Origin of the sequence: Streptomyces sp. NPDC020898, from assembly GCF_044333925.1 — a bacterium.
In the GTDB taxonomy this organism is placed as follows: Bacteria; Actinomycetota; Actinomycetes; order Streptomycetales; family Streptomycetaceae; genus Streptomyces.
This window is the reverse complement of record NZ_JBIRRV010000001.1, coordinates 1,050,516-1,281,201: the sequence shown is the minus strand read 5'-3', so window position 1 is coordinate 1,281,201 and position 230,686 is coordinate 1,050,516. Positions and strand designations below refer to the sequence as shown.

The 230,686-nt window shown below is 69.9% G+C and carries 166 protein-coding genes, 4 tRNA genes and 3 pseudogenes (1 of these 173 running past the window's edge); 112 read left to right on the top strand and 61 right to left on the bottom strand.

The window, feature by feature from the left end:
- The 3 genes in view from ettA to ACH4TV_RS05575 are tightly spaced (at most 6 nt apart) and all read left to right on the top strand, a layout consistent with a single transcriptional unit that may run on beyond the window.
- Window positions 1–628, top strand: partial view of an energy-dependent translational throttle protein EttA gene (gene ettA / locus ACH4TV_RS05585; RefSeq protein ID WP_398394472.1) — the 3' end only. The gene continues 1,037 nt to the left of window position 1, outside the view; only the last 628 of its 1,665 coding nucleotides appear in the window; its start codon lies off the left edge, out of view; it ends in the stop codon at window positions 626–628.
- 6 nt (window positions 629–634) lie between these two features.
- The gene (locus ACH4TV_RS05580) at window positions 635–1,084 is read left to right on the top strand and encodes an acyl-CoA thioesterase (RefSeq protein ID WP_398394470.1); all 450 of its coding nucleotides are present in this window, start codon (window positions 635–637) and stop codon (window positions 1,082–1,084) included.
- Window positions 1,081–1,782: a hypothetical protein gene (locus tag ACH4TV_RS05575; protein WP_398394468.1), complete on the top strand. Its 702-nt coding sequence runs from the start codon at window positions 1,081–1,083 to the stop codon at window positions 1,780–1,782. Before ACH4TV_RS05580 ends, ACH4TV_RS05575 begins: the two co-directional genes overlap by 4 nt.
- Before the next feature lie 21 nt (window positions 1,783–1,803).
- On the opposite strand, the gene ACH4TV_RS05570 is transcribed toward ACH4TV_RS05575, so the two are convergent.
- On the bottom strand, window positions 1,804–2,208 hold the full coding sequence (locus ACH4TV_RS05570; RefSeq protein ID WP_369033295.1) for a globin: 405 nt from the start codon (window positions 2,206–2,208) through the stop codon (window positions 1,804–1,806).
- A gap of 136 nt (window positions 2,209–2,344) precedes the next feature.
- Between ACH4TV_RS05570 and ACH4TV_RS05565 the strand changes: the two genes are divergently transcribed.
- Entirely contained in the window at window positions 2,345–3,352 is a 1,008-nt protein-coding gene (locus ACH4TV_RS05565; RefSeq protein WP_398394466.1) for a methyltransferase domain-containing protein, read from the top strand.
- Between the two features lie 38 nt (window positions 3,353–3,390).
- On the opposite strand, the gene ACH4TV_RS05560 is transcribed toward ACH4TV_RS05565, so the two are convergent.
- The 14 genes from ACH4TV_RS05560 to ACH4TV_RS05495 form a co-directional block, all read right to left on the bottom strand.
- Window positions 3,391–4,812 (bottom strand): FHA domain-containing protein, encoded by a 1,422-nt coding sequence (locus ACH4TV_RS05560; RefSeq protein WP_398394464.1) that lies wholly within the window; start codon window positions 4,810–4,812, stop codon window positions 3,391–3,393.
- A gap of 41 nt (window positions 4,813–4,853) precedes the next feature.
- Window positions 4,854–6,200 (bottom strand): VWA domain-containing protein, encoded by a 1,347-nt coding sequence (locus tag ACH4TV_RS05555; protein WP_398394462.1) that lies wholly within the window; start codon window positions 6,198–6,200, stop codon window positions 4,854–4,856.
- Window positions 6,201–6,302: 102 nt separating this feature from the next.
- The gene (locus ACH4TV_RS05550) at window positions 6,303–7,667 is read right to left on the bottom strand and encodes a PP2C family serine/threonine-protein phosphatase (protein WP_398394460.1); all 1,365 of its coding nucleotides are present in this window, start codon (window positions 7,665–7,667) and stop codon (window positions 6,303–6,305) included.
- On the bottom strand, window positions 7,668–10,217 hold the full coding sequence (locus ACH4TV_RS05545; RefSeq protein ID WP_398394458.1) for a tetratricopeptide repeat protein: 2,550 nt from the start codon (window positions 10,215–10,217) through the stop codon (window positions 7,668–7,670). It lies immediately after the preceding gene.
- Window positions 10,217–11,542: a hypothetical protein gene (locus tag ACH4TV_RS05540; RefSeq protein WP_398394456.1), complete on the bottom strand. Its 1,326-nt coding sequence runs from the start codon at window positions 11,540–11,542 to the stop codon at window positions 10,217–10,219. Before ACH4TV_RS05540 ends, ACH4TV_RS05545 begins: the two co-directional genes overlap by 1 nt.
- A 53-nt stretch (window positions 11,543–11,595) precedes the next feature.
- Window positions 11,596–12,654 (bottom strand): glutamate ABC transporter substrate-binding protein, encoded by a 1,059-nt coding sequence (locus ACH4TV_RS05535; protein ID WP_398394454.1) that lies wholly within the window; start codon window positions 12,652–12,654, stop codon window positions 11,596–11,598.
- Between the two features lie 67 nt (window positions 12,655–12,721).
- Entirely contained in the window at window positions 12,722–14,203 is a 1,482-nt protein-coding gene (locus ACH4TV_RS05530; protein ID WP_398394452.1) for a hypothetical protein, read from the bottom strand.
- A 217-nt stretch (window positions 14,204–14,420) separates the two neighbouring features.
- A complete protein-coding gene (locus ACH4TV_RS05525; RefSeq protein ID WP_398394450.1) occupies window positions 14,421–15,392 on the bottom strand; it encodes an N-acetylglucosamine kinase in 972 nt (323 codons plus the stop codon).
- Window positions 15,383–16,648 (bottom strand): 6-phospho-beta-glucosidase, encoded by a 1,266-nt coding sequence (locus tag ACH4TV_RS05520; protein ID WP_398394448.1) that lies wholly within the window; start codon window positions 16,646–16,648, stop codon window positions 15,383–15,385. The genes ACH4TV_RS05525 and ACH4TV_RS05520 overlap by 10 nt, the downstream gene beginning before the upstream one ends.
- A 7-nt stretch (window positions 16,649–16,655) precedes the next feature.
- The gene (locus ACH4TV_RS05515) at window positions 16,656–17,549 is read right to left on the bottom strand and encodes a carbohydrate ABC transporter permease (RefSeq protein ID WP_398395375.1); all 894 of its coding nucleotides are present in this window, start codon (window positions 17,547–17,549) and stop codon (window positions 16,656–16,658) included.
- A 13-nt stretch (window positions 17,550–17,562) separates the two neighbouring features.
- The gene (locus ACH4TV_RS05510; protein ID WP_398394446.1) at window positions 17,563–18,507 is read right to left on the bottom strand and encodes a carbohydrate ABC transporter permease; all 945 of its coding nucleotides are present in this window, start codon (window positions 18,505–18,507) and stop codon (window positions 17,563–17,565) included.
- A gap of 2 nt (window positions 18,508–18,509) precedes the next feature.
- Window positions 18,510–19,847: an ABC transporter substrate-binding protein gene (locus ACH4TV_RS05505; protein ID WP_398394444.1), complete on the bottom strand. Its 1,338-nt coding sequence runs from the start codon at window positions 19,845–19,847 to the stop codon at window positions 18,510–18,512.
- A gap of 116 nt (window positions 19,848–19,963) precedes the next feature.
- The gene (locus ACH4TV_RS05500; RefSeq protein ID WP_398394442.1) at window positions 19,964–21,175 is read right to left on the bottom strand and encodes an ROK family protein; all 1,212 of its coding nucleotides are present in this window, start codon (window positions 21,173–21,175) and stop codon (window positions 19,964–19,966) included.
- Between the two features lie 208 nt (window positions 21,176–21,383).
- Entirely contained in the window at window positions 21,384–22,490 is a 1,107-nt protein-coding gene (locus tag ACH4TV_RS05495; protein ID WP_398394440.1) for a mechanosensitive ion channel family protein, read from the bottom strand.
- A 301-nt stretch (window positions 22,491–22,791) separates the two neighbouring features.
- Here ACH4TV_RS05495 and ACH4TV_RS05490 point away from each other — a divergent pair, with 301 nt between their 5' ends.
- The gene (locus tag ACH4TV_RS05490) at window positions 22,792–23,328 is read left to right on the top strand and encodes an HNH endonuclease (protein WP_189148973.1); all 537 of its coding nucleotides are present in this window, start codon (window positions 22,792–22,794) and stop codon (window positions 23,326–23,328) included.
- 152 nt (window positions 23,329–23,480) lie between these two features.
- Here the strand turns inward: ACH4TV_RS05490 and ACH4TV_RS05485 are convergent, their stop codons facing one another.
- The 3 genes from ACH4TV_RS05485 to ACH4TV_RS05475 are packed head-to-tail and all read right to left on the bottom strand — an operon-like array spanning window position 23,481 to window position 26,130.
- A complete protein-coding gene (locus ACH4TV_RS05485; RefSeq protein WP_398394438.1) occupies window positions 23,481–24,869 on the bottom strand; it encodes an FtsX-like permease family protein in 1,389 nt (462 codons plus the stop codon).
- Window positions 24,866–25,600 (bottom strand): ABC transporter ATP-binding protein, encoded by a 735-nt coding sequence (locus tag ACH4TV_RS05480; protein ID WP_398394436.1) that lies wholly within the window; start codon window positions 25,598–25,600, stop codon window positions 24,866–24,868. The genes ACH4TV_RS05485 and ACH4TV_RS05480 overlap by 4 nt, the downstream gene beginning before the upstream one ends.
- A complete protein-coding gene (locus ACH4TV_RS05475; RefSeq protein ID WP_398394434.1) occupies window positions 25,597–26,130 on the bottom strand; it encodes a PadR family transcriptional regulator in 534 nt (177 codons plus the stop codon). The genes ACH4TV_RS05480 and ACH4TV_RS05475 overlap by 4 nt, the downstream gene beginning before the upstream one ends.
- A gap of 243 nt (window positions 26,131–26,373) precedes the next feature.
- Here ACH4TV_RS05475 and ACH4TV_RS05470 point away from each other — a divergent pair, with 243 nt between their 5' ends.
- From ACH4TV_RS05470 to ACH4TV_RS05455, 4 genes are all read left to right on the top strand, one after another.
- On the top strand, window positions 26,374–26,589 hold the full coding sequence (locus ACH4TV_RS05470; protein WP_398394433.1) for a hypothetical protein: 216 nt from the start codon (window positions 26,374–26,376) through the stop codon (window positions 26,587–26,589).
- A complete protein-coding gene (gene malQ, locus ACH4TV_RS05465; protein ID WP_398394431.1) occupies window positions 26,590–28,692 on the top strand; it encodes a 4-alpha-glucanotransferase in 2,103 nt (700 codons plus the stop codon). It begins immediately after the preceding gene.
- A 66-nt stretch (window positions 28,693–28,758) separates the two neighbouring features.
- Window positions 28,759–29,019: a hypothetical protein gene (locus ACH4TV_RS05460; RefSeq protein ID WP_398394429.1), complete on the top strand. Its 261-nt coding sequence runs from the start codon at window positions 28,759–28,761 to the stop codon at window positions 29,017–29,019.
- A 15-nt stretch (window positions 29,020–29,034) separates the two neighbouring features.
- Window positions 29,035–29,340, top strand: a complete 306-nt coding sequence (locus ACH4TV_RS05455; protein WP_398394427.1) for a hypothetical protein — start codon at window positions 29,035–29,037, stop codon at window positions 29,338–29,340.
- Here the strand turns inward: ACH4TV_RS05455 and ACH4TV_RS05450 are convergent.
- Window positions 29,337–29,858: a MarR family winged helix-turn-helix transcriptional regulator gene (locus ACH4TV_RS05450; protein ID WP_398394425.1), complete on the bottom strand. Its 522-nt coding sequence runs from the start codon at window positions 29,856–29,858 to the stop codon at window positions 29,337–29,339. The two genes, ACH4TV_RS05455 and ACH4TV_RS05450, sit on opposite strands and share 4 nt — an antisense overlap.
- A gap of 117 nt (window positions 29,859–29,975) precedes the next feature.
- Here ACH4TV_RS05450 and ACH4TV_RS05445 point away from each other — a divergent pair, with 117 nt between their 5' ends.
- Complete coding sequence (locus ACH4TV_RS05445; RefSeq protein ID WP_398394423.1) at window positions 29,976–30,938, top strand: EamA family transporter; 963 nt, start codon at window positions 29,976–29,978, stop codon at window positions 30,936–30,938.
- A 194-nt stretch (window positions 30,939–31,132) separates the two neighbouring features.
- On the opposite strand, the pseudogene ACH4TV_RS05440 reads toward ACH4TV_RS05445, so the two are convergent.
- Window positions 31,133–32,169: pseudogene (locus ACH4TV_RS05440) on the bottom strand (IS200/IS605 family accessory protein TnpB-related protein); the annotation flags it as partial.
- A gap of 267 nt (window positions 32,170–32,436) precedes the next feature.
- On the bottom strand, window positions 32,437–35,025 hold the full coding sequence (gene pepN / locus ACH4TV_RS05435) for an aminopeptidase N (protein ID WP_398394421.1): 2,589 nt from the start codon (window positions 35,023–35,025) through the stop codon (window positions 32,437–32,439).
- Between the two features lie 112 nt (window positions 35,026–35,137).
- On the opposite strand from pepN (ACH4TV_RS05435), the gene ACH4TV_RS05430 reads away from it, so the two are divergent.
- The 3 genes from ACH4TV_RS05430 (at window position 35,138) to ACH4TV_RS05420 (ending at window position 36,314) form a co-directional block, all read left to right on the top strand.
- A complete protein-coding gene (locus ACH4TV_RS05430) occupies window positions 35,138–35,668 on the top strand; it encodes a DUF1203 domain-containing protein (RefSeq protein WP_398394419.1) in 531 nt (176 codons plus the stop codon).
- A gap of 81 nt (window positions 35,669–35,749) precedes the next feature.
- Window positions 35,750–35,980, top strand: coding sequence for a ribbon-helix-helix domain-containing protein (locus tag ACH4TV_RS05425; protein WP_398394417.1), 231 nt, complete (start codon window positions 35,750–35,752; stop codon window positions 35,978–35,980).
- Window positions 35,967–36,314, top strand: coding sequence for a type II toxin-antitoxin system PemK/MazF family toxin (locus tag ACH4TV_RS05420; protein ID WP_398394415.1), 348 nt, complete (start codon window positions 35,967–35,969; stop codon window positions 36,312–36,314). The genes ACH4TV_RS05425 and ACH4TV_RS05420 overlap by 14 nt, the downstream gene beginning before the upstream one ends.
- Before the next feature lie 100 nt (window positions 36,315–36,414).
- Here ACH4TV_RS05420 and ACH4TV_RS05415 read toward each other — a convergent pair whose 3' ends face one another.
- The gene (locus ACH4TV_RS05415; RefSeq protein ID WP_398394413.1) at window positions 36,415–37,434 is read right to left on the bottom strand and encodes an aspartate-semialdehyde dehydrogenase; all 1,020 of its coding nucleotides are present in this window, start codon (window positions 37,432–37,434) and stop codon (window positions 36,415–36,417) included.
- A gap of 292 nt (window positions 37,435–37,726) precedes the next feature.
- On the opposite strand from ACH4TV_RS05415, the gene car reads away from it, so the two are divergent.
- The 3 genes from car (at window position 37,727) to ACH4TV_RS05400 (ending at window position 42,836) form a co-directional block, all read left to right on the top strand.
- Entirely contained in the window at window positions 37,727–41,410 is a 3,684-nt protein-coding gene (gene car, locus ACH4TV_RS05410) for a carboxylic acid reductase (protein WP_398394411.1), read from the top strand.
- 81 nt (window positions 41,411–41,491) lie between these two features.
- A complete protein-coding gene (locus tag ACH4TV_RS05405) occupies window positions 41,492–42,022 on the top strand; it encodes a sigma-70 family RNA polymerase sigma factor (RefSeq protein WP_398394409.1) in 531 nt (176 codons plus the stop codon).
- A 1-nt stretch (window position 42,023) separates the two neighbouring features.
- The gene (locus ACH4TV_RS05400) at window positions 42,024–42,836 is read left to right on the top strand and encodes a hypothetical protein (protein WP_398394407.1); all 813 of its coding nucleotides are present in this window, start codon (window positions 42,024–42,026) and stop codon (window positions 42,834–42,836) included.
- Window positions 42,837–42,899: 63 nt separating this feature from the next.
- Here the strand turns inward: ACH4TV_RS05400 and ACH4TV_RS05395 are convergent, their stop codons facing one another.
- A complete protein-coding gene (locus ACH4TV_RS05395) occupies window positions 42,900–46,208 on the bottom strand; it encodes a S8 family serine peptidase (protein WP_398394406.1) in 3,309 nt (1,102 codons plus the stop codon).
- Window positions 46,209–46,480: 272 nt separating this feature from the next.
- Here ACH4TV_RS05395 and ACH4TV_RS05390 point away from each other — a divergent pair, with 272 nt between their 5' ends.
- From ACH4TV_RS05390 to ACH4TV_RS05375, 4 genes are all read left to right on the top strand, one after another.
- A complete protein-coding gene (locus ACH4TV_RS05390) occupies window positions 46,481–46,939 on the top strand; it encodes an NUDIX hydrolase (RefSeq protein ID WP_398394404.1) in 459 nt (152 codons plus the stop codon).
- A gap of 243 nt (window positions 46,940–47,182) precedes the next feature.
- Complete coding sequence (locus ACH4TV_RS05385; protein ID WP_398394402.1) at window positions 47,183–48,952, top strand: TIGR03767 family metallophosphoesterase; 1,770 nt, start codon at window positions 47,183–47,185, stop codon at window positions 48,950–48,952.
- Window positions 48,953–49,076: 124 nt separating this feature from the next.
- The gene (locus ACH4TV_RS05380) at window positions 49,077–49,724 is read left to right on the top strand and encodes a hypothetical protein (protein WP_398394401.1); all 648 of its coding nucleotides are present in this window, start codon (window positions 49,077–49,079) and stop codon (window positions 49,722–49,724) included.
- Window positions 49,725–49,867: 143 nt separating this feature from the next.
- Entirely contained in the window at window positions 49,868–51,028 is a 1,161-nt protein-coding gene (locus tag ACH4TV_RS05375) for a serine hydrolase domain-containing protein (protein WP_398394399.1), read from the top strand.
- Window positions 51,029–51,119: 91 nt separating this feature from the next.
- Here ACH4TV_RS05375 and ACH4TV_RS05370 read toward each other — a convergent pair whose 3' ends face one another.
- The 3 genes from ACH4TV_RS05370 to pepN (ACH4TV_RS05360) all read right to left on the bottom strand — a co-directional run bounded on the left by ACH4TV_RS05370 (window position 51,120) and on the right by pepN (ACH4TV_RS05360) (window position 56,070).
- Window positions 51,120–52,202, bottom strand: a complete 1,083-nt coding sequence (locus ACH4TV_RS05370; RefSeq protein WP_398394397.1) for a hypothetical protein — start codon at window positions 52,200–52,202, stop codon at window positions 51,120–51,122.
- A 124-nt stretch (window positions 52,203–52,326) separates the two neighbouring features.
- Window positions 52,327–53,328 carry a hypothetical protein gene (locus tag ACH4TV_RS05365; protein WP_398394395.1) on the bottom strand — a complete coding sequence of 334 codons (1,002 nt, stop codon included), beginning with the start codon at window positions 53,326–53,328 and terminating at the stop codon, window positions 52,327–52,329.
- 138 nt (window positions 53,329–53,466) lie between these two features.
- Complete coding sequence (pepN, locus tag ACH4TV_RS05360; protein WP_398394394.1) at window positions 53,467–56,070, bottom strand: aminopeptidase N; 2,604 nt, start codon at window positions 56,068–56,070, stop codon at window positions 53,467–53,469.
- 147 nt (window positions 56,071–56,217) lie between these two features.
- On the opposite strand from pepN (ACH4TV_RS05360), the gene ACH4TV_RS05355 reads away from it, so the two are divergent.
- Window positions 56,218–56,874, top strand: a complete 657-nt coding sequence (locus ACH4TV_RS05355) for a DsbA family protein (RefSeq protein ID WP_398394392.1) — start codon at window positions 56,218–56,220, stop codon at window positions 56,872–56,874.
- Between the two features lie 4 nt (window positions 56,875–56,878).
- Here ACH4TV_RS05355 and ACH4TV_RS05350 read toward each other — a convergent pair whose 3' ends face one another.
- Both ACH4TV_RS05350 and ACH4TV_RS05345 read right to left on the bottom strand, forming a co-directional pair.
- Window positions 56,879–57,112, bottom strand: coding sequence for a hypothetical protein (locus ACH4TV_RS05350; protein WP_398394390.1), 234 nt, complete (start codon window positions 57,110–57,112; stop codon window positions 56,879–56,881).
- 73 nt (window positions 57,113–57,185) lie between these two features.
- Window positions 57,186–58,610 (bottom strand): FGGY family carbohydrate kinase, encoded by a 1,425-nt coding sequence (locus ACH4TV_RS05345; RefSeq protein WP_398395373.1) that lies wholly within the window; start codon window positions 58,608–58,610, stop codon window positions 57,186–57,188.
- A gap of 146 nt (window positions 58,611–58,756) precedes the next feature.
- Here ACH4TV_RS05345 and ACH4TV_RS05340 point away from each other — a divergent pair, with 146 nt between their 5' ends.
- Window positions 58,757–60,325, top strand: coding sequence for an FGGY-family carbohydrate kinase (locus ACH4TV_RS05340; RefSeq protein WP_398394388.1), 1,569 nt, complete (start codon window positions 58,757–58,759; stop codon window positions 60,323–60,325).
- The gene (locus tag ACH4TV_RS05335) at window positions 60,322–60,960 is read left to right on the top strand and encodes a histidine phosphatase family protein (RefSeq protein ID WP_398394386.1); all 639 of its coding nucleotides are present in this window, start codon (window positions 60,322–60,324) and stop codon (window positions 60,958–60,960) included. Before ACH4TV_RS05340 ends, ACH4TV_RS05335 begins: the two co-directional genes overlap by 4 nt.
- Window positions 60,961–61,132: 172 nt before the next feature.
- Here ACH4TV_RS05335 and ACH4TV_RS05330 read toward each other — a convergent pair whose 3' ends face one another.
- The 7 genes from ACH4TV_RS05330 to ACH4TV_RS05300 all read right to left on the bottom strand — a co-directional run bounded on the left by ACH4TV_RS05330 (window position 61,133) and on the right by ACH4TV_RS05300 (window position 68,947).
- Window positions 61,133–61,774 carry a superoxide dismutase gene (locus tag ACH4TV_RS05330; protein ID WP_398394384.1) on the bottom strand — a complete coding sequence of 214 codons (642 nt, stop codon included), beginning with the start codon at window positions 61,772–61,774 and terminating at the stop codon, window positions 61,133–61,135.
- 111 nt (window positions 61,775–61,885) lie between these two features.
- Window positions 61,886–62,782, bottom strand: coding sequence for a TauD/TfdA dioxygenase family protein (locus tag ACH4TV_RS05325; protein WP_398394382.1), 897 nt, complete (start codon window positions 62,780–62,782; stop codon window positions 61,886–61,888).
- 11 nt (window positions 62,783–62,793) lie between these two features.
- Entirely contained in the window at window positions 62,794–64,161 is a 1,368-nt protein-coding gene (locus tag ACH4TV_RS05320; protein ID WP_398394380.1) for an LLM class flavin-dependent oxidoreductase, read from the bottom strand.
- A 718-nt stretch (window positions 64,162–64,879) separates the two neighbouring features.
- A complete protein-coding gene (locus tag ACH4TV_RS05315) occupies window positions 64,880–65,596 on the bottom strand; it encodes an ABC transporter ATP-binding protein (RefSeq protein WP_398394378.1) in 717 nt (238 codons plus the stop codon).
- The gene (locus ACH4TV_RS05310; protein WP_398395371.1) at window positions 65,572–66,405 is read right to left on the bottom strand and encodes an ABC transporter permease; all 834 of its coding nucleotides are present in this window, start codon (window positions 66,403–66,405) and stop codon (window positions 65,572–65,574) included. Before ACH4TV_RS05310 ends, ACH4TV_RS05315 begins: the two co-directional genes overlap by 25 nt.
- A gap of 32 nt (window positions 66,406–66,437) precedes the next feature.
- Window positions 66,438–67,505, bottom strand: a complete 1,068-nt coding sequence (locus tag ACH4TV_RS05305) for an ABC transporter substrate-binding protein (protein WP_398394376.1) — start codon at window positions 67,503–67,505, stop codon at window positions 66,438–66,440.
- Window positions 67,506–67,747: 242 nt separating this feature from the next.
- Window positions 67,748–68,947 carry an ROK family protein gene (locus ACH4TV_RS05300; RefSeq protein WP_398394374.1) on the bottom strand — a complete coding sequence of 400 codons (1,200 nt, stop codon included), beginning with the start codon at window positions 68,945–68,947 and terminating at the stop codon, window positions 67,748–67,750.
- A gap of 461 nt (window positions 68,948–69,408) precedes the next feature.
- On the opposite strand from ACH4TV_RS05300, the gene ACH4TV_RS05295 reads away from it, so the two are divergent.
- Window positions 69,409–69,993, top strand: a complete 585-nt coding sequence (locus ACH4TV_RS05295) for a biotin transporter BioY (RefSeq protein WP_398394372.1) — start codon at window positions 69,409–69,411, stop codon at window positions 69,991–69,993.
- 79 nt (window positions 69,994–70,072) lie between these two features.
- On the opposite strand, the gene ACH4TV_RS05290 is transcribed toward ACH4TV_RS05295, so the two are convergent.
- Entirely contained in the window at window positions 70,073–70,795 is a 723-nt protein-coding gene (locus tag ACH4TV_RS05290) for a hypothetical protein (RefSeq protein WP_398394370.1), read from the bottom strand.
- A gap of 158 nt (window positions 70,796–70,953) precedes the next feature.
- Here ACH4TV_RS05290 and ACH4TV_RS05285 point away from each other — a divergent pair, with 158 nt between their 5' ends.
- On the top strand, window positions 70,954–73,056 hold the full coding sequence (locus ACH4TV_RS05285; RefSeq protein WP_398394368.1) for a protein kinase: 2,103 nt from the start codon (window positions 70,954–70,956) through the stop codon (window positions 73,054–73,056).
- A gap of 39 nt (window positions 73,057–73,095) precedes the next feature.
- Here the strand turns inward: ACH4TV_RS05285 and ACH4TV_RS05280 are convergent, their stop codons facing one another.
- Window positions 73,096–74,556, bottom strand: a complete 1,461-nt coding sequence (locus tag ACH4TV_RS05280) for an amino acid permease (protein ID WP_398394366.1) — start codon at window positions 74,554–74,556, stop codon at window positions 73,096–73,098.
- A gap of 227 nt (window positions 74,557–74,783) precedes the next feature.
- On the opposite strand from ACH4TV_RS05280, the gene ACH4TV_RS05275 reads away from it, so the two are divergent.
- Together ACH4TV_RS05275 and ACH4TV_RS05270 are read left to right on the top strand one after the other, a co-directional pair.
- Window positions 74,784–75,269, top strand: a complete 486-nt coding sequence (locus tag ACH4TV_RS05275; protein WP_398394364.1) for a ribose-5-phosphate isomerase — start codon at window positions 74,784–74,786, stop codon at window positions 75,267–75,269.
- Between the two features lie 358 nt (window positions 75,270–75,627).
- Entirely contained in the window at window positions 75,628–76,440 is an 813-nt protein-coding gene (locus ACH4TV_RS05270) for an Fpg/Nei family DNA glycosylase (protein ID WP_398394362.1), read from the top strand.
- A 19-nt stretch (window positions 76,441–76,459) separates the two neighbouring features.
- Here ACH4TV_RS05270 and ACH4TV_RS05265 read toward each other — a convergent pair whose 3' ends face one another.
- A complete protein-coding gene (locus ACH4TV_RS05265) occupies window positions 76,460–77,731 on the bottom strand; it encodes a GNAT family N-acetyltransferase (RefSeq protein WP_398394360.1) in 1,272 nt (423 codons plus the stop codon).
- A gap of 162 nt (window positions 77,732–77,893) precedes the next feature.
- Between ACH4TV_RS05265 and ACH4TV_RS05260 the strand changes: the two genes are divergently transcribed.
- Window positions 77,894–79,072: a PP2C family protein-serine/threonine phosphatase gene (locus ACH4TV_RS05260; RefSeq protein ID WP_398394358.1), complete on the top strand. Its 1,179-nt coding sequence runs from the start codon at window positions 77,894–77,896 to the stop codon at window positions 79,070–79,072.
- A 331-nt stretch (window positions 79,073–79,403) separates the two neighbouring features.
- On the opposite strand, the gene ACH4TV_RS05255 is transcribed toward ACH4TV_RS05260, so the two are convergent.
- Window positions 79,404–80,588 carry a cation:proton antiporter gene (locus ACH4TV_RS05255; RefSeq protein ID WP_398394356.1) on the bottom strand — a complete coding sequence of 395 codons (1,185 nt, stop codon included), beginning with the start codon at window positions 80,586–80,588 and terminating at the stop codon, window positions 79,404–79,406.
- Between the two features lie 154 nt (window positions 80,589–80,742).
- Between ACH4TV_RS05255 and ACH4TV_RS05250 the strand changes: the two genes are divergently transcribed.
- Both ACH4TV_RS05250 and ACH4TV_RS05245 read left to right on the top strand, forming a co-directional pair.
- Entirely contained in the window at window positions 80,743–81,207 is a 465-nt protein-coding gene (locus ACH4TV_RS05250) for an HD domain-containing protein (RefSeq protein ID WP_398394355.1), read from the top strand.
- A 221-nt stretch (window positions 81,208–81,428) separates the two neighbouring features.
- Window positions 81,429–81,623, top strand: a complete 195-nt coding sequence (locus ACH4TV_RS05245) for a hypothetical protein (protein WP_189148927.1) — start codon at window positions 81,429–81,431, stop codon at window positions 81,621–81,623.
- Window positions 81,624–81,707: 84 nt separating this feature from the next.
- On the opposite strand, the gene ACH4TV_RS05240 is transcribed toward ACH4TV_RS05245, so the two are convergent.
- A tRNA-Gly gene (locus tag ACH4TV_RS05240) sits at window positions 81,708–81,778 on the bottom strand.
- 152 nt (window positions 81,779–81,930) lie between these two features.
- Between ACH4TV_RS05240 and ACH4TV_RS05235 the strand changes: the two genes are divergently transcribed.
- From ACH4TV_RS05235 to clpX, 5 genes are all read left to right on the top strand, one after another.
- Window positions 81,931–82,007 (top strand) — tRNA-Pro (locus ACH4TV_RS05235).
- Window positions 82,008–82,226: 219 nt separating this feature from the next.
- Window positions 82,227–83,621 (top strand): trigger factor, encoded by a 1,395-nt coding sequence (gene tig / locus ACH4TV_RS05230; protein WP_398394354.1) that lies wholly within the window; start codon window positions 82,227–82,229, stop codon window positions 83,619–83,621.
- 425 nt (window positions 83,622–84,046) lie between these two features.
- Window positions 84,047–84,676, top strand: coding sequence for an ATP-dependent Clp protease proteolytic subunit (locus tag ACH4TV_RS05225; RefSeq protein WP_398394352.1), 630 nt, complete (start codon window positions 84,047–84,049; stop codon window positions 84,674–84,676).
- Between the two features lie 50 nt (window positions 84,677–84,726).
- Window positions 84,727–85,425 carry an ATP-dependent Clp protease proteolytic subunit gene (locus ACH4TV_RS05220; protein WP_398394350.1) on the top strand — a complete coding sequence of 233 codons (699 nt, stop codon included), beginning with the start codon at window positions 84,727–84,729 and terminating at the stop codon, window positions 85,423–85,425.
- Between the two features lie 170 nt (window positions 85,426–85,595).
- On the top strand, window positions 85,596–86,882 hold the full coding sequence (gene clpX / locus ACH4TV_RS05215; RefSeq protein ID WP_398394348.1) for an ATP-dependent Clp protease ATP-binding subunit ClpX: 1,287 nt from the start codon (window positions 85,596–85,598) through the stop codon (window positions 86,880–86,882).
- 111 nt (window positions 86,883–86,993) lie between these two features.
- On the opposite strand, the gene ACH4TV_RS05210 is transcribed toward clpX, so the two are convergent.
- Window positions 86,994–87,947 (bottom strand): hypothetical protein, encoded by a 954-nt coding sequence (locus ACH4TV_RS05210; RefSeq protein WP_398394346.1) that lies wholly within the window; start codon window positions 87,945–87,947, stop codon window positions 86,994–86,996.
- A 136-nt stretch (window positions 87,948–88,083) separates the two neighbouring features.
- On the opposite strand from ACH4TV_RS05210, the gene ACH4TV_RS05205 reads away from it, so the two are divergent.
- The 11 genes from ACH4TV_RS05205 to ACH4TV_RS05155 all read left to right on the top strand — a co-directional run bounded on the left by ACH4TV_RS05205 (window position 88,084) and on the right by ACH4TV_RS05155 (window position 103,628).
- Window positions 88,084–90,708 carry a valine--tRNA ligase gene (locus ACH4TV_RS05205; protein ID WP_398394344.1) on the top strand — a complete coding sequence of 875 codons (2,625 nt, stop codon included), beginning with the start codon at window positions 88,084–88,086 and terminating at the stop codon, window positions 90,706–90,708.
- A 162-nt stretch (window positions 90,709–90,870) separates the two neighbouring features.
- Window positions 90,871–92,355, top strand: coding sequence for a bifunctional folylpolyglutamate synthase/dihydrofolate synthase (locus tag ACH4TV_RS05200; RefSeq protein WP_398394342.1), 1,485 nt, complete (start codon window positions 90,871–90,873; stop codon window positions 92,353–92,355).
- A 6-nt stretch (window positions 92,356–92,361) separates the two neighbouring features.
- On the top strand, window positions 92,362–92,718 hold the full coding sequence (locus ACH4TV_RS05195; RefSeq protein WP_398394340.1) for a DUF4233 domain-containing protein: 357 nt from the start codon (window positions 92,362–92,364) through the stop codon (window positions 92,716–92,718).
- A 68-nt stretch (window positions 92,719–92,786) separates the two neighbouring features.
- Window positions 92,787–93,200: a nucleoside-diphosphate kinase gene (ndk, locus tag ACH4TV_RS05190; RefSeq protein ID WP_398394338.1), complete on the top strand. Its 414-nt coding sequence runs from the start codon at window positions 92,787–92,789 to the stop codon at window positions 93,198–93,200.
- Between the two features lie 359 nt (window positions 93,201–93,559).
- On the top strand, window positions 93,560–94,579 hold the full coding sequence (locus ACH4TV_RS05185) for a rod shape-determining protein (protein ID WP_164320655.1): 1,020 nt from the start codon (window positions 93,560–93,562) through the stop codon (window positions 94,577–94,579).
- 153 nt (window positions 94,580–94,732) lie between these two features.
- Window positions 94,733–95,677: a rod shape-determining protein MreC gene (gene mreC / locus ACH4TV_RS05180; protein WP_398394336.1), complete on the top strand. Its 945-nt coding sequence runs from the start codon at window positions 94,733–94,735 to the stop codon at window positions 95,675–95,677.
- A 14-nt stretch (window positions 95,678–95,691) separates the two neighbouring features.
- Window positions 95,692–96,363, top strand: coding sequence for a rod shape-determining protein MreD (gene mreD / locus ACH4TV_RS05175; protein ID WP_398394334.1), 672 nt, complete (start codon window positions 95,692–95,694; stop codon window positions 96,361–96,363).
- Window positions 96,364–96,479: 116 nt separating this feature from the next.
- Window positions 96,480–98,756: a penicillin-binding protein 2 gene (gene mrdA, locus ACH4TV_RS05170; RefSeq protein ID WP_398394332.1), complete on the top strand. Its 2,277-nt coding sequence runs from the start codon at window positions 96,480–96,482 to the stop codon at window positions 98,754–98,756.
- Window positions 98,753–99,952, top strand: a complete 1,200-nt coding sequence (rodA, locus tag ACH4TV_RS05165; RefSeq protein WP_398394330.1) for a rod shape-determining protein RodA — start codon at window positions 98,753–98,755, stop codon at window positions 99,950–99,952. The genes mrdA and rodA overlap by 4 nt, the downstream gene beginning before the upstream one ends.
- Window positions 99,953–100,069: 117 nt before the next feature.
- Entirely contained in the window at window positions 100,070–101,572 is a 1,503-nt protein-coding gene (locus ACH4TV_RS05160) for a CHAD domain-containing protein (RefSeq protein ID WP_398394328.1), read from the top strand.
- A gap of 103 nt (window positions 101,573–101,675) precedes the next feature.
- Window positions 101,676–103,628: a TIGR03960 family B12-binding radical SAM protein gene (locus ACH4TV_RS05155; protein WP_398394327.1), complete on the top strand. Its 1,953-nt coding sequence runs from the start codon at window positions 101,676–101,678 to the stop codon at window positions 103,626–103,628.
- A gap of 237 nt (window positions 103,629–103,865) precedes the next feature.
- On the opposite strand, the gene ACH4TV_RS05150 is transcribed toward ACH4TV_RS05155, so the two are convergent.
- Window positions 103,866–104,498, bottom strand: coding sequence for an Imm21 family immunity protein (locus tag ACH4TV_RS05150; protein ID WP_398394325.1), 633 nt, complete (start codon window positions 104,496–104,498; stop codon window positions 103,866–103,868).
- Between the two features lie 631 nt (window positions 104,499–105,129).
- Between ACH4TV_RS05150 and ACH4TV_RS05145 the strand changes: the two genes are divergently transcribed.
- Entirely contained in the window at window positions 105,130–106,077 is a 948-nt protein-coding gene (locus ACH4TV_RS05145; RefSeq protein WP_398394323.1) for a replication initiator, read from the top strand.
- A 220-nt stretch (window positions 106,078–106,297) separates the two neighbouring features.
- Here ACH4TV_RS05145 and ACH4TV_RS05140 read toward each other — a convergent pair whose 3' ends face one another.
- Window positions 106,298–107,911: a recombinase family protein gene (locus ACH4TV_RS05140; RefSeq protein WP_398394321.1), complete on the bottom strand. Its 1,614-nt coding sequence runs from the start codon at window positions 107,909–107,911 to the stop codon at window positions 106,298–106,300.
- A gap of 110 nt (window positions 107,912–108,021) precedes the next feature.
- Window positions 108,022–108,843 (bottom strand): collagen-like protein, encoded by an 822-nt coding sequence (locus tag ACH4TV_RS05135; protein WP_398394319.1) that lies wholly within the window; start codon window positions 108,841–108,843, stop codon window positions 108,022–108,024.
- 238 nt (window positions 108,844–109,081) lie between these two features.
- Here ACH4TV_RS05135 and ACH4TV_RS05130 point away from each other — a divergent pair, with 238 nt between their 5' ends.
- From ACH4TV_RS05130 to ACH4TV_RS05095, 8 genes are all read left to right on the top strand, one after another.
- Complete coding sequence (locus ACH4TV_RS05130) at window positions 109,082–109,738, top strand: glycosyltransferase (RefSeq protein WP_398394317.1); 657 nt, start codon at window positions 109,082–109,084, stop codon at window positions 109,736–109,738.
- Window positions 109,731–109,925 carry a hypothetical protein gene (locus ACH4TV_RS05125; protein WP_398394315.1) on the top strand — a complete coding sequence of 65 codons (195 nt, stop codon included), beginning with the start codon at window positions 109,731–109,733 and terminating at the stop codon, window positions 109,923–109,925. The genes ACH4TV_RS05130 and ACH4TV_RS05125 overlap by 8 nt, the downstream gene beginning before the upstream one ends.
- Before the next feature lie 129 nt (window positions 109,926–110,054).
- Complete coding sequence (locus ACH4TV_RS05120) at window positions 110,055–111,203, top strand: hypothetical protein (protein ID WP_398395369.1); 1,149 nt, start codon at window positions 110,055–110,057, stop codon at window positions 111,201–111,203.
- Between the two features lie 48 nt (window positions 111,204–111,251).
- The gene (locus ACH4TV_RS05115) at window positions 111,252–112,064 is read left to right on the top strand and encodes a TIGR03936 family radical SAM-associated protein (RefSeq protein WP_398394313.1); all 813 of its coding nucleotides are present in this window, start codon (window positions 111,252–111,254) and stop codon (window positions 112,062–112,064) included.
- 263 nt (window positions 112,065–112,327) lie between these two features.
- Complete coding sequence (locus ACH4TV_RS05110; protein ID WP_398394311.1) at window positions 112,328–116,137, top strand: ribonuclease E/G; 3,810 nt, start codon at window positions 112,328–112,330, stop codon at window positions 116,135–116,137.
- Window positions 116,138–116,644: 507 nt separating this feature from the next.
- Entirely contained in the window at window positions 116,645–117,979 is a 1,335-nt protein-coding gene (locus ACH4TV_RS05105) for a VCBS repeat-containing protein (protein WP_398394309.1), read from the top strand.
- 294 nt (window positions 117,980–118,273) lie between these two features.
- Window positions 118,274–121,894, top strand: a complete 3,621-nt coding sequence (locus ACH4TV_RS05100) for a LamG domain-containing protein (RefSeq protein WP_398394307.1) — start codon at window positions 118,274–118,276, stop codon at window positions 121,892–121,894.
- 133 nt (window positions 121,895–122,027) lie between these two features.
- Window positions 122,028–128,912, top strand: coding sequence for a polymorphic toxin-type HINT domain-containing protein (locus tag ACH4TV_RS05095; RefSeq protein ID WP_398394305.1), 6,885 nt, complete (start codon window positions 122,028–122,030; stop codon window positions 128,910–128,912).
- Window positions 128,913–129,511: 599 nt separating this feature from the next.
- On the opposite strand, the gene ACH4TV_RS05090 is transcribed toward ACH4TV_RS05095, so the two are convergent.
- The 6 genes and pseudogenes from ACH4TV_RS05090 to ACH4TV_RS05065 form a co-directional block, all read right to left on the bottom strand.
- Window positions 129,512–129,814: a hypothetical protein gene (locus tag ACH4TV_RS05090; protein ID WP_398394303.1), complete on the bottom strand. Its 303-nt coding sequence runs from the start codon at window positions 129,812–129,814 to the stop codon at window positions 129,512–129,514.
- Window positions 129,802–130,455, bottom strand: coding sequence for a transposase (locus tag ACH4TV_RS05085; protein ID WP_398395367.1), 654 nt, complete (start codon window positions 130,453–130,455; stop codon window positions 129,802–129,804). Before ACH4TV_RS05085 ends, ACH4TV_RS05090 begins: the two co-directional genes overlap by 13 nt.
- Window positions 130,452–130,940: pseudogene (locus ACH4TV_RS05080) on the bottom strand (winged helix-turn-helix domain-containing protein). The gene ACH4TV_RS05085 and the pseudogene ACH4TV_RS05080 overlap by 4 nt, the downstream one beginning before the upstream one ends.
- A gap of 379 nt (window positions 130,941–131,319) precedes the next feature.
- Window positions 131,320–132,128, bottom strand: a protein-coding gene (locus ACH4TV_RS05075) for an IS5 family transposase (protein ID WP_398394301.1) whose coding sequence is annotated in 2 segments (ribosomal slippage) — window positions 131,320–131,780 and window positions 131,780–132,128 — 810 coding nt in all. Because the reading frame shifts where the segments join, the coding sequence is not laid out codon by codon here.
- 39 nt (window positions 132,129–132,167) lie between these two features.
- Window positions 132,168–132,530 carry an ATP-binding protein gene (locus ACH4TV_RS05070; protein WP_398395365.1) on the bottom strand — a complete coding sequence of 121 codons (363 nt, stop codon included), beginning with the start codon at window positions 132,528–132,530 and terminating at the stop codon, window positions 132,168–132,170.
- Window positions 132,531–133,006: 476 nt separating this feature from the next.
- Window positions 133,007–133,240 carry a hypothetical protein gene (locus ACH4TV_RS05065; RefSeq protein ID WP_398394299.1) on the bottom strand — a complete coding sequence of 78 codons (234 nt, stop codon included), beginning with the start codon at window positions 133,238–133,240 and terminating at the stop codon, window positions 133,007–133,009.
- A 63-nt stretch (window positions 133,241–133,303) separates the two neighbouring features.
- Between ACH4TV_RS05065 and ACH4TV_RS05060 the strand changes: the two genes are divergently transcribed.
- The 9 genes from ACH4TV_RS05060 to ACH4TV_RS05020 all read left to right on the top strand — a co-directional run bounded on the left by ACH4TV_RS05060 (window position 133,304) and on the right by ACH4TV_RS05020 (window position 143,392).
- Window positions 133,304–133,672 (top strand): hypothetical protein, encoded by a 369-nt coding sequence (locus tag ACH4TV_RS05060; protein ID WP_398394297.1) that lies wholly within the window; start codon window positions 133,304–133,306, stop codon window positions 133,670–133,672.
- Window positions 133,673–133,774: 102 nt separating this feature from the next.
- On the top strand, window positions 133,775–134,533 hold the full coding sequence (locus ACH4TV_RS05055; protein WP_398394295.1) for a GntR family transcriptional regulator: 759 nt from the start codon (window positions 133,775–133,777) through the stop codon (window positions 134,531–134,533).
- Window positions 134,534–134,605: 72 nt separating this feature from the next.
- The gene (locus ACH4TV_RS05050) at window positions 134,606–135,136 is read left to right on the top strand and encodes a hypothetical protein (protein WP_398394293.1); all 531 of its coding nucleotides are present in this window, start codon (window positions 134,606–134,608) and stop codon (window positions 135,134–135,136) included.
- A 223-nt stretch (window positions 135,137–135,359) separates the two neighbouring features.
- Window positions 135,360–135,680, top strand: coding sequence for a 50S ribosomal protein L21 (gene rplU / locus ACH4TV_RS05045; RefSeq protein ID WP_329223829.1), 321 nt, complete (start codon window positions 135,360–135,362; stop codon window positions 135,678–135,680).
- Between the two features lie 14 nt (window positions 135,681–135,694).
- Window positions 135,695–135,949: a 50S ribosomal protein L27 gene (gene rpmA / locus ACH4TV_RS05040; protein WP_006374707.1), complete on the top strand. Its 255-nt coding sequence runs from the start codon at window positions 135,695–135,697 to the stop codon at window positions 135,947–135,949.
- A 129-nt stretch (window positions 135,950–136,078) separates the two neighbouring features.
- Complete coding sequence (gene obgE, locus ACH4TV_RS05035) at window positions 136,079–137,515, top strand: GTPase ObgE (RefSeq protein WP_398394291.1); 1,437 nt, start codon at window positions 136,079–136,081, stop codon at window positions 137,513–137,515.
- A gap of 295 nt (window positions 137,516–137,810) precedes the next feature.
- Complete coding sequence (locus ACH4TV_RS05030; RefSeq protein ID WP_398394289.1) at window positions 137,811–139,361, top strand: alkaline phosphatase D family protein; 1,551 nt, start codon at window positions 137,811–137,813, stop codon at window positions 139,359–139,361.
- Between the two features lie 306 nt (window positions 139,362–139,667).
- Entirely contained in the window at window positions 139,668–141,170 is a 1,503-nt protein-coding gene (locus tag ACH4TV_RS05025; RefSeq protein WP_398394287.1) for a D-ribitol-5-phosphate cytidylyltransferase, read from the top strand.
- A 185-nt stretch (window positions 141,171–141,355) separates the two neighbouring features.
- A complete protein-coding gene (locus tag ACH4TV_RS05020; RefSeq protein ID WP_398394285.1) occupies window positions 141,356–143,392 on the top strand; it encodes a hypothetical protein in 2,037 nt (678 codons plus the stop codon).
- Window positions 143,393–143,456: 64 nt separating this feature from the next.
- Here ACH4TV_RS05020 and ACH4TV_RS05015 read toward each other — a convergent pair whose 3' ends face one another.
- Window positions 143,457–144,731: a phospholipase D-like domain-containing protein gene (locus ACH4TV_RS05015; RefSeq protein WP_398394283.1), complete on the bottom strand. Its 1,275-nt coding sequence runs from the start codon at window positions 144,729–144,731 to the stop codon at window positions 143,457–143,459.
- A gap of 269 nt (window positions 144,732–145,000) precedes the next feature.
- Here ACH4TV_RS05015 and proB point away from each other — a divergent pair, with 269 nt between their 5' ends.
- From proB to ACH4TV_RS04990, 5 genes are all read left to right on the top strand, one after another.
- On the top strand, window positions 145,001–146,128 hold the full coding sequence (gene proB / locus ACH4TV_RS05010) for a glutamate 5-kinase (RefSeq protein WP_398394281.1): 1,128 nt from the start codon (window positions 145,001–145,003) through the stop codon (window positions 146,126–146,128).
- Between the two features lie 183 nt (window positions 146,129–146,311).
- The gene (locus ACH4TV_RS05005; RefSeq protein WP_398395363.1) at window positions 146,312–146,776 is read left to right on the top strand and encodes a hypothetical protein; all 465 of its coding nucleotides are present in this window, start codon (window positions 146,312–146,314) and stop codon (window positions 146,774–146,776) included.
- A 73-nt stretch (window positions 146,777–146,849) separates the two neighbouring features.
- A complete protein-coding gene (locus tag ACH4TV_RS05000) occupies window positions 146,850–148,136 on the top strand; it encodes a glutamate-5-semialdehyde dehydrogenase (RefSeq protein ID WP_398394279.1) in 1,287 nt (428 codons plus the stop codon).
- A gap of 154 nt (window positions 148,137–148,290) precedes the next feature.
- Window positions 148,291–148,896, top strand: a complete 606-nt coding sequence (locus ACH4TV_RS04995) for a hypothetical protein (RefSeq protein WP_398394277.1) — start codon at window positions 148,291–148,293, stop codon at window positions 148,894–148,896.
- 101 nt (window positions 148,897–148,997) lie between these two features.
- Entirely contained in the window at window positions 148,998–150,068 is a 1,071-nt protein-coding gene (locus ACH4TV_RS04990) for a hypothetical protein (RefSeq protein WP_398394275.1), read from the top strand.
- Window positions 150,069–150,092: 24 nt separating this feature from the next.
- Here ACH4TV_RS04990 and ACH4TV_RS04985 read toward each other — a convergent pair whose 3' ends face one another.
- Window positions 150,093–151,205 carry a M48 family metallopeptidase gene (locus ACH4TV_RS04985; protein WP_398394273.1) on the bottom strand — a complete coding sequence of 371 codons (1,113 nt, stop codon included), beginning with the start codon at window positions 151,203–151,205 and terminating at the stop codon, window positions 150,093–150,095.
- A 101-nt stretch (window positions 151,206–151,306) separates the two neighbouring features.
- Between ACH4TV_RS04985 and ACH4TV_RS04980 the strand changes: the two genes are divergently transcribed.
- From ACH4TV_RS04980 to ACH4TV_RS04940, 9 genes are all read left to right on the top strand, one after another.
- Window positions 151,307–151,468: a hypothetical protein gene (locus ACH4TV_RS04980; RefSeq protein WP_398394272.1), complete on the top strand. Its 162-nt coding sequence runs from the start codon at window positions 151,307–151,309 to the stop codon at window positions 151,466–151,468.
- A 141-nt stretch (window positions 151,469–151,609) separates the two neighbouring features.
- Complete coding sequence (locus ACH4TV_RS04975) at window positions 151,610–151,774, top strand: hypothetical protein (protein WP_318320385.1); 165 nt, start codon at window positions 151,610–151,612, stop codon at window positions 151,772–151,774.
- A 79-nt stretch (window positions 151,775–151,853) separates the two neighbouring features.
- Window positions 151,854–152,558 (top strand): nicotinate-nucleotide adenylyltransferase, encoded by a 705-nt coding sequence (nadD, locus tag ACH4TV_RS04970; protein WP_398394270.1) that lies wholly within the window; start codon window positions 151,854–151,856, stop codon window positions 152,556–152,558.
- Between the two features lie 16 nt (window positions 152,559–152,574).
- Complete coding sequence (locus tag ACH4TV_RS04965) at window positions 152,575–154,275, top strand: LCP family protein (RefSeq protein WP_398394268.1); 1,701 nt, start codon at window positions 152,575–152,577, stop codon at window positions 154,273–154,275.
- Window positions 154,276–154,371: 96 nt separating this feature from the next.
- Window positions 154,372–154,815 (top strand): ribosome silencing factor, encoded by a 444-nt coding sequence (gene rsfS / locus ACH4TV_RS04960; protein WP_398394267.1) that lies wholly within the window; start codon window positions 154,372–154,374, stop codon window positions 154,813–154,815.
- The gene (locus ACH4TV_RS04955; RefSeq protein ID WP_398394265.1) at window positions 154,812–155,480 is read left to right on the top strand and encodes a histidine phosphatase family protein; all 669 of its coding nucleotides are present in this window, start codon (window positions 154,812–154,814) and stop codon (window positions 155,478–155,480) included. The genes rsfS and ACH4TV_RS04955 overlap by 4 nt, the downstream gene beginning before the upstream one ends.
- Before the next feature lie 131 nt (window positions 155,481–155,611).
- Window positions 155,612–155,684 (top strand) — tRNA-Ala (locus ACH4TV_RS04950).
- A gap of 509 nt (window positions 155,685–156,193) precedes the next feature.
- Window positions 156,194–156,427 (top strand): hypothetical protein, encoded by a 234-nt coding sequence (locus ACH4TV_RS04945; RefSeq protein ID WP_044472114.1) that lies wholly within the window; start codon window positions 156,194–156,196, stop codon window positions 156,425–156,427.
- An 81-nt stretch (window positions 156,428–156,508) separates the two neighbouring features.
- Window positions 156,509–156,581 (top strand) — tRNA-Ala (locus ACH4TV_RS04940).
- 121 nt (window positions 156,582–156,702) lie between these two features.
- On the opposite strand, the gene ACH4TV_RS04935 is transcribed toward ACH4TV_RS04940, so the two are convergent.
- On the bottom strand, window positions 156,703–158,322 hold the full coding sequence (locus tag ACH4TV_RS04935; protein WP_398394262.1) for an NADH-ubiquinone oxidoreductase-F iron-sulfur binding region domain-containing protein: 1,620 nt from the start codon (window positions 158,320–158,322) through the stop codon (window positions 156,703–156,705).
- Entirely contained in the window at window positions 158,319–159,623 is a 1,305-nt protein-coding gene (locus ACH4TV_RS04930; RefSeq protein ID WP_398394261.1) for a cytochrome b/b6 domain-containing protein, read from the bottom strand. The genes ACH4TV_RS04935 and ACH4TV_RS04930 overlap by 4 nt, the downstream gene beginning before the upstream one ends.
- 503 nt (window positions 159,624–160,126) lie before the next feature.
- Here ACH4TV_RS04930 and leuS point away from each other — a divergent pair.
- The 8 genes from leuS to holA all read left to right on the top strand — a co-directional run bounded on the left by leuS (window position 160,127) and on the right by holA (window position 171,344).
- Window positions 160,127–163,006, top strand: a complete 2,880-nt coding sequence (leuS, locus tag ACH4TV_RS04925) for a leucine--tRNA ligase (protein ID WP_398394259.1) — start codon at window positions 160,127–160,129, stop codon at window positions 163,004–163,006.
- Between the two features lie 139 nt (window positions 163,007–163,145).
- Window positions 163,146–163,892: a hypothetical protein gene (locus ACH4TV_RS04920; protein WP_398394258.1), complete on the top strand. Its 747-nt coding sequence runs from the start codon at window positions 163,146–163,148 to the stop codon at window positions 163,890–163,892.
- An 81-nt stretch (window positions 163,893–163,973) separates the two neighbouring features.
- The gene (locus ACH4TV_RS04915; protein WP_398394256.1) at window positions 163,974–164,819 is read left to right on the top strand and encodes a DegV family protein; all 846 of its coding nucleotides are present in this window, start codon (window positions 163,974–163,976) and stop codon (window positions 164,817–164,819) included.
- 496 nt (window positions 164,820–165,315) lie between these two features.
- On the top strand, window positions 165,316–166,281 hold the full coding sequence (locus tag ACH4TV_RS04910; RefSeq protein ID WP_398394254.1) for a helix-hairpin-helix domain-containing protein: 966 nt from the start codon (window positions 165,316–165,318) through the stop codon (window positions 166,279–166,281).
- A gap of 167 nt (window positions 166,282–166,448) precedes the next feature.
- A complete protein-coding gene (locus tag ACH4TV_RS04905) occupies window positions 166,449–168,980 on the top strand; it encodes a ComEC/Rec2 family competence protein (RefSeq protein WP_398395361.1) in 2,532 nt (843 codons plus the stop codon).
- Between the two features lie 99 nt (window positions 168,981–169,079).
- Window positions 169,080–169,937: an arylamine N-acetyltransferase gene (locus ACH4TV_RS04900; protein WP_398394252.1), complete on the top strand. Its 858-nt coding sequence runs from the start codon at window positions 169,080–169,082 to the stop codon at window positions 169,935–169,937.
- Between the two features lie 70 nt (window positions 169,938–170,007).
- A complete protein-coding gene (locus ACH4TV_RS04895) occupies window positions 170,008–170,253 on the top strand; it encodes a hypothetical protein (RefSeq protein ID WP_398394251.1) in 246 nt (81 codons plus the stop codon).
- 101 nt (window positions 170,254–170,354) lie between these two features.
- Window positions 170,355–171,344, top strand: coding sequence for a DNA polymerase III subunit delta (gene holA, locus ACH4TV_RS04890; protein WP_398394250.1), 990 nt, complete (start codon window positions 170,355–170,357; stop codon window positions 171,342–171,344).
- A 329-nt stretch (window positions 171,345–171,673) separates the two neighbouring features.
- Here the strand turns inward: holA and rpsT are convergent, their stop codons facing one another.
- Entirely contained in the window at window positions 171,674–171,940 is a 267-nt protein-coding gene (gene rpsT, locus ACH4TV_RS04885; protein WP_398394248.1) for a 30S ribosomal protein S20, read from the bottom strand.
- A 274-nt stretch (window positions 171,941–172,214) separates the two neighbouring features.
- Between rpsT and lepA the strand changes: the two genes are divergently transcribed.
- Window positions 172,215–174,089 carry a translation elongation factor 4 gene (gene lepA / locus ACH4TV_RS04880; RefSeq protein WP_398394246.1) on the top strand — a complete coding sequence of 625 codons (1,875 nt, stop codon included), beginning with the start codon at window positions 172,215–172,217 and terminating at the stop codon, window positions 174,087–174,089.
- Between the two features lie 322 nt (window positions 174,090–174,411).
- Window positions 174,412–176,286, top strand: a complete 1,875-nt coding sequence (locus ACH4TV_RS04875; protein WP_398394244.1) for an AMP-dependent synthetase/ligase — start codon at window positions 174,412–174,414, stop codon at window positions 176,284–176,286.
- Window positions 176,287–176,369: 83 nt separating this feature from the next.
- On the opposite strand, the gene ACH4TV_RS04870 is transcribed toward ACH4TV_RS04875, so the two are convergent.
- Both ACH4TV_RS04870 and ACH4TV_RS04865 read right to left on the bottom strand, forming a co-directional pair.
- A complete protein-coding gene (locus ACH4TV_RS04870) occupies window positions 176,370–176,945 on the bottom strand; it encodes a two-component system response regulator (RefSeq protein WP_398394242.1) in 576 nt (191 codons plus the stop codon).
- 12 nt (window positions 176,946–176,957) lie between these two features.
- Window positions 176,958–181,067 (bottom strand): HAMP domain-containing protein, encoded by a 4,110-nt coding sequence (locus tag ACH4TV_RS04865; protein WP_398394240.1) that lies wholly within the window; start codon window positions 181,065–181,067, stop codon window positions 176,958–176,960.
- Window positions 181,068–181,197: 130 nt separating this feature from the next.
- Here ACH4TV_RS04865 and ACH4TV_RS04860 point away from each other — a divergent pair, with 130 nt between their 5' ends.
- Together ACH4TV_RS04860 and hemW are read left to right on the top strand one after the other, a co-directional pair.
- Window positions 181,198–183,213: a SpoIIE family protein phosphatase gene (locus tag ACH4TV_RS04860; protein WP_398394239.1), complete on the top strand. Its 2,016-nt coding sequence runs from the start codon at window positions 181,198–181,200 to the stop codon at window positions 183,211–183,213.
- Between the two features lie 102 nt (window positions 183,214–183,315).
- A complete protein-coding gene (gene hemW / locus ACH4TV_RS04855) occupies window positions 183,316–184,548 on the top strand; it encodes a radical SAM family heme chaperone HemW (protein ID WP_398394237.1) in 1,233 nt (410 codons plus the stop codon).
- Between the two features lie 190 nt (window positions 184,549–184,738).
- Here hemW and ACH4TV_RS04850 read toward each other — a convergent pair whose 3' ends face one another.
- Entirely contained in the window at window positions 184,739–185,542 is an 804-nt protein-coding gene (locus tag ACH4TV_RS04850; protein ID WP_398394235.1) for a DUF3097 domain-containing protein, read from the bottom strand.
- 31 nt (window positions 185,543–185,573) lie between these two features.
- Window positions 185,574–186,350, bottom strand: a complete 777-nt coding sequence (locus tag ACH4TV_RS04845; RefSeq protein ID WP_398394233.1) for an MBL fold metallo-hydrolase — start codon at window positions 186,348–186,350, stop codon at window positions 185,574–185,576.
- A 385-nt stretch (window positions 186,351–186,735) separates the two neighbouring features.
- Here ACH4TV_RS04845 and hrcA point away from each other — a divergent pair, with 385 nt between their 5' ends.
- The 6 genes from hrcA to ACH4TV_RS04815 all read left to right on the top strand — a co-directional run bounded on the left by hrcA (window position 186,736) and on the right by ACH4TV_RS04815 (window position 194,843).
- The gene (hrcA, locus tag ACH4TV_RS04840) at window positions 186,736–187,752 is read left to right on the top strand and encodes a heat-inducible transcriptional repressor HrcA (RefSeq protein WP_398394231.1); all 1,017 of its coding nucleotides are present in this window, start codon (window positions 186,736–186,738) and stop codon (window positions 187,750–187,752) included.
- The gene (dnaJ, locus tag ACH4TV_RS04835; RefSeq protein ID WP_398394229.1) at window positions 187,753–188,886 is read left to right on the top strand and encodes a molecular chaperone DnaJ; all 1,134 of its coding nucleotides are present in this window, start codon (window positions 187,753–187,755) and stop codon (window positions 188,884–188,886) included.
- A gap of 179 nt (window positions 188,887–189,065) precedes the next feature.
- Complete coding sequence (locus ACH4TV_RS04830; RefSeq protein WP_398394227.1) at window positions 189,066–190,142, top strand: nitronate monooxygenase; 1,077 nt, start codon at window positions 189,066–189,068, stop codon at window positions 190,140–190,142.
- On the top strand, window positions 190,139–190,882 hold the full coding sequence (locus tag ACH4TV_RS04825) for a 16S rRNA (uracil(1498)-N(3))-methyltransferase (protein ID WP_398394226.1): 744 nt from the start codon (window positions 190,139–190,141) through the stop codon (window positions 190,880–190,882). Before ACH4TV_RS04830 ends, ACH4TV_RS04825 begins: the two co-directional genes overlap by 4 nt.
- 51 nt (window positions 190,883–190,933) lie before the next feature.
- A complete protein-coding gene (locus tag ACH4TV_RS04820; protein ID WP_398394224.1) occupies window positions 190,934–191,551 on the top strand; it encodes a hypothetical protein in 618 nt (205 codons plus the stop codon).
- Window positions 191,552–191,621: 70 nt separating this feature from the next.
- Entirely contained in the window at window positions 191,622–194,843 is a 3,222-nt protein-coding gene (locus ACH4TV_RS04815; protein ID WP_398394222.1) for a S41 family peptidase, read from the top strand.
- Between the two features lie 99 nt (window positions 194,844–194,942).
- Here ACH4TV_RS04815 and ACH4TV_RS04810 read toward each other — a convergent pair whose 3' ends face one another.
- A complete protein-coding gene (locus ACH4TV_RS04810) occupies window positions 194,943–195,080 on the bottom strand; it encodes a hypothetical protein (protein WP_398394220.1) in 138 nt (45 codons plus the stop codon).
- 897 nt (window positions 195,081–195,977) lie between these two features.
- Between ACH4TV_RS04810 and ACH4TV_RS04805 the strand changes: the two genes are divergently transcribed.
- Together ACH4TV_RS04805 and ACH4TV_RS04800 are read left to right on the top strand one after the other, a co-directional pair.
- Entirely contained in the window at window positions 195,978–196,271 is a 294-nt protein-coding gene (locus tag ACH4TV_RS04805; protein ID WP_398394218.1) for a GntR family transcriptional regulator, read from the top strand.
- Window positions 196,272–196,578: 307 nt separating this feature from the next.
- A complete protein-coding gene (locus ACH4TV_RS04800; protein ID WP_398394216.1) occupies window positions 196,579–197,160 on the top strand; it encodes a hypothetical protein in 582 nt (193 codons plus the stop codon).
- Here ACH4TV_RS04800 and ACH4TV_RS04795 read toward each other — a convergent pair.
- A pseudogene (locus tag ACH4TV_RS04795) lies at window positions 197,139–197,975 on the bottom strand (IS5 family transposase). The gene ACH4TV_RS04800 and the pseudogene ACH4TV_RS04795 overlap by 22 nt on opposite strands.
- Before the next feature lie 217 nt (window positions 197,976–198,192).
- Between ACH4TV_RS04795 and ACH4TV_RS04790 the strand changes: the two are divergent.
- From ACH4TV_RS04790 to ACH4TV_RS04725, 14 genes are all read left to right on the top strand, one after another.
- Window positions 198,193–199,434, top strand: a complete 1,242-nt coding sequence (locus ACH4TV_RS04790; protein WP_398394214.1) for an NAD(P)/FAD-dependent oxidoreductase — start codon at window positions 198,193–198,195, stop codon at window positions 199,432–199,434.
- An 83-nt stretch (window positions 199,435–199,517) separates the two neighbouring features.
- Window positions 199,518–199,886: a histidine triad nucleotide-binding protein gene (locus ACH4TV_RS04785; RefSeq protein WP_398394212.1), complete on the top strand. Its 369-nt coding sequence runs from the start codon at window positions 199,518–199,520 to the stop codon at window positions 199,884–199,886.
- Window positions 199,887–199,919: 33 nt separating this feature from the next.
- Entirely contained in the window at window positions 199,920–200,828 is a 909-nt protein-coding gene (locus ACH4TV_RS04780) for a ribonuclease Z (protein WP_398394210.1), read from the top strand.
- Between the two features lie 20 nt (window positions 200,829–200,848).
- Window positions 200,849–201,844: an adenosine deaminase gene (locus ACH4TV_RS04775; RefSeq protein WP_398394208.1), complete on the top strand. Its 996-nt coding sequence runs from the start codon at window positions 200,849–200,851 to the stop codon at window positions 201,842–201,844.
- Window positions 201,845–201,950: 106 nt separating this feature from the next.
- Window positions 201,951–203,078 carry a carbohydrate kinase family protein gene (locus ACH4TV_RS04770; RefSeq protein WP_398395359.1) on the top strand — a complete coding sequence of 376 codons (1,128 nt, stop codon included), beginning with the start codon at window positions 201,951–201,953 and terminating at the stop codon, window positions 203,076–203,078.
- A 163-nt stretch (window positions 203,079–203,241) separates the two neighbouring features.
- Window positions 203,242–204,300: a PhoH family protein gene (locus ACH4TV_RS04765; protein ID WP_398394207.1), complete on the top strand. Its 1,059-nt coding sequence runs from the start codon at window positions 203,242–203,244 to the stop codon at window positions 204,298–204,300.
- Between the two features lie 12 nt (window positions 204,301–204,312).
- Window positions 204,313–204,810: an rRNA maturation RNase YbeY gene (gene ybeY / locus ACH4TV_RS04760; RefSeq protein ID WP_398394205.1), complete on the top strand. Its 498-nt coding sequence runs from the start codon at window positions 204,313–204,315 to the stop codon at window positions 204,808–204,810.
- Window positions 204,807–206,189 carry a hemolysin family protein gene (locus tag ACH4TV_RS04755; protein WP_398394203.1) on the top strand — a complete coding sequence of 461 codons (1,383 nt, stop codon included), beginning with the start codon at window positions 204,807–204,809 and terminating at the stop codon, window positions 206,187–206,189. The genes ybeY and ACH4TV_RS04755 overlap by 4 nt, the downstream gene beginning before the upstream one ends.
- Entirely contained in the window at window positions 206,186–206,545 is a 360-nt protein-coding gene (locus ACH4TV_RS04750) for an MmcQ/YjbR family DNA-binding protein (protein ID WP_398394201.1), read from the top strand. The genes ACH4TV_RS04755 and ACH4TV_RS04750 overlap by 4 nt, the downstream gene beginning before the upstream one ends.
- Window positions 206,546–206,889: 344 nt before the next feature.
- Window positions 206,890–207,249 carry a cytidine deaminase gene (locus tag ACH4TV_RS04745; protein WP_398394199.1) on the top strand — a complete coding sequence of 120 codons (360 nt, stop codon included), beginning with the start codon at window positions 206,890–206,892 and terminating at the stop codon, window positions 207,247–207,249.
- A gap of 500 nt (window positions 207,250–207,749) precedes the next feature.
- Window positions 207,750–222,671, top strand: coding sequence for an SDR family NAD(P)-dependent oxidoreductase (locus ACH4TV_RS04740; RefSeq protein ID WP_398394198.1), 14,922 nt, complete (start codon window positions 207,750–207,752; stop codon window positions 222,669–222,671).
- Window positions 222,668–226,786, top strand: coding sequence for an amino acid adenylation domain-containing protein (locus tag ACH4TV_RS04735; RefSeq protein ID WP_398394196.1), 4,119 nt, complete (start codon window positions 222,668–222,670; stop codon window positions 226,784–226,786). Before ACH4TV_RS04740 ends, ACH4TV_RS04735 begins: the two co-directional genes overlap by 4 nt.
- Before the next feature lie 57 nt (window positions 226,787–226,843).
- Window positions 226,844–227,980: an OzmP gene (locus ACH4TV_RS04730; RefSeq protein ID WP_398394194.1), complete on the top strand. Its 1,137-nt coding sequence runs from the start codon at window positions 226,844–226,846 to the stop codon at window positions 227,978–227,980.
- Between the two features lie 11 nt (window positions 227,981–227,991).
- Window positions 227,992–230,547, top strand: a complete 2,556-nt coding sequence (locus ACH4TV_RS04725) for a type I polyketide synthase (RefSeq protein ID WP_398394192.1) — start codon at window positions 227,992–227,994, stop codon at window positions 230,545–230,547.
- Window positions 230,548–230,686 lie beyond the last annotated feature (139 nt).

The following is a 230,686-nucleotide window of genomic DNA, read 5'->3' as shown; positions in this document are numbered from 1 at the left end:
CAACGGCATCGTGGGCGTCATCGGCCCGAACGGCGCGGGCAAGACCACGCTGTTCAAGATGATCCAGGGCCTTGAGACCCCTGACTCCGGTGCGATCAAGGTCGGCGACACCGTCAAGATCAGTTACGTCGACCAGAGCCGCGCCAACATCGACCCCAAGAAGTCGCTGTGGGCCGTCGTCTCCGACGAGCTCGACTACATCAACGTCGGTCAGGTCGAGATGCCGTCGCGTGCCTATGTGTCCGCCTTCGGCTTCAAGGGCCCGGACCAGCAGAAGCCGGCCGGTGTCCTCTCCGGCGGTGAGCGCAACCGTCTGAACCTGGCGCTGACCCTCAAAGAGGGCGGCAACCTGCTGCTCCTCGACGAACCCACCAACGACCTCGACGTGGAGACGCTGTCCTCGCTCGAGAACGCGCTGCTCGAGTTCCCCGGTGCGGCCGTGGTCATCTCCCACGACCGCTGGTTCCTGGACCGGGTCGCGACGCACATCCTCGCGTACGAGGGCGAGTCGAAGTGGTACTGGTTCGAGGGCAACTTCGAGTCGTATGAGAAGAACAAGGTCGAGAGGCTGGGGGCGGATGCTACTCGTCCGCACCGCGCCACCTACAAGAAGCTGACCCGGGGCTGATCGATCTTGCGGCATATCTACCGCTGCCCCCTGCGCTGGGCGGACATGGACGCGTACGGCCACGTCAACAACGTGGTCTTCCTCCGCTACCTGGAGGAAGCCCGTATCGACTTCCTGTTCCGCCCGGACAAGGATTTCCAGCAGGGGTCCGTGGTGGCACGCCATGAGATCGACTACAAAAAGCAGTTGGTCCACCGGCACGCGCCCGTGGACATCGAGCTGTGGGTCACGCAGATAAGAGCGGCGGCCTTCACGCTCACCTACGAGGTCAAGGACCCGGACCAGGTGTACGTGCAGGCCTCGACGGTCGTCGTGCCGTTCGACTTCGCGACCCAGCGCCCGCGCCGCATCACCTCCGAGGAACGTGAGTTCCTGGAGGAGTACATGGACGCGGGCGGGGACGCGGACGAGAACGACGAAAACAGTGCCGACGAGGGCGGGGCCGTCGCCGCATGACGGTCCTGCACTTCGCCGACGGCGGGGAGGCGGGCGACGTCGCCGCCTTCCTCGCCCGGCTGCTCCACTACGACCGTGGAGCAGCGGTGCGCCTCCAGGCGGCCGGTACCGCGCTCGCCGTGTTCGGGCGCCCCCCGTCCTTCGAGGTCCTCGCGATCCGCGCGGCCCGACTCGCCAAGCCGTACGAGAACGGACTGGACGTCGCCCTCGACGTCACCGTGTCGGCCGGGGAACTCCTGGAGACGGTCGACGAGTCCGCCGCCACCCTCACCGTCCCGGCCGCGGTGACCGGCCCTCCGTGGGCCGGGATGCTGCCCCCGCGCGGCGGCTGGCAGCCGGAACCGGGCCTGCCCGCGCCGGACGCGCTGCGCGCGATGGTCGCCGCGGCGATCGCCGAATTTCGGTCCCGTACGCAGGAGTTGACGCCCGAGCTGCGTACCCGCGCCGAACTCGACCGGATCGGACGGGAGATCTGGACCCGGACGGTGGGGGACACCCGCCTGCCGGTACGGGCCGTACACGCGGCGCAGTCCCTGGGCTTCCTGCGGCCGGCCCGACAGGGCCCGGGCGCACCGGCATCCGGCGAGGCGCCCCTCGCACTGGTCTCTTCAGGGCCGTGGCTTCGGCTGCGCACCCCGTACGGATCGATCGCCGTACGCAGGGCGGGACTCGGAGCGCTGGACGTCAGCGTCCGCTGAAGGCCTGGGCCGAGGGCTTGCTCAGCCCTCCGTGTTCACCATCGAGGCCGCCGCGTACGTCAGGTAGTTCCACAGCGTCCGCTCGTGCTCCTCGGAGAGGCCGAGCTCCTCGACAGCCACCCGCATGTGCTTCAGCCAGGCGTCGTGCGCGGCCCGGTCCACGGCGAAGGGGGCGTGGCGCATCCGCAGCCGGGGGTGGCCGCGGTTCTCGCTGTACGTCGTGGGGCCGCCCCAGTACTGGATCAGGAACAGCGTGAACCGTTCCTCGGCCGGGCCCAGGTCCTCCTCCGGATACATGGGCCGCAGCAGCGGGTCCTCGGCGACACCCTCGTAGAACCGGTGCACAAGGCGCCGGAAGGTCTCCTCGCCGCCGACCTGCTCGTAGAAGGTCTGCTCCTGAAGCGTGCCGCGCGGAATCTCTTTCACCTCACCATGGTCTCAGACGCGGAGACCGAGGACTCAAGGCTTAGGACCAGCCCCTCCCGGCCGTACTGAGCCCCCGCTTCCGTTTCGGCCGGTATCGGCGCTCGCGTCCCGGCCCGAGCCGCAGGACAGTGGATGTATGGGCGCACACGCTCTCCACGAGGGCAGGGACGACGACCGAGGCGACCTGGACGACCTCGCCGCCTCGGCGCGGGCTGAACTCGTGCGGGTGATCGAGGCGAGCGGGGCCTGGGACACCGACCCGGCCTGGCGGGAGGCGTTCGAGGCGGTGCCGAGGCATCTCTTCGTGCCGTACTACTACGCCGGTGCCGTGGGCGGCCAGCAGCGGCTGTGGGGCGAGAGTCGCGATCCGCGCACCCGTGAGCGCTGGGTGCGCGGGGCCTACGCGGACGCGCCGCTCGCGACCCGGGTACGCGACGGGGAGCTGCTCTCCTCCAGCAGCCAGCCCTCCCTCATGGCCGCGATGCTTGCCGAACTGCACGTCGAGGACGGGCACAACATCCTGGAGATCGGCGCCGGTACGGGGTACAACGCGGCGCTGCTCGCCCACCGCCTCGGCGACGCCCTCGTCACGACGGTGGATCTGGACCCGGAGATCACCGAGTCGGCCCGCCGGCATCTGGCTGCCGCCGGATACCACCCGGCCGTCGTCACCGGCGACGGCTCCCGCGGAGTGCCCGAACGCGCCCCCTTCGACCGGATCGTCGCGACCTGCACGCTCACCACGATCCCGCGCGCCTGGCTCGCCCAGTCCCGCCCCGGCGCCCGCATCCTGACCCCGTTCGCCACCGGCCTGGCCGCCCTCACGGTCCGCGACGCCGACCATGCCGAGGGCCGCTTCCTGCACACGTCCGCCTACTTCGTGCCGCTGCGGGGCGGGAACAGGCCGGAGCGGGACGTTCCGCACCTGGGCGCCCTCCCGCGCCGTACCCGCGACCACGAGCTGCTCCGGTTCCTGCTGGCGCTCACCCGGGGCAGCCTCGACCCGCAGGAGGCGTACACGCTGTGGGAGCGCGAGGACCGGCCGGTCAGGGAGCGGTACGGGATCACGGTCAGCGGCGACCGGGAGTGGGCCTGGCTGGACGAACCCACAGGTCCGTACGCCTGGCCCCTCCCCGCGACCTGACGGAAGTCCTTCGCGCAGGACTTCCGGGAGCCGCCCTCTTATCCCCGGCGGATCGTGATCGTCGTCCACGCGCCCACGTGCACCCGGTCGCCGTCCTGGAGGGGGACGGGGACGAAGGGCTGGATGGGCTCCTCGGAGTTGTTGACCGTCGTACCGTTCGTCGAGTTCTGGTCGACGACCGCCCAGCTGCCGTCGGGCTGCTGGACCAGCACCGCGTGCTGGTGCGAGACGCCCGGGTCCTCCGGCGGGACCGCCAGGTCGATGTCCGGGGACTCGCCCGTGGAGTGGCGGCGGCGGCCGATCGTGATCTGGTTGCCGGTGAGCGCGCGCTGCTGCTCGGGTGAGTACGCGGGCAGGTTCAGGCCCGTGGCCTCGGGGCCGGAGCGCTGCATCATCGCCATGAAGTACTCGCGGTCCGGGCCGATCGTCGCGGACCAGGACAGCGGCTGCTGCTGGCCGTAGCCGCCGCCGGGTGCGGGCGGGGCCTGGTTCGGGCCGGGCTGCGGGTAGCCGTAGCCGCCGCCGGGCCCAGGAGCGGTGCGCGGACCGCCGGGGCCGCCGGACGGCGGGGAGATCACCCAGTCGTCGTCACCGCCGCCGAAGCCGCCACCGGGGCCGGTCTGCTGCTGGCCACCGTGCCGGCCCGACTCCTGCGGGAACGCGGGCGGGGAGGGCGGACCGGACGGGTGGAACGCCTGCGGAGCACCGCCGGGACCGCCAGGGCTGCCTTGCGGCGGGTACCCCTGCGGGCCGCCGGACGTGCCGGGGCCGCCCTGCGGCGGGTAGCCGTACCCCTGAGGGCCGCCGGACCCGCTGGGCGGGAAGCCCTGCTGACCGCCGGGGGACGTGCCGCCGGGGCCACCTTGGCCACCGGGCGGGTACCCCTGCGGACCACCGCCGGGGCCACCGGGCGCGCCGGGCGTGGGGCCGGGGGGCGGGGGAACCGGGCGGGACGGGTCGCTGCCGAAGGGCGGGATGGGTTCGGCGGGGCGGTTCATCTGCGACGGACGCGAGCTCTGGTAGTCGTAGCCGTCACCGCCGCCGCCGCCGTAGGACGGTCCGGGCGGCGGAGGCTGGAACCGCTGGCCGGGGCCCGCGCCACCGGGACCTGCTCCGTAGCCCTGGCCCTGTCCCTGGCCGGGGGCAGGCGGGCGCGGGGCGGCCGGGGTGTACGAGGTCGCCGTGTTGGTCAGGAAGTTCCACCGGCACTCCTCGCAGAAGGGCGCGCCCCCCTCGCGGGGGGTACGGCACTGCGGGCACAGCTCCTGCTCGGCGTCCGGTACGGCGGACAGGTGCGAGCGGCTGCCGGGCGCTCCGGTGGCGGAACCCGGCGGCGGGTAGCCGTAACCGGGCGCCGGGGGTGGCGGCGGGGGCGGGGGCACGGCTCCGGCCATGCGGTGACCGCAGACCTCGCACCAGTCGTCGGAACCCGACTGGTGTCCGTTCGGGCAGGTCGGCATGTCGGCGCTTCCCCCTCTCCTCTTCGCTACGTTTTGTTCGGTTACTTCTTTACACGAACAGTCTTTGTGGACCGTGTTTCGAGCGTCATCTCGTCGGCCTCTTCGACCTTCGCCTTCAGTCGCACAGTACCTGCCGCGGCGTCGACCACGTCCACCACCTTCGCAAGCAGTTTCGCAGTATCCGCGTTTCCGGAGGCGCTGGCGAGCTGAACGGCCCGCCCCAGCTTGGCCGTTGCGCCGTCGACATCGCCCGCTTTGCGAGCATCGAGGCCCTGCTGGATGACCTGCGCCAGTTCGGCCTGACCTGTGTAGTGCGCGACCTGGGGGTTGATCGACGTCGAGGCAGCCATGTCGTCGGTCCACACGGCCCGTACGAGGCCCTGGGCGCCGAGGTTCTGGGCGCTGCCGTCGGGCTGCGGGATCACCAGGGAGACGCGGGCCGCCAGCATTTCCTGGCCGATGTTGGCCGAGGGCACCTCGACGCACACGTGGTAGTCACGTGACTCGTCTCCCCAGGAACCGGTGGGGTAGTCGCCGGCGCGCGGGCCGGCCTCCGTACGGCGGTCGGTCAACTCCTCGACGGTGGGCGCGACCTGCTTGACGAACTTGATCTCCGTGCCGACCGGGGTCCACAGGCGCAGGGCGACGTCCGCGACCTCCTTGCCCATGGCCGTCTCCATCATCTGCGTGAAGTCGGCGGCGAGGTGTGCCGGGTCGGCGACGATGTCGGCGGTGCCGAGCAGCGCGGAGGCGATCCCGGTGACCTCCTTGACCTCCCAGTCGGTGCCCACGCCCCGCGCGTCACAGGTGAAGCGGCCGGCGCAGGAGTCCAGGGCGGCCTTCAGGTCCTCCGGCGACTCGTGTTCGTTGCGGCCGTCGGTGAGCAGGATGCCGTGCCGGATGGCGACGTCCGCCGATGACAGCAGACGGTCGGCGAGGCGCAGCCAGGTGCCGATGGCCGTACCGCCGCCCGCACTGAGTCGGCGCAGCGCCTGCTTGGCCTGCTCGCGGGTGGTCGCGTCGGCGACCGCGAGCCGCCCACCGCCCGGATAGACCTCCCTGGCGACGTGTGTGCCGTCGATCACCGTGAAGTGCACACCGTCGCGTACGGCGTCGATCGCGGCGGACGTCGCGTCCCGGGCGCCCCGCATCTTGGTCGGCGGGTAGTCCATCGAACCGGAGCAGTCGACCATGATCGCCACGGCCGCGTCCGGACCCTGGCCCGGTGAGTAGAGGTGAGGTGCCGCGACCGCGGTGCCGACCGTGCCGCCGCCGGTCGCGGTGACCGTCACGATCGCGCTGACCTCGCGGCCGCTCTCGGGCAGGTACTCGTTCTGGTACACGTCCACCGAGAACTGCGGCACGTTCGACTTCGAGAAATTGGCCATGCGTGCTTCGCTCCCCCTCGAAAACCCCACATCCGTGGAGCAGTGACTGTATGCGGACCAGTCCCCTCCGGTCCTTCTGGGGGCACCCCCGTGTCAGTGCCCTCAGGCCGATCCTGCCCCCTGCGGCGGGGCGGGGAACGGCACGACGGCCACTGTTACGTTGTCGTGGCCCCCGCCGTCCAGAGCATGGCCGAGCAGGACCCGGGCGGCGTGCAGCGGGCGTGACGCGGCATCCAGGGGGAGAACCTCGGCCAGTTCCTCCGCCGCCTCCGCGTAGTTCCACAGCCCGTCCGTGCACACCACCACTACACCTGGCCGGTCCGGCTTGAAGGAAGCCGTGTGCGGCTCCAGTTCGTACGCGTCCGCGCCGAGCCAGCCCGTGATGGCGTGGGCCCGCTCGTCGGCGTACGCCTCCGCCTCGTTCATCAGGCCCGCGGCGACCATCTGGGCGGCCCACGAGTCGTCCTCGGTGAGGCGGGCGGAGGCGGTGGAGCGGTCCAGCGGGACCCAGTAGGCGCGGCTGTCGCCGACCCAGCCCACGACCAGCAGCGTCGGCGTGACGATGGCGCCCACCAGTGTGCAGGCCGGGGAGTTCTGGTGCGGGGTGTGCTCGCGGGCCCCGGCGGGCTCGTCGGCCAGCGCGTTCACGGCGTGCGAGGCGGCGATGATCGCGTCCTGCATCGCCTGCTGCGGGTGGGTGCCCTGGGGCAGGGCGGCCATCAGCGAGTCGCCGGCCGCCCGGGACGCGGCGAGGGAGGCCTCGTCGGGGCGGGTCGCCGAGGAGACGCCGTCGCAGACGATCGCGACCAGCGCGGGGGAGCGGTCGGGCAGGGTGGTGTGGGAGATCGCGTACGCGTCCTCGTTGCGGTGGTGACGCAGGCCCCGGTCGCTCACCGCGGCGAGTGGGCCGACCTCGTCCTCCGTGTGGTCGCGCTCGCGCGGCTGGGCGTGCCCGCAGTTCTCGCAGTAGCCGTCGTGGTCGACGCGGCCCGCCCGGCAGGCCACGCACACCTTGGTGCCGGCCGGGGGCGTCGCGGCCCCGGCGGCACGCGGGGTTGGCGCCTGGAGCGGGTACTCGTCGGGCTCACCGCCGGCGGACCGGTCGAACCGGACGCCCGTGGCCGGGGAGACAGGCGAGCCCGTGGGCGGCAGCCCGGGCATCGGGGGGAGCGCCATGCCGCCCGAGTCGGTGCCCTGGAGGTCGGTCGGCAGGTGCAGCGGCGCCGGGGTGCCGGAGCTGCTGGTCTCGGGCGCGAGGGGCCAGTCCACGGAATCGGCCTCCGAAGGCGGGAGCGGTGCCACCGCGGGGGCGCCGTTCATGGTGAGGGTGGGCGAGTCGCCGGGGTGCGGGGGCACGGCCGACAGGTCGTACCCGCACGCGCCGCAGAAGCGGTCGCCCGACTCGAGCGGCTCCTCGCAGCTCGGGCACTTGGACAGGGCGGTCGGCTGGGGCATCTGGGACATCAACTACACCCACGTCCGGGGGCGGTAACGGTTGGCGCGTTCCACCAGGTCGATCCTTTCCTCGCCGCCCTGCGCGAGCCGGGCCAGCGTCCGGTACGAACGCTCGAGACCGAAGCGCAGACCACGCTCGTCCAGGTCACTGCCGAGCAGTACCCGTCCCCCGGCGGCCGAAGGGGCGGAACTCTGGTCCTGGGAGAGTATCCAGTCCAGCGCGCAGCCGAGGACCTCCGCCGACAGCTGCTCCCGCCGGACCGCGTCCAGACCGTAGCCGCCGAGCGCCTCGACCTGCACGGCGGACGCGATCAGATCGTCCAGGAACGCCGCGTCGGCCGGGACGACGGCCCGCTGCCGCAGCCGCGCCCGTACGGCGGCCACCCGGGCGGCCGTGTAGTGGATCGACGCCTCCGGAACCGACTCCAGCGTCCGTACGGCGCCACTGCGGTCGCCCGCCGCCAACTGGACGCGGGCCAGGCCGAACGCGGCGCTCACATAGCTCGGGTCGGTCGTCCACACCAGCCGGTAGTACTCGGCGGCGTTGTCCAGCTGGCCCAGCACCTCCGCGCACAGCCCGAGGGCCAGCTTGGGCGGAGTCTCGCCCGGGAAGGCGTCGTAGATCGCGTCGAACGACAGCGCGGCGCCCTCGTGATCGCCCGTCACCAGTGAGGCCACGCCCTGGTACCAGACCACCCGCCAGTCGTCGGGCCGCTCCTCCTCCAGCTCGACCAGCGCCGCCAGGGCGGTGTTGAAGGCGCCGCTCTCCAGCTGGGCCCGCACCTGCCGCAGCCGCGTCTCCGTCGACTGCACCGGCGCCACCGCAAGGACACTGATCAGTTCCGTCGGCGCCGAAGCCATCAGCCCCGCGAGGAACCCTGCGTTGGGGTCGGCCGGGTCGACGCGGGGCACGGGCAGCGCGAGTGCGGCGGCAGCGGCGTCGATGGGCTTCACGAGGCGCGGGGCGCCGGTGAGCGCCCTGGTGGCCGCACCGCCGGCGGTCAGGGCGGCCGACGCCGGGGACTTCTTCCCGGTCGGCACCACCCGCGCCCCCAGCCGGGACACCTCCCCGTCCAGCGCCCCGAACAACTCCGTGTCCGTGACCTTCACTTCGGGCCCGAACAGCGTGGACAGGGCGGGCCTGGCCCGGCCCGTCTGCAACGACACCACCTCGCGCAGCACGCCCGTCAGCTGCTCGGACATCTCCTGTGCGGATGCGAACCGGCGGGCCGGGTCGGGGTCGGTGGCGCGGACCAGGAGCCGGTAGAACGACTCGTACTGGCGGAAGACCTCGATGTGGTCGGGGTCGGGCAGGGAGTCCACGAACACGTTCGTGTAGCCCTGGAAGTCGAACGCCAGGACGGCGAGGGTGCGCGCGACCGTGTACAGGTCGGACGCCACCGACGGGCCGACCTCCGCCACCTCCGGCGACTGGTAGCCCACCGTGCCGTAGATGGCCGACTCGTCGTCGTCCATTCTCCGGACCGCGCCCATGTCGATCAGCTTCAGCTGGTCCTCGGTCTGGATCGCGTTGTCGACCTTGAAGTCGCAGTACAGCAAATTGCGACTGTGCAGATGACCGAGTGCTTCGAGCGCCTCGATGCCGTACGCGCACGCCTGTTCCACGGGCAGCGGGTCCCGCTTCCCGCTCGACGTGCGGCGGTCGTTGGCGATCTCCTTCAGCGACTTGCCGCCGACGTACTCCATGACGATGTAGCCGTCGAGCGAGCCCGTGCGCTGGTCGAGGTGCTCGACGAAGTTGTAGATCCGCACGATGTTGGAGTGCTCGATCTCCGCGAGGAAGCGCCGCTCGGAGATCGCGGCGGCCATCGCGTCCTCGTCCCCGGTGTCCAGCAGGCCCTTGAGGACCACCCAGCGGTCGGACACCGCCCGGTCCACGGCGAGGTAGACCCAGCCGAGGCCGCCGTGCGCCAGACAGCCCACCACCTCGTACTGGCCGCGCACGATGTCACCGGTCTGCAGCTTCGGCACGAACGAGTACGGGTGCCCGCACTTCGTGCAGAACCCCTCCGTACGCCCCGGCCGGCCCTCGCCGCGCGCCCGTCCCACCGGCGCACCGCAGTCGGAGCGCGAGCAGAACCGCTTGCGCTCGGGCACCTCCGGGTTCTCCAGCACCATCGCGCGCGGATCGGGCCGCGGCACCCCCGGCACCTCGACCAGGCCCGCACCGAGCCGCCCGCGCCCGGAGGAGCCGGCGGCCGACCCCGAGCTGCGCACCGACACCGAACGGCCCGTCGCCTTGCCCGACAGGGACCGCGACAGTCGGCCGGAGACCGAGCGGCGGGACTGCGAGGAGCGGGACGTACGGGAGGAACGGGACGACTGGGAGCTCGACCCGGACCGTGCCGAACTGCCGCTCCCCGAACGCCGTTTGCCGCTTCCGGTGATGCCGGTGGGCGGTGAGCCGACCATGCCGCTGGCCGACACGACCGGCGCGAGTCCGCACAGGTCGCAGTACAGCTCACCGCCGCCCATGTCCTCGTAACTGCCCTCGCAGTCGGGCCGCTGGCACTTCTGCTGCTCTGTCTCGGTCTCGGTCATCAGTAGTCCCCCCTCCGGTCACTGGGTCCGGCCTGGCCGGGCACCCGCGGGCTGCCGAAGAACTCGGCGGCGGCCTGCTGGTAACGCAGCACGGCCTGTTCCGCGACCCGCAGGTCGCAGGGCGCGCTCCACAGCATGCGGCGCGCCGCGTCGTACCGCTCGATCAGCAGCGGGTCCTCCGCGAGGCCGTGCCGGGCCACCTTCGCCTTGTACGCGTCGAGCCGGCCGCGCAGCTCCGCGCGGACCGCCAGCGGCTGGGTGACCGCCGTCAACGACTCGCGGGCGCGCATCAGTTCGTCCTCCGCCTTCGCCTCCAGCGACTCCAGGAGCGGCGAGAGACGGTGCCACTGCGCGTGCCTGCGGTACTCGGCGGCCGTCGACAGCTGCTCCTGCAACGCCGTGGGCGGGCCACTGACGGCCGGCACCTCGGACGCGGCGATCTTCGCCAGTACCTCACCGCGCGCGCTGCGTGCCTCGGCGAGCGTACGGTCCGCGCGGGACAGCAGGTCGCGCAGCTTGAGGAGCCGTGCCTCGGCGTCCTGGCGGACCGTCAGCACGGCGTCGATCTCCCGGCGTACGTCCTCCAGGGCGCGCGCCTCACGGTCGTACACCGTGGTGTCCGGACGGCCGCCGCCGGGCGCCGAACTGCCCTGGGCGGGCAGCCAGAACGCCAGCGGGTCGGAGATGACCCGCTCGCGCAGGGCGGTCAGCGTGCGCGTGATGTGCTCCAGGTCGTCGCCCGCCGGGTGCTCGCCGGGGCGCACTCCTACGGAGTGCGCCAGTTGGCGGGTGCGCTGCAACTCCGCGGCCAGTAAATCTATCCGCGCGGGCAGTGCCGACCAGACCGCGTCGGCGGTGACGACCATGTCCAGCGAGGTCGCGTACAGCTCGTTCATCCGCTCCACCAGGCCGGCCAGCGAGTACGCCTGGCTGAGCCTGCCGGTGCCGTGCAGTGTGGGCGCGTTGGCGGTCGCCGTCGCGCTGCCCGCGACCGTGACGCACTCGCCGCGCAGCAGCTCGGTCAGCTCGGACAGGTCCTCGCGGCTGGACCAGCGGCGGCGCGAACGGATCCCACGGGCGTCGCGCAGCGCGTCCGAGTACGCGTCGAAGTACGCCCACAGCAGCGTGATCGACGCCTCCGCGGACGTCCAGCGCTCCTTGGTCGTGCCGGAGAGCTCGGCGCCTTCGAGGAGTCTGCGGCCCGCGTGGTCCTGGAGGGCGAGGAGTGAGGTCTCGATGGCCTCGTGCTCCGCGCCGAGCCGCGCCAGCGCACGGTCCACCTCGTCCCGGTCCATCACCGGCCCGGGGGGTCCCGTGACGCCCATCGATCACCTCGGCTAGTCGGTTCGCGGTCAGTTGGGGGTGGGGCGGTGAACCTTCACTTGTAGCTCGGCACCGGCGCCTTCGCCGACTCCGAGTCGCCGCCCAGCGTGGGCGACAGCCATTTGTCGTACGACGTCTGCCAGCCGCCGTCCTGGCGGTACTGCTCCAGTATGCGATTGACCCGGGCGGCCAGGTCGGTCGCGCCCTTCTTCACCGCCACGCCGTAGTACTCCTTGGTGAACGTGGCGCCCTTCAGTTCCACCGTCGGGTCCTGTGCCGCCTGGCTCGCGGCGAGCGCGCCGTCGGTCACCACGGCGTCCACCAGGCCGAGTTGGAGCCGGACGAGACAGTCGAGCTGGCTGGGGACGGTGGCGCGGATGTCGGCGGAGGCGATCGCGGAGCCGCTCTTCTCCTTGTCCGCCTTCAGCCTGTCGTTCGCCGTGGAGCCCTCCGCCGAGCAGATCTTCTTGCCGGCGAGCGTCTTGTCGTACCCCGTGATCGTGGAGCTCTTGGGCGCGAGGACCTGCTGACCGGTGAGGAAGTACGGGGCGGAGAACGCCACGTCCTTCAGCCGGTCGCAGGTGATCGTCATCGTCCGGACGATCATGTCGACGCGGCCTTCCTTGATCGCCGGGATGCGCTGGTTGGTAGGGATGGCCCTGAACTGGACCGCGTCCTCGTCACCGAGGATGTCCTTCGCTATCCGGTGGACCAGGTCGATGTCGAAGCCCTCCAGCTCCGCCGACTTGCCGCCGTTCGGATCGCGGTAGCCCCAGCGGTAGCTGTTCTGGTCGACGCCGACGATCAGCCGCCGGTCCTTACGGGCCTTGATCGCGTCGATCGTCTTCCCGTCCAGGCCGGACGGCACCGGGCTCTGGTCCTGCGGGTTCGCGCACTCCTCCGCGGCCCGCACCTGGACACCGTCGGCGACCCCCTGGCCGCCGGTCCCCGTGCTGCCGTCGCCGTGCGACTGGGCCAGCGGGAGCAGCAGCGCGAAGGCCACCGCGAGGGCGCAGACGGCCGCCATCGCACCCACACCGCCCCAGCCCCGCAGCCCGGCCCGCAGGACCTGGAGACCGGTGCGCAGACTCCGCGGACGTCGCCGTTCGTTCATCGTCACGCCCCCTCCCATCGCCCGAACTCCCTTGCCGCCGCACTCCCTTGTACCGCGTTGTACCGCATCACCGGTACTCCGACAGCCTGCGCCCGATACCGAGCACCGCCCCGGCCGCGCCCAGCACGGCGAGGGCGGCGGCGCCCACCGGGAGGCCGGTCATCGCGTCCCGGCCGTTCCCGGCCGCCTGCGTGAACTCCGCCTGCTCGTGTCCGATCGCCGTCCGCAGCGCCGTGTCGACGTTGTCGAAGCACTCGCCGGTCGGCTTGTCGGCCTTGTCGCCTATCACTCGGGCGAGCGCCTGCTGGAAGTCACCCGACTCGTACTCCGCCTGCGCCTCCTTGTGGCGCTTCTCCCATTCCTCCATACCGCCGACGGCCGACGTGACCGGTTCCTTGCCCGCCCGGTCGTCGGCGAGCCGCTCGGCCTCGGCCAGGCCCTTGCCGAGGGTGCTCATGTCGCCTTCGAAGTCGTGGGCGTAGGCGTCGACGACCGTGCCGTCCTCCAGCTTGGTCGTCTCCGCGCCGCGCGCCACCAGCGTCAGGTTCTCGTTGCCGCGCGCCTTGAGGGAGGCGATCCGGGCGTCGTGCAGCACGTTCAGCGAGCGGATGCCGTGGTCGTAGGAGTCGTTGAGGCCCGAGCGGGCGAAGCTCTGCCCGGCGACCAGCCACAGCAGGACTATTGTCGCGGTGGCCGTCGCCGCCACCAGGCCGTGGTTCAGCACTCGGTTCGTCCGCCGGTAGTTGCGCCGCTGGGCCCAGACGAGGGCGCCGATCACGACGACGCCGAGACCGATCGCCCCCCAGGGGTACGACGTCGCGTCCGCGTAGTCGGAGCGCAGCCGCTCGTTCTCCGTGGAGTAGAGCTTCTCGGCTGCCGGGAGCATCTGCTCCTGCATCGTGTCGTTCGCCAGCCGCAGGTACGAGCCGCCGACCGGGAAGCCCAGCCGGTTGTTGGCGCGGGCCCGCTCGATGTAGCCGGTGTACTCCGACAGGAGCTCGTTGAGCTTGGCGATGGTGGCCGCGGACGAGGAGTCCGGATCGGAGTTGGTCGCGGCGTCGGAGAGCTTGGCGGCGGCGGTGCGGATGTCCTTCTGGTAGCGCTCGCGGGAGGCCGCCGTCTCGTCACCGCCGGCCAGGAAACCGCTGGAGGCGGCGGTGTTGGCGTCCGCGAGGGAGCTGTAGATGTCCGCGGCGGCCGAGCTGAGGGGCTGGCTGTTGTGCAGCACGTCGTCCGCGGCGGACGAACGGTCGGTCATCTGCCAGGCGGTGACGGCACCGAAGGCGACGACGAGCGCCGCGAGCAGGGCGCCGATGATCCGCAGCCGCCCCGGCTCGGTGGTCGCGGCGGCCCGCAACTGGTCGACGCCCTCGGCGAAGGCGGTGCGACGCGGCGGCTCGGGCGGTTCGTGGACGGAACCCGCGCCCGCCTGCGACGGCACGACGGGCACGGGCGACGCGGCGGACGCTCCGGACATGCCGGGCGCGCCCGGCGAGTTGGGTGCCGGTGGTGCCGCACTGCTCGTAGGTGTCACATTGACCTCCCCCATGGTCATCCGTCACCGCCAGTATCGCCTCAGCCACTGACAATCCGCACCGGCCTTGACTGGATCTTGATCGGATCGCAGTACGGCCGCGTCGTATCGCAGTGCGGTGGCGTTGTGTCGGGGCGCGCTGTCCTGCATTCGGACACACCCGCGCTCCCCGCACCACCCCTCTGCCCATGAATACGCCGACGGAATCTGTTCGGTTCCCGTACGAAGCAGGTCAGTCCTCGTAGAAGCGCCGTACCCGCGCATGTGCCCCCGCCGGGGCGTTCGTGTGATCCAGGCCCAGCAGCGCCGCCCCCAGCACCGGCCGCGCCGTCACCACCCGGGCCACCGCCTTGGGCGCCCGGGCGGCGAGCAGCTCGGTGACGCGGTCCGTGAGCCGGGGGTGCCGGGCCGCCAGCACCCCGCCGCCCAGCAGAACCGGCGTCTCCTCTTCGAGGAGACCGAGGCGGTTCAGCGCGACCGTGGCCATGGCCACCACCTCGTCGGCCAGCCGGTCCACCAGCGCGCGCGCCACCGGGTCACCGTCCGTCGCCGTGGCGAACAGCACCGGCGTCAGCTCATGGCGCCGGGCGTTGTCGACGTGTCCGAGATGCAGGGCCTCGATCAGGGCGTACATGGAGGTGAGCCCGAAGTGGGCGGGCAGGGTCGCGGCCAGCGCCGTCGGACCGCCCCGCCCGTCCTCCGCACGCGCCGCATGCCACATGGCCTCCTCCGCCAGGCCCCAACCGCCGCCCCAGTCCCCGGAGATACGCCCCAGCGCGGGGAACCGGGCCGTCCGGCCGTCGGGAGTCATCCCGACGCAGTTGATGCCGGCGCCACAGACGACGGCGACCCCGCGCGGCTCGGTGATCCCGGCCCGCAGGATCGCGAAGGTGTCGTTGCGTACGTCGACGGTCGTGCCCCACGCGCGCGCGTGCAGCGCGGCGGTGAACTGCTGTTCCTCCACGGGGAAGTCGGCGTTCGCCAGACACGCCGACACATGGCCGACGGAGGTGACCCCGGCGGCGGTGAAGGCCTCGGTGACGGCGGCGGACAGCCCGGAGACCGCCACGTCCAGCCCGTCGGCCGGCGGCCGGAACCCTCCGCCGCGCGCCGTGGCCAGCACCTCCCCGTCGGCGGCGACCACCGCCACGTCGGTCTTGCTGTTGCCGGCGTCGACGGCGAGGACGTGTGCGGTCATGCCCACGCGAGATGCTCCCGGTTGTGCGCGATGAGGGTGTCGGTCAGAGTGTCCGCGTAGTCGTACTGTCCGACGAGCGGATGCGCGAGAAGAGCCCGGAAGACCCGGTTCCGCCCGCCGTGCAGAGCGGCCTCCAGGGCCAGTTCCTCGTACGCGGTGACATGGGCGATCAGCCCCGCGTACAGGGGGTCGACCGGCGCGACAGGAAGGGGAGTCGCCCCCTTCGACCCCACCGCCGCCTGCGTCTCGATCACCGCGTCGTCCGGCAGGAAGGGCAGCGTCCCCTTGTTGTACGTGTTCACCACCTGGTAGGGACTGCCGCCCCCGCCCAGCAGCGACGCGGCCAGATCCACTGCCGCCTCCGAGTAGAAGGCGCCGCCGCGCTTGGCCAGCAGCTCCGGCTTCTCGTCCAGGGCCGGATCGCCGTACAGCCGCAGCAGTTGCTCCTCCATCGCCGCCACCTCGGCCGCCCGGGACGGCTTGGTACGTAGTTCCCGTACGACGTTGTCGTGGGCGTAGTAGTAGCGCAGGTAGTAGGACGGCACCGTCTCCAGGCGGTCGAGGACGTGACGAGGGAGATGGAGGTCGTCGGCGATGCGGTCGCCGTGTTCCGTGAGCAGCCGGGGGAGGACGTCCTCGCCCTCGGGGCCGCCCAGGCGTACGCCCGTCTCCCAGGTGAGGTGGTTGAGGCCCACGTGGTCCAGGTGGATGTCGGCCGGGGTCACCCCCAGCAGGGCGGCGAACTTCCGCTGGAAGCCGATCGCCACGTTGCACAGACCGACCGCCTTGTGGCCGGCTTCCAGGAGGGCGCGGGTGACGATGCCCACCGGGTTGGTGAAGTCGATGATCCAGGCGTCCGGGTTGGTGCGGCGGACGCGCTCGGCGATGTCCAGGACGACCGGCACCGTACGCAGCGCCTTGGCGAGGCCGCCCGCGCCGGTCGTCTCCTGGCCCACGCAGCCGCACTCCAGCGGCCACGTCTCGTCCTGCTGCCGTGCGGCCTGGCCGCCGACGCGCAGTTGGAGCAGGACGGCGTCGGCGCCCTCGACGCCCCTGTCCAGGTCGTCGGTCGTGACGATCCGCCCGGGGTGCCCCTGCCTGGCGAAGATGCGCCGGGCGAGCCCGCCGACCAGTTCCAGGCGTTCGGCGGCCGGGTCGACGAGCACCAGTTCCTCTATGGGCAGGGTGTCCCGCAACCGGGCGAAACCGTCGATGAGTTCGGGGGTGTAGGTCGATCCTCCGCCGACCACAGTGAGCTTCATATGCGGATCAACCCTTCACGCCGGTGAGAGTGACGCCCTCGACGAACGCCTTCTGGGCGAAGAAGAACACGAGGATCACGGGGGCCATGACCAGCACGGTCGCTGCCATGGTGAGGTTCCAGTCGGTGTGGTGGGCGCCCTTGAACGACTCCAGGCCGTAGGAAAGGGTCCACGCGCCCGGGTTCTCCGAGGCGTAGATCTGAGGGCCGAAGTAGTCGTTCCAGGCGTTGAAGAACTGGAAGAGGGCGATGGCGGCGATACCGGGCTTCGCCATCGGCAGAACGACCTTCAGCAGGGTGCGCAGATCGCCGCAGCCGTCCACCTTCGCCGCGTCCAGGTACTCGTTGGGGATGGTCGTCAGGAACTGGCGGAGCAGGAAGATCGAGAACGCGTCACCGAACGCCAGCGGGATGATCATCGGCCAGAGCGTGCCGGACAGGTCCAGCTGCTTCGCCCAGAACAGGTACATCGGGATGACGACCACCTGGGGCGGCAGCATCATCATCGAGATCACCAGCATGAGCGTCAGATTCCGGCCCCGGAAGCGGAACTTGGCCAGCGCGTACGCCACGGGGACGGACGAGACGACGACCAGGACGGTGCCCAGTCCGGCGTAGATCAGCGTGTTCCTCCACCAGGTGAGGAAGCCGGGGGTGTCGAAGACCTTGCGGTAGTTGGACCATTCCCAGGTGTGCGGGATCAGGTCCCGGCTGAGTGCCTGCGAGTCGCTCATCAGCGAGGTCAGGAACACGAAGACGAAGGGCAGGACGAAGAAGAGGGCCGCCGCGATGCCCAGGGAGTGGATCGCGATCCATTCGAGGAGCGCCTTGCGACGGGCGGTGCGCTCGGCGGGCGAGGCGGGGACCTTCAACTCCACGGGTCGTTCCAGTACTTGGGTCATGTCCTGGGCCATGTCAGTCACCTGCCTGGATGAGGCCGCCCCGGCGCCGCATCAACAGCGCGGTGAACGCCATCGACAGGGCGAACAGGACCAGGGCGACGACGCAGGCGGAGCCGTAGTCGAAGCGCTGGAAGCCGAGGTTGTAGACGAGTTGGGGGAGGGTGAGGGTGGAGTACTCGGGGTAGCCGGGTTGGAACATGGTGCCCGCGCCCTGGATCACCCCGGAGGCGACCTTTCCGGCGACAAGTGGCTGGGTGTAGTACTGCATCGCCGCGATGACACCGGTGACGACGGCGAACATGATGATCGGCGAGATGGTCGGCAGCGTGACGTACCGGAACCGCTGCCACGCCGACGCGCCGTCCAGCTCCGCCGCCTCGTACTGCTCCTTCGGTACGTCGAGCAGCGCGGCCATGAAGATGACCATCAGGTCGCCGACGCCCCACAGGGCGAGCAGTGTGAGGGCCGGCTTGGACCAGCTGGGGTCGTTGAACCAGCCCGGGGCCGGGATGCCGATGTTCTCCAGGATCGAGTTGACCGGTCCCGTACCGGGGTTGAGGAGGAATGCGAACGCCATGGTCGCGGCGACCGGCGGGGCGAGGTAGGGCAGGTAGAAGAGGGTGCGGAAGACGCCCGTACCCGTCTTGATCTTCGTGATGAGCATGCCGATCCCGAGTCCGAACAGGACGCGGAGGGTCACCATGATCACGACGAGCCACAGGGTGTTGCGCAGGGCGGGCCAGAAGAAGGGGTAGGACTCGAAGACGTACGTCCAGTTCTTCGTTCCGCTCCAGGTCGGCGGCTTGAAGCCGTCGTAGTGCATGAACGAGAAGTAGACCGTCGAGAGCATCGGGTACGCGAAGAAGACCGTGAAACCGATCAACCAGGGCGAGAGGAAGGCGAGGTTGCGCAGCGTCGAGCGCCGGTGCTTGGCCCGCAGGGTGTGGGTGGTGGCCATGGCTACTTCGCCTGCGCGATGTCCGTGTCGATCTGCGCCGCGGCCTTCTTCAGGCCGGCCTTCAGGTCGGTGACCTTGCCGCTCTCGTAGTCGTAGCCGAGCTGCTGGACGGTGGTGAGGTAGACGCCGCCGTTGATCGAGGCGGGCGAGGTGGACGAGTTGGGGTTCGCGGCGATGTCGAGGAAGGTCTTGAAGCGCGGGTCGTACTTCAGCTTCGGGGACTTCAGGGCCGCCAGCGTGGAGGGCACGTTGTGGATGGCGTTGGAGAAGCCGACCACCGCGTCCGTGTCCGTGGTGATGTACTGCACCAGTTCCCAGGCCGCGTTCTGCTTCTTGCTGGTGGCGGCGATACCGGCGATGGTCCCGGTGATGTAGCCCTTGCCGTACTGGTCGGCCTGGTCGTCGGGTACGGGCAGCGGGGCGACGCCGATCTCGAAGTCGGGCTTCGCCTCCAGCGCCATGCCGAGGCGCCACTCGCCGTCGAGCTGCATGGCCACCTGGCCGGTCTGGAAGGGGTGCTTGGGGCCCCACTCGTCACCGAGGCCGGAGCGGAACTTCTCCAGCTTCTTGAAGCCGCCGAGTTCGTCGACGAGCTTCTTCTGGAGGGTGAAGGCGTCGGTGACGGCCGGGTCGGTGGCGATCGTCGACTTGCCGGACGCGTCGAAGTACGTCGGCCCGAACTGGCCCATGTAGTGCTCGGTGGTCGTCTCCCAGCCGTGGTAGTTCGGCATGAAACCGAGCTGCTTGTACGTGTCGCCCTGGGCGATCGTCAGCTTCTTGGCGTCGGTCTCGAACTCGGACCAGGTCTTCGGCGGGTCGGTGATCCCGGCCTTCTTGAAGGCGGTCTTGTTGTAGTAGAGGCCGTAGGCGTCGCCGAGGAGCGGGACGGCGCAGCGGTTGCCGTCGTACTGGGTGTACTCGCTCATCGCCTTCGGGAAGGTGGTCGCCGGGTCGATGCCGGCCTTCTCGAAGAGCGGGTTGAGGTCGACCAGCGCCCCCGACGAGCAGAACTTGCCGACGCCGTTGGTGGTGAATGACGAGATCACGTCGGGCGCCTTGCTGCCGCCCGCGCGCAGCGCCTGGTTCATCTTGTCGTCCGTCATGTTGCCGACGACGTTGACGTGGATGTTGGGGTGCGTCTTCTCGAAGCCGGCGATCAGCGACTTCACGGCCGCCACCTCGGCGGGCGCGCTCCAGGCGTGCCAGAAGGTGAGGGTGGTGTCGGCGGCGGGGTCGTCCTCGGCGCTGGAGGAGGACTGTCCCGTACAGGCGGTGGCGAGAAGGGCGACGGAGGCGGTGGCGGCGATCGCGAGCGTTGCTTTTCTGGATATTCCGGGCATGGCGAGGTCTCCCAGGGAAGGGCGGAGCAGGGCAGGGAAGGGCGGTGCACGGCGCGGGGCTTGCGGGTGAGGGTGAGGGTGAGGGTGAGGGTGAAGAGGGGAACTGAAGGGGATGTTCAGCGCGAGGTGTCGAAGACCTCGTCGCGGGTGGTCGCGAGGGCGCTTTCCAACGCGCCCCGCAGCACGGGGTGTTCGCGTACGTCGCCCACGACCAGCCGGGGCCGGGCCGCGGCCAGTTCCTCCAGCTCGGCCTGGACCAGAGCGCGCAGGGGTTCGCCGCCCGCGGTGAGGGAGGCGCCGCTGAGGACGACGAGTTCGGGGTCGAGGACGGAGACGAGTGAGGCCAGACCGGTGGCGAGACCCGTCGCGTACTTTTCGAGGAGCCGCCGGTAGGGGCCCGCGTTGATGTCGGCGGCCTGGGCGACGAGGGCGGCGGCGACCTCGGCGTACGGGCCGTTCGGGATGGGGCTGATGTGCAGCTCGCGGGCGATTTTGGGGATGGCCTGCGAACCGGCCAGTTCCTGGTAGCCGCCGCTGCCGGCCTTGCTGACCTGCCGGACGAGGGGTGTGCCCGGCACGGGCAGGAAGCCGACCTCGCCGGCGCCGCCGGTCCAGCCGCGGTGCAGCCGGCCGCCGAGGACGAGCGCGGCACCGAGCCCGCCCTCGTTCCACAGGAGCACGAAGTCGCCGTGGCCCCGGGCCGCACCGAGACGCTGCTCGGCGATGGCGACGAGGTTCACGTCGTTCTCGTACTCCACCGGCATCGGGAGCGCGGCGGCGAGCTCGTCGAGGAGGGCCGGGGAGTGCCAGCCCGGGAGGTGGGAGGCGTAGCGCAGCCGGCCGGTGCCCGGGTCGAAGGCGCCCGGGGTGCCGATGACGAGCCGCCTCAGCTCGTCCCGGGCCAGCCCCGCCGCCTTCACCGCGCCGTCCAGGGCCTCGGTGACCTGGTGGACGACGGGCCGGGCGGGACGCCTGCCGGGGGTGAGCAGTTCGTACGCGCCGACGGTCCGGCCGGTGATGTCGGCGACGGCAGCGAGGACACGTTCGGGGGTGACGTCGAGCCCGGCGGCGTACGCGGCGGCCGGATTGACCTCGTACAGCTGGGCGTTGGGGCCGGGTCGGCCCTCGGTGGTGCCGGTGGGGAGAACGAGGCCGGCCGCTTCCAGGCGGGCGAGCAGCTGGGAGGCGGTCGGCTTGGAGAGGCCGGTGAGCTTGCCGATGCGGGTGCGGGACAGGGGCCCGTGCTCCAGGAGGAGGTCCAGGGCGGCCCGGTCGTTCATGGCACGCAGGACGCGGGGGGTGCCCGGGGTACCGGCGGTTCCTGCCATGGGGGTCTGCACCTGCCTTTCCGCTGCTCACCTTTTCACGGTCGCCGTCCGCGGTGTCTCCGCGAGGGTGACTGTTAGGAAAGTTTCCTATCGGATGGCGAGAAGATAGGACCAGACCAAGGGAGGCGTCAAGGGGCAACGAGAAGAGGCGGCGCCCCGGAATCCGGGGCGCCGCCTCTTCTCGTACGACTTCTGCGGTATCTGTCGCCTACTTCGGCACGCCCTGCGGAGCGTTCAGCGGGGTGGCCGCCTGGGCCTGGGGGGAGGCCGTGTTGGAGTACGCCGACGGGGCCGCCATACCCGCCGTCGGGTCCGCGGGTTCCTCCTCCAGGACGACCGGGATGCCGCCGACGATGCGGATGCCCGCCGCGTCGAGGGCCCGCTTGACGCGCCAGCGCAGTTCGCGCTCCACCGTCAGGGACTTGCCCGGCATCGTCCTCGCCGAGAGGTGGATGACCATCGAGTCCAGGAGCACGCTGTCCAGGCCCAGGATCTCGATCGGGCCCCACAGCATCTCGTTCCAGGGCTCTTCCTTGCTCATCTTCTCGCCGACCTCGGCGAGCGTCGCCTTCAGCCGGTCCAGGTCCTCGTCCGAGCGGACGGTGACGTCGACGCCGGCCGTGGCCCAGCCCTGGGAGAGGTTGCCGATGCGCTTGACCTCGCCGTTTCGCACGTACCAGATCTCACCCTGGTCGCCGCGCAGCTTCGTCACGCGCAGGCCCACCTCGATCACCTCGCCCGACGCCACCCCCGCGTCGATCGTGTCGCCGACGCCGTACTGGTCCTCCAGGATCATGAACACGCCGGAGAGGAAGTCCGTCACCAGGTTGCGGGCACCGAAACCGATCGCCACGCCCGCCACACCCGCGGAGGCGAGCAGCGGGGCCAGGTTGATCTGGAACGCGGAGAGGACCATCAGGGCCGCGGTGCCCAGGATGATGAAGCTCGCCACCGAGCGCAGCACGGAGCCGATCGCCTGGGAGCGCTGGCGGCGGCGCTCGACGTTGACCAGCAGGCTGCCGAGGGCCGTGCCGCCGGTCGGGCCGTCGGCCGCCTGGGTCGTGCGGTTCATGCGCTCTATCAGCTTGGTGATCGCCCGCCGCACCGCCACTCTCAGCACGGTCGCGATCACCAGGATCAGCAGCACCTTGAGGCCGATCGCCAGCCAGGTGGACCAGTTCTGCTCGACCCAGCTGGCGGCGTTCGTCGCGCTCTCCTGGGCGTCCTGGAGCGAGGGGACCGACACGGTCGGTGACTCCGACGGAGTCGGTGACGGCGAGGAATCGGCAGCCAGTAGGACGGCGGGCAAGGACACGGGGGGTACCTCCAAAGCGACCTGCCCCCGGCACGGATGGTCGGTCACGGAAAGGTCACCGGAAGGGCAGGCCCACCACACTAACGGGGCAACGTGTGCAGATCGGCGCCATGTTCGAGGGAGAGACCGTGCTCACCTGGGGATGAAGAGGATGTGGTCCCGGGTATGACAGCAAGGTGTGGTCGAAAACACTCCCAGCCCGTTACCGGGACGTGGTGGCGCTGCCGCCGGGCGAGAGGGGAGACTGACTACAGATCGTCCCGGCGCGAGCCACGCGCCGCCGACGCCCAAGGAGGCATCCGTGCCGCATGTCCTGGTACTCAACGCGTCGTACGAGCCGCTCGGCGTCGTACCGCTCCGCCGCGCGCTCGTCCTCGTCCTGGAGAACAAGGCAGTCTCCTTGGAGGAATCGGGCGCCTTCATGCACAGCGCGACCGTTACTGTCCCCGCACCCAGCGTGGTCCGGCTGAAGAGGTTCGTACGGGTCCCTTACCGGGGGCCCGTTCCACTGACCCGTAGGGCACTGTTCGCCCGTGACGGCGGCCGGTGCATGTACTGCGGCGCCGCCGCGACCAGCGTCGACCACGTCATCCCGCGTTCCCGTGGTGGTCAGCACCGCTGGGACAACGTGGTGGCGTCCTGCCGCCGCTGCAACCACACCAAGGCGGACCGCCATCTCTTCGAGATCGGCTGGCGGCTGCGCCACAAACCCGCCCCGCCCACCGGTCTCGCCTGGCGCATCATCGGGACCGGACACAGGGACCCGCGCTGGCTGCCATACCTGCAGCCGTACGGCGCGGACGACGCGATGGCCCGGATCGACGGCATTTCAGCCTGACATCCGGGCTTTCGTATACCCGCACAGCTGAATACCCGCACATCTGCATGGACATGTACGCGCCATCCGTACGGTACGGATGCGATCCGGCCCCGGGAACCCCCGTTCCCCGGGGCCGGATCACGCGTGTCCGGCCTTTCGTGTGCGCTCGCTCACACGTATCGCAGCTCCGCCGGGTGCACCGAGCGGCGCAGCAGCGGCAGTGAGGTGGCCGCGGCGAGCAGGCAGGACACGTACACCGCCGGTGGGACCAGCAGCGCCGTGTACGGCACCGAGCGGCTGCCGTCCTGGGCGAGCAGGCCGTACCAGCCGCCGATCAGCAGACCCCCCGCGCCCGCCAGCAGCATCGCCGGTGCCAGCGGCAGGGCCGTCTCCATGAGCAGCGCCCGGCCGAGCACCGCGCGCGGCACGCCGGCGGCGGCCTGCGCGGCCAGGCCCCGGCGGCGGGTCGCCACCGACTCGGCGGTGCCGACGCCCAGCCCGCACAGCGTGATCGTGAGGGCGACCAGCACGGCGGCGCCGGTCAGGTCGACGCCGGTGGTGTAGAAGTCCATGTCCTCCGCCATCATGTTCCGGCCGCGCTCGCGGAGCGAGGTGAGCAGCACCTCCCGGATGCCGACGAACCCGGTGCCCACGATGGTCACCAGCAGCACCGCCGCGTGGGTACGGGCGGCGGCCCACGGGTCGTCGCGCAGCCGCTCCGCCGCGATCAGTGTCGCCGGGTCGGAGGTACGGGCCGCGAGGAGCCGTCCGGTGTACCGCGCGGTGGCGCCGGTCAGCAACAGGGCGGCCACGCCGGTCACGATCACCGCGGAGAACACCAGCACCGGTGCGGTCTCGTACCCGCCGAACGTGTTCGGCGCCAGCAGTACCCCCACGCCCAGCAGGAACAGGGTCATCGCCGGGAACACCAGCCCCGGACCGCGCCCTTCGCGCGGGGCCACCCGCCGTACCCGGCCCAGTGGCGAGGCGACCACACGGCGCAGCGCCAGGACGCTCACCAGGGCGCCCGCCACCGGCACGGCCAGCGCGACCAGCGCGATCCCGGCCCAGAGGAGAACCGGCGGGTGACTCCACTCGCGCAGCAGGAACAGCACGGCGGAAACCGTGGCGAGCACCGAGCCGAGCAGACAGGCGAGCCCCGTCTCCAGCGCCGCGATCCGCCGTACCTGCGCCGCGCCCGCCCCCGCCAGCCGCAGCGCGGCCAGTCGCCGGTCCCGGTGCACGGCCCCGACCCGCGCGCACTGCCCGAGAAACCCGAGCACGGGCACGAGCAGCAGCACGAGGGCGAGCACCACGCCGGAACGCTCCCCGGGCCGGTCCAGCAGCCCGCTGGCGAAGTCGATCGTGCGGTACCCGCGTATCGCGGCGACGGCCAGGGCAGCCAGCGCGAACCCGGTCGCGAGCGCCGCCCCGAGCGCCGTGAGCGCCACCCGCCACCACTCCCGCCGGTCGGAACCCCGGGTGAGCAGCCAGGCGAGCCGCAGATCGGCGCGCAGAGAACCGCTCCCCGAGCCCCTGGAAACCTCGCCGCCGGTCACGGCGTCACCTCCACCGAGGTCTCGGCCCCGTCGACGGCCACCGCACCGTCGCTCAGCCTGATCTCGCGGTCCGCGTACGCCGCCACCTGGGCGTCGTGCGTGATCAGCAGGACGGCGGTGCCGGACTCGCGGGCCGTGTGGGTGAGCGCCGCCATCACCTGCTCCCCCGCGAGGGAGTCCAGCGCGCCGGTCGGCTCGTCGGCGAAGACCACCTTCGGACCGGTGATCAGGGCCCGGGCCAGCGAGACGCGCTGCGCCTGGCCGCCGCTCAGCTCACCCGGCCTGAGCGTCTGCTGCCCGAGCACCCCGAACCGCTCCAGCCACTCGCCGGCCCGCTCGTGCGCCGCCGCGCGGGCCGTACCGGCGAGCAGCAGTGGCAGCGCCACGTTGTCGAGCACGGTCAGCTCGGGAATCAGCTGCCCGAACTGGAAGACGACCCCGAACTCCGTGCGCCGCAGCTCGCTCAGCCGCCGCTCGGGCAGCGTGTCGAGCCGCTCCCCGGCGTACTCGACGGTCCCCGTGTCCGGCCGGACGATCCCCGCCAGACAGTGCAGCAGCGTCGACTTGCCGCTGCCGCTGGCCCCCGTGACGGCCAGGATCTCGCCGGCCCGCAGGTCGACCGAGGCGCCGCGCAGCGCCGGTGTCCTGCCGTGCGCCTTCGACAGGAGGCGAGCCGTGAGCAGCGGTGGTGAGGTGTCCCCGCCGGATGTGTCCCCGTTGGTGGTGGTCATGCCGTGTCGACCTCCGCGGTCAGTGTGGTGAGCCGGGCCGCCGTCGTGGTCATCCAACGGAGGTCGGCGTCAAGGTGGTTGAGGGCGTAGTCCGCCGAGAGCACGGTCGAGAGGTCCTCGCCCGGCACGGTCTTGACCGCGGTGAGTTCCCGCATCCGTTCCATGTGCGCGGCGCGCTGCCTCAGCAGATACCCGGCCGGGTCGCCCCCGGTGAGGATCCCGACGACGACCTTGGCGAAGATCTCGTTGCTGACATACGGCGCCGGCGGGGCGATCTGCCGTACCCAGTCGGCCAGTTCACGCTCCCCGTCGGCCGTCGTCCGGTACTTGGTCCGCTCCGGGCCGCCGTCCGCGTCGGTGCCGTCGACCTCTGCCAGCCCGTCGCGCACCAGGCGCTGAAGGGTTGTGTAGACCTGCCCGTAGGCCAGCGGCCGGGCCTGCGGGAAGCGTTCGTCGTGCCGTCGCTTGAGGTCGTAGCCATGGCTCGGCCCTCCGGCGAGCAGCCCCAGCAGGAGATGGCGGGTGCTCATGCCGTTCATTATGCACTCGCTACATGTACTGAGTGAATAGTGGAGCCGGAATGGAGTCCAGAACGAGAAGAGTGGCCGGAAGGTGAGGGACTTCACCGTGAGGGCGGCGGAAGAACCGCGGAATGTGACGGCCTCCGCAGTGGTTCATCCGTTCATACACGTCTGCGCCCGCCCCCGCTGGGTAGGCCTGCGAAGGAAACCCGCCAACCGCCGTCAGCCGTCGTCCGCGACAAGGAGGCCTCCGTGGCCGTACCGGCACACATCTTCAGCGCCGAGAGTGCGGCCGCCGAGGCGCCGCTCACCAGCGAGCCACCGCTGCCCGCTGCCGAGCCCCTCACCAGCGAGCCCCCGCTCGCCGACGCGGAGGCGATGACGAGCGAGCACGCCGACGCCGAAGCGGACCCCACGGGGCTGTACGAGGGCCCGGTTCCGGCGCTGTCGGACCTCGCGGGGCTGTAGATGTCCGCACACGGGCCGGCCGAGGCCGGGGACACCGGAGAACGGCTCGCGCTCGACCGCCTCGCCGAGCTGTACGGCGTCGCCCCCTCCTACAGTCCCTCCCCGGACCGTACGGTCGCCGCCTCCGACTCCGCGCTCGTCGCCGTGCTGGCCGCGCTCGGCGTCGACGCGGGCACCCCTGAGGCCGTCCGGGCCGCCCTCGTCGCCCGGGAACGGGAACTGGCGGCGCGGCTGCTGCCGCCCACGGTGGTGTGCGCCGCTGACGGTACGGCGACCGCGCTGGACGCCCTGCCCGACGGCACCCGCCTGCGTGTCCGCACCGAACAGGGCGGGACCCGCGACTCCGTCGACCGACTCCCGCCGGGCGTCCACGAGTTGGACGCCACCGCGCCCGACGGCCGCGTCGCCCACGCCCACCTCGTCGTCGCCCCGGCCCGGCTGCCCACGCCCACCGGACGCACGTACGGCCTCCTCGTCCAGCTCTACTCCCTCCTGTCCCGGCACTCCTGGGGCATGGGCGATCTGGGCGATCTCGGCGAGCTGAGCGCCTGGGCCGGGCGGGCGTTCGGTGCCGGATTCGTGCAGGTCAACCCCTTGCACGCGGCCGTTCCCGGGGCGCCGACCGACCCGTCGCCGTACCGTCCGTCCTCCCGTCGCTTCCCCGATCCGGTGCATCTGCGGATCGAGGACATCCCCGAGTTCGCGTACGTCGAGGAGCCCGAGGACCGTGAGCGGCTGCGCGGGCTGCTGGAGCGCGCCCGGCGGCTGCGGGACTCGGTGCTGAACAAGGGTGCGCTGATCGACCGGGACGCCGTGTGGGAACTCAAGCGTGCGGCACTGGAGTTGGTCTGCGCCGTACCCCTCGGGCCCGGGCGGCAGGCCGCGTACGCCGACTTCCTCGCGCGGTCCGGGGAGGCGCTGGAGGACCACGCCACCTGGTGTGCGCTCGCCGAGGTGCACGGCTCGGAGTGGGCGCGCTGGCCGGACGGTCTCCAGGACCCCCGGTCGGCCGAAACCGCCCGCGCGCGGGGCGAGTTGATGGACCGCGTCGACTTCCACTCCCGCCTCGCCTGGCTCACCGACACCCAGCTCGCCGACGCCCAGCGGACCGCGCGCGACGCCGGCATGCCGGTCGGGATCGTGCACGACCTCGCCGTCGGGGTGCATCCGGGCGGCGCCGATGCCTGGGCGCAGCAGGAGTACTTCGCGGCGGGGATGTCGGTCGGGGCGCCGCCGGACGCCTTCAATGCGCGCGGCCAGGACTGGGGCCTGCCGCCCTGGAGGCCGGACCGCCTGGCCGAGTCCGGCTACACCCCGTACCGCCAACTCCTGCGGTCCCTCTTCGGCTACGCGGGCGCCCTGCGGATCGACCACGTCATGGGCCTGTTCCGGCTCTGGTGGGTGCCCCAGGGACAGGCGCCGACGGAGGGGGCGTACGTCAGGTACGACGCCGAGGCCATGCTCGCCGTGCTCGCGCTGGAGGCCACCCGGGCCGGCGCGATCGTGATCGGCGAGGACCTGGGGACCGTCGAGCCGGGGGTGCGGGAGACGCTGCACGAGCGCGGGGTGCTCGGCACGTCCGTGCTGTGGTTCGAGCGGGACTGGGACGGCGACGGCCGCCCCCTGCCCTTCGACCGCTGGCGCGCCGACTGTCTGGCCACCGTCACCACCCACGACCTGCCGCCCACCGCCGCCCGCCTCACCGGCGACCATGTCGAACTCCGCGACCGGCTGGGCCTGTTGACCAACCCCCTGAAGGAGGAACGGGCCGCCGCGGCAGCCGACACGAACGAGTGGCTGACCCTGCTCGCCCGCCTGGGCCTGCTGAAGGGGTGCGGCGGCGGTCGCTCGGAGGCGGCGGAGGAGGCCGAGATCCAGGCCGTCCACCGCTATCTGCTCCGCACCCCCGCCCGCATGATCGGCGTCTGGCTCCCGGACGCCGTCGGCGACCGCCGCCCGCAGAACCTGCCGGGCACGTGGAACCAGTACCCGAACTGGCGCCTGCCGATCGCCGACGCGGAGGGCCGCCCGATGACGCTGGAGGAACTGGCGGGGTCGTCCCGGCTGTGGGCGCTGGTGGAGGTGTTGCGGGAGACGGAGTGACACCCCGGTGTCCCCGTACGGCACCCCGGGCGCGCGGCTGCGGTGGGCGTTCGCTACTTTTGCACCGTGGACAATAAGAACGCCCTGCGCGCTGGTGCCCTGGTCGCCGGTACGACGCTGATGATGCTGCTCATGACGTCTCCCGCGCTCGCGCTCACCCGCGACGACGGCGACGACCCAGGCAACCCCCTGGGCGTCGTCGACACGCTGGGTCTCTACGTCGTCGCCCCGATCGCCCTGTTCGCGGTCATCGCGGGCCTGGTGATGGTCCTGGACCGCTCCTCGGACCGCGCCCCGAAGGCCAAGCCGGCCAAGACGAAGGTCTGACCTCTGGTCGCGCGTATGCGGGTCCACAACGACAGCGGTCGACGGCTTGAGCTGATACTCGAACCGTACGGAAGCGACCACTGGCTGATGCCGGGCGAGACGTTTGTGGTGGTCACCGACGGCTCACCTGCCGAACCCTTTCAGGTGGACTGCGCGGCCGGATCGATGACGGTCCACGTCCACGGGGGCATGGGCTGGGTGGAGGACACCGACGGCAACGAGGTCGAGTGCGCCCACCAGCGCCCACCGGCGGCGGAGTCAGGTCGTCGGGGCGGCGCGTTCGGCCGGGTCGTACGCAGACTCCGTACGGGCTCGTCCTAGGTTTCGGGCGTCTGGGCGCTCGCGAGCAACTCTCTCAACAGGTCGGCCAGTTGGCCGGCCTGTTCTTCGTTCAGGGCGGACTTCAGGGCGTCCGACTGGAGGGTGAGGCCCGCGACGACCGCCTCGTCGACGAGGTTCAGGCCCTTCTCCGTGAGGGTCACGCGCAGGCCGCGGCGGTCGTGGGGGTCGGGGGAGCGGCGTACCAGGCCGGCCCGTTCCAGTTTGTCCAGGCGGCCGGTCATCCCGCCGGTGGTGAGCATCAGCGTCGACGACAGCTGGCGCGGCGAGAGCGTGTACGGCTCCCCGGCCCGGCGCAGGGTCGCGAGCGCGTCGAACTCGCCGCGGGTGATCCCGAACCGCGCGTACGCCTTCTCCGTCCGGTCGCCCATCTCGCGCGCGAGCCGGTAGACGCGGCCGAAGACCTCCATCGCGGCCGTGTCGAGCTCCGGCCGCACCGCCGCCCACTGGTCGACGATCGCGTCGACGGGGTCCCTGCGCTGCGCAGGCTCAGCACTCATGCGCCGAGTATCGGACGCCGAACGGTCACCCGCAAGAAAGTGGCTGCTGAGTAGCTTGACGATAAGTAGCTTAGAGCTAAGCTACTTATCGCCGACCTACCTCGAAGGGTGCGTCCCATGCCCGAGAAGCCCGCGACCCGCTCCGCCACCCTCCTCCCCGTCATCGCCCTCACCGCCCTGGCGCCCATCTCCTGGGGCACCACCTACGCCGTCGCCACGGAGTTCCTCCCGCCCGACCGCCCCCTGTTCACCGGCCTGATGCGTGCCCTGCCCGCCGGTCTCGTGCTGCTCGCGCTGGCCCGGGTGCTGCCACGCGGGGCCTGGTGGTGGAAGGCGACGGTGCTGGGCGCGCTCAACATCGGCGCCTTCTTCCCGCTGCTGTTCCTGTCCGCGTACCGGCTGCCGGGCGGCATGGCGGCGGTCGTCGGGTCGATCGGCCCGCTGTTCGTCGCCGGGCTCGCGACGGTGTTCCTGGGCGAGCGTCCGACCGTACGCACTCTGCTCACCGGGATCGCGGCGGCGCTCGGCGTCAGTCTGGTCGTGCTGAAGGCGACCGGGGCGCTGGATGCCGTCGGCGTGCTGGCCGCCCTCGCGTCCACCGCGTCGATGTCCACGGGCACGGTGCTCACGAAGCGCTGGGGGCGCCCCGACGGTGTGGGCCCGCTCGCCCTCACCGGCTGGCAGCTGACCGCCGGGGGCCTGCTCATCGCGCCCCTCGCCCTGTTCGTCGAGGGTGCCCCGCCCGCGCTGGACGGCCGGGCGACCGCCGGGTACCTCTACCTCGCGCTGGCGAACACGGCGGTGGCGTACTGGCTCTGGTTCCGTGGCATCGGCCGGCTCACCGCCACCCAGGTCACCTTCCTCGGCCCGCTGTCCCCGCTGACCGCCGCGTTCGTCGGCTGGGCGGCCCTCGGTCAGGCCCTGACGCCGGTCCAACTGGCGGGCATGGGGCTGGCGTTCGGGGCAACCGTGGTGGGGCAGCTGGGGGTGCGCAGGCCCGGGGCTGGATCGGTGGCGGGTTCCGGGTCCGTTTCCGGGGCGACGAAAGCTCCGATTCCCGTGTCGGCGTCGCGTCGCTGATCAGGCGGTCAGGCGGTCAGACGAGCAGGGCGGCGACCTCGTCGCGGATCGACGGCATGGCGGTGTACACCGTGCCCGGGCACTCGGTGGCCGCCCAGTGACGGTGCCCGCCGATGACCGGCGCGGGCCTGCTGACGCCGCTGACGGGATTGACGTAGACCACCTTTCCCAGCGGGGCGAGCGTGTGCCGGTCGGCGAGGTCGGCGAGGTCGGCACAGGTCGTAAAAGAAGCGGCGCGGGGCGCCGGTCGGGTTCCCGTGGTTGTCGAGGCGCCAGGCGGCCAGGTGATCGGCAATCATGTCGACACCGATCACGCCGTGGACGAGAGCGGCCTCGATCGGGAGGGCAGGCGTGGGTGGAACCTGCCAGGAGGCCGTCACATACCAGCGGTCCCGGCCCGTATCGAGGTGGATGCGGTAGGCGATCGCCCGGTTGGCTACGACGCGGTCGGCCCACTCGCCACCCCGGTGCGCGAACGCGACCCGGCAGGCCAGGACGTAGCGGCCCTGCGAGGCGTTCGCCAGATATGCCAGCGGGACCGGGAGCTTGATGCTGACTTCGCCGTCCGGGCTGATACGGATCGTCTCGTTGCCATACCGCTTGCCGGACTCACCGTCCGTCTGGCAGAACCAGCGCTCCGCCTCCCAACGCCCCCGCCAAACAGACTCTGTCAGCCCGGCCGCCTCCAGGTGGTGCCGGGTACGGGCCAGCTGCTTGCCACCCCGCACGACGTGCACGAGTCCGGCTTCGCGGTCGGCCCGCGCAGCAGCCAGCCGGTCTTCCAGCACCCGCAGCCGCCGGGACTTCGCGTGCCACTCCCGCTGGGAGCGGTAACCGCCCGGCGCCTTCTTCGTCCCCTTCTGGCCGACCGGCAGGGACAGCCGCTGCTCGATGGTGCGGACACCGGCTTCCAGGTTCCGCAGGTGCGCCGAATGGCAGCGGCGGGCCAGCGCCCACTGGTCATGCGTGGCCTTGGTGATGCTGCCAGCCCAGCGCGAGGACGAGAGCGGTGTCAGTCCCGCTTGCGCACCGCCCACGCCTCCCCGGACTGCGACAAGCCATCCCGGCAACGTGCCTTGAGATCCTTCGAGGCCAGCGACCCCAGATGCGCACCCACCAGACGCAGCACCTTCTCATCGTCCGGCGTCAGCTGCTTGAGGCGGGTCCGCACGGCCACACCGGACGGACCGGACGCGACGAACGGCGGCGCAATACTCCTCAGCTCACCCACCCCGCCACCCCCGACCCCACCCGAAGAACCCGTGCCGCGTGTCCAACGAGCACCACCCACAGAAGGTCACGCATTCGATGCGGGAACGTCAGTTCCCCACTACCTTCTGGACAACCCCGTTCTTGGGCCTGCGGACCGTGGATATAACCACCGACCGGACCTGGCCTGATGCCGCACGAGTACCAGGCGTTGGGGGCACCCTGGCGTTCTGGTCCATTGGGTCCGTGGACCCGCCGGGCGCCCCCAACTCCGTACGACCGCCTGCGACTACGCCTGCGCGGCCGCCGCGTCCGCGGCCTGGGCCTTCAGGGCACGCTCGACGCCCGACCGGGACTCCGACACGAGCCGCCGCAGGGCCGCGTTGGGCTCCGCGGCCGCCAGCCAGGCGTCTGTCTTCGCCAGGGTCTCCTGCGACACCTGGACGGTCGGGTAGAGGCCGACGGCGATCTGCTGGGCCATCTCGTGCGAGCGCGCGCCCCACATGTCCTTGACCACCGCGAAGTACTTGTCGGTGTACGGCTCAAGCAGCTCGCGCTGGTCCGTCTGGACGAAGCCCCCGATCACCGCCTCCTGCACGGCGTTCGGCAGCTTGTCGGACTCGATGACCGACGCCCACGCCTCGGCCTTGGCCTCCGCGGTCGGACGGGCGGCGCGGGCGGTGGCGGCGTGACGTTCGCCGGCGGCGGTCTTGTCACGCTCGTACTCGCCCGCGATCTGGTCCTCGTCGAAGCGCCCGACGGCCGCGAGCCGCTGGACGAACGACCAGCGCAGCTCGGTGTCGACGGCGAGTCCCTCGACGGTCTGCGTGCCCTCCAGCAGGGCATCCAGAAGGTCCAGCTGCTCCGGCGTACGGGCCGTCGCCGCGAAGGCGCGGGCCCAGGCCAGCTGGTGGTCGGAACCCGGCTCGGCCGCCCGGAAGTGGGCCAGCGTGGCCTCCGTCCAGCGGGTCAGCAGGGCCTCGCGGGCGGTCGGGTCGGCGTACAGGTCGATCGCCAGCTTCACCTGCCGCTGGAGCGACTGCACGACGCCGATGTCCGACTCCTTGCCGATGCCCGACAGGACGAGGGACAGGTAGGCGTGGGTGGCCAGTTCGGCGTCGCGGGTCATGTCCCAGGCCGAGGCCCAGCACAGCGCGCGGGGGAGGGATGCCTCGAAGTCGCCCAGGTGCTCGGTGACGAAGGCGAGGGACTCGTCGTCGAGCCGGACCTTGGAGTAGGAGAGGTCGTCGTCGTTGAGCAGGATCACGTCCGGACGACGCCTGCCCACCAGTTGCGGTACGGCTGTCAGCTCGCCGTCGACGTCCAGCTCGATGCGTCCGCTCTCGTCGTCGCGGAGCAGCTTGCCGCTCTCGTCGTCGAGGTCGTACAGGCCGACGGCGATCCGGTGCGGGCGCAGCGTCGGCTCGCCCTTGGCGCCGGTGGGCAGAGGCGGGGCCTCCTGGCGGATGGCGAACGAGGTGATGACCCCGTTCGCGTCCGTCTCGATCTCGGGACGCAGGATGTTGATGCCGGCCGTCTCCAGCCACGCCGTCGACCAGGCCTTCAGGTCACGCCCGGAGGTCTCCTCCAGCGCGCCGAGCAGGTCGCTGAGCCGCGTGTTGCCGTACGCGTGCTGCTTGAAGTAGGCCTGCACACCCGCGAAGAACGCGTCCATGCCGACGTACGCGACAAGCTGCTTCAGTACGGACGCGCCCTTGGCGTACGTGATCCCGTCGAAGTTGACGAGCACGTCGTCGAGGTCGCGGATCTCGGCCATGATCGGGTGGGTGGACGGGAGTTGGTCCTGGCGGTACGCCCACGTCTTCATGGAGTTGGCGAAGCTGGTCCAGGCGTGCGGCCAGCGCGAGCCGGGAGCGTACGCCTGGCAGGCGATGGAGGTGTAGGTGGCGAACGACTCGTTCAGCCACAGGTCGTTCCACCACTCCATGGTGACGAGGTCGCCGAACCACATGTGCGCCAGCTCGTGCAGGATCGTCTCGGCGCGCGTCTCGTACGCGGCGTCGGTGACCTTCGAGCGGAACACGTACTGGTCGCGGATCGTGACCGCGCCCGCGTTCTCCATGGCACCGGCGTTGAACTCGGGAACGAACAACTGGTCGTACTTCTTGAACGGGTACGCGTAGTCGAACTTCTCCTGGAACCAGGCGAACCCCTGCCGGGTCACCTCGAAAATGGCGTCGGAGTCGAGGAACTCGGCGAGCGAGGGCCGGCAGTAGATACCGAGCGGCACGCTCTGCCCGTCCGCCTCGTACACACTGTGCACCGAGTGGTACGGCCCGACGATCAGCGCGGTGATGTACGTCGAGATACGCGGCGTCGGCTCGAAGCGCCAGACGTCGTCCTTGGGCTCGGGCGTCGGCGAGTTGGAGATGACGGTCCAGCCGGACGGCGCCGTCACCGTGAACTGGAAGGTCGCCTTCAGATCCGGCTGCTCGAACGACGCGAACACGCGCCGCGCGTCCGGCACCTCGAACTGGGTGTACAGGTACGCCTGCTGGTCGACGGGGTCGACGAAGCGGTGCAGGCCCTCACCGGTGTTGGTGTAGGCGGCGTCCGCGACCACGCGGAGCACGTTGCGCCCCTCCAGCAGCCCCGGCAGCGCGATCCGGGAATCCTTGAAGACCTCGTCGGGGTCCAGCGGGTCCCCGTTGAGCGTCACTTCGAGGACGGCCGGAGCCACCAGGTCGATGAAGGACTCCGCCCCGGTCTCGGCGGAGTCGAAGCGCACCGTGGTCACGGACCTGTAGGTGCCGCCCTCCTGCGCGCCGGAGAGATCGAGGTCGATCTCGTACGAGTCAACGGTGAGCAGCTTCGCCCGCGCTTGCGCCTCTTCGCGGGTCAGGTTTGTGCCAGGCACGCGGTCATCTCCTCGTTATGTGTGGGTTGCGCCATCCTTCCACGGGACCCGCGGCGGACGCGATGTCCAAAACCCGCCGGTGAGCGGGCCGGACGACCGCGAACGTGGAGTCATGACGCCACACGTGACAACACACGCGACCACACACATCACGTACGCCGTACGACCCATTGGTCCGCTGATCCTGAAGAGGCTGCGTTCTGCTGACGATGCGGGACGCCAGTTGGTTCCCGTCCAGGACGAAGAGGGCGGCTCACCGCTCCGCTGCTGCCTGCGACACAGCGCCCCGGGCGAGCACATCGCCCTCGTCTCCTACGCCCCGCTGCGGCGCTGGGCGGCGGAGACGGGGGCCGAGCCCGGGGCGTACGACGAACAGGGGCCGGTGTTCATCCACGCGGAGGCGGAGGCGTGCGGGGGGCCCGCGGCGGGGGAGGGGTACCCGTTCGCAAGGGCGCGTCGGGTGTTGCGGCGGTACTCCGGGGAGGGGCGGATTCTCGGGGGGCGGCTGGTGGAGCCGGTGGGGGAGGGCGCGGATGCCTTCGGCGAGGCGTTCGCGGAGGCGTTCGCTGATCCGGAGGTGGCGGTGGTGCATGTGCGGACGGTGGAGTACGGGTGCTTTTTGTACGAGGTGAGGCGGGGCTGAGGTGGGGCTGAAGCAGGGGTGAAGGGGCGAACGGTAGTACCATTGGTAGCCTCAGACTTCCTACCCTGTTATCTTCGAGGTATGAAGATCAGTGTGAGTCTTCCCCGGGAGGATGTTTCCTTCGTCGACGAGTACGCGCGGAGAACGAACGCGGCGTCGCGGTCCGCGGTGATCCACGATGCCATCGAACTCCTTCGTGCCGCCCACCTGGAGGAGGAGTACGCGGAGGCCTTCGCCGAGGGGGACGGCAGCGAGGATGCGGCGTTCTGGGACCGGTTCTCGGCGGACGGGCTCACTGATGAAGCGCGGTGACATCTACCTGGTCGACTACGAGCCGGTGCGCGGCAGTGAGGCCGGCAAGGCGCGTCCGGCCGTGATCGTCTCGAACGACGGAGCCAATGCCGCGGCGGCGCGGACCAGGCTGGGCGTGGTGACGCTCGTGCCGCTCACGTCGAACACCTCGCGCGTGTATCCCTTCCAGGTGCTGCTGCCCGCGGAGGAGTGCGGTCTGCCCAAGGACTCCAAGGTCCAGTGCGAGCTGGTGCGGGCCCTCGCGCCGGAGAGGCTGTTGCGCGTGATCGGCTCGGTGCCCCGGCAGCGGATGGCCGAGATCGACGTGGCGCTGCGGCGGCACCTGGCACTCTGAGCGCGGGCACGAAAGGGGGCGCCCACCGGTCACCGGTGGGCGCCCCCTTTCGTCGTACTCTGGTAGCGCTGCCCTTCCTACCGCAGGAGTGGCGGGTCCGTTACTTCCCGCTCAGCTCCGCCGCCACCAGCTCCGCGATCTGTACGGCGTTCAGCGCAGCGCCCTTGCGGAGGTTGTCGCCGGAGACGAAGAAGGAGAGGCCGTTCTCGGCTGTCTCGTCGGCGCGGATGCGGCCCACGAAGGACTCGTCCTGGCCGGCCGCCTGGAGGGGGGTCGGGATGTCCGAGAGGACGACACCGGGCGCCTCGGACAGCAGCTCCGTCGCGCGCGCCACCGACAGCGGGCGGGCGAACCGCGCGTTCACCTGGAGCGAGTGCCCCGAGAACACCGGGACGCGGACACACGTACCGGAGACCTTCAGTGCGGGGATCTCAAGGATCTTGCGGGACTCGTTACGGAGCTTCTGCTCCTCGTCCGTCTCGAACGAACCGTCGTCCACCAGGTTGCCGGCCAGCGGCAGCACATTGAAGGCGATCGGACGCTTGTACACCTGCGGCTCGGGGAAGTCGACCGCCGAACCGTCGTGCGTCAGCTTGTCCGCGTCGGCGATCACCTTCTGCGCCTGCCCGTGCAGCTCGGCGACGCCCGCCACACCGGAACCGGACACCGCCTGGTAGGTGGCGACGACCAGCGCCTCCAGGCCTGCCTCCGCGTGCAGCGGCCTGAGCACCGGCATCGCGGCCATCGTCGTGCAGTTTGGGTTGGCGATGATGCCCTTGGGCCGGTCCGCGACGGCGTGCGGGTTCACCTCGGAGACGACCAGGGGTACGTCCGGGTCCCGGCGCCACGCCGACGAGTTGTCGATCACTACCGCGCCCTGTGCGGCGACCTTCTCCGCCAGCGCCTTCGAGGTCGCGCCGCCTGCCGAGAACAGCACGATGTCGAGGCCGGTGTAGTCGGCCGTCGAGGCGTCCTCCACCGTCACACCGTCCAGGACCGACCCCGCCGAGCGGGCCGAGGCGAACAGGCGCAGCTCGGTGACCGGGAAGGCGCGGTCCTTGAGGATCCTGCGCATGACCGTGCCGACCTGCCCGGTGGCTCCGACGATTCCGACCTTCACAGCGACTCCCTCTACGTGTGACCTGTGTCTCTGCCTGCGTGCGTGTCCTGGCCGAGGCCTTTCCATCATGCGGCTCACCCCGGCCCATCTGTCCAATTCTTTGGGTATCACGCCCACGGACTGGGACGGACAGTGTCCCGATTGGCGTCCCGGCTGTCATCCATGTCGTCGTGCCGGTCGTCGTGCCCCGGCGATCAAGGAGATCTTGTCGTTTCGTTACGCGACCGTGTTCTTGTGGGGCACCGTGGTCCGGTCAGCGTATGGATCCTCCACCCATCGCATGGGAGACACCGTGTCAACGCCCCCCACCGAAACAGCCGTTGGCGGCCCGATACCCGACGCCGAAGCCACCTCCGCCCCCACCGCGAGCACCCGGCCCGCCCGTCTCGTCGCGGAGCTGTCCGTGCACGATCCGCAGTACCGGGCGGCCCTGCCGCTGCCGGAGGTCGGCGCGGCGGTGCGGGAGGCGGGGCGGGACCAGATTCTGTCGCGCACGGTCGCGACGATCATGGACGGGTACGCCGAGCGGCCCGCCTTGGCGCGGCGGGCGACGGAGCCGGTGACCGACCCGGTCTCCGGGCGCACGTCTCTGCGGTTGCTGCCGGAGTTCACGACCGTCAGCTACGGCGAGCTGTGGGCGGGCGCCGGCGCCGTCGCGGCGGACTGGGCGGCGGCGGGGGTGTCGGGCGCCTCTGGGGTCTCTGGGGTCACGGGGGCGTCGGGAACGGACGGTCAGCCGCCCCTTGTTCCCGGGGACTTCGTCGCCCTCTACGGGTTCACCAGTGGCGACTACGTGCTCCTCGACCTGGCGTGTCTGCGCATGGGCACGGTGTCCGTGCCGCTGCAGTCCGGCGCCCCCGTCTCCCAGCTCGCCCCGATCATCGCCGAGACCGCGCCGCGTGTCCTCGCGACGAGCGCCGAACTCCTGGACAGGGCCGTCGAGTTGGTGCTGTCCGCCGAGCGGGCGCCGCGGCTCGTCGTGTTCGACCACCACCCCGAGGACGATGACCAGCGGGAGGCGTTCGACGCCGCCCGCACCCGGCTGGCCGCAGCCGGACACCCCGCCCCCGAGACCCTGGAGGCGGTGATCCGGCGAGGACGCGCACTGCCGCCGGTGCCGCTGTTCACCCCCGGCGCCGGCAGTGACGACGACCCCGCCCGCCTGCTGATCTACACCTCCGGCAGCACGGGGACGCCCAAGGGCGCCATCTACACCGAGCGGATGCTGCACAGGATGTGGGCCGGATCCGTACCCGTGCCCGACGCGGTGGCCTCGATCGTCGTCAACTACCTGCCCCTGAGCCATGTCGCGGGCCGCGCGTCGCTCGTGGAGACGCTCAGAAGAGGCGGCATCTCCTACTTCACCGCGCAGAGCGACCTGTCGAGCCTGTTCGACGACATCACGCTCGCCCGGCCGACCGCGCTGCTCCTCGTGCCCCGCATCATCGACATGCTGTTCCAGGAGTACCAGGCCGAAATGACGCGCCGGGCACCGGAGTTCACCGATACGGACGTCATCGACGGTGCAGCGCTCGACGCCGCCGTGAAGACGGACCTGCGGGAGCGCTTCGTCGGGGGGCGGCTGCTCCAGGTGCTCTGTGGCAGCGCGCCGCTCTCCGCCGAGCTGCGGGAGTTCGTCGAGTCCTGCCTGGACCTGCCCCTGCTGGAGGGCTACGGCTCCACCGAGACCGGGTCGGTGATGATCGACTCGCGGATACGGCGGCCTCCGGTGATCGACTGCAAGCTCGTGGACGTCCCCGAAATGGGCTATTTCCAGACCGACCTGCCCTACCCGCGAGGCGAGCTGGTGCTCAAGACGGAGACCCTCACGCCCGGTTACTACCGGCGGCCCGACGCGACCGCCCAGGCCTTCGACGAGGACGGCTTCTACCGGACCGGCGACATCATGGCCCGGACCGGCCCCGACCAGTACGTGTACGTCGACCGGCGCAACAACGTCGTCAAGCTCGCGCAGGGCGAGTTCGTCGCGCTCTCCCGGCTCGAAGCGGCCTACGGCACCAGCCCCCTCATCCGCCAGATCTACGTCTACGGCAACAGCGAACGCGCCCACCTGCTCGCGGTGATCGTGCCGGCCGAGGAAGCGCTACGCCGGGCCGCCCACCCCGACGACCTCCGCACCCTGCTCGGCGAGGCCCTCCAGGAGGCGGCCCGCGAGGCCGAGTTGAACTCGTACGAGATCCCGCGCGGCTTCCTGGTCGAGACCGAGCCGTTCAGCCTGGAGAACGGCCTCCTGTCGGACGTACGCAAGAACCTGCCGCCCCGGCTCAGGGCACGCTACGGCGAGCGGCTCGAAGCGCTGTACGCCGAACTCGCCCAGGGGGAGGAGAGCGCGGTGCGCGCCCTGCGCGACGGCGGGCCGGACCAGCCGGTGTTCGAGACGGTCAGCCGGGCCGCGCAGGCGCTCCTCGGCTGCTCGACGGCCGAGTTGGCCGCCGCCACCCACTTCACCGACCTCGGCGGCGACTCGTTGTCCGCGCTCTCCTTCGCCACGCTCCTCCAGGACATCTACGGCGTCGAGGTGCCCGTCGGGGTGGTCCTCAGCGCGGCGAACGACCTGAGGGCCGTCGCAGACCACATCGAGGCCGGCCGGACGGCGGGGGCGAAGCGGCCCGCGTTCGCCACGGTGCACGGCGCGGGCAGCACCGAGGTACGCGCGGCCGACCTCACCCTGGACAGGTTCCTGGACGCCGACACCCTCGCCGCCGCCCGGCGGTTGCCGCCGCCCCAACAGAACGCGGGCCCCCCGCGGACCGTGCTGCTCACCGGCGCGAACGGCTACCTCGGCCGGTTCCTGTGCCTGGACTGGCTGGAGCGGCTGGCAGGCACCGGTGGCAGGCTGATCTGCGTCGTACGAGGCCGGGACGAGGCCGCCGCCCGAGCCCGCCTCGACCGCGCCTTCGACACCGGTGACGCGGAACTGCTCGGCCACTACCGGGAGTTGGCCGCAGACCAGCTCGACGTGCTCGCCGGTGACATCGGCCGGGAGGACCTGGGTCTGAACAAGGCGACCTGGCAGCGGCTGGCCGAGGAGGTCGATCTCGTCGTGCACCCGGCCGCGCTGGTCAACCACGTACTGCCGTATGAGCAGTTGTTCGGGCCGAACGTGGTGGGGACGGCCGAACTGATCCGGCTGGCGATCACGGCGAAGATCAAACCGTTCGTCCATCTCTCCACCGTCGCCGTGGCCGCGCAGCTCGGTCCGTCGGTCCTCGACGAGACGGGCGACATCCGCGAACTGAGCCCCGTACGCGCGCTCGACGCCACCAGCGGTACGTATGCCGCCGGTTACGGCACCAGCAAATGGGCGGCCGAGGTGCTCCTGCGAGAGGCCCACGACCTGTGCGGTCTGCCGGTGTCCGTCTTCCGGTCGGACATGATCCTCGCGCACAGCCGCTGGGCCGGACAGCTGAACCTGCCCGACGTGTTCACCCGCCTGCTGTTCAGCCTGATCCGGACCGGCGTCGCACCGGCGTCCTTCTACCGGACCGACGGACCCGAAGGCCCCGGCCGGGCCGGGCGGGCCCATTTCGACGGGCTGCCCGTCGACTTCACCGCCGAGGCCGTCAACTCGCTGGGCGTGCGCGACTCCCACGGGTACCGGACGTACAACGTGGTCAACCCGCACGACGACGGCATCTCCCTGGACGACTTCGTGACCTGGCTCGACGAGGCCGGTCACCCGATCCGGCGCGTGCCGGACCACGGCGACTGGCTCGTCCGGTTCGAGACCGTGCTCCGCGCGCTGCCCGAACAGCAGCGCCGGCACTCGCTGTTGCCGCTGCTGCACGCGTTCAGCGGCCCCGAGGAACCGCTGCCCGGCTCCGCGATCCCGGCCGACCGGTTCCGGGCCGCCGTACGGAAGGCCGGGATCGGCGTGGACCAGGACATCCCGCATCTGACCCGCGAGCTGATCGTCAAGTACGCGAGCGACCTGAGCCAACGGGGCCTGTTGTAACGGTGTGACGTACATCTCCCCGGCGGCCGAACGTTCTGGGCGCCCTCCGCGTCGTAGAAGAAACGCGGCGAGAAGAGGGGGGTGCCTGTGCTGCGCAGAAAGGCCCGGCGCGTCCAGGAGGCGGACGATCCGCTGGACGCGTCACAGGAACGCCGGGTGCGGGCAGTGCTCGCACTCGGAGGTGTGCCGCAGGCGGACCTGCTGGACGGGGTACAGCAGGTCCGCCTGCGATTGCTGGAGCGCACCGCGAGCGGACGCGAGGCGCCGCGTGACGTCTCGGCGTGGGCGGCGGTCGTCGCCTCCAACCTCGCCATGGACTGGCACCGGGCCAAGCGCCGTCAGGAACGGCTGGGGGAGCGGCTCACCGCCCTGCGCCAGCCGGCCGCCCACCCCTCCGGCGAGGACACGAGCCTGCTGTCCCTCGCCGTCGCCCGCGGACTCGACGAACTGCCCGACCCCCAGCGCCAGGTGATCGTCCTGCGCTTCTACGCCGATCTGCCGGTCCGGGGCATCGCCGAGGAACTGGGCATCCCCGAGGGCACGGTCAAGAGCAGGCTGCACACAGCGGTACGGGCACTGCGCGCCCGCCTGCACGAGGACGAGGTGGTGTGACATGGCCGCCGAACACGACGGTGTGGACGCGCTGATGGCCGCGCTGAGCGACGATCCGCTGCCCGAAGGGGCCCTCACGGACGCCGACTTCATGGCCGAGCACTGGGCCGCGGCGGCCGATGTGGCGCTGCTGCGCGAGCAGTTGGGGCTCATCGGGGACGCGCTGGCGTCGCAGGAGCGCACGGAGGCGGAGACGGGGGCGGAGAAAGGGAAGACGGGGGAGAAGACGCGGGCGGTGCGGAAACCGGCCCCGGCCCGGATTCCCGTACGGGAACGGCGGTACTGGCGTCCGCTGCGCACCGTCGCCCTCGGTGTCGCCGCCGTGACCGCCGCGGGGGCCATGGTCACGGGGTCGGTCTGGCTCCTGTCCCAGGCCGGACGCGGAACGGAGGACGCGGCGTCGTCCAAGGCGGGCGACTCCGCGCAGTCCGCCTCGACCGGTCCGGAGAGCGACGAGGGCGCCAAGGACGCCGGCGCGTCGGGTGCGTTGGCCCACCCGGGATATCTGGCCTGCGCCCGCCTGGTCGTCGAGGGCACGGTCACCGCCGTCACCCCGGTGCGCGGCGCCGACCAGGACCGGATCACCCTGCGCGTGACCCGCTACTACAAGCCGGACCAGGGCCCGGCCGAGGTGACGTACGTCCTGGACCGGGACGTCGACCCCCGGGCCGCCGTGGGCGATCACACCCTGGTCGCCGTCGAGAGGGGCGCCGAGTCCCCCGACACCCTGATCACCGACGAGCGGGAGATCGCCGCCGAACGGGCCTCGGTCACGGCCGCGTTGCCAGAATCGCGCTCGCTCACCTGCGAGTGAACCGCGAAAGGGCGGGCGCCCGGTACCAGGTACCGGACGCCCGCCCCGTGGTCGTGCCTACCGCTACGGCGTGACCTTCTCGATCAGCACGTTGCCGGTTCCGGCGGCCGTGCCGTGTGCGTTCACCAGGGACACCTGGCCGAAGAACTCGCGGCCCGCGGGCGCGACGGCCGAGGCGACGATGTTCCCGGAGACCGTCGCCGAGTCGCCCGTGCCGAGCTTCACCGGAGTGCCGGCGACCTCGATCGAGCCGAGCGCGGCCGAGTAGAAGACGTCCAGGTAGTCGTACGCGGTCGTACCGGCGGGGATCGCGTAGCCGTCGACCACGACGGTGTACGTGCCGGCGGCGGGCGAGGCGATGGAGACCGCCTCCTCCGAGTCGCCGTCGGCGGAGGTGCCGACCGCGGTGCCGGCCGCGTCGTACACGACCAGGTCGAGGTCGGCGGCCGTGTCGGAGACGTTGCCGATGACGACGTCCAGGGACGCGACGCCCGCGGGCACCTCGACCGTGGTCGTCTGGGTCTCACCGTCGGCGATGGTCGGCCGGGCGTTCAGGGCCGAGCCGAGCGGACCGCCGGCCAGCTTGCCGTCGACCGCGGCGAGGTTGTTCGTCACCTTCCAGGAGGCGGCGATCGGGGTACCGACCTTGGCCTCGGGAACGGTCACGAGGTCCGGGTCGAACGTCGCGCCCAGGACGGTGGCGTCCAGCGTGTACGGGTTGTCGAGCAGCGGCGACGTACGGCGCGACTCGACCTCGACCTCCCAGACACCGGGCTGCGGGTCGGCGTACGAACGCACGTCGGGGGCACAGCCGTTGGTGTTCGGGAAGTTGTTGTAGCAGTACGGCGAGCCCGTGTCCTCGAGCGCGTTCCCGTACGGGTGGATCGAGATGAACCGGGTCTGGCTGCCGGCCGCCAGTCCGCTGATCGCGACCTCAAGGGCCTTGGCGCCCTCGGGCACGGTCACGAAGTACGACTTGCTGCTGTTGCGCTGCACCGAACCCGACGCGGAGAACGTGTGGTTGAGCGGCGCGGAGACCACGACCGTGGTCATGATCTGCTTGTCGATGCCCTCGGTCTTCGGGTCGTCGACCTCGAGGATGGCGCTCTTGATGCCGGCCGTGGCCGACTTCGCGGCGACCTTGACGGTGACCGGCTTGTTCAGCTCCAGCTTGACCTCGTCGGAGCCGACGATCTTGAAGGTGTCACCGGCGTTGTTCTCGAAGTGCAGCTCGTGCCGAACCGCCTTGGCGGGACCGGACGTTCGCGTCACGACGATCTCGTACGACTTCTTGACGCCGGCCTTGAGGCCGCCCTCGCGGTCGTAGAGGCCGGTGCCGAAGCCCGGGGTCTTCAGGAACTGGTCGATCGCGGTGTCGACCGGGGCCTTGACGGTGAAGTCATGGGCGGTGGCACCGGACTTGATGGACTTCCACGCGTCCACGATGTTGATGCGGCCCGCGCCCTCCTCGTACGCCTGCACACCACTGATGTGGTCGGCGGTGGAGGCCAGGGCCGTGCGGAGGTTGGCCGGGGGGAGGGCGATGCCCTTCTCCTTGGCGGCCGACAGCAGCAGCGCCGAGGCACCGGCGGCCTGCGGGGACGACATCGACGTGCCATTGAGCATCTGGTAGCCGGCAGGCAGGGTGTAACCCGCCTGGGCGCCCGCGACGCCCGGCAGCCAGGTCTGCGCGGTGTTGATCGCGGAGCCGGGCGCGGTGATCGTCGGCGTGAAGCCGCCGTCCTCACGCGGGCCGCGGGACGAGAACGGGAACATGGCGTACTTCTTCGCCACGGCCGAGCCGTAGTTGGCCGCCCAGGTCTCCTTGGAGATGGCCGCGCCGACCGAGATGACCTTGTCCGCCAGACCGGGGTCGCCGATCGTGTTGGCACCGGGGCCGGAGTTGCCGGCCGAGATGACCAGCTGGACGCCGTACGTGTCGATCAGACGCGTGTACAGCGCGGCGCGCGCGTTGTTGCCGTCGTTCAGCGCCGGGAGGCCGCCGATCGACATGTTGACGATGTCGACGCCACGGTTGACGACGAGGTCGATCATGCCCTCGGTGAGCGCGACGTTGGTGCAGCTCGGCCCGAAGACACAGGCACGGGACGACACGAGCTTCGCGCCCGGGGCCGCACCGTTCATCTTGCCGCCGAACAGGCTGTTCGCGGCGGTGATGCCGGCGACGTGGGTGCCGTGCTCGCTGCTGATCAGGCCGATGTTGGCGAAGTCGGCCTTCTGGCCGACCCAGGTGCCGCCCAGCGGGTCCATCGGGACGTCCTTGCGGATCTCCACGACGAACGGCTGACGCTCGGCGACATCGGTGGCCGGGTTGTCGGTACCGAAGTAGCCGATCTGGTAGCCGTCCTTGTACGGCTTCATCGGCGTGTCGTCGCTGAAGTCGTTGTTGGCGTTGACGTCGACGGTGACCGTGCCGGCCGCCGCGTCGTACAGCACGCCCCAGGCGTCGGTGGTGTCGCCGTCGCGGTTCACGTCACCGGCGGCGTCGCCGCCCGCGGTGACGGACTCGCGGAACAGGTTCACCTGGTAGTTGCCCGCGGGCGCGGTCCAGGTCCTCCCGGCGAAGGTGAAGGTCGGCCCGGCCACCGGGGTGATCATGGCCCGCCAGCTGCCGTCGCTGTCGAGCAGGGGGTCGGTGGAGGTGACCCAGTCGACGACCTTGCGCTCGCCGGTGGTGGTCTTCTGCAGCGCGGGGTGCGCCAGGTCGATACCGGAGTCGAGGATGCCGATGGTGATGCCGCGGCCGTCCGCCTTCGGGTTCTTCTTCACGAAGTCGACGGCGCCCGTCTCGAACGACGGGTTGTACGGGTTCTCGGCAGGCGTGTTCTTGTCGGGCGCCGGGTAAGCGGCGGCGGCACTCGCCTGGGGGGCGGAGGCGGTGCCGGCATTCGGCGCCGGGTCGTCCAGCGGGATGTCCTGCCGCAGGTCGATGCCGTGCACGGAGGACAGCTTCGAGGCGGCGGCGATGGCCGAGTCGGCCTTCCCCGTCGGAACGGTGGCGCGGACGTACCCGAGCTTGTCGTAGGAGAGGCCGACCGAGCCGCCCTTGACCGCGTCCAGCTGCGCGGCGACCTGTTCGGTCTGGCCCGGCGCGGTGGCGATCATCATGGTGACGTTCTTGTCACCGTCGGCCTTGGCCTCGGTGAGCAGGTCGGCGTCCGAGGAGCCGAGCTTGTCGTGCGCCGACTTGACGGAACCGTCGGCCGGGGCGGCGTCCGCCGCCGTGTCCGCGGAGAAGGCCATGGGTATGGGCCCGGCGGCGGAGAGAGCGGCCACCAGTCCGGCGGCCACGGCGATCCGTGCCACGCGTCTCGCGCCCGATATGGGTGTGCGCTGAGGGTCGGAGGTCATTCAGCATCCCTTGTAGGTAAAGGAGCGTGCGTTGAGCGGCCGAGTTGATCGACCTTGGCCAAGAGCGTCCGGAATACGACTCCGGGCGATCACACAGCTTTACCCAAGGGGCGGATGTTTGGGGATGGTTGACCGAAACTATATGAACGCGTGGGGAAAACCCGCGATGCGCTTTGGCTGGATGGAGTCCGAATCGCGGCGCTTCGTCGCACCAGGCGTCGTCCGGGGAAAATCCACCTGAACGTTCCCGCCCCGCGCGCTAACGTCCCCATATGCGCCAGACATTGAGGGTCGCCGCGTACGCCGTCGTCGTCCGGAACGAACAGATCCTGCTCGCCCGCAGCCCCGCCGACGGAGGCGGCCACGAGTGGGTGCTGCCGGGCGGCGGCATGGAACACGGCGAGGACCCGTACGACACGGTCCGCCGCGAGCTCATGGAGGAGACGGGCTACCGCATCGACGTCACGGGCCTGCTGGGCATCGACTCCTCCCGGCGCACCTTCACGCACCGCGGACGGCGCCCGGAGGACCACCAGGGCCTGCGACTGGTGTACGAGGGCCTGGTGACCGGCGGCGAACTGCGCCCGGAGACCAACGGCTCCACGGACCTGGCCGCCTGGCACGACCTGGGCGCGGTGGCGGAGCTGCGGAAGGTGTCGATGGTCGACATCGGTCTGGAGCTGTGGCTGGAGCGGCCGATGACGGGGCGGGTCGCGAAGTCCGGAGGGTAACCCTCGGGACAGGTTCAGTACCCCGTCAAATGAACACGGAGTGACCGCCTCCGGGCCGTTCGCCGTGCGGTCGTGAACGGGTCGGGTGGCCCAAGATCCACGTACGGTGATCGGCGTCGCGCGTTGCTGTCGAGTTCACGCGCAGGTCATCCCCGGTGCCAAGCATCCAGAGTGAGCGGGAAGTTCGCGACTGCGATCGCCCGTGACCACTTCCGACGCGTTCGCACTCGGGGAGACCGCGCCATGTCGCGCACACGCTCTGTCGCCAGCTCCACGCCGGCAGTCCATCGACGTACGGTACTCGCCGCGGCCGGGGCGGTGTCCGTCTCGGCGGGCGTCGGCTACGCGCTGCGGCCCAGTGACAGCCAGGCCGCCACGGCAGCCGAGACCACGGCGGCCGAGGGCCCGGTGGCCGTGTCCCACCGGGCGGCGCCGGCCGCCCTCGCCCCCTTCACCCGGGGCACCACGCTCAACACGGTCTCCGCGCCCCTCGGTACGAGCGGCTACCGCCGGCTCGGCGAGGGGCAGGCGTGGGGGCGGGTGGTACGTACGGAACTGGCCGAGCCCCGTGCGGCCCGTGCCGCCCGCCGGACCACGATGGCGGCCTTCGTCCAGTTCACCGACCTCCACCTGACCGACGTACAGCACCCGCTGCGCCTGGAGTACATGCGCTCGGCCGACCGGCACGCCTGGCGCCCGCACGAGGCGCTGTCGGTCCAGGGCGCGATCTCGCTCGTGGAGCGCGTCAACGCGCTGCGCGGAGCCCCCGTCACCGGCTCCCCGCTCCACTTCGTCATGACCACCGGCGACAACACGGACAACAACGCGCGCTCCGAGCTGGAGTGGTTCATGAAGGTGATGAGCGGCGGACGCATGACGCCGAACACCGGTGACCCACGCCACTACGAGGGCGTCCAGAACAGCGGCCTCCCCCTCTACTGGCAGCCGGACGTGACCACCCGCGACGCCGACAAACAGCACGGCTTCCCGCACATCGACGGCTTCCTGGCAGCGGCGATCCGCGAGGTCCGCAGCCCCGGCCTGAACCTGCCCTGGTACTCGACGGTCGGCAACCACGACTCTCTCCCCCTCGGCTGCTACGCCTCCCACAGCGACCCCTTCCTCACCGAATTCGCGATCGGCGGACGCAAGCTGATGGATCTGCCGGAGGCGCGCAGCAAGGCCCTCCAGGACGAGATCAGGAGCTCCGAGGACCCGAGGGGCATCCGCTTCAGGGAGCTGATCCAGGCCCACACCCGCGACCTGCGCTCGGTCTCGCCGGACGAGAACAGGGCCCCGTTCACCCGCGAGGACTATCTGAAGGCGCACCTGGACCCGGCGTACGCGGGAGTGGGCCCGGTCGGCCATGGCTACTCCTCCGCCAACCTCGACTCGGGCACCCAGTACTACACGTTCCGCATCTCGGACGACGTGGTCGGCATCAGCATCGACACGACCGACCCGGGCGGCCACTACCAGGGCTCGATCGGCTCGGCCCAACTGCGCTGGCTGGACCGGACGTTGCGGGAGACGGCGAAGGCAGGCTCGTACGCCGTCGTCTTCAGCCACCACACCAGCAAGTCGATGACCAACACCCACCGCGACCCGGCCCACCCGGGCGAACGGCGCCACGAGGGCGCGGACGTCGTCGCCCTCCTCGGCAGCCACAGCAGCGTCCTGGCCTGGGTGAACGGGCACATCCACCGCAACGTCATCACCCCGCACGCGGCTCCGGACGGCCGCTCGTTCTGGGAGATCTCGACGGCTTCGCACATCGACTTCCCCCAACTGGCCCGCGTCATCGAGCTGGTGGACAACAAGGACGGCACGCTCTCGCTCTTCACGACGCTGGTGGAATCGGCGGCCCCGCACCGGACGGACTACTCCGACCTCTCCCAGACCGGACTGGCGGCGCTGTACCGGGAGTTGTCGTTCAACGCCCCGGGGGCGCGGATGGACCTGACGGGCGACGCGGGGGACCGGAACGTGGAGCTGGTGCTGCGGAAGGGCTGAGGACCGACCGCACGGACCGGGGTCTCGTCCGTCTGCGAGGCCGGCGCGTATCCCATGGTCGCCTATCGTGATCACGGCAATCACAGCCATCACAGCCATGAGCACGTGCGCGCAAGGACACAGGATGCCCAGGAATCTGGCGGAACTCGCCCGTGCCGCTCTGACGGCCAGGGACACGCAGGGCGCCGACGGGGTGTACGTCATGCCCGCCCACCTCGACAGCACGACCGGGGCCGCTGTCGGCGACGTCTGCGTACGCGACGACCTCGGCTTCGTCGTGCTCTCCCACCGGCGCAAGGACGGCCTGTTCGGCGACGAGTTCTACTTCTCGACCCGACAGGACGACGGGTCCTGGTGGGAAGCGGACCATCTGTCCGGGGACGTCATGGAGGTCGATCCGACCAGCCCCCGGGACGTCGCAAGAATCCTGAACGGCAGGTCCCTGGCGCCGTTCGGCGAGTGGGTGACACCCCTGCTCACCGGTCGGCCCGGCACCGACGACGGATACGAACCGGTGCGCCTCCACGAGTTTCTCGTGGACGGGGCGGCCGACCATCTGGCCGTCGAGAACACCTCGGCCGAAGCCGACCCCACACGCGGCCGGGTCCAGAAGCCGCTCCTTTCCCAGGTAGCCCTCTTGGCCCTCTTCCCGGGCGAACGTGTCACCATCCGCGCGATGGCAGGGAAGGGATCCGATGCGCATCCCCTGGGCGAGCCGTACGAACTGACCGGCCCGGACATCGACCCGGACACCGGGCAGGGCGCATGGTGACCCCGTTGGGCCTCGGTTCCAGAGAAGGCTGAAACGCGCTCAACCGGCCCAAGCCAGGCAACCTCACGCTCACCCGCCGTGTCCCTTCCCCCGACCGCCACTCGGCGAGGACGCGCCGACGGTCGTGAACAAGGGGGAACGGCATGTCAGGCAACAGGGGACCGGTCAACAAGAGGCTGATCGGGATGGCCGCGGCGATCGCCGTCGCGGCAGGCGCGTTCGCGGCGCCCGCGACGGCGGCACCGGCCGAACGCGGCGGCGGCCACGAAGCCACCCGGAAGGCCATGAACGACGCTGTCAAGGACGGCGTACCCGGTGTGGCCCTCCAGACCACGCAGGGCCACAGCGTCTGGAAGGCCACCGCGGGCGTCGGCAACCTCAAGACCAAGCAGCCGCGCAGCGCCCACGACAACTTCCGGGCCGCCAGCATCACCAAGACCTTCATCGCGACCGTCCTGCTCCAACTGGAGGCCGAGGGACGGGTGTCGCTCGACGACACCGTCGACAAGTGGCTGCCCGGAGTCGTCCAGGGGAACGGGCACGACGGACGGAAGATCACCCTCCGCCAGCTTCTCAACCACACCAGCGGCATCTACAACTACACCGACGACGAGTATTTCCAGACCGAGATCTTCCTGCCGGAGAACTTCTACAAGAACAGGTACCGCACCTGGACGCCCCAGGAGATCACCGGCATCGCCATGGGCCACAAGCCCGAGTTCGCGCCGGGCGCCGGCTGGAGCTACTCCAACACCAACTACACGCTCGCCGGGATGGTCATCAAGAAGGTGACCGGCAACTCGTACGGCGACGAGGTCCGTTCGCGCGTCATCGAGCCGCTCGGGCTGCACGGGACGTACATGCCGGGTACGAGCGCCAAGGTGCCGCAGCCCAGCAGCCGCGCCTACTCGAAGCTCGCCGGGAACCCCACCGGCAAGATCTACGACGTCACCGAGTTCAACCCGTCGGCCGCCAACGCCGCCGGCGAGATCATCTCCAACCCCGGTGACCTGAACCGTTTCTACTCGGCGCTCATGCGCGGCAAGGTCGTGCCCGCCGAGCAGCTCGCCGAGATGAAGACGACCGTCGCCACCGGCGAGCCCAACGGGCGCTACGGGCTCGGGCTCGTAGAGAACGAACTGAGCTGCGGGGTGAAGGTCTGGGGTCACAGCGGTGGCATCCACGGCTCCATCTCGCTGGCGGTCACCACGGCCGACGGCAAGCACTCGCTCGCCTTCAACTTCAACGGCGACTGGAGCGGCGACCTGATGAAGATCGGCGAGGCGGAGTTCTGCGGGAGCTGATCCGAGGGATCCGGGGGACCCGACCGCACGAGGTGGGCCCCCGGTCTCCCGGGGGCCCACCTCTCCCCTCCTGGTACCGCCCGGTCCGTCACTACCTGGGCAGGACCACGACATACGCCGCCGGCTCGCGGTCCCCCGACGCCATCAGAGCCGTACGGACGACAGTCGCCTGCTGGTCGATCGCCTCGCGCAGCTTGCGCGGCGTGATGTGGACGACCGTGATGCCCAGCCGCTCCAGGTGCTCGCGCTTGCGGGCGTACTCCGACCAGAGCGCGTCGTTCTCCTGCCGGTTGCCCGGGAGCGGGGCGCGGGTGTCCAGCTCCACCGCGACCGCCTGGTCGGGCCAGTAGGCGTCGAGGCCGCCGAGGTGCGGGCCGCCGGGGAGGCGCAGGTCGACGTTCCAGACCGGGTCCGGGAGGCCGTACTCGTGGACCATGCGGTACAGGCGGTCCTCGGCGATCGCCCGGCCCTCCGCGAGCAGGGTGTCGACGGCGTCCACGACATGCGGCCGGCTCAGCAGCCGGGCCTGGTTCAACTCCCATACCACCGACGCCGGATCACAGTGCCCGCCGCGCACCGCCTCGGTCAGCAGCCGGCGTACGGCGCCCGCGTCCGTGAGTCCGGCCACCGCGTCGGCGAGGGCGCGCGGGACCGGGGCGACCGGGAGCCCCTCGACCGACTCGGGGACGGGCAGGGCCGAGGAGCGGACGATACGGACACAGCCCGTCGAGCGCAGCCGCCGCATCCGGGGGACCAGGACGTCGAAGGCGTCGAGGGACAGCAGGGGCGGCGCGGACGAGAAGCCGTGCAGGGCGAGCGCGGCAAGGCCGGTGATCATGGCCTCGGCGTAGACCGGACCGCCACGTTCGCGGTACGGCTCCTCGGGACCGGGCTGGGCGGGGACCGCCACCGCCGGGCGCTCCTTCGCCGTGTACAGCAGTACCGCGTGCAGCCGCTCCTCGCTGCTGGGCGGCCCCGGGTGCAGCAGGACCACGCCCGGCAGAAGCTGCTGCCAGGGGCCGCCGGGCCGGCACTGCTCGTTCACGTCGGAAGCCGGGATGCCATGGGCCCGCAGCTGCGCGGTGGTCAGTACCCGGCGCTGTACGTGCGACAGGTGGGTGAGGGGGCGGGGGCTCGGGGAGAGCGGGGTGTTCAGCGGGGTGTTGTGGGTCATGACCCCGGCATTCCCGTGTCCGATCCGCCCTCTAACCGCTGTTACACGCCCGTCGACAATTCCGGACAAGCTCGCCCTAAAGTGCAAGCGTTCGACTGCCGAAAGGCGCTGGTCCATATGGGGGTTACGGCATCGGATGCCCGGGTTCGGTAACGGTGGGATCAGTCGGATCAGTCGGATCAGTGAGATCAGTGAGATCAATCGGGCCGGTGGCCTGGGCGGCCCGGGATCCGCCGGCCCCGTTCCCGCCGGGCGGCCAGTGGCGGATCAGGGCGCGGGTGCCGCGCAGGGCGTCGGCGAGGCGGCCTTCGACGGCCGGGTGGGCCGGGCCGGTGCGGTACAGGTCGTCCAGTTCCAGGACGGCCCGGGCCAGTATCTCGAACTCGCGCAGAATCGTTTCGAGCTGCGGCCTTGCCGCGTCGCCGCGTCCGGCGGCCAGCACGGCGGCGTTCCACTGCGCGCGCTCCAGCTTCCCCTCCAGCTCGTGCCGGTCGAGCAGGTGGCCGCCGCCGAACAGGTCGCCCCGCACCGCACGGGATTCGAGGATCGCCCAGGAGGCGTGGAGCATCCGCTGGGCCAACTGGCCCGCGGGGCTGTCGAGGTCCCGCATGGTCACGTAGTGATGACGCATCCGCCGCACGACCGTGGCGCTGGAGGCGATTCCCCAGCGGACGGGTCTGCCGAGGTGGGGAGCGGGATCGCTCCAGGAGGGCGCGGAGTCGAAGGCGGCGGGGCGCCGATAGGTGAGACGGTGCAGATGCCGCCACTTCTCGTACGGTAACTCCGGGTCCAGCAGTACGGGTTGGACCGGGCGGGTCGCGAGGTCCGGCAGATAGCGCTCGACGAGCGTGCCGATCGCCGTCGAGCCGGCGGCGCTGGTGGGGGAGGGCGGTATTCGGAAGGGCGGTACGGCGCCCTGGGCCTGTGCGGCCTCCACCGGGCCCACAGCTTCCTCGTCGTCCAGTCGCGGCAGCACGTCCGTGGTGAGGACGCTTGCCGCGACGGCGAGTTCGCGGGCCCGTGCCGAGTCCGGATGGGCGGAGGCCATCACCAGCAGTGCCCCCGTGATACGCCGCAGCCCGCGCACCAACTCGTCCACGCGCGCGTCGACTTCGGACTCGATCACTTCGACTTCCCCCTTGCAGGTCCTTCACTTCTTTCTCAACATCACCGTCCCCGGCACCCCAGGGGCACACCTGCTCCCGGGGTGCGTTCTCAAACCCGCGAATTTTCTGGTCACCGAGCCGCCGTCATCCCGTAGTCGTCACCGCGCCGCCGTCACATCGCACGCCTGTGCCCGAAGCGCCCGGGCCAGGTCGTCCCGCGCCTCCAGGACCAGGCGTCGCAGGGCGGGCGCCGCGTCCGGACGGTCCGTCAGCCACGCGTCCGTCGCCGCCAGCGTCGCCGGCGAGTCCTGGAGGGACGGGAACAGGCCCTTGACGACATCCATCGCGATCTGGATCGACCGCTCGGCCCACGTCCGCTCGATCACCGAGAAGTACTTCTCCGCGTACGGCGCGACCAGCTCCCGCTGCGACGCCTGGGCGAAGCCCGCGATGGTGGCCTCGACAAGGGCGTTGGACAGCGCGTCCGACTCGACGACCTGCGCCCACGCCTGCGCCTTGACCGCCGCGGAGGGGCGGGCGGCGAGGCAGCGGACCTGGTGGCGCTTGCCGGACGCTGTGTCGTCGCGGGCGAGTTCCGCCGCGAGCACCTTCTCGTCGGCGACGCCGTGCGAGGCCAGAGCGTCCAGGAAGGACCAGCGCAACTCCTGGTCGACGTCCAGACCGTCGATCCTGGCCGTGCCCTCCAACAGGCCCTGGAGCAACTGGAGATCGGCCTCGCTCGACGCCACCGCCGCGAGGAAGCGCGCCCACGTCAGCTGGTGCTGGCTGCCCGGTTCGGCGAGCCGCAGTTCCTTCAACGCGCCCTCGGCGAGCAGACGTTCACCGGTCGCCCGCCAGTCGGGCGCCGCGTAGTGGGTGAGCGCGGAGTTGGTCCAGCTGTGCAGCATCTGGAGGACGCCGATGTCGGACTCGCGCCCCGCGAACCGCAGCACCAGCTCGACGAAGTCCCGGGCCGGCATCAGCGCGTCCCGCGTGAGGTTCCACAGCGCGGACCAGCACAGGGCACGGGCGAGCGGGTCGGTGATGTCACCGAGATGTGCCCTCAGGGTGTCCAACGAGCCCTCGTCGAACCGGATCTTGCAGTACGTCAGGTCGTCGTCGTTGACGAGCACGAGGTCGGGGGCATCGCTCCCGACCAGCTCACCGACGATCGTCCGGGGACCGTCGACGTCGGCCTCGGCCCGCGCGTACCGCTCCAACGCACCGTCGGCGGAACGCCGGTAGAGGCCGATGGCCACCCGGTGCGGACGCAGCTCGGGGTGGTCCGCCGGGGCAATCACCGCGGCCTCCTGGAGCACCGCCAGCTCGGTGATCCGCCCGTCCGCGCTCAACAGCACCTGCGGGGTGAGGGAGTTGACGCCGGCGGTCTGGAGCCAGGCCCGCGACCAGGCGGCCAGGTCGCGCCCGCTGGTCTCCTCCAGCACGGACAGCAGATCGCCGAGGCGCGTGTTGCCGTACGCGTGCCGTTTGAAGTACCGCCGCGCGCCTTCGAGGAACGCGTCCCGCCCGACGTACGCCACCAGCTGCTTGAGCACGGAGGCGCCCTTGGCGTAGGTGATGCCGTCGAAGTTGAGCTTGGCGTCCTCCAGGTCACGGATGTCGGCCGTGATCGGGTGGGTGGAGGGGAGCTGGTCGGCACGGTAGGCCCAGGCCTTGCGGTTGTTGGCGAAGGTGACCCAGCCGCTGGTGAAACGGGTCGCCTCGACGAGCGAGAAGGCGCCCATGAAGTCGGCGAAGGACTCCTTCAGCCACAGGTCGTCCCACCACTCCATGGTGACGAGGTCGCCGAACCACATGTGCGCCATCTCGTGCAGGACGACGTTCGCCCGCCGCTCGTACGCCGCCTGGGTCACCTTCCCCCGGAAGATGAACTCCTCGCGGAAGGTGACGAGCCCCGGGTTCTCCATGGCACCCAGGTTGTACTCAGGCACAAAACCCTGGTCGTACTTCCCGAAGGGGTACGGGTAGTCGAAGTGGTCGTGGAAGAAGTCCAGCCCCTGCTTGGTGACGAGGAAGACATCGTCGGAGTCGAAGTAGGGGGCGAGACCCTTGCGGCACATCGCGCCGAGCGGGATGTCCAGCGTCGTACCGTCGGCGAAGGTACGGGAGTACGAGTCGGTGACGTAGTGATAGGGGCCCGCGAGGATGGCCGTGATGTAGGTGGAGATGGGCTTCGTCTCGGCGAACCGCCATACCCCGTCCGTGAGTTCACCGACCCCGTTGCTCCACGCGACCCACCCCTCCGGGGCCCGCACCTCGAACCGGAAGGGAGCCTTCAGGTCGGGCTGCTCGAAGTTGGCGAAGACGCGGCGGGAGTCGGCGGGCTCGTACTGCGTGTACAGGTACACCTCGCCGTCCTCGGGGTCGACGAAGCGGTGCAGGCCCTCGCCGGTGCGGGAGTAGGCGCACTGGGCGTCGACGACCAGCTCGTTGTCGGCGGCGAGATCCTCCAGCATGATGCGCGTGCCGTCGAACACGGCCCCCGGGTCGAGATCCCGCCCGTTCAGGGAGACGGCGGTGACACCGGGCGCGACGAGATCGGCGAAACTGGCGGCACCGGGCTCGGCACACCGGAACCGGACGGTGGTCACGGACCGGAAGGTCCGCGCCCCGCCCCCACCGCTCCCGCTTCCCGCGTCGCCCACGGCGGACCGCACGTCGAGGAACACCTCGTACCCGTCGACGGACAGCAGCGCGGCCCGCTCCCGGGCCTCGTCGCGGGACAGGTTCTCACCGGGCACGGGCACTCCCTCAGATGTCACGGATACAACGGGCACACACGGCGACCAGCACCGATCCTGCCACGCACCACTGACACAGGGCACCCGGGAATGAGACAGGGGCCGGGAGATGTTGCCCGTTCACAGCCCACCTTTCCGAGGAGACCCATGTCCGAGACGACCTCGACCAAGACCCCCGTCGACTTCTGGTTCGACCCGCTCTGTCCCTGGGCCTGGATGACCTCCAGGTGGGTCCTGGAGGTGGAGAAGGTCCGTGACATCGAGGTCCGCTGGCACATCATGAGCCTGGCGGTGCTCAACGAGGACAAGATCGACGAGCTGCCCGAGGAGTACCGCGAGATGCTCGCGGTCCAGGCCTGGCAGCCGGTACGCGTGGCGACGGCGGCCTGGCAGAAGCACGGCGCCGACATACTCGGCCCCCTCTACACGGCCCTGGGCACCCGCATCCACAACAACGAGGAGGGTGCGACCGTCGAGGCCATCGCCGGCGCCCTGGCGGACGTCGGTCTGCCCGCCGACCTGATCGAGTACGCCGAGCAGAAGGACTTCGAGTTCGACGCCGAGCTGCGCGCCTCCCACAAGGAGGGCATCAACAAGGTCGGCCAGGACGTCGGCACCCCGGTGATCGCGGTCCCCGGCGCCGACGGCGAGCAGATCGCCTTCTTCGGCCCGGTCGTCACCCCGGCCCCGAAGGGCGAGGACGCCGCCAAACTGTGGGACGGCACCCTCCTGGTCGCCTCGGTCCCCGGCTTCTACGAGATCAAGCGCACCCGGACGGCGGGCCCGGACTTCAGCAACCTCTAAAGCCTCACTCCGGCTCGGGCATCTTCTCGGGAGGGTGGAAGGGGTTGTCGACCCACGCGTAGCGGATGTTGCGGCAGTCGCGATCGGTGGTGACGCAGATCCAGTAGTCGTCCACAAACGCGTGGGGCTTCAGCTGCTTCAGGCTCCGGATGTGGTTCCGCTCCTGGTCGTCCCGTGGCTGGCGATGCGGCTCGCGCTGCCCGCAGGTGTAGCACGAGAGCATCTTCTCGTTCGGCATCCCGCCACCATGGCCCAGATCACCGCGTACCGACAGACCCCCGCGAGTCACGTCCTCGCGGGGGTCTGTGTGGTCAGGCCCGCCCCCGCCCCCTAACCTCCGCCAGCCGCACCAGATGCTCCTCGTACCCCTTGGCGTAGTACACCGAGCGTCCCGCGTCCGGCTCGACGATCGCCGTCGGCTCGGTCCAGGCACCCGGGTCCAGCGGAACCCCGTACCGTTCCGCCGCAGCCAGCACCGCACCCCGCGCGCCCACCTCGCCCTCGACGACCCGGAGGGGCCGGCCGAGGACATCGGCGAGGAGGCGCATCCAGGCCGGGCTGTGCGTGCCGCCCCCGCACACCGACAGGGAACCGGTCAGACCGGCGGCCTCCAGGCAGTGCCGGGCCGCGTAACCGATGCCCTCACACACCGCGCGGACCAGATCGGCGGGCGTCGACTCCAGGCTGACGCCGGTGAGTTCGGCACGCAGGGCGGGGTCGACGAAGGGAGCGCGCTCGCCGGAGGGGGCGAAGTAGGGGAGGACCCGGACACCGTTCGCGCCGGGTGCGGACTCGGCCAGCAGCGCGTCCAGGTCGTCGTGGTGGGTACGCGTCGTCGCCAGGATCCAGTCCAGGGCCGCCGTACCGACCATCGCCGGCATCGCCCGCAGCCAGTGGCCGGGACGGTCCGTGGAGATGTGCAGGCCGGCCGGTTCGCCGGTGAGGTCGAGACTGGTGGTCGCCACCAGGGCGGCCAGACACGTGCCCACGATCAGCAGACCGTCACCGGGTGCCGTGACACCCGCGCCCAGCGCGCAGGCCGGCAGGTCGTACGGCCCGTTCGCGATCCGGGTGCCCGCCGGCAGCCCCTCCCCGCGCGTCCGCGCCGTCGCCGTCGGGGTACTGATCCGCGGCAGCAGACCACGCCGATGGGCAAGCCCCAGCAGCTCGACGACCCCGTTGTCGTACGCCCTCGTGCGCGGGTCGAGGAACGGCATCGACGCGTCCGACACATCCGTCGTCGCCGGTGCCCCCGTCAGCCGCTGGAACACCATGTCCTTGCAGTACAGGGCCGCGCTCGCGGCGGCCAGCGACCTCGGCTCGTGCGCCTCCAGCCAGGCCAGCAGCGGCCCCGGGCTGCCCGGGAACATGGCGCTGCCGGTCCGCCGGAACACCGTCTCCACCGTCCCGTCCGCCAGCCACTGGTCCACCAGTTCGTGCGCCCGGCCGTCCATCCAGGAGATCGCCCGCCGCACCGGCCGCCCCGCCGCGTCCACCAGCCACACCCCGTCGCCCTGCCCGGTGAGCCCCGCCAGCTCCACCGGCTCCGGGACCGCCGAGGTCAGCGCGTCCAGCACGGCGACGACCGCCCCGTACACCTCCTCCATGTCCTGCTCGACCTGCCCGCCGTGCAGGGCCAGGTCCACCGGCCGTGCCTCGACGGCCAGTTCACGCCCCGCCCCGTCGAAGGCGGCGGCCTTCACCATGGACGTGCCCACGTCGATACCGACGTACATCCCCATACCGGCCTCCTAGTCACCAGAAGGTGTAACGGACGTGACCCCTCATCGACCCCTCGGCCGACGGAAAAAATCCGGACAGAATGTGCGATGCGTGGGATACGTGAGATACGCGAGTCGCGCGAGAGACACGGGAGGCCCGGATGTCGTACGACGGTGAAGCCTGGCTCGGGATCGACCTCGGCACCCAGAGCGTCCGCGCCCTGCTCGTCACCGGCGACGGCACGGCCCTCGGCAGCGGCGCCGCACCCCTGCGGAGCCGGCGAACGGGCGTGCGCCACGAGCAGGACCCCAGGCAGTGGTGGGACGCCGTGTGTACGGCGGTCAGCGCGGCCCTCGCCGGCCGGCCCGCCGTACGGATCGGCGCCCTCGCCGTCTGCGCCACCTCCGGAACCGTGCTGCTCACGGACGTCTCGGGGCGCCCGCTGACCCCCGGCCTGATGTACGACGACGGGCGCGCGGCGGCGGACGCGGAACGGCTCCGGGCGGCCGGGATCGCGGTGCAGGACACCTGGGGGCTGCCGAAGGCGCTGTGGCTGGTGCGGGCGGCGCGGCTGATGGCACGCGAGTTCGGAGCGGCCTCCTCGGATGTCCGGGACCTCCGCCTCGCCCACCAGTGCGATGTCATCACCGCCCGCCTCACCGGGCATCCGACCCCCACCGACACCGGCCACGCCCTCAAGTCCGGCTACGACCCGGCCCGCGAGGCGTGGCCTGACATCGCTTCTGTACGCGCTCAACTCCAGCTCCCCGACGGCTTGTTGCCCGACGTGGTACGTCCCGGTGCGCGGCTCGGCGAGGTCTGTGCGACGGCCGCCGAGCGCACCGGCATCCCCGTCGGTACCCCCGTCATCGCCGGGACCACCGACGGCTGCGCGGCCCAGATCGCCTCCGGCGCCCTGCGCGAGGGCTCCTGGAACTCGGTCCTCGGTACGACGCTGGTGCTCAAGGGCGCTTCGTCGCGGCCGGTGCGCGACCCGACCGGCGTGCTCTACAACCACCGTGCGCCGGACGGCAGTTGGCTGCCCGGCGGAGCCTCGGCCGTAGGCGCGGGCGCCCTGACCGCGTACGCCGCCCCCGGCGTCCCCCTCGCCGACCTCGACCGGGCCGCCGCCGCCCACGAACCGGCGTCCGTCCTCGCGTACCCGCTCACCTCACCCGGCGAACGCTTCCCGTTCCGCGCCCCCGACGCCACCGCCCTCCTCCTCGGCACCCCCGCCTCCGACGCCGACCTGTGGGCCGCGCTCCTCCAGGGCATCGGTTACGCGGAACGCCTCTGCCTGGACCACCTGCACCACCTCGGCGCCCCGCTGCACGGCCCGCTCACCTTCACCGGCGGCGCCGCCCGCAGCCCGTACTGGAACCAGCTCCGCGCCGACATCCTCGGCCGCCCGGTCCGCGTCCCCGAACAGACCGAACCCGCCCTGGGAATGGCCACGTTGGCCGCGTACGGCATGAGGACTGACGGAGACACCCCGGACGCCTCCCTCGCCGACACCGCCGAACGCATGGTCCGTATCCGCACGATCCTCGACCCCCGCCCCCACCACACCGCGCGCTTCACCGCCCCCTACGCCCGCCTCCTCGACGAACTCGAACAGCGCGGCTGGCTCCCCGCGCCCCTCGCGGCACACGCCCGAACACGACTGGACGCCTTGGACACCTCGGACAGCCCGGACAGCCCGGACAGCCGGGATACTTCGGCCCCATGACCACGACGACGACCACGACGACGGCTACGACAACGACCTTGCTGCTGGCCCGCCACGGGCAGACCGTCTGGCATGCCGAGAACCGTTACGCGGGGGTGAGCGACGTGCCGCTCACGGACGAGGGCCGGGCCCAGGCGGAAGCCCTCGGCCGCTGGGCCGCCGCCCATCCCGTCGACGCGGTCTGGACATCGCCACTCTCCCGGGCCATCGCCACAGCGGACCCGGCCTGCCGCGCCCTGGGCCTGACTCCGCACCGCGAACAGGGGCTGCGCGAATGCGACTTCGGGGTGGTGGAGGGCCGTACGCTCGCCGAGTTCGCGGCCGAGGACCCGGAGTGGGCGGCGGCGTACCTGGCGGATCCGGTGGCGCATCCGTTCCCGGCGGCCGAGGACCCCCGGGCGGCGGCGGCCCGGGGCGTGGACGCCCTGCGCCGGATCGCCGCCGCGCACGACGGCGGCCGGGTCCTGGTCGTCGCCCACAACAGCCTGCTCCGACTGGTCCTGTGCTCGCTCCTCTCCATCCCGCTCGGCGAGTACCGCCGCGTCTTCCCGCGCCTGCGCAACGCGGCGATCACCGAGACCCGCCTGACCGCCGGGACGACAGCCCTGCTCTCCCTCAACGTGCCCTGCGAGTAAGCGGGTTGGGGGGAGCGCGGCGAGCGGGAGCATGATGAGGGCGGCCCCCGCGAGTCATGTCCTCGCGGGGGCCGCCCGTCATTCCGCCTGCCGTCGCGTCCGGTGAGAAGACGATCACGAGGCAGGACACTTCACAGGTGTCGGCGCGGTCTGTTCAGCATGCTCGGCCTGTTCAAGGCGCCAACAGCAGTACACCCGGACGGGACTTGGCGGCCTCGTAACGCCTCGCCACGTCCTGCCAGTTGACGACGGCCCACATGGCGTCGATGAAGTCGACCTTCTGGTTCCGGTACTGGAGGTAGAAGGCGTGCTCCCAGGCGTCGAAGACCAGGATCGGGGTGGCGCCCTGACCGGCGTTGCCCTGATGGTCGTAGACCTGCTCGACGATCAGCCGTCCGCTGAGCGGCTCGTAGGCGAGGACGCCCCAGCCCGAACCCTGGGTGGTCGCGGCGGCCTTGGTGAGCTGCGCCTTGAACCCGGCGAAGGAGCCGAAGGACTCGGCGATCGCGTCCGCGAGCTCACCGACGCCGTCCTCGGCGAGGGGCTCACCGCCACCCTCGCCCGTCATGTTGTGCCAGTAAATGCTGTGCAGGATATGGCCGGAGAGATGAAAGGCGAGGTTCTTCTCCAGGCCGTTGACCGAGCCCCACGACTCCTTGTCGCGCGCCTCCGCGAGCTGCTCCAACGTGTCGTTGGCACCCTTCACGTACGCCGCGTGGTGCTTGTCGTGGTGCAGCTCGATGATCTCGGGGCTGATCACGGGCGCGAGCGCGGAGTAGTCGTACGGCAGCTCAGGGAGCGTGTACACGGGCATGCGGGGTCCCCTCGACCTCTTATTGCACATTACTTGCAACTGCAGACTAGCAACAAAAAGGCCCTCGTGTCTGTCGCACGAGGACCTTTCGCGGCTTTCGGAGGGGCAGGCCTATGCGGCGACCGGTGTGTAGTGGGACGCGTCCCCTTCGATCGAGTAGCTCTCCTTGCCCTCGATGCCGACCGGGATGTCACCGGCGATGGTCACGCGGTTGAGGCGGCGCGGCAGGTTGTCGTAGTTGTCGATGGCGTAGTGCTGGGTGATGCGGTTGTCGAAGAGGACGAGCTGGTTGGGGGACCAGCGGTGGCGCAGCACGTTCTCGGGGCGGGTGACGTAGGCCTGGAGGAGGTCCAGGATCTTGCGGGACTCGCCCACGGAGAGGCCGGCGATCCGCTGTGCGAACCCGCCGATGAACAGCCCGCGTTCGCCGGTCAGCGGGTGGACGCGGACGACCGGGTGGACGGTGCGGTACTTGATGGAGGTGAACTGGGCGCGCTGGCGCGCGTGTTCCTCGTCGACGGCCTCCTCGGGCACCGCGTAGTCGTAGTCGTTCGTGTGCTCGGCCCAGAGCGTGTCGGCGAGTGCGCGCAGGGACTCCGGCAGGTCGCGATAGGCCGCCGCGGAGCTGGCGATCAGGGTCTCGCCGCCGTACGGCGGGATCGTGATGCTGCGCAGGGTGCTGGCCTGCGGCGGGTTGAGGACGAACGTGACGTCGGTGTGCCAGTGGTTGGCGGCCCGGCCGCGTTCGCTGTCGACGGGCAGCACGTGGGGGGCGCCGTCGGCGGCCGGCACGGTGGGGTGGGCGGTGGTGAGCTCGCCGAAGTGGCGGACGAAGGCCTGCTGTCCCTCGTCGTCGAGGTTCACGTCGTCGAAGACCAGGGCCTTGTGGACGTTGAGGGCCTCGCGGAGGGCGGCGACCTGCTCCTCGTGGAGCGGCTTGGAGATGTCCACGCCGAAGACGTGGGCGCCGATGTGCGCGGTGACCTTGTGGATCTCGATGCCGGACATGGGGGTTCCTTTCAGACGCGTGCGAGTGCGGAAACGGCGGCAGGGGCGGTGACGGGGGCGGTGACGTACTGGTTGGCGGGGCGCGGGAGGCCGTAGCGCTCCCGCAGGGTCTGCTTCGGGCCGTATCCGGTGCGGAGCAGACCCCGGGCGCGCAGGATCGGGACGACCTGGTCGACGAACAGTTCGAGCCCGGAGGGCAGTACGGCGGGCATGATGTTGAACCCGTCGGCGGCACCCCGCGTGAACCAGGCCCCGATCTCGTCGGCGACCTGCTCGGGCGTGCCGACGAACGTGAGGTGCCCGCGTCCGCCGCCGAGCCGCCCGATGAGCTGCCGCACGGTGAGACGCTCACGCCGGGCCAGTTCGACGACGAGCGTGTAGCGGCTCCTGGCACCCTCGATCGCGCTCTCGGGCGGCAGGTCGTCCGGGAGCAGAGCATCCAACTCCAGGGTCCCGCCCGGAAGTTGCAACAGCCCCTCCAGTCGCCCCACACCGTGCGTGTACACGATGTGGTCCTCCAGCAGTTGCTCGTTCGCCAGTGCCTCGCTCTCGGTGGAGCCGAGCACCGGGACGATGCCGGGCAGCACCTTGATGTGGTCGGGATCGCGACCGGCCGCCGCCGTACGGGACTTGAGGTCGGCGTAGAAGGCCTGGGCGTCCTCGATGGTCTGCTGGGCCGTGAACACCGCTTCCGCATACCGCGCCGCGAAGCTCTTCCCGTCCTCGCTCGACCCCGCCTGCACGAGCAGCGGGTAACCCTGGGGCGTACGCGGCACGTTGAGGGCACCCTCGACGCTGAAGTACGTCCCCTTGTGCCGGGGCGGATGGATCTTCGCGTCGTCACCCCAGACGCCGGCCGCCTTGTCGCCGACGATCGCGTCGTCCTCCCAGCTGTCCCAGAGCTTGAGAGCCACGTCGAGGAACTCGGCAGCCCGGGCGTACCGCTGGGCGTGCGCGGGCTCCGCGTCGAGCCCGAAGTTGCGGGCGGCCTCCGCACCCGCGGTGGTGACGATGTTCCAGCCCGCCCGGCCGCCACTGATGACGTCGAGCGAGGCGAACCTGCGGGCCAGGTTGTAGGGGGAGTTGTAGGAGGTGGACGCGGTGGCGATCAGCCCGATGTGCGTGGTCGCCGTCGCCAGCGCGGTGAGCAGGGTGAGCGGCTCCAGCGAACCACCCGGCCGCTGCGCGACGTTGCCCCACAACTGCGGCCCGTCAGCGAGGAACAGCGAGTCGAAGGTGCCACGTTCGGCGACCCGCGCGAGCCGCACATAGTGCTCCAGTTCGACATGGGCGTACGGATCACTCTCCGGGAGCCGCCACGAGGCTTCGTGGTGACCGGTGTTCATGAGGAAGGCGTTGAGGTGAAGTTGCCGGGTCATGCGATGTCCTTTGCTCGGACAGGGGGAGGGGGAGGGAGAGGGAGAGGGGGAGGGAGAGTGGGAGGCGGAGTGGGTGGGGGTGGAGGTGGAGGTGAGCCGGAAGGGCGCTTTCGCGCACGGGTGCCGCTCTTCGACCGCGTCGGCTTCTTCTGGCGCCGGGCACGGGCTTTCAGCCGGCCGGCTTCTCTTGGGCGCCGGTTCGGACTCTCAGCGGGTGCGATGCCTCTTCGATGCCGGCCTTGGCGATCTCAGCGGGTCGGGGTGCCCCTGGCTGCTGGCCATGGCGGCCTCGGCGGGTCGGGTGTCTCTTGGACGCCGGCCTTGGCGATCTCAGCGGGTCGGGGTGCCCCTGGCTGCCGGCCATGGCGGCCTCGGCGGGTCGGGTGTCTCTTGGACGCCGGCCTTGGCGATCTCAGCGGGTCGGGGTGCCCCTGGACGCCGGCCATGGCAGCCTCACCAGGTCCGGTGCCTCTTCGATCCCGGCCTTGGCAATCTCGGCGGGTGCGGTCCCTTTTCGACGTCGGCCTTGGCAATCTCAGTCGGTCCGGTGCCTTGTCGACGTCGGCCCGGAACCCCAGCCCGTCCGGCGATTGAGGACAAGGCCCGTTCAGGGCCGTAGCGGGGGTCTGGGGGCGGCAGCCCCCAGCAGACGGTCACCCCAACACACGCTCACCCGAACACACGCTCACCGCAGCCGACCGCTCACTGCAACCGACCCTCACCGGAGGTCCTGCCTCACACCCAGCGCCGCGAGCAACCGCCCCCGATACTCACCCCGCGCAGCCGCCGCCCGGTCGATGGCCAGGTCGAGCCCGATCCGCCCTTCCTCAAGCACCAGCACCCGCTCGGCAAGCGCGACCGCCTCGTCCACGTCATGGGTGACGAGCAGCACGGACGGCCGGTGCCGCTGCCACAGCTCCCTCAGCAGGGCGTGCATCCTGATCCGCGTGAGCGCGTCAAGCGCACCGAACGGCTCGTCGGCCAGAAGCAGTTCGGGCTCCCGGACCAACGACCGGGCCAGAGCCGCACGCTGTGCCTCGCCACCGGACAACTCGTTGGGCCAGGCGCGCTCGCGGCCCTTCAGCCCCACCTCCGCGAGGGCCTCCCGCCCCTTCTCGGCCGCCTCTTTGCCCTCGGTGCCCAGCAGTACGTTGTCCAGCACCCGCCGCCACGGCAGCAGCCGCGAGTCCTGGAACACCACCGACACCCGCTCGGGGGCGGTGAGTTGCCCGCTCCCGGCAACCTCGTGATCGAGGCCCGCGACCGCCCGCAGCAGCGTGCTCTTGCCGGACCCGCTGTGCCCGAGCAGGGCCGTGAACTGCCCCGCCGGAAGGTCGAGGTCGATGCCGTCGAGGACCTTGCGCCCGCCGAACGACCGGGTCAGGCCCCGGAGTCGGACGGTCGGCCGGGTCAGCTGCTCAGTGTGCGTCGCCATGACAGCACCCTCCGTTCGATGAGACGGACCACGCTGTCGGAGACGAGGCCGAAGACGCCGTAGACGACGAGGCCGACGAGGATGACGTCGCTCTGCCCGTAGTTCTGGGCCTGGAACATCAGGTATCCGAGGCCGCTGGTCGCGTTGATCTGCTCCAGGACCACCAGGCCCAGCCAGGAGCCGGTCACCCCGAGCCGGAGGCCGACGAAGAAGCCGGGCAGCGCGCCGGGGATGACGATCTGCCGGACGAACTGGAACCTCGACAGGCCCTGTACCTCGGCGAGTTCGACGAACCGGTGGTCGATGCCGGACAGCGCGGAATGTGTGTTGAGGTAGATCGGGATGTAGACGACGATGGCGATGATCGCGATCTTGAACGTCTCGCCGATGCCGAGCCACAGGATGAACAGCGGGATCAGACCGAGCGTCGGGATCGCCCGGTTGAGCTGGACCGTCCCGTCGATCAGCGCCTCGCCGACCCGGCTGAGTCCGGCGGCCAGGGCGAGGACGATACCGGCGGTCAGCCCGATCGCGAACCCGGAGGCGGCCCGCCGCAACGAGGTCAGGATGTCGGTCGGCAGCGTCCCGTCGGTCCACAGATGGACGCCGGTTTCCAGCACGGTCCAGGGGGCCGGGATCGCGGCCGGGTCGAGCTGTCCGGCGGCGGAGGCGGCGGCCCACAGGGCGATGACGAGGGCCGGGCCGATGACCGGGGCGGCGGGCAGCCGCCTGCCGGGGGAGAGCCGGCGGCGCCTGCGGACCTGGGAGCCGCTCGCCTCGGCGGCCGTGACGGAGACGGCGGCCGTCACCGATGCTGTCGCTGATGTCGTGGTCACGGCGGTCACCTCCGGTACTCCGCGGTCACGGACTTCGCCGCGATGCCCTCGAAGCGGTGGTCGAAGAGCGAGCCCACATCGAACTTCTTCACGAAGCCGCCCTCCGCGAGCAGATCGGCGGTCTCCTGCTCCCACGCGATCGCCTCGTCCCAACTCGGCGGGAACAACGGCTTGTTGGCGAGCTGCGTGATGGCCTGAGCCTGGGGGAGGGTCAGGTTCTGCGTCTTGACGTAGAACTCCTCGTTCCAGCTGTCGGGGTTCTCGTACGCCCACACCTGGCCCTTGGCCCAGTACGGGATGTACGCGGCGACCGCGGCGGCCTTCGCGGAGTCGTTCAGCACGGAGACCGGCGCCCACAGCAGGTTGAGCAGGTCGACGACGTCCGTCTCGATGGTGCGGGCGCCCTTGGACCCGTACTGCTGGAGGTATGCGGGCGCCTGGCTGTTGGCGAGCGGCGCGATGTCCACCTGGCCCGACTGGAGGGCGGTGAAGAACTGGTTGCTGGTCAGCGGGACGAGCTCGACGTCGTCGTAGGGGATCCCGGCCTCCTTCAACGCCCGCAGGAGGACGACACCTTGGGCCTGCCCCTGCGAGAAGGCGAGCTTCCGGCCCTTGAATTCGGCGACCGACCGGATGTCGCTGCCGGGCTCGGTGGCGAAGAGATAGTTCGGTTTGCGGGTGACGTTGATCGCGACGATCTTCGCGTCGTACCCCTGGTAGTGCGCCTGGATCGGCGGAATGCCCGCATTGTTGGCGACGTCGAGGGAGCCCGCGCGAAAGGCGTTGATGACGTCGGGGCCGGCGCCGATGTTCGCCCAGTTCGACACCTTGAACGGTAGCTCGCCGAACGTGCCGAGTTTCAACTGGAGTTGCTGGGTGCCCAGATAAGAGGAGATCTTCAGGCTCGTACCCGCCGGGACCTTGTCGGCCAGCGGGGCGGTCGAGGCGCCCTTGGCGTCGGCGGCCACGCTGCTGCCGGCGCAGCCGCTCAACCCGGTGACACCGGCCGCGGCGCCGAGCAGGGAGGTGAGGAAGAGCCGTCGGTCGACACCCGGCACGGGAGATGAAGGCATGGGAGGACTCCGTGAGTTCGGAAGGCAGGAATGCAGGAACGCAGACGAATTCCGGGCAGAAAAGCCCAGGGAAAGGGAATTCACGCAGTTCAGGCAGGAAGAAATGAGCGCTTCACACGCGGCAACGTGTCAGCAACAACGGCGACGTGTCAGCAACAAAGGGTGCGACAGCTCACGAAGAGGCTCATGAGTAAGATGTTCCTGGTCATACCTGGTCCCTGTCAACATTCGGAGTTTCTGAATTAAATAGCCTCAGGTGAAGCGGCCAGCGGATCCCGGTACAGCACGTCGAGCGCCACCGAACCGCCCGCCACCGCGAGCACCGAATCCGGGAAACTCGTCGGCACGACAGAGGCCGCGCGTTCGGCGCCGACCCCTTCACGCAACGCGGCGAGGCAGTCCTCCCGGTGGGTGACCCCGATCTCGGTCACGACCACCGTCTCCGGATTCAGCACGTCGAGCAGCAGCCGCGCCGTCCGACCCACAGCACCCGCCCGCTGCATCAGCAGCCGTACGGCCCCCTGGTCACCTCCGGCCGCCGCCGCGACCACATCCAGGGGATTCGTGCCCTCGACGACGCCCGCCTCCCGCGCCCGTCGGCACAGCGTCCGCTCGCTCAACTCGGCCTGGAGGCAGCCGACTCGGCCGCAGTCGCAGGGCTCCGTACCGCCCGGCACCGGCAGATGGGCGATGGCACCGGCCTGGGAACGCGGACCGTGGTGCACCTCGTCGTTGGTCGCGAACGCCGCGTCGACGACATTGCCGACGAACAGATGCAGCACGCTCCCACTGCCCCGCGCCGGCCCGAACAGCCGCTCCGCGTTGACCAACGCCCGCGCGTGCCCGTCCACATGGACCGGCAGCCCGGTGCGGGCGCTGAGCATCTCCCGCACCGCCACGTCCCGCCAGCCCAGCATCGGGTGCTCGACGACGGTCCCGGACTCCCGGTCCACCCAGCCGCCGGCGGCGAACCCCACACCGAGCGGCCGGTGTCCCGGCAACCCGTCCAGCAGGGCCGCGAGCGCGTCGGCGGCCCGTGCCAGTACCAGGGAGGGATCGGCGGAGTCGTGCCCCAACTGCCGCTCGGCCAGCACCCGTCCGCGCAGATCGAGCAGCGCGACCGTGGTGTACGGCACGGCCACATGGACTCCGCCCACCACGAACCGGGAGTCGTCCAGGTCGACGGGCACGTGCGGGCGGCCCACTCCCTGGGACCGCCGGGGCACGACGGCCTCGCGGATGAGCCCGAGTTCGGTGAAACGGGCACAGTAGTCGGTGACGGACGCCGGGGACAGCCCGGTCAGCCGGGAGATGGTGCTGCGGGCCACCGGGCCGTGCTCCAGCACGGACCGCAGGACGACGCTCGCGTTCGTCCGGCGCCGGTTGCTGTCGGCGGCACGGGGGACGGGGGAGGTGAGAGGTGGGGCCGCGGTACGGGGCATGGTGATCTTCCTGGGGAACGGGTCCGACACTGCGCCGTCTCATGCTGTGAGGCGCGCCGGAGCCGCTCCGTCCGCCTCAGGGGCGGCGACAGGTGGCCGTGCCCACGCGTCGCAGGTCGACGTGGCGACGCGACGAGAAGTACCGGGACTGGGCGACCATGCGCTCGAAGCTAGCAAAACGGGCCGACGCTGCCCAGACGGCGACCGACGGGCGAGACGGCACCCGTCCAGATCCACGGCCGGATTGGCGGAACCCTACAGAGCCGGCTCACCGTTCCCCCGTAGCCGACGCCACCTCACCTCAGTGACCGGCATCACGCCGGACCGGGTGTAACCCGCACCTTTTGTGGAGAGCCCACCACCCCCGGCCCGCCCCCTTTGTCGAGCGCTGACGGTGATCGGTCCGCAACCCCTGGGATAGCGTCACGATGTCCCCGACTGCCCTCACCCGCGGAGTCCCCATGAGTACCGCTGCCGCCGCTGTTCCCGCCCGCACCGGCCAGGTCCTCGCCGACCTGCTCCCCGCCTCCCGCGTCCGGGACGCCGTGCTCGTGCTCGGCGGTGCCGCCCTCACCGGGATCGCCGCCCAGATCGCCGTCCCCGTGCCCGGCTCGCCGGTGCCGGTGACCGGGCAGACCTTCGCGGCCCTCCTCGTCGGCACCGCGCTCGGTGCCGGCCGCGGCCTCGCCGCCCTCGTCGTGTACGCCGTGGCCGGTCTGGCGGGCGTGCCGTGGTTCGCTGAGGGCGACTCAGGTGTGTCGGTGTCCTTCGGCTACATCCTCGGCATGCTGCTCGCGTCCGCCGCCGTGGGCGCGCTGGCCCGCCGCGGCGCCGACCGCTCCATGTGGCGCATGGCGGGCACGATGCTGCTCGGCGAGGCGATCATCTACGCGATCGGCGTCCCGTACCTCGCCCTGGCCGCCGGCATGAGCGCGAGCGCGGCGATCGCCGCCGGCCTCACCCCGTTCCTGCTCGGCGACGCCCTGAAGGCGGCCCTGGCGATGGGCGTACTGCCGACGGCCTGGAAGTTCGTCAACAAGGGCTGATCCACAGGTGGTTGTGGAGCAGGGGAGGGTGGGGCGGATTCCGCCCCACCCTCCCCTTTCTGTCACCTGCCACCGTCGATCAGACCTGCGGCTGCTGGGGCCGCCGCTGGGACCACCAGATGCCCGCCGCCCCCGCGGACAGCAGTGCCGCGCCGACCGCGCCGAGCGGCAGCAGGTCACGCGCGGGGCCCGTCCTGGGCAGTTCGTCGCCGCCGGGTGCCACCGGCTTGTTGTCGGTGCCGAGCAGCAACGGGGTGGCCGGGGCGTTCGGCGACGGGTTGGTCGTACCGAACGGGACCGGGCCCTGCTGCCAGTACGTCGTCGACCCGTCGGCCGTCTGCACGGGCAGACAGATCTTGCCGGTCTTGCCCAGATCGAACGTCGCGTCGACGTCGTACGACGTCGACTTACCGGCCGCGAGATCGCCGACAGCGCAACTGAAACCGCTGTTCGAACCCTCCGGAAGATCCCCTTCGGTAATCTCCGAACAGCCTTGAACGTTCTTGACCGTCATGCCGTCGAATCCGACGACCAAAAGCCTGATCTCGCCGCTGGCCTTGCTCCCCTCGTTCTTTACCGTGGCGGTGAGCGCTGTTTCCTTCGAACTGTTGTCGACCGAGATGCTCTCGGGCAGCTGTGTGGTCAACTTGACGCCTGCCGGCGCTTCGTCAACGGCCTTTCCCCCTTTGCTGCTCCCGGGTCCCTGGTCATCCGCGCTGGCGGTGAAGGAAAGGATCATCACGGCAGAAAAAGATGCCGTGAGCAGCGATCCCGCGATGACCGTCGTGCGACCAGAACTCATGTTCGTCCCCCTTGGATCCCCCTGGACCGCGCCTGAATTCGCAGTCCTTGAAGAGGTACCACAAGATTTCTCCGCACTATGCTGGTACGGCACGAAGTGTGACCATTGTGATTCTGGTGGGGCGTGCGTTGAGGGGGTGCAGAGGATTGCCGGGGAATATGGGCGGCGGTGCTCCAGGGCTGGTGGTGACGGGCCGATATCGGCTGGTCGAAAGTATCGGTCAGGGGGGAATGGGGCGGGTGTGGCGAGCCGTCGACGAAATGCTCGACAGGCCGGTGGCCGTCAAGGAAATGCGGATCGACGGACTCGACGCGGAGGACACCCGCACCCGCCGCGAACGCACTTTGCGTGAGGCCAGGGCGACGGCCCGGATCGACCACCCCAACGTCGTGCGCGTGTACGACGTGGTGGACGAGGGCGAGCGGCTCTGGATCATCATGGAGCTGGTCGCCGGCCGCTCCCTCGAACAACTCCTGGTCCAGGACGGCCCGATGGGCCCGGGCGACACGGCCCGGCTGGGCCTCGGCCTGGTCGCCGCACTGCGCCAGGTGCACGCCGGGGGCGTACTGCACCGGGACATCAAACCGGGCAACGTCCTTGTGGAACGACGCGACCAGCGGGTCGTCCTCACCGACTTCGGCATCGCCGCGATCCAGGACGCGAAGGCGCTCACGATGGTCGGGATGCTCGTCGGCTCCCCCGACTACATGGCACCGGAACGCGTCTCCGGCCGGCACCAGGGCCCGCCGTCCGACGTCTGGTCCCTCGGCGCGACGCTCTGCGCGGCCCTGGGAGGCCGCTCCCCCTTCTCCCGCGAGACCACCCTGGCGACCCTCCACGCGGTCCTGTACGAGGACCCCGAACTCCCCGCCACCGCAGGCCCGTTGCACGACATCCTGGCCGCCCTCCTGGAGAAGGACCCGTCGGCCAGGCCCGCACTGGAGGACGTGGAACGGGCACTGCTGCCGGTGGCGTTCCCCGAACCCGAACCCGAACCCGAACCCGAGCCGGAACCGGAGCCCGAGCACGCGCCGGAGACCCCCGAGTCTCCGAACGGACCGGACACAGCGTCCCCAACTCCCGTACGGGCGAACGCGGACGCACCGACACCCGCATACCTGGACGCGTCACTCGTACAGGCCGCCCAGCAACAACCGTCACAGACAGCGGAACCGGAGCCACAACCGGAACCGGCGCCGGAGCAGCGGGAGTCCGAGCCCCCACCGCCCGAGGACGCCGTCCCCGCCGCGCGTACGGCCGCCACCCCGGTACTGGGAACCCCTTCCCGTGAAGGCTCCAACGCCTCCACCGAAGTCCCCTCCGAGATACGTTCCGAGGTCGGTTCGGCGACCCCCGCCCGGAGCGCCGTACCGACGGCGGGACCCGTCGGAATACGCAGGGCCGGGGTCTCGCTGGTCCGGGCGCAGGCGGTGACGGAGAGGCGCCCGGCGGAACAGCACCCGCAGCACCGTGAGTTCCGGCAGGCTGCGCGGGAGGCAGCCGCCCTCCCGACGGCCTCGCGCACAGCGCCCCCGGCGCCACCGGCACCACCGGGAATGCCGCCTGGCGAACTCCCGGGCCCCGCGGTCCCGTCCGCCCCCCGGCGAGGCCGTCGCCGTATGGGCCTAGTGGCCGCGGGTGTGGTCACCGCGGGAGCCGTGGTCGGGATCGTGCTCGCGTCGACCGCGGGATCGCCCGACGGCAAGAACGCGGCGTCCCCGTCGTCGTCGGCCCCCGGGTCGGCATCGGACGCACCCTCGGCCCGGCCGTCGGGCACCCCGACCCCCGAACCGACCACCCCCGAACCCACCGTCGAGGGCACCTCCCGCCCCCGTACCCTGCCGCCCGGCACGCACGAGGAGGCGGGCGGATACGCGTGGGCGACGCCCGAGGGCTGGCGCCGGGACGTGAAGACGGGCGCCGAGGTGCACTACACGTCACCGGACGGCAGGCAGGAACTCCTGGCCAAGTCCTCCCTCGCGCGAGGCGACCTGCTGGAGACCTGGCAGGAGTCGGAGCGCAACGCCCGCCAGGGCCAGGACTACCGGAAGATCTCCCTCGCCCAGACGACGTTCCAGGGCCACCCCGCGGTCGTCTGGGAGTACACCTTCACGCTGGACGGCACCCACTGGCACGCCCGGCTGCTCGGCTTCGACGTCGAGGGGAAGTCGTACCAGATCAGCACCTGGTACCACGAGGAGATCGAGCCCCAGGCGGTGAAGATCTACGAACGGGTCAGGGAGTCGTTCACGGTGCTGTGAACGACTCCCTGAACACTCACGACTGCCGAACGAGCCGAACTAGCCGACCTTCACGACGTCGTTGACGTCGTCGCCGTCCTCGGCCGTGTCCGCACCCGTGTCCGGGCCGTCGGACACGGCGACCGTCCCGCGCCCGGTCTTCTGCCGAATGACGGCGATGACGAGGACAACAGCCGCGACCAGCAGCGACAGCAGCACGGTCTCGCGTCCGTCGTGCTCGGTGTCGGTGAGCATGTAGCCGAGGACGAACACGATGAGAGCGGCGGTCGCCCAGGTCAGATAGGGATACAGCCACATCTTCACGACGAGCTTCTCCGGGGTCTCGCGCTCGATGATCTTCCGCATGCGCAGCTGCGAGAAGCAGATGACCAGCCAGACGAACAGGGCGACGGCGCCGGAGGAGTTGACGAGGAAGAGGAAGACCGAGTCGGGGAACTTGTAGTTGAAGAAGACGGCGACGAAGCCGAAGACGACCGAGGCGACGATCGCCGCGAGCGGTACGCCACGGGAGGTGGTCCGCGCGAAGGCCTTGGGCGCGTCACCGCGCTGGCCGAGCGAGAAGGCCATGCGGGAGGCCGTGTAGAGCCCGGAGTTGAGGCAGGACAGCACCGAGGTCAGCACGATGAAGTTCATGATCTGACCGGCGTGCGCGATACCGAGGGAGTCGAGGGCGGCGACGTACGAGCCCTCCTCCTTGATCGAGGGATCGTTCCACGGCAGCAGGGTCACGACGACGAAGATCGACCCGAGATAGAAGACGGCGACACGCCAGATGATGCTGTTGGTGGACTTGGTGACGGCCCGCTGCGGGTCCTCGGACTCACCGGCGGCCAGCGTGGCGATCTCGCTGCCCATGAAGGAGAAGACGACGAGCAGTACGCCGGTGAGGATGGCGCCGGGCCCGTTGGGCAGGAAGCCACCGTGGTCGGTGAGATTGCCGAGGCCCGCCTTGTCGCTGTCGATACCGGGCAGCACGCCGAACACGGCGAGCCCGCCGATGATGACGAAGGCGCTGATGGCGACGACCTTGATGCCGGCGAACCAGAACTCGAACTCGCCGTAGGAGCCGACGGAGACGAGGTTGGTGGCGGTGAGCACCACCATCACGATGAGCGCCCAGGCCCACTGCGGTACGGCGGGTATCCACCCTTCGAGGATGGTGGCCCCGGCAGTCGCCTCGACGGCGAGCACGACAACCCAGAAGAACCAGTACAGCCAGCCGATGGAGAACCCGGCCCAGCGCCCGAGCGCCCGGTCGGCGTGCGCGGAGAACGAACCGGAGGTCGGATTGGCGACGGACATCTCGCCGAGCATCCGCATCACCAGCACGACGATCGTGCCGACGAGCGCGTACGAGAGCAGAATGCCGGGCCCGGCGGTACGGATACCGGAGCTGGACCCCACGAAGAGTCCGGCGCCGATGACACCGCCGATGGCGATCATGGAGAGATGTCGGTTCTTGAGCCCGGCCTGAAGACCGGAGGTCGGCTGCGAGGTCATGGGGGAATTTCCTTTGCGCCGGATGAGCGGTGATGAGCGGGCGGGACGCGGGTGCCGGTAGGGGCGGCGTAAACAGTTGGTCCAGTGAATCGGAGGTAAAGGGATTCCTGAACCTTTGAATCCAGATTGTTACTTGAGGTTTTCTTGAGGTTCCATAGTGTTGCCGCCAGTTTTCGCGATCAGCACCCGGGGCTGCTGCCCCGAAACGCGCATGTCACACTCGTCCCATGCGCGTGTATCTCGGCTCCGACCATGCGGGCTTCGAACTCAAGAACCACCTCGTCGAGTGGCTCAAGGAGGCCGGCCACGACCCCGTGGACTGCGGCCCCCACATCTACGACGCCCTCGACGACTACCCGCCCTTCTGCCTCCGCGCCGCAGAGCGCACGGCGGCCGACCCGGAGGCCCTGGGCATCGTGATCGGCGGCTCCGGCAACGGCGAACAGATCGCGGCGAACAAGGTCAAGGGCGTGCGAGCGGCGCTGGCCTGGAGCGAGGAGACCGCGTCGCTGGGCCGCCAGCACAACAACGCCAACGTGGTCGCGGTGGGCAGCCGCATGCACACCCAGGACGAGGCGACGAAGTTCGTGGAGACCTTCCTGAACACCCCGTTCTCCGAGGACACCCGCCACATCCGCCGCATCGACATGCTGACGGCATACGAGACGACAGGCGACCTCCCGGAGATCCCGCCCCACCACCCCCAGCAGTAGCCTCCGGCGGTCAACGGGGGACGACTCAAGCTTCTTTACCCGCCCACCCGCCTGCACTGCTTCTCCAGCACAGGCGGTACTTCTCAAGCGACCGGTACTTCTTCGGCAACCGCTACTTCTCCAGCAACCGGTACTTCTCCAGCAACCGGTACTTCTTTGACGACCGGTACTTCTCTGAAGCGCCGGTCGGCACCTCCAGCCCGTCCGGCGTTTGAGGACGAGGCCGTTCAGGCCGACAGGGGGCCAGGGGGCAGAGCCCCCGGCGGGGTCCGGGGCGGAGCCCCGAGGCGAGGGCGACTTCGCGACGGACCGAGGCGGGTGGTGGGCGGGAAAACAAAAAACGAAAGGAACCCGCACCGTGCCGGAAGGGCACACGATCCACCGGCTGGCCCAGGACTACACCGCCCGCTTCGCCGGCAGGACGGCCCACGTAACCAGCCCCCAGGGCAAGTTCACCGACTCAGCCGCCCTGATCCACCGCACCGTCCTCAACGGCGCCGACGCCCACGGCAAACACCTCTTCCTCCGCTTCCGCGAAGCCGACTGGATCCACATCCACCTCGGCCTCTTCGGCAAGGTCACTTTCGGCGACGCCCCCGCCCCGCCCCCCACGGACACGGTCCGCCTCCGACTCGCGAACAGCACCTCGTACGTGGACCTCCGGGGCCCCACCACGTGCGCCCTCATCACGGACACCGAGAAACAGGCGATACACGACCGCCTGGGCCCGGACCCCCTCCGCGAGGACGCCGACCCCGACACGGCCTACAACACCCGCATCAGCCGCAGTCGTACGACCATCGCCGCCCTCCTCATGGACCAGAAGGTCATCGCGGGAGTGGGCAACGTCTACCGCGCCGAGGTCCTCTTCCGGCACGGCATAGACCCGTACCGCCCCGGCAAGGACATCACGGCCCCCGAGTGGAACGCGCTCTGGACCGACCTGGTCGACCTCATGCGCGAGGGCGTACGCAACAACCGCATCGACACCGTCCGCCCGGAGCACACCCCGGAGGCGATGGGCCGCCCGCCGCGCGTCGACGACCACGGCGGCGAGGTCTACGTCTACCGCAGGGCCACCATGCCCTGCCACCTCTGTGGCGGCGAGATCCGCACCGCCGATCTCGCCGCCCGCAACCTCTTCTGGTGCCCGGGCTGCCAACGCAAGTGAGCCGGCACCGGACCGGGCGTCAGAACCCGTGCGACAGCCAGGGCGTCACCACCGACCCGAACGCCACCGAAGCCTCGGCCAGCGCCCCCTGCCGAACCTCCTGCACCCGCCCGGCCGCCCCCAGCGCGGCCAACGGCACACCCCCGAGGTAGGCCGCCCCCAACTCCCGTACGGACAAAGCGAGATCAGCCGCATCCTCCGTACGCCGGCATACGGCCCCCTTGGCGTCGCCCGTCAGCCGCCACCTCCCCGTGTTCCACGGACAGAAGGCATCCTCGACCTCGAAGACCACATCCACCGGCGCCTGGTACGTCCGCGCCTCCAACGCGGCCCCCACGTCCACCAGTCGTACGTACAGCGCGTCCCGTCGCCGCAGCCCGCACCGCCGGATGTCCGACACCATGTGATGCCAGGGTTCCTCGACGGGCCGCCCACGCGCGACGATCTTCGACGTCAGGTCGAGATCGAACAGGAACCGCCACACCGCCGCGTGCGAAGCGGCATCAACCGCCTCCATGTCCTCCACCACGACCGCGCTGTTGGACCCACTGACATCCCAGTCGGGCTTGACCCGGAACCGAGCGAACCCCACAACATCGGCGCCCTGCCCGTGCCCCCGCTCGGCAACCACGCACTGCAGGGGCGAAGCCCCGTCCCGCTCGCCCTCCGGATCGATCACCCAGCCCCGCGCCCAGCCGGGCATCCGCGCCAGCATCCCCGGCCGCTCCGGAACCCGACGCGCGTACACCGCCTCACAGTCGTCAAGGGCCTCGACGGGTACGGCGTACCGCAGCCGTACGTCATCGGTTCCGTCCGGCACCGCCAGCCGTACACGCGTCGTGTCGATCTCGACGGTCAGCGAGTGCGTGGCGAGGCCGTACCCGAACCGCCCGTAGATGGCGGGCTCGGAGGCCGTCAGCACGGCCAACGGCTCACCCCAGCTCCGTACGTCGTCCAGCTGCCGTCGCATCATCGAGCTGAGCACCCCGCGCCTGCGATGCGTCCCGGCCACGCCGACCATCGTCACACCGGCCGCCGGCACGGAGGCGCCACCGGGTACGGTCAGCCGGAAGGTGAAGGCACTGGCACTGCCCACACACGCGTCACCGTCCCAGGCGCCCACGGAACGGTCGTACTCGGTAAGTGATTTCCACAACTCCCGCTCCTCGGCGGACTCCGGCATTCCGCCGAAGGCACGGAGCAGGTTGTCGTACCACTGATCCCAGTCGTCAGGCCGCAGCGCCCGCACATCGGGCGTGGCAGAGGTCCTGGAGGTCCCGGAGGTCGTCATAGACCATGACTACCAGGGCAATGCGGGACGAGCGAGGGAATTTCTCCCTCGGGGCCTCGGACCGGCCTCCGGTGGGTTTCACTGTGAAGTTGAACCTCGGACGGGGGACAAGTGGGACCTCCCGTGCCAAGCAGCTGGTCCGATGGATAGGGTCCCGAACTAATGGCAGCAGGACGAGGGCGGCGCGCGGAAGCCGAGACGTTCACGGCCCGGATGAAGAAGCAGGTTCACCGGGTCCGCACCGGCCTGCGCAGATCCGCCGTGGACTACTTCCGGGGCGACGGATCGGACTGGATCGCACTCGCCGGTCTGTTCATCACCATCCCGGTCATCGCGGCCATGACCCTCGCCAACTCGGTGTGGTGCTCACCGGCCCTGCTGGTCCTCCCGATCGTCACCGGCGGCCTCCTGCTGCGCCCGGCCAGCCTGCTCGGCCTGTACGCGGCGGCGGCCACGGCACTGATCGTGGAGTCGGTGAAGCTGGGCCCGTACACGGAGGGCCCGAGCCGGGTCACTCCGGGCGTGGTCCTGGTGGTGGCGGCCTGCGGTTTCTTCGGTCTCCTCATCGCCCAGTTCCGCAGCCGCGTCGGCGTCCCCTGGCGGCGGGGCGGCACGATGCTGTTCGACCTGCGCGAACGCATCCGCGTCCAGAGCAAGCTCCCGCAGCTGCCGCAGGGCTGGCACCGGGAGATGGCGCTGCGCCCGGCGGGCGGTCAGTCGTTCTCGGGCGACTTCGTGGTGGCGGCCCGGACGAACGGGGGCCGCACGATGGAGGTCGTCCTGACGGACGTCTCCGGCAAGGGCATGGACGCGGGCTCCCGAGCCCTTCTCCTCTCTGGCGCCTTCGGCGGCCTGCTGGGCTCGCTGCCGCCCCACGCCTTCCTCACCGCGGCGAACGGCTACCTCCTCCGCCAGGACTGGGACGAGGGCTTCGCGACCTCGATCCACCTCGTCCTGGACCTGGACTCGGGCGACTACGAAATCTTCTCCGCAGGCCACCCCCCGGGCCTCCAGCTCAGCGCGGGCACGGGCCGCTGGGAGGAGAAGGCCGCGGAGGGCCCGCTGCTGGGCGTGTACGACGGAGCCCAGTTCGACCCCGTCAAGGGCTCGCTGCGCCCCGGAGACGTACTGATGCTGTTCACGGACGGCCTGGTGGAGACGTCGGACCGGGACATCGTCGAGGGCATAGACCGCCTGACAGGCGAGGCCGACCGCTACGTCGCCGGCGGCTTCCACGGCGCGGCCTGGCACCTCATCGAAGCGGTGGCCAAGGACGTGAACGACGACCGCGCCCTCCTCCTGATCTGCCGAGAGGGCCCCACAGCCCAGGCAACGATCTGACGCCCACTGGCCGGCACGCTTCAGGTCGGCCGGTTCCCCTTCGGGTTCGCGCCGGGCGGTACCTCTTCAGCGCGGGCCCGCATTTCCAGCCCGTCCGGCGTTTGAGGCCTACTCGCTTCAGCTTCTTTCCCGCCCACCCGCCCCCGCCGCTTCTCGAGCGGAGGCGGTACCTCCGAAGCGCCGGCCGCCTCTCCACCCGGTCCGGCGTTTGAGGCCTACTTGCTTCAGCTTCTTTCTCGCCCACTCGCCCCCGCCGCTTCTCGAGCGGAGGCGGTACCTCCGAAGCGCCGGCCGCCTCTCCAGCCCGTCCGGCGATTGAGGACAAGCGCCTTCAGCGCGGCCGGGGGTCTGGGGGCGGAGCCCCCAGGTCGAGGATGGGACGGGTAAGGGCGGCGGGGGCGAAATAATTAGGCACCCACCCCGCAGCCAACGGCCCCAACACCGCCAGCACCAGCACATACCCGGCGATGAACGGAGACAGCCGCGCGTCCAGCCCCGCCCCCGCAGCCATCGTCGCCAGAATCAACGCGAACTCCCCCCGAGCCAGCAACGTCGTCGAGATGACCGAGGCCCCCCGCGCCCCGAATCCGTACACCCGCGCCGCACCCATCCCCGCCAGCACGTTCATCACCAGCGTCACCGCCACCGCCGCCAGCACCGGCCACACCACCACCGGCAGATCCCCGGGGTCGATCGACAGCCCGAACGCGAAGAAGAACATCGCCCCGAACGCGTCCCGCAACGGATGCACCAGCTTGCGTATGCGCTCCCCGGACGCCGTACTCCCCAGCATCAGCCCCACCATGAACGCCCCGATCGCGTCCGCGACCCCGAACCACTCGGACACCCCGGCGACGAACACCGCCGCCCCGAGGAACGAGATCACCAGCAACTCGTCGTCCTCGACGGCGAACAGCCGCCCCACGACCCGCGTACCGAACCGTGCGGCGAGCGCCAGCAACAACAGGAACGCGAAGGCCTTGCCCCCGTCCAGCACAGCTGCTCCCACGGAGTCGGCGCCCGACAAAATGGGCTGCAGCGCGGCGAGATACAGCGCGAGGAAGATGTCCTCGACGACGATGATTCCGAGGATCGGCTTCGCCTCGGGACTGCCCAGCCGCCCGGTGTCGACCAGCACCTTCGTGACGATGGCCGACGACGATATGCCCAGCACCCCGGCGAGGACCAACGCCTCGGAGGTGCCCCACCCGAGGGCGAATCCGAAGCCCAGGCCGGCGCCGACGTTCAGCGCGAGATACGTGCCCCCGGCCAGCGCCATCCGCCGCCCGCCCGCCTGAAGGTCGTCCAGGTGGAATTCGAGGCCGAGATAGAAGAGCAGCAGGACCAGCCCGAGCGCGGAGAGCATCTCCATGTCGTGCGGGTCGGAGAGCAGCACGATGCCGGGTGTGTGCGGGCCGAGCAGAATCCCGGCCAGGATGAAGAGAGGGATGGTGGGCAGTCCGATCCGGCTGCCGAGCCGGGCGAGGACCGCGGCGGCGAGAAACGCGCCGCCCATGGCGATCAGAGTGTCCGCGTGGCCGATGAGCTTGCCTCCGAAGTCAAGAGAGCGTCAAGACATGGTCAATACTTACTTTACCAAACGATCCTCGGGGTCTGCCGTCCAGTCGCTGCCCTCCTGAAATCCGGCCCCGCCACGACACACTGACCGGATGACCGGAACACCTTCGAATGTGGAACGACTGCTGACCCTGGCCGAGGTGGAGGCCCAGGCCCGTGCCGCGCACGCGGGGCAGACCGACAAGGCGGGGCGCCCGTACGCGGAACACCTCCAGGCCGTCGCGGAGGGCGTACGCGCGCGGGGAGGCGACGACGAGCAGATCGCGGCGGCCTGGCTGCACGATGCCGTGGAGGACGACGCGCTGCCCGAGCGCTGGCTGGACGAGGCCGCGCTGTCCCGCCGTACGAAGGACATCGTGCTGGCCGTCACCAAGCGCACGGGGGAGGCGCCCGAGGCGTACGCCCGGCGCATCCTCGGGACGCCGGGCGCGCGCCTGGTCAAGGAAGCGGACCTGGCACACAACGCGGACCCCGCCCGCCTCGCCGTCCTGGACGCCCCGACCCGCATCCGGCTGACCGATAAATACGCCAATATGCGCGCACTTCTTGGCCTTTAGGTCCGCAGACGGGTCGGCCGGGGTCGTCGCCGACGTCCGGTGTGGCGGAGGTGATCTACGTGATCGCGGTACGGGCGGCGCGTATCGATCGAGCCGGTGGGGCCGATGATGCGTCACCGGCCGCATACCGTGGCCTGGTTGGTGGCACGATGGATCTGGCGGGGGTGCGGGAGAAAGCATCACCGGGCCGGGAGTGAACCGACCGTAGGGTGTGATCAGTTGTGGCCATTTCGTTGTCAGTGGTGCTGATGTTGGGAATCATCCTGGTGGTGCTGATTCGCGGAGGTTCGATCAAGGCGGGCCCGGCGGTCGTCGCCATACTCTTCGGCTTCTTCCTCGCCTCGACAGGCATGGCCGACGACATCCAACGGTTCCTGAACTCGATAGCCGACACGATCAACGAGATCCAGTTCTGACCGGCCGTCGGGAGCCAGGAACTGCGAGAACTGTTGAAAACACGACTGGCCCGGTTCCGAGGAACCGGGCCAGAGGCGACACAGAGCGGGCGACGGGAATCGAACCCGCGTAGCTAGTTTGGAAGACTAGGGCTCTACCATTGAGCTACGCCCGCACACGCGCGCCGCAGGTCAGGTGACCGCGGCACAGAAGCATCGTAGCGGTTCGCGGCCTCTCGACGCACACCCCGTTTCCGGGACGTGCCCGCACTCGTGAAATGCGGCAACCGCACTGCCTGCGGCCATGTACCCTACGTGTCGCACCAGACGGGGTGTGGCGCAGCTTGGTAGCGCGTCCGCTTTGGGAGCGGAAGGCCGTGGGTTCAAATCCCGCCACCCCGACCACGTGCCGGACCACCGGCAGGACCATCTTCAAGATCACCTTTTGGGGCGTGTACCGCCTGCGGCTAGTATGCAAACTGCGCGCCCGTGTGTCTGCACTGTTACGTCTCTCAAGGGCCGCTAAACCACTGGGACTCGGCCGACCTGGCAGACGCCATCGGCAGAGGACATCGGCGGAACCCCGCAGAACCCCTAGAAGTCAGCCCCCAAGGAGACCGAACCGTGAAGAGCGCCGTGGAGACCCTGAACCCGACCCGGGTTCGGCTCAGCATCGAGGTGCCCTTCGAGGAGCTCAAGGACAGCCTCGACGCGGCGTACAAGAAGATCAACCAGCAGGTCACGGTGAAGGGCTTCCGGAAGGGCAAGATCCCGGCGCGCATCATCGACCAGCGGTTCGGCCGCGGTGCGGTTCTGGAGGAGGCGGTCAACGACGCGCTCCCGAAGTTCTACACCGAAGCGGTCAACGAGGCCGAGCTCAACGTCCTGGGCCAGCCCGAGGTCGACATCACGGAGCTGAAGGACGGCGAGACGCTGAACTTCACCGCCGAGGTCGACGTCCGCCCGACCATCGAGATCCCGGACTACTCCGGCATCGAGGTCGAGGTCGACGCGATCGAGGTCACCGAGGAGGACATCGACAAGTCGGTCGAGCAGCTCCGTGAGCGCTTCGCCGCCACCTCCCCGGTCGAGCGCGCCGCCCAGGACGGCGACGTCGTGACGCTGGACCTGGAGGCCAAGGTCGACGGCGAGGTGCTGGAGGACGGCGTCGCGAGCGGCGTCTCCTACACCATCGGCTCCGGCGAGCTGCTGGACGGCGTCGACGAGGCCGTGACGGGCGTGGAGGCCGGTGGCGAGGCCACCTTCACCTCCGAGCTCAAGGGCGGCACCGCGGCCGGCAAGGAGGCCGAGGTCACCGTCAAGGTCACCCAGGTCGCCGCCCGCGAACTGCCTGCCCTGGACGACGAGTTCGCCCAGCTCGCCTCCGAGTTCGACACCCTGGAGGAGCTGCGCGCGGACAGCCGCAAGCGCCTCGAGAACATGAAGCAGTACGACCAGGCCACGCAGGCCCAGGAGCGCGTCCTGGAGAAGCTGCTGGAGCTCGTCGAGGTGCCCGTCCCCGAGAAGCTCCTCGCGGACGAGATCAACACCCGCAAGCACAACCTGGAGCACCACCAGCTCGGCCAGATGGGCCTCGACCTCGAGAAGTACCTCGAGATCCAGGGCAAGACGGCCGAGGAGTTCGACACCGAGACCGAGGAAGCCGCGGTCAAGGGCATCAAGACCCAGTTCGTCCTCGACGAGCTGGTCAACAAGGAGAAGCTGAACGTCAACCAGGAGGAGCTCACCGAGCACCTCATGCGGCGCGCGGCCTCCTCCAACATGTCGCCCGACCAGTTCGCCCAGGCGGTCGTCGAGGGTGGCCAGGTCCCGATGCTCGTCGGCGAGGTCGCCCGCGGCAAGGCCCTCGCGGTCGTCGTGGAGTCCGCCACGGTCAAGGACACCAACGGCGAGATCATCGACCTCGACGACGAGGAAGAGGACGAGACCACAGAGGCCACCTCCGAGGAGACCCCGGCCGCCGAGGCCGAGGCCACCGAGGACAAGCCCGAGGCCTGAAAACCACGGCACCTCTGAAACACGCACGACGACAGGCCCCCGGGGACTTCATGTCCCCGGGGGCCTTGTCGCGCCCCTGAAGGGGCGCGGGGAACTGCGCGACAAGCCCCCACGGCCCGCAGCCGACCCACTCCCGGCGGAGCCACGGCGAGAAGCAGCAGGGGGCCCGGGGCACAGCCCCGCGACGCCCACCGAAACCCCGCCCACCACACAGCCGACCCCCGCCGGAAACCCTGCTCAACCCAGCGGAGCGCATGCGCTCACAGCGAACAGTTCCATTCCCGGGATTCCCCGGAGGGACCCGCGCGTTAGGGTCCATGAATACGAGGGCAGGGGAGTTCCCGATAACCGCCGGACAGCCCCACGCCCCGGCAGAACACGTGAGACGGCCCGGCGCCGTCGTAAGACGAGCAGGTGGATACGACGTGACGAATCTGATGCCTTCCGCCGCCGGCGAGCCTTCCATCGGCGGTGGTCTCGGCGACCAGGTCTACAACCGGCTGCTCAACGAGCGGATCATCTTCCTCGGCCAGCCGGTCGACGACGACATCGCGAACAAGATCACAGCGCAGTTGCTGCTCCTTGCCGCCGCTGACCCGGACAAGGACATCAACCTCTACATCAACAGCCCCGGCGGCTCGATCACCGCGGGCATGGCGATCTACGACACCATGCAGTTCATCAAGAACGACGTGATGACCATCGCCATGGGCCTCGCCGCCTCCATGGGCCAGTTCCTGCTCAGCGCGGGTACGCCCGGCAAGCGCTTCGCGCTGCCGAACGCCGAGATCCTGATCCACCAGCCGTCCGCCGGCCTCGCCGGTTCGGCCTCGGACATCAAGATCCACGCCGAGCGGCTGCTGCACACCAAGAAGCGCATGGCCGAGCTCACCTCGCATCACACCGGCCAGACCGTCGAGCAGGTCACCCGGGACTCGGACCGCGACCGCTGGTTCGACCCCGAGGAGGCCAAGGCGTACGGCCTCATCGACGACGTCATCGCCACGGCTGCAGGCATCCCGGGCGGCGGCGGCACCGCGGGTGCGGGCTCGTAAGTGCCCTCATCGCCCTCCAGCCCCCGCCTCAGCCCCTTTCAGGAGACATCGTGAACGACTTCCCCGGCAGCGGCCTCTACGACCGTACGAGGGCGGCTCAGGCCGCCCAGGCTCAGTACACCGGCCCCAGCGCCGAATCCCGCTACGTCATCCCGCGCTTCGTCGAGCGCACCTCGCAGGGCGTGCGTGAGTACGACCCGTACGCGAAGCTCTTCGAGGAGCGCGTGATCTTCCTTGGCGTGCAGATCGACGACGCCTCCGCCAACGACGTCATGGCGCAGCTGCTGTGCCTGGAGTCGATGGACCCCGACCGGGACATCTCGGTCTACATCAACAGCCCCGGCGGCTCCTTCACGGCGCTCACTGCGATCTACGACACGATGCAGTTCGTGAAGCCGGACGTTCAGACGGTCTGCATGGGCCAGGCGGCCTCGGCCGCCGCGATCCTCCTCGCGGCCGGTACGCCGGGCAAGCGCATGGCGCTGCCCAACGCGCGCGTGCTGATCCACCAGCCGTACTCCGAGACCGGCCGTGGCCAGGTCTCCGACCTGGAGATCGCGGCCAACGAGATCCTCCGGATGCGTGCCCAGCTGGAGGACATGCTGGCCAGGCACTCCACCACGCCGATCGAGAAGATCCGCGAGGACATCGAGCGCGACAAGATCCTCACGGCCGAGGACGCGTTGGCGTACGGACTGATCGACCAGATCATCTCCACCCGGAAGATGAACAACTCAGCGGTTGCCTGACGTATAGCTGTATCGTCTGCTGCCCCTTGGCACGGTTTGACACGGAGCACGTCAAAGTGAACCGCGCCAAGGGGGGCCCGAACGGGGGGGCAGGCAAGGTACCGTCGGACATAAGGCAGCACCAGGAGCCGCTGGACCTAGGCGTCTCCCAGGCGAAGGGGAAGCACACCGTGGCACGCATCGGTGACGGCGGCGATCTGCTCAAGTGCTCGTTCTGTGGCAAGAGCCAGAAGCAGGTCAAGAAGCTCATCGCAGGCCCCGGTGTGTACATCTGCGACGAGTGCATCGATCTCTGCAACGAGATCATCGAGGAAGAGCTCGCGGAGACGAGCGAGGTCAGGTGGGAGGAACTCCCCAAGCCTCGTGAGATCTACGAGTTCCTCGAGGGCTACGTGGTCGGGCAGGAGTCGGCCAAGAAGGCCCTCTCCGTCGCGGTGTACAACCACTACAAGCGGGTCCAGGCCGGTGAGAACGGCGGCGGTCAGAGCCGCGAGGACGCCATCGAGTTGGCGAAGTCCAACATCCTCCTGCTGGGCCCCACGGGCTCCGGCAAGACCCTCCTCGCGCAGACCCTCGCGCGCATGCTGAACGTCCCGTTCGCCATCGCGGACGCGACGGCGCTGACGGAGGCGGGGTATGTCGGCGAGGACGTCGAGAACATCCTGTTGAAGCTGATCCAGGCGGCGGACTACGACGTCAAGAAGGCCGAAACCGGAATCATCTACATCGACGAGATCGACAAGGTCGCGCGGAAGAGTGAAAACCCGTCGATCACGCGTGACGTCTCCGGCGAGGGAGTACAGCAGGCCCTGCTGAAGATCCTCGAAGGTACGACGGCCTCCGTCCCGCCGCAGGGCGGACGCAAGCACCCGCACCAGGAGTTCATCCAGATCGACACGACGAACGTCCTGTTCATCGTGGGCGGTGCCTTCGCGGGCCTGGAGAAGCTCGTGGAGTCCCGCGCGGGTGCAAAGGGCATCGGCTTCGGCGCCACGATCCGCTCCAAGAAGGAGCTGGAGGCGAAGGACCGCTTCGAGGACGTCATGCCCGAGGACCTGGTGAAGTTCGGCATGATCCCCGAGTTCATCGGTCGTCTCCCGGTCATCACGTCGGTCCACAACCTCGACCGCGAGGCGCTCCTCCAGATCCTGGTGGAGCCGCGCAACGCCCTCGTCAAGCAGTACCAGCGCCTCTTCGAACTCGACGGCGTGGAGCTGGACTTCGAGCGCGAGGCCCTGGAGGCCATCGCCGACCAGGCGATCCTGCGCCAGACCGGCGCCCGTGGCCTGCGCGCCATCATGGAGGAGGTCCTCCAGGCGGTGATGTACGAGGTCCCGTCCCGCAAGGATGTGGCCCGAGTCGTCATCACGGCGGACGTCGTCCTGAGGAACGTGAACCCGACCCTGATCCCGAGGGACGCCCGCGGGCGTGGCCCGGGGGAGCAGAAGACGGCGTAACAGCAGGGCAGCTCAAGGGAATTGAGCCAACTGTAAAAGCAACTGCGGAGGGGCCCCGGTCTGTTGACCGGGGCCCCTCCGCAGTTGTCTCAGGTTCGCAGGCGAGGCGTGTCAGGCCTTGACGCGCACATCGGCGCGGAGCTTCGCCGCGAGCGCGGACGCGTCCTCCAGCGAGGCGCCCCCGCCCGCGGTGATCGAGGCGAGGTCGTACGAGACGACGTAGCTGAGGGTGCTGTGGTCACCCCAGATGCAGAGCGGCATACGCGTCGTCCTACCGGCGTCGGTGCTCTCGATGTGCTGGCACTTCATGACGCCGTTTTCGAAGCCCGAGGGCGTGAACGCCTGCGGGCTGCCGACGAGTTTGCCGCCGAAGGAGGAGTCCTTCTCCGACTCCGTCTTCATCTGGGTGAACATGGCGTCGACGACCGTCTCCGGGTCGTCGATCGTGCCGTACACACCGGAGAACATGAGGTTCTTGGTGGTGAGTCCCGACCCCGACTTGTAGCCCGCGCTGACGTTCTTGGGGTTCTGCACACCCCACCCCTCGGCTTCCTTGATCTCCGAGTCGGTCATCGCGTCGGCCGATTCGCCGCTGCTCTTGTACGTGCCGCCGATCACGGTCGCCGGCGCCGTCAGCTTGTGCGCCCCGTCGTCGGCGATGTCGCCGCTGCCCGAGCCACCACTGCCGCCGAACACGAAGTACGCCCCCACAGCGACCGCGGCCACGGCCGCCACCGCCCCGATGACGATCCCCGTCGTCTTCTTGCCGCCACCGGACGCCGGCGGCTGCGGAACCCCGTACGGCGCCTGGCCGTACGGCGGTTGCTGACCGTAGGGGGGCTGCTGGCCGTACGCGGTGGGCTGCTGCGGGGCCTGCGCCGGGTAGCCGTAGCCCGGCTGGGCCGGGGGAGCCTGCTGGGGGTAGCCGTAGCCGGGCTGGGGAGCCGCCTGCGGTGCTTGGGGTGCCTGTGGCGGCTGACCGTACGGACCCGGCTGGGCGGGCTGGCCGTACGGCCCGGGCTGCTGTGGCGGTCCGCCGTACGGGCCCGGCTGGTTGTGGCTCATCTCTGGGTTCCCCTCCAGATGCTTATGTGTTCCTGACATCCTCGCGCAGGCCAGGGGCGGGAGTTGCCGCGGGTGCCCCACCGTTACGAAAGAATCGTGTTTCGGGACAGGGCGGTGACGCCTCTAAACTGACCGGGTGACCGAGAACGCTCAGCAGCAGCCAACAGCGCCCATCACCGAACTGCCGACCCAGTACGCGCCGGCCGAGGTAGAGGGGAAGCTGTACGAGCGCTGGGTGGAGCGCGGTTACTTCGCCGCCGACGCGAAGAGCGACAAGCCCGCCTACACCATCGTCATCCCGCCCCCGAACGTCACCGGCTCCCTCCACCTGGGCCACGCCTTCCAGCACACGCTCATGGACGCCCTCACCCGCCGCAAGCGCATGCAGGGCTACGAGTCGCTGTGGCTCCCTGGCATGGACCACGCCGGTATCGCCACCCAGAACAAGGTCGAGCAGCAGCTCGCCGAGGAGGGCAAGTCGCGCCACGACCTGGGGCGCGAGGAGTTCGTCGAGCGCGTGTGGCAGTGGAAGGAGGAGTACGGCGGCAAGATCCTGGGGCAGATGCGGCGCCTCGGCGACGGCGTCGACTGGAGCCGCGAGCGGTTCACGATGGACGAGGGGCTGTCGAAGGCCGTCCAGACGATCTTCAAGAAGCTCTACGACGACGGCCTCATCTACCGTGCCGAGCGCATCATCAACTGGTGCCCCCGCTGTCTGACGGCCATCTCCGACATCGAGGTGGAGTACCAGGAGGATGCGGGCGAGCTCGTGTCGATCAGGTACGGCGAGGGCGCGGACAGCCTGGTCGTCGCCACCACCCGCGCCGAGACGATGCTCGGTGACACCGCTGTCGCCGTCCACCCCGACGACGAGCGCTACAAGCACCTCGTCGGCAAGCAGATCAAGCTGCCGCTGACGGACCGGTCCATCCCGGTCGTCGCCGACACGCATGTCGACCCGGAGTTCGGCACCGGTGCCGTCAAGGTGACGCCGGCCCACGACCCGAACGACTTCGCCATCGGGCAGCGCCACAACCTGCCCAACATGACGATCATGGACGAGCACGGTGTCATCACCGTCCATGGCCCCTTCCTCGGCCTGGACCGCTTCGAGGCCCGCTCCGCCGTCGTCGGCGCGCTGCGCGGACAGGGCAGGATCGTCGCCGAGAAGCGCCCGTACACGCACTCCGTCGGGCACTGCTCGCGCTGCTCCACCACCGTCGAGCCGCGCCTGTCCCTCCAGTGGTGGGTCAAGGTCGAGACCCTGGCCAAGGCCGCCGGCGACGCGGTCCGCGACGGCCGGGTCACGATCCACCCCGAGGAGATGTCCAAGCGCTACTTCGACTGGGTCGACAACCTCAACGACTGGTGCATCTCACGCCAGTTGTGGTGGGGCCACCGCATCCCCGTCTGGTACGGCCCGGACGGCGAGGTCGTCTGCCTCGGACCCGACGACGAGACACCGACCGGCGAGGGCTGGACCCAGGACACGGACGTCCTCGACACCTGGTTCTCCTCCGGCCTGTGGCCGTTCTCCACCCTCGGCTGGCCGGAACAGACCCCGGACCTCGAGAAGTTCTACTCGACCGACGTTCTGCTCACCGGCCACGACATCATCTTCTTCTGGGTCGCCCGGATGATGATGTTCGGCCTGTACGCCATGGACGGCGAGGCCCCGTTCAAGACCATCGCGCTGACCGGTCTGGTCCGCGACGAGCGCGGCAAGAAGATGTCGAAGTCCTTCGGCAACGTGGTCGACCCGCTGGACTGGATGGACAAGTACGGCTCCGACGCCGTCCGCTTCACCCTGGCCAAGGGCGCCAACCCCGGCACCGACGTCCCGATCGGCGAGGAATGGGTCCAGGCGTCCAGCAAGTTCGCCAACAAGATCTGGAACGCCACCCGCTTCGCGCTGATGAACGGCGCCACCATCGAGGGCGAGCTCCCGGCTGCCGAGCAGCTGACCGCGACCGACCGCTGGATCCTCTCCCGCCTGAACAAGACGATCGCGCAGGTCGACGCGTACTACGACGACTACCAGTTCGCGAAACTCGCCGACGCCCTCTACCACTTCGCGTGGGACGAGGTCTTCGACTGGTACGTGGAGCTGTCGAAGACGACCTTCTTCGCGGGCGGCGAGCAGGCCAAGGTCTCCGGCCGGGTCCTCGGCGAGGTCATCGACGTCATGCTGCGGCTGCTCCACCCGGTCGTCCCCTTCGTCACCGAGACGCTGTGGACCACGCTGACCGGCCGTGAGTCCCTCGTCATCGCCGAGTGGCCGACCGACAGCGGCTTCCGCGACGAGGCGGCCGAGGCCGAGATCGGTACCGTCCAGGCCGTCGTCACCGAGGTCCGCCGCTTCCGTAAGGAGCAGGGCCTCCAGGACGGCCAGAAGGTCCCCGCCCGCCTCACCCTCGACGGCACCGCGCTCGCCGCGCACGAGGCGGCCATCCGCCAGCTGCTCCGCCTCCAGCCCGAGGAGGACGGCTTCCACGCCACCGCGACCCTCCCGGTCGCCGGCGCCACGGTCGCCCTCGACCTCTCCGGCACGATCGACGTCGCCGCGGAGCGCAAGCGCCTCGCGAAGGACCTCGCGGCGGCGCAGAAGGAACGCCAGCAGGCCGACGCCAAACTCGGCAACGAGGCGTTCCTGGCGAAGGCCCCGGACAACGTCGTGGACAAGATCCGAGGTCGGCTGACCAAGGCGAACGAGGACATCGCACGCATCCAGGCCCAGCTGGAGGGCCTGCCGCAGGCGTAGGAGTTTGTACGGTGCGACAGGCCCCGGAACTATGAAGTTCCGGGGCCTGTCGCGCCCTGAAGGGGCGCGGGGAACTGCGCGACCAGCCACAACGAGACCCGCACTCGCCCCACAAACCCCTCCACCCCACGCCGTAGGCGCCCCCCTCCGTAGACTGACCCCGTGAGCGACACCGACCCCTTCGACGAGATCATCGACGCCGAGACCGACCGGGACCCCGACCTCGCGGTCATCGAGGCCGGCAGCCGCACCCTGCGCACCCAGGGCGGAGCCCCCAGCGCAGACGTGCCGGCCCGACCGCAGGACCCCGAGATCGACCAGGCCCTGCGTGCGGTCGAGGCGGAGCTCGCGACACGCTGGGGCGAGACCAAGCTGGAGCCGTCCGTCAGCCGTATCGCCGCGCTGATGGACGTCCTGGGGGAGCCGCAGCGCGCGTACCCCTCGATCCACATCACCGGCACCAACGGCAAGACCTCCACCGCCCGCATGATCGAGGCCCTCCTCGGCGCCTTCGACCTGCGCACCGGTCGGTACACCTCCCCGCACGTCCAGTCGGTCACGGAGCGGATCAGTCTCGACGGGTCGCCGATCTCCGCCGAGCGGTTCGTCGAGACGTACGAGGACATCAAGGCGTACGTCGAGATGGTCGACGCCCAGCAGGAGTTCCGGCTCTCCTTCTTCGAGGTGCTGACCGGCATGGCGTACGCCGCCTTCGCCGACGCACCCGTGGACGTGGCCGTCGTCGAGGTCGGGATGGGGGGCACCTGGGACGCCACCAACGTCATCGACGCGGATGTGGCCGTCGTGACGCCCATCGACCTCGACCACACCGACCGGCTCGGGGAGACGCCCGGTGAGATCGCCGGCGAGAAGGGCGGCGTCATCAAGCAGGACGCCACCGTCATCCTGGCCCAGCAGCCCGTAGACGCGGCCCAGGTGCTCCTGAAGAAGGCCGTCGAGGTGGACGCCACGGTGGCCAGGGAAGGGCTGGAGTTCGGGGTCGCCGCCCGGCAGGTCGCCGTCGGCGGCCAGATGCTGACACTGCGCGGACTCGGCGGTGAGTACGAGGACGTTTTCCTGCCGCTGCACGGCGGCTACCAGGCCCACAACGCCGCCGTCGCGCTGGCCGCCGTCGAGGCGTTCTTCGGCGTCGGCACCCAGCGGCCCGAGCCCCTCGACATCGACACCGTACGCAAGGCGTTCGCCGCGGTGACGTCCCCCGGGCGGCTGGAGATCGTACGGCGCTCTCCCACCGTCGTGCTCGACGCCGCGCACAATCCGGCGGGCGCGCGGGCCACCGCGGAGGCCGTCGGTGAGGCCTTCGACTTCAGCCGGCTGATCGGTGTGGTCGGGGCCAGCGCGGACAAGAACGCGCGCGGGATCCTGGAGGCCTTCGAGCCGATCTTCGCCGAGGTCGTGGTCACGCAGAACTCCAGCCACCGCGCGATGGACGCCGACGAGCTGGCCGCCGTCGCCGTCGAGGTCTTCGGCGACGACCGCGTCCAGGTCGAACCGCGCCTCGACGACGCCCTGGAGGCCGCCATCACCCTCGCCGAGGAGGACGGGGAGTTCTCCGGCGGCGCCGTGCTCGTCACCGGCTCCGTCATCACCGTCGGCGAGACCCGACTGCTCCTGGGGAGGGGCTGACTTTCCGTGCGTACGCTCTGTGCTTCGACCCTGATCGGCGAGGTCTTCCTGATCGGCTTCGCCGGCCTCGTCGCCATGAAGGATCCCGACCTGTCCATGACGACCGTGTGGACGGTCAGCGGTATCGCCATGCTGCTGTGCGTGCTGCTGTGCGGTGTGGTGACCCGGCCCGGGGGTGTGCAGCTCGGCTGGGCGCTCCAGATCGGACTCATCGCGTCCGGGTTCATCGTCCCCACCATGTTCTTCATGGGGGTCATGTTCGCCGCGCTGTGGTGGGCCTCCGTGCACTACGGCAGAAAGATCGACGAGGCCAAGGCGCGCTTCGCCGCGCAGGCCCGGGCGACCAGTCCTGACGCTGCGTAACACCCGTTCGGACCCGCCCTGTAGCCTCTGAGCACCGCACACACGTGACCTCGAATGGAGCCACCCCCGTGACTCAGCGCACCCTCGTCCTCCTCAAGCCCGACGCCGTCCGTCGCGGCCTGACCGGCGAGATCATCGGCCGGATCGAGCGCAAGGCCGGCTGGCGGATCACCGCGCTGGAGCTGCGCACCCTGGACCAGGAGACGCTGGAGCAGCACTACGGCGAGCACAAGGGCAAGGTCTTCTACGAGCCCCTCGTCGAGTTCATGGCCTCAGGCCCCGTCGTCGCCCTGGTCGTCGAGGGTGAGCGGGTCATCGAGGGTGTGCGCGCACTCGCCGGGCCCACCGACCCCATCGCCGCCGCCCCCGGTTCCATCCGGGGTGACTACGGCGTGATCGTGCGCGAGAACCTCATCCACGCCTCCGACTCCGAGGAGTCCGCCGAGCGTGAGCTGAAGATCTTCTTCCCCGGCCGCGTCTGAACCCGTCCTGGGCATCGGCGTACGGCCGGTGAATTTTTTGCGCAGTTTCTGTTGGCATGGTTTCTGAGGAACCGTCACTTCACCGGATGTCTGACCTGGGACGGCCGTCGAAAACCGGCCGTCCTCCGGCATATGCGCGCCGATCGGGGGAACGGCTACCCCCGAACGCTCGTCTCCAGAAGCGGGACGGCACAGCGCATGCTGACAATGGCGAAGACCCTCGCGCGGTGTCCGTGCAGGCGAGACTACGATGTAGACCTCGCAAGCTTTCATGCCACCCGCACCCACTTCGCCACCCCAAACCAAAGCCATCACACGCTTCACTTGGGAAGGCCAGACGAATCCTGATGGGGAACTCAATGTCGTTCATCGGCCGCGACATGGCAATCGACCTCGGGACGGCCAACACGCTGGTGTACGTCAGGGGTCGCGGGATCGTACTCAACGAGCCGTCCGTCGTCGCGATCAACACCAACACCGGTGGCATTCTCGCGGTCGGATCGGAAGCGAAGAAGATGATCGGTCGGACGCCCGGCAACATCGTTGCCGTGCGCCCGCTCAGGGACGGCGTCATCGCCGACTTCGAGATCACCGAGCGGATGCTCCGCTACTTCATTCTGAAGATTCACAAGCGGCGGTATCTCGCCCGCCCCCGTGTCGTCGTCTGTGTGCCCTCGGGCATCACGGGCGTCGAGCGCCGCGCCGTCATCGAGGCCTCGTCCCAGGCCGGCGCACGCCAGGTGCACATCATCGAGGAGCCCATGGCCGCGGCCATCGGTTCCGGCCTGCCGGTCCACGAGGCCACGGGCAACATGGTGGTGGACATCGGCGGCGGCACCACGGAGGTCGCGGTCATCTCCCTCGGCGGCATCGTCACCGCCCAGTCCATCCGCGTCGCGGGTGACGAACTGGACAGTTCCATCATCCAGCACATCAAGAAGGAGTACTCCCTTCTACTGGGTGAGCGGACTGCCGAACAGATCAAGATCACGATCGGTTCGGCGTACGACCTCGACAACGACGAACACACCGAAATCCGCGGCCGGGACCTGGTGTCCGGGCTGCCCAAGACCGTCGTGATCTCCGCGGCCGAAGTGCGCAAGGCCATCGAAGAACCGGTCAACGCGATCGTCGACGCCGTGAAGACCACCCTCGACAAGTGCCCGCCCGAGCTGTCCGGCGACATCATGGATCGCGGAATCGTTCTGACCGGCGGCGGCGCCCTGCTCCGCGGGCTCGACGAGCGGCTGCGCCGTGAGACCGGCATGCCCATCCACATCGCCGAGGACCCGCTGGACAGCGTGGTGCTCGGCTCCGGAAAGTGCGTGGAGGAGTTCGAGGCGCTCCAGCAGGTGCTGGACGCCCAGCCGCGCAGATGACGTAACTCTTCGATTCCGCCGTACGAGATGATCTCCTCTCGTACGGCGGATCGTTGATATAGAGGCATAAGCTCCCACAAAGCACTGCCCCATGCCCCAAGCCCAACTGCCACAACAGCATGAGCTTCTATGAGGAAGGCACGGCCGCCGCACGTGAGGGACACACGAGAGAGCCGGCTGCTCCTGGTGCTGCTGATCGCCGTCGCGTTCGCACTGATCACGGTGGACATCCGCGGCGGGGAGGACTCACCGGTCGACGGTGCCCGGCAGGCCGCGGCAGCCGTTTTCGGCCCGGTCGAGGACGGTGTGGCCACCGTGGTCGACCCGGTCGGCGACGCGGTCTCCGCGGTACGCGACTCCGGTGACCGGCACGACCGCCTCGCCACGCTGGAGAAGGAGAACGCGGCGCTCAAGGCCCGCCTCGGCAGCGACGACCGCAACCGCAGCAGACTCAACCAGCTCAACACGATGCTGAAGTCGGCCGGCGCCGGACAGTACGGCATCAAGGGCGCCGAGGTCATCGCCATAGGAGCGGCCCAGGGCTTCTCCTGGACGGTCACCATCGACATCGGCGCCAACGACGGCATCAAGCGCGACATGACCGTCCTGAACGGGGACGGACTCGTCGGCCGCGTCACCACCGTCGGACCCGGCACCGCGACCGTACTGCTCGCCAACGACCCCGACTTCACCGTCGGTACGCGCATGGAGGGCAGCGACGAACTCGGCTTCGCCTCCGGGCAGGGCGACCGCCCGCTGCGCGTCCAGCTCCTCAACGGCAAGGCCAAGGTGAAGAAGGGCGACCGGCTCGTCACCTTCGGCTCGCAGGCCGACAAGCCGTTCGTGCCCGGCGTACCCGTCGGGATCGTGTCCCGGGTCGATCCGTCCGGCGGTGACCTGACCCGCACGATCTACGTCACGCCGTTCGTCGGCTTCACCAAGCTCGACATCGTCGGTGTCGTCGTCGAGGCCCCGCGCACCGATCCGCGCGACACCGTTCTCCCGGCCAAGCCGAGGCCGACCCCGACGCCGACGGTCACCGTGACGGTGACACCCTCTGCGCCGGCCGCCGACGGCCAGTACCAGCCAGAGCAGTAGGAGCTGAACTCCCCATGCGTTTCAACCGGATGCTCCTCTCCACCACCCTGGTGATCGTCGCCATGGTGATCCAGGTGAGCGTCCTAGCCCGCCTGCATCTCCCGGGTGCCGTCCCTGACCTGCTGCTGCTGACCGTCCTCGGCCTCGCCCTGGTGTACGGCCATGTCGGCGGCGCACTCGTCGGCTTCGGCGCCGGACTCCTCGCCGACCTCGCCCCGCCCGCCGACCACGCGGCCGGTCGCTACGCCCTCGTGCTGTGCCTCATCGGCTACCTGGCGGGTCTCGTCAAACCCGAGAACGGGCAGCTCAAGTCGGCCACCGGCCCGATGGCCGTCGTGGTCGCCGCCGCCGTCGGCACGACCCTGCTGTACGCCGGTGTCGGCGCCCTCGTCGGCGACACCGCCGCCCGCCATGTCGGCCTCAGCAGCCTGCTGTTCACGGCCGCGCTGTACGACCTGCTGCTCGCGCCGTTCGTGGTCCCCGGCATCATGTTCCTGGCCCGCAGAGCGGAGAACGATCCGCTCGCGGAGACCAACTCCTCGGCCAAGAAGGCCGACATCTCCTCGGGCTGGCTCTCCTCCGGCACCGGCCTGCGCATCGGCAGCCAGCGCGGCGGCCTGAAGGTGAAGGCGGCCCGGGCGAAGTCGGCCCGCGCCGGCCGCATCAAGGGGGTCAAGCGCCTGTGACCGCGTGGGAGTTCACCCGAACGGGTTCGCGGGGGCGGAACGCGGCCTCACAGGTCGGCCGTTCATCATTCGTACGCGCACACACGTCGGCGCTCTGAGAGGGGGAGGCAGCACCAGTGACCAACATTCCCGAGACCGGCCGGACGCCACGCGTCCAGATCCGGCTCGTCGTCATCCAGATCCTCGTCCTCTCCCTCCTCTGCACCCTCGGGGGCCGCCTGTGGTACCTCCAGATCCGCGAGGGGGACGCCTACGCCAAGGAGGCGTCCGGCAACCACGTCCAGCAGGTCGTGCAGCCCGCCGTACGGGGATCGATCCTCGACGCGCGCGGGGTGCCGATCGCGGACAACGAGACACGCCTCGTCGTCTCCGCCTCGCGGACCGAGCTGCTGAAGATGAGGGACGACGGTGACGGCGTCCTCGCCAAGCTCGCCGGAGTCCTGGGCATGAAGCCCAAGGACGTGATGGACAAGGTCCGGCTGTGCGACGCCAAGACGCCGCAGCCCTGCTGGAACGGCTCGCCGTACCAGCCGATCCCCATCACCGACGAGGCCACCGCCCGCCAGGCCCTCCAGATCCGCGAGCGCTCCGAGGACTTCCCCGGCATCACCGCCGAGCCCGCGGCCGTGCGTCGCTACGCGGGCCCCGGCGGGTCCAACACCGCCCAGGTCCTCGGCTACCTCTCCCCGGTCACCGACGAGGAGATCACCAAGGCGCAGGACACCGACTCGCCGTATCTGCGCTCCGACCAGGTCGGCCGGTCCGGCCTGGAGCGCCAGTACGACAAGCAGCTGCGCGGCAAGGCAGGCGTCACCCGCTATGAGGTCGACAACCTCGGCCGCGTCATCGGCACCGCCGAGGCGGACCCGGCCCAGTCCGGCTCCAACCTCGTCACCAGCATCGACGCCCGCGTCCAGCGGGTCGCCGAGTACGAGCTGAACTTCGCGATGAAGGAAGCCCGCAAGGGCTACGACGACAACACCAGCGAGAACTACAAGGCCGACGCGGGCGCGGTCGTCGTCATGGAGTCCAAGACGGGGCGGGTCGTCGCGATGGCGTCCAACCCGACGTACGACCCGAACGCCTGGGTCGGCGGCATCTCGGCCAAGGACTACACCAAGCTGACCGGCAAGAGCTCCAACTACCCGCTGCTCAACCGGGCGATCCAGGGCCAGGCGGCCCCCGGCTCGGTCTTCAAGGTCATCTCCACTGCGGCCGCCGTCAACGCGGGCTACCCCTTCGACGGGAACTACGACTGCTCCAGCTCGTACTCGATCGGCGGCCAGGTCTTCAAGAACTACGAGTCCAAGGGGTACGGCCCGATCAACCTCGGCCGCGCCATCGAGGTCTCCTGCGACACCGTCTTCTACCGCCTCGCCCACGACCAGTGGGCGAAGGACGGCGGCCTGAAGCCGAAGAAGACCGCCGGGAACTGGTTCTACAAGACCGCCCACCAGTTCGGCCTCGGCGCCGAGACCGGCATCGACCTGCCCAACGAGGTCGCCGGCCGCGTCCCGGACCGCCAGTGGAAGCAGGACTACTGGAAGGCCAACAAGGCCTCCTGGTGCAAGTACGGCAAGAAGGGCGGCACGTACGCCCAGCAGATCGCGTACGAGAACTGCCTCGAAGGCAACCTGATGCGCGCCGGTGACTCCGTCAACTACTCCATCGGCCAGGGCGACATCCTCGTCACCCCGGTCCAGATGGCCACGATCTACTCGGCGATCTCCAACGGCGGCACCCTGTACGACCCGACCGTCGGCAAGGCCGTCATCAGCGCCGACGGCAAGTCCGTCGAGGAGATCGCGCCCAAGTCGCACGGCAAGCTGCCGATCTCGAAGGCGACCCTCGGCGACATAGACGGTGCCCTTGAGGGAGTCGTCACCCGTGGTTCGGCGGCCTGGCGGTTCGGCGGCTGGCCGCAGGACAAGATCCCGATGCACGCCAAGACGGGTACGGCCGAGGTCTACGGCAAGCAGACCACCTCGTGGTTCGCCACGTACACCAAGGACTACACGATCGTCATGACGATCTCCCAGGGTGGTACGGGCTCCGGCGCCTCCGGCCCGGCCGTCCGCAACATATACGAGGCGCTGTACGGGGTCTCCGAGGACGGCACGATCGACAACAGGAAGGCGCTGCTGCCCACCCCGCAGAAGAGCCTGCCGAAGATCGACACCGACGGATCGATCGACGCCCCGAAGATCCTCCCGTACGTACCGGAGAAGGAGGAGGCCACCGAGCAGACCCTCGCGCTCGCGGGCGGACAGCTCCCGCCCGCCACGGTCGCGTCCGAACGGGCCGGAGGCAACCGCAGCGGCCGACGGGCCCACGGCGGCCGAAGGCGCAGGCGCGGGCGGAGTGCGCGAAGTACGCAGAGGAAGCTGTCATGACCGGCGCGAACACCTTCTCCGTCTCCGGCTACGGCCCCGAACGCTCGTCCCTGTCCCGGCTGCTGGCCCGCGACTCGCTGGCCCGCAGGCTGGACTGGCCGATACTGCTGTCGGCGCTCGCCCTGTCCTTCATGGGCGCGATCCTCGTCTACTCGGCGACCCGTAACCGCACCGAGATCAACCAGGGCGACCAGTACTACTTCCTGATCCGGCACCTCATGAACACCGGCATCGGGTTCTGCCTGATGATCGGCACGGTCTGGCTCGGCCACCGCAACCTTCGCACCGCGGTCCCGATCCTGTACGGCCTCTCGGTCTTCCTGATCCTCATGGTGCTCACCCCGCTCGGCGCGACCGTCAACGGCGCCCACGCGTGGATCGTGCTCGGCGGCGGCTTCTCGCTCCAGCCCTCGGAGTTCGTGAAGATCACGATCATCCTGGGTATGGCGATGCTCCTCGCGGCCCGCGTCGACGCGGGCGACAAGGCCTATCCCGACCACCGCACGGTTCTCCAGGCCCTGGGCCTGGCCGCCGTACCGATGATGGTCGTCATGCTGATGCCCGACCTCGGGTCGGTCATGGTCATGGTCATCATCGTGCTCGGCGTGCTGCTGGCCTCCGGCGCCTCCAACCGCTGGATCTTCGGACTGCTCGGCACGGGCGCCCTGGGCGCGGTCCTGGTCTGGCAGCTCGGGATCCTCGACGAGTACCAGATCAACCGCTTCGCCGCCTTCGCCAACCCCGAACTCGACCCCTCCGGCGTCGGCTACAACACCAACCAGGCCCGGATCGCGATCGGTTCGGGCGGCCTGACGGGGACCGGGCTGTTCCACGGCTCGCAGACCACGGGCCAGTTCGTCCCGGAACAGCAGACGGACTTCGTGTTCACGGTGGCGGGGGAGGAGCTGGGCTTCGTCGGCGCGGGACTGATCATTCTCCTCCTCGGCGTGGTCCTGTGGCGCGCCTGCCGTATCGCCCGCGAGACGACCGAGCTGTACGGCACGATCGTCGCCGCCGGGATCATCGCGTGGTTCGCCTTCCAGTCGTTCGAGAACATCGGGATGACCCTGGGGATCATGCCGGTCGCCGGTCTGCCACTGCCCTTCGTGTCGTACGGAGGATCGTCGATGTTCGCCGTGTGGGTGGCGGTGGGGCTGTTGCAGTCGATCCGGGTGCAGCGGCCGATGTCCGCGTAGGGGTGGCTTCGGGGTGACGTCGGGGCGTCGTCCGGGGGAACGGCAGATGTGCCCCGGACGGCCGGTAAGCGTACGTGGGGACTGCCGCCGTAGCCGGATCGTGACTAGATTCATTTCATGGCGGACACAAAGCGGGAAATCGAGCGGAAGTACGAATCCGACGACAGTGGACTGCCCGACCTGACCGGCGTCGCCGGAGTCGCGGACGTCATCGACAAGGGCACCACTGAACTCGACGCGACCTACTACGACACCTCGGACCTGCGTCTGGCCACGGCGTCGATCACACTGCGCCGCCGCACCGGCGGCTCCGACGCCGGCTGGCACCTGAAACTCCCCGTCGGCCCCGGTGTACGGGACGAGATCCAGGTCCCGCTCTCCGACACCCTCCCCGACGAACTGGCCGGCCTGGTCCGCGCCCGGGTCCGCGAGGGACAACTCGTGCCCGTCGTGCGGCTGCGCTCCGCGCGGGACGTACGCGACCTCGTCGACGCCGACGGCCGGCAACTCGCCGAGGTCGGCGTGGACACCGTACGGGCGGACCGGCTGTTCGGCGGCGAGGGCACCGCGCAGTGGACGGAGATCGAGGTGGAGCTCGCCGACGGCGGGGACCCCCGCTTCCTGGACAAGGTGGAGAAACGCCTGCGCAAGGCGGGCGTACGGCCGTCGAAGTCCGCGTCGAAGCTGGCGCGGGCGCTGGCGGAGACCAAGGGCGGACACCCCCGGCCGAAGGCCGAGCCCGCCGAGCCCGTCACCGCCGGCGACCATGTCCTCGCCTACGTCCGAGCCCAGCGGGACGCCATCGTCGAGCTCGATCCGGCCGTGCGCCAGGACACCGAGGAGTCCGTGCACGACATGCGGGTCGCCACGCGGCGGCTGCGCAGCACGTTCAAGTCCTTCCGCACGGTCCTCGACCGGGAGGTCACCGACCCGATCGGCGACGAGCTGAAGTGGCTCGCCGGCGAACTGGGCGTGGGCCGCGACCAGGAGGTACTGGCCGAACGGCTGGGCACGGTCCTCGACGAACTGGCCCCCACCCTCGTCCACGGCCCGATCCGCGACCGACTGGGCACCTGGTCCAGGGCCGAGTCCGGAGGAGCGCGCCGACGGCTGCTCGGCGTGCTGGACTCCCCGCGCTATCTGACGCTCCTCGACACCCTGGACGCCGTGGTCGCCGACCCGCCGGTGCTCGAAGCGGCGGCGAAGAAGCCGGAGAAGGTGCTCACCAAGGCCGTACGCAAGGACTTCTCGAAGGTGTCCGCGCTGATCGAGGAGGCCATGGAACAGCCGTCCGGCACCGACCGCGACCTCGGGCTGCACGAGACGCGCAAGAAGGTCAAACGCACCCGCTACGCGGCCGAGACGGCGACTCCCGCCCTGGGCGGCCCGGCCAAGGCCCTCGTCAAGTCGATGAAGTCCCTCCAGAGCCTGCTCGGCGACCACCAGGACAGCGTCATGGTCCGCACCACGCTGGGCGAGCTGTCCGCCGTGGCGCACGCGGCGGGGGAGAACACCTTCACGTACGGGCTGCTGTACGGGCGCGAGGAGCGGCGGGCGGAGCGGGTGGAGGAGACGGTGCCGGAGGCCTGGGGGACCGCGAAGAGCGGAATGGACGTCTGAGGGCGAACGGGGAACGCGGGCCGGGAGATCCTCGGCGGTACGGCGGGTGTCCCGGGCCGCGTTACGCTGAATGACCACCCCTGTCGGTCCACGGAAGTGCGAGATGTCAGCCGAATCGGTCTTCCCGCAGCTCGAAGCTCTGCTCCCGCATGTGCAGAAGCCCATCCAGTACGTCGGCGGCGAACTGAACTCCACAGTCAAGCCGTGGGAGGACTGCGACGTCCGCTGGGCGCTCATGTACCCCGACGCGTACGAGGTCGGTCTGCCCAACCAGGGCGTCATGATCCTTTACGAGGTACTGAACGAGCGCGAGGGCGTGCTCGCCGAGCGCACGTACAGCGTCTGGCCGGACCTTGAGGCGCTGATGCGGGAGCACGGCGTCCCCCAGTTCACGGTGGACGGCCATCGGCCGGTGAAGGCCTTCGACGTGTTCGGCCTCTCCTTCTCCACCGAGCTCGGCTACACGAACATGCTGACGGCCCTGGACCTGGCGGGCATCCCGCTGGAGTCCAAGGACCGGACGCTCGACGACCCGATCGTCCTCGCCGGCGGCCACGCGGCCTTCAACCCCGAGCCGATCGCGGACTTCATCGACGCGGTGATCATCGGCGACGGCGAGCAGGCCGTGCTCGACATGACGGAGATCGTCCGCGCCTGGAAGGCGGAGGGCCGTCCGGGCGGCCGCGAGGAGGTCCTGTTCCGCCTCGCGAAGACCGGCAACGTCTACATCCCGGCGTTCTACGACGTGGAGTACCTGCCGGACGGCCGGATCGGCCGCGTCGTACCGAACAAGAGCGGTGTGCCGTGGCGGGTCAGCAAGCACACGGTCATGGACCTGGACGAGTGGCCCTACCCCAAGCAGCCCCTGGTCCCGCTCGCGGAGACCGTCCACGAGCGCATGTCGGTCGAGATCTTCCGCGGCTGTACGCGCGGCTGCCGGTTCTGTCAGGCCGGCATGATCACGCGCCCGGTGCGGGAGCGGTCGATCACGGGCATCGGCGAGATGGTGGAGAAGGGCCTGAAGGCGACCGGCTTCGAGGAGGTGGGCCTCCTCTCCCTCTCCTCGGCCGACCACTCGGAGATCGGTGACATCGCGAAGGGCCTCGCGGACCGCTACACCGAGGACAAGATCGGGCTGTCGCTCCCGTCGACCCGTGTGGACGCCTTCAACGTGGACCTCGCCAACGAGCTGACCAGGAACGGCCGTAGGTCGGGTCTGACGTTCGCGCCCGAGGGCGGCAGTGAGCGCCTGCGCAAGGTCATCAACAAGATGGTGTCCGAGGAGGACCTCATCCGGACCGTCTCCACGGCGTACGGCAACGGCTGGCGCCAGGTGAAGCTGTACTTCATGTGCGGTCTGCCGACGGAGACCGACGAGGACGTCCTCCAGATCGCCGACATGGCGACGAAGGTGATCGCCGAGGGCCGCAGGGTCTCCGGCCAGAACGACATCCGCTGCACGGTCTCGATCGGCGGCTTCGTACCCAAGCCGCACACCCCGTTCCAGTGGGCCCCGCAGCTCTCCGCCGAGGAGACCGACGCGCGCCTCACGAAACTGCGCGACAAGCTCCGCGGCGACAAGAAGTACGGCCGCTCGATCGGCTTCCGCTACCACGACGGCAAGCCCGGCATCGTCGAGGGCCTGCTGTCACGCGGTGACCGGCGTATCGGTGCGGTGATCCGCGCGGTGTACGAGGACGGCGGCCGTTTCGACGGCTGGCGCGAGCACTTCTCGTACGACCGCTGGATGGCCTGCGCGGAGAAGACGCTGCCCGCGGTCGGTGTCGACGTCGACTGGTACACGACGCGTGAACGCACCTACGAGGAGGTCCTGCCGTGGGACCACCTCGACTCGGGCCTCGACAAGGACTGGCTCTGGGAGGACTGGCAGGACTCCCTCGACGAGACCGAGGTCGAGGACTGCCGGTGGACGCCTTGCTTCGACTGCGGGGTGTGTCCGCAGCTCGACCTCGACATTCAAATTGGCCCGACAGGCAAGAAGTTGCTGCCGCTGACGGTCAAGAAGGACGCTGCGACCAACGGACACACGCACTGACGTGAGTGAGGCGTGGGGGCGGATCGCGGAGGTGCTGGGGGACGGCGGCAGCGAGGAAGAAGTGGCTGCCGTCCTGAGGGCGCTGGGGGCTCGGAGAGACCGGCAGGGGATCGTGCGGAAGGTGCCGAGGACGCCGCTGCCGTCGCCTGGGGCCTCTTCGACCGTCCACTCTGAGGTGGAGTGGGTCTGAGGGCTGGAAGCCCCTGGAGCCTGTCGGCTGGTGGGTCTGAGGACTGACTATGGACGGGGTGAGCTGTCCGCCGTTGACGCGGAGACGTCCGCGCCTCGTTCCGGAGCGAGCTGGACCACGCCGACCCAGGGAAACTCGTTGGTCACGTGGACCGCCCGGACGTTCCAGCGGCCTGCCGGTACAGCCACGGGGGCTTGTTCTGGCAGCTCGGGGCGGTCGGGGTACGGCCGATCGAGATCTGCTCCGGCCTCGGCGGAGTCCATGAGCATCGCCGGGCCGTCCGTTTCCCATACTCCCGCTGCCTCCCACGCGGTGGTGGGGTCGTCCAGCAGCCTCTCGGCGGCCACGAGGAGCTCTGCGTCGGAGTCTGCGGCGAGCCAGCGCACGAAGGCCCTTCGTTCGGGCAGATAGCAGGTCCTGGCCGGCTCATCGCCCAGCACGAGGGCTCGCGCGCCGGCTGGGCCCACGTCGATCACAGCGGCGAGGTCTTCCACCGCGCACGCGCGGTCGTAGTCGTCCGGGTCGTCGGTGTCGCCGATGATCATTCCATCTTCCGTGCAGCCGCTCCACTCCTGCAACGCCGATACCGGTATGACGATGAGCGGGCCACCCATGGACGCAACCCAGTTGAGCTCCGGCTGTGTGCGGCGTGTGGATGCCGCGTCGTTCGATCTGTTCATGGCGTCAGGTTGCCGTATGCCTCTGACAACGCCTCGTTGAAGTGGATCAATGGCTGTCACCAAACCTCGCGGCCCAGGTGAGCAAGACCGGCATGCAGCCGAGGCGATCATGCACTGGGGAAACCGGGCTTGGGGCGGTGATCAGCAAGAGCACGTGGATCGCCGGGTGCTCTGGGACGTACAGGTCGTCCTGGGCGTCGTCTCCGGGGATCGCGTTGGGTTGGATCTCGATGCGTCCGCAGGCGCTGTCGGTGACGTGCTAGACGCCCCGGTAGTCGCTCTCGCGTTCGGTGAAGGTGACATCGAGGCGGTCGGCGACCAGCCGGGCCAACTCGTCCGTGGTGTGAGTGCTGGTGCCGTAGGTGTCTTGGTTGGTCATCGGTGCCCGACCTTATGCGACAGGAGTCTCCAGCCCCGTTGGGAGGGATGTTGTGTCCGCAGATGGTCACTTGGCCACAAGTAAGTAACAGCGGGAAGAAGTTGCTGCCGCTGACGGTCAAGAAGGACGCTGTGACCAGCGGACACGTGCACTGACGTGGGTGAGGCGTTGCGGGGCATCGTGGAGGCTCTTGGGGGACGGCGGCAGCGAGGAAGAGGCTGCTTGCTGTCCTGAGGGCGCTGAGGGCTCGAAGTGAGCGGCCGGGGGTTGTGCGGGCGCCCCCTCGGCTGCGGCGCCACCCACGCCCCGGATGCTCCGGCCGTCGGCCAACCGCTGTGCGCCGACTGCTACGACTACACAGCCCACGTCCTGTGGCACGCACACGCCTCCAAGCTGTGGGACCGGTTCGTCATCGACGTCCGGCGCCGCCTCGCCTCCTCCGTCGGCCTCGTACAGTCCCGATTCGCAGACCACACCCGACTGTCCTTCGCCCGCGTCGCCGAATACCAGAAACGCGCGGCCGTCCACGTGCACGCTGTCATCCGCCTCGACGGCCCGAACGGACCCGGCGACCAAACCCCGGCCTGGGGCACCGCGCAACTGCTCATCGACGCCGTACGCGGCTCCGCCGGACGGGTCCTCGTCCACACTCCCTACAGCCCGGCCGTGGGCGAACTGGTCTTGCGCTGGGGCGTCCAGGTCGACGTCCGGCAACTGCGCACCGGCGGCGACGGACCCGACGATGACGCCGTGGCCGCGTATGTAGCCAAGTACGTCACCAAAGGCGCCAGCGAGACAGGCGCCGGCACCGACCACAGACTCACCTCCTGGCAGGACATCGACGCTGCCCACGTGTCCGACCACGTCCGCACCCTGATGCGCACGGCCTGGCTCCTTGGCGGCCTTCCCGAGTACGAGCCGCTCCGCCTCCGCCCCTGGGCCCACACCCTCGGCTACCGAGGGCACATCCTCACCAAGTCACGCGCCTACTCGACGACCTACGCCGCGCTGCGTGCCGAACGCGCCCGGCACGTCGGCCACAACGACATCCCCGGCACGGTCGCCGATGTCTCTTGGCGTTACGTCGGCTCCGGTCGTACCCCCGGCGCCGCACTCATCGCCGCCGGAATCGCCGAAGACCTTGCCGAGTCTCGGAGGCTCGGCGCGGAGGTCAGACAAGAAGGGGAGTGGGGCCGATAACTCCTCTGCCCGAACGTGAATCTCGGCAGTCCCGGCGCCCGCCGGTGTCCCGGTCTGGCGACGATGGGACTTCGCGCCTGATCGAGAGTGAAATCGTGATCGTAGGTGAGGACGGTACGGAAGAGCCGTTCGATCCGGTGTTGTGGTCCGAGTGAGACAAGAGGCCGCCTCCCCTTACATCCCGGGGAGGCGGCCATGGTCGTGTGGTGGCTGGGCCGTGTCAGAAGACCTTCGCGAAGTCGTCTTCCTTGAGTATCAGCCGGTCTCGTACGTCCTTGGGGATCATGAGCTTCATGTGGATGTGCGGAGCGCGGACGCCCTTCACCTTGGTTCGTGTGATCTTGCACTTCACACCGACCCGAAGCAGGTCCGCAGACATGGCCTCCATGCCGCCCTCCTGCCAGCGATCCCGGAAGGTCTTGTCGTTGTGGACCTTCACCCAGCGGTCCTTGGTCGTTTCGGGGTCGATCGACTCCAGGTCGGCGATCAGCTTGTCCAAGGTTTTCTCTGCCTGCTCCTTGGTGAACCGCGTCTTCGCGTACCGGCCTCCGGGCTCCAACTCGCGCATGTAGTAAGCGATGGAGCCTTCCAGACGCTCGGTTTCCTTGCGAGCCTCGGCCCCTTTGGCGTACTCCCGTGTCTGCACCGGCTCCTCTCCGAGGACGGAGAGGACATCGGCGACAAGCCGTTCGTAGACGGCCATGGGGTGGGGTGTGCCCCGCCCGCCGCTCTTGCACTTCTGGCAACGGAGGTACTCGTACACCCCGAAGTTGTTCCTGGTCACCTGGACGATCATGTTGCTGTCGCAGTCGGCGCAGACGAGTACACCGAGGAACCTGGTGGCTCCGCCCTGCTGCCGGGGCGGCTGGTTCTTCATGCGCTTGTCGAGTGCTGCACCGAGACTGTCGAACTCGTCCTCGGTGAAGACGCCTTCGGCGACTCTGATCGGCTTGCCGTCATTGCCGAGGACCAACTTCGACCGACGCTGCCCGCCGTTCTTCAACTCCTCGACGCGGTAGCCCAGGAGCGCGGGATTCCTGAGCCTGCGCAGCAGAGTCGACACGGTGAGGCTGGGGTCGCACAGCCCGGATCGAACGAGGACCATGACCATGCGGCGGGCGGACACTCCACGGATCGCCATCCTGCGCGCCCAGTGCAAAGCGCGGTATGCGATGGGGTCGTGAACGAGAATGACTTTCCCGTTCTCGTCCACGGCCGTCATGTAGCCGTAGGCCGGTTTGCCGATCAGCCAGTCTTCCTGGGTCTTTGCGTAGTCCCAGAGGCTTGCCACACGGGTGCTGGTGTTCGCGGCCTCGATCTCCGCGATGCCACCGACGATGGTGACCATGATCTTCCCGGCAGTGGTGGTCAGATCGATGCTGTCGTTCTTGGAGATCAGGTTCTTCTCGTACTTCAGGGACCAGTCGATCATGGTGGCCAAGTCCGAGAGCCGACGGACGAACCGGTCGAGCTTCCAGAACATGAGGACGTCGAACTCGGGCGCGCGGTTGTTGAGCCAGTCGCCGAGCTGCTTGCGCTTCCAGGGGGGAACCTTCGTCGCGCTGACGTTCAGGTCGCTGGCGACGCCGACAACTCGGCACCCCTTCTCCCTTGCCAGCCTGCGGAGATCGAGTTCCTGGCGTACCGGTGAGGTGGTGTCGTCTGTCAGGACGGAGAGCCGGACGGATAGGAGCGCTCTGGGGGCGTCGTCAGGCAGTAACGCCTCAGACCTCTTCAGCTCGTCAAGTAAAGCCAGGTCGGCGGCGGTCCACTCTGCCTCGACGTCGTACGCCTTCTGCTCGGCTGCGCTCCGCTTGCGTGAGTATCTGCCCATGTCAGGTAGCGGGCACAGTCACTGAGTGGTGTGGCGCAAGGGGTGCCCGGTGGGTCGTCGACCCGTCGGGCACCCCTTTGCCTGTGGGTGCGCTGGCCGTCAGGCGCCCGTTAGGGGACTACGGTTCCGGCGTTGACGGCGTTGGGGGCCGGGCGCCTGTTCATCTCGACCCAGTCGTTGCCGGTCAGGGTGCCGCAATCCAGGGTCGCCGGATCGTCTTGGTTGTTGTCGAAGTCGCAGGTGATCTCGTAGACCCGGCCCGTGGTGGTGATGAGGTCGAACTGGATACCCCCTGACGCCTCGTGCTCGCCGACGGAGGCGCCGCAGGGGGTGCCCGCCGCGCCGCCCGCCGGGTAGCCCTCGTGGGTGCTGAGGTCGGTCCACAGCATGGGGTTGAGGGTGCTGCCCGTGAGGTCACGGATCCCCGCGTAGAAGCGTCCGTCGGCCGACAGCGCGGCGCGGTACTCGACGTTGCCCTGGGGGTGGAAGGCGTCGATGTCGGAGCAGGGGCCCGGTGCGCCCGGCGCGCCGGTGTCGCCCTTGGGGCCGGTGGCGCCCATGGCTCCGGGGGGACCCGTCGGGCCGGTGTCGCCGGGCTCGCCCTGGGAACCGGTGGCCCCCGTGGCGCCGGTGTTGCCCTTGGGGCCGGTCGGGCCGGTCGGGCCGGTCGGGCCCTTGCACTTGTCCTTGCCGTTCTGGGTGGCCGAGTCGGCGCGGTGCTTCGACCCCTGGTTCTTGCACTTGTCCTTGTCGCCGCCGCTGTAGCGGCTCGTCCCGGCGGTGGGGTCGCTCACCCCGCGCGCCGCTGCCGCGGCCGGTCCGGCCACGCTCGCGGCCAGGATCAGCGCGAGCGAGGTCGCCATTCCGGCCCTCTTGAACCTGTCCCGCGCCAGCGGCCCGAGAAGCGAACGCGTCCTGTACTCAGGACTCATCGATGTGCTCCTTGCCTCGACCGGTTCGGGTGATGTCCCGAATCCGAGTGCGAGCTATACCCGAGCGCGATGCATGGAGCGGTGATATGAGCAGATAGGTGAGAATTTATCAACGTATAGGACTAATCAGTGCGTTCGGATGGGTTACTCACGATCGGCGCCTTCCGCGTGTACGAGCAGAGGCACATCCGGCTCATGTCGCATTGGCGCCGTGAAACGGCAGACCCTTTGCCTCTGCATGATCGTCAAGAACGAATCGCGTGTGATCGAACGGTGCCTGAGCTCCGTACGACACCTCATCGACCACTGGGTCATCTGTGACACCGGCTCCACGGACGGCACGCAGGACCTGATCCGCCGGACGCTCGACGGCATCCCGGGTGAACTCCACGAGGAACCGTGGGTCGACTTCGGGCACAACCGGACGGGCAACATCCAGCGCGCCCTGGGCAAGGCCGACTACCTCCTCACCCTCGACGCCGACCACGTCATGCGCCAGGACGCCCCGCTGCCCCGCCTCACGGCGACCTCCTACATGCTGCGGTACGACACTCCGGGCACCCAGCACCGCTTCAAGCACCTCATGTGGGGCGACCGGCTGTGGCGCTACGAAGGCGTCACCCACGAGTACCCGTGCACGGACGAGACGGACGGGCCCGACGTCCAGGAGAACCTGGACGTGCTGGTCATCGAGGACCACGCCGACGGCGGCTGCCGCAGCGACAAGTTCGAGCGCGACGCGCGGCTGGCCGGAGGAGGTCTACTGCTCGCTGCTGGAGGCCGGCCTCCTCAGGGTCGACGCCCCGGAGCCGGACGACCTGCTCTTCACCAAGTCCTGGGTGTACCAATGGGGTCTGCTCTTCGGGTTCTCCATCACCGCCTACTGGGTGGGTGACTACGCGGCCTCGATCGAGGCGTGCGACACGCTGCTGGCCATGCCGGACCTCCCCGAGCCGATCCGCCGGCAGACCGTGCTCGACCGCGAGTTCGCCGTCGGCCGGCTCGTCGTCGCGGTGCCCGGGCCGTCGGCCGGCCGTCGCGGGCGGGAGCGGAGCACGGTGACGAGCGTGAATGAGGCGTAGCGACGGGGGACGGTTTCGCGCAGGTCGGCTGAGTTCGTGAAAGTCGCAGGTTTACGCGTGATGTCCCTCGTCCTGATCACTTTCCGGATACGCCGCATCCGGACAGGGGGTTGGCGCGTCTACGTCGGTATGGATCTGGAGAAACCGGCCACCGAGGCACCGCAGCCCGAGCGGCAGCGCGAACGGCAGCCCGAGGGGTGTCTCGTCGTGGCGATTCGCATCCCCGTGCGGATCGTCGTGCTCGTGCTGGTCGTGCCGGTGCGGATGGTGTGGGACGCGCTGGTCGCCGGCGGACGCCTCCTTACGGACGCGGTACTGCGGCCCCTCGGCCGGGCACTGGCGTGGGTCGCGCGGGCTGTCCTCGTCTGGCCGTTCGTCGGACTGTGGCGGTACGTCGTCGTGCCCCTGGGCAAGGCGCTCGGGTGGCTCGGGAACGTGCTCGTCGTCGTCCCCCTGGTGTGGCTCTTCCGGTATGTGCTGACGCCCCTCGGCCAGGGGATCGCCTGGGTGTTCCGGGGGATCGGCGCAGGGCTCGGATGGCTCTACGCGCGCGTGCTCACCCCGGTGGGTCACGGGCTGTTGTGGGTGCTCAGGGGGCTGGGGGCGGGGATCGCGGCCATGGGGAGCGGTGTGTACGCCGTCGCCGCGTGGCTCGCGCGGTACCTGTTCGTCGTACCCGCACTGTGGTTGTACGAGTGGATCCTCGCGCCGGTCGGGCGGGGGATCGCCTGGTGTGCCCGGGGAGTCGTGTGGCTCGTGGGCATGGTGATCACCGGGATCGGGTTCGTTCTCTACTGGGTGCTGCGCCTGCTCCTCGTCCTGCCCGCGATCGGGCTGTGGCGCTGGGTGCTGACGCCCGTCGGACGCGTCCTCGCCGTCATCGGGCGGGAGGTCGGGGCCGCGCTCGGGCATGCCTGGCGCATCGCCGGGCACATCTCGCTCGCCGTCGGACGGTTCCTCGGGACCCTCCTTCGGTGGATCTTCGTGGAGCCTGTGCGCTGGGTGTACCGGACCGTGCTGACACCCGTGGGGCATGTCGTACGGGACGCCGTTCTGCGGCCCGCCGCCGAGGCCGCGCGCAGCGTGGGCCGGGTCACCCGGCAGGTGCTGACCGCCGCCCGCGACTCGGCGCGACAGGCACGGGCCGACTTCCGCCGGATGCTCTTCGGGGAGTCGGAGGAGGAGCGTCCGAAGGCGGTCCCGGTGCCCCGGCGGGAACCAGGAGGCGCCGACGGACGTACTCTTGGTAGCAGTACGACCGCACTCACGAAGGACTGAACGACACTGGGCAAGCGACAGCCCGAAGGCCCGCCGCCCGCACCTGCGGTGCAGCGCATCCGACTGCGCTACACCAAGCGCGGCCGCCTCCGGTTCACCAGCCACCGTGACTTCCAGCGCGCCTTCGAGCGTGCGTTGCGCCGTGCCGAGGTGCCGATGGCCTACTCGGCGGGGTTCACGCCGCATCCGAAGGTGTCGTACGCCAATGCCGCAGCCACCGGCACGGGCAGTGAGGCGGAGTACCTGGAGATCGCGCTCACCGAAGCGCGCGATCCCGACAAGCTGCGTGAGCTGCTCGACGAGTCGCTGCCCACCGGGCTCGACATCGTCGACGCGGTCGAGGCCCGGACCTCCGGGCTCGCCGACCGGCTCACGGCTTCCGTATGGGAGCTGCGACTGGAAGGCGTGGCGCCCGAGGACGCGCGCCGCGCCGTCGACGCCTTCAACGCCGCCGAGACCGTCGAGGTCCAGCGCCTCGCCAAGAACGGCATGAGAACCTTCGATGCCCGTGGCGCGGTGGCGGGCCTTGAGGCACTCGAAGCGGGCGTTGAGACCAGTCTCACGACAGCTAATGAGACGTACAGTCCACAGGCTGATAGGCCGACAGACCAGCCCTGTGCGATACTGCGGCTGGTTGTTCGGCACGTGACGCCTGCCGTTCGACCCGACGACGTTCTGTCCGGTCTTCGCGCCGTGGCCGACCTGGCGCCGCCGGTCCCCGCAGGGGTGACCAGGCTGGCGCAGGGGCTGTTCGATGAAGAGACCGGCACGGTGACCGACCCGCTCGCGCCCGACCGCGAGGCAGTGGTGGCCCTCTCCAAGGCCACTTCGACTGCCGCCGCGTCGCAGGCGTCGGCGTAAGGAAGGTCCCGCGAAGGGACGCACGTCGTAGCGCCGCCCTCGTACTCGGGAGCCACCTGGGTCGGGCAGCGCACCCACCACAAGACTTTCGCCAGGCCGTACGCAACATGGCGTGCGGAACCGGCGAGACAGGACACAGAGAGCTCCCGTGCGGCGCCCGCGCCCCGGACGGCGGCACCGCGCAACGCGCGAGCCGCGGACGTCACCGGCATCCAAGCCGGACCAGGTGCGGCGCCCGGGAGCCTGACGGGAGAACCGCCCGCATGCTCGAACCGACCGAACCCACTTCGGGACCCACCGAGGGTTCCGCACCCGACAGTCCCAGCGACACCCTGCCGCCGCGCCGTCGGCGCCGCGCCGCGTCCCGCCCCGCGGGACCGCCTGTCGCCGGGGCCGAGGCTGCCGCCGTGGCCGAGACCACAGCGCCGGCCATACCGGCCGAGAAGGCCGAAGAGACCGATCAGGACGTCGAGACAGCGGTGGCCGCCGAGGCACCCGCTCCTCGTACGCGTCGTCGGGCCACCCGGCGCGCGTCCGCGCCCGCCGGTGCACCGGCCAAGACGGCCGAGTCAGTCGAGACAGTCGACGAACCGGCCGTGACCGCGGTATCCGCCCCGAACGCCGAGGAGAGCGGCGAGACGAGCGGCCAGGAGAGCGGAACCGTCGAGGAAGCCGCGCCCGCTCCGCGTGCCCGTCGTCGGGCCACGCGCCGGGTCTCCGCGCCCACCGCCGAGGCCGAGGCCGTGGCGGCCCAGGCGACTCCCGCCGAAGAGGCGCCCGCAGCTGCTGCTGAGGTCGTGGAGGCCGTCGTCGAAGCCAAGCCCGAGCCCGAGCCCGAAGCTGCCGAGGACTCCTCGCCGCGTCGTGGGCGTCGGCGGGTCGCCCGTAAGGCCGCCGCCGGGTTCTCCGCCCCCGCGCCCGCCGTCGGGAACGGCGAGACCGAGGGTGGGCGGCGTCCCGCGCGCCCCGCGGTCGCCGTGTTCCAGGCACCCGTCTTCACCGAGCCGATGTTCCAGACGCCCGAGCGGGCCGCTGCCGCGGCTGCCGCCGAGGCGGTCGAGGACGTCGAGGAGATCGAAGTCGAGGAAGAGGCCGTCGAGGCCGCTCCCGTCGCGGAGACCGTCGTCGAGGAGCCCGCGCCGAGGCGCAGGCGTCGTCGCCGGGGTGGCGACGAGGAGCCCGTGGCCGCAGCGCCCGCCGTGGTCGAGGAACCGGAGGAGACCGAGGCCGTCGACGAGGCCTACGAGTCCGCCGAGGACCGCGCCGACGGTGACGACGACAACGAGGACGAGGGCCCCGGTTCGCGTCGGCGCCGCCGCCGTGGGGGCCGTCGCAGGCGCCGTGGTGAGTCCGCCGACTCCGACCTCGAGTCCGGTGACGACGACTACGCCGGCGAGCAGCAGCAGGGCGCGCGGTCCATCGCGGACGCCGCGGACACCGCCGACCAGGCGGACGAGGACGCCGAGGAGGACGAGCGCGACGAGCCGGGCGGTTCCGGTTCCGCCAGCAGCCGTCGCCGGCGCCGTCGTCGGCGCCGTGCCGGTGACTCGTCCGGCGAGACCGAGACGGCGACCGCTGACAGCGACCCCGAGCGCACGGTCGTCAAGGTCCGCGAGCCCCGCGCCAAGAGGGAAGAGCACCCGAGCGACGAGGTGCAGTCCATCAAGGGCTCGACGCGCCTCGAAGCCAAGAAGCAGCGCCGCCGGGAAGGCCGCGAGCAGGGACGCCGACGCGTTCCGATCATCACCGAGGCCGAGTTCCTGGCCCGCCGTGAGGCCGTCGAGCGCGTGATGGTCGTACGCCAGTACGGCGACCGCACGCAGATCGGTGTCCTTGAGGACAACGTGCTCGTCGAGCACTACGTCAACAAGGAGCAGTCGACCTCGTACGTCGGCAACGTCTATCTCGGCAAGGTGCAGAACGTGCTGCCGAGCATGGAGGCCGCGTTCATCGACATCGGCAAGGGGCGCAACGCCGTCCTCTACGCCGGTGAGGTCAACTTCGAGGCGCTGGGGATGGCCAACGGGCCGCGGCGCATCGAGAGCGCGCTGAAGTCCGGGCAGTCGGTGCTCGTGCAGGTCACGAAGGACCCGATCGGCCACAAGGGCGCGCGGCTCACCAGCCAGGTCTCCCTTCCGGGCCGCTACCTGGTCTACGTCCCCGAGGGGTCGATGACCGGTATCAGCCGCAAGCTGCCCGACACCGAGCGGGCCCGGCTGAAGACCATCCTCAAGAAGATCGTCCCCGAGGACGCGGGCGTCATCGTGCGCACCGCCGCCGAGGGCGCGAGCGAGGACGAGCTGCGCCGTGACGTCGAGCGGCTCCAGGGGCAGTGGGAGGAGATCCAGAAGAAGTCGAAGAACGGCGGCAGCTCGAACGCGCCGACTCTGCTGTACGGCGAGCCGGACATGACCGTCCGCGTCGTGCGCGACATCTTCAACGAGGACTTCACCAAGGTCATCGTCAGCGGTGACGAGGCCTGGCAGACCATCCACGGGTACGTGTCCCATGTGGCCCCGGACCTGACCGACCGGCTGTCGCGGTGGACCTCCGAGGTCGACGTCTTCGCGACGTACCGCATCGACGAGCAGCTCGCCAAGGCGCTCGACCGCAAGGTGTGGCTGCCCAGCGGCGGCTCGCTGGTGATCGACAAGACCGAGGCGATGATCGTCGTCGACGTCAACACCGGCAAGTTCACCGGTCAGGGCGGCAACCTCGAAGAGACCGTGACCAGGAACAACCTGGAGGCGGCCGAGGAGATCGTGCGCCAGCTGCGGCTGCGCGACCTGGGCGGCATCGTCGTCATCGACTTCATCGACATGGTCCTGGAGTCCAACCGGGACCTGGTGCTGCGGCGCCTGCTGGAGTGCCTGGGCCGGGACCGTACGAAGCACCAGGTGGCCGAGGTCACCTCGCTGGGGCTGGTCCAGATGACCCGTAAGCGGGTCGGACAGGGCCTCCTGGAGTCCTTCTCCGAGACCTGCGTCCACTGCAACGGCCGCGGTGTCATCGTGCACATGGAGCAGCCGAGTGCCGGTGGCGGCGGCAAGCGCAAGAAGCGCGGCCGTGGCGGTGCCGAGCAGGAGCACCCGCTCGACCACACGCACGAGCACGACGTGATCGAGGACGAGGACGAGGCCGAGGAGACCGTGGCCGAGACCGTGGCCGAGGTCGAGGCCGAGGTCGCGGCGCCCGTGGCACTGTCCGAGACGGTCTTCGAGCCCGACGAGGAGCTGTACAACAGCGCCGCCGAGGCGGAGGCCGCGGCCGGCCGCGGTGGCCGTTCGCGACGGCGCGCGAGCCGACGGGCTTCGGCTCCGGCGGGTGCGCCGAGGTCGGAGGGGCGCGGGACGCAGGGGCGTGGCTCCGACGCTCGTACGGCTGATGCCCTTACGTCCGAGTCCGTTGCCGCCGAGGCGGTGGTGGAGCCCGTCGAGGCTCCGGTCGTGGTGCCGGAGCCCGTGGCTCTGGCTGAGCCGGTGGCTGTCGAGGACCCGGTGGTCGAGGCGCCCGTCGCGGTGCAGGGCGACGCGGCTCCCAAGGGGCGTACGCGTCGCAGGGCGACTCGCCAGGTGTCGGCTCCGGCCGGTTCACCGAAGGCGGCCGACGAGGCGGTGGCCGAGACCGTGGTGCCGGTCGTCGCCGAGGCGGTTGTGGAGCCCGTGGCGGCTCCGGCTCCGGTCGAGGCGCCCGTGGAGGCCGTGGCGACCGAGAGTGCCGCTCCGGCCCGGCCGCGGCGGCGTGCGGTGCGCAAGGCCACCGCGCCCACCTCGTCCGCGGAGGCGGCCGTCATGGTCGTCCCGGCGGTCACTGAGGCTGTCACCGAGCCCGACGTGGCGGTGACCGAGGCCGAGGACGCGGCTCCCGCCAAGAAGACGGCGCGCAAGACCGCCGTCAAGAAGGCGACCACGGCCAAGAAGGCCCCCGCCAAGAAGACGGCGGCGGTCAAGAAGACGGCCGCGAAGAAGACCACGACGGCTGCCAAGAAGGCCACGACGAAGAAGACGGCGTCGAAGAAGACGGCTGCGGCGCAGCAGGCGGCGCCCTCCGTCTCGGGCGCGACGGAGGACTGAACCCGGTTCCTCCTGTCGTAGCTCCTGAGAGCGCTGCGAACGAAGAGGCGCGGGACCCCGGATCCGAACTGGATCCGGGGTCCCGCGTTTTTTTGCTGTGTCTCCGGTTATGTGCTGCTTTCCTCTTGCCCGGTGATCGCTTCGTGTGCTGCCAGAGGCCAACTGATGCCGTGTTCGATGTATGGGGTTCCTGTGATTTTTGTCGTCCTCCGAGGGGGGAATGGTGTTGCGTGTACGCGTTATGTGTAGGAGTGGTCCCTTGACCTTCTTTAAATCGTCTTTAAATACGGGGTGTTTGTGTCAAGGGTGGGGAAAGCGTGGTGGCGCAGTGCTGTCGCTGTTTCCGTAGGGCTGTTGCTGGCCGGAGGGGTGGGGGCCGGAGCAACGCCGGCCGTAGCTGCTGTTGCGTGTCCTTCTGCGACTGAGTCGGATTTCAACGGCGATGGTGTCAGGGACACGGTGATCGCTGATCCGGAGGCGACCGTCGACGGTATGCAGAGGGCGGGTGTGGTGCATGTCGTCTACGGCGACGGCAAGGGGACCCTCGTCCTTTCGCAGGCTCTCGAAGCCGTTCCGGGAGTGCCCGAGGCGGATGACCAGTACGGCTTTTCGCTGGCCGTCTATGACGCCGACCTCGACGGTTGCAGCGACCTGGTGGTAGGCGACCCCTACGAGGACATCGGTGCCGTGCCCGACTCCGGCGTCGTGCACGTGATCTACGGCTCCGTGAGCGGGTTGAACGCCGGTGGCACGGCCGCCAAGGAGTTCTACCAGGGCTCCGGAGCGCGGCTGGGCGGTGGCCCTGAGACCGACGACTGGGTCGGCTACGCAGTCGCGGCCGGTAAGACGTCGAGCGGCACGCCGTTTCTGCTGATCGGCGTGCCAGGCGAGTCCATCGCCGATGTCGAGGATGCGGGCGGCTTCCACTACCTCAGTGGCACCGCCATGACGACGGCCTTCGTCCATCAGGACACCGACGTCGCCGGCGCAGTCGCCGGCACGGCGGAGCGGGACGACCGCTTCGGCTCTTCGCTCGCCGCGACCCCCACCCACTTCGGGGTCGGTACCCCTGGCGAGGCGCTCGGCACCGTGCCCTTCGCCGGAGGCGTTGGCTTCTTCAGCCACGCGCTCACCTCTGGCTCGCCCAAGCCGCTCGGTGGAATCGGCCAGGATCAGGACGCGGTGAGTGGGGACGAGCAGGTTGGTGACCAGTTCGGTGCCGCCGTTGCGATGGTCCCCTACAGGGCCTCGGGTGCCACCTCCACTGCCGAGTCGCTGCTCGTGGTCGGTACCCCGGGGCAGGATCTGAAGACGACTGTCGATGCGGGCTCCGTCCAGGTCTTCAAGCTCGCGGTGAACGGCACCTTCACCGAGACCGCTGCAATCGACCAGAACCTGGACGGCGTGGACGGCGAGGCAGAAGCCGGTGACTTCTTCGGCAAGCAGCTCGCTGCTGTCAACTCCTCCCCGAACGCCACCTCCACGGCAACGACCACGAGGCTCGCGATCGGAGTGCCTGGCGAGGAGTCGTCCGAGGAGCACCCGGAGAAGGGTGGGGTTCTGATCGTTCCGTTGGTCGGCGCGCCAGGCGCCTCCGACCGGTGGATCGACCCCGGCTACGGCATTGGGTCCCTCCCCGCGCCGCGCATGCTGGCCGGCCTTTCCCTGGCAGCCTCTCCCTCGCTTCTGTATGTCGGCTCGCCCTATGGCCCGGCCGAGGCGCGGGCGGTCTACGGCTTTCCGTGGAACGTGGCCAGCGGCGGAGCTCCCACTCAGGTGATCAAGCCCGGTGAGGGCGGCATCCCAGAGACCGGTGTCGCTTTCGGCGCCACCGTCCGCTGAGCGGCTGCCGTACTCGCTGGGCCCGTTTTTCCCGAGTACCGCGACGACTTGCAAGGGCGTACGGGGTGGAACGCGGCCTCGGGCGTCGAGCCCTGCCTACCTGGCAGCCCTGTGACGGCAGTAGTCCCGCGAGCAGGACATGCATCCGTGTGACGGTCCGATGACCGCCCGTCAACTGCGTGGTGCAGCTCGCTGCACGGGACGTTCCAGCGACCCGATCCTGAATCAGACTTGAAGCAACGGGAGAGTGGACGAGTGTCCGCAGACAGACAGAGACCGATACGGCGTAGCGTTTTGCTGCGTGCCGCCGTGGCGGCCGCCGTCACCGGGGCGGTGGTGGCGGGCGGCTTGGCGGTCCTTCCGGAGAGCGGCAGCACCTCGGATCAGTTGCCGGTCGCCACCGACCAACCGATGCAGACCGAGCAGCAGGCACTGGCCGTCGCAAAGGACAGTGGCAAACAGACCGAGGTCGTGGGGCTCCGCACCGAGCGCAGAGAGATCTTCGCGGAGCCCGACGGAACCTTCACGGCACGCGAGTACACCGAGCCGGTACGCACGGTGCAGCGCGGCAAGTGGGTCGATGTAGACGCGACGCTGGTGCAGCGTACCGACGGTAGTTGGGGGCCCAAGGCCGCCACGGTTGACCTGGTCTTCTCCGCCGGGCAGGCGGGCAAGCCCTTCGTGACGATGCAACGGGCGGGCCGCGAGTTCGCCCTGACCTGGCCGTACGGCACGCTGCCTGCGCCGCGGATCGAGGGTGACACCGCCACCTATGCCGATGCTCTGCCCGGCGTCGACCTGGCCGTCCGGGCCGAGGTCGACGGCTTCGGTCATCTGCTCGTTGTCAAGACGCCCGAGGCGGCGGCCGACCCGAAACTGGCCCGGCTCGATCTGGGTATGACGACCGACGGCCTGAAGGTCGCGGAGGCCGCCTCCGGAGCCATCGTGGCGGAGGATGCGGAGGTGGGTGGCACCGTCTTCGAGGCAGGCAAGCCCACGATGTGGGACTCGGCCGCAGTGGAGGAGACCGCCGCGAAGAACGAGGGCCCGAAGGCTGTCGCGAAGGCGCTGAAGTCCGCAGCGGCCGGCGCGGACGAGACGGTCGCTGGCACTGCTGTGATCGCCGGGCCAAAGGCCGACCAGGCGCCCGAGGCCGCCCTGGAGGGCCCGGGCGGTGGTGGTCGAGTCGCACCGCTGGGCGTCGAGGTGAGCAAGGACAAGCTGAGCCTCGTACCCGATCAGGAACTTCTCAAGGGGGAGGACACCGTCTTCCCTGTCGTCATCGACCCCATCCCGCGCACCACTTCGCGGACGTCCTGGACCGGCGTCATGTCGGGGATGCCCACTGAGCAGGACTGGAAGTACTCGGGCAGCGCGGGCGTGGGCAAGTGCCCGACCGACTACAACCCGGTCTCCTGCAACGGCGTCGGTACCCGTCGCGTGATGTTCACGATGCCGCTCTCCTTCTATAAGGGGAAGCAGATCCTGGGCGCGACGTTCTCGGCCAGGGTGGAGCACATCTACAGCGCCACCCCAACCGCCGAGCCCATCCGGCTCTACCGGATCGGCGGCCAGAACTATTCGCTCAACTCGTCCAGCAACTGGTCGAACACTTCGGACGACTGGGACGACCACATCGGGACCGTCGACAAGGCGATCTCCCCGACCTCCTGCTCCAGCCAGTCCAACCTGCACTTCGAGAGCACCACAAAGGCCAACCCCGAGCTGACCAGCGAGGTCCAGGCGGCCGCCACAGGTGGCTGGAACTCCATGACGCTGGGCCTGCGGGCGACCGACGAATCCCGCTTCCCCGAGTGGAAGCGGATCTGCGGAAACGCAGTCCTGTCGGTCAACTACAACACCCTGCCGCGACAGATCAAGACGTCCGACATGTCCACGGACCCTGGTGGCGTCTGCAAGTGGGGTGCGAGCCGTCCGACCACCGACGTGCCGCCGAAGCTCCAGGCCATCGCGAGCGACCCGGACCACGGCAACGGCCGGACGGACCCGGTGAAGGTCGAGTTCAAGGTGGAGTGGGGCGGAACCACGCCCGGCTCGTACACCTACCTCACCCCCGGCTGGAGCTCTCCGACAAGCGGCAGCACGTTCGTGCACACCGTCAAGCCGGTGATCCCGCAGAACACACCCATCTACTGGAGCGCGCGGGCCTACGACGGTGACGGCTACGGCCCCTGGAGCTCGGACGGCGATACCCCGCAGCGCTGCGAGTTCACCTACGACAAGACCTGGCCCGGGGCACCGCTCGTGCTGTCCAAGCAGTACCCGTCCGACACCGTCTACCACGACGGTATGGGCACTTACGGCACCTTCACCTTCTCACCGAACCCGAACGACGCCATCCCGGACAACGACGTCGTCAAGTACCAGTACTCCTTCAACGGCGCGGCGGTGACCACCCTCACCCCGGCCTCGCCGGGCGGTTCGGTCTCCGTCCGGTGGCTGCCGACCCGTTCCGGGCGACACGTGCTGGAAGTGGTCGCCATCGACAAGGCGGCGCACGCCAGCACCACGCCGTACCGCTTCCTGGTGAGCGAGGGCAGGCCGGTCGTCGCCCAGTGGAACCTGGCCGACCAGGTCGGCGGCACCGAGGCCCACGACGAGAGCGGCGAATTCACGGCGACCGCCGGGACGGCCGTCGCCTTCGGTGCGGACGGCCCTGGCGGCAAGGTTGACAAGGCTGCCCGCTTCGACGGCGGCGCCGAGTCCTACCTCGACACCGGCGAGACCGTCCTCGACACCGCCAGGAGCTTCAGCGTCAGCGCCTGGGTGCGGCCCACCGCCCTGGACAAGGACATGGCGGTCGTCAGCCAGGACGGCACCGGCGAGCCCGGCTTCACCCTCGGCTACGACGCCACCGCGAAGACCTGGAAGTTCTCCGTCCCGGTCAACGACGTGGACTCGCTCGGCGAGTGGAAGGCCATCTCCACCGGCGTCTCCGTGCCCAAGGACCAGTGGGTCCTGCTGACCGGCGTGTACGACGCGCAGAACAGTGGCGGCCCGCAGCTCCAGCTCTACGTCAACAAGGACCTGAAGGGTTCGGCCACCCGGCGCTCCACGTGGAAGTCGTACGGCCCGCTGCAGATCGGCCGCTCGACGGCCAAGAGCGGTTACCGCGACAACTTCGTCGGTGACCTCGCCGAAATCCGCGTTTTCGACCGTCTTCTGCCGGCGGCCCAGGTCGCCGAGCTGATGACCGTCAAGCCGGCGCGCAAGGGTTACTGGCAGCTGGACCAGGCCACCAACGGCTCGGTGACCGAGACCGGCGGCGGCCAGCCGCTGACCCTCGCGGGCAACGCGTCCATCTACCGCCCGGCCGACCCGCTGTTCGACACCGCCGCCCTGGTCGGCGACGGCAATCTCGTTCTGGACGGCAACGGTGACTACGCGTCCACCGCCACCGCCCCGGTCACCGGCAACAGCAGCTTCACCGTGACCGCCCGCGCCCAGCTCACCTCGCTGGACCCGGAGAAGTCACAGACGGTGCTGTCCCTGCCGGGCGCCAACGCCAACCGCGTGCAGGTCCGTTACCAGGCCGCCACCGGCAAGTGGGAGCTGGCCGTGGCGAAGACCGTTGTGGCCGCCCCCTCGGTGGTCACCTTCACCGACGACCAGGAACTGCCCGACACCGGCGGCTCCGGCCAGCACCTGGCGGTCGTCTACGACGCCTTCGCCAATTCGATCCGCCTGTACGTCGAGGGCCAGCTCGTTGCGGGCGCCTACGGCACGGACAACACCCTGTGGTCCGCCACCGGCGGTCTCCAGGTGGGCCGTTCGCTGCGCGGGGCGAGTGAGTATTTCGCCGGCGCCATCGACGAAGTGCGTGTGTACAGCGGGGCGGCCGACCCGATCGCGGTACAGCAGATGCGCGAACTGACGGCAGTGCCCGACATGTGATGAACCGTGACTTCCGGGTGTGCCGGGTCCGGCAGGGCCTGGCACACCCTTCCCGCCCATGCCTTTTCTTAACTTTCTCCTTCGACCAGGGAGTTGACCGATGTTCTTCCGTGGCCGCTCATTGAGCCGCCGCATGCCCAGATCGACGGTCGTCGCGACAGTGCTCGGGCTTTCGCTCGCGCTGTCCGCGTCGTCGGTCCAGGCATTGGCGCTCGACGACGACGCCCAGGGCCGCATCAGCCGCCCAGGTGTCCAGGACGACGGCGACCCCGCCCGGGGGTACGCCGCCAAGACCAAACCACGTCCCTCCGACCCGGCGCGCGAGGCCGCGGTCAAGGGGCTCGACAAGGCGGTGTGGCCCCGACAGGGCGGCGCGGAAGTGAAACTGGGGGCCGGCGCCGAGGCGGGTGGCCTGCCGGTCAAGGTGCTTGAGGCCGGGAGCGGGGATACTACCGGGCCCTCGGGCAGAGCCAAGAGCGCCAAGGCGCCAGGCAAGATACGCGTCGACGTCCTCGACCCTCAGCGCGCCGCGAAGCTCGGTGCCAGTGTCCTTCTCGGCGTCGCCCGTGCAGACGGGGCTGATCAGGCGGCCAAGGTCCGTCTGACCGTGGACTATTCGGAGTTCGCCGAGGGGTTCGGCGGCTCCTACGCCTCGCGCCTCCAACTGGTCCAGCTTCCCGCCTGCGCCACCGTCGCCACCCCTGGCAGCAAGGCCTGCCCGGAGCGGCCCAAGGTGCTGCCCACGGTGAACGACGTGGAGGCAGGTACCGTCTCCGCCGACGTGACCGCCGCCCCGGCCCCGGCCGACGGCGTCTCCACCATGGCGGCCGACGCGACCTCCCTCGTGGCCCTGGCAGCGGGACCGTCCGGCGCGCAGGGCACGTACAAGGCGACAGCCCTGTCACCGTCGGCCAGTTGGAGCGTGGCGACCTCCTCCGGCGGGTTCAACTGGAACTACCCGCTGCGCACCGTCCCGACCCCGGGAGGTCTGGTCCCCACCGTGGGCCTCGGCTACTCCTCCCAGTCGGCGGACGGCCGCACCTCGGTCACCAACAACCAGGGCTCCTGGGTCGGCGAGGGTTTCTCCTACGATCCCGGTTACATCGAGCGTCGCTACAAGCCGTGCGCGGACGACGGCCACGCGAGTTCTGGCGAGCAGTGCTGGGCGTTCGACAACGCCACGGTCATGCTCAACGGCTCGTCCGGTGAGCTTGTCAAGGACAGCACCACCGGTAAGTGGCACATGGCCTCCGACGACGGCACCAAGGTCGAGCAGCTGACCGGTGCCACGAACGGTGACAACGGCGGCGCGGACGACAAGGGCGAGCACTGGAGGATCACCACCCCGGAGGGCACCGAGTACTACTTCGGCCTGAACCACCTGCCGGGCTGGGCCACCGGGAACGAGGAGACCAACTCCGTCTGGACGGCTCCGGTCTTCGGCGACGACTCCGGCGAGCCCTGCTACAACGCCACTTTCACCAGCGCCCACTGTCAGCAGGCATGGCGCTGGAGCCTCGACTACGTCAAGGACACACACGGCAACGTGATGTCCTATTTCTATGGCCGTGACACCAATTACTACGCGCTCAATGGCAAGACGGATGTCAACGGCACCGCCTATCACCGCGGCGGTTACCTGAAGCGCATCGACTACGGTCAGCAGGACACCAAGGTCTACGCGGCCAAGGCCCCCGCCCGGGTCGTCTTCAACACCGCCGAACGCTGCCTGCCCACCGCCGACTTCGACTGCGCGGAGAGCAAGCGCACCACGGCGAACGCCTCCCGCTGGCCGGACGTCCCGGTGGATCAGGAGTGCAAGGCCAGCACCAAGTGCACTTCTCCGGTCCAGACCTTCTGGACGACCAAGTTGCTGAGGTCGGTCGTCACGCAGATGCGCAAGGACGCCACGACCTACCAGGATGTGGACGCCTGGACGCTCACGCACCTGTTCACCGACAACGGTGACGACTCCAAGACCCAGTGGCTGTCGAAGATCGAGCACGAGGGCCGCGTCGGCACCGCCGCGAAGCTGCCCACCGTCGACCTTTTCGGTACAACGCTCGCCAACCGCGTCGACGCGATCGGCGACAACATCGCACCCTTCCACCGCTTCCGACTCGCGGCGGTCCTCAGTGAGACCGGCGCCCAACTGGACGTCAACTACGCGCCCGCCGACTGCACCAAGTCCGCGCTGCCCAAGCCGGGCGAGTCGACCAAGCGCTGCTACCCGGTCGTGTGGGCTCCGCCGGGCTCTGTGGACCCGATCACGGACTGGTTCCACAAGTACGTCGTCTCGGAGATCAAGGAGACCGACCGCACCGGCGGCAGCGATGCGATGGTCACCCGCTACTCCTACCAGGGTGCCGCCGCCTGGCGTAAAGCGAAGCCGGACGGCATCACCGACGCCAAGTACCTGACCTGGGGCGGCTGGCAGGGCTACGGCAAGGTAAAGGTCACCAGCGGTACCGCCGACAAACAGACCACCCGGGTCGACTACACGTTCCTGCAGGGCATGAACGGGGACAAGGACTCAGCCGGCAACACCCGCTCGGTGACGGTCGAGGACTCCACGGGGGCCTCGTACTCCGACGACGAGGAGTTCACCGGCCACGAGCTGGAGGTCGCCACCTACGACGGCGACAAGACGGTCGCCAAGACGATCAGTACTCCCTGGAAGCACTACACCGCCGGTCAGGTCCGGACCTGGGGTACCACCCGCGCGGTGATCGTGCGCACCCAGACCGGCCGTGGTTTCAGTCTGAAGTCCGACGGCACCTGGCGAGAGACGAAGTCCACGACGACGCACGACACCGCCAACGGCACCGGCCGGGTGCTGACCGTCGACGACCAGGGTGACGTCTCCGCCACCAAGGACGACAGCTGCACTCGCACCACGTACGCGGACAACACGGGCAAGAACATCCTCTCGCTGCCCGCGCGCAGCGAGTCGGTATCCGTGAGGTGCTCCGTCACCCCCGACCGCAAGACGCAGGTCCTGGCGGACGAACGCACCTCCTACGACAGCGGCGCGTTCGGTGCGGCCCCCACGAAGGGTGACGCGACCAGAACCGAGCGGTTGACCGCCCATACCGGCACCGCGGCGACATACCAGGTCACCGGTACCACGACCTATGACTCCTTCGGCCGTCCGCTGTCCCAGAAGGACGCCAAGCAGAACGAGACGAAGTCCGTCTACACCGAGACCAACGGCCTGCTGACCAAGACGGCGCTCACGAACGCGGCTGGTCACGTCACGACCACCGACTACGCCCCTGCCTGGGGCATGTCGTCGGGCCAGACCGACCCGAACGGCCAGCGCACGAGCCTCGCCTACGACGCCCTGGGGCGGCTGACGTCGGTATGGCTGGCGGACCGCGAGTCGATCCAGACGCCGAGCATCAAGTACTCGTACAACGTCCGTAAGGACAAGGTCACTTCGATCAAGACGGAGAAGGTCGAGGTCGACGGCTCCTATGGCGCCGAGTACCAGCTCTACGACAGCATGCTTCGTCCCCGGCAGATCCAGACCGAGGGTCCGGACGGCACTCACATGGCCGCCGACACCTGGTACGACGGCACGGGCAGCGTCAGGAAGACCAACTCCACCTACAACGCGGCCGACCCTGCTTCGGGCGAGCTGCTGCTCGTGTACAACGGCGAGGTCGGCGCACAGAGCCTGCTGGAGTACGACGGCCTGGGCCGCACCACCGCGCAGATCTTCGCGTTCGGTGGCGCCGAGCAGTGGCGCACCAAGACCAGCTACGACGGCGACCTGACCCACGTCGACCCGCCGGTCGGCGGCGTACCCACGACGACGATTACAGACGGTCAGGGCAACGTCTCCGAGATCCGCCACTACCGGGGCGCCTCACCGAACGCGGGCGTGCCGTACGAGTCGACGAAGTACACCTACAACACGCTCGGCAAGCTGGAGACGGTCACCGACGCCAAGGCCAATGTATGGCGGTACGAGTACGACCAACTGGGCCGCAAGAAGACGAGCATTGACCCCGACGCGGGCACCTCGCGCACCGAGTACGACGAGCTGGACCGGCCCGTCGCCGCGTGGGACGGGCGGAACAAGAAGACCTCCACGGTCTACGACAGCCTCAGCCGCACGGTGTCGACCTGGCAGGGAGACCCAGACACCGGTATCAAGCTGAGCGAGACCAGGTACGACAAGGCGGGCTCGCTGGGCCAGGCCCACGGCTTCCTGAACTACGTCTCCCCGACGGAGTATTTCGCCACCGCCGTCCAGTCGATAGACGAGTTCTACCGTCCGCTGAAGACCGCTTACCAGGTCCCCGCCTCCCAGGGAGCGCTGGCAGGCACGTACACCTTCACCACCTCGTACAACCGGGACGGCACGGTCGCGAGCGCGGGCCTGCCCGCCATCGCGGATCTTCCTGCGGAGGCGGTGACGTACACGTACGACGCACTTCAGCGTCCGATGACGATGACGGGCACCACCCCGTATGTCACCAACACCGAGTACTCGAAGAACAGTCTGGTGAAAACCCTTGGACTGTCCACGGGTAGCGGAAAGAAGGTTCAGCAGACCTTTGAGTATGAGAGGGGCACCGACCGGCTGACCCGCTCGACGGTCGACGTCGTAGGCACTGGCACCCTGGCCAAGGATTCGAACTACTCCTACGACCAGGCGGGCAACGTCCTGTCCATATCGGACACGACGAACCCGGCGTCGCCGGATGTTCAGTGTTTTGCCTATGACAGCAGGCAGCGGCTGTCGGATGCGTGGACCCCGGCGGCCACTGCGGCGACAGCGGCCGGCAGCGGCACCAGAGGCTCCACCACTCCGGTGGACGGCACCGGGCCCGCGGCATGTGACTCCGCGGCCGGTTCGAGTGCGCTCGGTGGCCCGGCCCCGTATTGGAAGTCGTACGAGACCGACGCCATCGGCAACCGCCTCACCGAGGTCAACCACGACACCGGACTGAACGCGGCGAAGAACATCACCCGCAGCTACGAGTACGGCGGCGCGGGCGCCTTGGGCGACGGACCGCACCAGGTCACCAAGGTCACCGAGAGAACCTCGACCGGGGACAAGCAGTCGACGTACGAGTACGACGACGCGGGCAACACCACCAAGCGGACCATCGGCGGCAACGCCCAGTCCCTCCTTTGGAACGACTCAGGAAAGCCCAGCGAGGTCACCGAGGCGAACGGCTCGAAGACCAGCTACCTGTACGACGCGAGCGGCTCACGCCTTCTGCGCAAGGACTCAACCGGTACGACCGTCTATCTGCCGGGCACCGAGCTGAAGCTATCGGCGGACGGCACCAAGAAGGAGGCGACCCGCTACTACGAGTACGCCGGTCAGACTGTCGCGGTCCGCACTGCGGCGAAGTTCTCCTTCCTGGCCGCCGACCACCACGGCACGGGCGAGCTGGCGATCGACTCGGCCACGGGGGCGATTTCCCAGCGGCGCTTCGATCCCTACGGCGTCGAGCGCGGCGAGAAGACCGGCACCTGGCCGGGGGAGAAGGGCTTCGTCGGTGGCACGATCGACGCCTCGACCGGCCTGACCCATCTCGGGGCGCGGGAGTACGACCCGACGATCGGCAAGTTCATCTCGGTGGACCCGATCATCGACTACACCAGACCGAGCCAGATCAACGGCTATGCCTACGCCGACAACACGCCGGTCACGCTGTCCGACCCGTCCGGCCTCGAGAGCTGCTTCCCGTACTCCTTCTGCTCGGGCACTTCGGGCACTTACCCGAAGGAGACCGGCAACGCGGAGGTCGACAACGCGCAGTCCGATGTCGACCAGGCATCCTCGAACGTGGCGTCGGCACAGGCGCAGCAGTCCCTCGCCAAGCAGCGCATCAAGTCGGCGGGCAAAGCACTTGTCAAGATCGTCCGGGACATCCTGGGTGTGGATGCGGCTCTGGACTGTATCTCCAGTGGCGATGTGGGCGCCTGTGGCGAGACTCTCCTCAACATCGCCGGCAGCTTCGCGGGCGGCCTTGCAGGCAAGATCCTTGCCAAGTACGGGGCTCCTTGGAACTGGGCGAAGGGAACCAAGCTCGCCAAGCGGGTGATCGGGCTGGTCGGGGATCTCATCGGCGGTGCCAAGAGCCTTTACAGCGCGAACAAGGCGATAGGCAAGGCAAAGGCCGGGCTGGCCAAGGCCGCCGACAAATTGGCCGACGCGCGCAAGAAGGCGGCGGCGGCACTCAAGAAGAGCAAGAAGTCCGAGCCCGAGTGTCACAGCTTCCTGCCTGGCACCAAGGTTCTACTGGCTGACGGCAGCACGAAGCCGATCGAGAAGGTGAAGCTCGGCGACAAGGTCACTGTCACCGACCCGAAGACGGGCAAGACGACAGTCCGCGAGGTCGCGGGCACCATCGTCACCGAGGACGACAAGTCCTTCGTCGACCTGACGGTCAAGGGCGGGTCCGGCAAGCCCGAAGCCCTGATCGCCACGACGACCCATCCCTTCTGGGTGGACTCCGAGAAGGCGTGGGTTGAGGCCGGCGACCTGAAGCCGGGCATGCGACTGCACACCGCGTCCGGCGACTCGGTCACCATCACTGCCATCCGTTCCTTCGACCAGCGGCAGCGCACACATGATCTGACTGTCGAGGACGTCCACACGTATTATGTGGTGGCGGGCTCCACTCCGGTCCTCGTCCACAATTGCGGCGATCAGCATGTTGTGTTGGGACTCGAAGCGCATGCGGAGGCATTCGCGAAGAATGCTGACGCTGATCACTTCATGCAGGACAAGGATTGGCGTGGCAGCGTCTGGACTGCAGCTAACTTGCTGAAGTTTGACAAGCCCGGCGTTCGAGTCTCCTTCGTCCTGGACGATATGCATGGCGCGGAGGATGGCGTTGCCGCAGTGATAGGGCAGTCAATGTCCCGCATGTCTCGCCAGATTGGCGGAGCCACCGACCTCGAAGTCGCCTTCTTCCACGACGCGAAGACTCTGGGGAAGGTGGACTTCTATATCGGTGGGAAACTACAGCCGAATCCATTCATCGATTGAGGGGAAGACATTTGACCAGCGATAGCCTCCCCTGGCGGTTTGATCAACCGTTCAAGGTGTGGTCGTACCAGGTCAGTCACAGCACGCTACTCTTGCGTAGTGTTCAGTCAGCGCTCGGATCTGCTCGGATCGATGTGATGTTCCGCTCGGTCAGGGCAGTGAGATTGGGAATCAATTACCCTGATCTGACTTTGGATCTCCTCTCGCGAGAGTCGGTCAACCTGAGTCAGGATTTTGGAGTTGACTCGTCCGCACCCATCTTCTCTCTCGCATCGTCGGACGGGAGTTCAGGTCTCGTCGCTGCCCGAGGGATTTACTTCGCTGTAGATGATCTGGATTACGGTCAGTTGAGCTCCATCGATAATTCGGAGCTATGGCCCCATCAGTCCGCAGCAGGGGAATTTATTCCATGAGCGCAAGGTGACTGATTCGGCCTAGCTTCAGCGTCAGTCATTGACGCTCCTGAATAGATGCCTCGCCAGAGTCGATTCTGGCGAGGCACTTCGGGTGTTTAGCGTAAAAATTCAAACTCGCGAGGTTATTGAATTTGAACTCGTGATGTCGGCCCAGGGCCTCGCCGTGCTGTCAGGACGGCTGCTCTACGATCCTGTGCTCGCCAGGCGTGAGGCGACGAGCGCCACGAAGTGCTGGAGAACGGCGAACGGCAGCGTCTGCGTTGCGTCGAAGTAGACCTCTGCCGGCTTCTCCTCCTCGGGCGCGTAGACAAGCACCGTCACGGCTGTCGGCCCTGGAGCAGGTGAAGCAGGCATAGAAGAGGCTCGGCCCGGAACCATGCGGGCCTCGCTGAGCTCGAAATGTGTCATCCGGCCCTCGCCCGCACCCGTCTCGGTGGTGAGGGCGCAGAACAGATCACCGTCGTAGTCCCAGGTCAGCAAAGACATGGTGGTGATGCTGCCATACCTGGCGCCGCCAGCGGTCGGGCATTTGCATCACCGCATCCGTCAGGGCCCGGATCCATGCTCAGACCGGTGCTGGCGAGACAGCCGTCGACTACATCAGGGCGGTACTGGATCTGCTTGAGCCGGCGTTTCACTGCCTGGGTGATCTGGCCGAGGTCAGCTGCCGCGAGGTTGCCGATGTCGCGCTTGACCAGCGACCAGACGCCCTCCTGAGGGTTGAGGTCCGGGGCGTAGGTCGGTAAGTGAAACACGGTGAGCCATGCGGTGTTGGCCTCGAAGAACTCCCGTAGTGGCGCGACCAGGTGCATGCGCAGGTTGTCCCACACCAGGACGATCGGGCCGCCGAGCTGTGTGCGGGCGCGGATGACAAGGTCGCGGCAGTCCTTCCAGCCGAAGCCTTTCGGTTCGTCCTTGCGGCCCCGGTACTCGCGGATCGCGTAGATCAGACGGGACCGCTCGCCGGGCTTGTAGCAGGTCATCCCCGCCATCGACACACGGCCCGAGCCACGTCCGCGCACACGGACGACCGGGGTGCTGCCCTGGCGGCCCCAGGTCCTGGCACGCGGCGGTGTCATCGTCGACTGGCCGGCCTCGTTCTCGAAGACCACCCAGGCGTTGTTCACCGCCGCGGTGCTCTTACCCGCGGCCAGACCTCCCGCCTCCACAGCTCCACCGCATCGTCATCGCGCTCGATCGCGCGCCGGGCGGGCTGCTGCCAGGACCAGTGCCGCCGTAGCAGCCGCCACGTGCCCTCCACGGTGTACGAGACGTGGAACAGGCGGCCGATCAACATCTTCACCCGGGCCAGCGTCCACCGCTGGTCGACCCGTGGGCCAGCGGGCCGCGCTCCAACTCCCGTTCCAGCCTGGCCATCTGCACGTCTGACAATCGAGGCCTGCCGGGTGATCCCTTCGACGCCAACCCGGGTCAGGCCCTCCTTGCGCCACTGGCGCCGTCAGCGTTCCACCGACCGCTCCGAAACTCGCAACGCTGCAGCGACTTCCCGGTTCTTCCCGCCGGCCTCGAAGCCAGTCACGGCCTGGAGCCGGACCCGCTCTCGCGCAACTCTCTCGGCATCGGTCAAGCCGCCGCCCTGCGGATATCTCACCTCACCAGGACTACCGAAGACACCTGTCTGCTGTCCGGCGAACAACCTGACATCACCCGATCAAGCTCAGTAGGAGGAGTCGTCGATGTCGCCCGCAGACACGGGATCCAGACGGGATACCGCCGCTTGAACGGCGGCCGAGTGGCGTCGGGCAGTTGCGGGAGAGGTAGAACAGGAATGGCTCGCTCTGACAGAGACGCTGCGCTCGGTCGTGGCGGAACTGGTCGCGCTGCGGCCCCCCGAGGGCGAGGAACTCGTCCGAGGCTGAGCCGGAGGGCGTCTGTGATGAGCGAGGCGGGGCCCCGTATGGCTGGCAGGTCGTCGCCGAGTCCGTGCCCCTTGGCGTGAAGCGCCGCCGACGGTCGGCTTAGAGGCCATCTCATTTGGCGAGTATGCGGTAGCAGATGAGGGTGCAGGCGATGCTGGTGAAGGCCAGGAAGTGGTCGGCTTTGCGCTCGTAGCGGCGGTGGAGGCGGCGGCATCCAGCGCGCCATGCCATCGTGCGTTCCACGGTCCAGCGGTGGCGGCCCAGGCGTTGTGAGGACTCAACTCCCTTGCGGGAGATGCGGTGGGTAATGCCTCGCCCGCGTAACCATCGTCGCAGGTGGTTGTAGTCGTAGCCCTTGTCGGCGTGGAGCTTGCCAGGCTTGCGCCGCCGTCGGCCACGGCGCGAGCGGATCGGCGGGATGCCCTTCACGGGAGGGATCAGGGCCTGGCTGTCATGCAGGTTGGCCCCGGAGATTCCGACGGAGATGGGCAGACCGGAGCGTTCCGTGATCAGGTGGATCTTCGAGCCGTACTTGCCCCGGTCGACAGGATTCGGACCTGTCAGGTCCCCCTTTTCAGGGCTCGCATGTTCACCGAGTCGATCGCGCACCGCGACCAGTCCAGCTCGCCACGAGCCCCGAGTTCGTAGAGGACCAGGCGGTGGAGCTTGGCCCACACCTTGGCCTTCGACCACTCCGAGAACCGCCGGTGGGCCGTCGCTCCGGACGGGCCGAACGACGCGGAAGGCAAATGCTGCCAGGTGCAGCCCGACGTGGCCACGAACACGATCGCGGCCAGCACCTCCCGGTCACCGTGCCGCCGCCGGCCACCACCTTGCGGCCGCGACGGCGCCTCCGGCACCACCCGCTGGAACAACTCCCACAGCTCGTCCGGCACCAGCCGCTCAACGATCCCCACCATGACCCACAGAATACCGGTGTAGCCAAATGAGATGGTCTCTTAGCGGTATCCCGACTCGACCACGGCCCAGACGGTCAGGCCTCCATCCATGCGTTGCTGCCCCCAACAGGTGGCCAGCGCCTCGGTGATCAGGAGTCCGCGCCCGTGTTCCTGGTCTGATGGCGGGCTGCTCGCTTCGGGCACTCGCCGGTGGTGATTCCGCCGGCCTTGGCCCTCATCGGTCACGCTGATGACGGCTGCTCGGGCCATGCGTGCCAAGGTGACCGTGACCGTCCTGCTGGCGCTGTGTTCCAGGGCGTTCGCTGTCAGTTCGCCTGTGACCGTTTCGAGGTCGTCCACCACGGTTCCGGGCAGTCCCCACGCGCGTGCAGTATCCCTGACGTAGTGCCGAGCGGCGCTCACGGAGGCCAGGTCTCCGCCGGGGAACGAGCGCAGTCCGAGCGTACGAGGGACGGCGGGCCTGTACGTCAGGATGTCGTAGATGGCCTTGATGAGCGGTGGCGTGGCACATGACCCCTCAGGGAGAGCCGACGCCTCCCCGCCGAGGCAAGTCGCACTGAACTTCCCAGCGCTGAGCCACTCCCTATGGCCGAGCCGGGTGCCTCGGTTTTCGGCGATGAGTAGCGCGTCACGAAGGCCGTCGGCCAACTGACCCACAAGCGCTCGGAGTTCACCGATACATACTTCCGGTGCCGCTGCTACCTCCCGCGCCCTGCCCGGCAGCCGACCCGCGAGGCCGAGTTGTACGGCCTCGATCTGGTCCGCGTGCCGTGACAACACTCCGGTGGCGGTGCCAGTGTCGTCGGCGAGGAGGTAGCACTGCTTGTCATCAGTGCCGATCCAGGGCAGGAGTCGTGGATGGGGAAGATGGTCGTACGTCACGCCACCTCCAACCGCGCGTGGACGTCACGGGTGTCGAGGTCGATCCCGTACGTGGCCCACCACAGCGTGTCGCGTCGCAACCGCTGGAGCCGGGCCTGCTCCTCGCGCTCGTAGACCGCGAGGTAGGGACGGACGAGGGGGGTGACGGCGCCGTCGAGAGGCTCATACCAGAGGCGGACCGTAGGGGCGATGGTGGGGTATGACGCCCCGGGCTGGGGTGCAGTCGGCACGGCGGAGGGGACGGACCATCCCAGTGCTACAGCACCCGCAGCGGCCCCGGGACGGTGTCTCCCGTGTGGAACGAAGAAAGCTCGGATGCGGCCGAGTACTTGAGCGATCGCATGGACCATCTGTTCTGTTCAACTCCTCTTCTAAAGGCTGGTGTTGGAGCATCCGGCTGGGCCACTGCCGTCGATTTCAACCCAAACTGTCGCTCCGTGCTCACTCGCGTCGTGGCCATACCGGTCGGCGTCGGCGAGGACCGCGAGCAGCGAGCGACGCCGAAGATCGCTGAGCCGCACGGGAAGCGGGACCCTGACGTGGATTCGGTCGGCGAGTTCTTCGATGACCGCCTCATGTCCGGTCAGGACCGCCAGCCTGGCGGCCAGGGCGGCAGCTCGCGATGTCGCAGAGCGCACGAAGAAGCCCCCGTAATGAAGTGAGTGCACAAAGCAATGCTTCTTAAGTAGCTTCTACCTTATGCAGTAGCTTGTCAATGTCGTTGGAACCAGCCGCCCCACGGCAGAGGAACCGGAGAGCTGCCCATGCCTCGCGAGGCGCCGTATCTGCAAGTAGCCGATTCCCTGCGCGTCCGGATCCTTGCGGGAGAGTGGGAAGTTGGTGCGCGGCTGCCTTCTGGGGCTCGGCTCGCCGAGGAGTACGGCGTCGGGCGCAATGTCACGCAGCGTGCCATGGACCGGCTGATCGTCGAAGGGGTCCTGGAGGGACGCGCGGGATCGGGCACGTACGTTCGCAAGCCGCGCGAGCGAATGCGGATGGTCCGCTCCCGGCACCGCGAACATCGGGGCGGTTCCCCCTTCCGCGCGGACATGAACGACCGTGGCATGACCGGCACTTGGGAGTCCCACAGTCAGGCCCGCGTCCCTGCCCCCGACTTCATCGCCGACCGGCTCGCCATCAACCCCGGCGATCCGTGTGTGACCACGCGATACGAATTCCTGGCAGACGGTCAGCCGGTCCAACTCGCCACTTCCTGGGAGCCCATGGCCATCACGGACCGGACGCCGATCGTGCTGCCCGAAATGGGCCCGCTCGCGGGAATGGGAGTGGTTGAGCGCATGCGATCCATCGGAGTGGAGATCGAAACCGCTGTTGAAGTGCCACGTCCTGCCCGGGCCACGCAGGCTCAGGCGAACCTCCTCGGAATCAGCCTGGGCGACCTGCTGCTTGAGATCGAGCGGACCTACTACGACGCGGACGGGCGTCCCGTGGAGACAGCGGACATCATCGTTCCGGATGTCCGCTGGGAAGTGGCCTACGAATTCGGGCTCGACCGGCCGTAGCCGCAGACGCGAGAGCTGGCAGTGGCTCGCTTGACCTTGTCATGGTCAAGTAGATGGCGGCGAGGAGGGGCCATGGACAAGACGTTTGACGCGGCCGGGGAGGCCTTGTGCTGCGCCGCGGCCGTCCGGCTGGACGGGGCCCTGCGGGTGCTCGCCGCCCGGGCGGGGTTGTCCGACCGCTACGACAGGGTCATGGCGGGGGTGGGCCACCTTGCGGCATCCCTTGACGGGGGCGAACTCGACGACGGCATCCTGGGGTCGGCCTTCGCGGCGAACTGGAACCTGGGCATGGAGTACCCGGACGACCTGTCGGGGATGGGCTTCTTCCGGAAGGGGCTGAAGATCGTGTTCGTTGCGCTCGTCCTCACCCGGCCGGATCAGCAGGTGGTGCCTTCCCAAGGGCTGGAATTCGCCCTGGAGGCGGCGGCCACCTGGCCGTCGGACGTCCACGTCGACTCCTTCACCCGGCTCGCCGACTTCGAGCTGTCCTGCCAGCAGGAGGCGGAGGAGCGGCTCCGGATGGACGGTCTGTCCGCCCTGTGGGAGCTGGCCGAGGCACAGTCCGAGCAGTATCGCCGGGCGGCGGAGCTACTCGTCGGGTAGGAGCTGTGTCAGGAGCGCGGGGCCCGGTTTGACCCCTCAAGCCAGGCCCCGTAATCTTGACCGTCGGCGTGTCCATAGCTTTATCCAGCGACGCGTCACATCCCCGTAAACCTTCATCCTCCTGAGCACCGGGCATCCGGTGCGGTGGGAGAGGCCGCTCGCTCGCTTTGTCGGGCGGCTGGACTGCGGGGGTGCCGTCCCAGAGCGAGAGAGTGAGATCCGCGTGTACGCCATCGTGCGCAGCGGTGGTCGCCAGCACAAGGTTGCTGTCGGCGACACCGTTGAGGTTGACAAGATTCCCACTGCCAAGGTTGGCGACACCGTAGAGCTCTCTACGCTGCTCGTTGTCGACGGCGACGCTGTGACCAGTGACCCGTGGGTGCTGGCCGGCATCAAGGTCCAGGCCGAGATCGTGGACCACCACAAGGGCGTCAAGATCGACATCCTTCGCTACAAGAACAAGACCGGCTACCGCCGTCGTCAGGGCCACCGCCAGCAGTACACGGCGATCAAGGTCACTGAGATCCCCGCGGCTGCGAAGTAAGGGACTGAGAAGAGATGGCACACAAGAAGGGCGCATCGTCCACCCGGAACGGTCGCGACTCAAATGCTCAGCGGCTCGGCGTGAAGCGCTTCGGCGGTCAGGTCGTCAACGCCGGTGAGATCCTGGTCCGCCAGCGTGGCACCCACTTCCACCCCGGCGCGAGCGTCGGCCGTGGCAAGGACGACACGCTGTTCGCGCTGGCCGCCGGTGCGGTGGAGTTCGGTACCCACCGTGGCCGCAAGGTCGTGAACATCGTTCCGGTCGCCTGATCGGTTCTTTCGCGAGGCGGACCTCACTTCCCGTACGGGAAGCGGGTCCGCCTTTCGCGTGTTGTGTTCATAAGACACGTGGACACACACGTAGACATAGTTTTTCGTACGTAACTGGAGGCACATCCCATGACCACCTTCGTGGACCGCGTCGAGCTGCATGTCGCCGCGGGTAGCGGAGGTCACGGCTGTGCCTCCGTCCACCGTGAGAAATTCAAGCCGCTGGGCGGGCCCGACGGCGGCAACGGAGGGCACGGCGGTGACGTGATCCTCACCGTCGACCAGTCCGTGACCACGCTGCTCGACTACCACCACTCCCCGCACCGCAAAGCGACCAGCGGCAAGCCCGGCGAGGGCGGCAACCGGTCCGGCAAGGACGGGCAGGACCTGGTTCTGCCCGTACCCGACGGGACGGTTGTCTTCGACAAGGACGGCAACGTGCTGGCCGACATGGTCGGGCACGGGACCTCGTACGTCGCCGCGGAGGGCGGTCGGGGTGGGCTCGGCAACGCCGCGCTGTCCTCGGCCCGGCGCAAGGCGCCCGGGTTCGCGCTGCTCGGCGTGCCCGGGGGGCTGCGGGACATCGTCCTGGAGCTGAAGACGGTCGCCGACGTGGCGCTGGTCGGGTACCCGAGTGCCGGTAAGTCTTCTCTCATCTCGGTGCTGAGTGCGGCCAAGCCGAAGATCGCTGATTATCCGTTCACGACGCTGGTGCCCAACCTCGGTGTCGTGACCGCCGGCGCCACTGTTTACACCATCGCCGACGTGCCCGGGCTCATTCCGGGTGCCAGCCAGGGCAAGGGGCTCGGGCTGGAGTTCCTGCGGCACGTGGAGCGGTGCAGTGTGCTCGTGCATGTGCTGGACACGGCGACGCTGGAGTCCGAGCGTGACCCCGTCTCCGACCTCGACATGATCGAGGAGGAGCTGAAGCAGTACGGAGGGCTGGGGAACCGGCCGCGGATCGTCGTCCTCAACAAGGTCGACATTCCGGACGGTCTGGATCTCGCCGAGATGGTGCGGCCCGAGCTCGAGGCTCGTGGATACCGGGTGTACGAGGTGTCCGCCGTCGCTCATATCGGGCTGAAGGAGCTGTCGTTCGCGCTCGCCGAGGTGGTCGGGCAGGCGCGGGCCGCCAAGCCCACGGAGGAGGCGACTCGCATCGTCATCCGGCCGAAGGCCGTCGACGACGCGGGCTTCACCGTCGTACAGGAAGAGGACGGTCTCTTCCGGGTGCGGGGCGAGAAGCCCGAGCGCTGGGTGCGTCAGACCGACTTCAGCAACGACGAGGCGGTCGGTTATCTCGCCGACCGGCTCAACAGGCTTGGTGTCGAGGACAAGTTGATGAAGGCGGGGGCCCGGGCGGGCGACGGCGTGGCCATCGGTCCCGAGGAGAACGCCGTGGTGTTCGACTGGGAGCCCACGGTCATGGCGGGGGCGGAGATGCTGGGGCGGCGTGGTGAGGACCACCGTCTTGACATGCCGCGGCCTGCTGCGCAGCGGCGGCGTGACCGGGACGCGGAGCGGGACGATGTGCAGAAGGAGTTTGACGACTTCGAGCCGTTCTAGGTTCTAGAGGGTGCGGGTGGGGCGGTGGGGTGTTTGTCGCCCCCGCCGCCCTTACCCGTTCCCATCCCTGGGGGTTGCCGCCCCCAGACCCCCGCTACGGCCCTGAACGGGCCTTGTCCTCAAACGCCGGACGGGCTGGGGGTGCGGGCCGTGCTGAAGTTCGGCCCCCACCTGCTGCACCGCAAACTCCGTTTCCTATGATCTTCCCCTGATTCATTTCTCAGGGGTCTCCTGTTCGTCGTGCCATGGGAGCTTCCGTAGGTCCAAGAGGCCTCCCAGGCAACGGAGTTCGACGATGAGTGGAGTTGTTCTGCCCGGCAGACGCCGGTTTCTGACCGCCGGTGCCGCTGCCGTCGGTGCTGCCGCGTCCGGGCAGGTTCTGTTGGCGGGGACCGCCCGGGCCGCACAAACCCCGTTGCCCGCCGGGGTGTTCAGCCTCGGGGTCGCCTCCGGGGATCCGTTGCCCGACGGTGTCGTGCTGTGGACCCGGCTCGCTCCCGATCCGCTGCACGGCGGCGGCATGCCTGACCGGGCCGTCGTCGTCGAGTGGCAGATCGCCGAGGACTCCCGCTTCCGGCGGAAGCTGCGGCGCGGATACGCCTGGGCCCGGCCCGAGTACGGGCACAGCGTTCACGTCGACGTACGGGGGCTGCGGTCCGACCGGCACTACTGGTACCGGTTCCGGACCAGCGGGCAGCTCTCGCCGGTGGGGCGTACGCGTACCGCTCCCCGGCAGTTCGTCTCCGGCAACCATCTGCGGCTCGCGCTCGCCTCCTGCCAGAACTGGCAGCACGGCTACTTCACGCCGTACGCCGACATGCTGGCCCAGGACCCGGACGTCGTCGTCTTCGTCGGCGACTACATATACGAGTCCACGCCCGCGGCCACCGGCGTGCGCAGGCACGAGGGGACCGGCGAGCCGTACAGCCTCGTGCAGTACCGCAACCGGTACGCCCAGTACCGCACCGATCCGCACCTCAAGGCGATGCACGCCGCCGCGCCCTTCGTGGTCACCTTCGACGACCACGAGATCGACAACGACTTCGCCGGGGACATTCCGCAGGATCCCGCCAAGCAGACGCCCGACGCGTTCGCCGCCCGGCTCACCGCCGGCTACCAGGCCTATTACGAGCACATGCCCGTACGCGCCACGGCCGTGCCCAACGGGCCCCACATACGGATGCACCGGCGGCTCGACTTCGGGCAGCTGGTGCGGCTCAACGTCCTCGACACCCGGCAGTACCGCAGCGACCAGGCCACCAGCCAGGCCGGTGCGCAGGACCCGGCGACGACCATGCTCGGCGCGGCGCAGAAGCAGTGGCTGCTGAACGGGCTGCACGGATCGCAGGCCCGCTGGAACCTCATCGCCTCGCAGATCATGATGGCCGAGACCGACCTCCAGATCGGCCCCGGCAAGCTCTGGTACTACGACGCCTGGGACGGCTACCAGGCCGAACGCAACGCCCTGCTCGGCGAGTTCGCGAACGTCAGCAACCCCGTCGTCCTCAGCGGCGACCGTCACCTCACCATGATCAGCGACCTCAAGCGGGACTTCGCCGACCCCGGTTCGGCGGTGGTCGGTGCCGAGTTCGTCGGTACGTCCATATCCAGCGGAGGGGATCAGGACGCCGTCGCTTTCCATAAGGAGTGGGACGCGCGCAAGGGCGACAACCCGCACTGGAAGGTCATCGACAACCATCGCGGCTACCACCTCTTCGACATCCGGCGCGCCGGTATCGACGCCCAGGTCCGGATCGCGGACACCGTGACCAAGGCCACCTCCGCCTCCCGCACCCTCGCCAAGCTCCACGTCGAGGCCGGGAAGCCGGGCGTGCGGAAGGTCTGACGGCGGGCCGGAATTCCGGCGCCGAACCGAATTCCATGCCGTATGGAGAATGCGTGCGGTCGGGGTCCGGGCGATGTGAAGATCGTTCCGGTGTCCGAAGCGGCCGGGGCGGCGCCGAACTCGTGTCCTGCGACTTCTGTCTGCGATTTCTGTGCTGTTACTCACAGAAAATGAGGTGGATGGCTTCGGACACAAGATGAATGACAGGTTGCGCACATATTTGCGGTGAGGGGCGCTCGCCTTGCACTGCGGTTACCGCAGGTGGGACGATTTCAGGGTTCTCCGTTGCCCCGAGGTAGGTCGCCCGTGTCTCAGTACATAGCCAAACCCCGCACCACCGCCGTCGTCCTCGCTGGTGGCACCGGTCAGCGGGTGGGCCTGTCGATTCCGAAGCAGTTGCTGAAGATCGCGGGCAAGGCGGTCATCGAGCACACCCTGAGCACCTTCGAGCAGGCGGATTCGATCGACGACGTCATCGTGCTGATGGCGCCCGGCTATGTGGCGGACATCGAGAAGATCGTCGCCAAGGCCGGCTTCAAGAAGGTCACCCGGATCATCGAGGGCGGCGCCACGCGCAACGACACCACCGAGCGGGCCATCAGCGCGCTGGGGGAGGGCCTGGCCGAGGGCGAGGACCGCAACGTCCTGTTCCACGACGCCGTACGGCCGTTGCTGTCGCAGCGGGTCATCGACGACTGTGTGATCGCCCTTGAGCGGTACCAGGCCGTCGACGTCGCCATTCCCTCCGCCGACACCATCATCGTCACGCGCACGCACGGGGAGGACGGCGAGTTCATCACCGAGATCCCCGACCGTTCGCGGCTGCGGCGCGGTCAGACGCCCCAGGCGTTCAAGCTGTCGACCATCCGGCGGGCCTACGAGGTCGCGGCCGGGGACCCCAACTTCCAGGCCACGGACGACTGTTCGGTCGTACTCAAGTACCTGCCGGACGTGCCGATCCACGTCGTCGCGGGCGACGAGTACAACATGAAGGTCACCCAGCCCGTCGATGTCTTCATCGCCGACAAGCTCTTCCAGCTCGCCTCCACCGCCACACCCGAACCGATGGGCGAGGCGGCCTACCGTGAGCTGCTCCGCGGCAGGACGCTCGTCGTCTTCGGCGGGTCCTACGGCATCGGCAAGGACATCGCCGAGCTGGCCGAGGGGTACGGCGCCAAGGTGTACGCCCTCGGGCGGTCGACCACCGGGACACACGTCGAGAACCCCGAGGAGGTCGACGACGCGCTGTCCAGGGCGTACTCCGAGACCGGGCGCATCGACTACGTCGTCAACACGGCAGGCGTCCTGCGCATCGGCAAGCTCGCCGAGACCGACAACGCGACCATCGAGGAAGCGCTGAAGGTCAACTACCTGGCCCCGGTGCAGATCGCACGTTCGGCCTACAAGTACCTCGCCGAGACCAAGGGCCAGCTGCTGCTCTACACCTCCAGCAGCTACACGCGCGGCCGTGCCGAGTACAGCCTCTACTCCTCCACCAAGGCCGCGATGGTGAACCTCACCCAGGCCCTGTCGGACGAGTGGGCCGGTGACGGGGTCCGCGTCAACTGCATCAACCCGGAACGCACGGCCACGCCGATGCGGACGAAGGCCTTCGGCCAGGAGCCCGCCGGTTCGCTGCTCTCCTCCGAGGCGGTGGCCCGGACATCGCTGGACGTGCTGCTGTCCGAGCTGACCGGGCATGTCATCGACGTCCGCCAGCAGGACCCGATGGCCGCGGCCGGCCGGGCCTCCGGCTTCGAACAGGCGCTCGCCAGCGTCCTCGACCGTCAGGACGACGGCATAGCATGAGGGCCGAGGGTCAACCTCGACGGTGAGTTTCCCGGCACGGCTCCGAGGAATTCCCGGAACCGGAACAGGTTCCGGCGGATTTCTCGGAAGAGTTTCCAGAAGAGTCCCCAGACGGAGTCCTAGGCGAATTTTCAGATAATTTTCCCCAGATTGTTCCCCGGTACTTTCCCAGATACAGGTTCTCCTTGATTTCCACTGCTATTCGCGTCGCCCGGGTGGGCAGCCCGGCCGAGCTGGCCGCGGCGGTCCTCATGATGCTGGGCTTCCCCTGTCTCATGCTGGCCGCGCTCGTACCGAGCGTGCCGGCCTTCGCCGCCGCTGCCGCAGTGACGTACCTGGCGGACCACTATCTGCACCGCCGGGGCAGCTATCTGATCAACCGTCTCGGCAAGGTGCGGGCGGGCGTCTCCATCCGCTTCCTGGTGCGAGAGCTGCTCGTGCTCCTGCTGCTGGCCCGCGCGGACCTCTCCAGGAGCACGGTCTTCTACGCGGCGATCGCCTGCTTCATCGCCTTCTACGGCTTCCAGGCCCCGCACGGCGCTCTGATCACGCTGATCCGCAACCGCCGCCGGATGCCGGTCGCCACCCGTAACGTCGACCTGGCCTCGCGCATCCCCATTCCGGACGCCCCGCCGCGCTTCCTGCTGGAACGCTCCACCGAGAAGATGCTCCACCTCGACCTGGCCGCGGTGACCGGCGTCCTGATCACTGCCCAGTTCGGCGCGGCGGAGTACGGCGTGGTCGGCGTCGCCGTCACCCTCGGCCTGGCGTTCCTGTACGTGGTCGCCCTCGCGCCCTACATCCGGGGGCGCCGCATCCCGCCGGACGCGGAGACGGTACTGGCGGCGACGGACGCCTGGCTGCGCGAGTACCGGCCGCAGACGGTGCTGTACTTCTCCGGCTCCAAGGAGTCGGCGTACCAGGTCAACATGTGGCTGGAGACGATGGAGCAGCTGGACACCCGGCCGCTGATCGTCCTGCGCGAACGCGTCATCCTGCAGAACCTCGCGCCCACCACCGTCCCCGTGGTCTGCGTGCCCGGCGGGATCCATCTGATGAACCTGGACCTGCGCACGGTCCGGGTCGCGCTGTACGCGGCGAACGTCGGCAAGAACATCCACCTGTTGCGCGTACCGACCATGAAGCACGTCTTCATCGGGCACGGCGACAGCGACAAGATCGCGAGCGTCAATCCGTTCAGCAAGGCCTACGACGAGGTGTGGGTGGCCGGGCGGGCCGGGCGCGACCGGTACGCCATCGCCGATGTGGGTGTGCGGGACGAGGACATCGTCGAGGTCGGGCGGCCCCAGCTGGCGCCGATCGCGAGCGGTGCGCGGGGAGCGGCCAGGGGCGGTGTCCCCACGGTCCTCTACGCCCCCACCTGGGAGGGCTGGGACGACAACCCCGGCAACACCTCCCTCCTGCTCGCCGGCGAGAACATCGTGCGCGAGCTCGTGCGGGCCGACCCGCCCGTCCGTGTGCTGTACAAGCCGCACCCCTTCACCGGCACCCGCAGCGACGAGGCGAAGGCCGCCCACGAGCGGATCACCGCGCTGGTCGAGAAGGCCGCGGTGGAGCGGGCCGCCGACCCGCGCTTCCTGGGCGACGGCGACGAGCAGACGCGGGCCAGGACCGACCTCGCACGGATCGAGGCACGGCTCGCCGAACTGGCCGGGCCCGGTGGTGAGAAGGGCGACGAGGCGGAGGCGACCCGGGACGGGGTGGTCGACATCGAGCGGCACGAGGAGACCGCGAAGCTGCGCACCGAGTGGAACGACGCGTACTGGCGTTCCTTCGGCGCCGCCGAGCACCGGGTCATCACGGGCGCCGAGCCAGCTCTGTACGACTGCTTCAACGTGTCCGACGCGATGGTCTCCGACATCTCCAGCGTGGTCTCCGACTTCATCGCGAGCGGCAAGCCGTACGCCGTGACGGACTCGGCGGAGCTGGGCGCGGAGGAGTTCAAGCGGCAGAACACCGCCGTACGCGCCGCCGTGATCCTCACCAACAGTGCCGAAGAACTAGGGCAGTTGCTGGACGCGGTGCGCGACCCGGCGGCCGATCCGCTGGCCGACGAGCGCGCCGAGCTGAAGCGGTATCTGCTCGGGCCCGACGAGCCGCCGTCCATCGAGCAGTTCAACACGGCCACCGCCGACCTCGCGGTGAAGTCCGAGACGCGCAACGCCGGGCAGAAGCGGCAGGCGGCAGCCGCGCGGACCTGACGGATACGTGACAGAGGCCCGTCCCGAGAAGTGATCCTCGGGACGGGCCTCTGTCACGTATCCGTCAGGCCTCGGGCGTGGTGGTCACGCCCTTGCAGGCGTTCGTGTTGTCGGCCGTGCCCGGGACCGCCGCTGCCCTGGCCGCGTTGAAGGCGGTGACGTAGGCGTCGTGGTCGGCGTTGCTGTCGACCTTCAGAAGCGCCTCGTCGTTCTTCGTGAGGGCCGGGCCGGAGTAGTTGTGGCTGCCGGTCCACAGGACCTTCTGGCTCGCCGTGCCGTCGTACTTGCCCTCGATCAGCAGGTACTTGGAGTGGATGATGCGCGAGGCGGTGTTCGTGTTGCCGTCGTCGTCCCAGTTGTAGCAGCGCAGGGCGGGGCCGCCGGAGACGTGCAGGGTCTCCCAGGTGCCGCTCGAACTGCCGCTGTCCGTCTCCGAGTAGACGATGTCGACCGCGCAGCCGGCCTTCTGGAGCGCGACCAGTTTCTGCGCCACGGCCAGCCGGGTGAGCTTGAACATCCCGACCCGGACCTTGGTGTGCTTCGTCGTGCCGCTCTCCGTGTACGTGCAGGCGACGTTGTCGAGGACGGCGGTGATGGTGTCACCGGGTGACGGGTCGTTGGCGGGGCGCGGGAAGAAGTACGCCTTGTAGGGGCTGCTGGTGGTGGAGGTGTACTGCCAGTTCGCCCAGTCCTTGCCGGTCAGCTCGGCGAAGTAGTCGCTGTACGCGGTGTAGATCGCCGTGTTGTTCGGCAGGACGTACGCGTCGTTCCAGAAGCGGCTGTAGCTGGACGGCGACATGTTCGCCGAGGTCTGCACGACGACGTTGGACGCCCCGTCGAGCTGCGAGAACAGCCAGAACTTGTTGTGGTTGATGGAGACGCCCTGGGCCGGCTGGCCCAGGCAGGACTTGTTGACCGGGCACAGTCCGACGAACGAGTCCTGGGCGGTATCGGTGCCGAGAGCCGAGGCCAGGACGGGGTACGAGGGGTCGTCGGAGTTGTCGCTGACGGAGCTCTCGTCCAGCATCACCTGCACGTCGACGCCCCGGCCGCGGGCGTCGGCGAGAGCCTGCGCGAGGCCCTCGTCCCAGAGGTGGTAGACCGAGGCCTTGATGGAAGAACCCGACGCCGACTGGCCGATGTAGTCGAGGAGTTGGGTACGGATGGCCCGCTGTTCGGCGACGGTTCCGGTCGGGTTGTTGAAGACCGGGCCTGCGGTGACGGCGGCGGACGCGTCGTCGGCCAGACCGAGCTGGAGGCCGGCGGCGAGCGAGAGCGCGGCCAGGATCGTGGCGAGGCGGCTGGATCTGTGGGTTGACGCGCGAGGCGTGAAGTTCATAAGTCCCCCTGACAAGAGTGCTGGGCAGAGCTGAGCAGTTCGGTGCGGGACCGAACTGACGTATGCCGAGGGGATGTTGCCAGAGGGACCAGTGGGGTTGGTAGTGGGTGGTTGTTCGTCGGGGCGCTGCGGGCGAGTCCGAGACCGGTACGCGGTGACGGTGAGATCCACCGTCCGCCCACTGGACAAATGCGCACCTCCCACCCCTGTTCGCGTAAATGTAGATTGCGGATCAGCGCAGCCGGACGACCCGAGGGGACAGAACGCAGGTGGCAGGGGCAAGGCAGGCCGTCGCAGAGGCCCACAGGATTGTCGTCAAAGTGGGTTCCTCGTCGCTGACCACCGCGGCCGGCGGACTCGACGCCGACCGGGTCGACGCGCTCGTCGACGTCCTCGCCAAGAGCCGCAGCGGCGGTGAGAAGGAGATCGTTCTCGTCTCCTCCGGTGCCATCGCCGCAGGCCTCGCCCCCCTCGGCCTGCGCCGGCGCCCCAAGGACCTGGCCCGTCAGCAGGCCGCGGCCAGCGTCGGACAGGGCCTCCTCGTCGCCCGCTACACCGCCTCCTGCGCCCGCTACGGCATCCGCGTCGGCCAGGTGCTCCTCACGTCCGACGACATGAGCCGCCGCGCCCACCACCGCAACGCCTCGCGCACCCTCGACAAGCTCCTCGCGATGGGCGCCCTCCCGGTCGTCAACGAGAACGACACCGTGGCCACGGACGAGATCCGTTTCGGGGACAACGACCGCCTCGCCGCCCTCGTCGCCCACCTCGTGCGCGCCGACCTCCTCGTCCTGCTGTCCGACATCGACGGCGTGTACGACGGCGACCCCAGCCGGCCCGGTACGGCACGGATCGCCGAGGTGCGCGGCCCCGCCGACCTCGCGCAGGTCGACATCGGCAGCGTGAGCAAGGCCGGCGTCGGCACCGGCGGCATGGTGACCAAGGTCGAGGCCGCCCGGATCGCCGCCGCCGCCGGTATCCCGGTGGTGCTGACCAGTGCGGTCCACGCCGCCGACGCCCTCGCGGGCCGCGACACGGGCACCTACTTCCACCCCACCGGCAGGCGCTCCGCCGACCGCCTGCTCTGGCTCCAGCACGCGTCCACCCCGCAGGGCTCGCTCACCCTCGACGACGGCGCCGTGCGCGCGATCGTCGACCGGCGTACGTCGTTGCTGCCGGCCGGTATCGCGGCGGTCGAGGGCGAGTTCGTCGCGGGCGACCCGGTCGAGCTGCGCGACAGCACGGGCCACGCGGTGGCACGCGGGCTCGTCAACTTCGACGCCAAGGAGATTCCCCAGCTGATCGGCCGCTCGACGCGCGAACTGGCCCGCGAGCTGGGCCCGTCGTACGAGCGCGAGGTCGTGCACCGGGACGACCTCGTCGTCCTGAACCCGTAAATCCTCACCAGCCTCTTACCTCGTTCCCTGCAAACGACCGAAAACAGGGGGAACGCCCTGCAAATCCGCCCGTCGTGAGGTGGACGTTCAGCAAAAGCGCCCCATGAAGCGTGCGTACCTGCTTCTCTCTGTTTCAGGGAGATTCCGCACGACCATCGGGTAAAGGAGGCCGTCGTGAGACGAGTGCGCCCTGGAGCGGCGGCGTCCCGCGGTGGAACCGCCTCCCGCAAGGTGGGCGAGGAGCGCGCCCTGACCAGCGTGGCGGCCGGCGCCCGCTACGAGGAGGCGTACGAGGAGCCGAAGGACCTGCCCCGCCTGTGGCATGTCACGCTCAGCGTCTCGGGCGTCGAGGCCCCGCTCAAGGAGGTCCGGCGCGGCCTGGAGCAGCTCGCCCACGACCATCCCTTTCTGCTGACGAGCAGATACGCCAACGACCACGCGGAGATCCGCTACTGGGAAGAGGCCCGCGATCTGCACGACGCCGCGGCCGTCGCCCTGCGGCTGTGGGGCGAGCACCGCCAGACCGCGCAGCTGCCCCCGTGGGAGATCGTCGGCCTGGAGGTCATCGACCGCGAGACCTACCACCACCGCATCGCCGAGGGCTACGGCCCGCTGCCGGCGACACCCGTGGGCGTCCATCCTTTTTGAGCGCTCTCAGGGGCTTGTCTCGGGGTTTGGGATAGCCGGTGGACGGTTCCCTCCGGCGCACTACGCTTCCCTCATGACCTCGCTCTCGCCGTACGACTCGATGTCCCCGGTCACGCAGGCCGCCTACCGGGCCAAGGCCGCCGCCGCCGACCTCGCCCCCCTCCCGCGGGCCGAGAAGGACGACGCGCTGCTCGCCATCGCGGACGCGCTGGAAGTCCGTACGAGCGAAATCATCGAGGCCAACGCCAAGGACATCGTCCGTGCGCGCGAGGCCGGCACCAGCGAGACGGTCATCGACCGGCTGACGCTCACCCCGGAGCGGGTGCGCGCGATCGCCTCCGACGTACGGGACGTGGTGGCGCTGCCCGACCCGGTCGGCGAGGTCGTCCGCGGCTCCACCCTTCCCAACGGCATCGACCTGCGCCAGGTCCGCGTCCCGCTGGGCGTCGTCGGCATCATCTACGAGGCCCGCCCGAACGTGACGGTCGACGCCGCCGCCCTCTGCCTGAAGTCCGGCAACGCGGTCCTGCTGCGCGGCTCGTCCTCCGCGCACGAGTCGAACACCGCACTTGTACGGGTACTGCGCGACGCCGTCGGCGGGGCCGGCCTGCCCGCGGACGCCGTGCAGCTCGTGCCCGGCGAGGGCCGCGAGTCCGTACGGGAACTGATGCGCGCCCGCGGCCTGGTCGACGTACTCATCCCGCGCGGTGGTGCCTCCCTGATCCGGACCGTCGTCCAGGAGTCGACCGTCCCCGTCATCGAGACCGGCACGGGCAACTGCCATGTGTACGTGGACGCGCAGGCCGATCTCGACATGGCGATCGAGATCCTGCTCAACTCCAAGGCGCAGCGCCCGAGCGTCTGCAACTCCGCCGAGACGCTCCTCGTCCACCAGGACATCGCCCCCGATTTCCTGCCGCGCGCCCTGGACGCGCTCGCCGAGGCCGGGGTCACCGTGCACGCCGACGAGCGCGTACTGGCGTACGCGAAGGACTCGAAGGCCACGGTCGTCGAGGCGACGCCGGAGGACTGGGAGACCGAGTACCTGTCGTACGACATCGCCGCCGCCGTCGTCGACTCGCTGGACCGGGCCGTCGAGCACATCCGGCTGTGGACCTCCGGGCACACCGAGGCGATCGTCACGACCTCGCAGCAGGCCGCCCGCCGCTTCACCCAGCTGGTCGACTCGACCACGGTCGCCGTCAACGCCTCGACGCGCTTCACGGACGGCGGTCAGTTCGGATTCGGCGCGGAGATCGGCATCTCGACGCAGAAGCTGCACGCGCGCGGTCCGATGGGGCTGCCGGAGCTGACCAGCACCAAGTACATCGTCACGGGCGACGGGCATATCCGCCGCTGAGGGGCGCGATCGTGGGTCCGTGCGCCGGGCGCACGGCGCACGGCGGGTGTGCGCCCGGCGCTGAGCCCCCGGCGGATCGCCGCCCGCCACGGCGGGCGGCGGCGCATGAAACGCATCTCAGCCGGCAGATGAATTTCCCTACCGTCTGCCCAAAATGACACCCCCGGTCTACTCTGGATTCGTGCCGGAGGACGTGGGGGGCACGCCGTTCTTTCCTGACGGCTGGGAGCCCGACGACGACCACGACCGCGGGGTGTCGGACGAAGAGTTCGCCTCCGTGGTCTTCGACGAGGACTTCGTACAGGCGGCCGTGGTGCACGAGCCGACCGCCGTCGAGCGCCTCCTGGCCGCCGCCCAGGCGAGAGCGGAGGCCTCCGAGGCCGAGGCACGCCGGGCGCACACCAGAGGCCCGAGAGCGGACGACGACCGCTACGACGACCCCTCCTATTTCGGCCACGACCCGGATCGCGACGACCTGGACGACGCCGAGGTCCTGGAGGGCCGCTACGGCGCCCCGGGCACGCACGGCAAACAGGTCTCCCGCTGGCACCGGCCCGTCGCCTGGATGCTCGCCCTCGTGATGGGCGTCGGCATGGTCGCGCTGGCCTTCACGGCGGTCTACCGGGGGGCGTCCTCCAGCCGTCAGGAGCAGGTGCCGGCACCCTCCGCGACCGGTCTTGAACAGGGCAGCGCATCGACTCCCTCGGCCTCGGCCGACTACTCCCAGCCGGCCGTCACCGCGATCCCCCGCACACCCTGACCCAAACCTGACCGCACCCTGTTCCGTCCTGGTGAGAACCTGTCAGAACTTGTCGCGCAACAGCGCGTTTACCGGGGCTTCCGGCGACCTACTCTGAATGTATGGGCGGACCAGGAGACCCACCTGAGGGGACACCCGAGGCTGCTCCCGGCGGTGGCGAGGACGAGTACCGATCCGTCGTTTTCGACGAGTCGTTCGTCCGCGCTGCCCGGCTCCAGGAGTTCTCCGCCCAGGAGCGCCTGGACGACCACGCACCCGCCGTACGCCGTCGCCCGTCCCTGCACCGGGGGCTGTCCCGGCAGGCACTGATCCTCGTCCTGCTGATCGCCGTCGCCTTCGGCACCGTGATCTACATGGGCGTACGGAACCCGTACGAGAGCCCGGCCGCCGAGCTGCCCACCGAGCCGCTGCGGATGACCGTCATTCCGCTCGCGCCCCAGGGTGCCGTGCCCGGCGCGGTCGACACCGAACTGTTGTTCGCGCGCAGTCCGGCGGCCCAGTTCAGCATCGGCGCCGAAGGCATCGCGCTGCCCGCCACGCGGCGCACCGCGCACTTCTCGGACAGTCAGGTCGTCAGCGCCCTGACCGCCGCCAAGGACTACATAGTCGAGTCCTCGCTCTATCCCGAGGTGCTCGTCGGCAGCGAGGTGCGTGCCGTGCGGGTGATGCTCGACCCGGAGCAGCTCGACCAGTTCGACCGGAGCTTCGACGGCCCGGCCGCCGACGGCCGGCACGCGCCCACCGGATGGCTGGTTCGCTTCGACGCCTCCCGCGCCCAGCTCGCCGACGACAAGATCCGGGTGCGGGGCACTCTGCGGTTCGCCGAGGCGGACTCGACGACCCTGGAGGTCGTCGCCAACCACACCTTCGTGTACGCGCTGCGGCCGACCGGCGCCGACGACAGGGCGAAGGCGTCCCTGTTCACCGTCCGGCGCGAACTGCACTTCCGCTTCGACCGTGACGACCTGCGGATGCACCAGGTCCAGCTCGTCCTCTCCTACGTCCAGGCCGGACCGCTGTCCTGCGCCGAGGACTCCTCGAACCACCTCCGCCCGCTGCTGGCCGGTCAGACGGCCAAGGCGGGCGGACCCGCCGGTACGAATCCGTACGCGACGGGCGGCGCCACGGCACTGTGCGGGTCACTGGCGGCGGAGGCGCAGCCGAAGGTGTGACCCCGGTCCCGCTGCCCGTACGCGTCAGTCGTCGTCGCGAGGGGGCTGGTCCTTGGGCGGCGTGGAGTCCGTGGGTGTCGAGCCGGCGAATCCGCCGAAGCCGCGCCGGACCCGGCCACCGAGGTCGCCCGCCCCGCCGGCGATGTCGGTGACCAGCTTCATCAGCGGGTCCTTGGAGTTCTTGACGTTGGTCGCGTAGCTCGACGCCGACTGGCGGAAGGAGTCGGAGACCGAGGTGTCCTTGTCCTCGTCCCGGCGCGGGTAGTGGCCGTCCATGATCCGCTGGTAGTCGCGGGACTCGGCCCACTTCTTCAGCTCGGCGGCGCGCACGGTGGTGAAGGGGTGGGTGCGGGGGAGGACGTTGAGGATCTTCAGTACGGAGTCGCGCAGGTCGCCCCCGGCCTCGTACTCCTCGGCCTGGGCGAGGAACGCGTCCACGTTCATCTCGTGCAGGTGGTTGCCGCCGGCGATCTTCATCAGGCCGCGCATCGAGGCCTTGAGGTCCTGGCCGACGAGCAGCCCCGCGCGGTCGGCGGACAGCTCCGACTTGCGGAACCACTCGCGCAGGCCGGTCACGATCGCCATGATCGCGATGTTGCCGAGCGGGATCCAGGCGACGCGGAGGGCCAGGTTGGTCAGGAAGAGCAGGATGGTCCGGTAGACGGAGTGCCCGGAGAGGGCGTGGCCGACCTCGTGCCCGACGACGGCCCGCATCTCCTCCTCGTCGAGCAGCTCCACGAGGCCGGTGGTGACGACGATGATCGGCTCGTCCAGGCCGATGCACATCGCGTTGGGCTGGGGGTCCTGGTTGACGTACATCGGCGGGACCTTCTCCAGGTCCAGGATGTGGCAGGCGTCCAGCAGCATGGCGTGCAGGTGGGCGAACTGCTGGTCCGAGACGCGCACGGAGTCGGACAGGAACAGCAGCCGCAGACTGCGCTCGGGAAGCAGTCCGCTGAGCGCCTTGAAGACGGTGTCGAACCCGCTGAGCCTGCGCAGGGCGACCAGGGCGGAGCGGTCGGCCGGGTGCTCGTACGCCCGGGAGGAGATCCCGGGGAAGCGGGTGCGCTGCCTGCTGGGCACGTTCTCGTGGCCCTCCGGGCTGTGCCCGTTGCTCTCGTGGCTGTCGTCGGACATGTGTTCCCCCACGCGTCTGATTGCCCTATGTGCCCCCCGAAGCGGGGCCCAGCCTAGGCGGAGATACCGTGGCGGGGCAGTACACCCTAAGGAGCGATCCGATGGACCACACCCCCGTAACCAACTGGATCACCGAGGCCGCGAGCGCCGCCGAGAAGCAGGGATCCGGCGATCTGCTCCGGGTCGTGCTCATCGTGATGTTCTTCGGCTGCATCCTGACCGCGTGGTTCCTGTTGCGGGGGTACAAACAGAAGGACGACTGAGACGGGCCCGAAGTTCCCTCGCCGTCCCTCCCCGGCCCTTTCCCGGACCCGTCCGCGGAGTCGGCGTGATCCCCGTCGGCGGGCACGCTTACGATGGGCCGACGTCTTTATCCCGCCCTCACCGGATAGGTCCTGCCGAAGATGAGCTTCCACAGCGCCGCAGCCCAGTTGGTCACCCTCGCAGCCGAGGGCGAGGAGCACGGCGGCAACCACGAGAGCCTCAACCCCTACCTCACCGGTGGCGGCGCGTTCTTCATCCTGATGCTGCTGCTGTGGATCACCACTCGTTTCAACCGCGACCGCTGAGGCACCCCGTGCCTTCGGTGAGGCACTCCGGGCCTCCTCCGGACGGCGCCCTCAGGTCGGGCCGGTAGGGTCTGCACGCATGGGAGAGCAGGACATGCCTACCGGCCCGGCGAACAACGCCGGCGACCGCCCGGCGCGCGACGCGGAGAACCGCCCGGGGCCCCGGCGCGGGCCCGGGAACGCGCCGTCGAACCCGGGCAAGCGGCGCCTCGGCGTCATGGGCGGCACATTCGATCCGATCCACCACGGGCACCTCGTGGCGGCCAGCGAGGTCGCCGCGCAGTTCCACCTCGACGAGGTGGTGTTCGTACCGACCGGACAGCCGTGGCAGAAGACCGACCGCAAGGTGTCGCCGGCCGAGGACCGCTACCTGATGACGGTCATCGCGACCGCCGAGAACCCCCAGTTCTCGGTCAGCCGCATCGACCTCGACCGCGGTGGCCCGACGTACACCACGGACACCCTGCGCGACCTGCGATCGCTCAACCCCGAAACGGACCTGTTCTTCATCACGGGAGCCGACGCGCTCGGCCAGATCCTCACCTGGCGCGACGCCGACGAACTGTTCTCCCTCGCGCACTTCATCGGGGTCACCCGGCCCGGTCACACCCTGACCGACCCGGGACTCCCGGAGGGCGGTGTCTCGCTCGTCGAGGTCCCCGCCCTGGCCATCTCGTCCACAGACTGCCGTGCGCGGGTCGCCAAGGGCGACCCGGTCTGGTATCTGGTGCCGGACGGTGTGGTGCGCTACATCGACAAGCGCGAGCTGTACCGCGGCGAGTGAGCCGAGAGGGGCACCGGTGAACGACCGATACGACTCGGGCTACGACGGCGACCAGCAGTACGAGCTCGTCGGCTACGACGACCAGGGCCGGCCTGTGTACCAGCCGGTGCAGCCGCAGCAGCAGTACCAGCAACAGTCGTACGACCCGTACGCGCAGCAGCAGGCACCCCCGGCACAGGGGTACGAGGGGTACGGCTACGACCAGTACGCGACCGGGCAGCAGCAGCCCGCCCCCGCGTACGACCCGTACGCCGCCGGGAACCCGGCCACCGCGTACGACCCCTACGGGCAGGCCGCCGGCAGCGGGCAGCAGCCCCGGGTCGCCGAGCAGGCCGCGCCCGCCGCTCCGACGGCACCGACCGCGCAGGCCGAACAGACCGCCTACATCCCACAGCAGGGCGGTCCGGTCGAGGACGACGGTAAGCAGGGCACGGGTGAACGCGACTACGGCACCCAGCAGTTCGCCTTCGTCGAGGAGCCCGACGGTGACTCCGAGGACGTCATCGACTGGCTGAACTTCACCGAGAACCGCACCGAGCGCCGCGAGGAGGCCAAGCGCCGCGCCCGCAGCCGCGGCATCGCCCTGATCGTCGTCCTCGCCCTGATGGCCGCGGGCGGGGTCGGCTACCTCTGGTACGCGGGCATGCTGCCCGGGGCGTCGTCCGCGGACGCGAAGACCGGCGGAGCGACCACCGCGGGGGCCCAGAAACGGGACGTGATCGTCGTCCACCTGCACAACACCAAGAAGAGCGGCACCTCCACGGTGCTGCTCGTCGACAACGCCACCACCAAACAGGGCACCACCGTCCTGCTGCCCAACTCCCTCGCCCTGACGGACGACAACGGCACCACGACCACGCTCGCCAAGTCCGTCGACGACGACGGCTCCTCCGGGACGCGCGACGCGCTCGACACCGTCCTCGGCACCGACATCGAGGGCACCTGGCGGCTCGACACCCCCTACCTCCAGAACCTCGTCGAGCTGGTCGGAAACATCGACATCGACACCAACGCCGACGTGCCCGACCCGGACGCCACGAAGAAGGGCACGGCGCCCCTGGTCAAGAAGGGCGAGGCCCAGACCCTGAGCGGCAAGATGGCCGTCGCCTACGCCACCTACCTCGCCTCCGGCGAGGCCCAGGACGCCCAGCTGGAGCGGTTCGGGCAGGTCATGCAGGGCGTGCTGCGCAAGCTGTCCTCCGACGCCCAGGGCGCGACGGTCACCGTGCAGACGCTGGCGCAGATCCTCGACCCCTCGCTGACCGACAAGGACCTCGGCGCCTTCCTCGCGCGGCTCGCCGACCTGGCCAAGGGCGGCGACTACAAGACCGCGCTGCTGCCCGTCCTGGGCGACGGCACGCTGAGCGCCCAGGCCAGCGCCGGCGTCGTCAAGACCGTGCTCGGTGGCGCCGCCAAGAGCCCGGACAAGGACGCCGCGATCCGCGTCTCCGTCCAGAACGCCACCGGCGACAAGGACAACACCGAGAAGGCCCGCGTCGTCCTCCTCAACGGCGGCTTCACCTTCCTGGAGGCCGGTACCGCGGCCGCCGCCCAGGCCGCGTCCCAGGTCGTCTACGCCGACGCCGCCGACAAGGAGAACGCCACCGAGGCCGCCAAGACGCTGGGTCTGCCCACCAGCTCGGTGAAGAAGGGCGCGGTCACCTCGAACGCGGACGTCTCCGTGATCCTCGGCCAGGACTACAAGGCTGCCTCGTGACGCGGTGATCCGGTAATGACGTGGGGTGGTGTCGGCGGTCCGTGAGACCCTTGGGTAACCCGCACGGGTTCCCGACCGCCGACCGAAAGCCTTGTAGTGACCGCCACTGACCATTCCATCGAGCTCATCACCGCCGCCGCGCAAGCGGCGGCCGACAAGCTCGCGCACGACATCATCGCCTACGACGTCAGCGACGTGCTGTCGATCACGGACGCCTTCCTGCTGGCCTCCGCTCCCAACGACCGTCAGGTCAAGTCGATCGTCGACGGGATCGAGGAGCAGCTCAGCAAGGAACTCGGCGTCAAGCCGGTCCGACGCGAGGGCGACCGCGAGGCCCGCTGGGTGCTCCTGGACTACGTCGACATCGTCGTCCACGTCCAGCACAGCGAGGAGCGCGTCTTCTACGCCCTGGAGCGGCTCTGGAAGGACTGCCCCGAGCTCGAGCTGCCCGCCGACGCGCAGGCCACCCGCGGCAAGGGCGCCGAACACGCCAAGCTCCAGGCCGAGGAGGACACCGCCGACTTCGGAGGGCTGCGGTGACCGCCCCCGCCGGCGTCGCCCGCAAGCCCGGCCGGGGCCGCCGCGTCATCCTGTGGCGGCACGGCCAGACCTCGTGGAACGTGGAGCGACGCTTCCAGGGCACCACGGACGTCGAACTCACCGAGACCGGCATCGGCCAGGCCCGCCGCGCCGCCCGACTGCTCGCCTCCCTCCAGCCCGACGCGATCGTCGCCTCGGACCTCCGGCGGGCGGCGAACACCGCGGGTGAACTCGCCGAGCTCACCGGCCTCACGGTGACGCACGACGAGGGTCTGCGCGAGACCTACGCGGGCGCCTGGCAGGGGCTGACGCACGACGAGATCATCGCCCGCCACGGCGACGAGTACGCCGCGTGGAAGCGCGGTGAGCCGATCCGCCGCGGCGGTGGCGAACTGGAGGCCGAGGTCGCCGACCGCGCCGCCCCCGTGGTGCTGCGGCACGCCGAGAAGCTCCCCGAGGAGGGCACCCTCGTGGTGGTCAGCCACGGCGGCACCATCCGCACCACGATCGGGCGTCTGCTCGGTCTGGAGTCCCAGCATTGGGAGAGCCTCGGTGGGCTCTCCAACTGCTGCTGGTCCGTCCTCGGTGAGGGCGCCCGGGGCTGGCGCCTCCTGGAACACAACGCCGGCACGCTGCCCGAGCCGGTGCTCGGCGACGACGACTGAGCAGCTCCTCCCCGGGCCCGTCAGGGGCCGGGACCCGGATTTCACTTTCCGGCTGGTCGCAGGCTAAAGTTCTTCTTGTTCGCCCCGCCCGGCGGGGCGGGACACCATGCGGCTAACGCCGCGTGGCGCAAGGGGCTATAGCTCAGTTGGTAGAGCGCCTGCATGGCATGCAGGAGGTCAGGAGTTCAATTCTCCTTAGCTCCACAGTCGAAGATCGGTTGACGAAGGTCCCGCTCCCTCCAGGGGGCGGGATTTTTTGTGCACCGCTCCCGCGGCAACGCGCCTCCGCTCAGGCCGGGTTCGCGGGTGCCTGTGATCCCGCCCTCACACTCTTCTCGAACCGGCTTGAGTCACTTGGGGGCCCGCAGGCGTATACCTCTGCGGAAGCTCTTCTTATGTGCACGTTCGCGCTGGCCGCGACGGCTGCGGCGGGTGCCGTGTCCGGACTGGTACGAAGGCGTCGCTGACCGTATCGGTCCGTCCGTGGCAGAATCAAACGGCCGGAAGGGGGCGCGGCCCGACGGGAGGGAGTTGCGATGCCTGCGAGCATCCTCAGGGAGGTCGGTCACCTCCCTGGTGCGGCGGTCCTACGGGACAGGGCCACCCGCCTCAGCTGCCCTTTCTGCGGTTCCGGCCTGGTCGCCCAGGTTCTCGGCGACAACGGTGGAATTTCCTACGTGTGCACGGCCTGCGGCCACAGCTGGAGCTGATCGATGGGTGCACACAGGAGGAAATGCGACTGGTGCGGCAGTGGTACGCCGATCGTCCGTGACATGGAGCCGGTCAACCACGACTACCAGTACTGGTGCGAGGAATGTGCGCGGGCGCTGATCATAAAAGGCGACCCGATCGAGACCTACCGTGAGCTGGAGGGCGAGCCGATCTACGGACGGCTCCTCGAGGAGCACTGCACCCTCAAACGCTTCTACTCGTTCGTCACGGCCTGACCCGGGAAACGATTTGGTGCTGCACCGGGGGGACCGGTAATGTTGGCGTCGCCGCCGGGGAGACCCGGCGGAAGAACGCAAGGGGCTATAGCTCAGTTGGTAGAGCGCCTGCATGGCATGCAGGAGGTCAGGAGTTCAATTCTCCTTAGCTCCACAGAAGTTGAAGGCGGGTCATCCGATCAGGATGGCCCGCCTTCGGCGTGTGGAGGACGTACGACGGCGGGCCACCCGGAGATCGGGTGGCCCGCCGTCGTACGTGCTGCGTTCTGCGTGTCTCAGCGACCGCTGCCGAGGGCGCGGCGGCCCCGGCCGCCGCGCTGGGACAGGACCGGCAGGCGGTCGGGGGCCGAGGTCCTGGTGTCCTCCTCGATGCGCAGGGCCAGCGCCGGGCAGCGGCGCACCGCGCGCAGCGCCTTCGCCTCCGCGTAGCGGGGCACCTTGGCCTGCGCGACGGTCGGGAAGCCGTCGGCGCCGAGTTCGAAGACCTCCGGGAGGATGTCGGCGCACAGGCCGTGGCCCCGGCACAGCGTCCAGTCGACGAAGATCTTCTGGCGGCTGGGGCCGTTCTCCTCGTCCGTCTGACCGCCCGGGAGGCCCGTGGGCGTCTGGCCGCCCTCGAAGAGCGGCAGAACGCCCTCTACGGGCCTTCCGCAGCCGTTTCCGAGGACATGGGCGGCCAGGTCGTCCGTGAACGCCTTGAGGGTCGATTCCAGGAACATCGCCGAGCCGTCCGGATGTGAGCAGGCACCGCGCCGCTTCACGGACTTGGCGACCTGCTTGACCGCCTCCAGGGCGGCCGGCCCGCCGCCGTTGAGGATGTCCTCCATGCCGCGCGCCGCGGCCGGCAGACCGAGATAGCAGGGGCCGCACTGGCCCGCACTCTCCTCGGCCAGCCACTGGGCCACACGCAGCGACTCGCCCAGCGGGCAGGTGTCCTGGCTGATCGGCAGGATCGCGCCGGCGCCGAGCGCACCGCCCACCGCGTCAAGGGAGTTGCGCGAGACGATCGCCTCGTTGACCGTCGCCGAGTCGATCCACTTGCCGTGGTAGCCGCCGGTCAACACACCCTGCGGGACCGGCGGGGCGCCGGCGAGCTGGAGGACGTACCGCAGCGGCACGCCTGTCGGCACCTCGATCACCATGGGGCGGGCGACCGCGCCGGAGACCGTGAGCATGACGGTGCCCGGTTCGTCGTACAGACCGGTGTTGCAGTAGCGCTCGGCGCCGATGCGGGCGGCGATCGCGAGTTGGGCGTACGTCTCGGCGTTGGACAGCAGGGTGGGTGCGCCGCCGACGCCGGTCTGGGAGGCGCTGACCTTGCGGCCGGGCGGGATCGCCGGGCCGCCGTCGATGGAACGGATCAGGGAGGCGGCGGCGCCGGTGACCATCCGGATCGGATTGCGCTGCACGCGCGCGCGCAGGGCCGAGCGGCGGCCGTTGTTGAGGCCGCGCTCGGCGAGCGCCGCCTCCATGGAGCGCTGCGTGGATTCACGTGTCACCCCGATGACGAGGGTGCGGGCGCCCATGGCCTCCGCGCACAGCAGGGCGCCGTCCAGGATCAGGTGCGGGGCACGGTTGACCAGCACCGTGTCCTTGCGGCAGGCGGGCTCGTCCTCGCTCGCGTTGACGACGACGACCGGTCGCACACCGCGGCGGATCGCCGACTCGGCGACCGACCGCAGCTTCTTGTGGAAGGGGAAGCCCGCACCGCCGCGGCCCTTCAGGGAGATGCGCTCGGAGAGCTGTGCGAGCTGCTCTCCGCCCATCGGTTCGAGCGGCCCGTGCACCTTCAGGTGCATGGGCAGGTCCAGTCTTTCGACGAGGTCGAAACCCGACGTGAGCTGGGGAAGCCCGACCACGCGGACTTCGGGTACGTCGGGCAGGGCCTCGTTCACTTATAGCCTCCGGAAGGCGCGTTCCAAGGTTCGCCCGAGCCCGGTGCGTCGAAATCGTAGGAAGCACCGGGGTTTGTATCAGTGGCGGGACCGCTGTTGTACGTGTCGTTCGCGTTGTACGTGCCGTAGGCGGCATTCGACTCACCGGTGTCGTACACATCACTCGTGCCGTACGCGGCTGTGCCCGGATTGCCATAGGCCGGGATGTTGTATCCGGTGTCGGCCATGGGGTCGTACGCCGACTGGGGCGCCTCGCCGACGGGCGGCGGGGACGGGACCGGCCAGCTGCCCGACGTGCTGCCGTCCATGCGCGGCATCGCCTCGGTGCTCGGTATGTCCATGCGGGCCGTCTGGTCCATGAACGAGTCCTGCGCGCGCGGGGGTGTCACCGCCCGGTAGGCGGCTGCGAAGCCGTTCGCGGGCTCCGCGTCCGGGGTCATGGTGCGGCTGCCCTGGGCGTCGTAGAGCGGCGATCCGGTGGGCGCGTTGCGCTGCGGGGGCATTGCCGGGTCCCCGCCGCGCGTGGACCTGCCCGCGGACTGGTTCTCGTAGCCCGGCAGGGCGGACTCGCCGATCCGGGCGCGGCTCGCGTCCAGGTCCTCGCGGCCGTACCGCTCCTGGGTCCCCAGGATCGCCATGATCTGGGCGGCCACCTTGCGCTTGAACGGGCGGGGCGCCGAGCGCAGTGCCAGGGCCGCGATGACCGCGACCAGGCACAGGCTGTAGAGGATCACGAAGATCGGCTGCGCCTCGCGGCCCGCGTACAGGCCGTGGACCAGCGCGAAGCACCAGGCCGGGTAGGCCAGCATGTGCATCGCGCGCCAGCGGGCCGCGACCGGCGCCGGGGAGGCGAACTGGCCGCGCAGCGCGCCGGTGACGGCCGTGAAGATCATGAGCAGGCCGGCCATGGAGCCCATGCCGATGAGGCCCGCGGTGCCGGTGACGCCGAGGCTGAAGGGGATCAGCGCGCCGACCACCGAGACATGGTCGAGCGCCAGCTTGACCGAGACGTGCAGCAGCAGGAAGGCGACCGAGGCGACGGCGGTCGTCCGGTGCACGGCCTGCGCGATCAACCGCTGGCGGGTGTTCAGGAAGACCCGGTCGGTCGCGACCAGGCCCCAGATCACCGAGCAGGAGAGGGAGACCAGTGACAGCACGCCGGCCCCGAAGTTCAGGAAGTCCTGGAGTTGGTCACCTCCGACCACCACGATCACGGGTATGAGCAGCAGCACGGCAGCCGTCGCCATCCCATAGGCCGAACGTCCGGTCCTGGGAAGCGAACTGTTACTACGAGGGTTCATGGGGGCAACTCCGAGCGGTTCGGGAAGGCGGTCCCGCGTCGAACTCTAAGTCGAGACATACCGAGGAGTACGAGGTTTGAGTTATTGCGCTGTTACCAAAGGCCTGTGAGGCCGTTGTGATGTCCCTTAGGGGTTGTTACGCGAAGTAATTATTGAACCTGGTTCAGGGTTTGCTGTGTGGCGATTCACGTGCCTGCCGGGTCGCGGGAGAGCCATTGGGGGGTCGTGGGGGAGTTGTGTGTGGGTCCCGTGGGGGTCCTGCGTGGGCCCTCCCCGGATGTGGCACCCGGTGCCGCGTGCCCCGGGAACTCCGTCGCGGCGCGCTCGACCGCTGCGGTACCCTGACGCCATGCGTGCCGTACGCCTTCTGCTTAGCGAGCCGCGCTGATCAGTCCCGACCGCTGACGAATCGTGGTCGGCATCAGCGCGGCGTCCCCTCCTGTGCGAGGGGATTTTTCATTTCCGAGCCGCTGGCAGAGACGATCGATGGAGCTTTGAGGATCATGAGCGAGACGAACCCCGCTGCCGCCGAGGTGGCAGCGCCGCACCGCTACACGGCCGTCATGGCGGCCGACATCGAGGCACGCTGGCAGGACTTCTGGGACGCCGAGGGCACGTACGCCGCCCCCAACGCGAGCGGCGACCTGGCGGGCGACCCCGAACTGGCCGCCAAGCCCAAGAAGTTCATCATGGACATGTTCCCGTACCCCTCCGGTGCGGGCCTGCACGTCGGCCACCCGCTGGGCTACATCGCGACCGACGTGTTCGCCCGCTTCCAGCGCATGACCGGCCACAACGTCCTGCACACCCTGGGCTTCGACGCCTTCGGCCTGCCCGCCGAGCAGTACGCGGTGCAGACCGGCACGCATCCGCGGGTGTCCACCGAGGCCAACATCGAGAACATGAAGGTCCAGCTGCGCCGGCTGGGCCTGGGCCACGACAAGCGCCGCTCGTTCGCCACGATCGACCCGGACTACTACAAGTGGACCCAGTGGATCTTCCTGCAGATCTTCAACTCCTGGTACGACGAGGAGGCGGACAAGGCCCGCCCGATCGCCGCCCTGATCGCCCAGTTCGAGAGCGGCGAGCGTGCCGTACCCGGTGACCACGCGCGCGCGTGGAACCAGCTGACCGCCACCGAGCGCGCCGACATCCTGGGCGAGTACCGCCTGGCGTACGCCTCCGAGGCGCCTGTCAACTGGTGTCCGGGACTGGGCACCGTACTGGCGAACGAGGAGGTCACCGCGGACGGCCGTTCCGAGCGCGGCAACTTCCCCGTGTTCAAGGCCAAGCTGCGCCAGTGGAACATGCGCATCACCGCCTATGCCGACCGGCTGCTGAACGACCTGGACGCGCTGGACTGGCCCGAGGCCATCAAGCTGCAGCAGCGCAACTGGATCGGCCGCTCCGAGGGCGCCCGTGTCGACTTCCCCGTGGACGGCGAGGCCATCACGGTCTTCACCACTCGCCCGGACACCCTGTTCGGCGCGAGCTACATGGTCCTGGCGCCCGAGCACCCGCTGGTCGAGAAGTTCACCCCGGCGAGCTGGCCCGAGGGCACCCACGACGTCTGGACGGGCGGCCACGCGACGCCCGCCGAGGCTGTCGCCGCCTACCGCGCCCAGGCCGCCTCGAAGTCCGACGTCGAGCGGCAGGCCGAGGCCAAGGACAAGACCGGTGTGTTCATCGGCTCGTACGCGACCAACCCGGTCAACGGCGAGCAGATCCCCGTCTTCATCGCCGACTACGTCCTGATGGGCTACGGCACCGGCGCGATCATGGCCGTCCCCGCGGGCGACCAGCGCGACTTCGAGTTCGCACGCGCCTTCGAACTGTCGATCCCCTGCATCGTCGAGCCGACCGACGGACGCGGCACCGACACCTCGACGTGGGAGAGTGCCTTCGGGGCGCACGACGCGAAGATCATCAACTCGGCCAACGGTGACATCTCGCTGGACGGGCTGAGCATCGTCGACGCCAAGGCGCGCATCACCGAGTGGCTGGAGCGCAAGGGCATCGGCCGCGGCACCGTCAACTTCCGGCTGCGCGACTGGCTGTTCAGCCGCCAGCGCTACTGGGGCGAGCCCTTCCCGATCGTCTACGACGAGGACGGCGTCGCCCACTCGCTGCCCGAGTCGATGCTGCCCCTGGAGCTGCCGGAGGTCGAGGACTACTCGCCGCGCACCTTCGACGCGGACGACGCGGACACCTCCCCGGAGACCCCGCTGTCCCGCAACGCGGACTGGGTCAACGTCACCCTGGACCTGGGCGACGGCCGCGGGCCGCAGAAGTACCGCCGCGAGACCAACACCATGCCCAACTGGGCCGGTTCCTGCTGGTACGAGCTGCGCTACCTGGACCCGCACAACAGCGAGAAGCTGGTCGACCCGGCCATCGAGCAGTACTGGATGGGCCCCCGCGAGGGCCAGCCCCACGGCGGCGTCGATCTGTACGTCGGCGGCGCCGAGCACGCCGTGCTGCACCTGCTGTACGCGCGCTTCTGGTCCAAGGTGCTGTTCGACCTGGGGCACGTCTCCTCGGTCGAGCCGTTCCACAAGCTGTACAACCAGGGCATGATCCAGGCCTTCGTGTACCGCGACAGCCGCGGCATCGCCGTACCTGCCAACGAGGTGGAGGAGCGCGACGGCGCCTACTTCTACCAGGGCGAGAAGGTCTCACGGCTGCTGGGCAAGATGGGCAAGTCCCTGAAGAACGCGGTCACTCCGGACGAGATCAGCGCCGAGTACGGGGCGGACACTCTGCGCCTGTACGAGATGGCGATGGGCCCCCTGGACGTGTCGCGGCCGTGGGACACGCGCGCGGTGGTGGGCCAGTACCGGCTGCTGCAGCGGCTGTGGCGCAACGTCGTCGACGAGGACAGCGGTGAGGTCACCGTCGTCGACACCGGGGCCGACGAGGCGACACTGCGTGCCCTGCACAAGGCGATCGACGGCGTAGGCCAGGACCTGGAGGGCCTGCGGTTCAACACCGCCATCGCCAAGGTCACCGAGCTGAACAACTACCTGACCAAGACGGGCGGCCCGGTCGCGCGCCCGGTCGCCGAGGCCCTGGTACTGCTGGTCGCGCCGCTGGCCCCGCACATCGCCGAGGAACTGTGGCGCAGGCTGGGCCACACCGACTCGGTCGTCCACCAGGACTTCCCGGTCGCCGATCCCGCGTACGTCGTGGACGAGACCGTGACCTGCGTCGTGCAGATCAAGGGCAAGGTCAAGGCACGCCTGGAGGTCTCGCCGTCGATCTCCGACGACGAGCTGGAGAAGGTGGCGCTGGGCGACGACAAGGTCGTGGAGGCGCTGGCCGGCGCGGGGATCCGCAAGGTCATCGTGCGGGCGCCGAAGCTGGTCAACATCGTTCCGGCGTAGACGTGGGCGGTCCCGTCCGGGCCGCTCGGGGTAGTCCCCTACGGGCAGGTTCGGGGTTCTTTTGGAACTCCGGGCCTGCCCTTTGCGTTTACCGTTGAAGAGCGGCTCGATGGCCGCGACTTTTAGGAGGAGGAGCGTCGTGGAAGCCGCTGTCGCAGTTGTCGCCCTGCTCTTTCTGCTGTTCGTGGTGCTGGGCGTGTACGCCACGGTGAAGGTGGTCGGCGCCGCCAAGAGGGGCGTGGACCGCACGATCTCGCAGGCCCGCCGCACGGTCGAGGACACCACGCTGCGCGCCAAGAGCTTCGCCCAGCTCGGGCCGGCCGGCGAGGTGGCCCAGCTCAGGCTCAAGCTGCGTACATCGATGCGTTCCACGCAGGACGCGCTGCACGCGGGCGTGTCCGAGGACGAGTCCCTCAAGGAGTCCCTCGGCCTCTTCGAGCGGCTCAGCAGCCACGGCCACGAACTGGACGCCGAACTCAAACGGCTGGAGTCCGAGCCCGACCGGGCGACGCTCGCCTCACGACTGCCCGGCCTGCGCGAGCGCACCGATCACATCACGCAGGCGGCCGACTCGCTGCGCTGGGCGGCCCGGGACCGGGCAACCCGGTTCGCGGACGACGACCTGGACTCCCTGAGGACCCAGATAGACGTCGAGGCGGGCGCCCTGCGCCACTGGACGACAGCGGAGCCCACGCCGACGTCCACCCCCGCGCCGCCGCCGTGGCCCGAGGCTCCGCCGGCCGACGGCGCCGCGGACCAGCAGACCTGGCCGGACAACCCCGACGCGCGCCGCGCCGCCGAACCGACCAGGCCCGCCATCACCCCGCCGGTCCAGCAGCCCACCTACCCCTGGCAGAAGAAACCCCGTCCCGAGAACACGACTTGATCCGCCGGGCGGACTCCGGCCCCGACGCAGGTGGAAGGGGCGGGCTGCCGCCCACGCGCTACGGCAGGTAACCTCCAGCTCATGTCCCGCCATGTCGCGATCGTCACCGATTCAACGGCCTACCTGCCGCCACGGACGATGGAGCGCCACGGCATCATCGCGGTGCCGCTGACCGTGGTCCTCGGTGATAGGGCCCTCGAAGAAGGCACCGAGATCTCGGCCCGATCCCTGGCCCAGGCGCTCCAGAAGCGCCGGTCCGTCACCACCTCGCGCCCCAGCCCCCAGCTCTTCGCGGAGACCTACCGCAAGATCGCCGAGTCCGGCGCCACCGGCATCGTCTCGCTGCACCTGTCCGCCGAGTTCTCGGGCACGTACGACGCCGCGGTCCTGGCGGCCCGTGAGGCGCCGGTGCCCGTGCGGGTGGTGGACACCGGCGTGGTCGCGATGGCCCTCGGGTTCTGCGCGTTGGCCGCGGCCGAGTCGGCGGAGGCGGGCGGCACGGTGGACGAGGCCGTCACGGCCGCGGAGAAGCGGGCAGCGGGTACGGCCGCGTACTTCTACGTCGACACCCTCGACTATCTGCGCCGCGGCGGCCGGATAGGCGCCGCGCAGGCTCTGCTGGGCTCCGCCCTCGCCGTGAAGCCGCTGCTGCAGCTGGACGGCGGCCGTATCGAGCTGCTGGAGAAGGTACGGACGGCGTCCAAGGCCATCGCCCGCCTGGAGGAGATCGTCGCCGACCGGGCCGGCGGTGCGCAGGTCGACATCGCCGTCCACCATCTGGCCGCCCCCGACCGGGCAGCCGCCCTCGCGGACCGCTTGCGTGCACGGGTGCCGGGCCTGGCCGAGCTGCACGTCAGCGAGGTGGGGGCGGTGATCGGGGCGCACACGGGGCCTGGGCTGTTGGGTGTGGTCATTTCGCCTCGGTGAGGGTCCCTGCGGGGCTTTGGGCCGGAGCGTGGAACTCGTGTGGGTGACGGAGTTATCCACAACCGGCCGGTAATCCACCGGAATTGAGCAAGATCATCGCGGGTGGGGTGGATTGCTCCATCCTCGGCGCATGGCACTTCGATCACGTTCCCGCGCAACCACTCCGACCAGCGGCCCGGGCCGCGGCCCGATGTCCGACGGCCGCGTCCGCCACGGCCACCGCCGCCCCCGCAGCCGGGCCCGACAGCATCAGGCGTCGGCCGATGAACTCCGCCGCCGGGCGGAGGTGCTTTTCGGCGAACGGGCGCTGGAACGACGGGAGTTGGGGAACGGGCCGCCGGGCACGGAGCGGGATGCGAGGGCTGCGGACGGCGGGGAGAGGGCGCGGTTCGCCAGGTCGGCGGTCGGGCGTGGGGGTTCTGGTGGAGGGGGCGGCGGCGACAGCAGGGATGACCCTGGTGTGGGCGTGGAGGGCGACAGCGGCGGAGGCGTCGCTGTGGGTGCTGCTGGCGGTGTTGGTACTGGTGGCGGCGCCAATGGCGGTGCTGATGCCGGAGCGGGTGTCAGTGGCGGAGGCGATGTTGGAGCCGGAGCCGGAGCCGGAGCCGGAGCGGGAGCGGGAGTCGGAGTCGGAGTCGGAGTCGGAGCCCGAGCGGGAGCAGGAGCCGGAGCAGGTGTCAGTGCTGGTGTTGGAGCCAGTAGCAGTGTCAGCGTCGGTGGCGGTAGCGGTGGTGGTCGGGCTGCTGGGGGTTGGCAGGAGCGGGCCGGGTTCGCGTTGCGGGAGCGGATGCCGGTGTGGTTGCAGGCGCGGTGTGGTCTTGAGCGGCGGAGCGTGGTGGCGCTCACGGTGGTGCTGGTCGCCGCCGCGGTGCTTGCCGGGCAGCACTTCTGGACGGGGCGGACGCAGTCCGTTCAGGCGCCGGAGGTGGTTCGGGCGGCAGCTCCGTTCGGGGCGGTGCGGGCGAGTGTCGCGGCCAGTCCACGGGCTGTCGCGGGAGCAGCGGCGGCCCAGATCGTGGTGGACGTCAGCGGCAAGGTGCGCGAGCCCGGGATCCAGCAACTGCCGGCGGGGTCCAGGGTTGCCGACGCGTTGCGGGCCGCGGGTGGGGTGCGTCCCGGTACGAAGACCGAGGGGCTCAACCGTGCGCGGTTCCTCGTGGACGGCGAACAGGTGGTGGTCGGCGGAGCCGTGCCCGGGGCAGGGGTGGTCGGTGGCGGCGCGGTCGGTGCGGGTGGCGTGGGGGTGGGCGGGGCGGGTGCTGGGCCTGCGGCGCCGGTTCCCTTGAACACGGCCACCGTGGATCAGCTCGACACGTTGCCGGGGGTCGGTCCTGTGCTGGCGCAGCACATCGTCGACTATCGCACCCAGCACGGCGGATTCCGGTCCGTGGACGAACTGCGTGACGTGAACGGCATCGGCGAACGACGCTTCGCCGACCTGCGGAACCTCGTGCAGCCATGAGCCCGGTACCTCACGCGTCCGGTGGTCCGCCCGGGCCCGCGGCGTCCGGCACCGGGTACGTCGAGCCCGGCACCATGTACGGGGAGTCCCGCACCGGGTGCGGGGAGTCCCGCACGCCCGGCGACCAGGCCGCGCCCGCCGGTCGAGCCCCTCGTGCGCGGCGGCCCGTGCACGCTGCCTCGGGGAAACGGCTGGGAGATGCCAATCCCCGCCAGGAGGGGCCGACGGACCTACGGCTGGTGCCGCCCGCACTGGCGGCCTGGGCGACGGCGGCACTGGCACTGGACGTCTCGCTCGGCCGGGTCACCGGCGTCGCGGTGGTCTGTTCGGTCGTCGCCGGAGCGCTCCTGCTCGTGCGTCGTTCCGCGCCGGTGGGACAGGCCCGTTGGGGTCGCTGGTCGCGGGTCTCCGTGGCTGCCGTGCTGCTCTGTGTCGCCGCGGCGGCCCTCTCCGCGGGGCTGCACGGGGCCGATCTGCGGCGAGGGCCGGTGCCGGAGCTGGCACGCCAGTACGCCGGTGTGACGGCCGAGTTGGAGGTCACCTCCGATCCACGGCTCACCCGGCCCCGGATCCAGGGCGCCCATGCCGCGCCGGCCGCCGTACTCCTCGACGCCGATGTCCTGCGCGTCGAGGAGTCGGACGGGGACATGGTGGCGACGCGGACGCCTGTGCTCGTGACCGTCGACGCGGGCGCGAAGCCGACGAGGACGGGGCCGTTCCGGCAGGCACCCCGGGCCTCGGGTGGGCCGGAGCGTTCACCCTGGCTGGGGCTGCTGCCGTCCACACGGTTACGGGTGACCGGCCGGCTCGTGCCCGCGCTGATGGGCGGCGACCGGGTCGCGGCCGTGCTGCGGGTACGGGACCGGGCGGCGCCGGAGGTGGTGGGGGAACCGTCGGCGGCCCAGCGGTTCGCGGGGCGATTGCGTGCCGGACTGCGGGACGCCACCGCCGGGCTGCCGGCGGATGCGCGGGCCCTCCTGCCCGGGCTGGTCGTCGGAGACACCTCACGCGTCACGCCCGAGCTGGACCAGGCGTTCAAGGAGACCGACCTCACGCATTTGATGGCCGTCAGCGGGGCGAACTTCACCATCCTCCTTGCCCTGCTCATCGGCCCGCCCGCCCTCGCCCAGCAGGTCGAGCGACGAGGACTCGCACCCCGTCTAGGCATCCCCCTCCGGGCGACCGCCCTGCTCGGCGGCGCCCTCACCCTGGGATTCGTCGTCGTGTGCAGACCCGACCCGAGTGTGCTGCGGGCCGCGGCCTGCGGATCCGTCGCGCTGCTCGCCCTCGCGACCGGACGCCGCCGCTCGCTGATCCCGGCACTGGCGACCGCCGTTCTGCTGCTGGTGCTGTACGACCCCTGGCTGGCCCGGAGTTACGGCTTCCTGCTCTCCGTCCTAGCCACCGGCGCTCTCCTCACCCTCGCGCCGCGCTGGAGCCCGGCGTTGCGCAGGCGCGGGGTGCCGCCGAGGCTGGCCGAGGCACTGGCAGCGGCCGGTGCCGCGCAGGCCGTGTGCGCGCCGGTCGTGGCCGTGCTGTCGGCGCGGGTGAGCCTGGTGGCGGTGCCGTGCAACCTGCTCGCGGAGTTCGCCGTCGCCCCGGCCACGGTGCTGGGCTTCGGGGCGCTGGCCGCGGCACCGGTGGCGATGCCGGTGGCCAAGGCGCTGGCCTGGGGTGCGAGTTGGCCCGCGGGGTGGATCGCGGACATCGCCCGTACGGGGGCGGCGCTGCCCGGCGCGGGGGTGGACTGGCCGGGGAGCTGGACGGGCGCAGTGCTGCTGGGCCTCTGTGCGGTCCTGGTCGTGCTCGTCGGCGCGCGGCTGCTGAGGCATCCGTGGTGGTGCGCGGCCTGCGTGGTGCTGTTGCTCCTGGTGGTGGTCCGGCCGGCGCCGCTGGCCAGGGTGATCACGGGCTGGCCGCCGCCGGGTTGGAAGTTTGCGATGTGTGACGTGGGTCAGGGGGACGCGACCGTGCTCGCGGCGGGCGCGGGCACCGGTGTGGTCGTGGACGCCGGACCCGACCCGGTACTGGTCGACCGTTGCCTGCGCGAACTCGGTATCACCAAGGTCCCCCTGGTGATCCTCACCCACTTTCACGCGGACCATGTCGCGGGGCTGCCCGGCGTACTGCGCGGGCGCTCGGTGGGCGCGATCGAGACGACGGGGTTCGAAGAGCCCGAGGACCAGGCCGAGTTCGTACGGAGAGAGGCGGCGGCCCGGGGCATCCCGGTGACGCGTGCCGTCGCCGGTGAGCGGCGGCGGACGGGGGACCTCGACTGGGATGTGCTGTGGCCGCAGCCGACCCCGGCACCCGAGCCGGAGGGTGCGAACGACGCCAGTGTCACGCTGCTCGTACGGTCGGCCGGGCTGCGCCTGCTGCTCCTCGGGGACCTCGAACCCCCGGCCCAGCGAGCGCTGTTGAGATCGCCGGCGGCTGCGGAGCTGCGTTCCGTGGACGTCCTGAAGGTCGCCCATCACGGGTCGGCGTATCAGGACCCGGACCTCATACGGGCGGCGGCCCCGAGGCTCGCGCTCATCTCGTGCGGCGCCGACAACACCTATGGGCATCCCGCGCCCAGCACGGTGGCGGCGCTCAGGGAGGGCGGTGCGGTGGTGCTGCGCACAGACCAGGACGGGGCGCTGGCGGTCGTCGGCGCGGGCCGGGAGCTGGCGGTGGCGGTGGCGGTGGCGAGAGACTGAGGCCGGGGAGCTACGGGTCGCGGGAGACTGAGGTCAGGGAGCTACGGGTCGCGGGAGACTAGGGGGCCAGGTAGCTAGGGGTGGCGGGAGACTGAGGCTATGAACTCCGCACAGGCTGATGCCTACCTCCGCCGGCTGGGCGCCGAGCGTCCGGCGTGGCCCACGCTCGACGTGCTGCGTGAGCTGCATCTGCGCCATCTGGTGGCGGTGCCCTTCGAGAACCTCTCGATCCATCTCGGGGAGGAGATCGTGCTGGAGGAGGAACGGCTGCTCGACAAGGTGGTGGGCGCCCGTCGGGGCGGGTTCTGCTACGAACTCAACGGCGTCTTCGGGGCGTTGCTCACGGCACTGGGCTTCGACGTCACGCTGCTCGCGGGGCGGGTCTACGGCGACGAGGAGCGGCTCGGTATCCCGTACGACCATCTCGCGTTGCGGGTGCGGACGGTGGACGGGGGCGACTGGCTGGCAGACGTGGGCTTCGGGGCGCACAGCCACTACCCGCTGGCGATGGGGCAGCGGCGCGAACAGGAGGATCCGGGCGGTACGTTCCGCGTCGTCGAGGCGGGGCCGGACGGGGCCGGGGTCCGGGGCGGCGGGGCGGACGGGGAGGCGGGTTCGGACTCGGACTCGGGTGACCTGGACGTGGTCCGGGACGGCAGCAGGCAGTACCGGCTTGAGCTGCGCCCCCGGGTGCTGGGTGACTTCGTGGCCGGGGCCTGGTGGCACAGCACCTCGCCGGAGTCGCACTTCACGCGGGCGCCGGTCTGTTCGCGGGTGACGGAGGACGGAGGGAGGATCACGCTCAGCGGACGCACGCTCACGGTGACGACACCCGGTGGGAAGCGGGACGTGCGGGAGCTGGGGGCGGACGGTGAGGTGCTGTCCGTGTACCGGGAGCGGTTCGGGGTCGAGCTGTCCGGTGTGCCGACCGTCCGGCATCCCGGCGGAGGTGAATGAACCGTGCTTCGGGGCTGCCTGCCTTGGCGGGCCGGGCCGGGCGGGGCTCGGCGTAGCGGAAAATGTCTCCGTGAGCGATGTGAGACATGTGCTGGTACTGCCCGACCGTGATGCCGCCGAGGACGTGGTGGAGGCGCTGCGTGACCGGTTCGGCCTCGACGAGGAGCCACAGCTCGTACGGGACGCGCTGGCCGGTGAGGACGATGCGGAGGACGCGCAGTGGCTCGTGGTGCTGCGGGACGCGTCGGGGCGGCTGGAACCGAAGGAGCTGGACGAGTTCGTGGGGGAGTGGGAGGGATGGCGTGAGGAGCCGTAGCTCCAGAGGATCGGCGGCGTCGGGAGATTCGGGGGCGTCGGCGGCTTCGGTGGGGCTGGTGGGCGGCGGGGTTGTCAGTGGCTCGTGGGATGCTTTCGGGGATGGCCAAGAAGACCGCACATGACGACCCTCTCGCACCCGTCACCCTTGCCGTGGGCCAGGAGGACCTCCTGCTCGACCGTGCCGTGCAGGAGGTGGTGGCCGCCGCCCGGGCCGCCGACGCCGACACGGACGTACGAGACCTGACCTCGGACCAGTTGCAGCCGGGCACGCTGGCCGAGCTGACCAGCCCGTCGCTCTTCGCGGAGCGCAAGGTCGTGGTCGTACGCAACGCGCAGGATCTGTCGGCCGACACGGTCAAGGACGTGAAGGCGTATCTCGGGGCGCCCGCGGAGGAGATCACCCTCGTGCTGCTGCACGCGGGGGGAGCCAAGGGCAAGGCGCTGCTCGACGCGGCGCGCAAGGCGGGGGCGCGGGAGGTGGCGTGCCCCAAGATGACGAAACCGGCGGACCGGCTGGCGTTTGTGCGCGCGGAGTTCCGGGCGACGGGCAGATCTGCCACACCCGAGGCGTGTCAGGCGCTCGTCGACTCGATCGGCAGCGATCTGCGGGAGCTGGCGTCCGCGGTGTCTCAGCTCGTCTCGGATGTCGAGGGGACGATCGACGGGGCGGTGGTCGGGCGGTACTACACCGGGCGGGCCGAGGCGTCGAGCTTCGAGGTCGCCGACCGGGCCGTCGAGGGGCGGGCGGCGGAGGCGCTGGAGGCGTTGCGGTGGTCGTTGTCGACCGGGGTGGCGCCGGTGCTGATCACCAGTGCGTTGGCACAGGGGGTGCGGGCGATCGGGAAGCTGTCGTCCGCGCGGGGTGGGCGGCCTGCGGATCTCGCTCGGGAGCTGGGGATGCCGCCGTGGAAGATCGACCGGGTGCGGCAGCAGATGCGGGGGTGGACTCCGGATGGGGTCGCTGAGGCGTTGCGGGCGGTGGCAGTGGCTGACGCGGGGGTGAAGGGGGGCGGGGATGATCCTGAGTACGCGTTGGAGAAGGCGGTCGTGGTGATTGCCCGGGCGGCTCGGTCTCGGGGGCGGGGGTAACGGGAGAGGGTGTATCGGGCGGGGTGTTTTTCGCCTTCGCCGCCCCTACCCGTCCCATCCCGTTCCTGGGGGCTGCGCCCCCAGACCCCCGCTGTCGGCCCTGAACGGGCCTCGTCCTCAAACGCCGGACGGGCTGGGGGTGGCCTGGGCATGCCGAAGGCCCCGGTCTCTGTCCTGGGGTAGGACATAGGCCGGGGCCTTCGGGACAATGGCTTCACGCCCGCGTGGCGAACGCAGGTCGTGCGTGGAGCCGGGGTGCCGGGTGGGAGCGGATGAGAGGGCCCGCTCTGGTCCTTCCGGCGGTTGGATCAGATCAACAGAAGAGAGGTTCAGCCCTTGAGGGAAGCGACCTTGGAAGCAAGCGCCGACTTCTTGTTGGCGGCCTGGTTCTTGTGGATGACGCCCTTCGAGACGGCCTTGTCGAGCTGACGCGCGGCAGCGCGCTGAGCCTCGGTGGCCTTCACGACGTCACCCGCGGCAGCGGCCTCGCGGGCCTTGCGGACCGCGGTCTTCAGGGAGGACTTGACGGCCTTGTTGCGCAGCCGAGCCTTCTCGTTGGTCTTGATCCGCTTGATCTGGGACTTGATGTTCGCCACGAATGAGCCTTTTCAGGTTCAGGAGCACGAGGGCATGCCTCATGCACCGTTTGATTTCCAGGGGTGTGTCTCCTGCTAGATAGGGCATGAGACACGGCCACCCAGGCTACCAGTCACGCTCCTGACAGCCCAATCCGGCTGCCTGGCTCTCGCCCTAGCTCCATGAACCGGCCCAAACCGGTCCCCGCTCCCCGCCCGTGGGACCATGGAGCCTACGTATCGATCCGACCCGAGACCGCAGACACTGCGGACGCCTCAAGAATCAGGACCCTGCGTGCCCGCGATCCCTAGCCATGTGCCCGAGCCGAGCCGTACCGACCCGGCGCTGATCCGCAATTTCTGCATCATCGCGCACATCGACCACGGCAAGTCCACGCTCGCCGACCGGATGCTCCAGCTCACTGGCGTGGTCGATGTGCGGCAGATGCGTGCCCAGTACCTCGACCGCATGGACATCGAGCGTGAGCGTGGCATCACGATCAAGTCCCAGGCGGTGCGTCTGCCGTGGGCCCCGACTGTGGGGGACAGCCAGGGCAGGACTCACATCCTGAACATGATCGACACCCCGGGGCACGTCGACTTCACCTACGAGGTCTCGCGGTCGCTCGCGGCCTGTGAGGGCACCGTTCTCCTTGTCGACGCCGCCCAGGGCATCGAGGCCCAGACCCTCGCCAACCTGTACCTGGCGATGGAGAACGAGCTCACCATCGTCCCGGTGCTGAACAAGATCGACCTGCCGGCCGCCCAGCCGGAGAAGTTCTCCGAGGAGCTGGCCAACCTCATCGGCTGCCAGCCCGAGGACGTACTGAAGGTCTCGGCGAAGACCGGCATCGGTGTGGACGCGCTCCTGAACCGGGTCGTCCGCGACGTCCCGGCCCCGGTCGGCGTCAAGGACGCTCCGGCCCGCGCGATGATCTTCGACTCGGTCTACGACTCGTACCGGGGCGTGGTCACCTACGTCCGTGTCATCGACGGTCAGCTCAACAAGCGTGAGCGCATCAAGATGATGTCGACCGGCGCCACGCACGAGCTCCTGGAGATCGGCGTCTCGTCGCCCGAGATGACGCCCGCCGACGGCATCGGGGTCGGTGAGGTGGGCTACATCATCACCGGCGTGAAGGATGTCCGTCAGTCCAAGGTCGGCGACACCATCACCAGCAAGGACAAGGGCGCCACCGAGGCCCTCGGCGGGTACAAGGACCCCAAGCCGATGGTCTTCTCCGGCCTCTATCCGCTGGACGGCTCGGACTACCCGGACCTCCGCGAGGCGCTGGACAAGCTCCAGCTCAACGACGCCGCCCTGGTCTACGAGCCGGAGACGTCCGCGGCCCTCGGTTTCGGCTTCCGCGTCGGCTTCCTCGGCCTGCTGCACCTCGACGTCATCCGTGAGCGCCTGGAGCGCGAGTTCAACCTCGAACTCATCGCCACCGCGCCGAACGTGGTCTACCGCGTGATCATGGAGGACGGGAAGGAGCACACGGTCACCAACCCGAGCGAGTTCCCCGAGGGCAAGATCGACAAGGTCTTCGAGCCGGTCGTCCGGGCCACGATCCTCGCTCCCAGCGAGTTCATCGGCTCGATCATGGAGCTCTGCCAGACCCGCCGCGGCACCCTTCTCGGCATGGACTACCTCTCCGAGGACCGGGTCGAGATCCGCTACACGCTCCCCCTCGCCGAGATCGTCTTCGACTTCTTCGACAACCTGAAGTCCAAGACCCGCGGCTACGCCTCCCTGGACTACGAGCCCACCGGTGAGCAGGACGCCGCGCTGGTCAAGGTCGACATCCTGCTGCACGGCGACCGCGTGGACGCCTTCTCCGCCGTCACCCACAAGGACGCGGCGTACGCGTACGGGGTGCGGCTCGTCGCCAAGCTGCGTGAGCTGATCCCGCGCCAGGCCTTCGAGATCCCCATCCAGGCGGCCATCGGGTCGCGGGTCATCGCCCGCGAGACCATCCGCGCGATCCGCAAGGACGTTCTCGCCAAGTGCTACGGCGGTGACATCTCGCGTAAGCGGAAGCTCCTGGAGAAGCAGAAGGAGGGCAAGAAGCGGATGAAGATGGTGGGCTCTGTGGAGGTTCCCCAGGACGCCTTCATCGCCGTTCTGTCGAGCGACGAGAACGCGGGGTCGGGCAAGGGCAAGAAGTAGCCAACGCCGACCCGTGGAAACCGGGACAATGGGGCTCGTCGCGTACGCACGCGGCGGGCCCCTCTCGTGTACGTACCGTCGGCCGTTGTGGGGAGCGGACAGTCGTTCTCTGGAGGAAGTGCCAGGCCGTCGCCCCTTACGCGGCGGGCGGTCGCGCTCTACTCTGATCTCTGCTCGGTAGTTACTCGCGAGTTAAGCAAGTGGTTCGGCAATCGATCGGCCCTGGCCGAGAACCGCTCTGCGACCGCTCGTGAGGGGCACAGCCGTAGTGACCACAGCCGTGAATGAGCCAGCCGCACTGCCGCGGGCCCCGGAGGATGTCGTGAGCGACACACAGACCTTGATCGAGAACCGTCCGCCGTCCGTCGCGGGTCTTTTCCTGGACCGCGTGGCCGCAACGCCGGACGCCGAGGCCTACCGCTACCCGGTGCCGCCGGCCGCCGGTGAGGGCCCGGACGACTGGAAGTCGCTGACCTGGGCGGAGACCGCCGAGCGGGTCTACGCCATCGCTGCCGGGCTCATCGAGCTGGGCGTACAGCCGGAGCAGCGCGTCGCGCTCGCCTCCGCCACCCGCGTCGAGTGGATCCTCGGCGACCTGGGCATCATGTGCGCCGGTGCCGCCACGACGACCGTGTATCCGCAGACCAACGCGGAGGAGTCGGCGTTCATCCTCTCCGACTCCGCCAGCAAGGTGCTGATCGCCGAGGACGCGACCCAGCTCGCCAAGGTCCAGGAGAAGCGCGCCGACCTCCCCGAGCTCACCCATGTGGTGGTCATCGACCCGGCCGGCGTCGAGACCGGCGAGGGCGTGCTCACCCTCGCCGAGCTGGAGCAGCGCGGTGCCGCGTACCTGGAGAAGAACCCGGACCTGATCAAGGAGCGGGTCGGGGCCATCACCAAGGACCAGCTCGCCACCCTCATCTACACCTCGGGCACGACGGGCCGCCCCAAGGGCGTCCGGCTTCCGCACGACAACTGGTCGTACATGGCGAAGGCGATCGCCGCGACCGGGCTGGTCAGCGGAGATGACGTCCAGTACCTGTGGCTGCCGCTCGCGCACGTGTTCGGCAAGGTGCTGACCTCCGGCCAGATCGAGGTCGGGCACGTCACCGCCGTCGACGGCCGTGTCGACAAGATCATCGAGAATCTGCCGGTCGTGCAGCCGACGTACATGGCCGCCGTGCCGCGCATCTTCGAGAAGGTCTACAACGGGGTCGCGGCCAAGGCGCGGGCCGGCGGCGGCGCCAAGTACAAGATCTTCCAGTGGGCCTCCGCGGTCGCCCGCGAGTACGCCAAGGTCAGCCAGGACAACTTCCGGCGCACCGGCAGGGCCTCCGCGCCCCCCGGCCTCTCCGCGAAGCACAAGATCGCCGACGCGCTCGTCTACGCCAAGATCCGCGACGCCTTCGGCGGCAACCTCCGCGCCTGTGTCTCCGGCTCCGCCGCCCTCGCGCCCGAGATCGGCTACTTCTTCTCCGGGGCCGGTGTCCACATCCTGGAGGGCTACGGCCTCACCGAGTCCTCCGCCGCCTCCTTCGTCAACCCCGGCGAGGCCTACCGCACCGGCACGGTCGGCAAGCCGCTGCCCGGCACGGAGGTCCGCATCGCGGACGACGGTGAGATCCTGCTGCGTGGCCCCGGGATCATGGAGGGCTACCACGGGCTGCCCGAGAAGACCGCCGAGGTGCTGGAGAGCGACGGGTGGTTCCACACCGGTGACATCGGTGAGCTGTCCGTCGACGGGTACCTCCGTATCACCGACCGCAAGAAGGACCTGATCAAGACGTCGGGCGGCAAGTACATCGCCCCCGCCGAGGTCGAGGGACAGTTCAAGGGCGTCTGCCCCTACGTCTCCAACATCCTCGTGCACGGCGCCGACCGGAACTTCTGCACCGCCCTCATCGCCCTCGACGAACCGTCGATCCTGGGCTGGGCGAAGGACAACGGCCTCGACGGCAAGTCGTACGCGGAGGTTGTGGCAGCGCCGGGCACGGTCGCTCTCATCGAGGGGTATGTCAAGGAGCTTAACGGTGGGCTGCAGCGGTGGCAGACGATCAAGAAGTTCCGGTTGCTGCCGCGTGATCTTGATGTTGAGCACGGGGAGATCACGCCGAGTCTGAAGTTGAAGCGGCCGGTGGTTGAGCGGGAGTACAAGCACCTTATTGATGAGATGTATGCGGGGTCTCGGGAGGCGTAGCGCGGGAGGGGAGGGGCGGTGGGGGACTGACGGCGGCTGCGGGTTCGTTGTGGCTTGTCGCGCAGTTCCCCGCGCCCCTTCCGTCAGGACTCGCGGCCTCTGTCGAGTAGTTGGCGGAGTTCTTGGATCTGCTTCAGCAGGGTTGTGGTGTCTGGAGGGTTGTCGCCGGACAGCTGGTTCTCCAGGTCTGCCAGGCGGGCGCTGAGCTGGTTGTCGTCCGCGTGTTCGCGGGCGAGTATTCGTTCCAGTTGCTGGTTCTTGCGGTGCAGGTCGAGGAAGACCGTGACCTTCGCGCGGAGTACCCACGGGTCGAACGGCTTCGTCAGGTAGTCGGCGGCGCCGGTCGCGTAGCCGCGGAAGGCGTAGCCCGCGTCGGTGTCCGTGCCCGTCAGGAAGATGATGGGGATGTCCTTGGTCTGGTCGAGCCGTTTGATGTTCGCGGCGGTCTCGAAGCCGTCCATGCCCGGCATCCGGATGTCCAGGAGGACGACCGCGAAGCGCCGGCGCAGCAGCGCCTTCATCGCCTCCTCGCCCGAACGCGCGCGCACGAGGGGCTCGTTGAGGGACGCCAGGACGGCCTCCAGCGCGATCAGGTTGTCCTCCATGTCGTCGACCAGGAGGATGCTCGCGCGCTCGCCGATCGTTTCCTCAGCGCTCATCGTGACGGTGCCTCACTCGGTCGTCGGCGTGCCCGCGGTCTCGTCCAGTGCCTCCCCGTTCGGGCGCTCGGGGTCCAGGAGCGCACACACCACGGTCAGCAACTGGTCGACATCGACGGGTTTGGGTACGTAGTCGTTGGCGCCGCGGGCGATCGACTTCTCCCGGTCGCCGGGCATCGCCTTGGCGGTGAGCGCGACGATGGGCAGACCCGCCCAGCGCGGGGTGCGGCGGATGGCGGAGATCGTCTCGTAGCCGTCCATCTCCGGCATCATGATGTCCATCAGTACGAGTTCGACGTCCGGGTTGCGTTCCAGCGTCTCGATGCCTTCGCGGCCGTTCTCCGCGTACAGCACCGGCATCCCCACCCGGCCCAGGACATGGGTGAGCGCGAAGACGTTGCGGATGTCGTCGTCCACTATCAACACCCGGCGTCCCGGCAGGACTTGCCCCGCCCGCCCGACCTTCCACGCCTCCAGCTTGGTGGGCGCGGGCCAGGAGTCCTCCGTGTCGTGGGCCGCGTAGGGCTCGGTGGACAGCTGCTCGGGCAGCGGCAGCCGATGGTCGTCGAGCGTCGGTCCGTTCGGAGTGTGGCCGGGGCTCACGACAGGGACGTACAGGGTGAAGGTCGATCCCTTGGACGGCACGCTCTCGGCGATGATCCTGCCGCCCAGCAGACCGGCGATCTCCCGGCTGATGGACAGCCCGAGGCCCGTGCCGCCGTACTTGCGGTTCGTCGTGCCGTCCGCCTGCTGGAACGCCTCGAAGATCACCGGGAGTTTCTCGGCGGCGATGCCGATACCCGTGTCGGAGACGGCGAAGGAGATCACGTCGTCGCTGTTCTCGCGGGTGTAGAGGTGATCGGGGTCCGTGATCCGGCTGACTCGGAGTTCCACTCGGCCGGTCGCCGTGAACTTGATCGCGTTGGAGAGGAGGTTGCGCAGGATCTGCTGGAGGCGCTGCTCGTCCGAGTACATCTCGCGGGGTACGTCCGCACCGACCGCCACCTCGAACGAGAGTCCCCGGTCGAGGGTGAGCGGGCGGAAGGTCGCGTGGACGTAATCGAGCAGCTTGATGAGCGGCAGCCTCTTCGGGCGTACGTCCATCCGGCCGGCCTCGATCTTCGACAGGTCGAGGATGTCGTTGATGAGCTGGAGGAGGTCCGAGCCCGAGCGGTGGATCGTCGTCGCGAACTGGACCTCCTGGTCCGAGAGATGACCGGCCGGGTTGTCCGAGAGGAGGCGGGCCAGGATGAGGAGGGAGTTGAGGGGCGTGCGGAGTTCGTGCGACATGTTCGCCAGGAACTCGGACTTGTACTGGGACGAGGTCGCCAACAGGGCTGCCTTTTCCTCCAGTTCCGCGTTCGAGCGCTGCAACTCCGCCTGCTGCTTCTGGAGTTCGTCCGAGCGTTCCTGGAGCTGCTGGGCCAGGCGCTGCGACTCGCCGAGCAGGGACTCCGTACGGGAGTTGGCGATGATCGTGTTGATCGCGACGCCGATCGTGTTCACGAACTGGTCGAAGAACGCCAGGTGGACGTCCGAGAAGCGGGAGAACGAGGCGAGTTCGATCACGCCGAGCAGCTTGTCCTCGAAGAGGATCGGGATGATGACGACGCTCGCCGGGGCAGCTTCTCCCAACCCGCTGTTGATTTTGATGTAGTCCGGCGGGGCCTCCTCCACCAGGATCCGCTTCTTCTCGCGCGCCGCCTGGCGGACGAGGCCGTGCACCGGCATCCCGCCCGTGTCGACCGTCGCCCCCTGCGCCGACCCGTACCCCGCGATGAACGCCAGGCCCTTCGCAGGCACCGGCGCCCGCAGGCTGGTGCTGTCCTCGTCGGGGTCGGCCAGGAAGAACGCCCCGTACTGTGCGTTCACCAGCGGGGTCAGCTCGCGCAGGATCAGGTCGGCGACCTCCATCAGGTCCCGGTGGCCCTGCATCAGCGCGGCGAGGCGGGCCAGGTTCGACTCCAGCCAGTCCTTCGCGCGGGTCGTCTCACGGAGGTTGGCCACCATCAGGTTGATGTTGTCCTTCAGCTCGGCGACCTCACCGCGGGTCTCCACCGAGATGGAACGGGACATGTCTCCCTGGGCCACCGCCGAGGCGACCTCGGCGATCGCGCGGACCTGGGTGGTGAGATTCAGGGCGAGTTCGTTCACGTTCGTCGTGAGGCGCTTCCAGGTGCCGTACACGCCCTCGACCCTTGCTTGGCCGCCGAGTTGGCCGTCGATGCCCACCTCGCGGGCCACGCGTGTCACCTCGGAGGAGAAGGAGGACAGCGTGTCCACCATGGTGTTGATGGTGGTCTTCAGCTCCAGGATCTCGCCTCGGGCGTCCACGTCGATCTTCTTCGAGAGGTCGCCCTGCGCTACCGCCGTCGCCACCTGGGCGATGTTGCGGACCTGCGAAGTCAGGTTGTCCGCCATGTAGTTGACGTTGTCGGTCAGATCACGCCAGACGCCCGAGACACCCAGCACCTGGGCGCGCCCGCCGAGTCGGCCGTCGGTGCCGACCTCGCGGGCCACCCGGGTCACCTCGTCGGCGAAGGCGCGCAGCTGCTCCACCATCGTGTTGACGGTGTCCTTCAGTTCGAGGATCTCGCCTCGGGCGTCCACCGTGATCTTCTTCGACAGGTCGCCGTTCGCGACGGCTGTCGTCACCTGCGCGATGTTCCGTACCTGTGAAGTCAGGTTCAGGGCCATGAAGTTGACGTTGTCCGTCAGGTCCTTCCAGACGCCTGATACGCCCCTCACCTGTGCCTGGCCGCCGAGGTTGCCCTCGGTGCCGACCTCGCGGGCGACGCGGGTGACCTCGTCGGCGAAGGCGGAGAGCTGGTCGACCATCGTGTTGATGGTCGATTTCAGCTCCAGGATCTCGCCCTTCGCCTCCACCGTGATCTTCTTGCCGAGGTCGCCCTGGGCCACGGCCGTGGAGACGAGGGCGATGTTGCGGACCTGCGAAGTCAGGTTGTCCGCCATGAAGTTGACGTTGTCGGTGAGGTCCTTCCAGACGCCCGACACCCCCCGTACCTGGGCCCGGCCGCCGAGGTTTCCTTCCGTGCCGACCTCGCGGGCGACGCGGGTGACCTCGTCGGCGAAGGCGGAGAGCTGGTCGACCATCGTGTTGATGGTCGACTTGAGTTCGAGGATCTCGCCCTGCGCGTCGACTGTGATCTTCTGGCTCAGGTCGCCGTTCGCCACGGCCGTCGTCACCTGGGCGATGTTGCGGACCTGCGACGTCAGGTTCGACGCCATGAAGTTGACGTTGTCCGTCAGGTCCTTCCAGACCCCCGACACGCCCCTCACCTGCGCCCGCCCGCCCAACTGGCCCTCCGTGCCCACCTCGCGGGCCACGCGCGTCACCTCGTCGGCGAAGGCGGAGAGCTGGTCGACCATCGTGTTGACGGTCAGTTTCAGTTCGAGGAGCTCACCGGTCGCCTCGATCGTGACCGTGCGCGTCAGGTCGCCCCGGGCCACCGCCGTGGTCACCAGGGCGATGTCGCGGACCTGGGCGGTCAGCCGCGACGCCATCGTGTTGACCGCCTCGGTCACGTCCCGCCAACTGCCCGACAGCCCCTGCACCTTGGCGCGCCCGCCGAGCCGCCCCTCCGTGCCGACCTCGCGCGCGACCCGGGTCACCTCACCGGTGAACAGCGACAACTGGTCGACCATCTTGTTCACGGCCCGGCCCAGCCGGCGCAGATCACCACGCAACTGCCTGTTCCCGTCGTGCAGATCGACCCGCTGGGTCAGATCACCGCCGGCCACCGCGTCCAGCACACGCGTCGCGTTCGCCGCCGGGGCCACCAGGGCGTCGAGGAGCCCGTTCACATCGTTGACGCGGGAGGTCCAGTGCCCCTGGCCGGGGCTCGCGGACAGGCGCTCGTCGAGGCGGCCGTGCCGGACCAGCTCCCGTCGTACGCGCTGCACCTCGGAGTTGAAGTGCAGGTTGCGGTCCATGATCTGGTTGAACGCGGAACCCAGTTCGGCCACCAGACCGTGGCCGGTCTCCGGCACCTTCGCGAAGTCGCCATCCCGTGCCGCCGTCATCGCGGCGAGCAGCGGACGCAGATCGGATGCCCGAATCTGACCGTCTTCGAGCACTCGCGTAGCACTGTTCTCACTCATGGCGGCCCACTTCGGTAACTCGGCGCTTATGGGCGAGGCCAGTCTGTCACTCTGTCCGCGTCGTCCGAGGTGTATTCGTCCGAACTGCTGGGAGCTGCCTGTGGGGGTCATTCCGACGCAACGGGAGACCATGTCCCGCGCGCCGTCCCGTGCACCCGCGCCCGGCAGGCGCGCGGTCGCGCACGCCACACTCGGCGGCGGTCCCCTCGCGCCCGGCGCCGCCCGCGCCCTCGTACGCGCCGCCCTCGCCGAATGGGCCCGACTCGGCCTGCCCGGCGCCGACATGCTGCCCGACCGGCTCACCGACGACGCCATGGTGGTCGTCAGCGAACTCGTCACCAACGCCGTCGTCCACGCGGGGACGGACGTGGAGCTGACGTGCCGCCTGGAGCTGCCGGAGGAGACGGGAGAGATGGGAGAGGGAGGGGAGGCAGGGGAGGAAACGGGGGGAGAGGAGGGCGACGAGGGAGCCGGCGTCGCTCTCGTCGTCGAGGTGTCCGACCACCATCCCTCCCGCGCGCCCCGGGGCGGCGACGGCGAACTCCCTTACGACATACCGGAGTACGGGCGTGGCCTGCGCCTCGTCTCCGTGCTCTCCGAGGCCTGGGGCGTCACCTACCGCACCGGCACCAAGACCGTCTGGGCCCGGCTGCCCGCCGAGGGTGTCCCGGCCGACGACGGCTTCGAGGCGTACGCCGGCCCACACGCCCTCGGGGACGGCTTACGGGTCGCCGAGATACTCGCCCCCGAACCGCGGCCCAGCGCACGCGACCGGGAGTGGCTCGACCGCGGCGCCCTCTCCTTCCTCGCCGAGGCCTCCGACCTGCTCGCCGGGCAGCTCGACGAGGACCTCGTTGCCGCGCTCACCGGACAGCTCCTCGTGCCGAGGCTGGCCGACTGGTGCGCCGTGTGGCTGGAGGACGAGTCCATGGGCCGCGGGGCCTGGGGCGACGGCGGCGGTGTCAGTACGGCGCCCGGACCACGGCTCGCCAGGGTCTGGCACGGCAGCGAGAACCGGATCGAGGAGCTGCGCCGCGCCCTGGAGAAGGACCCGCCGCGCCCGCCCGACACCACTCGTACCGGCCCGGTCCCCGTGCCCTGGCCCGGCGAGGCGCTCGGCGGTCCGGGGAACGGCACAACCGGCGCGGCGCTCGCCTACCGCCTGGTCGCGGGCGGCCGGCCGCTCGGCACGCTGGTCATCGGACGGGCCGGGACGATCCGCTTCCCCGACGAGGTCACCGGCCTCGTCGAGGATCTCAGCCGCCGGGTCGCCCTCGCCATCGGCGCCGCCCGCCAGTACGCCCGCCAGGCCACCATCAGCCGCATCCTCCAGCGCGGCCTGCTGCCCGGCGCCGTCGCCGAGATCCCCGGCATCAGCAGCGCCCTCGTCTACGAACCCTGCGACAAGGGCGGGCCCAGCGGCGACTTCTACGACCTCTTCCCGGCCGGCGACGGCCGCTGGTGCTTCGCCGTCGGCGACGTCCAGGGCAAGGGGCCGGCGGCAGCCGTGGTGATCGGGCTCGCCCGGCCCTGGCTGCGGCTGCTCGCCCGCGAGGGCTACCGCGTCGCCGACGTCCTCGACCGCCTCAACCAGCTGCTCCTCGACGATGCCACGGAGACGGCGGACGCGGCGGCCCGCGCACTGGTCGCGGCCGGCAACAGCGCCGACACGAGGGGCACCGCCCCGGCCGCGGTACGGCCGGGCGAGGGCCCGCAGACCCGCTTCCTCTCCCTCCTCTACGGCGAACTCACGCCGTTCGACGGAGGAGTGCGCTGCACCGTCGCCTCGGCCGGACACCCGCTGCCGCTGCTGCTCAGCGCGGGCGGTGAGGTCCGTACGGCCGCCGAGCCGCAGACACTGCTCGGGGTCGTCGAGAACGAGACGTACACGAGCGAGAACTTCGAGCTGGGTCCCGGTGACACCCTGCTGTGCGTCACGGACGGGGTGACCGAGCGGCGCTGCGGGCCCCGCCAGTTCGACGACGGCGACGGGCTGGCCGGCGCGCTCGCGGGCTGCGCCGGGCTGAGCGCCCAGCTGATCGCGGAACGCATCCACCGGCTCGTGCACGAGTTCGGGGAGAAGCCGCCGGAGGACGATCTGGCGTTGCTGGTGCTTCAGGCGGGGCTGGTGGAGCAGGTGGGGTGAGGGTGTGAGTAGGGGTGAGTGAGGCAGGCGGGATCGGCGGCTGGATGGCGCCGGTCCAGGACGCCGGGTGAGCCGCCTCGCCGGTGCTGGACAATGGAAGGCATGCCCTCCGCACTCCCCGACGGCGAACCCGTCCCCGAAGACGGTTCTCTGCCCGCCCCCGCGCTCGCCGGGGCCGCGGACCGTCCCCTCGGGTTCTATCTCCACGTCCCGTACTGCGCGACCCGCTGCGGCTACTGCGACTTCAACACCTACACGGCGACCGAGCTGCGCGGCACGGGCGGTGTCCTGGCCTCCCGCGACAACTACGCGGACACCCTGATCGACGAGGTCCGGCTGGCGCGGAAGGTGCTGGGTGACGATCCGCGGCCCGTTCGTACCGTTTTCGTCGGAGGCGGTACGCCGACTCTGCTGGCCGCCGGTGATCTCGTACGGATGCTGGGGGCGATCCGCGACGAGTTCGGCCTCGCGGCGGACGCGGAGGTGACGACGGAGGCGAATCCGGAGTCGGTGGACGAGCGGTATCTGGCCACCCTGCGCGAGGGCGGCTTCAACCGGATCTCGTTCGGGATGCAGAGCGCCAAGCAGCATGTGCTGAAGGTGCTGGACCGTACGCACACGCCGGGGCGTCCGGAGGCGTGTGTCGCGGAGGCGCGGGCCGTGGGGTTCGAACACGTGAACCTTGACCTGATCTATGGCACCCCGGGGGAGTCGGACGACGACTGGCGGGCCTCGCTGGACGCGGTGCTGGGGGCCGGGCCGGATCACGTCAGCGCGTACGCGCTGATCGTCGAGGAGGGTACGCAGCTGGCGCGCCGTATCCGCCGGGGCGAGGTTCCGATGACCGACGACGATGTGCACGCGGACCGGTATCTGATCGCCGATGAGGTGCTGGGGGCGGCGGGTTACGAGTGGTACGAGGTGTCGAACTGGGCTACGTCGGTGGCGGCCCGGTGCCTCCACAACGAGCTGTACTGGCGTGGCGCCGACTGGTGGGGTGCGGGGCCCGGGGCCCACAGTCACGTGGGGGGCGTGCGGTGGTGGAACCTGAAGCATCCGGGGGCGTACGCGGGGGCGCTGGCGGCGGGGCGGTCGCCGGGGGCGGGGCGCGAGGTGCTGTCGGAGGAGGACCGGCGGGTGGAGCGGGTTCTGCTGGAACTGCGGTTGCGGGAGGGGGTGCCGTTGTCGCTGTTGCGTTCCGCGGGGCTGGCGGCTGCGGGGCGGGCGTTGGGGGAGGGGTTGCTTGAGGCGGGGCCCTATGGGGAGGGGCGGGGTGTGCTGACGTTGCGGGGGCGGTTGCTGGCGGATGCGGTGGTGCGGGATCTGGTGGACTGAGGGGGCCCGCGGCGGAGCCGCTGATGGATACAGCCGCCCCCGCCGCCCTTACCCGTTCCCATCCCTGGGGGCTGCCGCCCCCAGACCCCCGCTGTCGGCCCTGAACGGGCCTTGTCCTCAATCGCCGGACGGGCTGAAAGACCAGTAGCGGGGGTTCGGAGGCAGCGCCCCCGAGGGAAACGCCCCGTGTTCACTCCGGGGCTGTCACGAAGTCGATCAGTTCCTCCACGCGGCCCAGGAGCTCCGGCTCCAGGTCCCTGTACGAGCGCACCCGTGCCAGGATCGCCTGCCAGACCGCGCCCGTGTTTTCCGGCCACCCCAGTTCTCGGCACACCCCCGTCTTCCAGTCCTGGCCGTGGGGGATCCGGGGCCATGCCGGGATGCCCAGTGACGCCGGCTTCACCGCCTCCCAGACGTCGATGTACGGATGGCCGACGACCAGCGCGTGTTCGCTGGTCACCGACTGTGCGATCCGGAACTCCTTCGTACCCGGCACGAGGTGGTCCACGAGGATGCCCAGGCGGGCGTCGGGGCCCGGGGCGAACTCCGTCACGATCGCGGGGAGGTCGTCGATGCCCCCCAGGTATTCGACGACCACGCCCTCGACCCGCAGGTCGTCGCCCCACACCTTCTCGACCAGTTCCGCGTCGTGCCGGCCCTCCACGTAGATACGGCCCGCGCGAGCCACGCGCGCGCGTGCGCCGGGGACGGCCACCGAACCGGAAGCGGTACGGGACGGACGTACCGAAGCCGCCGAGGAGGGGACCAGGGTCACCACCTTGCCCTCCAGCAGGAAGCCCCGCGGCTCCAGCGGGAACACACGGTGCTTGCCGAAGCGGTCCTCCAGGGTGACCGTGCCCGCCTCGCAGCGGATCACCGCGCCGCAGAAGCCCGTACCCGGCTCCTCGACCACCAGGCCGGGGTCCGCCGGGACCTGCGGTACCGGCTTGGGTTTCTTCCACGGCGGGGTGAAGTCCGGAGAGTACTGGCGCATTCGGATGACGATAGGAGAAGCCGTCCGGCCGTCAGTCCACCGGTCGCCGCGACACGCCGAAACGGCTTGCCAGGGCGTCCCGTTGGGCCCGTACGAAGGCCGCGTCCACCACCGCTCCGTGACCGGGTACGTACAGCGCGTCCTCGCCGCCCAGGGCCAGGAGACGGTCGAGGGCCGCGGGCCAGTGCGACGGTACGGCGTCGGGGCCCGCCTGGGGTTCGCCCGACTCCTCGACCAGGTCGCCGCAGAAGACGACGACCGGGTCGCCGGGCACCACGACCGCGAGGTCGCGGCGGGTGTGGCCGGGGCCGACGTTCACCAGGCTCACTTCCCGGCCACCAGCGGGGGAGAGGGAGAGGTCGAGGGTGTGGGTTTCCCGGACGTTCTCGTGCGGGACGACCAGGGTGTCCGCCGCCTCCTCCGACGCACGGACGTCCAGACCGTTGCGTACCGCGTCCGCGCACAACGCCTCGCGCCCCACTGCCTCGAATTCCCCGGAATTGCCGGGCGTGCCCGCCGCCGCGAGGACATGCGCACCCGCGAACGCCGCCGCCCCGAAAACATGGTCGAAATGGGGGTGCGTGAGTGCGAGAAAGTCCACACGGCGGCCGGCGAGTGCCTGGGCCTCCAGGCGAAGTCCCGCACCCTCCGCGAGGCTCGATCCCGCGTCGATCAGCAGCGCGCCGCCCGCGCCGGTCACCAGCCCCACCGTGCAGTCCCAGACCGGCAGCCGGCGACGGCCCACACCGGCCGACAGCCGCTCCCACCCCAGGTCGTCCCACCCGGGCTCTTCCCAAGTCACCTTCATGCGGCGACGCTAAGCGCTCCGCGGGATATGCGGTTCGTACGCCGCGGGTCGGTGGGGGCTGGTCGCGCCCCTCGGCGGAGCCGCAGATCGATACAGCCCCGCGCCCCTTCGGGCGCGGTCGCGTACCCGACTTCACCAGGACCGATCAGCCGGAGAGGCCGGAAGTGACGGGCAGGAGTGGGTTGCCGAGGACACGACATCGCCGGACACGTCGGTACACGTCAGCAGGTCGGTGCGGGCTGCCCTTGCCCGGGGTGTACCCGACAGCCGTACACTGGCCCGGGGAACTCTGGCACTCGCACACGAAGAGTGCCAGGGAAGGCCAATGAAGAGCCAATGACGACCGGGGCAGGCGTCCAGGGGACGAGAGCTGGAGGTGTGCGCGATGCTCAGTGAACGCAGGCTCGAAGTGCTGCGCGCCATCGTCCAGGACTACGTGGGCACCGAGGAGCCGGTCGGGTCCAAGGCGCTCACCGAGCGGCACAACCTCGGGGTCTCACCGGCCACCGTCAGGAACGACATGGCGGCGCTGGAGGACGAGGGCTTCATCGCCCAGCCCCACACCAGCGCCGGGCGCATCCCGACCGAGAAGGGCTACCGGCTCTTCGTCGACAAGCTCGCCGGCGTCAAGCCGATGACCGCGCCCGAGCGGCGCGCCATCCAGAACTTCCTGGACGGCGCCGTCGATCTCGACGATGTCGTGGGGCGGACAGTGCGCCTGCTCGCCCAGCTCACGCGGCAGGTCGCCGTCGTGCAGTATCCGTCGCTCACCCGGTCCACCGTGCGGCACGTGGAGCTGCTCTCGCTCGCTCCCGCGCGCGTGATGCTCGTACTGATCACGGACACCGGCCGCGTGGAGCAGCGGATGATCGACTGCCCGGCGCCCTTCGGGGAGACGTCTCTGGCGGATCTACGCGCGCGGCTCAACAGCCGGGTCGCGGGCCGCCGTTTCGCGGACGTGCCGCAGCTCGTGCAGGACCTCCCGGACGCCTTCGAGGCGGAGGACCGGGGCACGGTCGCGACGGTGCTCTCCACTCTCCTGGAGACGCTCGTCGAGGAGGCCGAGGAGCGGCTGATGATCGGCGGAACCGCCAATCTGACCCGCTTCGGACATGACTTTCCCCTCACTATCCGGCCTGTTCTGGAAGCCCTTGAGGAACAGGTCGTACTCCTCAAACTCCTTGGTGAAGCCGGGGATTCGAGCATGACCGTGCGCATCGGTCACGAGAACAAATACGAGGGACTCAACTCAACGTCCGTCGTGTCGGTCGGCTACGGTTCGGGCGGCGAGGCAGTCGCCAAGCTCGGCGTGGTCGGACCGACCCGCATGGATTACCCGGGAACGATGGGAGCGGTACGCGCAGTGGCACGGTACGTCGGACAGATCCTGGCGGAGTCTTAAGTGGCCACGGACTACTACGCCGTACTCGGCGTGCGCCGCGACGCGTCCCAGGACGAGATCAAGAAGGCGTTCAGGAGGCTCGCCCGCGAGCTGCACCCGGACGTCAACCCCGATCCGAAGACGCAGGAGCGGTTCAAGGAGATCAACGCCGCGTACGAGGTGTTGTCGGACCCGCAGAAGAAGCAGGTCTACGACCTCGGCGGCGACCCCCTCTCGCAGGCGGGCGGCGGCGCGGGTGGCTTCGGCGCCGGCGGCTTCGGGAACTTCTCGGACATCATGGACGCGTTCTTCGGAACGGCGTCCCAGCGTGGGCCGAGGTCGCGTACGCGGCGCGGTCAGGACGCGATGATCCGGCTCGACATCGAGCTCGACGAGGCCGCCTTCGGGACCACCAAGGACATCCAGGTCGACACGGCCGTGGTGTGCACCACCTGTAGCGGTGAGGGCGCGGCGCCCGGGACCTCCGCCCAGACCTGCGACATGTGTCGCGGGCGCGGTGAGGTCTCCCAGGTCACGCGGTCCTTCCTCGGACAGGTCATGACCTCGCGGCCCTGCCCGCAGTGCCAGGGGTTCGGGACCGTCGTTCCGACGCCGTGCCCCGAGTGCGCGGGCGACGGACGGGTGCGGTCGCGCCGGACGCTGACCGTGAAGATCCCCGCGGGTGTCGACAACGGTACGAGGATCCAGCTCGCCGGCGAGGGTGAGGTGGGGCCCGGTGGTGGTCCCGCCGGTGACCTGTACGTCGAGATCCATGAGCTGCCGCACTCGCAGTTCCAGCGGCGCGGCGACGATCTGCACTGCACGGTGACTCTTCCGATGACGGCGGCGTCGCTGGGCACGAAGGTGCCGCTGGAGACGCTCGACGGGCTGGAGGAGGTCGACATCCGTCCGGGCACGCAGTCCGGGCAGTCGATTCCGCTGCACGGGCGGGGCGTCACGCACCTTCGGGGCGGCGGACGCGGTGACCTCATTGTGCATGTCGAGGTCATGACGCCTTCGAAGCTCGATCCTGAGCAGGAGCGGGTGCTGCGGGAGCTGGCGAAGCTGCGGGGCGAGGAGCGGCCCACGGGGCAGTTCCAGCCTGGGCAGCAGGGGTTGTTCTCGCGGCTCAAGGACGCGTTCAACGGGCGCTGAGAGTGGTGGGCGGCGGGGGTTTTGTTTCGCCCCCGCCGCCCCTACCCGTCCCATCCCTGGGGCTGCGCCCCAGACCCCCTTTCGCGCTGAACGCGCTCGTCCTCAAACGCCGGACGGGCTGGAATGCCCTGCCGGAGGCCTGATTCGGACTTGTGCAGGGGACGTGACAACATGCCGTCATGTCCTCCGCGCTGACCGATCTCTTCCCTCACCCGATCGTGCAGGCCCCCATGGCGGGCGGCGTTTCCGTCCCGCAGCTCGTCGGGGCCGTCGCCGAAGCGGGCGGGCTCGGGTTCCTCGCCGCCGGGTACAAGACCGCGGACGGGATGTACCAGGAGATCAAGCAGCTGCGGGGGCTGACCGGTCGCCCCTTCGGTGTGAACCTCTTCATGCCGCAGCCCGAGTACGCCGACCCCGCCGCCGTCGAGGTCTACGCCCACCAGCTGGCCGGCGAGGCCTCCTGGTACGACACCGAGCTGGGCGACCCGGACAGCGGACGCGACGACGGCTACGACGCCAAGCTCGCCGTACTCCTCGACAACCCGGTCCCGGTCGTCTCCTTCCACTTCGGGGTGCCGAGCCCCGACGTACTGGACTCCCTCCGCCGCGCCGGCACCTTCACCCTGGTCACCGCGACCACCGCCGACGAGGCCCTCGCCGTACAGCGGGCCGGCGCCGACGCGGTGATCGTGCAGGGCGTCGAGGCGGGCGGTCATCAGGGCACCCATCGCGACAACCCGGAGGCGGACGGCGCGGCCGTCGGGCTGCTCTCCCTCGTCGCCCAGGTCCGCGAGACCGTCGACCTGCCCCTCGTCGCCGCCGGCGGGCTCATGCGCGGCAGCCAGATCGCTGCCGTCCTCGCCGCGGGCGCGAGCGCCGCACAGCTCGGCACCGCCTTCCTCGCCACCCCCGAGTCCGGCGCCCACGCCGTGCACAAGCAGGCGCTGACCAACCCCCTCTTCGTCCGTACGGAGCTGACGCGCGCGTTCTCCGGCCGGCCGGCCCGGGGTCTGGTGAACCGTTTCCTGCGCGAGCACGGCCCGTACGCCCCCGCCGCCTACCCCGAGGTCCACCACCTCACCTCGCCCCTGCGCAAGAAGGCCGCCGCGTCCGGCGACGCGCAGGGCATGGCGCTGTGGGCCGGGCAGGGGCACCGGATGGCCCGTGAACTCCCGGCGGGCGAGCTGGTGGCGGTGCTGGTGGACGAGATCGCCGGCGCGCGGGCCGCGCTGCTGGACGCGGGCGCGAGCTCGTGACCGCGCCCGTGTTCGTCGTCGAGGACCTTCCTGACGTCCGGCAGTACGTCCTCGGCGGTCCCGAAGGGCGCCATGCCGTCTCCGTGAAGCGGCTGCGGGCCGGTGAGAGTGTCGTGCTCACCGACGGGGCCGGGCGCTGGGCCGAGGGCGAGGTCGTCGGTGCGGAGGGCAAGGACCAGCTGGTTCTGCGACTCGGCCCGGTGGCCGAGGAGCGCCCGGAGTCTCCTCGTATCACCGTCGTCCAGGCTCTTCCCAAGGGCGACCGGGGCGAGTTGGCCGTCGAGACGATGACCGAGACCGGCGTCGACGCCATCGTCCCCTGGGCCGCCTCCCGTTGCATCACGCAGTGGCGGGGCGACCGTGGGCTGAAGGCGCTCGCCAAGTGGCGGGCCACCGCCCGGGAGGCCGGCAAGCAGTCCCGCCGGGTGCGGTTCCCGGAGGTCGCGGACGCCGCGACGAGTAAGCAGGTTGCCGCACTTCTCGCCAAGGCCGACTTCGCCGCCGTACTGCACGAGGACCGTGACTACGGCAGTGCGGCGCTCGCCACCGCCGAACTCCCGTCCTCCGGTGAGATCGTGCTCGTCGTCGGGCCCGAAGGGGGCGTCTCCCCCGAGGAGTTGGCCCTGTTCGAGGAGGCGGGGGCGAGGGCGTACCGGCTCGGGGCCAGTGTGCTGCGTACCTCCACCGCCGGTACGGCCGCGACGGCGCTGCTGCTCGGACGTACCGGACGCTGGTCGTAACGTCCGTATAGAGCCTTCCGTGTCGGCCGGGACAGTGGCAGGCTGCCCTCCATGGGGGCATTGAGGCGGATTTGGCATCGGCCGCACAGGCGCCGCAGGGCGGTCGCGGTGGCCGGACTCGTGGTGGCCGCGGTGAGCGGTGCCGTCGCGTGCGATCCCGGTGGGCTCGGTTCGGCCACCGTGGCCCTCACCACGGACCAGACCGTGACGGACGAGTTGGAGCGGCGGGACGTCAACGTCCAGTGGCTCACCTGCACGGCCTCGGTCGACAACGGCAACGGCAACGGCAACGGTGACGCGGGCGGTGGCGGCAACACGGCTTCTGCGGACGGCAGTTCGCCCTCGGCGAGCGAGAACGCCGTCGCGAGTGTCGACTGCCAGGGCGAGACCACGGACGGCAGGGACATCACCGTCACCGGCAAGGTGACGCGCGCGGTCGACGGCAGGTGCGTACGCGGGGACCTCACCGCGAAGGTCGACGGCAGGCAGTGGTTCCGAGTCAGCGGCCTCGGCAACTGCGACGCACCCAGCAACTCGCCGACGTACACCCCGCCCGTCACCTGGCAGCCGTCGGACGACGAGCGGCCAGGGCCCACCGTGACCGTCACCGTGACGAGGACCATCTGGTGCCAGGAGGATCCGAACTGTCGGCCCGTCGAGGGCAAGTAGCGGTCCGGTGCGGGTAAGGAAAGGGCCGAAACCCCTGTCCGGGGGCGTGATCGCTGCTTAGGGTGATCGGGTGACTCAGCCCTCTTCGCCTGCGTATCTCCGGTTTCCGCATCTGCACGGCGACTTGGTCGCCTTCACCGCCGAGGACGACGTCTGGGTCGCCCCGCTCGACGGCGGCCGGGCCTGGCGCGTCAGCGCCGACAACGTGCCGGTGAACCATCCCCGTATCTCCCCCGACGGCACCCGCGTCGCCTGGACCTCCACCCGCGACGGCGCCCCCGAGGTGCATGTCGCCCCGATCGACGGCGGATCCGCCAACAGGCTCACCTACTGGGGCAGTTCGAAGACCCAGGTGCGCGGCTGGACCCCGGACGGGCGGGTCCTCGCCATCAGTACCCAGGGGCAGGCCAGCCTGCGCCGCTCCTGGGCCCGGGCCATCCCGCTCGACGGCGGCCCGGCAACTGTCCTGCCGTACGGGCCCGTTGGCGATGTCGCCCACGGCCCGGCGACCGTCCTCCTCTCCGCTCCCATGGGCCGCGAGGCCGCCTGGTGGAAGCGGTACCGGGGCGGTACGGCGGGCAAGTTGTGGATCGACAGGGAGGGGGATGGCGAATTCGTACGGCTGCATGCCGAGCTTGACGGGAACCTGGAGTACCCGGTCTGGGTGGGGGAGCGGATCGCCTTCCTCTCCGACCACGAAGGTGTCGGGGCGCTGTACTCCTCCCTCGGCGACGGGTCCGACCTGCGGCGCCACACCCCGGTCGACGGCTTCTACGCCCGGCACGCGGCGAGCGACGGCAGCCGGGTCGTGTACTCCTGTGCCGGTGAGCTGTGGTTGCTCGACGATCTCGACGGGGCCGAGCCGCGACGGCTCGACTTCCGGCTCGGCGGGCAGCGCGTCGATCTCCAGCCGCATCCCGTGAGCGCCTCGCGCTGGTTCAACTCCGGTGCGCCCGACCACACCGGGCGCGGCAGCGCCATCGGGGTGCGCGGGTCCGTGCACTGGGTCACCCACCGGTCAGGGCCGGCGCGGGTGCTCGCCTCCGGGCACGGGGTACGGGCCCGGCTGCCCCGCGCCTTCCGCGTGGACGGCGAGGAGTGGGCCGTGTGGGTGACGGACGCGGAGGGCGACGACGCGCTGGAGTTCGCCCCGGCGACCGGTGTCGCCCCCGGCGCCACTCCGCGCAGGCTCGCCGCCGGGCAGCTCGGGCGGGTCCTCGGCCTCGCCGTGGCGCCCGACGGCAGCCGGGCCGCCGTCGCCTCCCACGACGGGCGCGTGCTGCTCGTCGAGCGGGAGTCGGGGGAGGTGCGCGAGGTCGACAGCAGCACCGACGGTGATGTGTCCGGGCTGGTCTTCTCGCCCGACTCCGGCTGGCTGGCCTGGTCCCACCCGGGGCCGCGTCCGCTGCGCCAGCTCAAGATCGCCAACACCACCGACCTGTCGGTGACCGAGGCGACTCCGCTCCGATTCCGGGACTACTCGCCCGCTTTCACCATCGACGGCAAGCATCTGGCCTTCCTGTCGGCGCGGTCCTTCGACCCGATCTACGACGAGCACGTGTTCGACCTGGCCTTCGTCGGCGGCTCGCGCCCGCACCTCATCACCCTTGCCGCGACCACGCCCTCGCCCTTCGGGCCGCAGCGGCACGGGCGGCCCTTCGAAGCGCCGGACAAGGACGAGACCCCCGACAGCGAGGGCGCCCCGGCCACCCGTATCGACCTCGACGGGCTCGCCGACCGCATCGTGCCGTTCCCGGTCGAGGCCGCCCGCTACACCAACCTGCGGGCCGCCAAGGACGGCGTCCTGTGGCTGCGGCACCCGGTGCGCGGGGTCCTCGGCTCCTCCCGGGCCACCCCCGACGACCCCGACCCGAAGACCGAGCTGGAGCGGTACGACCTCGCCCAGCAGCGCATCGAGCACCTTGCCGGGGACGCCGACCACTTCGCCGTCAGCGGCGACGGCAAACGCGTCCTGCTGTGGACCGACGGCAAGCTGAAGGTCGTACCCAGCGACCGGCGCGCCTCCAACGACGACGAGAGCGACACGAACATCACCGTCGACCTCTCGCGCGTCCGGCAGTCCGTCGACCCGGCCGTCGAATGGCGGCAGATGTACGACGAGAACGGCCGCATCATGCGCGACAACTTCTGGCGGCCGGACATGGGCGGGGTGGACTGGGACGGCGTCCTCGACCGCTACCGTCCCATCCTCGACCGCCTCGCCACCCACGACGACCTGGTCGACCTTCTCTGGGAGGTCCAGGGCGAGTTGGGCACCTCGCACGCCTACGTCACCCCGCGCGGCGGATACGGCAGCGGCGAGCGGCAGGGCCTGCTCGGCGCCGACATCACCCGCCACGACGACGGCCCCGAGGGCTCGGCCGCCCTGTGGCGCATCGACCGCGTCCTGCCCGCCGAGACCTCCGACCCCGACGGCGTCTCCCCGCTCGCCGCACCCGGCGTCGCGGTCCGCCCGGGCGACGCGATCATCGCGGTCGCCGGACAGCCGGTCGACCCGGTGGCCGGCCCCTGGCCCCTCCTCGTCGGTACGGCGGGCAAGCCCATCGAGCTGACCATCTCGCCGTCCGGCGGCGGCGACCCGCGGCACGTGGTCGTCGTCCCCCTCGCCGACGAGGAACCCTTGCGCTACCACGCCTGGGTCACGGACCGCCGGGCCTACGTCACCGAGAAGTCCGACGGCCGGCTCGGCTACCTCCACGTCCCCGACATGCAGGCACCCGGCTGGGCCCAGATCCACCGCGACCTGCGCATCGAGGTAGCGAAGGAGGGCCTGGTCGTCGACGTACGCGAGAACCGGGGCGGCCACACCTCCCAGCTGGTCGTCGAGAAGCTGGCGCGGCGGATCGTGGGATGGGACCTCCCGCGCGGGCTACGCCCGTACAGCTACCCGGAGGACGCCCCTCGCGGCCCCGTCGTCGCCGTCGCCAACGAGTTCTCCGGCTCGGACGGCGACATCGTCAACGCGGCGATCAAGGCGCTGGGGATCGGCCCGGTGGTCGGTACGCGGACGTGGGGCGGGGTCATCGGCATCGACAGCCGGTATCGGTTGGTCGACGGCACGCTCGTCACGCAGCCCAAGTACGCCTTCTGGCTTGAGGGTTACGGGTGGGGCGTCGAGAACCACGGCGTCGATCCGGACGTCGAGGTCGTGCAGACTCCGCAGGATTATGCCGCCGGGCGGGATGTGCAGTTGGACGAGGCGATCCGGCTGGCGCTGGCTTCGCTGGAGGAGCGGCCGGCTAAGAGGGCGCCTGGGTTGCCTGAGCTGTAAGGGGCCTTGGGGCGAGGGGTCCCGTTGACGAGGTGGTCCTCTCCGCGTCGCATTGCGTCGCGTCGCGGAGAGGACCCCTTGAATTCGCCCGGGCTGGGGCTAAGGGTGGGTGATCGCGGTCACGCCGGTGATGACCACCACTGCCCACACGGTCACGAGCGCAGTGGTGAAGGTGACCGACTCCAGCCGCTTCCGGCGGATCTGAAACCAACTCGGTTGGCAGTCACGGGAGTTCACGTGCCAGCTACCTCCATACGTGTTGGCGCGGGGCGATGACAGACACACGCGCACACCAGGTAGCGCAGCCCCGGTACGCCGCTTTCACGGGGTTCACCGTCCCGGCACCGGTCGTGGGTGCCGATGGTGCAGCGGCCGGACACGTAAGGGGGATCCGGCATCCAGGACGATTCACGGGCGTTGCTCACGGGGCCGCCTCCCTGTCGCTGAAGATGGGTGCGCGGTACAGCAGGGAGGTGCGAACCGTTCCGTCCGTGTCCATGTCCGCGTTCGTCGGCGGCGCGGTCATCGGACCCCACCCGCCACTGGAACCGTGTGGATGTTTCGGGTGTCGAGGTCGAGACGGAAGTGGGCCGCCAGCACCAGAACGCGCCGCCGCCTCCACCGCAGGACGCGTTCCCGCGCCGTCCAGTAGGGCCGTACCCGTGCGGTTCGGGGTACTGCGACCGTCCCTGGAGCCTCGTCGTCGAGAGCGGGCAGGTACGGTCGCGACAGACGTGATGCTGATCCGTCCAGCACTCCCCGGTCCGTGCTGTACGGCGACCGACGCTGAGCCGGTACCCGTGTTGCCGGGTGCGTATGGTCTTGCGTGTCTCTGGCTCCGTTCTTGCTGGTCACCAGAGTTCGGTTCGGTTCCGGGGTCTCCTGCCGCCGCTTGCCGGTGGCTGGGAGCACCCAGCACAGCAGGGGCAGCAACACCCCGATCAATACAGCCGCGCTACGCTCGCGCATGTCGTCAACCTCCCAGGGTTGGTGGCCGTGCCCCGGGAGTCCTGACCGACTCGCCGGGGTCTTCTGATGGCATCTGACTGTACGCCAACTTGGTACGTCTTGGTACGTCTCTACTCGTCCTATGCCGACCTATGCTGGCCTGAGTTGACCTCTTACGCTCCAACCATGATCGAGATCGATCGGGAGAGCATCACCCCGATGTACCTGCAGTTGGCGTCCGTCCTCCGTGAGCGCATTCGACGCGGCGTCATCCCGGTAGGCCGACGTATCCCCTCTCACCATGAGTTGGAGCAGGAGACAGGCGGGGCGGTAAGCCGCCGCACCATCAAGTCGGCTATCGAGGTACTCGCGGCCGAGGGAGTCGTTCAGGGCGTCCAGGGCAAGGGCGTGTTCGTCATCGCGAAGCCCGAGACGGCTCGGTCCGGTGATGGGCTTGAAGGTGGAGAGATTGTGAGCTGACCCGCTGGTGTGAGAGCCGTGGTCGGCCCCCGTAGGCTACAAATGGCTCAATATCCCGCAGACGGCGGCGAGTTGGTGGCTCGGTGCCGCCGGAACGTCGGCGGTACCCAAGGCTGTCGGCCATTGCGTGAGAATGCACTGAAGTATCGAGGAGATGTCGTGGTATCCACCACCCGTTGGCTCGGGTGCCTGCTGCCTTTGAAAGCCGGCGTGGTTGTGGCAGGAGCGACAAGTTGGATGTCTCGATTGGTTGGTCGAGCATCATATTGAGGTATCCCGGGGCTGGCTCGCACTGCATGATCGTGACATGTCGAATCCTGCTTCCTTCCGCGACCAGTCCAACTGGGGCGATGGCTACGAGCTGGCCATCGAGGTTGGCTCTACTGGTGACGCCGAACTGCAGACTCTCCTGAGTGCTCTGTGGTCGGCGGCAGGCGTGCGGGGGTGCTTCGGGCATCGTGACTGTGAGCCCGACGAGCAGGATGAGGTGCCGTGCACGGTGGCCTCGCTCACTGAGTACGGCCACCTGCTCGGTCAGGTCCGCTTGCCGACGGGGCAGATGGCGGTATGCGGTTGCATGGTAGTCCGCGGTGGTGACGAAAGCAGTGACTGGCTGGACTTCTACGTTCCCACAGGAGCGTTGGACAAGGCGGGCATCGTGTACTGGGACGGCCAGCCGTACTACAGGTCCGCGGTCATCGACGACTGGCTCGCCAGCATCGCGATGGAGACCTTCAAGCAGGCGCCGTTCAGCTTGGGTGTCGTCGGCTGGATGGTCTCCGGACTTGCCGACGCCTCAGTGCTGGCGGACGAGTTGCCCAAGGAACGCGGTATGGGATACCTGCTGCCGCGTGGCGGGGTCCTGCGCTACGGGGCTGCCAACACCTGACGCCGACGACTCTCGCTGGCGCGAACTCTGCGGTAGCAGATGAGACTGCTGGCGATGCCGACGAAGGCGAGGAAGTGTTCGGCCTTGCGCTCGTATCGGCGGTACAGCCGACGACGGCTGCTCAGCCAGCACATCGTGCGCTCTACCACCCCAGCGGTATCGGCCCAGACGCCTGGAGGGCTCGACACCGCGGCGGGCAATGCGAGGCACGGTGCCGTCGCCGCAGCCAGTTGCGCAGATGGTCGAAGTCGTAGCCCTTGTCCGGGTGCAGCTTGGCCGGGCGGCGGCGCCGGGGCCCATAGCGGGAGCGGATCGGCGGGATGCCCTGCATCAGCGGGATCAGCGCCTGGCTGTCGTGCAGGTTGGCAGCGGAGATCCCCACCGAGATCGGCAGGCTGTTGCGGTCACAGATGGCGTGAATCTTCGACCCGAGCTTGCCGCGATCGGTCGGATTCGGTCCAGTCAAGGGCCCCTCTGACCGCACGGACACTGGCCGAGTCGATCGCACAGCGCGACCGGTCCAGCGCGCCGTCGGCGCCGAGTTGGTCGAGAACCACGCGGTGCAGCTTGGCCCACACCCGAGCGGCGGACCAGTCGGTGAAGCGGCGGTGGACCGTCTGCCAGGAGGCTTCGAAGACCGGTGGCACCTGCCGCCAGGCGCAGCCCGAGGTAGCGATGAAGGTGATTGCGGCCAGCACCGCGCGATCATCGCACCTCCGCCGGCCTCCACCTTGGGCACGCACTGGCGGCTCCGGCGCCACGTCCTGGAAGATCTCCCACAGCCCGTCCGGCACCAAGCGATGGACTATGTCCATACCCGGAGCAACGAGCTACCGCCAATCAAGACATCGTCTTAAGGGCGGGGCAGGTTGAAAAGGGTTGATCAGGTTCCGATAGGCACACCCAAGGCACACAGCGATCTGTGGACACGTGCGAATGTTTTTGATGCAATTTCTTCAGACTTCCGGAGGAGGTGATTGTTCCCCCGAGCTGAACCTCGCTTCGGCACTTCAATCCGACCAGGAGAGAAACGTGTACGATGTTATCGTTGTAGGTGCCAGATGTGCTGGATCGCCGACGGCCATGCTCCTGGCTCAGCGAGGTTATCGGGTTCTTGCAGTTGATCGCACCTCTTTCCCCAGTGACACTGTATCGACGCATTATATTCACCAGGGTGGAATTTCTTGCCTCCGTGACTGGGGACTCCTCGACAAGATAATTACTGCAGGTACCCCAGCAATACGAAAGCTGCACTTCTCCTACAGGGGTGTTGATTTGAACGGGTTTGCCGAACCCGTCAACGGAATCGATGCCGTTTACTGCCCGCGGCGCACCGTACTCGACGAGATATTGGTGAATGCGGCGTGCCAAGCAGGTGTCGAAGTAATTGAGGGTTTCACCGTCTCCGACCTCGTCTACTCCGAAGGGCGCGTGACCGGCGTACGCGGACGCGAGCGAGGGGGGCAGGAGCGGGAATTTCGCGCCGCTGTGGTGGTGGGAGCGGACGGCTTCCGTTCCACCGTTGCGAAAAAGGTGGGAGCCCAAATGTACGACGTGCATCGCGCCGCCGGGTTCAACTATTACGCATACTTCAGCGGTCTGGACTGGGGTATGCATCACAAAGCCGGATTCGACGGGCGTTGGTTCGGTGCCTGGCCCACCAATGATGGCCTCACCATGTTGGCAGTCGTTTGCACTCGTAGGCGGCTCAAAGAGTTCCGCCAGGACCCGGAAGCGAGCTTTCAGGCCGTCTTCGACGAAGTCGCGCCGGACATGGGCGCACAGTTGCGGGAAGCCGGAAAGCGTGAAACGGATTTCGTGCCCATGCGTTACCCTGACAACTACTACCGGCGCGCTTATGGGCCCGGCTGGGCGCTGGTGGGTGATGCCGGATACCACAAGGACCCGTACAGCGGATTCGGGATCACCGATGCATTCCGGCAGGCGGAAATTCTTGCCGGTTACCTCCATCAAGGACTGTCCGGGGAGCGCTCGATAGACGATGCGCTCGCCGAGTACAACAAGATTCGTGACGAAAGCACCGCAGACAACTACGCCCTCACTGTCACGTTGAGCGAACTTGCTGAATTGTCTCCTTTCCTTCAGGGGGTGTTCAGATCGGCGAGTGCCAGCCAGGCGTGGACCAATAAAATCCTCGGCCTTTTTGCTGGATTTGTTGATTACCAAGAGATCTTCTCGCCTGATGCCCTCCGGAAGCTGTATGACGACACGGGCCTACCCGAAGATAAACGTATTTATAGTGAAATCAACTGAGTGTCCGAGGTGTGCCGAGTAGTGGCTGCCCGCGGCCGATACCATGCCCACGTACTGATCGGCGAGCGTGAGGAGGCACACGCATGCGGGACGAGGGCGAGAGCGGGGCACCGCAGGACGACTGTCTGTTCTGCAAGATTGCCGGAAAGCACATCCCGGCGACGATCGTCCGCGAGACGGACACGACCGTCGCCTTTCGGGACATCAACCCCCAGGCGCCGACGCACATCCTGGTGATCCCCAAGGCCCACCACCCCGACGCGGCCTCCCTCGCCGTCGCCGAACCCGGCATCGCCGCCGATGTGCTGCGCCACGCCGGTGAGATCGCGGCCGAGGAGAAGCTGGACAGCTACCGCATCGTCTTCAACACCGGCAGCGGCGCCGGCCAGACCGTCTTCCACGCCCACGCGCACCTTCTGGGCGGACGCGGTCTGCACTGGCCCCCGGGATAGCCCGGCCAAGCGAACCGAGAACGGTAACTTTCCTTGTCCGCACGTGAATTGGTGGTCCTCGGCACCGCCAGCCAGGTACCCACCCGGCACCGCAACCACAACGGCTACCTGCTCCGCTGGGACGGCGAGGGCATCCTCTTCGATCCCGGCGAGGGCACGCAGCGTCAGATGCTGCGTGCCGGGGTCGCCGCCCATGACCTCAACCGGATCTGTGTCACCCACTTCCACGGGGACCACTCGCTCGGGCTCGCCGGGGTCATCCAGCGCATCAACCTCGACCGCGTCCCGCACGAAATCACCGCGCACTACCCGCGCTCCGGGCAGAAGTTCTTCGACCGGCTGCGGTACTCCACCGCCTACCGCGAGACCGTCGAGATCGGCCAGGCTCCGGTCGCTGGGGAGGGCGGGGTACTCGCGACGACGGGCGGGTATCGCCTCGAAGCCCGGAAGCTCTCCCATCCCGTCGAGTCGTACGGCTATCTCCTCGTCGAGCCCGACGGGCGGCGCATGCTGCCCGAGTTGCTCGCCGCGCGCGGGATCAAGGGGCCGGACGTCGGACGCATCCAGCGGGAGGGCTCCCTCGGGTCCGTCACTCTCGACGACGTCAGCGAGTTGCGGCGCGGACAGCGGTTCGCGTTCGTCATGGACACCCGGTTGTGCGAGGGGGTGCACGCGCTGGCCGAGGGGTGCGATCTGCTGGTCATCGAGTCGACCTTTCTGGATGAGGATCAGCAACTTGCCGCCGATCACGGGCATCTGACCGCCGGTCAGGCGGGGGCGGTTGCTCGGGAGGCCGGCGTACGGCATCTCGTCCTCACTCACTTCAGCCAGCGGTACTCCGAGCCGGACGAGTTCGAGCGGCAGGCGCGGGCGGCCGGGTTCGAGGGGGAGCTGACCGTCGCCCATGACCTACTGAGAGTGCCGGTTCCGAAACGGCGGTAAACCGGTCGTACGATTCTTTGATGTCCCTCCCCAAAGCCGAACTCCACCTCCACATCGAAGGCACCCTCGAACCTGAGCTGGCCTTCGCGCTCGCCGCGCGCAACGGTGTCGCGCTGCCGTACGCCGACACCGACGAGCTGCGTAAGGCGTATCTCTTCGACGATCTCCAGTCCTTTCTGAACCTGTACTACGAGCTCATGGCCGTCCTGCGGACCGAACAGGACTTCGAGGACCTTGCCAACGCCTATCTCGCTCGGGCCGCGGCTCAGGGCGTGCGGCACGCGGAGATCTTCTTCGACCCGCAGGCGCACCTTGCCCGGGGTGTGGGCATGGGGACGGTCGTCGACGGGCTGTGGCGGGCGCTGGGGGAGAGTGAGGCGGTGCATGGCATCTCCACGCAGCTGATCATGTGTTTCCTGCGTGACGAGTCCGCCGCGTCGGCCATGGAGACGTTGGAGGTGGCCCGTCCCTACCTTGACCGGATCGTCGGGATCGGGCTCGACTCCGCCGAGGTCGGGCATCCGCCGGTGAAGTTCCGTGAGGTGTACGAGGCCGCCGCCGGGCTGGGTCTGCGGCGGGTGGCGCACGCGGGGGAGGAGGGGCCGCCGGAGTACATCACTGAGGCCCTCGACATCCTCGGCGTCGAGCGGATCGACCATGGGCTGCGTTGCATGGAGGACCCGGAGCTCGTGGCGCGGCTCGTGCGGGAGCGGGTGCCGCTGACGCTCTGCCCGCTGTCCAACGTACGGCTGCGGGCTGTGGATGTGCTGGCCGAGCATCCGCTGCCCGCGATGCTCGACGCGGGACTGCTGTGCACCGTCAACTCCGACGATCCCGCCTACTTCGGTGGGTATGTCGAGGACAACTTCGGGGCTGTGCGGGAGGCCCTGGGTCTGGGTGAGGGGCGGTTGCGGGAGCTGGCGCGGAACTCGTTCCTGGCCTCGTTCCTGGACGGTGACGAGGAGCGGCGGGCGCGGTATCTGGCCGAGGTGGAGGCGTACGAGTTCGGGGGGTGAGCGGCCCGCCGGGCGCCACGTGCCGGTCGCGGGGCGGGAGCGGCGGGTTGCTGTCAGTGGTGTGGTGCAGACTGGCCTGATCCGCACCATCGTCAGGGAGCGCACCGTGATCGCGTCCACCGCGTCCACCGGAGAGGGACCTTCCTACAGCCAGGCCCAGGTCGATCCCCTGGCCGGCTTGCGCGCGCCCGACGATCCGCCGTGGGACGTGTATCTGACGGGCACCGTCTTCCTCGACATCATCTTCACCGGGCTGGATTCCGCCCCGGTGCGCGGCACCGAGTCCTGGGCGCGCGGGATGGGGTCGAGCCCCGGCGGGGTCGCCAACATGGCCACCGCGCTCGCCCGGCTCGGCCTGAAGACCTCCCTCGCCGCCGCCTTCGGCGACGACCACTACGGGGAGTACTGCTGGGACGCCCTCGAACAGGGCGAGCACATCGACCTGTCCACGTCACGCACGGTCCCCGGCTGGCACTCCCCGGTCACGGTGTCCATGGCGTACGAGGGTGAGCGCACGATGGTCTCCCACGGCCACGAGCCGCCCCCGGAGGAGCCCGCCCCGGACTGCCCGCCGCCCGCCCGGGCCGCCGTCGCCTCCCTCACCCCGGGCGTGCGCGCCCCCTGGATCGCGCAGGCCGCCCGCAAGGGCGCCCGCATCTTCGCCGACGTCGGCTGGGACGACACCGGCCGCTGGGACCTCGCCGGCCTCGCCGACCTGGAGCACTGCGAGGCCTTCCTCCCCAACGCCGAGGAGGCGATGCGCTACACCGGCGCCGACTGCCCCCGCCAGGCGGCCCGGGCGCTCACCGAACACGTACCGCTGGCCGTCGTCACCCTCGGTGCCGAGGGCGCGTACGCGGTGGACGGGCGGACCGGGGAGACGGCCGAGGTGCCCGCCATCGCCGTCGAGGCCCTCGACCCCACGGGCGCCGGCGATGTCTTCGTCGCCGGTTTCGTCACCGGCACCCTCGCCGACTGGCCGCTCGCCGACCGCCTCGCCTTCGCCGGCCTCACCGCCGCCCTCTCCGTGCAGGACTTCGGCGGCTCCCTCTCCGCGCCCGGCTGGTCCGAGATCGGGGCCTGGTGGCGCGAGATCCAGTCGTACGAGCACCAGGACCCGGCGGCCCTGCGCCGGTACGCGTTCCTGGCGGACCTGGTGCCCAGGAGCGCCAGACCGCGCCCGTGGCCGCTGCGGCGGGCGGTTCCGACCATCGGTTTCGGCAGATCGGCGTGAGCGCGTACACCGGACAGCGGACGCGCAGTGGACGCGTACACCGGACCGTGGGCTAAAAGCCCTACGGCGTTGTCAGTGCACCGACGTACCCTGGGACCGGAAGGCTACCCACGTGGTAAGCGAGCCTCATTGAGGGAGGTCGTGCAGGCCTACGAGCCGGCCCATGACTCAGACACCCACAGCTCAGAGCCCCGCACAGGGGCAGGCACGAGCGCAGTTCACCGTCCCGGCGGCGCACCCCATGGTGACCGTCCTGGGTTCCGGCGACTCCCTCCTGCGTGTGATCGAGAAGGCCTTCCCGGCGGTCGACATCCATGTCCGGGGCAACGAAGTCAACGCCGTCGGCGCCGCGGGCGAAGTCGCCCTCGTCCAGCGCCTGTTCGACGAGATGATGCTGGTGCTCCGCACCGGACAGCCGATGACGGAGGACGCGGTGGAACGTTCGATCGCCATGCTCAGAGCGAGCGGCAACGGGGAGGCTGACGGCCTGGAGACCCCGGCCGACGTCCTCACGCAGAACATCCTGTCCTCGCGAGGCCGCACCATCCGCCCCAAGACCCTCAACCAGAAGCGCTACGTCGACGCCATCGACAAGCACACCATTGTCTTCGGCATCGGCCCGGCGGGCACCGGCAAGACGTACCTCGCCATGGCGAAGGCCGTCCAGGCCCTCCAGTCCAAGCAGGTCAGCCGCATCATCCTGACCCGCCCGGCGGTGGAGGCGGGCGAGCGGCTCGGCTTCCTGCCCGGCACGCTCTACGACAAGATCGACCCGTATCTGCGCCCGCTGTACGACGCGCTGCACGACATGCTGGACCCGGACTCGATCCCGCGGCTGATGGCGGCCGGGACGATCGAGGTCGCGCCGCTGGCGTACATGCGGGGACGGACCCTGAACGACGCCTTCATCATTCTGGACGAGGCTCAGAACACCTCCGCCGAGCAGATGAAGATGTTCCTCACCCGTCTCGGCTTCGAGTCGAAGATCGTCGTCACGGGTGACGTCACGCAGGTCGACCTGCCGTCCGGGACCAAGTCGGGTCTGAAGCAGGTCCAGGACATCCTCGAAGGCCTCGACGACGTCCACTTCTCGCGGCTCACCTCCCACGATGTCGTCCGGCACAAGCTGGTCGGCCGTATCGTCGACGCGTACGAGAAGTACGACAGCGAAAACGGTACGGAGAACGGCACCCACAAGGGCGTCCGTAACAAACGGAAGTAGATCAGCGCGACCATGTCGATCGACGTCAACAACGAGTCCGGAACCGAGGTCGACGAGCAGGCGATCCTCGACATCGCCCGCTACGCGCTCGCACGGATGCGCATCCACCCGCTCTCCGAACTGTCGGTGATCGTCGTGGACGCCGCCGCCATGGAGCAGCTGCACATCCAGTGGATGGACCTGCCGGGCCCGACCGACGTCATGTCGTTCCCCATGGACGAGCTGCGCCCCCCGTCGAAGGACGACGAGGAGCCGCCGCAGGGGCTTCTCGGTGACATCGTGCTCTGTCCCGAGGTCGCCGAGAAGCAGGGCAAGGAAGCCGAGACACAGCACTCCATGGACGAGGAGCTCCAGCTCCTCGCCGTCCATGGAGTGCTGCATCTCCTCGGCTACGACCACGAGGAGCCCGACGAGAAGGCCGAGATGTTCGGCCTCCAGGCGGCCATCGTGGACGGCTGGCGCGGTGAGCGGGGCATGACCGGTCCGTCGCCCGCCCCGACCGTGTCATGAACCCCCAACTCGTCACCGGTGCCATAGCGCTGGTCGTCGTCGCCTGGCTCGCCGCCTGCGCGGAGGCGGGCCTCGCGCGCGTCTCCAGCTTCCGCGCCGAGGAGGCTGTACGCGGCGGACGGCGCGGCAGTGCCAAGCTCGCGCAGATCGCCGCCGACCCGACCCGCTATCTCAACGTGGCGCTCCTGGTGCGCGTGGTCTGCGAGATGGCCGCCGCCGCGCTCGTCACGTACGCCTGCCTCCAGGAGTTCGACGCGACCTGGGAGGCCCTCGCCGTCGCCATCGGCGTGATGGTGCTCGTCTCGTACGTCGCGGTGGGGGTGTCGCCGCGGACGATCGGGCGTCAGCATCCCCTCAACACGGCCACGGCGGCGGCGTACATCCTGCTGCCGCTGGCCCGTGTCATGGGGCCGATCCCCTCCCTCCTCATCCTCATCGGCAACGCGCTCACCCCCGGCAAGGGCTTCAGGCGCGGCCCGTTCGCCTCCGAGGCGGAGCTGCGCGCGCTGGTCGACCTGGCCGAGAAGGAGTCCCTGATCGAGGACGACGAGCGCCGCATGGTGCACTCCGTCTTCGAGTTGGGCGACACCCTCGTACGGGAGGTCATGGTCCCGCGGACCGACCTGGTCGTCATCGAGCGGTACAAGACCATCCGGCAGGCGCTCACCCTCGCCCTGCGTTCGGGGTTCTCGCGGATTCCGGTCACGGGCGAGAACGAGGACGACGTCGTCGGGATCGTGTATCTGAAGGACCTCGTCCGCAAGACGCACATCAGCCGGGACGCGGAGAGCGAGCTCGTGTCGACCGCGATGCGGCCCGCCGCCTTCGTACCCGACACGAAGAACGCCGGCGACCTGCTCCGTGAGATGCAGCGTGACCGCAACCATGTCGCCGTCGTCATCGACGAGTACGGCGGCACGGCCGGCATCGTGACGATCGAGGACATCCTGGAGGAGATCGTCGGCGAGATCACCGACGAGTACGACCGTGAACTCCCGCCCGTGGAGGAGCTCGGCGACGAGCGTCACCGCGTCACCGCCCGCCTCGACATCACCGACCTCGGCGAGCTGTACGGCCTTGAGGAGTACGACGACGAGGACGTGGAGACGGTGGGCGGGCTGCTCGCCAAGGCGCTCGGGCGCGTTCCCATCGCCGGGGCCTCGGCGGTCGTCGACCTGCCCGACGGGCGGGAGTTGAGGCTCACCGCGGAGGCCGCGGCGGGGCGGCGGAACAAGATCGTGACGGTGCTTGTGGAGCCCGTCGAGCCCGTGGAGCCTGCCGAGGAAGCGGAGAAGGCCGAAAAGGCCGAGAAGGACGGGGACAGGAAAGCCGAGCGTAGGGCTGAGAGGAAGGCTGAGAAGAAGGGGGACGCGGCGTGACTCCGCAGGAGCTGCGAGCGTTCTGTCTGTCCTTCAACGCCGCTGCCGAGGACTTCCCCTTCAACCCGGAGACCTCCGTCTTCAAGGTGCTGGGCAAGCTCTTCGCCCTCACCGCCCTGGACGCGCGTCCCCTGACGGTCAATCTGAAGTGCGACCCGGACGACGCCGTACGGCTCCGGGACGAGCACGAGGGGCTGATCATCCCCGGCTATCACATGAACAAGCGGCACTGGAACACGGTGACGGTCGACGGGGAGTTGCCCGATCAGCTCGTGCGGGAGCTGATCGAGGACTCGTACGACCTGGTCGTGGCCGGTCTGCCACGGGCGGAGCGGTTGCGCCTCGACCGGCCCTGAACCCCGCTCGCCGCTCGTCTCAGTACGGCAGGATGCGGCCCGAGGGCGTCCTGCGGTCGATGGGGAGGTCGCGGGGCGAAGGAGCGCTGGGCCGACGAATGACGCGGATGCGGGTCTGGCGGTTCATGACGCCTCCTCATGGCTCGCGGTTCAAGGGTCATGCCCTGATCACCCGCGCCTGATACCTCTTCTTGTGTGACTTCCTTGTGTCATGCATCAGCCTCCGGGTTTCCGGGGCCCCGCACATCGTGCTCACGAAGGCCTTCACCCCGGCCCCGGCGGAGCATTCACGGTGGCCGGAGTACTCCCCGGGGAGGACACGGACCCCTGGTTATGCTCGGGGTATGACCGACAGCAACGCGCTCGACCTCGACCCCGAGGACCGCAAGATCGTCACCCTCGCCCGCTCCGCCCGGGCCCGCAACGGCGTCCCCGAGGGCGCTGCCGTACGGGACGAGACCGGACGTACGTACGTCGCCGGCACCGTCGCCCTCGACTCACTGAAGCTGAGCGCACTGCGGACGGCGGTGGCCATGGCGGTGGCCTCGGGCGCCCAGTCGTTGGAGGCGGCGGCGGTCGTGACGGCGGCCGACGGTGTGCCGGCGGAAGACCTGGCGGCGGTACGGGATCTGGGTGGGCCCGCGACTCCGGTGCACTTGGCTGCGCCGGACGGGGTTGTGCGGGTGACGGTGTCTGCGGGGTGAGGTTGGTTGGGGGCGCCGTCTCTGGGGGCTGCGCCCCCAGGCCCCCCTTTTTCGGCCTGAACGGCCTCGTCCTCAATCGCCGGACGGGCTGGGGGTGCCGGACGGGCTATAGGCGTCGGCGTCCGTCGCGTGTGATGTGCGGCATTTCCGGTGGGTGGAAAGGTGATTGACCGGCCCGAGAACGTCGACCTACGCTCGCCGTTGTTTCGATCGTTGTATACGAAACCCGAAAGGTGACCCGACGCGTAGCGGCCGACGACGGCGGCTTCGTGGATTTCGTTGCGTAGCAGGTCAGTTGAGACCTCGGCGCTACCGGTGAGTATACCCCCACCACCCCTCACCCATCCCCCCACCGACCCCCCATTTACGCCCCATCCCCCCCACCCATTTATCCCCAGCCATTTACCCCCAGCCAACGAATTCCTGCCCGCGGACGCCGCCGGGCAGCTCGACGCTGCCCGCTGCCGGTAACGGGCATAGGAAAAGGGAGAGTTGGGCCAGTGAACGGTCGCGAGATCCAGGCAGCCGAGACGGATATCGCGATCGTCGGGATGGCGGGGCGATTTCCCGGCGCCGACGACCTGGACTCGTTATGGCGGCTGCTGAGCGAGGGACGCGAAGGCGTCACCCGCTTCAGCCGTGAGGAACTGGCGGCAGCGGGAGTGCCTGACCGGCTGCTGGACGACCCGGGCTATGTGCCGGCCCACGGGATCATCCCGGACGTCGACCTGTTCGACACCGGGTACTTCGAGTTCACCCCGGCCGAGGCCGCGATCACCGACCCGCAGCACCGCGTCCTGCTGACGGCCGGTCATGCCGCCCTGGAGAACGCCGGATACGACCCGGGCCGCTACGACGGGCTGATCAGCGTCTACGCCGGTGCGGCGATCAACACGTATCTCCAGCAGCAGGTCCTCCCCAACGTCGACCAGACCGCCACGTCCGACCACTTCGCGGTGATGGTCGGCAACGACAAGGACTTCCTGGCCACCCGGCTGTCGTACAAGCTCGATCTCAAGGGCCCCAGTTATGCCGTCCAGACGGCCTGTTCCACCTCCCTCGTCGCCATCCATCTGGCCTGCCAGGGACTGATCAACGGCGAGTGCGACATGGCTCTGGCGGGCGGTGTCACCGTCAAACTGCCGCAGGCCAAGGGCTACTTGTACGAAGAGGGCGCGATCCTGTCCCAGGACGGACACGTGCGCACCTTCGACGCCGACGCCAGCGGCACCGTCATGGGCAACGGTGTCGGTGTGGTGGTGCTGAAACTGCTGTCGGACGCCATCGCCGACCGGGACACCGTCCACGCGGTCATCAAAGGCACGGCGACCAACAACGACGGCTCCGACAAGGTCAGTTTCGCCGCGCCCGGCGCCGCCGGACAGAGTGCCGTCATCCGCGAGGCGCACACCGTCTCCGGTGTCGACCCGCGTTCCATCGGGTACGTCGAGGCGCACGGCACCGCCACCCGGCTCGGTGACCCGGTCGAGGTCTCCGCACTCACCCGGGCGTTCCGCGCGGCCACCGACGACACCGGGTTCTGCGCCATCGGCTCGGTGAAGTCCAGCCTCGGTCACCTGGACGCGGCGGCCGGTGTCACGGGTGTGATCAAGACGGCGCTGATGATGAAGCACCGGATGCTCGTGCCGACGGTCAACTACCGCACGCCGAACCCGGCCATCGACTTCGCGTCCGGGCCCTTCACGGTCAGCACGGACACCGTTCCCTGGACGGCGGAGGGCCCGCTGCGTGCGGGCGTCAGCTCCTTCGGTATCGGCGGCACCAACGCGCACGCCGTCCTCCAGGAGGCCCCGCCCGCCCCGGTCACCGGGGACTCGCGCCCCGAGCAGGTGCTTGTGGTGTCGGCCCGTACCGCGTCCGCGCTGGCCACGGCCGCGCGGGAGTTGGCCGCTCACCTCGACGGCGACGGCGACGGAGGTGGGGATGAGGGCGGTGACGACTCGGCCGTGCTCGCCGACGTCTCCTACACGCTCGCCGTGGGCCGCCGTGCCCATGAGTACCGTCTTGCCGTCACCGGGTCCGACCGCGCCGCCCTCGCCCAGGCGCTGCGCGCGGCCCCGGTGCCCGAGCGGCCCGGGGGCGGGGAGGTGTCGTTCGTCTTCGCCGAGGACGTCCCGGACGCGGCGCGGCTGGCCGAGCGGTGGAGCGCCGCGGAGCCGGCCTTCGCCGCGCACTACGAGGCCGCGCTCGCCGCCGGTGCCGGTCAACCGGCCGAGCGCAGGCGGGCGTTCGCCGTCCAGTACGCGCTCGGGAAGGTGTGGCTGGGCTGGGGCATCACCCCGGTCGCGGTGCACGGTGACGGGCTCGCGGCCAGGGTCGCCGCCTGTCTGACCGGGGCGTTGCCGCTCGCGGACGCGCTGACCGGCGAGGGCAGGGGTGGGAGCGAAGGCGGGGCGCGGCCCGGTCGCCGCTCGCGCATCCCGGTGCGTGGCGCCCTCGACGCGGTGCGCGGCGCTGCCCTCGGCGTGAGTGACGGGCCCTGGGGCGGAGTGGCCCGCGCCTGGCAGGCAGGCGCGACCGTCGACTGGGCCGCGTGGTTCGAGGGCGAGGAGCGTGGACGCGTCCCGCTGCCCACGTACCCCTTCGAGGGCCGCCGGTGCTGGCTGACCGGCCCGGACACCGCCGCCGCCCCCGCCGGACAGGTCGACGGCTCCGGTCCGCACCCCATGCTCGACGAGAACGTCTCCACCCTGGACACCCTCGCCTACCGCACCTCCCGCACCGGCGACGAGTTCTATCTCGCCGACCACCAGGTCGCCGCCGAGCCCGTCATGCCCGCCGCCGGGCAGCTGGAACTGGCCCGGGCGGCGGGCGAACTCTCCCTGGGCGGATCGGTCCGGCTGCGCGGCGTCTCCTTCGAGCAGCTGCTCTCCTACGCCTCCGGACCACGCACCGCGCTGGTCCAGCTGTGGCGACAGGACGAGGCTGCCCACACCACCATCGGGTTTGAACTCACCACTAATGAGGGTGAGTTGGTGGTCGCGGCCGGTGAGATCCAGCCGGGTGCCGTCGAGCGGCCCGCTCCGGTGGACCTGGCGGCCCTCGCCGCCCGCTGCACCGAACAGGTCACCCACGCCGACTGCTACGAGGTGCTGCGCGCCCAACGCCTGGACTACGGGCCCCGGATGCGCGCCCTCACCGAACTCCGGCTCGGCGAAGGGGAGGCCCTGGGCACCCTCGACCTGCCCGAGGGAGCCTCACTCGACGGCGCCGTGCTCAACCCCGCCCTCCTGGACGGCGCCCTGCACGCCCTGGTCGTGCTGCTCGCCCGCGCCTACGGCGACACGGCCGACGGCTTCCTGCCCATGGCCCTGGGTGAACTCACCGTCCACGCGCCCGTCACCGGTCCCTGCCGGGTCCAGGTGACCGCCGGGCGGCTGGGGGAACGGACGGCGCACGCCGACCTGGTCCTCACCGACGTCCACGGGCAGGTGCTGGCCCGCCTGGACGACCTCGCGGTACGCGTCCTCGGCGAGGTCCGCGAGTCGGCTCTGCTGGTCCGGCGGTGGACCGACGCGCCTGCCGACGGTACGGCTGACGGTTCGGTCGGCGTATCGGGTGGCGGTTCGGCTGTCGTCGTTGCCGACGATCCCGGCCGCCGCGAGCAACTCGGCGGTGTGCTGGTCGACTTGGGCGTTGCCACGGTCGCGCGGGACATGGGCGATGGCGATGGCGATGGCGCAGATCGTGCAGACGGTGCGCCGGGCATCGTGCTCGTGGACGAGCCGACCCCCGAGCAGGCCCTGCACGTCGTCCAGCGGCTCCTCGCCGCCCGGCCCACCGCGCCCGTACGTGTGCTGCTGCTCCACCGCCACGACCCCGAGGGCCCCCGGCCCGAACGCGCCGCCCTGGCCGCGTTCGCCCGGACCGTCCGGGCCGAGAATCCCCTCCTCGCAGTCCAGGCCGTCGGCCTTGCCGAGGGCGTCGCCGAGGCCGACGCGCTCGCCGACGAGCTGGCGGGCGACGGCCGGGACCCGGAGGTCGCGCACACCTCGCGGGGCCGCCGTACACCCCGGGCCGAACCCGCCCCGGCCGCCGAGCCGGTGCCGGTCCGCGACGGCGGGGTGTACGTCGTGACGGGCGGCGCGGGCGGACTCGGCCGGGCCGTCGCCGATCTGCTGCTCTCCCGGGCCGGGTCGGCCCGCGTGGTGCTGCTGGGGCGCGGTGAACGCCCCGCCGTCGAGCTCGACGACGAGTGGCTCGTCTACCGCAGCGTCGATGTGTCCGACCTGGATGCCTTGACTGCTCAACTCGCCGCAGTACGGGCGGAGTTCGGGCCGGTCAACGGTGTCGTCCACGCTGCCGGCGTGCTGCGTGACGGGTTCGCGCTGACCAAGTCCGACGAGGACTTCGCCGCCGTTCTGGCCCCCAAGGTGGCCGGCCTGCGGGCCCTGGACGCCGCCACCGCCGACGATCCGCTGGACTTCTTCGTCGCCTTCTCCTCCATCGCCGCCCACGTCGGCAACGCCGGACAGACCGACTACGCGTACGCCAACGCCTACTTGGAGGCCTACGCTGAGCGGCACGGCCGTATCACCGCGATCGCCTGGCCGATGTGGGCCGACGGCGGTATGCGCCAGAGCGCCGACGCTGCCACGGACCTCGCCGCCCGCACCGGCTTCGGTGTCCTGCCCACCCGGGCGGGCCTCGACCTGTTCGAGCGGGCCCTCGGTACGCCCGGCGCGGTCGTCGCCGCCTACGGGGACGTCCGCAGGATCACCACCGCGCTCACCGCGCCCGCTCCGCAGCAGGCCCGGCAGCAGGCCAGGTCCGCAGGTGTCCGGAGCGATGCCGTCGAGGGCGACGATTCCCGCACGCGAGCCCTGCGGCTGCTGCGCGAGCTGATCGCCGCCGAGACCGGGCTCGACGCGGCGGAACTGGCCGAGGACGCCCCGTTCGAGCGGTACGGCATCGACTCGCTGATGATCGCCAAGCTCAACCGCGAGCTGGACCGGCACTTCGTGAGCCTGTCCAAGACCCTGTTCTTCGAGTACACCAACCTGGGCGAGCTCGCCGACTACTTCGCCGAGCGGCACGCGGACGAGCTGAGCGGCGGCGCCTCGGACGACGTACCCGCGCCTGTACCGGTGCCCGTGGCGGCCGCGGTGACCGCCCGTACATCCCGCCCGGCGCGCACGGTCCGTCGTACGGGACCCGTCGAGGACGAGACGGTGGATGACGATGGCGCGATCGCCGTCATCGGGCTGGCGGGGCGCTACCCGCTCGCCGACGACCTCGACGAGTTCTGGGACACGCTGACCGAGGGCCGCGACTGCGTCACCGAGATCCCCGCCGACCGCTGGGACAGCGCCCGCTGGTACGACCCCGACCCGGCGGCGCCCGGTCTCGCCCACACCCGGTGGGGAGGGTTCCTGCGCGACGTCGACCGCTTCGATCCGCTCTTCTTCGGTATCTCCCCGCGCCAGGCCGAGCTGATGGACCCTCAGGAGCGGCTGTTCCTCCAGAACGCCTGGCATGTCCTGGAGGACTCCGGCTACCGGCGCGCCGACCTGGCCGGGCGGCCCGTCGGTGTGTACGTCGGTGTGATGTACGGCGAGTACCAGTTCCACGGGGCCCTGGACGCCCTGCGCGGGGGCCGGCCGCTCACCGGTTCGTCGTACGCGAGCATCGCCAACCGGGTCAGCCACGCGCTGAACCTCTCCGGGCCGAGCATGGCGCTGGACACCATGTGCTCGTCCTCGCTCACCGCGATCCACCTGGCCTGCGAGAGCCTGCGCCGGGGCGAGAGCGAGCTGGCCATCGCCGGTGGCGTCAACGTGTCCGTCCACCCGTACAAGTTCGCGTTCCTCAGCCAGGGCCGTTTCCTGTCCACCGACGGCCGCTGCCGGGCCTTCGGCGCGGGCGGCGACGGCTATGTGCCGGGGGAGGGCGTCGGCGCGGTCCTGCTCAAGCCCTACCGGCAGGCGTTGGCCGACGGCGACCGTATCCACGGTGTCGTTCTCGGCAGCGCCGTCAACCACGGTGCCCGGACCAACGGTTACAGCGTGCCCAACCCCAACGCCCAGCAGCGCGCGATCAGTTCGGCGATGGAACAGGCGGGCGTCACTCCGCAGGACATCGGGTACGTCGAGGCGCACGGCACCGGCACCGCCCTCGGCGACCCGATCGAACTGACCGGCCTGACCAACGCCTACCGTTCGGCCGACGCCCCGCCCGCGCCCGGTACCTGGCCGATCGGGTCGGTCAAGTCCAACATCGGGCACCTGGAGTCCGCGGCCGGTATCGCCGGACTGACCAAGGTGCTGCTCCAGTTCCGGCACCGCACACTGGCGCCTTCGCTGCACTCCGCCGAACTGAACCCCAACATCGACTTCGACCGCTCTCCGTTCCGCGTCCAGCGCGAACTGTCCGACTGGCCCGAGCCCGAGGGGGACCGGCCGCGCCGGGCGGGGCTCAGCTCCTTCGGCGCGGGGGGCGCCAACGCGCATGTCGTGCTGGAGGAGTCGCCGCGTCCCGACCCGGTCACCGCAGCACCGGCGGGGCAGCAGCGCGTCGACGAGCCTGTGCTGTTCCTGCTGTCCGCGCGGGACGAGGAGCGGCTGCGGGACTATGCCGGTCGGGCCGCCGACTTCGTGGCCACCGAGCGGGTTCCGCTCGCCGACCTGTGCTTCACCACCCAGGTCGGCCGCGAGGCGCTCGATGTCCGGTTCGCGGTCGAGGTCACTGACGGCGCCGAACTCGTCGCCGCGCTACGGCAGTTCGCGGTGGGCGGGCCTGTCCCCGACGGCAACCTGGCGGGCGAGACGGCCCGTCGCTGGCTCTCGGGCGCGGATGTGGACTGGGCCGCCCTGCACGCCGGCCGGTCCGGCCCCGCCCCGCGCCGGGTGCGCGCCCCGCAGTACCCGTTCGCCGCCGAGCGCTACTGGATCCCCCTCGACCCCGACCTGGGCACGGCCGTACCCCATCCGCTGGTCGACGCCAACGAGTCCACCGTCTCCGAGGTCCGCTTCCGCAAGACGCTGCGCGCCCGCGATCCGCTGCTGCGCGACCACGTAATCGAGGGGCGGCCGCTGCTCGCGGGCGCGGCGATCCTGGAGTTCGTCCACGCCGCCGCGGCGCTCGCCGAGCCCGGTGTTCGGCACGAGCTTCGTACGGTGGTGTGGGGGCGGGCGGTCGAACTTGCCGAACTTGCCGACGGTGAGCAGGAGTTGGGCGAGCTGGAGTTGTACGTCTCCTTCCGGGCGGAGGGCTCGGGGCTGACGTTCGAGGTGTACAGCGGTACGGGTGCCGGCCGCTCCACGCATGCACGGGGCAGCGCCTGTGCCGCCTCCGCTGTTTCGCCGGCCGCCGAGGATGTCGCCGCGTTGCGCGCCCGGCTGTCCGTCGTGCGGGACGGGCCGACCGTGTACGGGGACTACAGCACCGCCGGATTCGCCTACGGACCCTCCTTCCAGGTCATCGACGAGATCCGCGTCGGTCCCGGCGAGGCGCTGGTCCGGCTCGCCTCCACCGGTGCGGCTCCCGGTGCGCTCCTCGACGGCGCCCTGCGGGCCTGCCACTGGACCGGGCGGAGCGATGCACCCCGGCCCGGTGAACTCGCTGTTCCCTTCAGCCTCGGGGCGCTGGATGTCGTCGGTGCGCTGCCCGACGTGTGCCACGCCCACGCTCGGCTCGTCGGTGAGTCTGCGGGGGTACGGCGGTTCGACGTGACGGTGTACGACGACGCGGGGGGTGTGGTGGCTGCGGTGCGGGACTTTGCGGGGCGTTCGCCGTTGCGTTCCGCTGGTTCCGCTGAAGAGGTGGGTTCTTTGCTGCGGGAGGGTGGGGGCTGGTCGCGCCCCGCGGCGGAGCCGCAGATCGACACAGCCTCGCGCCCCTTTGGGGGCGCAGGTCCGCATGCGGCTTTCCCGGCGTCGCTCGACGCGCCAGCCGCGCCGGGCACGCCGCCCGACCCGGCGCCCGTCCTCGGTGAACCCCGGTTCTACGAGCCGTACTGGCGGTCCGCCGCCGATCCGGAGTCGGGTAGCGCTGCCGGGACTCTCGCTCTGCTCGGCCACAACCCGGAGTTGGAGGCCGCGCTGGGCGCTACCGGGGTGTGGGGTCGTGTCGTCAGTGTCGGTGAGGATGTCGAGGCCCTCGTCTCCCTTGTCGCAGACGACGGCCTGGATCTCGTTCTGGCCGGCGTTGCAGCGGGCGGTGACCTCTCGGCCGCCGATCTGCTCTACCGGGTCTGTGTCCCCGTGCTCGACGTGCTCGACGCCGTGCGCACCGGTGGGCTGTCCGGGCGGGTGCGGTGTCTCGTGGTGCATCCGCAGGATGACGGGGCGGATCGGCCGGAGTGGGGCGCGCTGGCCGGGTTCGCCCGGTCCACGGCGCCTGTCGCGCCGCGTCTCGAACTTCTCACCCTGGGGGTCGACGCCGGTGCCCCCGTCGCCGAGGTCGCCCGGGCTGTTGTGGTCGAGTTGCGGGGCGCGGCCCGTGCCGCCGGGCTGGAGGTCCGCCGTACGGCCTCTGGTGAGCGCGAGATACGGGCCCTGCGTCCGCTCGCGGTGCCGGTGAGCCCGGATTCCGTGCCGCCGCTGCGTGATCGTGGCGCGTACGTCGTCACGGGTGGCGCCGGTGCCATCGGGCGCGTTCTGGCCGAGCACCTGGCCCGTACGCACGCCGCCAGGCTTGTGCTGGTCGGCCGGTCCGAGCCGGACGAGCGGGCCCGTGCCTGGCACCGCACGCTGACCGGTCTCGGCGCCGAGGTGCTCGCCCTGCGCGCCGATGTGGCGAGTGGCGACGAACTCGACTCGGCGCTGGCCGCCGCCCGGGAGCGGTTCGGGGTGCTGCACGGGGTGTTCCACCTCGCGGGCGTCGCCGACGAGGGGCGTGCCGACGGCGACCGGGAGCGGTTCGCCCGGGTGCTCGCGGCCAAGACCCACGGCCTGGTCCACCTGGACCGGCTGACCCGCGAGGACGCCCTCGACCTCTTCGTGGTGTTCTCCTCCGTCTCCTCCCTCATCGGCGACTTCGGCGCGGCCAGTTACGCCACCGCCAACCGCTTCGCCGACCTGTACACGGTCTCCCGCGACACCCTGGTGCGCCGGGGCGAACGGCACGGCCGCAGCCTGTCGCTGGCCTGGCCGCTGTGGGCGGTCGGGGGCGTCGACGGGCTGGTCCGGGAGGACGAGCTGACCGCGTACACACGTCGCAGCGGGATGCGGCCGCTCGGCGCCGAGCAGGGGCTCGCTCTCTTCGCGCGTTCCTTCGGGCCCAACGCTCCCTGGATCGTTCCCACTTGGGGCGACCCGGCAGTCGTCGACGCCGCCCTGACCGACGTACCGGCGCCCGCACCCGTGCCGAACCGGGTGCCTGTCACCGCTCGCCGAACCCGGCTGGTGGAGCACCTGCGGGGCGTTCTCGCCGGTGTGCTCAAGTTGCCCGTGGGGCGTCTGGACAGCCGGGTCGCGCTGGACGACTACGGCCTGGACTCGGTCCTCGTCATGGAGTCCAACTCCCTGCTGGGCAAGGACTTTCCGGGCCTGCGCGGCACCGTGTTCTTCGAGTACCGGACGGTCGACGAGCTGGCCGACCACGTCCTCGCCGAACACGCCGACGACGTCACCCGCCTGTTCCCGGAGGGGGATGTTCCTCGGGAGCCCGTTCCCACAGCGGTCGTCCACCAGGCGCCCGTCGCGCCCGTCGCACCCCTCACGCCCGACTGTCGCGCCGACGACGAGCCCATCGCCGTCATCGGCATCAGTGGGCGCTACCCCCAGGCCGACACCCTGGAGGAGTTCTGGCGGAACCTCGCCGAGGGGCGGGACTGTGTGACCGAGGTGCCCGCCGAACGGTGGGACGCCGACGCGCTGTTCGACGCGGATCCGGCCGTACCGGGGCGCAGTCACAGCCGTTGGGGCGGGTTCCTGACGGACGTGGACTCGTTCGACTCCCTTTTCTTCCAGATATCGCCCAAGCAGGCCCGCACGATGGACCCGCAGGAGCGGCTCTTCCTTCAGACCGCGTGGTCGGCGCTGGAGAACGCCGGCTATCCGCCGTCCCGTATCCCCGCGCCCGCGTTCGGCCAACAGGGCCATGACGTCGGGGTGTTCGTCGGTGTCATGTGGGACGACTACGCGATCCTCGCCGCCAACGAGTCCGCGCGCGGCAACCACCAGGTGGTGCTGGCCAACCGTTCCTCGATCGCCAACCAGGTCTCGTACTTCGGTGACTTCCGTGGCCCCAGCGTGGTCGTCGACACCGCCTGCTCCGGGTCCCTCGTCGCCGTGCACCAGGCCTGCGAGAGCATCCGGCGCGGCGAGTGCTCGTACGCCGTCGCGGGCGGGGTCAACGTCGCCGTCCACCCGGACAAGTACGTCCATCTGAGCGCCAAGACGATGCTGTCCGAGGACGGTCGCTGCCGGGCCTTCGGCGCGGGCGGCACCGGCTATGTGCCCGGCGAGGGCGTCGGCGCGGTGCTGCTCAAGCGGCTGTCGGACGCGGTCCGTGACGGCGACACCGTGCATGCCGTGATCCGGGGGAGCGCCGTCAACCACGGCGGCCGTACCAGCGGCTACACCGTGCCCAACCCGCAGGCCCAACAGGCCCTGGTGGAAAAGGTGTTGGCTGCCTCCGGGGTAGACGCCCGCACCATCGGCTTCGTCGAGGCGCACGGCACCGGCACCGCACTCGGGGACCCCATCGAGCACACCGCGCTCGCTCAGGCCTTCGCGCGGCACACCGACGACACCGGGTTCTGCGCGCTCGGCTCGGTGAAGTCCGCCGTCGGCCACCTGGAGGGCGCCGCCGGGATCGCCGGGCTCACCAAGGCCGTCCTCCAGGTCCGCAAGGGCACCCTGCTGCCCACGCTGCACGCCGAAGAACCCAACCCGGTCATCGACTTCGGCCGTTCACCGTTCACCGTCCAGCGGGAGACGGCGCCCTGGCCGCGTACGTACGACGCCGAGGGGCGCGTTCTGCCGCGCCGCGCCGCCGTCAGCTCCTTCGGGGCCGGCGGCACCAACGCCCATGTCATCGTTGAGGAGTTCATCGAGGAGCCTGTGGCGTCCGGGCCCGTGTCTCCCGAGCTGATCGTCCTCTCCGCCCGCACCGAGGAGCGGCTGCGCGCCTACGCCGCCGACCTGGGTCGCGCCCTCGCCGCCGACACCGGCGTCCCGCGCCTCACCGACGTCGCCCACACCCTGCGTGTCGGCCGCGAACCCCTCGCCGAACGGCTGGCGTTCGTCGCAGCCGACCTCGCGGACGCCGCCGGGAAACTCGCCGCCGTCGGACGCGGTGAGGGCGGTCAGTGGCTGCACCGGGGCCGAGTCGAGCAACACCCGCCGCTGGCCGGGCTGTTGGCGGACGGCGCCGGCGGCGAGGAGTTCCTGGCCGCCCAGATCGCCGCCGGTGCCGACGACCTCCTCGGCCGGATGTGGGTGTCCGGCGTCACCGTCGACTGGAACCTCCTCGACCGGTACCGCCCCGCCGCGCGCCGCCGGGTGCCCCTGCCGACGTACCCCTTCGAACGGGTCCGCCACTGGATCGACCTCCCCCCGCCGGTGGTCAACCCCGGTTCCTCCGCCCGTCGTTGGGAGCGTGGGCTGGCCGCCGACGAGCCCGTGCTGCGGGACCACGTCGTCGACGGGCGGGCCGTCCTGCCGGGCGTCGGGCACCTGGACCTCGTCGCCGCGGCGAGCGGCGGGCTGACCGGGCGGGCCCTCGTGGACGTCCGCTGGGGCGTCCCGCTGGCCGTGACCGGCGCCGGGGAGCGGGTCGTGGTCGCCTTCGACGGGGAGCAGCGGTACGAGGTGCGCGGCGCCGACGACGTCGTACGGTCCTACGGGCGCCTCGCCGATGCCGTCGCTGCGCCCGCCCCGGTCGACGTGGCCGCGTTGCGCGCCCGCCTCGACGAGGGGCCCGACGAGGACGCCTTCTACCGCACGCTGGCCGCACAGGGGCTGCCGTACGGGCCGTTCTTCCGCCGCGTCCGCCAGGTGTGGACCGGCGTCGACGAGGCGCTCGGCCGGCTCGGCGCGACCGGTGGCGACCCGGTGCACGTCCTGCACCCGGGTGTCCTGGACGCCGCCCTGCACACCGGCGCCGCCCTGCTGCTGCGCCGCCGCCGGGGCGAGCGCGCCCGGCCGATGCTGCCGTTCGCGGCCGACCGCGTCGACGTCTTCGGCGCCGTCCCGACGACCGGCTGGTCCCACGTCCGGGAGACCGGCGCCGACCGTTTCGACGTGCTGCTCTGCGACGACACAGGCGCCGTACGGGTCCGGTTCACCGGCCTGACCTACCGGGAGGCCAAGCCGGCCGCCGTGGTCGGACACCGACCCGTGTGGACCGCCCGGCCCGCCGACAGTCGTGCCGAGGGCGCCCGCAGGGTGCTGCTGGTCGGCGAGCGGCCAGATGCAGGGCCCGCCGCCGCCATCGCCCGCGCCCACCAGGACGCGGACGTACGGCGGCTGCCGATCGGCCCCGGCGGCCTCACCGACCCCCAACTCGACGGTGCGCTGGCCGAGTTCGGTGCACCCGACCTCGTGTACTTCTTCGGCGCGGACCCGGGGCGTGAGCCCGTCGACCGCCGCGAGCTGCGGGCCCTGAACGACCAGGGGCCGGTATCCCTGTACCGCCTGGTGCGGGCCCTGGACCGGCACGGCGCGCTGGAGTGTCGCGAACTGCGGCTGAAGGTCGTCACCACCGACGTCCATCCGTTGGAGGCGGGTGACGACTCCGCCCCGTGGGCGGCCGGACTCGCGGGCCTCGCGGCCGTCGCGGCCAAGGAGTTCCCCAAACTGAGCGTGGCGCTCGTCGACGTGCGCGGCTCGGAGGCCGACGGCACCGACGGGGCCGGTATCGCCGCCGCCATCGTGGCCGAGCCGTTCCCCGCCCGGCCGGTGCCGGTGTCGCTGCGGGCCGGTGTGCGCCGCGTACGCACCCTGGAGCGCGTCGAACTGCCCGCCACCGCACCCCGGTTCAGGCCGGGCGGCGTCTACCTCGTCGTCGGCGGCCTCGGCGCCGTCGGCCGGGACACCTGCCTCCACCTGGCCCGGACGTACGGCGCGAAGCTGGTCGTGGTCGGCCGTACCCCGCTCGACGAGGCCCGCCGGCGGACGGTCACCGAACTGGAGCGGGCCGGCGCCGAGGTGCGGTACCTCGCCCTGGACGCCACCGACCCGGCCGCGCTCACCGAGGCCGCCGGTGTCGCCGCGCGCGAGTTCGGCGCCCTGCACGGCGTGATCAACGCCTCGATGGTGCTGGTCAACCGGGTCCTGCGGGAACTGCCGGAGGCGGAACTGCGCAGCGCCCTGGAGTCCAAGACCGACACCGCCTGGAGCCTGCTGCACGCGGTGCGCGACCTGCCCCTCGACTTCGCGCTCCTCTACTCCTCCGGCGTCGCCTTCGAGGGCAACCACGGCCAGGCGGGCTACGCGGCCGGCTGCGCCTTCGCCGACGCCTACGCCCTGCACGCCGCCCGTACCCTGCCCTTCCCGGTGCGGGTCCTCAACCTCGGCTACTGGCACGCGGGCGGCGACCCGGAACGCAAGCGGATACTGCGCCGCTTCGAGGCCGCCGGCATCCGTCCCCTCTCCGCCGAGCAGGGCATGACCGTCGTCGAGCGGACCCTCGCGGGCGCCCTGCCCCAGGTGTTCGCCCTGGACGCGGACCGGCCCATCCTCGACAACCTCGGCATCGACCCCGACCGCACCCTGAGCGTTCTTCCCGGCGACACCCCGGGCACGCTCCCCGAGGTCCGCTTCCCGGGCGCGCCCGACCCCGACCACGAACTGGCCGCCTACCAGCGGGCGGTGGGGGAGGTGGAGGACCTGGCGGAGCGGCTGCTCGCGGCGGTGCTGCACCGGGCAGGACTCTCCGAGGGCTCCTCGTTCTTCGGTACGGGCGGGGCCTCACCGGAGGAACTCGTCGCCCGCCTCGGTGTGGTGCCCGAGCATGTCGCGCTGTTCCGGGCCCAGTTGGACATCCTGGTGGCGGCGGGATGGCTGACGGCCACAGCAGGCGGCGGTGTCCGCCCGGCGGGCCGTACGGTGGAGGCGGAGGCCGAACTGGTTGGCGCCCTCGATGACCTGACGGTTCGTCATCCCGCTCTCACGCCAGTGGCCGCGCTTCTCCGGGACTGCCTGACCGCGTTGCCCGACGTGCTCACCGGGCGCCGTCCCGCCATGGAGGTCCTCTTCCCCGGCGGTTCCGCCGAGCGGGTGGCCGCCGTCTACCGGGGCGATCCGGTCACCGACCGCTGCAACGCCGAGGTGGCCCGGCTCGTGGTCGAGCAGGTCAGGGTCCGCCGGGCCGCCGACCCGACAACTCCGGTGCGGATCCTGGAAGTCGGCGCCGGGACGGGCGGTACGACGGCGACCGTGCTCGCCGCGCTCGCTCCGTACGGCGACTCGGTCGAGTACGTCTTCACCGACGTGTCCCCGGCCTTCGTCCGCAAGGCGAGCGGCCGGTTCGGCGAGGATCATCCGTTCGCCCGCTTTGAGGTGCTGAACATCGAGGCCGACCAGGCCGGGCAGGGGGAGGCCGACGCGGCCGGGCAGGGGGTGGTGTCCGGCGTACACGACGTGGTCCTCGGCACCAACGTCCTGCACGCCACCCGCCGGCTGTCCGACACGCTGACGTGGGCCAAGGGGCTGCTGCGGCGGGGCGGGACGCTGCTGCTCGTCGAGGGCACCAGGCCCCGGCATCAACTGGCGCTGATCTTCGGCCTGACGGCCGGCTGGTGGCTGTTCACCGACCCCGAGCAGCGGATGCCCGGCTCCCCGCTGGCGAGCGAGCGCCAGTGGCGGGACGTGCTGGCGGCGTGCGGCTTCACGGACATCAGCACGGCGGCGCCGACGACGGAGGCCGGGGCGGCTTTCCAGAGCGTCGTCGCCGCTGTCAGCGACGGTGTGGTGGCCGGGGCCCGGCCCGTGGCAGGGGGAGTGGCAGGGCCGGTCCGGGCGGCCGTGCAGCGGTCGGCGCCGGTCCCGGCCCTGGTCCTTCCGACCCCGGCTTCCCGGGACGACGACACGCTCCAGCAGGTCACGGAGGTCTTCGCCCGGGTGCTGGAGATGGCCCCCGGCCAGCTCGACCCCGACCTCACCTTCGAGAACTACGGCGTGGACTCGCTGGTCGTCCTGGAACTGACCCGCGCCCTGGAAACGGCGTACGGACCGCAGTCGGCGACCCTCCTGTTCGAGCGGATCACCATCCGGCAACTGGCCGAACACTTCCGCGCCACCGCCCAGGCGCCTGCCCCCGTCCCCGTCCCCATACCTGTCTCCACCCCCGCTCCCGCTCCCGTCCCCACCCCGACGACCGAGCCCGCCGATCCCCGACCCGCCCCGGTCGACGACGTCGAGCGGCTGGTCGCATCCCTGTCCGACGCGGCCGTCGAAGAGCTGCTGGCCGAACTGCTCTCCCAGCACGGGGAGTCCGAAGGAGACGGACGATGACCGATTTTCCGCTCACCGCGCTCCAGCACGGGATGCTGCTGTACAGCCTCAGCGCCCCGGACGACGGCGTGTACGTCCAACAGAAGATCGTCACCCTGCGCCATGCCGTCGACGCGGACGTGCTGCAACAGGCGCTCGACGACCTGGTGGCCCGGCAACCGGTGCTGCGCACCACCTTCGTCCTGGACGACCCGTCCGCTCCCCGACAGGCAGTCCACCCGTACCCGTACGGCCGGGCCCGGCTCACCCTCGACGACTGGCGCGGCGACGCGGACCCCGACGGCCGTTTGCGCCGCCTCCTGCGCGAGGACGCCCGGCGGCCCTTCGCCTTCGCCGAGGAACCGCCGACGCGCTTCGCGCTGCTGCGTACCGACGAGGCCGAGTACCGGCTGCTGTGGACGTCGCACCACGCGCTGATGGACGGCCGCTCCTACACGCTGCTGCTGACCGAGCTGTTCGAGCTGTACGACGCGGCGGTCGGGGGCCGCGATGCCGCACTTAGGACGACACCGACGCCGACGCCACGGCCCGGGTTCGAGGCGTATGTGCGCCGCCTCGCCGAGCAGGACCCCGTGCAGGGCGAGGCGTTCTGGCGGGAGTACCTGGACGGGGTCCGCGACCGTACGCCGCTGGCGGTGACCGCCGAGCACATGCCGGGACCCGGCGAGGACGCCTTCGGCACCGTCCAGGCGGAACTGGACGCGGACACGGTGAAGGCGGGCGTCGCGCTCGCCGAGCGGTGCGGCGGCACCCTCAACAACCTTGTCCAGGCCGCGTGGGCCCTGCTGCTCGGCACCTACAGCGGGCGGAACGAGGTGGTTTTCGGCGTCACCAAGTCCCGTAGGTCGTTCGCGCCCGAGGGCCGCGACATGGTGGGCCTGCTGATCAACACCCTGCCGTTGCGCGTGGTTCTCGACGCCTCGGCCACCGGAGCCGAGCTGGTGCGTGCCCTGCGCGAGGGGCATCTCGCCCTGCGCCGTGGCGAGCACATCGAGCTGCCCCGCATCCACGGGCTCAGTGCCGTCCCGGACGACTCCGCGCTGTTCGACAGCGTCGTCGTCTTCGAAAGCCGGACCGTCCGGGCGGAGTTGCGGCAGCAGGGCGGTGCCTGGCAGGACCGCGACTTCCAGCTGGAGGAACGCAGCAACTATCCGCTCACCCTCAGCGCCTACCAGAGCGAGCGGCTGCTGCTCAAACTCGGCCATGACCGGCGGCAGTTGACGGACGCGGTCGCCGGGCAGGTACTGGACGACACGGTGACGTTGCTCAGGGCGCTGATCGTCGCACCCGAGCTGCCGACCGACGAGCTGTTCGCCGAGGCCGGCCCGGTCTCCGGCGCGCTGGCCCGGCGCCGGGAGGCAGGCCGCCCCGACGCCGAGCGGCACTGGGCCGAGCGGACGGCCCGGCTGAACCGCCCCCAGGCGGACCGCACCGGGCCCGTCCACGCGGTCCGGATCGACACCCGGCACACGGCCGATCCGGAGCTGCTGCTCGCCGCCGTCCTGGCCTTCGCCGCCCGGGGCACCGAGGAGGAGGACACGGGCGTCGCCCTGCGCTGGCGGCACCTGGCCGCCTGCCCGCCCCACCCGGCGGCGGCGACCCACGTCCCGTTCCCCCTGCCCCGCCTCGCCGACGGCCGGCCCTTCACCCGGGTCCACGACGAGGTGCGGTCCCTCCTCCGGACCGACGAGGCGATGGGCGTCCCCGCCCCGGATCCACGGACGGCCCGCTGGCCGGTCCACGTCGAACTGCACACCGGACCCGCCCCGGACGGTGCCGTGTTGCCGGGCCAGGGCGGTGCTGTCGTACCCGATTCGAGCGGCGCCGCGTCACCCGTCCCGGACGGCGCCGCGTCACCCGTCCCGGACGGCGCCGCGTCACCCGTCCTGGACGGTGTCGCGTTACCCGCCCGGGACGCCAGCGCGTTGCCGGGCCTGGGCGGTGCCGTGTCAGCCGTCCCGGTCGGCACTACGGTGCCGGGTCAGGGCGGCACCGCGTTTCCCGCCCCGGACGCCACCGCGTCACCGGATCCGGGTGGTGCCATGTCACCCGACCCGGTCACCGGTCCCGTACCGCCGCGTCTCGTGCGGATCGCCGAGGACGGGTCGTGGGTGCACTGGACGGATACCGATCCGGCAGTGGCCGCGCGGTTCGCGGCCTTCCTCGATGGGGTGGTGGGCGGCCCCCGGCGGCCGGTGACCGCGGTGGCGGTGCTGACGCCCGGGGAACGCGAACGGGTGCTGGTGGAGTGGAACGACACCGCCGCCGACTACCCGTCCGACCTCTGTGTGCACCAGCTCTTCTCCCGGCAGGCCCGGCGCCGCCCCGACGCCGTCGCCGTCGCTTGCGGGGACCGGACGCTCACCTACCGGGAACTGGACGAGCGCTCCGACCGTCTCGCCGCCGAACTCGCCGCGCACGGCGCCCGCCCCGGTGAGCTGGTCGGTGTGGCGCTTCGGCGCTCCCCGGAGCTGCTGGTCGGCCTGCTGGCCGTACTGAAGTCGGGTGCCGCCTACGTCCCGCTCGACCCCGTGTACCCGCCGGAGCGCATCGCCGCCATGGCCGTCGACTCGCGACTGCGGCTGGTGGTCACGGAGTCCGCGCTGCGGCCCACGCTGAGCGGCGTACGCGCCGACCTGCTGCTTCTCGACGAGGACCGCGAACGTCCGGCCGCCGGGTGCGTCCCGGCCGGTGCTGACGATCCGGCGTACGTCATCTACACCTCGGGCTCCACCGGGCGCCCCAAGGGCGTGCAGATCGGGCACCGCGCGCTGACGAACTTCCTGTGCGCCATGGCCCGCCAGTTCGGCTGCGCCGAGCACGACCGGCTGCTGGCCGTGACCACCGTGTGCTTCGACATCGCCGGACTGGAGCTGTACCTGCCGCTGATCACCGGCGCACGAGTGGAGATCGCGCCGGCCGAGACCGGGGCAGACGGCTTCGCCCTGCGGGCCCTGCTGGAGCGGACCCGGCCCACCATGATGCAGGCCACGCCCGCCACCTGGCGCATGCTGCTCACCGCGGGCTGGACGGGACACCCGGACCTGAAGGCGCTGTGCGGCGGGGAGGCGCTGCCGCCGGACCTGGCCGAGGAACTCCTCGCCAGGGCCGGGGAGTTGTGGAACCTGTACGGCCCCACCGAGACCACCATCTGGTCGACCGTCTGCCGCGTCGAACACGGTGAACGAGTGACGATCGGACGCCCTCTGGCGAACACTCGCTGCTATGTACTGGACCGCTTCGGCGAACCCGTCCCTCCGGGCACCCCGGGGGAGCTGTACATCGGCGGGGACGGCGTGGCCGACGGATACCTCGGGCGGCCCGAGCTCACCGCCGAGCGGTTCGTCGAGGATCCCTGGCGGACCGCCGCGCCCGGCGGCGCCCGGATGTACCGGACCGGCGACCTCGTCCGCCATCTGCCCGACGGCCGGCTGGAGTACCTCAACCGCGTCGACAGCCAGGTCAAGCTGCACGGCTACCGCATCGAGTTGGGCGAGATCGAGCACCACCTGCGGGCCCGCCACGGCATCCGGGAGGCCGTCGCGGTGGTCCGCGAGGACAGCCCCGGCGACCGCCGGCTCGTCGCGTACGTGGTGGCCGGGCCCGGCACGGAACCGGACACCGCGGCTCTGCGCGACGCGTTGCGCGGCGTGCTGCCGGGCTACATGGTGCCCTCGGTCGTGGTCGCCCTGGACGACGTACCGCTCACCCACAACGGCAAGGTCGACCGCAAGGCCCTGCCCGCCCCGGCCCGGTCGGGTCCGGACCGCCCGGCCGCGCTCACCACCGACACCGAGCGGACCGTCGCCGCCGTCTGGCGCCGTGTGCTCGGTGTGCCCCTGGTCGGCCCGCGCGACAACTTCTTCGACCTCGGCGGCAATTCACTGCTCCTGATGCACGTGGTCAAGGAGCTGCGGGACACGGTGGATCCCTCGGTCACCCGCGTCGACGTGTTCCGCTATCCCACCGTCGGCGACATGGCCCGCCATCTCGCCGCGCCCCGGCCAACTGGCGGACAGCCGACCGCCGTTGCCCGGCCGGCGCGAAACCGGCGCGAGTCCCTGGGACGGCTGCGCGGCAGACGCATCCCCAGGGGCACGGGCACCACCGACTGACGACAGACGCCGTTCCGTGTACGACCATCCGTCGACTCTCCGCGAAGGACAGGTTCCATGGCCCACTGCACCGTCTGCTCTCTGAAAGAGGGCCATCCCGGTATCACCCTGGACGAGAACCAGGTCTGCAACCTGTGCAACCTCGAAGTGGCCGACGAACTGCTGGAGAACTTCACCTACACCAACCGGATCTTCGAGGAGTTCACCGCCGGCGGCCCCAACCTCGACGGCGAGTTCGACTGCCTGTTCATGTACAGCGGCGGCAAGGACAGCACGTACATGCTGGACAAGTTCGTCAACGAATACGGCAAGCGCGTCCTCGCCTACACCTTCGACATCCCCTTCGAGAGTGAGCACGCCGCCGACAACATCAAACTGGCGAAGGAGAAGATCCCCGCGCATTTCGTGCTGGACTCGGACGAGGCCGGTATCACGACGATGATGCGTGACGTCTTCAACCGGCCCGCGCCGCAGAAGCCCGGAGAGTATCTCGACGAGAAACTGCCGTGCGTCTCCTGCCGTACGTTCTTCGTCATCCGGGCCATTCTCTGCGCGGTCCGCAACAAGATCCCGTACATCGCCCTGTGCGCGGACCCGCAGCAGATCCTCACCATGGAGTCCAACGTCCGGGAGATCGTCCGCGGCTTCTACCAGACCTTCGGACGTGAGCTGACCAGCAGGCTCTTCGGGGACGAGCTGGAGAACGTGCTGTTCGCCACCGACGAGGAACTGCCGAAAGTCGTCTTCCCGTTCATCGCGATGCGCTACGACTACGACCCCGACGCGATGGTGCGGGAACTGAAGGAGAAGGGGCTCTACCAGTCCTCTCCGCTGGAGACCCACTGCACTCTGTATCCCCTCCTGAACTACTACTCGTTCAAGAACTGGGGCTGCATGTTCTACAAGCTGAACGCGTCCAGTCACGCGCGTGCGGTGAAGAAGAACAAGAACTACGACCGCTCCACGTACAGCATCAAGTTCCCGCGTGCGGCGAACCTGCCGGACCTCGAGCAGCGACTTCAGGACATCGTCTTCGACATCGCCCGCAGCGATGACGACCCGCAGCGGCACGAGCCGGAGCTGGTCGAGATATTCAGGGAACTCCATGGCGACGACAATGCGGCCCATTTCGTGGCCCGCAGTTTTCTCGACATGCGCAGGACCGCCACGCACATGGGCATAAAGCTCGCCTGAAGGAGGCAGAGATGGACCAGTACGACGAGATCAGGGAATCCGACATCGCCATCGTCGGTATGGCCTGCCGCCTGCCCGGCGCGCCCTCCGTGGAGGCCTTCTGGCGCAACCTGCGGGAGGGCGTGGAGTCGACCACCTTCCTGTCCGACGAGGAACTGCTCGCCGCCGGCGTGGACCAGCGGCTCCTCGACGACCCGAGCTATGTCAAGGCGGCCCAACTGCTGCCCGACGCCGACCAGTTCGACGCCGGCCTCTTCCGGATCACCAGCGACGAGGCGGAGATCCTCGACCCACAGCACCGCCAGTTCCTCGAATGCTCCCTGGAAGCGCTGGAGGACGCCGGATACGACCCGGGTGCGTACGACGGCTCCATCGGCGTGTACGGCGGCGCGGGCATGAACACGTACCTGCTGCACAACCTGCACGACCGCTACCGCGAGGCCTCCGCACTCGACGACTACCGGCTGATGCTCGCCAACGACAAGGACTTCCTGACCACCCGGGTGTCCTACAAGCTCGACCTGCGGGGCCCCAGCCTCAGCGTCAACACCGCGTGCTCCACCTCACTGGTCGCCGTGCACACCGCCTGCCTCAGCCTGATCAGCGGCGACTGCGACGTGGCACTGGCCGGAGCGGTGCACATCAAGGTGCCGCAGCGGCAGGGCTACCGCTACCAGGAGGGCATGATCCTCTCCCCGGACGGGCACTGCCGGGCCTTCGACGCCAAGGCGCAGGGCACCATCGTCGGGGACGGCGTCGGTGTGGTGGTCCTCAAGCCGCTGCGCAACGCCCTCACCGACGGCGACTTCATCCACGCGGTCATCAAGGGCACCGCCATCAACAACGACGGAGCGGCGAAGGCCGGTTACACCGCTCCGACCGTCGAGGGCCAGGCCGCCGTCATCCGCGACGCCCAGCAGATCGCCGACTGCCCGCCGCACACCATCGGCTACGTCGAGGCGCACGGCACGGGCACCCCGCTCGGCGACCCCATCGAAGTGGCCGCGCTCAACTCGGTGTTCACCGAGGACGCCCAGTACACCGGGGGCACCGAGGGAGCCGAGGGCACCGGGCGCTGCGCGATCGGCTCGGTGAAGACCAACATCGGGCATCTCGACGCCGCCGCGGGCATGGCGGGCCTGATCAAGACGTCGCTGATGCTGCGCCACGCCGAGCTGGTCCCGAGCCTCAACTTCGAGTCGCCCAACCCGGAGATCGACTTCGCCGCCGGGCCGTTCCACGTCGCCACCGAACTCACCGACTGGCCCGCCCCCGACGGTGCGCCGCGCCGCGCCGGTGTCAGCTCCTTCGGGATCGGCGGCACCAACGCCCACATCGTCCTGGAGGCGCCGCCGGCCCGCCCGGCGCCGTCCCGGCCCCGCCCGGCCGAGCTGCTGGTGCTCTCGGCCCGCTCGCCGCAGGCCCTGAAACGGGCCATGGCCGACCTCGCCCGGCATCTGCGGAAGCATCCGGACCTGTCGTCCGCCGATGTGGCCAAGACCCTCGGTGCCGGCCGCCGCGCCCACCGGCACCGCTGCGCCGTCGTCTGCTCCGACCTGCGCGAGGCCGCCCTCGCTCTCGCCCTCGCCGACCGCGAGCAGCTGATCACCGGGGAGGCCGCGGACGACCGCCCCGACGTGGTGTACGCCGTGGCCGACCGGCTCGGGGACGGCGGCGCCCACGCCCTGGCGCTGCTGCGCGCGCTGCCCGTCTACCGCGCCGAACTCCGGGCGTTGACCGGTGTGGACCCCGAGGCGCTGGTGGGCTCCGACGACACGAGGGCGGCCCTGGTCGCCCAGCTGGCCGCCGCCCGCCTGTTCACCACGTGGGGTGTACGGCCCGCCGCCGTCACCGGCGGCCCGGTCGCCCGGCTCGTCGGCGCCTGCCTGTCCGGTGCGCTCACCGTCCCCGAGGCACTGAACCTGCTCGACACGGACCCGGCGAACTGGACCGGCGTTCCGCAGACCCCCGCCGACGCTCCCGCGGACGCCCTGCTGCTGCGCCTGCAGCCCGACGGCACCGCTCCGATCGGCCTGCACCGCACCGCGCACGACCTGGCGACGGTGTGGGCGGCGGGAGTTGACGTCGACTGGGAGGCGTTCTACGGCGGCGAGCAGCGCTGCCGTGTCCCGCTGCCGCACTACCCCTTCGAGCACAAGCGCCACTGGGTCGAGCCGGACCACCGCACCGCGCAGCGCACCCAGGAGTCCGACACGCTGACCGAGCAGCTCGGCGCGGCCGTCGGGTACGAACGCGTCGGCATCCTCACCGAGTTCGTGCAGCACGAGATCGCCAGGGTCCTGGGTACGGAGGCCGAACGCCTCCCGGAGGTCGACCGCAATCTGTTCGACATGGGCCTGGACTCGCTCATCCTGATCGACATCACCGCCCGCCTCGGTGACGCGCTGGGCGAGCGGGTGGAGGCGTCCGCGTTCATCGAGTACCCCACGATCGGCTCCTTCACGGAGCACCTGGCCGTCGTCCTCGGCCTGGTCGAGAAGGCCGCACCGCAGCAGGACGACGGCCGGACCTCACGCCGCGCCGCCATGCGCCGCGCCCGGTCCTGACCGTCGGGCAGACCGCATCTCGTCGCAGTCGGGGGGGGCCCCCCCCCCCGGGCCCCCCCCCCCCCCGGGCGCCGCAAATTTTGTGACGCACCCCCCGGGGCCCCCGACCGCCCCCAAACCCACCCCCCCCCCCAAACCC

What these genes read in the sequence shown, in the direction of transcription:
- ACH4TV_RS04870 (WP_398394242.1), bottom strand. Translation starts at nt 176,945, where the DNA reads ATGAGCGCTGAGGAAACGATCGGCGAGCGCGCGAGCATCCTCCTGGTC.
- ACH4TV_RS05330 (WP_398394384.1), bottom strand. Translation starts at nt 61,774, where the DNA reads ATGCCCGTGTACACGCTCCCTGAGCTGCCGTACGACTACTCCGCGCTC.
- ACH4TV_RS04850 (WP_398394235.1), bottom strand. Translation starts at nt 185,542, where the DNA reads ATGCGCCAGTACTCTCCGGACTTCACCCCGCCGTGGAAGAAACCCAAG.
- ACH4TV_RS05450 (WP_398394425.1), bottom strand. Translation starts at nt 29,858, where the DNA reads ATGAGTGCTGAGCCTGCGCAGCGCAGGGACCCCGTCGACGCGATCGTC.
- ACH4TV_RS05445 (WP_398394423.1), top strand. Translation starts at nt 29,976, where the DNA reads ATGCCCGAGAAGCCCGCGACCCGCTCCGCCACCCTCCTCCCCGTCATC.
- ACH4TV_RS04990 (WP_398394275.1), top strand. Translation starts at nt 148,998, where the DNA reads ATGGGCGGACCAGGAGACCCACCTGAGGGGACACCCGAGGCTGCTCCC.
- ACH4TV_RS04985 (WP_398394273.1), bottom strand. Translation starts at nt 151,205, where the DNA reads ATGTCCGACGACAGCCACGAGAGCAACGGGCACAGCCCGGAGGGCCAC.
- mreD (WP_398394334.1), top strand. Translation starts at nt 95,692, where the DNA reads ATGCGTTTCAACCGGATGCTCCTCTCCACCACCCTGGTGATCGTCGCC.
- ACH4TV_RS05515 (WP_398395375.1), bottom strand. Translation starts at nt 17,549, where the DNA reads ATGACCCAAGTACTGGAACGACCCGTGGAGTTGAAGGTCCCCGCCTCG.
- ACH4TV_RS05140 (WP_398394321.1), bottom strand. Translation starts at nt 107,911, where the DNA reads ATGGGCAGATACTCACGCAAGCGGAGCGCAGCCGAGCAGAAGGCGTAC.
- ACH4TV_RS05560 (WP_398394464.1), bottom strand. Translation starts at nt 4,812, where the DNA reads ATGCCGACCTGCCCGAACGGACACCAGTCGGGTTCCGACGACTGGTGC.
- ACH4TV_RS05425 (WP_398394417.1), top strand. Translation starts at nt 35,750, where the DNA reads ATGAAGATCAGTGTGAGTCTTCCCCGGGAGGATGTTTCCTTCGTCGAC.
- ACH4TV_RS05130 (WP_398394317.1), top strand. Translation starts at nt 109,082, where the DNA reads ATGATCGTCAAGAACGAATCGCGTGTGATCGAACGGTGCCTGAGCTCC.
- ACH4TV_RS05095 (WP_398394305.1), top strand. Translation starts at nt 122,028, where the DNA reads ATGCCCAGATCGACGGTCGTCGCGACAGTGCTCGGGCTTTCGCTCGCG.
- ACH4TV_RS05185 (WP_164320655.1), top strand. Translation starts at nt 93,560, where the DNA reads ATGTCGTTCATCGGCCGCGACATGGCAATCGACCTCGGGACGGCCAAC.
- ACH4TV_RS05120 (WP_398395369.1), top strand. Translation starts at nt 110,055, where the DNA reads ATGGATCTGGAGAAACCGGCCACCGAGGCACCGCAGCCCGAGCGGCAG.
- ACH4TV_RS05150 (WP_398394325.1), bottom strand. Translation starts at nt 104,498, where the DNA reads ATGAACAGATCGAACGACGCGGCATCCACACGCCGCACACAGCCGGAG.
- ACH4TV_RS05510 (WP_398394446.1), bottom strand. Translation starts at nt 18,507, where the DNA reads ATGGCCACCACCCACACCCTGCGGGCCAAGCACCGGCGCTCGACGCTG.
- ACH4TV_RS04995 (WP_398394277.1), top strand. Translation starts at nt 148,291, where the DNA reads ATGACACCCCCGGTCTACTCTGGATTCGTGCCGGAGGACGTGGGGGGC.
- ACH4TV_RS05325 (WP_398394382.1), bottom strand. Translation starts at nt 62,782, where the DNA reads ATGTCCGGCATCGAGATCCACAAGGTCACCGCGCACATCGGCGCCCAC.
- ACH4TV_RS05555 (WP_398394462.1), bottom strand. Translation starts at nt 6,200, where the DNA reads ATGGCCAATTTCTCGAAGTCGAACGTGCCGCAGTTCTCGGTGGACGTG.
- obgE (WP_398394291.1), top strand. Translation starts at nt 136,079, where the DNA reads ATGACCACCTTCGTGGACCGCGTCGAGCTGCATGTCGCCGCGGGTAGC.
- ACH4TV_RS04735 (WP_398394196.1), top strand. Translation starts at nt 222,668, where the DNA reads ATGACCGATTTTCCGCTCACCGCGCTCCAGCACGGGATGCTGCTGTAC.
- ACH4TV_RS05155 (WP_398394327.1), top strand. Translation starts at nt 101,676, where the DNA reads ATGTCAGCCGAATCGGTCTTCCCGCAGCTCGAAGCTCTGCTCCCGCAT.
- ACH4TV_RS05160 (WP_398394328.1), top strand. Translation starts at nt 100,070, where the DNA reads ATGGCGGACACAAAGCGGGAAATCGAGCGGAAGTACGAATCCGACGAC.
- ACH4TV_RS05280 (WP_398394366.1), bottom strand. Translation starts at nt 74,556, where the DNA reads ATGACCTCGCAGCCGACCTCCGGTCTTCAGGCCGGGCTCAAGAACCGA.
- ACH4TV_RS04865 (WP_398394240.1), bottom strand. Translation starts at nt 181,067, where the DNA reads ATGAGTGAGAACAGTGCTACGCGAGTGCTCGAAGACGGTCAGATTCGG.
- hemW (WP_398394237.1), top strand. Translation starts at nt 183,316, where the DNA reads ATGCCCTCCGCACTCCCCGACGGCGAACCCGTCCCCGAAGACGGTTCT.
- ACH4TV_RS05050 (WP_398394293.1), top strand. Translation starts at nt 134,606, where the DNA reads ATGGACAAGACGTTTGACGCGGCCGGGGAGGCCTTGTGCTGCGCCGCG.
- ACH4TV_RS05340 (WP_398394388.1), top strand. Translation starts at nt 58,757, where the DNA reads ATGTCGTACGACGGTGAAGCCTGGCTCGGGATCGACCTCGGCACCCAG.
- ACH4TV_RS04830 (WP_398394227.1), top strand. Translation starts at nt 189,066, where the DNA reads ATGTCCTCCGCGCTGACCGATCTCTTCCCTCACCCGATCGTGCAGGCC.
- ACH4TV_RS04730 (WP_398394194.1), top strand. Translation starts at nt 226,844, where the DNA reads ATGGCCCACTGCACCGTCTGCTCTCTGAAAGAGGGCCATCCCGGTATC.
- ACH4TV_RS05500 (WP_398394442.1), bottom strand. Translation starts at nt 21,175, where the DNA reads ATGGCAGGAACCGCCGGTACCCCGGGCACCCCCCGCGTCCTGCGTGCC.
- leuS (WP_398394259.1), top strand. Translation starts at nt 160,127, where the DNA reads ATGAGCGAGACGAACCCCGCTGCCGCCGAGGTGGCAGCGCCGCACCGC.
- ACH4TV_RS04915 (WP_398394256.1), top strand. Translation starts at nt 163,974, where the DNA reads ATGTCCCGCCATGTCGCGATCGTCACCGATTCAACGGCCTACCTGCCG.
- ACH4TV_RS05030 (WP_398394289.1), top strand. Translation starts at nt 137,811, where the DNA reads ATGAGTGGAGTTGTTCTGCCCGGCAGACGCCGGTTTCTGACCGCCGGT.
- ACH4TV_RS04860 (WP_398394239.1), top strand. Translation starts at nt 181,198, where the DNA reads ATGTCCCGCGCGCCGTCCCGTGCACCCGCGCCCGGCAGGCGCGCGGTC.
- ACH4TV_RS04745 (WP_398394199.1), top strand. Translation starts at nt 206,890, where the DNA reads ATGACCGACAGCAACGCGCTCGACCTCGACCCCGAGGACCGCAAGATC.
- ACH4TV_RS05015 (WP_398394283.1), bottom strand. Translation starts at nt 144,731, where the DNA reads ATGAACTTCACGCCTCGCGCGTCAACCCACAGATCCAGCCGCCTCGCC.
- rpmA (WP_006374707.1), top strand. Translation starts at nt 135,695, where the DNA reads ATGGCACACAAGAAGGGCGCATCGTCCACCCGGAACGGTCGCGACTCA.
- ACH4TV_RS05305 (WP_398394376.1), bottom strand. Translation starts at nt 67,505, where the DNA reads ATGCCTTCATCTCCCGTGCCGGGTGTCGACCGACGGCTCTTCCTCACC.
- ACH4TV_RS05530 (WP_398394452.1), bottom strand. Translation starts at nt 14,203, where the DNA reads ATGGGGGAGGTCAATGTGACACCTACGAGCAGTGCGGCACCACCGGCA.
- ACH4TV_RS05575 (WP_398394468.1), top strand. Translation starts at nt 1,081, where the DNA reads ATGACGGTCCTGCACTTCGCCGACGGCGGGGAGGCGGGCGACGTCGCC.
- ACH4TV_RS05320 (WP_398394380.1), bottom strand. Translation starts at nt 64,161, where the DNA reads ATGACCCGGCAACTTCACCTCAACGCCTTCCTCATGAACACCGGTCAC.
- ACH4TV_RS05390 (WP_398394404.1), top strand. Translation starts at nt 46,481, where the DNA reads ATGCGCCAGACATTGAGGGTCGCCGCGTACGCCGTCGTCGTCCGGAAC.
- ACH4TV_RS05355 (WP_398394392.1), top strand. Translation starts at nt 56,218, where the DNA reads ATGTCCGAGACGACCTCGACCAAGACCCCCGTCGACTTCTGGTTCGAC.
- ACH4TV_RS05540 (WP_398394456.1), bottom strand. Translation starts at nt 11,542, where the DNA reads ATGGGCGTCACGGGACCCCCCGGGCCGGTGATGGACCGGGACGAGGTG.
- ACH4TV_RS05350 (WP_398394390.1), bottom strand. Translation starts at nt 57,112, where the DNA reads ATGCCGAACGAGAAGATGCTCTCGTGCTACACCTGCGGGCAGCGCGAG.
- ACH4TV_RS05545 (WP_398394458.1), bottom strand. Translation starts at nt 10,217, where the DNA reads ATGACCGAGACCGAGACAGAGCAGCAGAAGTGCCAGCGGCCCGACTGC.
- ACH4TV_RS04785 (WP_398394212.1), top strand. Translation starts at nt 199,518, where the DNA reads ATGCGGGACGAGGGCGAGAGCGGGGCACCGCAGGACGACTGTCTGTTC.
- ACH4TV_RS05395 (WP_398394406.1), bottom strand. Translation starts at nt 46,208, where the DNA reads ATGACCTCCGACCCTCAGCGCACACCCATATCGGGCGCGAGACGCGTG.
- ACH4TV_RS04765 (WP_398394207.1), top strand. Translation starts at nt 203,242, where the DNA reads ATGACTCAGACACCCACAGCTCAGAGCCCCGCACAGGGGCAGGCACGA.
- ACH4TV_RS05290 (WP_398394370.1), bottom strand. Translation starts at nt 70,795, where the DNA reads ATGAGTTCTGGTCGCACGACGGTCATCGCGGGATCGCTGCTCACGGCA.
- ACH4TV_RS05400 (WP_398394407.1), top strand. Translation starts at nt 42,024, where the DNA reads ATGGCCGCCGAACACGACGGTGTGGACGCGCTGATGGCCGCGCTGAGC.
- ACH4TV_RS04845 (WP_398394233.1), bottom strand. Translation starts at nt 186,350, where the DNA reads ATGAAGGTGACTTGGGAAGAGCCCGGGTGGGACGACCTGGGGTGGGAG.
- ACH4TV_RS04980 (WP_398394272.1), top strand. Translation starts at nt 151,307, where the DNA reads ATGGACCACACCCCCGTAACCAACTGGATCACCGAGGCCGCGAGCGCC.
- ACH4TV_RS05335 (WP_398394386.1), top strand. Translation starts at nt 60,322, where the DNA reads ATGACCACGACGACGACCACGACGACGGCTACGACAACGACCTTGCTG.
- ACH4TV_RS05135 (WP_398394319.1), bottom strand. Translation starts at nt 108,843, where the DNA reads ATGAGTCCTGAGTACAGGACGCGTTCGCTTCTCGGGCCGCTGGCGCGG.
- ACH4TV_RS05110 (WP_398394311.1), top strand. Translation starts at nt 112,328, where the DNA reads ATGCTCGAACCGACCGAACCCACTTCGGGACCCACCGAGGGTTCCGCA.
- ACH4TV_RS05300 (WP_398394374.1), bottom strand. Translation starts at nt 68,947, where the DNA reads ATGCCCCGTACCGCGGCCCCACCTCTCACCTCCCCCGTCCCCCGTGCC.
- ACH4TV_RS04900 (WP_398394252.1), top strand. Translation starts at nt 169,080, where the DNA reads ATGAACTCCGCACAGGCTGATGCCTACCTCCGCCGGCTGGGCGCCGAG.
- ACH4TV_RS05055 (WP_398394295.1), top strand. Translation starts at nt 133,775, where the DNA reads ATGCCTCGCGAGGCGCCGTATCTGCAAGTAGCCGATTCCCTGCGCGTC.
- ACH4TV_RS05520 (WP_398394448.1), bottom strand. Translation starts at nt 16,648, where the DNA reads ATGAAGCTCACTGTGGTCGGCGGAGGATCGACCTACACCCCCGAACTC.
- ACH4TV_RS05475 (WP_398394434.1), bottom strand. Translation starts at nt 26,130, where the DNA reads ATGAGCACCCGCCATCTCCTGCTGGGGCTGCTCGCCGGAGGGCCGAGC.
- ACH4TV_RS05275 (WP_398394364.1), top strand. Translation starts at nt 74,784, where the DNA reads ATGCGCGTGTATCTCGGCTCCGACCATGCGGGCTTCGAACTCAAGAAC.
- ACH4TV_RS05285 (WP_398394368.1), top strand. Translation starts at nt 70,954, where the DNA reads ATGGGCGGCGGTGCTCCAGGGCTGGTGGTGACGGGCCGATATCGGCTG.
- ACH4TV_RS05345 (WP_398395373.1), bottom strand. Translation starts at nt 58,610, where the DNA reads ATGTACGTCGGTATCGACGTGGGCACGTCCATGGTGAAGGCCGCCGCC.
- ACH4TV_RS04930 (WP_398394261.1), bottom strand. Translation starts at nt 159,623, where the DNA reads ATGAACCCTCGTAGTAACAGTTCGCTTCCCAGGACCGGACGTTCGGCC.
- ACH4TV_RS05260 (WP_398394358.1), top strand. Translation starts at nt 77,894, where the DNA reads ATGGCAGCAGGACGAGGGCGGCGCGCGGAAGCCGAGACGTTCACGGCC.
- ACH4TV_RS05430 (WP_398394419.1), top strand. Translation starts at nt 35,138, where the DNA reads ATGACGCCACACGTGACAACACACGCGACCACACACATCACGTACGCC.
- ACH4TV_RS04975 (WP_318320385.1), top strand. Translation starts at nt 151,610, where the DNA reads ATGAGCTTCCACAGCGCCGCAGCCCAGTTGGTCACCCTCGCAGCCGAG.
- ACH4TV_RS05295 (WP_398394372.1), top strand. Translation starts at nt 69,409, where the DNA reads ATGAGTACCGCTGCCGCCGCTGTTCCCGCCCGCACCGGCCAGGTCCTC.
- ACH4TV_RS05455 (WP_398394427.1), top strand. Translation starts at nt 29,035, where the DNA reads ATGCGGGTCCACAACGACAGCGGTCGACGGCTTGAGCTGATACTCGAA.
- ACH4TV_RS04775 (WP_398394208.1), top strand. Translation starts at nt 200,849, where the DNA reads ATGTCCCTCCCCAAAGCCGAACTCCACCTCCACATCGAAGGCACCCTC.
- ACH4TV_RS05380 (WP_398394401.1), top strand. Translation starts at nt 49,077, where the DNA reads ATGCCCAGGAATCTGGCGGAACTCGCCCGTGCCGCTCTGACGGCCAGG.
- nadD (WP_398394270.1), top strand. Translation starts at nt 151,854, where the DNA reads ATGGGAGAGCAGGACATGCCTACCGGCCCGGCGAACAACGCCGGCGAC.
- ACH4TV_RS05385 (WP_398394402.1), top strand. Translation starts at nt 47,183, where the DNA reads ATGTCGCGCACACGCTCTGTCGCCAGCTCCACGCCGGCAGTCCATCGA.
- ACH4TV_RS04945 (WP_044472114.1), top strand. Translation starts at nt 156,194, where the DNA reads ATGGGTGCACACAGGAGGAAATGCGACTGGTGCGGCAGTGGTACGCCG.
- ACH4TV_RS05480 (WP_398394436.1), bottom strand. Translation starts at nt 25,600, where the DNA reads ATGACCACCACCAACGGGGACACATCCGGCGGGGACACCTCACCACCG.
- rodA (WP_398394330.1), top strand. Translation starts at nt 98,753, where the DNA reads ATGACCGGCGCGAACACCTTCTCCGTCTCCGGCTACGGCCCCGAACGC.
- ACH4TV_RS05565 (WP_398394466.1), top strand. Translation starts at nt 2,345, where the DNA reads ATGGGCGCACACGCTCTCCACGAGGGCAGGGACGACGACCGAGGCGAC.
- ACH4TV_RS05250 (WP_398394355.1), top strand. Translation starts at nt 80,743, where the DNA reads ATGACCGGAACACCTTCGAATGTGGAACGACTGCTGACCCTGGCCGAG.
- ACH4TV_RS04805 (WP_398394218.1), top strand. Translation starts at nt 195,978, where the DNA reads ATGATCGAGATCGATCGGGAGAGCATCACCCCGATGTACCTGCAGTTG.
- ACH4TV_RS05315 (WP_398394378.1), bottom strand. Translation starts at nt 65,596, where the DNA reads ATGGCGACGCACACTGAGCAGCTGACCCGGCCGACCGTCCGACTCCGG.
- ACH4TV_RS05420 (WP_398394415.1), top strand. Translation starts at nt 35,967, where the DNA reads ATGAAGCGCGGTGACATCTACCTGGTCGACTACGAGCCGGTGCGCGGC.
- ACH4TV_RS05000 (WP_398394279.1), top strand. Translation starts at nt 146,850, where the DNA reads ATGACCTCGCTCTCGCCGTACGACTCGATGTCCCCGGTCACGCAGGCC.
- ACH4TV_RS04725 (WP_398394192.1), top strand. Translation starts at nt 227,992, where the DNA reads ATGGACCAGTACGACGAGATCAGGGAATCCGACATCGCCATCGTCGGT.
- ACH4TV_RS04820 (WP_398394224.1), top strand. Translation starts at nt 190,934, where the DNA reads ATGGGGGCATTGAGGCGGATTTGGCATCGGCCGCACAGGCGCCGCAGG.
- ACH4TV_RS05210 (WP_398394346.1), bottom strand. Translation starts at nt 87,947, where the DNA reads ATGAGCCACAACCAGCCGGGCCCGTACGGCGGACCGCCACAGCAGCCC.
- holA (WP_398394250.1), top strand. Translation starts at nt 170,355, where the DNA reads ATGGCCAAGAAGACCGCACATGACGACCCTCTCGCACCCGTCACCCTT.
- ACH4TV_RS05535 (WP_398394454.1), bottom strand. Translation starts at nt 12,654, where the DNA reads ATGAACGAACGGCGACGTCCGCGGAGTCTGCGCACCGGTCTCCAGGTC.
- ACH4TV_RS05375 (WP_398394399.1), top strand. Translation starts at nt 49,868, where the DNA reads ATGTCAGGCAACAGGGGACCGGTCAACAAGAGGCTGATCGGGATGGCC.
- ACH4TV_RS05255 (WP_398394356.1), bottom strand. Translation starts at nt 80,588, where the DNA reads ATGGGCGGCGCGTTTCTCGCCGCCGCGGTCCTCGCCCGGCTCGGCAGC.
- ACH4TV_RS05265 (WP_398394360.1), bottom strand. Translation starts at nt 77,731, where the DNA reads ATGACGACCTCCGGGACCTCCAGGACCTCTGCCACGCCCGATGTGCGG.
- ACH4TV_RS05505 (WP_398394444.1), bottom strand. Translation starts at nt 19,847, where the DNA reads ATGCCCGGAATATCCAGAAAAGCAACGCTCGCGATCGCCGCCACCGCC.
- ACH4TV_RS05370 (WP_398394397.1), bottom strand. Translation starts at nt 52,202, where the DNA reads ATGACCCACAACACCCCGCTGAACACCCCGCTCTCCCCGAGCCCCCGC.
- ACH4TV_RS05090 (WP_398394303.1), bottom strand. Translation starts at nt 129,814, where the DNA reads ATGTCTTTGCTGACCTGGGACTACGACGGTGATCTGTTCTGCGCCCTC.
- ybeY (WP_398394205.1), top strand. Translation starts at nt 204,313, where the DNA reads ATGTCGATCGACGTCAACAACGAGTCCGGAACCGAGGTCGACGAGCAG.
- ACH4TV_RS04800 (WP_398394216.1), top strand. Translation starts at nt 196,579, where the DNA reads ATGTCGAATCCTGCTTCCTTCCGCGACCAGTCCAACTGGGGCGATGGC.
- malQ (WP_398394431.1), top strand. Translation starts at nt 26,590, where the DNA reads ATGTCCGCACACGGGCCGGCCGAGGCCGGGGACACCGGAGAACGGCTC.
- hrcA (WP_398394231.1), top strand. Translation starts at nt 186,736, where the DNA reads ATGCTCAGTGAACGCAGGCTCGAAGTGCTGCGCGCCATCGTCCAGGAC.
- ACH4TV_RS04755 (WP_398394203.1), top strand. Translation starts at nt 204,807, where the DNA reads ATGAACCCCCAACTCGTCACCGGTGCCATAGCGCTGGTCGTCGTCGCC.